Annotated in this window: 157 protein-coding genes, 1 tRNA gene and 1 pseudogene; 113 read left to right on the top strand and 46 right to left on the bottom strand. The window is 39.0% G+C overall.

Features of this window, described 5'->3' with window-relative positions; translation table 11 throughout:
* The first annotated feature begins 781 nt into the window (after positions 1-781).
* From CWC11_RS10230 to CWC11_RS10210, 5 genes are all read left to right on the top strand, one after another.
* Positions 782-1585 (top strand): VOC family protein, encoded by an 804-nt coding sequence (locus tag CWC11_RS10230; protein ID WP_138682611.1) that lies wholly within the window; start codon positions 782-784, stop codon positions 1583-1585.
* 141 nt (positions 1586-1726) lie between these two features.
* A complete protein-coding gene (locus tag CWC11_RS10225) occupies positions 1727-2092 on the top strand; it encodes a hypothetical protein (RefSeq protein WP_138682610.1) in 366 nt (121 codons plus the stop codon).
* Positions 2089-4422: a fatty acid cis/trans isomerase gene (locus CWC11_RS10220; protein WP_138682609.1), complete on the top strand. Its 2334-nt coding sequence runs from the start codon at positions 2089-2091 to the stop codon at positions 4420-4422. The genes CWC11_RS10225 and CWC11_RS10220 overlap by 4 nt, the downstream gene beginning before the upstream one ends.
* A gap of 155 nt (positions 4423-4577) precedes the next feature.
* Positions 4578-6323, top strand: coding sequence for a response regulator (locus CWC11_RS10215; protein ID WP_138682608.1), 1746 nt, complete (start codon positions 4578-4580; stop codon positions 6321-6323).
* 52 nt (positions 6324-6375) lie between these two features.
* Positions 6376-7788, top strand: coding sequence for an ATP-binding cassette domain-containing protein (locus CWC11_RS10210; protein ID WP_138682607.1), 1413 nt, complete (start codon positions 6376-6378; stop codon positions 7786-7788).
* Positions 7789-8035: 247 nt separating this feature from the next.
* On the opposite strand, the gene CWC11_RS10205 is transcribed toward CWC11_RS10210, so the two are convergent.
* The 6 genes from CWC11_RS10205 to CWC11_RS10180 all read right to left on the bottom strand — a co-directional run bounded on the left by CWC11_RS10205 (position 8036) and on the right by CWC11_RS10180 (position 15097).
* Positions 8036-8914, bottom strand: a complete 879-nt coding sequence (locus tag CWC11_RS10205; RefSeq protein ID WP_138682606.1) for a TraB/GumN family protein — start codon at positions 8912-8914, stop codon at positions 8036-8038.
* Positions 8915-8964: 50 nt separating this feature from the next.
* Positions 8965-10401 carry a sensor histidine kinase gene (locus CWC11_RS10200; protein ID WP_138682605.1) on the bottom strand — a complete coding sequence of 479 codons (1437 nt, stop codon included), beginning with the start codon at positions 10399-10401 and terminating at the stop codon, positions 8965-8967.
* A complete protein-coding gene (locus CWC11_RS10195; protein WP_138682604.1) occupies positions 10382-11056 on the bottom strand; it encodes a response regulator transcription factor in 675 nt (224 codons plus the stop codon). The genes CWC11_RS10200 and CWC11_RS10195 overlap by 20 nt, the downstream gene beginning before the upstream one ends.
* A gap of 63 nt (positions 11057-11119) precedes the next feature.
* The gene (locus CWC11_RS10190) at positions 11120-13069 is read right to left on the bottom strand and encodes an LTA synthase family protein (RefSeq protein WP_138682603.1); all 1950 of its coding nucleotides are present in this window, start codon (positions 13067-13069) and stop codon (positions 11120-11122) included.
* The gene (locus CWC11_RS10185; protein ID WP_138682602.1) at positions 13060-13431 is read right to left on the bottom strand and encodes a diacylglycerol kinase; all 372 of its coding nucleotides are present in this window, start codon (positions 13429-13431) and stop codon (positions 13060-13062) included. The genes CWC11_RS10190 and CWC11_RS10185 overlap by 10 nt, the downstream gene beginning before the upstream one ends.
* Positions 13432-13435: 4 nt before the next feature.
* Complete coding sequence (locus CWC11_RS10180) at positions 13436-15097, bottom strand: phosphoethanolamine transferase (RefSeq protein WP_138682601.1); 1662 nt, start codon at positions 15095-15097, stop codon at positions 13436-13438.
* Positions 15098-15830: 733 nt separating this feature from the next.
* On the opposite strand from CWC11_RS10180, the gene ilvG reads away from it, so the two are divergent.
* From ilvG to CWC11_RS10140, 8 genes are all read left to right on the top strand, one after another.
* Positions 15831-17480, top strand: a complete 1650-nt coding sequence (gene ilvG, locus CWC11_RS10175) for an acetolactate synthase 2 catalytic subunit (protein ID WP_138682600.1) — start codon at positions 15831-15833, stop codon at positions 17478-17480.
* On the top strand, positions 17477-17719 hold the full coding sequence (ilvM, locus tag CWC11_RS10170; RefSeq protein ID WP_006793049.1) for an acetolactate synthase 2 small subunit: 243 nt from the start codon (positions 17477-17479) through the stop codon (positions 17717-17719). Before ilvG ends, ilvM begins: the two co-directional genes overlap by 4 nt.
* A gap of 99 nt (positions 17720-17818) precedes the next feature.
* Positions 17819-19675: a dihydroxy-acid dehydratase gene (gene ilvD / locus CWC11_RS10165; protein WP_058547654.1), complete on the top strand. Its 1857-nt coding sequence runs from the start codon at positions 17819-17821 to the stop codon at positions 19673-19675.
* A 2-nt stretch (positions 19676-19677) separates the two neighbouring features.
* Positions 19678-21231 carry a threonine ammonia-lyase, biosynthetic gene (ilvA, locus tag CWC11_RS10160; protein WP_138682599.1) on the top strand — a complete coding sequence of 518 codons (1554 nt, stop codon included), beginning with the start codon at positions 19678-19680 and terminating at the stop codon, positions 21229-21231.
* Between the two features lie 144 nt (positions 21232-21375).
* Positions 21376-22359 (top strand): ABC transporter substrate-binding protein, encoded by a 984-nt coding sequence (locus tag CWC11_RS10155; RefSeq protein ID WP_138682598.1) that lies wholly within the window; start codon positions 21376-21378, stop codon positions 22357-22359.
* A gap of 57 nt (positions 22360-22416) precedes the next feature.
* A complete protein-coding gene (locus CWC11_RS10150; protein WP_138682597.1) occupies positions 22417-23592 on the top strand; it encodes a methyltransferase in 1176 nt (391 codons plus the stop codon).
* A 31-nt stretch (positions 23593-23623) separates the two neighbouring features.
* A complete protein-coding gene (gene can, locus CWC11_RS10145; protein WP_058547651.1) occupies positions 23624-24283 on the top strand; it encodes a carbonate dehydratase in 660 nt (219 codons plus the stop codon).
* Positions 24284-24291: 8 nt separating this feature from the next.
* Positions 24292-24942 (top strand): Rossmann-fold NAD(P)-binding domain-containing protein, encoded by a 651-nt coding sequence (locus tag CWC11_RS10140; protein WP_138682596.1) that lies wholly within the window; start codon positions 24292-24294, stop codon positions 24940-24942.
* 208 nt (positions 24943-25150) lie between these two features.
* On the opposite strand, the gene ubiK is transcribed toward CWC11_RS10140, so the two are convergent.
* Complete coding sequence (gene ubiK, locus CWC11_RS10135) at positions 25151-25414, bottom strand: ubiquinone biosynthesis accessory factor UbiK (RefSeq protein WP_138682595.1); 264 nt, start codon at positions 25412-25414, stop codon at positions 25151-25153.
* Between the two features lie 161 nt (positions 25415-25575).
* Here ubiK and rep point away from each other — a divergent pair, with 161 nt between their 5' ends.
* Positions 25576-27594, top strand: a complete 2019-nt coding sequence (rep, locus tag CWC11_RS10130; RefSeq protein ID WP_058547648.1) for a DNA helicase Rep — start codon at positions 25576-25578, stop codon at positions 27592-27594.
* Position 27595: 1 nt separating this feature from the next.
* On the opposite strand, the gene CWC11_RS10125 is transcribed toward rep, so the two are convergent.
* The 3 genes from CWC11_RS10125 to elbB all read right to left on the bottom strand — a co-directional run bounded on the left by CWC11_RS10125 (position 27596) and on the right by elbB (position 31594).
* Positions 27596-30163 (bottom strand): diguanylate cyclase domain-containing protein, encoded by a 2568-nt coding sequence (locus CWC11_RS10125; RefSeq protein ID WP_138682594.1) that lies wholly within the window; start codon positions 30161-30163, stop codon positions 27596-27598.
* Between the two features lie 162 nt (positions 30164-30325).
* Positions 30326-30721 carry a c-type cytochrome gene (locus tag CWC11_RS10120; protein ID WP_058547646.1) on the bottom strand — a complete coding sequence of 132 codons (396 nt, stop codon included), beginning with the start codon at positions 30719-30721 and terminating at the stop codon, positions 30326-30328.
* A gap of 225 nt (positions 30722-30946) precedes the next feature.
* The gene (gene elbB, locus CWC11_RS10115; protein ID WP_138682593.1) at positions 30947-31594 is read right to left on the bottom strand and encodes an isoprenoid biosynthesis glyoxalase ElbB; all 648 of its coding nucleotides are present in this window, start codon (positions 31592-31594) and stop codon (positions 30947-30949) included.
* A 524-nt stretch (positions 31595-32118) separates the two neighbouring features.
* Here elbB and polA point away from each other — a divergent pair.
* From polA to CWC11_RS10100, 3 genes are all read left to right on the top strand, one after another.
* Positions 32119-34854 carry a DNA polymerase I gene (gene polA, locus CWC11_RS10110; protein WP_138682592.1) on the top strand — a complete coding sequence of 912 codons (2736 nt, stop codon included), beginning with the start codon at positions 32119-32121 and terminating at the stop codon, positions 34852-34854.
* Between the two features lie 487 nt (positions 34855-35341).
* Complete coding sequence (locus CWC11_RS10105) at positions 35342-35929, top strand: YceI family protein (protein ID WP_138682591.1); 588 nt, start codon at positions 35342-35344, stop codon at positions 35927-35929.
* On the top strand, positions 35926-36444 hold the full coding sequence (locus CWC11_RS10100; protein WP_138682590.1) for a DUF1285 domain-containing protein: 519 nt from the start codon (positions 35926-35928) through the stop codon (positions 36442-36444). The genes CWC11_RS10105 and CWC11_RS10100 overlap by 4 nt, the downstream gene beginning before the upstream one ends.
* A gap of 3 nt (positions 36445-36447) precedes the next feature.
* Here CWC11_RS10100 and yihA read toward each other — a convergent pair whose 3' ends face one another.
* Positions 36448-37113 (bottom strand): ribosome biogenesis GTP-binding protein YihA/YsxC, encoded by a 666-nt coding sequence (gene yihA / locus CWC11_RS10095; RefSeq protein ID WP_138682589.1) that lies wholly within the window; start codon positions 37111-37113, stop codon positions 36448-36450.
* Between the two features lie 283 nt (positions 37114-37396).
* On the opposite strand from yihA, the gene CWC11_RS10090 reads away from it, so the two are divergent.
* The 3 genes from CWC11_RS10090 (at position 37397) to CWC11_RS10080 (ending at position 39905) form a co-directional block, all read left to right on the top strand.
* Positions 37397-38029, top strand: coding sequence for a c-type cytochrome (locus CWC11_RS10090; protein ID WP_138682588.1), 633 nt, complete (start codon positions 37397-37399; stop codon positions 38027-38029).
* A 751-nt stretch (positions 38030-38780) separates the two neighbouring features.
* Positions 38781-39377 carry a Der GTPase-activating protein YihI gene (gene yihI / locus CWC11_RS10085; RefSeq protein WP_138682587.1) on the top strand — a complete coding sequence of 199 codons (597 nt, stop codon included), beginning with the start codon at positions 38781-38783 and terminating at the stop codon, positions 39375-39377.
* A gap of 12 nt (positions 39378-39389) precedes the next feature.
* On the top strand, positions 39390-39905 hold the full coding sequence (locus tag CWC11_RS10080) for a DUF2489 domain-containing protein (RefSeq protein WP_138682586.1): 516 nt from the start codon (positions 39390-39392) through the stop codon (positions 39903-39905).
* Positions 39906-39974: 69 nt separating this feature from the next.
* Here CWC11_RS10080 and hemN read toward each other — a convergent pair whose 3' ends face one another.
* Together hemN and yjgA are read right to left on the bottom strand one after the other, a co-directional pair.
* Complete coding sequence (gene hemN, locus CWC11_RS10075; RefSeq protein WP_138682585.1) at positions 39975-41348, bottom strand: oxygen-independent coproporphyrinogen III oxidase; 1374 nt, start codon at positions 41346-41348, stop codon at positions 39975-39977.
* Between the two features lie 112 nt (positions 41349-41460).
* Positions 41461-41994, bottom strand: coding sequence for a ribosome biogenesis factor YjgA (gene yjgA, locus CWC11_RS10070; RefSeq protein WP_058547636.1), 534 nt, complete (start codon positions 41992-41994; stop codon positions 41461-41463).
* A gap of 144 nt (positions 41995-42138) precedes the next feature.
* On the opposite strand from yjgA, the gene pmbA reads away from it, so the two are divergent.
* The 3 genes from pmbA (at position 42139) to CWC11_RS10055 (ending at position 46419) form a co-directional block, all read left to right on the top strand.
* Complete coding sequence (pmbA, locus tag CWC11_RS10065; protein ID WP_138682584.1) at positions 42139-43488, top strand: metalloprotease PmbA; 1350 nt, start codon at positions 42139-42141, stop codon at positions 43486-43488.
* Positions 43489-43605: 117 nt separating this feature from the next.
* Positions 43606-44088 (top strand): DciA family protein, encoded by a 483-nt coding sequence (locus CWC11_RS10060; RefSeq protein ID WP_138682583.1) that lies wholly within the window; start codon positions 43606-43608, stop codon positions 44086-44088.
* Between the two features lie 255 nt (positions 44089-44343).
* Positions 44344-46419 (top strand): M13 family metallopeptidase, encoded by a 2076-nt coding sequence (locus CWC11_RS10055; RefSeq protein ID WP_138682582.1) that lies wholly within the window; start codon positions 44344-44346, stop codon positions 46417-46419.
* A 90-nt stretch (positions 46420-46509) separates the two neighbouring features.
* Here the strand turns inward: CWC11_RS10055 and CWC11_RS10050 are convergent, their stop codons facing one another.
* The 4 genes from CWC11_RS10050 to CWC11_RS10035 all read right to left on the bottom strand — a co-directional run bounded on the left by CWC11_RS10050 (position 46510) and on the right by CWC11_RS10035 (position 53149).
* Positions 46510-47577, bottom strand: a complete 1068-nt coding sequence (locus CWC11_RS10050; protein WP_138682581.1) for a phosphotransferase enzyme family protein — start codon at positions 47575-47577, stop codon at positions 46510-46512.
* A 5-nt stretch (positions 47578-47582) separates the two neighbouring features.
* Positions 47583-47981, bottom strand: coding sequence for an 8-oxo-dGTP diphosphatase MutT (gene mutT / locus CWC11_RS10045; RefSeq protein ID WP_138682580.1), 399 nt, complete (start codon positions 47979-47981; stop codon positions 47583-47585).
* 60 nt (positions 47982-48041) lie between these two features.
* The gene (gene secA / locus CWC11_RS10040) at positions 48042-50750 is read right to left on the bottom strand and encodes a preprotein translocase subunit SecA (RefSeq protein ID WP_138682579.1); all 2709 of its coding nucleotides are present in this window, start codon (positions 50748-50750) and stop codon (positions 48042-48044) included.
* Positions 50751-51121: 371 nt separating this feature from the next.
* Positions 51122-53149, bottom strand: a complete 2028-nt coding sequence (locus CWC11_RS10035) for a methyl-accepting chemotaxis protein (RefSeq protein ID WP_138682578.1) — start codon at positions 53147-53149, stop codon at positions 51122-51124.
* A gap of 117 nt (positions 53150-53266) precedes the next feature.
* Here CWC11_RS10035 and CWC11_RS10030 point away from each other — a divergent pair, with 117 nt between their 5' ends.
* The gene (locus CWC11_RS10030; protein WP_138682615.1) at positions 53267-54037 is read left to right on the top strand and encodes a Rossmann-fold NAD(P)-binding domain-containing protein; all 771 of its coding nucleotides are present in this window, start codon (positions 53267-53269) and stop codon (positions 54035-54037) included.
* On the opposite strand, the gene hutH is transcribed toward CWC11_RS10030, so the two are convergent.
* The 3 genes from hutH to hutC form a co-directional block, all read right to left on the bottom strand.
* Entirely contained in the window at positions 54034-55569 is a 1536-nt protein-coding gene (gene hutH / locus CWC11_RS10025) for a histidine ammonia-lyase (RefSeq protein WP_138682577.1), read from the bottom strand. The two genes, CWC11_RS10030 and hutH, sit on opposite strands and share 4 nt — an antisense overlap.
* 2 nt (positions 55570-55571) lie before the next feature.
* Positions 55572-57245 carry a urocanate hydratase gene (gene hutU / locus CWC11_RS10020; RefSeq protein ID WP_138682576.1) on the bottom strand — a complete coding sequence of 558 codons (1674 nt, stop codon included), beginning with the start codon at positions 57243-57245 and terminating at the stop codon, positions 55572-55574.
* 111 nt (positions 57246-57356) lie between these two features.
* A complete protein-coding gene (hutC, locus tag CWC11_RS10015) occupies positions 57357-58064 on the bottom strand; it encodes a histidine utilization transcriptional repressor HutC (protein WP_138682575.1) in 708 nt (235 codons plus the stop codon).
* A gap of 112 nt (positions 58065-58176) precedes the next feature.
* Here hutC and hutI point away from each other — a divergent pair, with 112 nt between their 5' ends.
* Positions 58177-59424: an imidazolonepropionase gene (hutI, locus tag CWC11_RS10010; RefSeq protein ID WP_138682574.1), complete on the top strand. Its 1248-nt coding sequence runs from the start codon at positions 58177-58179 to the stop codon at positions 59422-59424.
* A gap of 123 nt (positions 59425-59547) precedes the next feature.
* Complete coding sequence (locus CWC11_RS10005) at positions 59548-61212, top strand: bifunctional diguanylate cyclase/phosphodiesterase (RefSeq protein ID WP_138682614.1); 1665 nt, start codon at positions 59548-59550, stop codon at positions 61210-61212.
* A 33-nt stretch (positions 61213-61245) separates the two neighbouring features.
* Here CWC11_RS10005 and CWC11_RS10000 read toward each other — a convergent pair whose 3' ends face one another.
* Positions 61246-62292, bottom strand: a complete 1047-nt coding sequence (locus tag CWC11_RS10000; protein WP_138682573.1) for a formimidoylglutamase — start codon at positions 62290-62292, stop codon at positions 61246-61248.
* A 1-nt stretch (position 62293) separates the two neighbouring features.
* Positions 62294-62791, bottom strand: a complete 498-nt coding sequence (gene rraA / locus CWC11_RS09995) for a ribonuclease E activity regulator RraA (RefSeq protein ID WP_138682572.1) — start codon at positions 62789-62791, stop codon at positions 62294-62296.
* 205 nt (positions 62792-62996) lie between these two features.
* Between rraA and CWC11_RS09990 the strand changes: the two genes are divergently transcribed.
* The 3 genes from CWC11_RS09990 (at position 62997) to CWC11_RS09980 (ending at position 66553) form a co-directional block, all read left to right on the top strand.
* A complete protein-coding gene (locus CWC11_RS09990; RefSeq protein WP_138682571.1) occupies positions 62997-63536 on the top strand; it encodes a phosphatase PAP2 family protein in 540 nt (179 codons plus the stop codon).
* Positions 63533-64564 carry an MJ1255/VC2487 family glycosyltransferase gene (locus tag CWC11_RS09985; RefSeq protein WP_138682570.1) on the top strand — a complete coding sequence of 344 codons (1032 nt, stop codon included), beginning with the start codon at positions 63533-63535 and terminating at the stop codon, positions 64562-64564. The genes CWC11_RS09990 and CWC11_RS09985 overlap by 4 nt, the downstream gene beginning before the upstream one ends.
* Before the next feature lie 108 nt (positions 64565-64672).
* Positions 64673-66553 carry a methyl-accepting chemotaxis protein gene (locus CWC11_RS09980; RefSeq protein WP_138682569.1) on the top strand — a complete coding sequence of 627 codons (1881 nt, stop codon included), beginning with the start codon at positions 64673-64675 and terminating at the stop codon, positions 66551-66553.
* A gap of 29 nt (positions 66554-66582) precedes the next feature.
* Here the strand turns inward: CWC11_RS09980 and CWC11_RS09975 are convergent, their stop codons facing one another.
* From CWC11_RS09975 to priA, 5 genes are all read right to left on the bottom strand, one after another.
* Positions 66583-66957 carry a gamma-butyrobetaine hydroxylase family protein gene (locus CWC11_RS09975; protein ID WP_138682568.1) on the bottom strand — a complete coding sequence of 125 codons (375 nt, stop codon included), beginning with the start codon at positions 66955-66957 and terminating at the stop codon, positions 66583-66585.
* A 62-nt stretch (positions 66958-67019) separates the two neighbouring features.
* Positions 67020-68348 (bottom strand): ATP-dependent protease ATPase subunit HslU, encoded by a 1329-nt coding sequence (hslU, locus tag CWC11_RS09970; protein WP_104641859.1) that lies wholly within the window; start codon positions 68346-68348, stop codon positions 67020-67022.
* An 11-nt stretch (positions 68349-68359) separates the two neighbouring features.
* Positions 68360-68878: an ATP-dependent protease subunit HslV gene (gene hslV, locus CWC11_RS09965; RefSeq protein WP_002958366.1), complete on the bottom strand. Its 519-nt coding sequence runs from the start codon at positions 68876-68878 to the stop codon at positions 68360-68362.
* Between the two features lie 79 nt (positions 68879-68957).
* A complete protein-coding gene (locus CWC11_RS09960; protein ID WP_058547617.1) occupies positions 68958-69485 on the bottom strand; it encodes an SPOR domain-containing protein in 528 nt (175 codons plus the stop codon).
* Positions 69486-69505: 20 nt separating this feature from the next.
* Positions 69506-71692 (bottom strand): primosomal protein N', encoded by a 2187-nt coding sequence (priA, locus tag CWC11_RS09955; protein WP_138682613.1) that lies wholly within the window; start codon positions 71690-71692, stop codon positions 69506-69508.
* A 230-nt stretch (positions 71693-71922) separates the two neighbouring features.
* On the opposite strand from priA, the gene rpmE reads away from it, so the two are divergent.
* Positions 71923-72138 carry a 50S ribosomal protein L31 gene (gene rpmE, locus CWC11_RS09950; protein WP_002958369.1) on the top strand — a complete coding sequence of 72 codons (216 nt, stop codon included), beginning with the start codon at positions 71923-71925 and terminating at the stop codon, positions 72136-72138.
* A 515-nt stretch (positions 72139-72653) separates the two neighbouring features.
* Positions 72654-73895 carry a malic enzyme-like NAD(P)-binding protein gene (locus CWC11_RS09945; RefSeq protein ID WP_058547616.1) on the top strand — a complete coding sequence of 414 codons (1242 nt, stop codon included), beginning with the start codon at positions 72654-72656 and terminating at the stop codon, positions 73893-73895.
* A gap of 64 nt (positions 73896-73959) precedes the next feature.
* On the opposite strand, the gene metJ is transcribed toward CWC11_RS09945, so the two are convergent.
* Entirely contained in the window at positions 73960-74280 is a 321-nt protein-coding gene (gene metJ, locus CWC11_RS09940) for a met regulon transcriptional regulator MetJ (RefSeq protein ID WP_002958371.1), read from the bottom strand.
* Positions 74281-74548: 268 nt separating this feature from the next.
* Between metJ and metB the strand changes: the two genes are divergently transcribed.
* Positions 74549-75796: a cystathionine gamma-synthase gene (gene metB, locus CWC11_RS09935; protein WP_138682567.1), complete on the top strand. Its 1248-nt coding sequence runs from the start codon at positions 74549-74551 to the stop codon at positions 75794-75796.
* Positions 75797-75965: 169 nt separating this feature from the next.
* A complete protein-coding gene (metL, locus tag CWC11_RS09930) occupies positions 75966-78311 on the top strand; it encodes a bifunctional aspartate kinase/homoserine dehydrogenase II (protein WP_138682566.1) in 2346 nt (781 codons plus the stop codon).
* Between the two features lie 64 nt (positions 78312-78375).
* On the opposite strand, the gene CWC11_RS09925 is transcribed toward metL, so the two are convergent.
* Positions 78376-80868: a penicillin-binding protein 1A gene (locus CWC11_RS09925; protein WP_138682565.1), complete on the bottom strand. Its 2493-nt coding sequence runs from the start codon at positions 80866-80868 to the stop codon at positions 78376-78378.
* 131 nt (positions 80869-80999) lie between these two features.
* Here CWC11_RS09925 and CWC11_RS09920 point away from each other — a divergent pair, with 131 nt between their 5' ends.
* The 9 genes from CWC11_RS09920 to CWC11_RS09880 all read left to right on the top strand — a co-directional run bounded on the left by CWC11_RS09920 (position 81000) and on the right by CWC11_RS09880 (position 89897).
* Positions 81000-82079, top strand: coding sequence for a pilus assembly protein PilM (locus tag CWC11_RS09920; RefSeq protein ID WP_058547612.1), 1080 nt, complete (start codon positions 81000-81002; stop codon positions 82077-82079).
* Entirely contained in the window at positions 82067-82639 is a 573-nt protein-coding gene (locus CWC11_RS09915; RefSeq protein ID WP_058547611.1) for a PilN domain-containing protein, read from the top strand. The genes CWC11_RS09920 and CWC11_RS09915 overlap by 13 nt, the downstream gene beginning before the upstream one ends.
* Positions 82629-83234 carry a type IV pilus inner membrane component PilO gene (locus CWC11_RS09910; protein WP_058547610.1) on the top strand — a complete coding sequence of 202 codons (606 nt, stop codon included), beginning with the start codon at positions 82629-82631 and terminating at the stop codon, positions 83232-83234. Before CWC11_RS09915 ends, CWC11_RS09910 begins: the two co-directional genes overlap by 11 nt.
* Positions 83231-83770, top strand: coding sequence for a pilus assembly protein PilP (locus CWC11_RS09905; RefSeq protein ID WP_138682564.1), 540 nt, complete (start codon positions 83231-83233; stop codon positions 83768-83770). Before CWC11_RS09910 ends, CWC11_RS09905 begins: the two co-directional genes overlap by 4 nt.
* Positions 83757-85850 (top strand): type IV pilus secretin PilQ, encoded by a 2094-nt coding sequence (locus CWC11_RS09900; RefSeq protein WP_138682563.1) that lies wholly within the window; start codon positions 83757-83759, stop codon positions 85848-85850. Before CWC11_RS09905 ends, CWC11_RS09900 begins: the two co-directional genes overlap by 14 nt.
* Positions 85851-86034: 184 nt before the next feature.
* Positions 86035-86553: a shikimate kinase AroK gene (aroK, locus tag CWC11_RS09895; protein ID WP_004589350.1), complete on the top strand. Its 519-nt coding sequence runs from the start codon at positions 86035-86037 to the stop codon at positions 86551-86553.
* Between the two features lie 28 nt (positions 86554-86581).
* Positions 86582-87652, top strand: a complete 1071-nt coding sequence (aroB, locus tag CWC11_RS09890; protein ID WP_138682562.1) for a 3-dehydroquinate synthase — start codon at positions 86582-86584, stop codon at positions 87650-87652.
* Positions 87652-88986 (top strand): AAA family ATPase, encoded by a 1335-nt coding sequence (locus CWC11_RS09885; protein WP_138682561.1) that lies wholly within the window; start codon positions 87652-87654, stop codon positions 88984-88986. The genes aroB and CWC11_RS09885 overlap by 1 nt, the downstream gene beginning before the upstream one ends.
* A gap of 53 nt (positions 88987-89039) precedes the next feature.
* Positions 89040-89897, top strand: coding sequence for a Dam family site-specific DNA-(adenine-N6)-methyltransferase (locus CWC11_RS09880; RefSeq protein WP_138682560.1), 858 nt, complete (start codon positions 89040-89042; stop codon positions 89895-89897).
* Here CWC11_RS09880 and CWC11_RS09875 read toward each other — a convergent pair.
* The gene (locus CWC11_RS09875; RefSeq protein ID WP_138682559.1) at positions 89854-90039 is read right to left on the bottom strand and encodes a DUF2970 domain-containing protein; all 186 of its coding nucleotides are present in this window, start codon (positions 90037-90039) and stop codon (positions 89854-89856) included. The two genes, CWC11_RS09880 and CWC11_RS09875, sit on opposite strands and share 44 nt — an antisense overlap.
* A gap of 3 nt (positions 90040-90042) precedes the next feature.
* Complete coding sequence (locus CWC11_RS09870; protein WP_138682558.1) at positions 90043-90339, bottom strand: hypothetical protein; 297 nt, start codon at positions 90337-90339, stop codon at positions 90043-90045.
* A 213-nt stretch (positions 90340-90552) separates the two neighbouring features.
* Between CWC11_RS09870 and rpe the strand changes: the two genes are divergently transcribed.
* From rpe to trpS, 3 genes are read left to right on the top strand one after another with little or no spacing between them, the layout of a single operon-like run.
* Complete coding sequence (gene rpe / locus CWC11_RS09865) at positions 90553-91239, top strand: ribulose-phosphate 3-epimerase (protein WP_138682557.1); 687 nt, start codon at positions 90553-90555, stop codon at positions 91237-91239.
* Positions 91236-91901, top strand: coding sequence for a phosphoglycolate phosphatase (locus CWC11_RS09860; RefSeq protein WP_138682556.1), 666 nt, complete (start codon positions 91236-91238; stop codon positions 91899-91901). Before rpe ends, CWC11_RS09860 begins: the two co-directional genes overlap by 4 nt.
* Positions 91902-91931: 30 nt before the next feature.
* Positions 91932-92936, top strand: a complete 1005-nt coding sequence (gene trpS, locus CWC11_RS09855; protein ID WP_138682555.1) for a tryptophan--tRNA ligase — start codon at positions 91932-91934, stop codon at positions 92934-92936.
* A gap of 128 nt (positions 92937-93064) precedes the next feature.
* Here trpS and CWC11_RS09850 read toward each other — a convergent pair whose 3' ends face one another.
* Both CWC11_RS09850 and CWC11_RS09845 read right to left on the bottom strand, forming a co-directional pair.
* Positions 93065-93985 carry a TraB/GumN family protein gene (locus tag CWC11_RS09850; RefSeq protein ID WP_138682554.1) on the bottom strand — a complete coding sequence of 307 codons (921 nt, stop codon included), beginning with the start codon at positions 93983-93985 and terminating at the stop codon, positions 93065-93067.
* A 36-nt stretch (positions 93986-94021) separates the two neighbouring features.
* The gene (locus CWC11_RS09845; protein ID WP_138682553.1) at positions 94022-94387 is read right to left on the bottom strand and encodes a hypothetical protein; all 366 of its coding nucleotides are present in this window, start codon (positions 94385-94387) and stop codon (positions 94022-94024) included.
* A 280-nt stretch (positions 94388-94667) separates the two neighbouring features.
* Here CWC11_RS09845 and CWC11_RS09840 point away from each other — a divergent pair, with 280 nt between their 5' ends.
* A complete protein-coding gene (locus tag CWC11_RS09840) occupies positions 94668-96809 on the top strand; it encodes a winged helix-turn-helix domain-containing protein (RefSeq protein WP_138682552.1) in 2142 nt (713 codons plus the stop codon).
* Between the two features lie 76 nt (positions 96810-96885).
* Here the strand turns inward: CWC11_RS09840 and uvrA are convergent, their stop codons facing one another.
* Positions 96886-99705: an excinuclease ABC subunit UvrA gene (gene uvrA, locus CWC11_RS09835; protein WP_138682551.1), complete on the bottom strand. Its 2820-nt coding sequence runs from the start codon at positions 99703-99705 to the stop codon at positions 96886-96888.
* Positions 99706-99868: 163 nt separating this feature from the next.
* Here uvrA and CWC11_RS09830 point away from each other — a divergent pair, with 163 nt between their 5' ends.
* The 7 genes from CWC11_RS09830 to CWC11_RS09800 all read left to right on the top strand — a co-directional run bounded on the left by CWC11_RS09830 (position 99869) and on the right by CWC11_RS09800 (position 109154).
* Positions 99869-101236, top strand: a complete 1368-nt coding sequence (locus CWC11_RS09830) for an MFS transporter (protein ID WP_024032520.1) — start codon at positions 99869-99871, stop codon at positions 101234-101236.
* A gap of 20 nt (positions 101237-101256) precedes the next feature.
* Complete coding sequence (gene ssb / locus CWC11_RS09825) at positions 101257-101961, top strand: single-stranded DNA-binding protein (RefSeq protein WP_138682550.1); 705 nt, start codon at positions 101257-101259, stop codon at positions 101959-101961.
* A gap of 228 nt (positions 101962-102189) precedes the next feature.
* On the top strand, positions 102190-104910 hold the full coding sequence (locus CWC11_RS09820) for a response regulator (protein WP_138682549.1): 2721 nt from the start codon (positions 102190-102192) through the stop codon (positions 104908-104910).
* 174 nt (positions 104911-105084) lie between these two features.
* Positions 105085-105801 (top strand): arsenical resistance protein ArsH, encoded by a 717-nt coding sequence (arsH, locus tag CWC11_RS09815; RefSeq protein ID WP_138682548.1) that lies wholly within the window; start codon positions 105085-105087, stop codon positions 105799-105801.
* A 9-nt stretch (positions 105802-105810) separates the two neighbouring features.
* A complete protein-coding gene (gene arsB, locus CWC11_RS09810; protein WP_138682547.1) occupies positions 105811-106827 on the top strand; it encodes an ACR3 family arsenite efflux transporter in 1017 nt (338 codons plus the stop codon).
* A gap of 9 nt (positions 106828-106836) precedes the next feature.
* Positions 106837-107241, top strand: coding sequence for an arsenate reductase (glutaredoxin) (gene arsC / locus CWC11_RS09805; protein ID WP_138682546.1), 405 nt, complete (start codon positions 106837-106839; stop codon positions 107239-107241).
* Between the two features lie 224 nt (positions 107242-107465).
* On the top strand, positions 107466-109154 hold the full coding sequence (locus tag CWC11_RS09800) for an EAL domain-containing protein (RefSeq protein WP_138682545.1): 1689 nt from the start codon (positions 107466-107468) through the stop codon (positions 109152-109154).
* A 20-nt stretch (positions 109155-109174) separates the two neighbouring features.
* Here CWC11_RS09800 and CWC11_RS09795 read toward each other — a convergent pair whose 3' ends face one another.
* Positions 109175-110083 carry a 1-aminocyclopropane-1-carboxylate deaminase/D-cysteine desulfhydrase gene (locus CWC11_RS09795; RefSeq protein WP_138682544.1) on the bottom strand — a complete coding sequence of 303 codons (909 nt, stop codon included), beginning with the start codon at positions 110081-110083 and terminating at the stop codon, positions 109175-109177.
* A gap of 76 nt (positions 110084-110159) precedes the next feature.
* Between CWC11_RS09795 and CWC11_RS09790 the strand changes: the two genes are divergently transcribed.
* The 25 genes from CWC11_RS09790 to tldD all read left to right on the top strand — a co-directional run bounded on the left by CWC11_RS09790 (position 110160) and on the right by tldD (position 139326).
* On the top strand, positions 110160-111083 hold the full coding sequence (locus CWC11_RS09790; RefSeq protein WP_138682543.1) for an MSHA biogenesis protein MshI: 924 nt from the start codon (positions 110160-110162) through the stop codon (positions 111081-111083).
* Positions 111080-111679, top strand: a complete 600-nt coding sequence (locus CWC11_RS09785; RefSeq protein ID WP_249330719.1) for a PilN domain-containing protein — start codon at positions 111080-111082, stop codon at positions 111677-111679. The genes CWC11_RS09790 and CWC11_RS09785 overlap by 4 nt, the downstream gene beginning before the upstream one ends.
* Positions 111676-112365, top strand: a complete 690-nt coding sequence (locus tag CWC11_RS09780) for an agglutinin biogenesis protein MshJ (protein ID WP_138682542.1) — start codon at positions 111676-111678, stop codon at positions 112363-112365. The genes CWC11_RS09785 and CWC11_RS09780 overlap by 4 nt, the downstream gene beginning before the upstream one ends.
* Positions 112343-112669 carry a hypothetical protein gene (locus CWC11_RS09775; RefSeq protein WP_058547587.1) on the top strand — a complete coding sequence of 109 codons (327 nt, stop codon included), beginning with the start codon at positions 112343-112345 and terminating at the stop codon, positions 112667-112669. The genes CWC11_RS09780 and CWC11_RS09775 overlap by 23 nt, the downstream gene beginning before the upstream one ends.
* Positions 112653-114311: a pilus (MSHA type) biogenesis protein MshL gene (gene mshL, locus CWC11_RS09770; protein ID WP_058547586.1), complete on the top strand. Its 1659-nt coding sequence runs from the start codon at positions 112653-112655 to the stop codon at positions 114309-114311. Before CWC11_RS09775 ends, mshL begins: the two co-directional genes overlap by 17 nt.
* A gap of 2 nt (positions 114312-114313) precedes the next feature.
* Positions 114314-115216, top strand: coding sequence for an ExeA family protein (locus tag CWC11_RS09765; RefSeq protein ID WP_138682541.1), 903 nt, complete (start codon positions 114314-114316; stop codon positions 115214-115216).
* Positions 115213-116349, top strand: coding sequence for a tetratricopeptide repeat protein (locus tag CWC11_RS09760; protein ID WP_138682540.1), 1137 nt, complete (start codon positions 115213-115215; stop codon positions 116347-116349). Before CWC11_RS09765 ends, CWC11_RS09760 begins: the two co-directional genes overlap by 4 nt.
* Complete coding sequence (locus CWC11_RS09755; RefSeq protein ID WP_138682539.1) at positions 116346-118073, top strand: GspE/PulE family protein; 1728 nt, start codon at positions 116346-116348, stop codon at positions 118071-118073. The genes CWC11_RS09760 and CWC11_RS09755 overlap by 4 nt, the downstream gene beginning before the upstream one ends.
* A complete protein-coding gene (locus tag CWC11_RS09750; RefSeq protein WP_138682538.1) occupies positions 118060-119280 on the top strand; it encodes a type II secretion system F family protein in 1221 nt (406 codons plus the stop codon). Before CWC11_RS09755 ends, CWC11_RS09750 begins: the two co-directional genes overlap by 14 nt.
* Positions 119281-119284: 4 nt before the next feature.
* Entirely contained in the window at positions 119285-119875 is a 591-nt protein-coding gene (locus tag CWC11_RS09745) for a prepilin-type N-terminal cleavage/methylation domain-containing protein (RefSeq protein WP_138682537.1), read from the top strand.
* 13 nt (positions 119876-119888) lie between these two features.
* Entirely contained in the window at positions 119889-120419 is a 531-nt protein-coding gene (locus tag CWC11_RS09740; RefSeq protein ID WP_138682536.1) for a prepilin-type N-terminal cleavage/methylation domain-containing protein, read from the top strand.
* A 9-nt stretch (positions 120420-120428) separates the two neighbouring features.
* Positions 120429-120920 carry a type II secretion system protein gene (locus CWC11_RS09735; protein ID WP_138682535.1) on the top strand — a complete coding sequence of 164 codons (492 nt, stop codon included), beginning with the start codon at positions 120429-120431 and terminating at the stop codon, positions 120918-120920.
* On the top strand, positions 120907-121446 hold the full coding sequence (locus CWC11_RS09730) for a prepilin-type N-terminal cleavage/methylation domain-containing protein (protein ID WP_138682534.1): 540 nt from the start codon (positions 120907-120909) through the stop codon (positions 121444-121446). The genes CWC11_RS09735 and CWC11_RS09730 overlap by 14 nt, the downstream gene beginning before the upstream one ends.
* Positions 121446-122288 (top strand): PulJ/GspJ family protein, encoded by an 843-nt coding sequence (locus tag CWC11_RS09725; protein ID WP_138682533.1) that lies wholly within the window; start codon positions 121446-121448, stop codon positions 122286-122288. Before CWC11_RS09730 ends, CWC11_RS09725 begins: the two co-directional genes overlap by 1 nt.
* Positions 122278-122766 carry an agglutinin biogenesis protein MshP gene (locus CWC11_RS09720; protein WP_138682532.1) on the top strand — a complete coding sequence of 163 codons (489 nt, stop codon included), beginning with the start codon at positions 122278-122280 and terminating at the stop codon, positions 122764-122766. Before CWC11_RS09725 ends, CWC11_RS09720 begins: the two co-directional genes overlap by 11 nt.
* Positions 122763-126503: an H-type lectin domain-containing protein gene (locus CWC11_RS09715; RefSeq protein ID WP_138682531.1), complete on the top strand. Its 3741-nt coding sequence runs from the start codon at positions 122763-122765 to the stop codon at positions 126501-126503. Before CWC11_RS09720 ends, CWC11_RS09715 begins: the two co-directional genes overlap by 4 nt.
* Positions 126504-126624: 121 nt before the next feature.
* Positions 126625-128673, top strand: coding sequence for an SUMF1/EgtB/PvdO family nonheme iron enzyme (locus tag CWC11_RS09710; protein ID WP_138682530.1), 2049 nt, complete (start codon positions 126625-126627; stop codon positions 128671-128673).
* Between the two features lie 135 nt (positions 128674-128808).
* Complete coding sequence (locus CWC11_RS09705) at positions 128809-129852, top strand: rod shape-determining protein (RefSeq protein ID WP_002958401.1); 1044 nt, start codon at positions 128809-128811, stop codon at positions 129850-129852.
* Positions 129852-130694 carry a rod shape-determining protein MreC gene (gene mreC / locus CWC11_RS09700; protein WP_171038414.1) on the top strand — a complete coding sequence of 281 codons (843 nt, stop codon included), beginning with the start codon at positions 129852-129854 and terminating at the stop codon, positions 130692-130694. Before CWC11_RS09705 ends, mreC begins: the two co-directional genes overlap by 1 nt.
* Positions 130687-131166, top strand: coding sequence for a rod shape-determining protein MreD (gene mreD, locus CWC11_RS09695; RefSeq protein WP_002958403.1), 480 nt, complete (start codon positions 130687-130689; stop codon positions 131164-131166). The genes mreC and mreD overlap by 8 nt, the downstream gene beginning before the upstream one ends.
* A complete protein-coding gene (locus CWC11_RS09690; RefSeq protein WP_138682529.1) occupies positions 131166-131735 on the top strand; it encodes a Maf family protein in 570 nt (189 codons plus the stop codon). The genes mreD and CWC11_RS09690 overlap by 1 nt, the downstream gene beginning before the upstream one ends.
* Before the next feature lies 1 nt (position 131736).
* A complete protein-coding gene (gene rng / locus CWC11_RS09685; RefSeq protein WP_058547573.1) occupies positions 131737-133209 on the top strand; it encodes a ribonuclease G in 1473 nt (490 codons plus the stop codon).
* Positions 133209-137066 carry a YhdP family protein gene (locus CWC11_RS09680; protein WP_138682528.1) on the top strand — a complete coding sequence of 1286 codons (3858 nt, stop codon included), beginning with the start codon at positions 133209-133211 and terminating at the stop codon, positions 137064-137066. Before rng ends, CWC11_RS09680 begins: the two co-directional genes overlap by 1 nt.
* Positions 137063-137890 (top strand): carbon-nitrogen hydrolase family protein, encoded by an 828-nt coding sequence (locus CWC11_RS09675; RefSeq protein ID WP_138682527.1) that lies wholly within the window; start codon positions 137063-137065, stop codon positions 137888-137890. The genes CWC11_RS09680 and CWC11_RS09675 overlap by 4 nt, the downstream gene beginning before the upstream one ends.
* Positions 137887-139326, top strand: a complete 1440-nt coding sequence (tldD, locus tag CWC11_RS09670; protein WP_138682526.1) for a metalloprotease TldD — start codon at positions 137887-137889, stop codon at positions 139324-139326. Before CWC11_RS09675 ends, tldD begins: the two co-directional genes overlap by 4 nt.
* 50 nt (positions 139327-139376) lie before the next feature.
* Here tldD and CWC11_RS09665 read toward each other — a convergent pair whose 3' ends face one another.
* The 3 genes from CWC11_RS09665 to gorA form a co-directional block, all read right to left on the bottom strand.
* On the bottom strand, positions 139377-140213 hold the full coding sequence (locus CWC11_RS09665) for a mechanosensitive ion channel family protein (RefSeq protein ID WP_138682525.1): 837 nt from the start codon (positions 140211-140213) through the stop codon (positions 139377-139379).
* 88 nt (positions 140214-140301) lie between these two features.
* Entirely contained in the window at positions 140302-140880 is a 579-nt protein-coding gene (locus tag CWC11_RS09660) for a hypothetical protein (protein WP_249330718.1), read from the bottom strand.
* A 309-nt stretch (positions 140881-141189) separates the two neighbouring features.
* On the bottom strand, positions 141190-142551 hold the full coding sequence (gene gorA / locus CWC11_RS09655) for a glutathione-disulfide reductase (protein WP_138682523.1): 1362 nt from the start codon (positions 142549-142551) through the stop codon (positions 141190-141192).
* A 225-nt stretch (positions 142552-142776) separates the two neighbouring features.
* Here gorA and prlC point away from each other — a divergent pair, with 225 nt between their 5' ends.
* From prlC to CWC11_RS09595, 12 genes are all read left to right on the top strand, one after another.
* A complete protein-coding gene (prlC, locus tag CWC11_RS09650) occupies positions 142777-144828 on the top strand; it encodes an oligopeptidase A (protein WP_138682522.1) in 2052 nt (683 codons plus the stop codon).
* Positions 144829-144964: 136 nt separating this feature from the next.
* Positions 144965-146143, top strand: coding sequence for a response regulator transcription factor (locus CWC11_RS09645; protein WP_138682521.1), 1179 nt, complete (start codon positions 144965-144967; stop codon positions 146141-146143).
* A 50-nt stretch (positions 146144-146193) separates the two neighbouring features.
* Positions 146194-146949 carry a class I SAM-dependent methyltransferase gene (locus tag CWC11_RS09640; protein WP_138682520.1) on the top strand — a complete coding sequence of 252 codons (756 nt, stop codon included), beginning with the start codon at positions 146194-146196 and terminating at the stop codon, positions 146947-146949.
* A gap of 103 nt (positions 146950-147052) precedes the next feature.
* A complete protein-coding gene (gene trmJ / locus CWC11_RS09635; RefSeq protein WP_138682519.1) occupies positions 147053-147778 on the top strand; it encodes a tRNA (cytosine(32)/uridine(32)-2'-O)-methyltransferase TrmJ in 726 nt (241 codons plus the stop codon).
* Positions 147779-148010: 232 nt separating this feature from the next.
* The gene (gene iscR, locus CWC11_RS09630; protein ID WP_058547562.1) at positions 148011-148502 is read left to right on the top strand and encodes a Fe-S cluster assembly transcriptional regulator IscR; all 492 of its coding nucleotides are present in this window, start codon (positions 148011-148013) and stop codon (positions 148500-148502) included.
* 24 nt (positions 148503-148526) lie between these two features.
* Positions 148527-149744, top strand: a complete 1218-nt coding sequence (locus tag CWC11_RS09625; RefSeq protein WP_058547561.1) for an IscS subfamily cysteine desulfurase — start codon at positions 148527-148529, stop codon at positions 149742-149744.
* Positions 149745-149786: 42 nt separating this feature from the next.
* Positions 149787-150170, top strand: coding sequence for a Fe-S cluster assembly scaffold IscU (iscU, locus tag CWC11_RS09620; protein ID WP_138682518.1), 384 nt, complete (start codon positions 149787-149789; stop codon positions 150168-150170).
* Between the two features lie 9 nt (positions 150171-150179).
* Positions 150180-150503 carry an iron-sulfur cluster assembly protein IscA gene (gene iscA / locus CWC11_RS09615; protein WP_006791976.1) on the top strand — a complete coding sequence of 108 codons (324 nt, stop codon included), beginning with the start codon at positions 150180-150182 and terminating at the stop codon, positions 150501-150503.
* An 81-nt stretch (positions 150504-150584) separates the two neighbouring features.
* Positions 150585-151112: a co-chaperone HscB gene (hscB, locus tag CWC11_RS09610; RefSeq protein WP_058547559.1), complete on the top strand. Its 528-nt coding sequence runs from the start codon at positions 150585-150587 to the stop codon at positions 151110-151112.
* 41 nt (positions 151113-151153) lie between these two features.
* Positions 151154-153016 (top strand): Fe-S protein assembly chaperone HscA, encoded by a 1863-nt coding sequence (hscA, locus tag CWC11_RS09605; RefSeq protein WP_138682517.1) that lies wholly within the window; start codon positions 151154-151156, stop codon positions 153014-153016.
* A gap of 11 nt (positions 153017-153027) precedes the next feature.
* On the top strand, positions 153028-153366 hold the full coding sequence (gene fdx, locus CWC11_RS09600) for an ISC system 2Fe-2S type ferredoxin (RefSeq protein ID WP_058547557.1): 339 nt from the start codon (positions 153028-153030) through the stop codon (positions 153364-153366).
* Positions 153367-153770: 404 nt separating this feature from the next.
* Positions 153771-155198 (top strand): NAD-dependent succinate-semialdehyde dehydrogenase, encoded by a 1428-nt coding sequence (locus CWC11_RS09595; protein WP_138682516.1) that lies wholly within the window; start codon positions 153771-153773, stop codon positions 155196-155198.
* Between the two features lie 225 nt (positions 155199-155423).
* Here CWC11_RS09595 and CWC11_RS09590 read toward each other — a convergent pair whose 3' ends face one another.
* The 7 genes from CWC11_RS09590 to CWC11_RS09560 form a co-directional block, all read right to left on the bottom strand.
* On the bottom strand, positions 155424-157085 hold the full coding sequence (locus CWC11_RS09590; RefSeq protein ID WP_138682515.1) for an HD-GYP domain-containing protein: 1662 nt from the start codon (positions 157083-157085) through the stop codon (positions 155424-155426).
* Positions 157057-159225: a CHASE2 domain-containing protein gene (locus CWC11_RS09585; protein WP_249330721.1), complete on the bottom strand. Its 2169-nt coding sequence runs from the start codon at positions 159223-159225 to the stop codon at positions 157057-157059. The genes CWC11_RS09590 and CWC11_RS09585 overlap by 29 nt, the downstream gene beginning before the upstream one ends.
* A gap of 59 nt (positions 159226-159284) precedes the next feature.
* Positions 159285-160130, bottom strand: coding sequence for an MBL fold metallo-hydrolase (locus CWC11_RS09580; RefSeq protein WP_171038413.1), 846 nt, complete (start codon positions 160128-160130; stop codon positions 159285-159287).
* 2 nt (positions 160131-160132) lie between these two features.
* A complete protein-coding gene (locus CWC11_RS09575) occupies positions 160133-167662 on the bottom strand; it encodes a beta strand repeat-containing protein (protein ID WP_138682512.1) in 7530 nt (2509 codons plus the stop codon).
* 38 nt (positions 167663-167700) lie between these two features.
* Entirely contained in the window at positions 167701-168825 is a 1125-nt protein-coding gene (locus CWC11_RS09570; protein WP_138682511.1) for a FecR family protein, read from the bottom strand.
* A 12-nt stretch (positions 168826-168837) separates the two neighbouring features.
* Positions 168838-170163, bottom strand: a complete 1326-nt coding sequence (locus CWC11_RS09565) for a surface lipoprotein assembly modifier (RefSeq protein WP_138682510.1) — start codon at positions 170161-170163, stop codon at positions 168838-168840.
* A 388-nt stretch (positions 170164-170551) separates the two neighbouring features.
* Positions 170552-170627 (bottom strand) — tRNA-His (locus CWC11_RS09560).
* 273 nt (positions 170628-170900) lie between these two features.
* Here CWC11_RS09560 and CWC11_RS09555 point away from each other — a divergent pair.
* The 22 genes and pseudogenes from CWC11_RS09555 to CWC11_RS09450 all read left to right on the top strand — a co-directional run.
* The gene (locus tag CWC11_RS09555) at positions 170901-171719 is read left to right on the top strand and encodes a mechanosensitive ion channel family protein (RefSeq protein WP_138682509.1); all 819 of its coding nucleotides are present in this window, start codon (positions 170901-170903) and stop codon (positions 171717-171719) included.
* 27 nt (positions 171720-171746) lie between these two features.
* Positions 171747-172529 carry a DUF481 domain-containing protein gene (locus tag CWC11_RS09550; protein WP_138682508.1) on the top strand — a complete coding sequence of 261 codons (783 nt, stop codon included), beginning with the start codon at positions 171747-171749 and terminating at the stop codon, positions 172527-172529.
* 122 nt (positions 172530-172651) lie between these two features.
* Positions 172652-175327, top strand: a complete 2676-nt coding sequence (locus CWC11_RS09545) for an SLBB domain-containing protein (RefSeq protein ID WP_138682507.1) — start codon at positions 172652-172654, stop codon at positions 175325-175327.
* Positions 175328-175469: 142 nt separating this feature from the next.
* Positions 175470-176444: a Wzz/FepE/Etk N-terminal domain-containing protein gene (locus CWC11_RS09540; protein WP_138682506.1), complete on the top strand. Its 975-nt coding sequence runs from the start codon at positions 175470-175472 to the stop codon at positions 176442-176444.
* Between the two features lie 109 nt (positions 176445-176553).
* Positions 176554-177573 (top strand): UDP-N-acetylglucosamine 4,6-dehydratase (inverting), encoded by a 1020-nt coding sequence (gene pseB, locus CWC11_RS09535; RefSeq protein WP_138682505.1) that lies wholly within the window; start codon positions 176554-176556, stop codon positions 177571-177573.
* A 4-nt stretch (positions 177574-177577) separates the two neighbouring features.
* Positions 177578-178738 carry a UDP-4-amino-4,6-dideoxy-N-acetyl-beta-L-altrosamine transaminase gene (gene pseC / locus CWC11_RS09530; RefSeq protein ID WP_138682504.1) on the top strand — a complete coding sequence of 387 codons (1161 nt, stop codon included), beginning with the start codon at positions 177578-177580 and terminating at the stop codon, positions 178736-178738.
* 2 nt (positions 178739-178740) lie between these two features.
* A complete protein-coding gene (pseF, locus tag CWC11_RS09525) occupies positions 178741-179427 on the top strand; it encodes a pseudaminic acid cytidylyltransferase (protein ID WP_138682503.1) in 687 nt (228 codons plus the stop codon).
* Positions 179421-180944: a UDP-2,4-diacetamido-2,4,6-trideoxy-beta-L-altropyranose hydrolase gene (gene pseG / locus CWC11_RS09520; protein ID WP_138682502.1), complete on the top strand. Its 1524-nt coding sequence runs from the start codon at positions 179421-179423 to the stop codon at positions 180942-180944. Before pseF ends, pseG begins: the two co-directional genes overlap by 7 nt.
* 6 nt (positions 180945-180950) lie before the next feature.
* Positions 180951-182000 (top strand): pseudaminic acid synthase, encoded by a 1050-nt coding sequence (gene pseI / locus CWC11_RS09515; protein WP_138682501.1) that lies wholly within the window; start codon positions 180951-180953, stop codon positions 181998-182000.
* Between the two features lie 46 nt (positions 182001-182046).
* On the top strand, positions 182047-183057 hold the full coding sequence (locus CWC11_RS09510; protein ID WP_138682500.1) for a glycosyltransferase family 2 protein: 1011 nt from the start codon (positions 182047-182049) through the stop codon (positions 183055-183057).
* Complete coding sequence (locus tag CWC11_RS09505) at positions 183047-184303, top strand: lipopolysaccharide biosynthesis protein (RefSeq protein ID WP_138682499.1); 1257 nt, start codon at positions 183047-183049, stop codon at positions 184301-184303. The genes CWC11_RS09510 and CWC11_RS09505 overlap by 11 nt, the downstream gene beginning before the upstream one ends.
* Before the next feature lie 122 nt (positions 184304-184425).
* Positions 184426-185373, top strand: a complete 948-nt coding sequence (locus CWC11_RS09500; protein ID WP_138682498.1) for a glycosyltransferase family 52 — start codon at positions 184426-184428, stop codon at positions 185371-185373.
* Between the two features lie 52 nt (positions 185374-185425).
* Complete coding sequence (locus CWC11_RS09495) at positions 185426-186496, top strand: glycosyltransferase family 4 protein (RefSeq protein ID WP_138682497.1); 1071 nt, start codon at positions 185426-185428, stop codon at positions 186494-186496.
* 24 nt (positions 186497-186520) lie between these two features.
* Positions 186521-187531 (top strand): EpsG family protein, encoded by a 1011-nt coding sequence (locus CWC11_RS09490; RefSeq protein ID WP_171038412.1) that lies wholly within the window; start codon positions 186521-186523, stop codon positions 187529-187531.
* A gap of 28 nt (positions 187532-187559) precedes the next feature.
* Positions 187560-188651: a glycosyltransferase gene (locus CWC11_RS09485; protein WP_138682495.1), complete on the top strand. Its 1092-nt coding sequence runs from the start codon at positions 187560-187562 to the stop codon at positions 188649-188651.
* 79 nt (positions 188652-188730) lie between these two features.
* On the top strand, positions 188731-189867 hold the full coding sequence (locus CWC11_RS09480) for a glycosyltransferase family 4 protein (RefSeq protein ID WP_138682494.1): 1137 nt from the start codon (positions 188731-188733) through the stop codon (positions 189865-189867).
* Complete coding sequence (locus CWC11_RS23330; protein ID WP_138682493.1) at positions 189864-190787, top strand: UDP-glucose 4-epimerase family protein; 924 nt, start codon at positions 189864-189866, stop codon at positions 190785-190787. The genes CWC11_RS09480 and CWC11_RS23330 overlap by 4 nt, the downstream gene beginning before the upstream one ends.
* A 3-nt stretch (positions 190788-190790) precedes the next feature.
* The gene (locus CWC11_RS23325) at positions 190791-191339 is read left to right on the top strand and encodes a sugar transferase (RefSeq protein WP_138682492.1); all 549 of its coding nucleotides are present in this window, start codon (positions 190791-190793) and stop codon (positions 191337-191339) included.
* 163 nt (positions 191340-191502) lie between these two features.
* On the top strand, positions 191503-193437 hold the full coding sequence (locus CWC11_RS09465) for a polysaccharide biosynthesis protein (RefSeq protein ID WP_138682491.1): 1935 nt from the start codon (positions 191503-191505) through the stop codon (positions 193435-193437).
* A gap of 31 nt (positions 193438-193468) precedes the next feature.
* Positions 193469-194473: an NAD-dependent epimerase gene (locus CWC11_RS09460; RefSeq protein WP_138682490.1), complete on the top strand. Its 1005-nt coding sequence runs from the start codon at positions 193469-193471 to the stop codon at positions 194471-194473.
* 23 nt (positions 194474-194496) lie between these two features.
* On the top strand, positions 194497-195513 hold the full coding sequence (locus CWC11_RS09455; protein ID WP_138682489.1) for an acyltransferase family protein: 1017 nt from the start codon (positions 194497-194499) through the stop codon (positions 195511-195513).
* A gap of 87 nt (positions 195514-195600) precedes the next feature.
* Positions 195601-195756 (top strand): annotated as a pseudogene (locus CWC11_RS09450) (sugar phosphate nucleotidyltransferase); the annotation flags it as partial.
* Positions 195757-196809: 1053 nt separating this feature from the next.
* On the opposite strand, the gene CWC11_RS09440 reads toward CWC11_RS09450, so the two are convergent.
* Positions 196810-198189: an MBL fold metallo-hydrolase RNA specificity domain-containing protein gene (locus CWC11_RS09440; protein WP_138682488.1), complete on the bottom strand. Its 1380-nt coding sequence runs from the start codon at positions 198187-198189 to the stop codon at positions 196810-196812.
* A gap of 292 nt (positions 198190-198481) precedes the next feature.
* Here CWC11_RS09440 and rfaH point away from each other — a divergent pair, with 292 nt between their 5' ends.
* Positions 198482-198964: a transcription/translation regulatory transformer protein RfaH gene (gene rfaH / locus CWC11_RS09435; protein ID WP_138682487.1), complete on the top strand. Its 483-nt coding sequence runs from the start codon at positions 198482-198484 to the stop codon at positions 198962-198964.
* Positions 198965-198988 lie beyond the last annotated feature (24 nt).

The following is a 198988-nucleotide window of genomic DNA, read 5'->3' as shown; positions in this document are numbered from 1 at the left end:
ATGTGACGGGTTTTTTGCTGTCTGGGGTTTAGTAAATAGCCAATAGGTCATGCCGAGCTCAGTAGTCAAACAAAACAGCGCGAAGGCGAGCCCCGCGGAAGGCCGCCCCGACACAATGAGAGTATCCCATTTCACTGTGGCTCTCCACCGCTGTGGCACCACGACATTCTACTGCGTAGCGCACCGACTTCAAATTGTAGAAAGCCCGGTTCGAAAGAGTCGGGCTTTTTTACGTCTGAAGAAAAGTAAAATACGTACAATTAGTACACACTTATCAAGCCCCTATCACGTAGGTCGGGCGAGCAAAGCGACTCCCGACGCTAAAAGCATGTTAAATCAAACCAAAACCATTCAATATCGCAGCCGGCCAAGACAGTAACATTTTACTGTAACTCTCCGCGGCTGTTGGTAATGAAGATTGAGTAGATTAGGCGTTAGCCTTGGCATCATTAAAATAGCTTTTTTAAGTGTGTTATACCAATCCGCAATAATACTTAATCATTTTTAGGGGCTAAACGTGTCGCTATCTGCGTTAAAAAATTCTCATTTAGAACAACTAAATAGCGAATTTTTTGCCTTGCTATCAACACGTTTTTCCGTCCTCAAAATAGATCACTTAATTATGCGGATTGGTATTATTTAAACCTTACTGGCATGTATTTCTTTTTGTCGACTCAGAACAATTATTGCTCTAGTCTAAATCTAATAACTGTTACTTTATAAATTTACAAATAGAGTACAGAACTCAGACATATAAAATTAGAATAATAAGGGGTTTATAATGAGTAAAATTGAAAATTATTTGCATGGTACTTTTTGCTGGTCTGAGCTTTGCTCTCATAACTGGAAAGAAGGTAAAGCATTTTATACTTCATTATTTAATTGGGGGTATGATGACCAGCCAATTGGAGAAAATTTATATTACACCATGCTGCAAAAACAAGGTGATGATATTGCAGCTATGTATGAAATGGATCAAGAACAGGTTACTGCGGGTGTTCCGAGTTATTGGTTAGCATATATTACTGTAGATAATGTTGATGAATGTGCTTTAAAAGCAAAAAGCCTTGGTGCTGAAATTATTGCGGGTCCTCATGATGTAATGGATGCTGGCAGAATATTAATGATAAAAGATCCTGGTGGAGCAACTGTTGCTCTGTGGCAAGGGGATGCGCATAAAGGGTGTAAACGTGTTGAGGAGTTAAACACGCCATATTGGTATGAGTTGGCAACGCGAGATACTAAAGTAAGTAAAGATTTTTACTGTTCTTTGCTGGGTTGGCAAAGTGAAACAAAGCCAATGGATAATATGCAATACACCTTGTTTTTAGTTAATGGTAAACCTATCGCAGGCATGCTTGAAATGACAAAAGAGTGGCCGGCAGATATTCCTGCTCATTGGATGATCTATTTTGCTGTTGAGAATTGCGATACGACTATTAAAAAAGTTGTAGAGCTTGGCGGGCAAGTGTGTGTACCTGCTACAGATGTTCCTGACGTTGGCCGATTTAGTGTTATCTGCGATCCTCAAGGTGCTGTATTTTCGGTAATACAGCCGGATATGCTTAGTAGTTCATTAGCGTAAATATATTCTGGTATTAAAGATAATATTATTTAATACCAGCAACTAAGTTCCCCACGTTATTTGACTATCCATTATGAATTATTGTTTAATTTTTCTTGCTATAATGCACACAATTAAATAGTTAGTAGCACTGAGAGCACAATGGAAATTGAACAAGATAGCAACTTAACCCTTCCTTTATTTCTTCTTGATGAAACTTTAAGTGAAAGAGATTTAGAGCACCCTGATTTTGAAATTTCTATTGCGTTAAATGATGAGTTATTAACTCAAATTTGCCAAAACCCGAGCGAAGATAGCAGTGTTGCTATTACGCTAAGTAATTACCAGCTATTAATTACAGATTCGGTGTACTCGGCAACTTTAGAACAAGAGCACGATGCGCAAATTACTTTAACTCATGGCCCTTTATTAAGTGTGGTTCTAAATACCTCAGAGCAACAAACGTTTGTCTCTCCACAAATGGATATGATGCCAACATTTGACTTAGGTGATGAGGATGAAGAGTGAAAAAAATACTAATAAGCATCTTAGTACTGATCATTTTGAGTGGTTGTGCATATTTGGGTAACGCTCATTACGATAATGTATTCGGTGCAGAGCAAACACAGGAGCGTATTGTTTCACATACCACGGGTGCTGGGGCTGATTTTTTACAAAATGTAAAACCAGTACTCGATACTCGCTGTGTTGTATGTCATGGCTGTTATGATGCGCCTTGTCAGCTGAAGCTTTCATCGCCTGAGGGGATTGATCGTGGGCTAAGCAAAGACCTTGTTTATGATGGAACACGTTTACTTGCCACTACACCGAGCCGTTTATTATTTGATGCTACTGATACAAAGCAATGGCGAGAGAAAAACTTTACGCCTGTGCTTAATGAGCGCGCTCAAACAGAAGAGGCCAACTTAGCTGGTAGCGTGCTATTTAATAGTTTGGTATTAAAGCAAAGCCATGAATTACCTGCTAATGAAGTATTAGATGATGAATTTGATTTTTCACTTAGCCGCTCGCAAACATGCGCCACAATGGGTGAGTTTGATCGACTTGCGGATGAGCAACCTCATGCAGGTATGCCTTATGGTTTACCTGGGGTATCGCGAGAAGAGTTTAATCATTTACAAAACTGGCTTAAAGGTGGCGGTAAAATGTCGCACCTTAAGCCACCTAGCCAATTTGATTTAAACAAGATAAAAGGCTGGGAAGCATTTTTAAATCAAGATAGTTTAAAGTATCAGTTATCAGCGCGTTATATATATGAACACTGGTTTTTAGCGCACATTTATTTTACTCCAGAAAACCCACAAAGCTTTTTTAAACTTGTGCGTTCAAGTACGCCCCCTGGTGAAGAAATAAAGCTAATCAACACGCGCCGCCCATATGATGATCCTAAAGTTAGCCGTGTTTACTATCGTTTTATGCAAGAGCGCTCAACTATTCTTTCTAAAACACATTTACCACTTGAGCTTAATGAAGCCAAGTTACTACGTTTATATGAGCAGTTTATTGCGCCTGATTACACCGTAACTAAAATGCCGAGTTATAAAGCTGAGTCGGCTTCAAATCCATTTAAAACATTTGAAGTAATTCCGATTAATTCTAAGTATCAGTTTATGCTTGATGAAGCAGAACTTATTATTATGGGTTTTATAAAAGGGCCTGTTTGTCGTGGTCAGATTGCGCTAAACGTCATTAATGATCATTTTTGGGTAGCTTTTGCTGACCCTGATAAAGTTGCCACACCTGCTGTAGGGCAAATGCTTGTACAGCACGAAGATGCTTTAGAGCTTCCTGCTGCTGAAGAAAGTAATGCATTGCCTATCTCTAGCTGGGTAAAATATTCTGTACGTGAGAAAAAGTATTTACAGGCTAAAGTTGAGCTTGCAAACGACATGTTTAAAGGTGGCGAGCATCTTACAACCGATTTGCTTTGGAAAGGTGATGGACATAATAAAAATGCAGCACTGACTATTTTTCGTCATTTTGACAGTGCTACTGTGGTTAAAGGTTTTATAGGGCAAGAACCTAAAACAACTTGGATACTTGATTATGCTTTATTCGAGCGTATTCACTACTTACTTGTAGCCGGTTTTGATGTGTACGGAAATATTGGTCATCAATTAGTGACACGCTTATATATGGATTTTTTACGTTTAGAGGGCGAGCAAAACTTTTTATCATTGCTGCCAGAGGCAAAGCGTAATCAAATTAAAAAGCAGTGGTATCGTAACTCGCCACCAGATTTATCTAAGTTCTTTAAAAATAATCGTGAATTTAGCCAGCCAACCGGTATTGAGTATAAAACCGATAACCCACAGCACGAGTTATACGCTTTAATGAAAGAGGCCTTAGCGCCAGTACTAAGTGAGAGGTACGATTACACTAAAGTGCCAGAGCCGTTAAGTGCAATAAATAATATGCCTGCTAAAGCGGTTAATTTGTTGCCTCAAATTTCTTTTGTACTTGTTAAGCAAGCTGATAATAGCCATAAAGGTTATACAATCATCCATCATAATGCGCACTACAATATATCGAGTTTATTAAACGAAGATGGCCAACGCGCCTATGATGAAGATACAGCCACAATCGTGCCTGGTTTTATTGGTGATTACCCAGCTGCTATTTGGTATTTAAATAACGAGCAACAAGTTAATGCATTTGCCGAGCAGCTGCCAATGATGCAAATTGAAGCTGATTATCGTGCTTTAAAAAGTAAATTTGGAATACGCCGCACTCACCCACAGTTTTGGCAATACAGCGACATTTTACACTCTGTGGCAAAAGAGTATCGTGGTATAGAACATGGAATGTTTGATTACAACCGATTAGAAAATAGATAACGTTTAACTTTATAAAACCCAGCTTTTGCTGGGTTTTTATTGTCATAGTTTTCTTGTCTAAACATAGCTTACTTAATCATATAAATGGTATTACTCTTACTGATTTTGCGTTTCATAAAATTAGGCTACACTTAAATAAAAAAACAGGCCCTTACATGTTCAATATTATTAAAAGTGTTAGAAAGCGATACCGATGGGCGTTATTAGCTATTGCGCTTTTGATCAGCGGTTCTGCATTATTACTCCAATTAAGTATTTCGGTTCAAAAGTACGATGCTAAAATTATTAATATTGCAGGCAAGCAAAGGATGCTTTCGCAAAAAATAGCCTGGCATAGTAATACTATACTTAATACGAATAACTACTCTGCATTACATACTCAATCTCTAAAAAAATCCTTAAATATATTTAAATCTGCGCATCAACAATTATTAGCTCAAAGCCCTAACGGGGAGTATAAATATTTAACGCCTGAGCTTATAAAGTTATACCTATATGAGCCAATACAGCTAGATAAAAGCGTTACACAATACATATTAGAAGCAGAGAAGTTGTTATACCAAAAGGGAGAAGTAAAGCAGTCATTTTTTTCTATCGAAGAGGTAGAAACGCTTTTATTAAACCTCGATAAGGCTGTTAGCTTATATGAGCAAAGTGCGCTCAGTAAGGTTAACTGGGTTTCTAATTTAGAAATATTATGTTGGCTATTAGCCATGATATTACTGCTAATTGAGCTAAGATTTGTTTTTATGCCAATGGAGAAAGAAGTAACAAGTACGCTGTCAGAATTACAAAAACAAAAAGATTTTGTACAGCAAATTAGCCAAAATAAAGAGCATTTTATTGCCAGAGCTAGTCACGAATTTAGAACACCTTTACAAGGCCTTATCACATCTATAGAAGCACTAGAGATAACCCCTAAGCAGGAAAGTATTAAAACACAGGCAAAATATTGCTCTCTCAGATTAATATCCATGCTTGATGAGTTACAAGACCTGCAAGCTCTAAGTGCAGGGAAGTGGGTGCCCCATTTAAAAGATGAAAACTTATTAGAGTCTTGCAATAAAGTAGTGATAGCTTATGAATATGCATGTAAGCAAAAAGGTATAAAGTTAACTAGTCATTTAGATGAATCGTTAAATTGTATTTGTAAATTGGATCACCAGCGCTTGCAGCACATGTTTACTGAATTGATGAGTAACGCGATTAAATTTACAGCCCAAGGTGAGATTAATGTATCTGCAAAGCTTTTAAATAATGAGTTTTGTTTAACTGTGAAAGATACAGGCTGTGGTTTTTCACAGGCAATTGCTGATCTTGAGTTTGATTCGTTTAAACAGAGTAACCACTTTCAAGGATTAAGAACTGGACTTACCCGCGTACAATATGTAGTTAAGGCGCTTCATGGCGCAATTAGTTTTAAAAATAACGAGCCGCATGGCGCTACAGTAACCCTAAGCTTACCAATAATAAGTCATAAAGAAGCGCTTGTAGAGAACACAGTAAACAGCAATCTAACGTGCTTAGTTGTTGAGGATAACCCACTTAATACTATGTTGCTTACCCGTATACTTACTCTTTTAAATTTAAGTTACGAATGCGCCGTAAATGGAGAAATAGCGTGCGATATGGTGAGCAAAAATGAATACGATATTATTTTTATGGATTTAAATATGCCAGTGATGGATGGATTTGAAGCAATAAAAATAATACGTTCTGAACTAAATAAAATCATGCCAATTATAGCCGTAACAGCAAATACCTCAGATGATGATATGGAGCAAGTTTATAAAAATGGAGCTAATTTTCATATCCATAAACCTATCAGCCAACAAGCAATTGAGGATGCTTTAAATAGCATACGTGAAATTAATTTCACATGCAGTGAAGGTACTTGCTAAGTACTTTAAATATGCGTTAAGTTGTTGTTTTATTGTTTACTCGGAAACGCACGTGCAGTCAATTACGCTTCAGCAATTTAATGGTTACTTAAAAGGGCAGGGTAAAAGCCGTTACAATATTAGTACTTTAAATTGGCAAGTTAATTTGGGAGAACATTGGCTATTATTAGGCGGGAATGGTGCAGGTAAATCAGCGCTAACGGCTACCTTAATAGGCGAGGCACAGTGTGAGGGTGGCAAACGGTTAAGTAACATTGACAAGTTGATGTTGGTCTCCTCTGATTCCCAAAAGCAATTACTAGCAAATGAGTTAGAGCATGAAAAGCAAAGCCTAGTAAAAGATCTTATATTTACCTCGCAAAACAAACACAGCAGCTTTTTAACTCAGCTTATTGAGCTTTTTAAATTTGATACGCTACTAAACAGGCGCTTTACAGACCTATCAACCGGTGAAACCCGCAAGTTATTACTCATTAATGCGCTTAGCTCAAGCTGTGACTTAGTGGTGCTTGATGAGCCTTTTGATGGACTTGATGCGGATTCGTGCCTGCAGCTTAATCAAATACTAACAGATCTTAGTAAAACAATTACTTTTGTTTTTGTCTTAAACCGTCTGGATGAAATCCCTGCTTTTATTTCTCATTATGGTTATGTTAGCCAAGGGTGTTTAATCCATACATTAGCTAACCCAAGTGTTGAACAGTTAAACGACTTACTAAAATTACTGCATTTAGAGCACACTACATTAAATGTACCAAAACCCGATAGCATACAGTTACAATCGCTATTTTCCGGGGAGACTTTAGTTAAATTAAATAATGCTAAAGTTAGTTATAGTGATGTAACTGTATTTAAAAACTTAAGCTGGACTATAAAAAAGCATCAGCATTGGCAACTAAGTGGAGCAAATGGCTCAGGTAAAACATGCTTATTAAGCTTAATAACAGGTGACAACCCTCAATGTTATAATAATGACATTGAAGTGTTCGGGTTTAAACGTGGTACAGGCGAAAGTATTTGGGATATAAAACAGCACATTGGTTTTATATCAAATGCACTTCATATGGATTACCGAGTAAGTATATCGGCACTTAATACCATTATTTCAGGATTTTATGACAGCATTGGTTTATATCAAAAGCCAACTGATGCACAAATAGTGACGGCTAAGCAATGGCTTGCATTAATAGGCTTAAGCGATAAACAAAACACGTCATTTACTCAGCTATCTTATGGCGATCAGCGTATGTTATTAATTGTACGAGCTATGGTAAAGCACCCCACATTACTTATTTTAGATGAGCCTTGCTTAGGGCTAGATGAAGCGAATAGGCAGCGGGTGTTAGTATTAATCGAGAAAGTATGTGCTGCCAACACAAGTACTGTGATTTATGTAAATCACCATGCGGCAGACAAAATTAAAGGAATAGATAATTACTTAAAAATGGAAGGTTTTAGGCATTAGTTCGTTTCTTATATTTTTTATGAATACTTTCTATTGCGTAAATAATAATTTCGATCACAAGAAGGATAGAAGCAATGATTAGCCCGCCACTTGGTTGAAAGTGTCCCTCTTGATAGTAATATATTCCACTAATAAAAAGCATGGAGAGAAAAAATAAAATCTCAAATTGAATACGTTTCATAATTCATCTAAATATTATGAGCTTACAAAGAATAGCCATTTCGTAAGCTCTATTGGGGTTCTAATTTTAAAGACGAGTAACGCTAAAACCTTCATCTTTTAACTGTTTTATTAAACCATGCTGCTCTGGCAGGTGTAAGGCACCTACAGCAATAAATAGTTTTTCGTTAGTTAAACGAGGCACTAATTGCTCAACCCATTTATCATTACGATTAACTAGCATAACTTGCTCGCTTATTTCACCGTAATTACTCTCGTCAAAACTCATGTTGTAGTACTCGGTAAGCGTATCCATATCGCCATTTTTCCATGCGTTTACTAGCTTAATGAAGTAAGTGTTAATGTCGGCAAGCTGCTCAAAGGTTTCTTCAATCATTTCGTTACTTAATAGTGCCATACCGTCAAACATTTGCAACTGCTGCTCCAAGGTCTCTAGTTCGCCTATTTTTATATTGTGCTCTTTAGCGTAAGCAAGTACTTGCTTGTCTATGCCGGTTTGATCAGAAAAACCTGCATTTTGAAACTCAATTTGCATCATAGTCACCATTACAGCCCAAGGTTTTAGGCCGTTAAACATGGCAATATCAATCGATTTTTTAGAAAAATAATCTTTAAGTTTACTGTAGTTCTGCTTTGATAGTTCTGTTTGTAATGTTTTACCACCTTTTAGCATCATAAAAGGCATTGAGCGTTGCTGCATTTGCATGGGTGTTAGCTTGCTTATATCCACCTCTACTATAACTTCATCGCTTTTATCTATAGCCTCGGTAACTTGTTTTGGCAAACCTTTCATGCTGGCATCACCTACGTGAACTGTGCCAAACAGATACGAGCTAGTGCCGTTTTTTTCTACTTTATATAAAGCCGGTGCCGCAAGGCTATTAAAGCTAAGTACTGTAAACAGCACCATAATAAAAAAGTGACTAATACGAGGTATCGCTTTCATGGTTTGTCCTTAAAATCCCGTTATTGAGTTAAATAAATACTAACCTAAATTTACTTTATGGGCAGTGTTAAATTAAATGTAAGGGTATTATCTTCGCTATTTTGAGCATTAACTTTAAAGCCATTTAAATTACATAAGCTTTGCACTATAGAAAGCCCTAAACCGTGTCGCTGGTTATTAGTACGTGACGAATCGAGTTGATACAGTGGATCAAAAATAGCACTTAGCTCTTCATTGTTAAGTAGCCTGTCGACTTTGTTACTGATTGAAATTGTTACACTATGCTCATTTTCAATAGTATCTAATATGATGGCTTGATCAGTTATACCGTAAAATAGCGCGTTATCTATAAGATTACATAAAATGGTATTTAAGCTAAATTCATCTGCAATAATAGTTAAATCATCATCGAGCATATTATTAATACGCTTTGATATATTTAGATGCTTGAAGGTCAGCTCCTTGATAACTTGGTCAATTAAGCGTTTTAAAATGATATTTTGATTGCTCAGCTCAAAAGCATTACTGCTGGAGCGTTGCAATAACAGTAAGCTATTTACAATCGTTTTCATTCGCTGGGATATATTGAGTACGTCGCTGGTATAGGTGTCGCTAATGCGTTTATCGTCAGGGTAGCGAATAGCCACCTCTGAGAGGCTTATGAGTTCAGCTATTGGGGTTTTAAGCTCGTGTGCAATGTCGCTTGTTAGGCGTTTTTCATTGCTGTAGAGTTGCTGATTAACGGTAATAAACTTATTTAGCTCGTTACGTATGGGTTCTATTTCTTCTACTTTAAAGTCGCTTTCTATTGTTTGCGCAACACCGGTAATATCGAGTAACTTAATTTGATCGTTTAAGTTGTGTAGTGGGTGCAGGCCTTTGTTTACAATACGTGTCACTAAATAGCGCACACCAAACACACCAAGTACACAGGTTAAAATAAAGACCACATCAATAATAATCAGTACTTTATTAAGTTCGGCTGTCGGCGCTGCAATCGCAAGCGTCATGGTATTAAAAACAGCAGAGTGAGTGGGGTTTCTATCGTCTTTTTGGGCTACAAAGTGACTTATAAGTGCGCGGCCATCACGCCCGTTAGGAAGCTCGTAATCTATAATTTTAGATTCGTTTATCGGCATTTCTAAAAAAGGTAAGTTTGCGTTTGGAAACAAATCGAGTGAATCGGAACGTTCAAATATCGCTTCGCCGTGCCAAAGCTGATAAAACTCGCTGGCTTGTGTTTGCTCATATTCAGACATAAACTCGCCAGCAAAATCAAACTCTACGTTGCCGTTATCATCTTCTACTAAGGTTTTTAAATAGTTCGCTTTATTAGTTAAAGATTGATTGAATTGGTCCTCTACCCAAGTATCTACACTTAAATCAACGGTTAAAAATATAGTGAATAAAATAACTGAAATCACTGCGCTAATATTATTAACGAGTTTACGTTTAATTGAGTGTGTTTTATTTTGCTGTGGCAACATAGCCAAACCCCCGTTTATTTTTTATCGGAAGCTCGCCATTAAACTGCCTTACTTTTTTACGTATGGTTGATATGTGTGCTTCAAGTGCATTTTTAGAGAGCATATCAAACTGCCCCACCACTGCTTCGCTTATAAACTCAAGCCCCAATACTCGCTCTGGGGCGTTAAATAAGCATTCTATTATTTTGTATTCATTACGCGTGAGCTCAATGGCATGTTGCTTGTAGTGAAGAGTTTTAAGTGACAGATCTAATACGCAATCACCTACAGTAAGGCTATTTTGTTGGTTTTGCAGTGAACCACGACGAAGTAATGCAAGGACACGAGCATGGAGTTCTTCAAACGAAAATGGCTTAGTTAGATAATCGTCAGCGCCTTTCATAAGGCCGCTAATTTTATCTTGAGGCTCACTTCGTGCCGATAAAATTAGCACACGGCTTTGGCTATTACTGCTGCGCAGTGCTTGTAAAATACTCATGCCATCAACGTTCGGTAGCATTAAATCAAGTACGAGGAGGTCGTAGTTTCCACTCAGTGCCATGCTCAAGCCTTCTGAGCCATCGCCTGTTTCATCTACGGTAAAACCAAGGTTGCTAAGGCCAACTTGCAAGCTGCGTCTTAATGCTTCTGAGTCTTCAATAACGAGGATTTTCATGTTTACTCGGTTTATAAAAATAGCCTTGTTACTTTAACAAGGCTTTATTATCAAGTCACTTTCTTAATGATACCAACCATTTGTATAAGCTAAGTTACCTAAGTTCGCGTGGGCTAGGGCTTTTTTAACTAGTTGCTCATCGTTTTCACATGGCACAAGCTGGTTATTGCTATACGTATAGGTGGTTGCTGGTTTTTGTGGTTGTAACACCACCACTTTATTATCGTGCATATAAGCAAAGTTTTTGTCGTATTGCATCATTGCGCGTTGTTTGTTGTCGCTAATTGGCTTTGATAAATCATGACCTATCATTGGGTGCTTACCACTTGCGCCAATTAAAGACAGTAGAGTAACAGGAATATCGAGCTGACTGGCTAGTTGGCTATCTCGTTTATGGGTAATATCTTTACCAAAAATAACGGCCGGAATTTTAAAGTGATCAATGGGCACTAAGTTAGAACCCGATACGCGCGAGTCGTGATCGGCAATAACAATAAATACGGTGTTGTCCCAGTAGCTCGATTTTTTAGCTTTTTCGATAAACGTGCCTAGTGCGTAATCGGCATACTTGGCTGCATTATTACGGGTTTGTTTTTGTTTATCGTACAGCGTTATTTTATCGTCAGGAAAGTCATACGGACTATGGTTAGAGCTGGAGAATATAAGGCTAAAAAAGGGTTTGTTTTGATTTTTAAGCTTAGTAAGTTCTATGTCGGCTTGGTCGTACAAGTCTTCGTCTGATGCGCCCCACGAGCCATTAAAGTCTATTTTTTTAAAGTTATTTGTATCTACGATACTTTTAAAACCGTTGCCTAAAAAGAAGCTGCGCATGTTATCAAAATGGCTTTCGCCACCATAAATAAACTGCGTGTTGTAATTTTGCTTCGCTAAAAAATCAGCAATGGTAAAAAAGTCGCGTTGTGATTTATCAAGCTTAACAACCGCACGCGAAGGCGTTGGTGTAAACCCTGTAATTACCGCCTCAATTCCACGCACTGAACGTGTACCCGTAGCGTACAAATTGTCAAACCCCCAGCCTTGTTTATAAAGGGCATCTATATTAGGTGTAAGTGGTAAACCGCCAAGCGTGCCTACGTAACGAGCACCTAAACTTTCTTGTAAAATAATGACTAGATTTTTTGGTTTACCTATATTACTTGCTTCATGAAACGTTTTTGTAGGGGCGGTTACATCGCTAAATGCGGTTTGCGTATTTTGCATGTTACTACGCACAATACTAAGCAATTCATCGGTAGGCATTTTGCCATAATAATCTTGGCTTGATTGCTCGTTAGAGAGTTGTTTTACTGCAAACGCGACGCTATAAAGTGAGTTAAGGGTTAAGTCGTTGAGTAAGTGATCAGTAGAGAACGAGACCATGGCGGGGTTTAGCGGCCTATGCCCTAATGAATTACGCGCGCCCAAAATAGTTAAGCACACTAAAACTAACGCTAAAATTGATTGATTTAGCCTCGTTAGTGATGACGTACTTTGCCATTGATTGCTAAATACTTTACTTGCAAATTTACAGCTTAAAACAAGTGCTATAACAGCAATAAATACTTCTAACTTGTAGCCTGAAAAAATCATTTTTGAGACTTCTTTAGGGTAAATTAAATACTCTATAAATAAGCGATTTGGGCGCAAGTCGTATTCATTTATAAATGTAGGTGTAATCACTTCAAAAAAAACGAGTAAAGCCGACATTATTACTAAGTAAATTATAATTAGGGTACGTACTTTATTTTGCCAACCTATGCTTTGCATAAGTAAAGTCAGTAGTAATGCAGGCATAATAATATAGCTTAAAGTGGCTATATCTACTCTTAAACCACCTATAAATATAGATAGCCATGCATGCGATCCAAATACACGCTCACCTTGCCATACACTTAAACCAAAGCGGGCAAGTGTTAAAAAACTCAGTGCTAAAATAGTAAATACAGCAAAAATCCACACAGGGCCAAGTGCTTGCTTTACTATAGAGTTATTACCTTTAAGCGTTAAGCCCATAATACAGCCCACCAAATAAGAGCAGTAATTAACATGGCTATAAACACACTGGCTGAGGCAATATCTTTAGCGAGACCCGAAAGCTCATGGTATTCGCTGCCAATCCTATCAACTACAACCTCAACTGCCGTATTTACCAGTTCAGCAAACAATACAAAAAGCAGGCTGGCTATAAGCAGTAATTTATCGCTTAATGCAATTTCATGTAGCCACACAAACACACCGAGTAACGAAAACAGTGCTAGCTCTTGTTGAAACGCCGTTTCAAATCGACTCATCCATTTTAAGCCGTTAAAGGAATGACTTAAGGTAAAAATAAGACGCATTAAGCCCTGGCGTTTTATAACGGTTTTATTACTCATAGTTTTATTTCGCTTGATGTTGTTGGCAACTAGCAAGTAAATCAAGGGATGCCTGATACGTTTTGCTTTTAATGCCAATTAAATTTAAAAGGGTGTGAAAAATATTGTTGTGTGAGCGTGCAGCAGTGGTGTCTAAATTAGCCAAGCAGGTATTAGTAATGCGCTGATTATGCTCATCAGCCCACATATAAAGAGGAACGTGCGTTTGTGTGCTAGGTGCAAAGCTATACGGAAAACCATGTAAGTAAGCACCGGCTTCACCAAGTGATTCACCATGATCAGAGACATATAAAAACTGCTTATCTATGTTGTTTGGTAGTGCTTTTAATTGCTCAATTACCTGGGCATTAACAAAGTCGCTGTACGCAATTGTGTTGTCGTAGGTATTAACTAATTCATCGAGTGAGCAGTTTTGAATGTCGCTTCTGTCGCACGTGGGCGTAAATTGCTTAAATTTATCTGGGTAGCGTTTAAAGTAGGTTGGTCCATGCGAGCCCATCATATGTAGGACGATAACGGTATTAGCTTGGCTTAAATTAGCGAGTTTGCGCTTAAGTGGAGCAAGCAGTGCTTCATCAAAACAATATTTTCCATCGCAAAGCGCTGATGGGGTGGTTGGGATATCAATATTAACAACACGGGTGCATACGTTTTTACAGCCGCTGTTGTTATCAACCCACAGTACGTCGCTGCCAGCTTGTTGTGCTAAGTCAATCAGGTTTTGTTGGTTGTCGGCTGCTAATCGATCAAAGTTATCTTGTGTTTGCACTGAAAACATACACGGCACAGACACTGCGGTAGCTGTGCCACAAGATGCCACATTATTAAAATACGTCACATTATGCTTTTGTGTATATGGGTTGGTGCTGCGTTTATAACCTTGGTAAGCAAAGTTTTTTGCTCGTGCGGTTTCGCCAACAACTATAACTGTTACGCTGGTGGTATTAGGCGCAATTAAAGTGGGTGCAGTATCTATACTTTTAAATTCTATATTTGAGTACAACAGCTGATCGCGCATATATTTATAACCGCTTGAGAGATACTGAAATGGAATGATTTCTTTTTTCAAAATGCGGTTATTGCGGCCAGTGGCTGCGTAGTCGGCGTAAAAGTTGGCGACCACTAAAGCAATTAGCGTTAAGCAGGCAATAATAAGTTTTATACGGCTAATCGCTTCTTGATGGGGGCGAGTAAAGTGTATTTTTACTTTGCTTAATATAAAAACAGGTAGCGCGCAAAACAGTAGTAAAAAACCAATGAGCTGCGGGTTTAAATAGCTCAGCGCTTCACTTGAATCAGTTTCAAACGTGTTTTGAATCATTGAATAGTCAAACACGACGCCGTAATTTAATGAGCCGTAAAGCACACCGCTCGAAATTATCAGTAAGAGGTAGTTAATAGGTTTTAGTAACCACCTAACCGACACTATCGAAAAGAAAATAATTAAAAGGCATAGCAAAAGCAGCGGGACTGAAAGTAAAAACAGCCATGAAAAAGACGCAAGTGAGGTAATGGCGCTAAACGAACCTTGAATAAAAGGAATGTTTATAACTAAACAGTAATAACAGGCAATCATTACTACAAAGGCATTTGCACTACAGTGAATGTAAAACCGTTTGCTACGATTTGGTTTTTTTTGTGCTGGTGTGTTGCTAAGTGCGTTCATATTTAGGCTCGTTTTAAATAACAACGCCATGCTATGCAACAACACTTAAGAATTGCTTAAGAGAACCTACGCATTCCCTGAAGAGAATAATTAATTTTTATTTGTAAAAAAAACTCAAAAATTAATCAAACCATAAATCAGAGATATAAGAATAGTGACTTTCTATGCTTGAAATTAAAGCATAAAAAATCCTTATAATACATTTATGGTGAATTTTAAAACCACTTAATTTGAATTTTAGCGTTTTTTTTGAATTGAGTTTGGTGTTGACTTAAGCGGCTCAGCGCGGTACTAATACATAACAGAGCGAAAGATTGCCTTTCGTAACAAATGATTTAAATTTGGTATTAATTACATGCTTGCAAATGCACTTAACCTAGTCCTGATTATTATCGTGGTGATTATTCCCGCGAGGGCTTCGTAGTGCTATAAACTTAAGCATTAAAAAGCCCTCCGCACTTAACCGTTCGGAGGGCTTTTTAGTTTTAAGCACAAAGTTTTAAAGATTTTATACCAGTTCGCTTAATTAAATGATCTATTTTGAGGATAGATAAACGTGTTGATAGCTAGGCAGAGAATTCGCTATTTAGTTGTTCTAAATGAGAATTTTTTAACGTAGATAGCGACACTTTTAGCCCCCTAAAAATAATTAAGTATTATTGCGGATTGGTATTAGCTATAAGTTTTAAGTAAGTATTTAATTGGGTTGTCACTGAGGAATGAGGATTTATTAATGACAGGCGCAGAACTAACAATCGATTTATTAGCCAAACACGGCGTTAAAGAGGTATTTGGCTACCCAGGCGGAGCTATAATGCCAATTTACGATGCGCTGTATGGCGCGCCAGTCAAACATTACCTTACTCGTCATGAGCAAGGTGCTGGCTTTGCTGCTGTAGGTTATGCCCGCAGCACAGGTAAATTAGGTGTATGTTTAGCAACATCAGGCCCAGGGGCAACTAACTTAATAACAGCACTTGCCGATGCGATGATGGACTCAGTGCCATTGTTAGCAATTACCGGCCAAGTACCCACTGCAGCCATTGGCTCAGATGCATTTCAAGAAGTAGATGTATTGGGTATGTCGCTTTCGTGTACAAAACACAGTTACATGGTAGAGCGAGCAGAAGACTTAGCCGAAATACTACAAGAGGCCATGCACTTAGCCCAAAGTGGTCGCCCAGGTCCTGTACTTGTCGATATTCCAAAAGACATTCAAATGGCGCAAGTGCCTTTTAAACCATGGCTAGCCGCTGATGAATACTTACCGCAGCTTGATTTAAACCAAGTTGCCATTGCAAATCAGTTATTAAGTGAAGCAAAGCAGCCTGTTGCGTATGTTGGCGGCGGCGTGCAAGCGGCTGATGCGCAAAATGAGTTGATGCAGTTTTTAAATAAAACGCAGATGCCAGCAGTATCAACACTTAAGGCGTTAGGCAGCGTATTACCAGATTACGAATATTACTTAGGTATGCTAGGCATGCACGGTACACAAGCCGCTAATATAGCAGTACAAGAGTGCGATGTATTAGTGTGTATAGGCGCTCGCTTTGATGACCGCGTAACTGGTAACTTAGCTAAATTTGCCGCTAAAGCAAAAGTAATCCACTTAGATATAGATGCAGCTGAAGTAGGTAAACGTAAACCAGCTAAAGCCTCATTAATTGCTGATTTAAAAACGTCATTACCGGCACTTGAATGCTTTGTAACCCCTAAAGCATGGTGCGATACAAATAAGCAGCTAAGCGTAAAGCATGCGTGGCGCTACGACTACCCAGGCGAAAAAGTATTTGCCCCGTATTTATTAAACCAATTAAGCCAGCGTATGCCAAAAACAGGCGTGGTGTGCTGCGATGTTGGTCAGCATCAAATGTGGGTAGCGCAACACATGAAGTTTAGCCACCCGAGCAACCATTTAAGTAGTGGTGGTGCAGGCACAATGGGCTTTGGTTTACCAGCAGCCATAGGTGCACAAGTAGCGCGCCCAGACGATTTTGTAATAACGGTGTCGGGTGATGGCTCAATCATGATGAATATTCAAGAGCTTGCGACTATTCGCCGTAACAATTTACCAGTAAAAATACTAATATTAGATAACCAACGCTTAGGTATGGTTCGCCAATGGCAGGAGCTATTTTTTGAAGGGCGTTACTCTGAAACAAACCTTTCAGATAACCCTGATTTTGTTCAGTTAGCCGCTGTATTTGGTATTCCTGGGCAAACAATTACACATGCAAATCAAGTTGATGATGCAATAACCGCATTAGTTAACAGTAAAGGGCCGTACATAGTACATGCCTGCATAGACGATAAAGAAAACGTATGGCCACTTGTACCACCAGGGGCTGCAAATGACGAAATGATTACGGAGAAAGCACAATGAAACACAGCCTAACTATTGCATTAAAGAGCCAAAGTATAGCGGTCGAGCGTTTTTTACGTGTAGTGCGTCACCGTGGTTTTGACCTTACGCATTTTCAGCTCAATATGGATGATGGCCACTACAATGTTGCAATGACAGTAGACAGCGATAAACCAATCCATCTTTTAACAAGCCAGTTAAATAAGCTGGTGGACGTTAAAGAAATCACTTTACAAAATTTACAGCAACAAGCTGTGTAATTGCTAACGACACAAATTTACGAGTAATTGAATAACAGTTACTCACCAATTTTTAGAATGAGGAATGCCCGCTTACAGAGCGGCAAAACAGAGGTAACTATGGCTAAATTAAGAAGTGCAACAACAACTGAAGGACGTAAACGCGCAGGCGCTCGTGCATTATGGCGCGCAACAGGCATGACCGATACAGACTTTGGTAAACCAATTATTGCTGTAGTTAACTCGTTTACACAATTTGTACCAGGGCACGTACACCTTAATCAGCTTAGTGAGTTAATGGCTGAAACAATCACTCAAGCGGGTGGTGTACCAAAAGAATTTAATACCATCGCTATTGATGACGGTATCGCAATGGGCCACGGGGGTATGCTTTACTCACTCCCATCACGCGACTTAATTGCCGACTCGGTTGAGTACATGGTTAACGGTCACTGCGCCGATGCGATGATCTGTATTTCTAACTGTGACAAAATTACCCCTGGGATGATGCTTGCAGCGCTACGCTTAAATATACCGGTTATTTTTGTATCGGGCGGACCAATGGAAGCGGGTAAAACAAAACTTGCTAACATTGATATCAAATTAGATTTAGTAGATGCCATGGTTAAAGGCGCTGATGAGTCGGTAAGTGATGCTGATTCAGAGCAAGTAGAGCGCTCAGCATGTCCTACTTGTGGGTCGTGTTCAGGCATGTTTACTGCAAACTCAATGAACTGCTTATTAGAAGCTATTGGCCTTGCACTACCGGGTAACGGTACAACGCTTGCAACCCATAAAGATCGTAAGCAGTTATATGTAGAAGCGGGTGCTCGCATTGTTGATTTATGCCGTGAGTACTACCAAAAAGATAACCAAGACGTACTGCCTCGCGCTATTGCTAACAAAACAGCCTTTATGAACTCTATGGTTGTTGATATTGCTATGGGTGGTTCATCTAATACTGTATTGCATTTATTAGCAGCCGCACAAGAAGCCGGTGTCGATTTTGATATGTCGCACATTGATGAGCTATCTCGCAAAACACCATTTTTATGTAAAGTAGCCCCAGCAACACCAGAATATCACATTGAAGATGTTCACCGTGCTGGTGGCATGATGGCGATTGTGCGTGAGCTAGGTAAAGCCGGTTTAGTTGATTTATCGGTAAACCACGTAGCGGGTATGACAATGGGTGAGCTTGTTAAAAAGTGGGATGCGACAGATCCTACAAACGAAGCAGCACAAAAGTTTTACCGCGCTGGCCCTGCTGGTATTCGTACTACAAAAGCAATGAGCCAAGAGTGCCGTTGGGATGAAGGTGATAACGACCGAGAACATGGTTGTATTCGTAGTGTTGAGCACGCATTCAGACAAGATGGCGGCTTAGCTGTACTTTCAGGTAACTTAGCGGTTGACGGTTGTATTGTTAAAAGCGCTGGCGTTGTTGACGAAATGCTACATTTTGAAGGCACTGCAGTGGTGTACGAATCACAAGATGATTCAGTAGAAGGCATTTTAAACGACGAAGTAAAAGCCGGTGACATTGTTGTTATTCGTTACGAAGGTCCTAAAGGCGGCCCAGGTATGCAAGAAATGCTGTACCCAACGAGCTACTTAAAATCAAAAGGCTTAGCTGAAAAGTGTGCATTGATCACCGATGGTCGTTTCTCAGGTGGTACATCAGGCTTATCTATTGGCCACGTATCGCCAGAAGCGGCAAGCGGCGGTGCCATTGCATATGTTGAAAATGGCGACAAAATTATCATTGATATTGCAACACGTGAAATCACCTTAGCATTAAGCGATGAAGAACTTGAAGCGCGTAAACAAAAGCAACTAGCACGCGGTAAATTAGCGTACAAACCGGTTGATCGTGAGCGTTATGTGTCGTCGGCATTAAAAGCGTATGCACTACTTGCAACCAGTGCTGATAAAGGCGCTGTACGTGATTTAGCCAAACTGGAGGAGCTTAGCTAATTATGGTTTCTCAAGAGCTCGATTATTTTCGCGCTATTATTCAGGCAAATATGGAGCCTTTGGCAAAAGTTACTGAGGTCAGCGAAATGGCTCAGCTCAGTGCTAAGCTAGGTAACCATGTATGGCTTAAGCGTGAGGATCAACAGCCCGTGTATTCGTTTAAATTACGCGGTGCATACAATAAATTAAATAAGTTACCAAAAGGGTCTGTTGTTATTACGGCATCGGCTGGTAACCATGCTCAGGGTGTGGCACTTAGTGCATCCCACCTTGGGCATCAAGCTACTATTGTCATGCCAGTAACAACGCCTGAAATAAAAGTAAGCGCAGTACGTGCGCTTGGTGGCGAAGTGGTATTACATGGTCATCATTTTGATGCGGCAAAAGCACACGCCCTAGAACTTACTGAACAGCGTAATGGTGTATTTGTTCCGCCTTTTGATGACCCAGACGTTATCGTTGGGCAAGGCACTGTTGCCCGCGAGTTAATGCAGCAACTCAACGAGCTTGATGCCGTATTTATACCTGTTGGCGGTGGTGGCTTACTTGCTGGTATGGCTGTTTATATCAAGTCATTACGCCCTGATATAAAAGTTATTGGCGTAGAAGCTGACGAAAGCGCATGTTTACAAGCAGCACTTAAAGCGGGAGAGCCGGTAGAGCTTGACCGTGTTGGCAGTTTTGCAGACGGTGTTGCTGTAAAAATTATTGGCAGTGAAACATTTCGCTTAGCGCAAAAGTTTTGCGATGAAGTAATCACCGTGAGCAGCGATGAAATTTGCGCCGCGATGCAAGATATTTTTGTCTCTACTCGTGCGATTGCAGAGCCTTCTGGGGCTCTTGCAACGGCAGGGCTTAAAAAGTGGAGTCAACAATCGGGCTTAAAAGGACTCCATTTAGCAGCTGTACTTTCGGGTGCTAATTTAAACTTTGATCGTCTTCGTTACGTAGCAGAGCGCACTGCGCTAGGTGAAAAAAACGAAGCGTTATTAGCCGTTACCATCAAAGAAGAAAAAGGCAGCTTTAAACAGTTTTGTGCATCTTTAGGTGGCCGTGCTATTACTGAGTTTAACTACCGTTATGCAGGCCCAGGTGAAGCACAAATATTTGTAGGCATTGCGCTGCGCCAAGGCGAGCAGGAGCTCAACGAGTTAAAGCAAGACCTAACCAAAAATGATTATGCATTTTGTGATTTATCAGACAACGAACTCGCTAAATTGCATGTACGTTATATGGTTGGCGGTAAAGCGCCAGAGCAATTGCATGAAAGGTTATTACGTTTTGAGTTTCCTGAATATCCAGGTGCACTTGCACGCTTTTTAGATACGCTTGGTAGTAATTGGAATATTACGCTATTTCATTATCGCAATCATGGGGGCTCTATGGGTAATGTACTGGCTGGCTTTGCTATTGAGCCAAGCCAATTTGATATGTTCAACGAGTATTTAAATCGTTTAGGTTATAGCGTGCAAGATGAAACACAAAATCCATGTTTTACGCAGTTTTTAACATCTCAATCGCAAAACCCCAAAGCTGACGATTTAGCCTCAGCTTAACCTCCTTATAAGCAAGCGCTCTGAGTAGGGTGCTTGCTTTATCTTGTGTTTTACATATAGTTACAAGTATTTACCATTATTTGGAACTCCCAGTTGCCTATTAAAGGATTAATACTCGTAACGTTACTTTTTTGCAGCCAGCTTATGGCACAAGAGCATGTGACTTTACAATTAAAATGGACACATCAATTTCAATTTGCCGGTTACTACATGGCCAAAGAAAAAGGATATTACAAAGAACTCGGCTTAGACGTAACTATTAATCCGGCCAACCCTTTTATGCCCGACACCTTTGCACCGGTGGCTTCAAATAAAGCGCAATTTGGTGTAGCGCATTCTGGTATTTTACAGCAAAAAGTAAAGGGTCAGCCTTTTGTTGCCATGGCTGCTATTTTACAGTTTTCACCTTATTGCTGGATGGTTAAAGACACGTCAGATATTTTTCATCCCCGAGACTTTGTTAATAAACGTATTACTAAAGTAAGCCGTCTAGACAGCACTGAGCTACTGGTAATGCTTAAGCGTAGTGGTATAGATGTAGATAAACTTGCAGTTTATGACGGTGAAAACCCAACTCAAGCATGGGTAGAAAATAAGCTTGATGCTATGCAGGTGTATGTCACTAATCAGCCCTATTACATGACTCAGCAAGGCATAGCCCATAGGCTTGTTTGCCCACAGCGCTACGGAATGGACGTATATGGTGATATTTTATTTACGAGTCAATACATGCTTAAAAAGCATCCCAAAACGGTTGAGAACTTTTATCAAGCAAGTTTAAAAGGGTGGCGTTATGCCATGATGAATATGGATGAAGCGATTGCTGTTACGCAATTAAAATACGCTAATCATAAAAATTTCCATCAATTAGCGTATGAAGCTGAAGTACTGCGAGAGTATATTATGCCGCCCACAACTAACCTAGGTAATATGTCGATGGCAAAATGGCGCCTGATAGCCGACCTATATGGTATTGGGCAAAATGAGTTTGATGAAGTAAAAGCTGACTTTATTTATAATTACGAAGAGCCAGAAACTATGCAGTTATCGTGGATGTTAATTGCTGCAATACTGGTGAGTATAATTTCTATTCCGCTGTACTTACGGCTTATTTTTAGCAAAAAGTAAGCGTTTAAAAGCGCTTAACTGGTATAATAAATCGTCTTTTTTTTAGTTTAAGCTGTTATGACGTTAGCTGAGCAATTTTTTACACTTGATACATTTTTAATGAGCACTCGCCAATATTGGCAGTGTACAGCGTTTGATTTTGAGAGCTGCCCGTGGCCAGAGTTAACAACCTTACTTAATAACTTAACTGATCAACAAGTCGCTGAACTTGATTGTGATCAGGAGCGGCTGTATGAGTTTTTTGCCCCGCATATAAATAACGTAAGTAAACTAGCTTTGCTGTGCGAAATACCACAAATTAATGCTTCTCGCAGTGACTACCCATTTTGGATAAGTACGGGTATTAAAGGGCGTAAGTTTGAGCAGCTACAAGACTTTGTATCGGCATTACCTAACTCTGCTGAGCCGGTTATAGAGTGGTGCGCAGGCAAAGGACATTTAGGTAGAATGCTTGCTTTTAATGGTGCAAGTAGTGTGCACAGTATTGAACTTCAAGCTAATTTATGTGAACAAGGACAAAAAAGTGCTCAGCAACAAGGTTTAGCAATGCACTTTAGCCAAGCTGATGTACTGAGTGACGACACTCAGTCTTTTTTTAACGAAGACACTCACGCTGTTGCACTGCATGCATGTGGGGCACTACATCAAGTATTTATGCAAAAAGCATGCTTTGCCAAAGCCAAGCAAATTAGTTTCTCCCCCTGTTGCTATCATTTATATACGCCAAATAACTATCATGCAATGAGTGACGCTGCTAAGCAAAGTAAGCTTAATTTAACTCATCGAGACTTAAAGTTAGCTCTGCAAGAAACCGTTACTGCGCCTTCTCGATTAGATAAAGTGCGTAAAACAGAACTTGAATGGCGTCTTGGGTTTGACGCGCTTAGAAAATCAATAACTAACGAGCAGTCATACATCAGTGTGCCATCGGTTAACAAGGCTATATTTTCAGACTCATTTAAATCATTTTGTGCATGGGCTGCTGAGGAAAAAGCATTAACTTTACCTCAAGGTATTGATTATGAATCATTTTTAAATATTGGCCAAGCAAAAAAGAAAGTCACTGACCGAGTTGAACTGGTTCGACATGTGTTCAGAAGGGCAATTGAGGTTTGGCTTGTACTCGATCGTGCTTTATATTTGCAACAGCAAGGTTATCAAGTGAGTGTTAAAACGTTTTGCGAAAAGCAGTTAACACCACGTAATATATTGATTCTTGCCAATATAAATTAAATTCCCTGTCCTCGACTTAATAAGAGATGCAATGAGAAAGTTAAAGAATTTATTCGAAAACAATAAACGCTGGGCTAAACGCACAAGTGAAGCAGATCCTGAGTTTTTTAAAATTTTATCAATGCAACAAAACCCAGAATACCTATGGATTGGTTGCTCAGATTCTCGTGTTCCTGCAAACCAAATAGTTGATTTATTACCCGGTGAGTTATTCGTACACCGCAACGTAGCAAACGTTGTAGTGCACACCGATCATAACTGTTTATCTGTAATGCAATACGCAGTTGAAGTGTTAAAAGTAAAACATATTATGGTGGTAGGCCATTATGGTTGTGGTGGCGTACAAGCTGTATTAAACGATGCTAAATTTGGCTTTATTGACAACTGGCTTCGCCACGTAGGTGACGTGAAAGAAAAACACCTTGAGCATCTTAATGCTATGGATGAAACACAGCGCTTGAGCCGTCTTATTGAGCTTAATGTAATAGAACAAGTGCGCAATGTGTGTAGAACCAACATAGTGCAAGACGCATGGGAAAAAGGGCAAGACTTGACGATTCATGGTTGGGTTTACGGCCTTGAAAATGGCCACTTACATGACTTAGAAGCTGTTGTAACTTGCGCCGCAGAAGAAACTGAAAGTTATAAAAGAGCGGTACAGCACGTTTTTAAAAAAGCGGGCTGTGAGTAACTTAGCGCATGGCTAAAACGGCGGTTTTAATAGGTGCTACAGGCTTAGTGGGCAATGAGCTACTGCATAAGCTACTAAGTAGTGAACATTACTTAAAGGTAGTGACTTTAAGCCGTCGTGATTTAGCTATTTCACATGTTAAATTAGTAAACCATGTGATTGATTTTGATAAACTGACTCAATATTCAGAACTCATTAAAGGCGATGTTTTTTTCTCTTGCTTAGGTACTACGCTTAAACAAGCGGGTTCAGTAGCTGAGCAGCGTAAAGTCGATTTTGATTATCAATTTATAGCGGCGCAATTAGCTGCAAATAACAATATTCCCCATTACTGCTTAGTTTCTTCAAGCGGGGCTAATGCACACAGTCGTAGCGCATACTTAAAAATGAAAGGAGCGCTTGAAGTTCAAGTTAAGCAGCTTAATTTTGCTAAGTGCAGTATTTTTCAGCCATCGTTGTTATTAGGTGAGCGTAAACAATTTAGAGTGGCCGAAAAAATAGGGAGTTATATTTTTCCGGTTATTACAATGCTGCCTTTTTTAAAACGTTATAAGCCAATTACGGGCAAACAAGTTGCGCAAAAAATGCATACGGTGAGCATTGAGCAGCAAGCTGCGTTATCGTATTACGTGCTCGATGAGTTATTTAAATATAGCTAAAAATACACAAGGCAGCCTAAGCTGCCTTGTGTATTTTTACGCTTATATCAATCTGCTTATATATGAGGTCTATTTAACGTTAAGAAAATTACGCTAGAACTAGGCAAAAATTTTTGTATTTAGTTGTTCTAAATAAAAAATTTTTAACGACGTTAAAGTGCAATTTAATTCGTTAAATTGATCAAAGATTTATGCAGGTTGGTATTAATTATTCAGCGTCTGTTTTAGCACTTAGCTGCTGCTCAAGTAGGGCAACTTTTGCTTCTAATTCTGTCAGTTTTTCGCGAGTACGAATTAGCACTTGGCTTTGCACATCAAATTCTTCACGGCTTACAAAGTCCATTTCAGCAAGCTTGTTTTGTAAAACTTGCTTAGTTTTACCTTCAAGTGTGTCCGCTAAATTTTTTACACCTTGTGGCATATTGCTTGTAATTTGCTTTGCAATTTCTTCAAGTTTTGCTGGGTTGATCATAATTGTCCCTTCGGCCTTGCCTAAAATGATAATAACTCATATTACCTTATACCCAGTGTATTTAACACATGATCATCTTTATCGAATTAATTAAGGCAATTGCTTTGCCTGCTGTGGTGGTTACGTTAAAATTGCGCGTCTTTTAAATCTCTTTGGTCGTTATGAAACTCAATCCTAAACAAGATGAAGCAGTAAAATATATTAGTGGTCCATGCTTAGTGTTAGCTGGCGCAGGCTCTGGTAAAACCCGTGTTATAACAAATAAAATTGCTTACTTGGTACAACAATGTGAATACAAAGCGCGAAATATTGCTGCTGTAACGTTTACAAATAAAGCCGCTAAAGAGATGCGTGAGCGCGTGTTACAAACGCTTAATAAGCAAGAGGCAAAAGGATTATGGGTATCGACGTTTCATACCTTAGGCCTTGAAATAATAAAAAAAGAGTTAAAAACGTTAGGCTTTAAAGAGGGCTTTTCGCTATTTGATGATCAAGACACTAACCAGCTTTTAAACGATTTAACTGAAGACGAATTAAAAAACGATAAAGACTTACTCAAGCTATTAAAAATGCAAATAGGCAATTGGAAAAATGAACTCATTTTACCAGAGCAAGCAGTGCGTGAGGCACGCGATGCACAGCAGTCTTTATTTGCGCAGTTATATGCGCGTTATCAAATTCAGCTACGTGCCTATAACGCATTAGATTTTGATGATCTTATTATGATCCCAACGTTATTACTTACCAATAACGAGACTTCTCGAGAGCGATGGCAACAACGCTTTAAGTACTTGCTGGTGGATGAGTATCAAGATACCAACACCAGCCAATATCAGCTTGTTAAGTTACTTGTTGGTGAGCGCGCACGCTTTACTGTGGTAGGTGATGATGACCAATCTATTTACTCATGGCGTGGTGCAAGGCCGCAGAACTTAATCCTTTTAAGTAAAGACTACCCTGGCCTTAGACTCATAAAGCTTGAGCAAAATTATCGTAGTGCACAACGAATTCTTAAATCGGCAAATATACTTATTGCAAATAACCCACACGATATTGAAAAGAAGTTATTTAGTGAGTTAGGTTACGGCGAACCCATTAAAGTAATTGGTTGTCGTGATGAAGAGCATGAGTCGGAGCGTGTAGTTGCAGAGATCATATCTCATAAGTTTATGAAACGGACGAGTTATAAAGATTACGCTATTTTGTATCGCGGGAATCATCAGGCTCGTGGTTTTGAAAAATCATTAATGAGCAACCGTATACCCTATAAAATAAGCGGTGGAATGTCGTTTTTCTCTCGCTCAGAAATCAAAGATATTATGGCGTATCTACGTTTGCTAGTTAACCAGGATGACGATAACGCATTTTTACGCATTGTTAATACGCCGCGTCGTGAAATAGGCACGGTAACCCTTGAAAAGTTAGGAACGCTTGCAAACGAAAAACACCAAAGTTTATTTGCCACCTGTTTTGATAACGACTTAGGCTACAGACTTAAAGGCCGTGGCTTAAATGCGCTTTCGGGATTTGCTCGCTGGGTGGTAGAGCTATCTGACAATGCAGTGCGCAGCGATACACTCGAAGCCGTTAAAGATTTGGTTCGCAACATAAACTACGAAGCTTACCTGTATGAGTCATCACCGAGTGCAAAAGCGGCTGAAATGCGAATGAAGAACGTTTCTGAATTGTATCGATGGATCACCGATATGCTCACCGGCGATGCTGATAACGAGCCGATGACGCTCGCTGAAGTTGTAAGCAAGCTAACCCTTCGCGATATGCTTGAGCGCAACGAAGAAGAAGATGAGTCAGATGCAGTGCAACTACTTACTCTACATGCATCAAAAGGCTTAGAGTATCCGTATGTGTTTATGGTTGGCATGGAAGAGGGGCTTTTACCACACCAAGTCAGTATTGATGAAGATAACGTAGACGAAGAGCGCCGCCTAGCGTATGTAGGTATTACTCGAGCGCAGCAAGAGTTGACACTAACGTATGCAAAAATACGTCGTCAGTTTGGAGAAACATCACAAACAGAGTTAAGCCGGTTTGTACAAGAGTTACCACAAGACGATTTAGCATTTGAGAACAAAAAAGCGCCCAACACTCAAGCTGAACGAATGGAAAAAGGCCAAGCTCGTGTTGCAAACTTACGGGCTATGCTTAAAAAGCCAGAGTAGCTTAACTTAGCTGCGATTGAGACACCGCAGATATGCTTTGTGCATGTGTGAGCGTGTGTTGCTTACCTACGAAAAAGGCTAGTCCGTGCTTATCTAATAGGGCTCTAAAATTAAGTATAGATGGGCCTTTAGCAATTACTTTCATATTCTTAAGTTTGGTAATTGCTAGTACACCTTGTAGCTGTAAATCAACGCTATCTTGTTGTAAAACACGTTTACTAAATGTGGAGCTAAGCAGTAAGTAATCGAAATTTATATCGGTTAGTAAGTTTAGCTCGCATCTATCTTTAGCAAAGTTATTCAGCCCAATAGAAAACCCTAACTGAGGTAACTTTTTAAGGTTTTCTATTTGTGTTGCACTAGCATGGCGAATTTCTTGCTCATCAAATAACAAGCAAAGCTGGCTTAAGCCTTGTTGTTTATTTAATACATCGGTAAAAACAATAAACTCTAACTGTTCAAGTAAATTACTTGAACATGGCACTAGTGCCATTGCTACATTGGCACTGAGTGCTTGTGAATAGGCCTGCTGCAACAATTCTAATTCAACTTGTACGTGCTGATCTTTATCTGTTGCAAACTTTTTCAAAATATCAAAACTAGTGCAACCTAAGACGGGGTGTTCACCAAAGGCTTCAAATAAAGACTCTGATTGAAATTGCTCATTAAGCGTAATAATTTCGCTGCTTCTAAAATGCATTGGCAGTAGGTCTAGATGATGAAGTGTTTGCGATTCTTGTGTAGGAATTGATTGAGTTAATAATGGATGAAACAGCTCGTAGCGGTCACGACCTGAATTTTTAGCATAATACATGGCGGCATCAGCATCACGGATAATTTCATCGGTGTGAGTATATTGTGGTTGTGAAAAGGTCACACCAATACTTGCGCCACTTTGTATACACGTACCTTTGCTACAAAATGGTTTTTTCATTATATCAATAATACGATTAGCAACGTCTTCAGCTTGCTGTGGCTCAGTTAAGTGGGTTAATAAAATAACAAACTCATCGCCACCTAAGCGCGCTAGTAAATCGTGTTCACGTATACAATGCGCAAATAAATCACCTACGCTTATTAAAAACTGATCGCCAGCTTGGTGTCCTAACTGATCGTTTATATCTTTAAATTTATCTAAATCAATAAATAAAACTGCAAAATGATGATCGGGAAAACGCTGATAGTGTTGCAGTGTTTTCTCTAGTTGCGTTAAAAATAAGCTGCGGTTAGGTAAGCCGGTTAACGAGTCGTGATGAGCATCGTGATAAAGTTGTTGCTCAATTTTTTTACGTTCATCTATTTGCATTTGTAAGTGCAGATTAGCTTGCTGAAGCTCTTTTGTTTTTTCGCTAACTCTAAACTCAAGCTCTTGGTGACTTTTTTCAATTGCTTGATTGGCAAGCTTAGTTTGTAAAACAGCAGCAATTTGATGCGATACAAAGGTAATTAGTTCACAATCGTCTTGGCTAAAAATATGTTTATTATTATATGCTTGGCAAACTATTAAGCCTATTACACCTTGTGATGTTTTAAGAGGAGCACCTAGCCAACTCGTTGCTTTTTGCTCTAAAGGTACGGGGGCTGAGCGCTGTACAACGCCGCTTTTTAATAGCTCCTTAGCTCTACAAGGGTGTATGAGCTGCGTTTGCTCAGTGCTAATTACTAACTCGCTATAACCTTTAGCAAAACGTCGAGGCTTTGCTACATCTCTAAACTCATCAGCGTAATAGGGAAAGTCTATCCAACCGCTTTCTTTGTTATATAGCGCGATATATAAATTGTCGGCATAGGTAATGGTTTTTATTATTTGATGTATTTGAACGTAAGCGTCATCAAGGTTTTTTGCTTGTGTGGCAAGTTCAGAAATTTTAAATAATATTTGTTGTCGTTGTAGCGCGCGCTTTCTCTGCTCTACTTCAATATTCAATGCATCATTACTTTGCGTAAGTGCACGGGTACGAATTTTTACTTCTGATTCAAGTAACTCACGTTTTTTTACACGCTCAATTGCCGTTGCTAAATAAAGTGACATAACTTCTAAGAGCTGTATTTGCCCTGAGCTATACCCTTGTTGGGTATCGTAGCTTTGTGCGGCAAGTACGCCAATAATATTTTTTTCTTGATAAACCGGAACGCCTACCCAATGCTCCGCAGGTGTACCTAGTGCTTTAAATAAGCCATCTGCTGCGGCTTGTTGCATTTGTTTTTTTGTAAAATAAGCGGTTTTACCTTGCTTAAACACATAACCCGTAGCCCCCTCATCAAAACTATTTGATTGGTTGAGAGCTACAGCAATACCGTCTTTCTCATCTGAAAAATAAGATAGTTCCAATGAGTTGTTATACGAATTAGAAAGCACGACATAAAAGCTTTTACTCGGTACATATTTTTGCAATATATCGTGGATGGCAGGATAAAGTAGGGTTAGCTCGGCAACAGTACTCGCTTGCTCTGATAATTGTATCAGGGCACTTTGCAGATGGTGAGATTGCTTGTACTTTTCTAATAGCGCTTTGAGCTTTTTATTTTGGTGCGCTAATTTACTCGGTACATTGGGTTTATCTTCCAATGACGTTGACCGACTGTTTTTATTGTATAGTTATTGCTCTTATAATTTCACTTTTAAGGGGACGGGTCAAGTAGCTATTGTGGTAAAAATGCGGCTAAAAGCCTTAAAAAGGCATTAAAAAAGGCCTACCTAGGGTAAGCCTTTTTACATAACTAAATATGTTTACTTAGATGTCATGAAATCGATAGCAGCGCTAATCTCGTCATCAGAACAATCCATACAAGTACCTTTAGGAGGCATTGCATTAAAACCATTAAGTGCATGCTCAAGTAAAGTGTCTTTACCTTTAGCTATACGTGGGGCCCAATCATCAGCTGATTTAGGCGCGCCTAATGCACCAGTACCATGACATGCAAAACAAGCACCTTGGTATACTTGCTCACCTGAACGTGGGCCTGTTGGCTCAGCAGCAACTGCTGCTTTGTCGCCTTCAAGGTATACAGCACCAACCGGCGCGAGACGTTTTTTAATTGCATCTTCAGTCATAGATTTATCATATGGCTGTGCGTATGCGGTGGTTGCTAGCATTACTAATACTGCAGCTGTTAGTTTTTTCATTTTGCCTTGCTCACTTCGATTTGAACGTGATCAATCACGATTATAGATGACGGAAATTAAACCGATTATAACTCTCTGAAGCAATTTATAAAACGCTAAGAGACTATTTTATTAATAAAACTGGCTAATTTTTGCGTTAACGCAATAAAATTTAAAAATTAACGTTACTTTGCAAAGTAAATAAACAAAGTTAATTAGCTACATTACAAGCGCGGTCACTTTAAATTAGTCCAACGACAATACGCAGCGTACAAGCTTTTCGATCCCTGAATCGGCTTCAACAAGCGATTGCGCAAGCATATAAGCAGGAGTGGTTACTAATTTATTTGCTTGATCAATTACAATATCATCAACTGCACAGTTTACATGCTTAGCGCCAAGTGAAGTTAATGCATTTGCTGTGTCTTCATCAGTACCGATAGTAAGTGAAGCACCTTCATAAATAAAGGGGATCAAAGCTGGCGCTATACACATATAACCAGCCGGTTTTTTTGCTTTTGCAAATGCTTTACCCGCTTCAAGTACTTCAGTGTTGATAGTGGCATTTGTACCGTTAATAGCAAAGTCACATAAGTTTTTTGCCGCTCCAAAACCACCCGGAACAATTAGCGCATCAAATTGTTGTACGTCTAATTCTTTCAGCGCTTTTATATCGCCTCTGGCAATACGTGCAGCTTCTACAAGTACATTACGAGTTTCGGGCATTTCTTCACCCGTTATATGGTTTAAAGTGTGATGCTGCGTTATATCTGGTGCAAAGCACTGATAACTAGCACCATTTTTAGCTATGTGCAAAAGGCTAAGTACGGCTTCATTAATTTCGCTACCATCAAAAACACCAGACCCTGCTAAAATTATGGCTACTTTTTTCATGCTTTTGTGCTCCTTAAATCATTTTTATAAGTCGATTGGATGAAGTCTAACATGCCCAAAATTTCTCGCTAAAATAAATTTTTAGTATAAAAAGCATTCGCTGCGCAAGCTATTTTGCGGTTTATGCCATTTGCGATCACTTCGCCTTTAAAAAAATTATAAAGGATCGCTATGATCTTTGATCCATTATGCTAGAATACTCCTCCGGTTATTTAAATGGATACAAATAATCAAAGTGACTAACAGCGGATGTAACAGTTAGAAAACCTTTTTCCACATTGGTTTAAAATAATAAAAAAAGAACCTCGTATTATCTTTTTTAAACAAAAACAAGTAGTTAAAGTATTTTCTAGGCATTTTATATTGCTTCGGAAGAATAGCTTGTGGCTGTTATCTACATACTTATCCACAGCTTGCTCTAATTTATATACCACGACGGATGATAATTCACAGTCGTTTTATTTACTGCCTTATGGCATGCTTACAATTACCTTAATTTTTTGTATTTAGGATCCAAATTCACCATGGCTCAGATCCCCGAAAACCCACTAATTTTAGTTGATGGCTCTTCATATTTATTTCGTGCTTATCATTCTCCGCCGCATTTAACTAATTCAAAAGGTGAGGCTACTGGGGCTATTTATGGTGTGATCAACATGCTTAAAAGCCTGATCAGACAATATGATCCGTCGCACATGGTGGTGGTGTTTGATGCTAAAGGTAAAACCTTTCGTAACGATATGTATAGCGAGTATAAAGCTAACCGCCCACCTATGCCGGACGACTTACGTACGCAAATAGCACCAATACACAGCATTATTAAAGCAATGGGTTTTCCGCTTATTAGCATTGAAGGTGTTGAAGCCGATGATGTAATTGGGACCTTTGCACGCATAGCATCAGAGCAAAAACGTCATGTCCTCGTTTCAACGGGTGATAAAGATATGGCTCAGCTTGTAAATGAGCATGTAACACTTATTAATACCATGACCGACAGTATTTCAGACCCACAAACCGTAGTAGAAAAATTCGGGGTAGGTCCAGAGCTAATTATCGATTATTTAGCATTGATGGGCGACAAGGTTGATAACATACCGGGTGTTGAAGGGTGCGGTCCTAAAACAGCTGTTAAGTGGCTTCAAAAATACGGATCGCTTCAAGGTGTAATGGATAATGCTGGCGATATTAAAGGTAAAATTGGTGAAAAGTTAGCAACGGCGCTTGATCACCTGCCTTTAAGTTATGAGCTTGCAACAATAAAATGTGATGTTGAGGTTGAATCTGATCTTGATACCTTTAAGCTTCAAGAGCCAAATAAAGATGAGTTAATTGCATTATATGGTGAATGCGAATTTCGTCGTTGGTTAGCTGAGCTATTGGATGATCCTAAAACCGCAGATACATATTTAGATGTGCCTACTGAGGCAAATGAGCTGCCAAAAGTTGAAGATGCACATTACGAAACTATTTTAACCGAATCACAATTTGATACGCTTATTGAGCAGTTAAACAGTGCTGAGTTATTTGCGTTTGATACCGAAACAACCAGCCTTGATTATATGCAAGCGCAGTTAGTCGGTATGAGCTTTTCAGTAAAAGCGGGTGAAGCAGCTTACTTACCTGTTGCGCACGACTACCCAGGAGCACCTGAGCAATTAAGTCTTGAGTTTGTAATGCAAAAACTTGGGCCAATTTTAGCTGATGCAAATAAAGCCAAAGTAGGACAAAATCTTAAGTACGATAAAAGTGTGCTGGCTAATGCCGGTTATGAACTTAACGGTATTAAGTTTGACACTATGCTTGAGTCGTACGTGTTTAATAGTGTGGGTACGCGTCACGATATGGACTCGTTAGCACTTAAATACCTAGGCCATAAAAATATTAGTTTTGAAGATATTGCTGGTAAAGGTAAAAAACAGCTTACCTTTAACCAAATTGAGCTTGAAAAAGCCGCACCTTATGCTGCTGAAGATGCGGATATAACTCTGCGTTTACACGAAGTGCTGTGGCCTAAACTAGAGGCAGATGAAAAGCTAAAATCGGTATTTGAAGAAATAGAAATGCCTTTGGTAAATGTTATTTCGGATATTGAACGCACAGGTGTAGCAATTGATAGCAATATGCTTGCAGCGCATAGCCAACGCTTAGGTGAACGTTTACTTGAACTTGAAAAAGAAGCATTTGAAATAGCAGGCGAACCATTTAACCTAAGCTCACCAAAACAGTTACAAGTTCTATTATTTGAAAAGCTTGAGCTGCCAGTTATTAAAAAAACGCCTAAAGGTGCGCCTTCAACGGCTGAAGAAGTACTGCAAGAGCTTGCCCATGATTATCCATTACCAAAAGTAATAATTGAACATCGTGGATTATCTAAGCTTAAATCAACGTATACCGACAAATTACCGTTAATGGTCAATGAGAAAACGCAACGTGTGCATACGTCTTATCATCAAGCGGTTACAGCAACAGGGCGTTTAAGCTCAACCGATCCTAACTTACAAAATATACCAATTCGCTCTGAAGAGGGACGCCGTATTCGTGAAGCCTTTATAGCCGCAGAAGGTTATAAAATTGTAGCTGCCGATTATAGCCAAATTGAGCTGCGTATTATGGCGCACTTATCGCAAGATAAAGGCCTACTGAATGCCTTTGCAAACGGTTTAGATGTTCACAGTGCAACTGCTGCTGAAGTATTTGGTGTTGAGCTTGATGATGTAACCACAGATATGCGCCGTAAAGCTAAAGCAGTAAACTTTGGTTTAATTTATGGAATGTCTGCTTTTGGTTTAGCGCGTCAGCTTGATGTGCCACGTCACGAAGCGCAGCACTATATTGATAAATACTTTGAGCGTTTCCCTGGTGTACTTGAATACATGGAAACAACCCGCGAAAAAGCCGCTGAAAATGGGTATGTAGAAACTATTTTTGGTCGTCGCCTGCATTTACCTGAGATTAATGCTCGCAATGGTGCTCGACGTAAAGGTGCTGAACGTGCAGCAATCAATGCACCAATGCAAGGCACTGCGGCAGACATTATTAAAAAAGCAATGTTAAGTGTACATAGCTGGGTAAGCGAGCAAGCACCAAATACTATTAAGTTACTTATGCAAGTACACGATGAACTGGTATTTGAGATTAAAACGGATTGTGCACAAGCGTACACAAAACAAATTTGTGAACTGATGTCACAAGCGGCCACACTTGATGTGCCTTTAATAGTAGAAGCCGATGAAGGTGAAAACTGGGAACAAGCCCATTAGTACTTAGTTATTTACTCTAAAGCGCCACTAGGCGCTTTTTTTATGACTGTAAAAAACAACCGTAATAATATTTTAGGCTTTGCTGTGAACAAAGTTTAGTTAAAAGTAGGTTAATTTAAGCAACTATTTGTATTAAATAGTTATATGTTCGTCAATTCGAACTGTTTTTGAGGAATATCATTGTATTTTTATGTGCTCTTTTGTTAAAGTCCCGTCCGTCCTCATCCTGTAGGACATCCTGTTGATGATGCATCTGAAAGGGTGCAACAAATTGATAGCTTCTCCCCAGTTTGCTATACCGGCCTGCCATATTTTTGGTGGGCCGTTTTTTATTCTACTCCTAAAAAATCAGCTTTATTAATTTTGCTTATCGCGTTATCCATTCGTTACTTTGAGGTGGTTTGGGTACATCGCAGGTGATACCATCAAAGTGCTATTATTTTTAATTTCTATTATTTCCATTATTTTTATTACTAAGGAGTGCGTTATGTTTAAAGCATTAGCTATTGCAGGTTTTTCTTTATCAAGTTTAGTCATTTCTAATGTTGCGCAGGCTGATTGGCAGCTTGTTAATGATAAAAGCCAATTGAGCTTTGTATCAATTAAAAAAGATTCAGTTGCTGAGGCTCATCACTTTACCAACCTCGAGGGCATGCTTACAGATAGTGGTAAGTTTAGCGTAAATGTCGACTTAAGCTCTGCAGAAACGCTTATCCCAATCCGTAATGAGCGTTTAGCAATACTATTATTTGAAGCGAGTAAATTTCCAAATGCTGTTTTAAGTGCTGATTTAGCTAAAGAACTTAGTAGTGTTAAAAAGCCAGGCCAGCATGTGCTTAAAGGTATTAATGCTGAACTAGATTTTCATGGAAATAAAAAACCATTCAAAATTGATGTGTTAGTAACTAGCTCACAAAACGGTGACTTAAGCGTGTCATCTTTCACCCCGATTATTATTAATAGTGATGATTTTGGCGTAACTGAAGGTGTTAAGCAGCTACAAAAATTAGCGGGTTTACCGTCAATAGCTACAGCTGTACCAGTTACATTTGCACTAACACTTAAAAAACAGTGATCTCTCTTGCACAGCTTAGTAAGCAATTAAGCGAGCCAAGCAAACCGTTTAACAGCTGGCAGCCAACTCATTGTGGTGAGCTGCCAATTGTTATTGATGAGCAAGGGCAATGGTTTTACGATGGCAGTGAGATAACTCGCATTGCTATGGTGAAGCTATTCGCCAGTGTTTTATGTAAAGAAGGTACGCAGTTTTACTTAAAAACCCCAGTCGAAAAAATAGCGATAGAGGTGCAAGATGCGCCATTTATAATTGTGGACTGGCGTTTTGAAAATACAGCACAAGGAAAGGTTTTGTGTTGTATAGATAATATTGCTAGGCAATGGCTCATAAGTGCTGATCAGCCATTAGCTATACAAAACTATAAAGGTATAGCCGTGCCCTATTTACAACTACCGTATGGTTGCTGTGCACGTATAAATAGAAGTGTGTTTTACCAGTGGGCTGAAATAGCCGCAGTAGATAAGCGCGGCTATTATATAAAATCAGCAGGAGAAAAGTTTTATCTTTCTTAGCAATTAAGCGTTAGAGTCAGTTTCTTCGCTTTGTTTGTCTTGTGGTGGAATTGCTACAACGGGACCTAAGTACCATTCATCTAGCTTTTTAGCGACTTCAGGTAAGCCAGTGCCTTTAAGCGATGAAAATGCATGTACAGTAATGTCACCATCAAGCTCGCTTAATTCACGACGTACTTGTAATACCTGTGCCTTACGCGCACCTTGCTTAAGCTTGTCTGCTTTTGTTAAAAGGGCAAGTACTGGTATTTCGCTACCTATAGCCCAGTTAATTAAATCTTTATCTAAGTCTTTTAACGGATGGCGAATATCCATTAATACCACGATACCCTTTAGGCTTTGGCGTTTTTGCAGGTATTCACCTAACGACTTTTGCCATTTCTTTTTCATTTCAATTGGCACTTTAGCAAAACCATACCCAGGTAAATCGATTAAGCGCATGTCGTCAACATCGGCAAGTTCAAAGGTATTGATTAGCTGAGTACGCCCTGGTGTTTTACTGGTACGAGCTAGCTTTTGGTCTGTAAGCGCATTAAGTGCACTTGATTTACCTGCATTAGAGCGACCAGCAAACGCGACTTCAATTCCCGTATCAGCAGGTAATTTAGTAATGTCTGGAGCGCTTGTTACGAAAGACGCAGTATTATATTTGATACGAGATTTGAGCACAGGCTCTCCTAAAACTTAAAAATGGTCATGTTGAGTAAACTAAATTCACTCAGGGCGCGTATTTTATACTATAAAGGATGTATTAAAAAGCGTATTTAAACACCTTAAAGCAGCACAAATGGCACATTAAAAGACACTTAAAGCTTAATCTAGGTCAAAACCCTATAATTTATAAGCTTAATATGAGTAGAAAACGTGCCAGAGAATTTTTTATCGTGTAGAATACATGTATTACAACTATCTATATTGTAGATGATACAGGGTCGGAAACAGAGAATTCACCATGAAAAAAATAGCACTATCTTTAACAATATTGCTTGGTGCGTTGTCAGCAAGCAACGCAACAGCATTCGATGGCGATGTAAACGCAGGTAAAGAAAAATCAGCAACGTGTGCGGCTTGTCACGGCCCAGATGGTAATGCGCCGGTTAATATCTACCCTAAGCTTGCAGGACAACATCCAGATTATATCCTTAAGCAACTTCAGGATTTAAAATTAGGTATGACTTCTGGCGGTAAAGAAGGTCGTATGGATCCGGTTATGAGCGCTATGGCTATGCCACTTAGCGAGCAAGACATGAAAGATTTAGCTGCTTATTTTTCTTCACTGAATATGTCTGAAGGTTCAACACCTAAAGATGTGGTTGAAGTTGGTAAAATGCTTTTCAAAGCGGGTGACGCAGAGCGTGGAATTCCATCATGTGCAGCATGTCATGGCCCTCGTGGTAATGGTTCATCGTTAGCTAAGTTTCCAAAAATTTCTTTCCAACATCCAGAATACATCAAGGCTCAACTTGAAAAATTCCGCGATGGCACCCGTAATAATGACCTAAACGGCATGATGGGCGATATAGCTAAGAAATTAACAGATAAAGACATCGAAGTGCTTTCTCAGTACTTAGGTGGTTTACACTAAAGTCGTATTTATTTAGCCGTCACTAGTAAATACACTGTAATGTGTTGAAAAAAGCAGCTTAGGCTGCTTTTTTTGTTTCTTAATTTACCGATATTACCTATCTATTATGTGAGACATTGTCCATACTCACCTGTAAGAAAAGTCTTCTTTTAAATTGTCACCTTAAGTTAACCTTATGAATTTTAAGGGTTGTTGTACATGTTAATGTAATAATTATAATAAAAGTTATATAAACCAGTTGTAACAAAATTATTAACGAGTAAATTAACCACTGTCGCAAAACAACAATAACAAAATGGATTATGCTAAAGGAAAATGGCGCGACACGACTACATAGCACAAGATGTTGCTACTAAAGGAAATAATAAAAAAGTGTCAGGATGACCGAGAATAATAAAAAACTCATGGAAGTTTAATAATAAAAACAAAAGGGAATGTTACAGGGAAGGTATTAATAATAACAAAACGGACTGATAATAATAAAAATAATAAAGACTAAAAAAAGTCGAAGGGAGAAGTGTCCAGATAATGGCGCTCAGATTAGCAGGCGGTAGAGATGTTTTCTCTACCGCCTTTTTATTTGTCCTGTTACAATACCCACCGTTTAAAATTAGCGATTAATTAGCTAAGGCGCTTTTGAAAGAGTAACCCAACCTCTATAGCGTAAACTGAATTCTTCTGGCTAGGCCAGCACTGCGATGCCCATTAAGTTGCGCCTCGCTCAAAACCTCTTAAGTGAGATGATCAAGATATGAGTAGAACTAAAAAGTCACGCAAAAGCCCATCAAATGGACCCGTTCGTTTAAGCCAAGACAAGCTTAAAGAAATGCGCGCATTAAAAGAGCAGCGAGTTAAAAAAACCAAAGGTGCTAAGCCAGGTTCTCGTAACGCTCCAGAGCTGTTAGATGATGATACCCAAAAAGGTGGTTACACGCCCAAAGATAAGCGTGTAGGCAGTAAAAAAGCAGTGCCGTTAATTGCTACAGCACCTGAACCTAAAGTTGAAATGAAACGTAACTTAAAACCTACGGTTGAACTTAAAAAGGTTACTGAGCCTGAGATAACGCCAGAACAAGAGCTTGAAGCACTTGAGAATGATGAGCGCTTACTTAAATTAGTCGAGCGCCATGAAAAAGGTGAAATGCTAACAGGTAAAGATGCTAAGTACTTTAATAGCCGTATTGCTCGCCATCAGGCTTTATGTAAAATCCTTGGCATTGAAGATGAGGATGAAGACGAGTTTGAAGATGATTTCGAAGATGACTTTGCAAGTGAAGGCAACTCTGACTTCGATCAATACTTATCTGACGATTTAGCCAATGAATGGCTAGACGAAGACGACAAATAGTAAGGGCAAATAATGAGTACAGCGTTGATCATAGCCTTATTTGTAGGTGCTGCGATTATTGCTGGCTTAGCATTTTATGCGGGTCAGTTGCTTTATAAGTTAAGTGCACAAAAAAAGCTAATTGCAAAAACTCAAGCTGAGCAGCAAAAAAAGCTTAAAAAGTCGCGTTTAGAGCGTAATGCTAAATTGGCCGACAGCATTCATTTAATTGCTCGTGCAATGAACGAAGAGCAATGTGAGTTTTCTGAAGGATGTTTGCGTATTTGGGTACTTATGTCTCAATACGCGTTTGAAGATGAGCGTGATTTAACTGTTGAGTACCCAGGCATTTTTGAAATGTACGAAGTAGTTAAAGAAATGCCAACGCATGATGCTCGTAAAAAATACTCTAAAAAAGAGATTTTTAAACAAGACACAGCTCGTTGGCGCGCAGAAGAAAAGCTTAATGACGCTATAAAAGCTGATTGCGCAAAAATTATTACAGAGTTTAAAGCCGCTCCTGGCAGCGATAAAGTAGTTTTTAATTAAGCACTATTGATAATGTAAAAAAGCAGACTTAGGTCTGCTTTTTTGTGCTTGGCGTAAATTTAATGGGTATTAAATAACGCGAGAAAAACGAGTGGCGTTAATTTGTTTTTGTAGGTGAGCATCGAAGCACATACAAATTATACGTATAAATAAATTGCCGCGCGGCGTTACTTTAATCATATTGTTATTGATTGTTACCATGTCATCATCTATTAACGGTATAAGTGCAGTGAGAGCATCTGCAAAGTAACTATTAAATTCAATACCATGCTTATTGGCAAACTCTTCTGTATTAAGCTCAAACTGGCAGATAAGCTGTTTAATAGCATCAGCACGTATTATGTCATCAGCATTTAAATGCATCCCTTTATTAACCGCACAACCGCTTTGTGTTTCAGTTGCATGATAATATTGCTTTAGCTCTTTTTGGTTTTGCAAAATAGCACTGCCAATTTGTGAAATAGACGATACACCTAAACCAAGTAAATCGCAGTTGCCATGTGTGGTGTAACCCTGAAAGTTACGGTGTAGCTTAGCTTCGTTTTGTGCGATGGCTAGCTCGTTGTCGACCCGCGCAAAATGATCCATGCCAATAAATTGATATCCTGCTTGAGTCATCTGTTCAAGGGTATTTTTAAACATAGTCAGTTTGTCGTGCGCGCTAGGCAAATCTGCATCTTTAATTTTACGCTGTGCAGCGAAGCGATCTGGCAAATGAGCGTAATTAAATACCGATACACGGTCAGGGTTTAACGCAATTAATTGCTCAATAGTATGCTTAAAGCTTTGAGGGGTCTGTAGTGGAAGCCCATAAATCATATCTGCATTAATTGATTTAAAGCCAAGTTCGCGCGCTTGAGTAATTAGTTGCTTAACTTTACTGGCTTGTTGTGGGCGATTTACGGCAAGTTGTACCTCATCATTAAAATCTTGAATACCAAACGATACGCGGTTAAAGCCTAGCACGCGTAAGTCAACGAGCATGTTGTCGCTAAGCGAGCGTGGGTCTATCTCTATTCCACGCTCAGTTGTATGAGTAAAATCAAAATGCTGCTCTAATAAAGTCACTAAGCGAGTCATCTGCTTGGTATTTAAAAAAGTGGGAGTCCCACCGCCTAAATGTAATTGCTCTACGGTATAGTGCTTAAATAGGGGGGCTTGGGCTTTAATCTCTTTAGCAAGGTAATCTAGATAAACATCTGCTTTAGATTGATGACGAGTAATAATTTTATTACAGCCGCAGTAATAACAAAGTTGGCTACAAAACGGAATATGTATATACAAAGATAGTGAACGACTAGATGATGATTCAATAGCGCTTAGTAAGTCTTGCTGGTTATAACCTTCGCTAAGAGAAAGTGCCGTAGGGTAAGAGGTGTAGCGAGGACCTGAGACATTATATTTGTTTATTAGGGAATCATTCCATTTTGGAAGTTCTATCATCACGCGCACCTTTTATATTAATAAGGTGCAAATTATAAAAAGCTTTGTAAGCAGAGTTTTTGATCTACAACAAAAAAAGGTGCCGCAGCACCTTTTTAACTTATTTTTGACACTAGTAAGTCACTGTATGAGCATCTTTAAGGTACTGAAATAACTCTTTGTAACCTTTACCAGGCTTTTCAGCTTTAGCTTCTTTGGTCGCATTACGAACTAACTGGCGTAACTGTTGGCGGTCTAGCTCAGGAAACTGCTCAATGGTTTCATTAATTAGATCATCACCTTGTTCAATTAAATCTGCGCGAAGCTGCTCAATTTTTTTAACCAATACTTCAGCTTGGTTATTTTTATTTAGCATTACATCGATTATCGCTTTAATTTCTTCGATGTTTTCTACAGTACGAAGCGTTTTAGCAATGTAGTTTAAGTGACGACGGTAAGCATCACTTTTATTACTAATTTTATCAGCAACAACCATGGCCTCTTTTAAATCGTCATTTAATGGTAGGCGCTCACGCTGTTTTTTACCCATTTTGGCAATTTCAGAACCTAACTGATGAAACTCTTGCGCTTCACGCTTAAGCTCCGTTCTTGATACGTATATAATTTCTTCTTCAATTTCAGCAGGCTTGCCTTTTTTCTTTGCCATGGGGTGCTCTTAAATAAAAATAACTTTTGCCATTATACGCGATTCTTTTAGTGATTAATATTAGCTGATGTGGTGCAGTGAGTGTGTTAGCATTTAACTATAAAAAATGCGTGCAATATTGCCTTAAGGCTCAGGACTTAATTTATGAAAAGCCAACAACACGATCCAATTTATTCTCAAATCTCTCAAGTAAAAGATGCCGTAGCCGAAGTGCTTGAGCATGCAAAAAAGTTGGGTGCAACAGCTGCAGAAGCTGCGATGTCAAGCACATCTGGTTTATCGGTTAGTACACGTATGGGTGAAGTAGAAACCATTGAATTTAACCAAGATGGTGGTTTAGGTATAAGTGTATATGTTGGTAATAATAAAGGCTCTGCGTCTACCGCCGATTTGAATCCAAAAACACTGCGTACCGTTGTAGAAAAAGCGATAGATATAGCTAAATTTACATCTGATGACCCATTTAATGGCGTTGCCGATAAAGAATTACTCGAGTTTTCACCAAAAGATTTAGATTTATACCACCCGTGGGATGTAAGCCCAGAGCAAGGTATTGAGCTTTGTCATGCCGCAGAGCAAGCTGCATTAAATGCTGATGAGCGAATTGTTAATTCAGACGGTGCCAGCTTTTCATCGCACCAAGGTTTACGTGTATATGGCAACAGCCATGGCTTAATTGCTGGTTTTCCTCGGACTCGTCATAGCATTAGCACTATGGTAATAGGTAAAGAGGGCGAGCATATGCAGCGCGACTCTGCTTACACTGTTGCGCGCGATCAAGCTGGTTTAAATGATGCTGCTGCGGTTGGGCTTGAAGCCGCTGCAGAAACGCTCGCTAAACTAAACAGCCAAAAACTAGGGACTATGAAAGTGCCTGTTATTTTTAGAGCTGATATTGCCAATTCACTGTTTGGCCATTTAGTGTCGGCCATCGGTGGTGGTGCACTTTATCGTAAGTCGAGCTTTTTACTCGACAGCCTTGGCACACAGGTATTTAGTAACTGTGTAAATATAGCTGAGCGCCCACATATTTTAAAAGGTTTAGCATCATCGCCTTTTGATAGCGAAGGGGTTAAAACGCTTGATCGTGAAATAATCCAAGGTGGCGAGCTACAAACCTATTTATTAGCAAGTTACGCTGCACGTAAAATGAATATGACGCCAACAGGCCATGCTGGCGGTATACATAACTGGTTAGTTGAGCAAACCCATAACGATTTATCGGCTTTATTAAAAACCATGGGTACTGGTTTATTAGTTACTGAGCTTATGGGCCAGGGTGTAAACACCGTTACGGGTGACTACTCGCGTGGAGCAGCTGGTTTTTGGGTCGAAAACGGCCAGATTCAATACCCAGTAAGTGAGATTACTATTGCCGGAAATTTAAAAGATATGTTTAAAGGCATTAGTGCAATTGGTGGCGATATTGAGCGCAGAGGCGGTATTCAAACTGGCTCAGTACTTATAGAGCAAATGCAAATAGCAGGCGCTTAATAGCAATTTGCAATAATACTTAATTAGGCGAATTGGTATAATATAAAAGCGCTCAGTTAAGCCAAACATTTACGTGCTTGGCTTAACAATGCTTTATTTAAATTTATGGGGTGTTGAATGGCAAAAGATAGATATGCACCAAAGCCGCTAACCGACATTATGGCGGGGCTCAACAATCGCTTGTCGGCCTATGCAGGTAAAAGCCAAGCACTTGATAAACAACAAACGTTACTAAAAGAATTTTTAGGTCCTAAGCTGGGTGAAAAATGCCGAGTGAGTAATTATCGAGACGGCACACTGATGATAGAGGCTGTATCGGCGTCTATCGCACTTAAGCTTAATTACTTAAAAATGGATATGCAGTCGCATTTTAGAGCTGCAGGCATGGCTGAGCTTGGGCAAATAAAAATTACTGCAAATCCGCAAGCTACTCAGCGATTAAGCGCTACTGGCAATAAAAGCCAAGCACAAAGCGCCGTTACGGGAAATTCTCGTAAAATGAGCACTCAAACCTCTGATTATTTAAATGCGATCGCTGCATCTGCACCTCCTTCTCTAAAAGAAAAATTAGAGCGCCTGGCTCTGCACGGAAAAAAATAATTTTTGAAATTTAAATAATTTGTCATTGGTAGGGCTATTTCGTTTGCTCATCGCATTCAAAATACTTTGTTACATATTCTATTTTAATGTTTGTTTAATGGGGTTTATTATACCCATATGGCGTACTTTTATCTGAGTTCGCTCTTGATACCCATTCCATTAAGTGAAAGCGTGCTGTGAGTGCTATTACATTCCTCAAGTATTCAAGAATTTAATGGAGTTGGTATTAAATTCTAACTAACAAACGGAATAACTATGAAGAAAGTAACTATTACCGCCGCAAGTATTGCACTTGCGCTTGGCCTAGTAGGTTGCGGTGAAAAACAACAAGAAACAAAAGTCACCGAAACTGCAGTAGTCACGGCCCCTGCAGAAAAAACGCTTGAGTTAGGTGTAGACCTTGCCAATATGGATGAGTCTGTACGTGCACAGGATGATTTTTACTACCATGTAAATGGTCAGTGGCTTGCTAAAACAGAGATCCCGGGCGATAAATCTAACTACGGTTCTTTTTCGCAGCTATATGACGAGTCGCAAAAAGCGATGAAAGTGGCTCTTGAAAGCGCGGCTGCTAATAACGCGGCTAAAGCGGGCAGTGACGAGCATAAAATTGGTGCTTTTTATAAAAGCTACATGAATAAAGATGCGCGTAATGAAATGGGAATTACACCACTTCAGCCTTCTTTAGATACAATTGATAGTGTTGAGTCTAAAGCTGATTTAGCTGGTCTAATGGCTAAAATTCAAAAGCAAGGTGCTAGCTTACCATTTGGTTGGTTTGTAAATAACGATGCTAAAAATTCAAGCGAATATGCCTTGTACTTATCTCAATCAGGCCTTGGGTTACCTGATCGCGACTACTACTTAAAAGATGACGAAAAATTCACTAAAATTCGTGCCGCTTATGAGCAATACATGACCGATATTTTAGCTAAATCAGGTGTTAAAAATGCATCTGAAGCCGCTAAAAGCGTTATCGCATTTGAAAAGTCTTTAGCTGATGCACAGTGGAGCCGAGTACAAAGCCGTGATGCAACAAAATCGTATAATAAGATGACGGTTGCCGATGCTGATAAACTAATGGGCGATTTTGATTTAGCTACGTTTTTTAAAGACGCTGGTGTGGATATACAAGAAATTATTGTGCGTCAGCCAAGCTACCTAGAAGCATTTGCCGATGTGTATAAAAACACAGACGTAACAACGTTGAAAAACTATTTAAAATTCCATTTTGTTAGCGGTTATGCACAGCTACTTAGTGACGATTTAGTTGACCTTAAATTTAACTTTTACAGCACAACATTGCGTGGTGTAGAAGAGCAAGCGCCACTTTGGAAAAAAGCAGTTGATGCTTCTAACAGTGTACTGGGTGAAATTTTAGGTAAAGTGTACGTTAAAGATAACTTCCCGCCAGAAGCGAAAGCGCGTATGGAAGAGCTAGTTGATAACGTAATTAAAGGCTACGGTGTAGCTATTGAAAACCTTGAGTGGATGAGCCCTGAAACTAAGCTTGCTGCCCAAGAAAAGCTAAACAAATTTACCCCTAAAATTGGTTACCCAGATAAGTGGAAAGACTACTCTGAGCTTACAATCAATTCAGATGAACTAGTAGGTAACTACATTCGTTACAGTGAATGGGCATACGCAGACATGATTGCTAAATTAGGCAAGCCTGTTGATCGCTCTGAGTGGCACATGACGCCGCAAACGGTAAATGCTTATTATAATCCGGTAAATAACGAAATTGTATTTCCTGCTGCAATTTTGCAACCGCCATTCTTTAATTTAGAAGCGGATGATGCTGTAAACTACGGTGCAATTGGCGCGGTAATTGGCCACGAACTAGGCCACGGTTTTGACGACCAAGGTGCTAAATACGACGGTGACGGTAACTTACGTAACTGGTGGAGCGAGACTGACCTTACACAGTTTGAAGAGCGTACAGGTGCACTAGTGGCACAATACAACGAGTACAAACCGTTTGAAGATGCAGGTGTTAACGGCGAACTAACGCTTGGCGAAAACATTGGTGATTTAGGTGGCTTAACCGTAGCGCATAAAGCATATATGTTATCTTTAGGTGATAGCAAAGCGCCGGTAATTGATGGTTACACAGGCGATCAACGCTTCTTTATGGGCTGGTCACAAATTTGGCGCCGTAAATATCGTGATGAAGAGTTACGTAACCGCTTAATGACAGACCCACATTCACCAAGTCACTACCGTGTAATCGGTATCTTGTCGAACATGCCAGAATTTTACGAAGCGTTTGACGTAAAAGAAGGCGACAAAATGTATATCAAACCAGAAGATCGCGTAAAAATTTGGTAATTGGTATTAGCTTAACCGAACTTTGGTTAATTTAATAAAAAACCAGCAAGTGTTTAGCTTGCTGGTTTTTTTATAGCAATAATATTGCTGCTATTGCATGAGAGTTTTATGCATCCAGCTTTCATTACTTAAAATGTTTTTATACAAAGCCAGTTGGTTTTGAGCTCGTTCTAAATTATGCTCGGCATGAGTGGTTTTAAAATACACATCATTATTTAAGTAATCAGTTAAAAAGCGCACGCTAAGCATTAAGGGCATAATTTTAGCACCAAGCAACAAGCTTGATTGCTCTGCCATACTCATAATAGGCTTAAGCGGAGCGAGGTAGCCCTTAACGAGCGCCTTAAAAATCTCTTTACGAATAACCACTTTATCAAGGTTGGTCGAGTCTTCTGCTTCAGCGCAGCAAAATGTACGTACCATGTCACCAAAGTCATACAGTAAAAACCCTGACATACAGGTATCTAAATCGATAACCGCTTTTGCTTTATGCGTATTACTACAATACAGCATGTTATTTATTTTAGTGTCGTTATGGCAAACCCGAATAGGTAAGTCGGCGGCTATATCACTGAGTTCTTTAATTAAATGCTGTTGCGATAAGCAATAGGCTATTTCGCTTTCACAGCGAATGAGCCGCTTATCAGTACTTGTATTTATAGCTGAATTTAATTGCTCAAAGCGCATGGCTAAGTTATGAAAATCCTCAATAACAGTGTAAAGCGATGCGGCGTCAAAATCGTGAAGGGCGTTTGCAAAGGTGCCAAATGCTAAAGCTGCCTGATGTGCTTGCTCTGTGGTTTTAACCACATCTTCACTAAAGCTTTGGCTAATAAAGTTAAGTACTCGGTACTGCTCGTCTTCAATGCTTATTAAGTACTCGTTGCTGCGTGTGCTTATGTGTTTAACAATCTCAAGCGGGTAGCTGTTGCTTTGCTTTTTAGCGTATAAGTGCTGTTCAATTAATTTTGCATTATTAATGAGGTGCGCAGGGTATTTAAATACATGGGTATTAAGCTTTTGTATAATAAATTGCTGCGACGCATTACTAAGCAGCCACGTCGTATTTATGTGGCCGCTACCTATAACACTAACCTGAGTAAGCTCAGGGTTTAGCGCTAAAAGCTCACTTAATTTATTTTGAATTAACGTATTCATTTAACCTACGCGTATCGAGCTTGTATTTTTTCAATAATATCAGCGTTAGCCGCAGGGAAGTCGTAGTTACTAAGCTCACTAATGGCAACCCATTCGCTTGGTTGTCCTTCAGCGCCACGCGCTTCACCACTAAAATTACTAACGACATGAATATCGAGTTTTACACATTTATCGCCGTAGTCATGCTCAATCACCATTAGCTGGCTAGAGCTGTGAATTGTGATCCCCACTTCTTCTGTTAGCTCTCGCTTAAGCGCTGCAAATACGCTTTCGCCAGCTTCTACTTTGCCACCCGGAAATTCCCATAAGCCACCTTGGTGCTGCTCATCGGCGCGCTTACAAATAAAAATGGCATTGTTTTTTTTAATAACACCTACGGCTACATTTACTATTTTTATTGTCATGTTTTTACTCCATAAAAAAAGCGACGCTAGCGTCGCTTTTTAATTACTTACAATGCGTGGTTATTTTAATTTACCACAACACTGTTTGAATTTTTGACCTGAACCACAAGGGCACGGATCATTACGGCCAACTTTTGGCTCTGTTCTAGCCATTACGGTTGCGCTTTGAGGTGCTTCGCCGCCTACGTGCTCAGCTTCTTCATGTTGGTATTCGCGAGGAGCATTTTCACTCTTACGGTGTTGCTCTTCTACTTTTTCAACATCTTCTTCTGCACGTACTTGTACTTTACTTAAAATGCCAACTACATCAACTTTTAAGTTTTCAAGCATTTCAGAGAACAGCTCAAACGACTCGCGTTTGTACTCTTGCTTAGGATTCTTTTGCGCGTAACCACGTAAATGAATACCTTGGCGTAAGTGATCCATTGCAGCAAGATGATCTTTCCAGTGCTGATCAAGGCTTTGTAACATAATCGCTTTTTCAAACTGACGTAGTACAGAGTCGCCAACTTGCTCTTCTTTTTGCTTGTATGACTGCTCAACCGATTGCTCAATACGCTCACGAAGTTTTTCTTCGTAGAGTTTATTGTCATCGGCTAACCACTGAGTAATTGGTAGCTCAATTAAGAAGTCTTGTTTTAATCGCTCTTCAAGGCCAGGCACATCCCACATTTCAGCAAGACTTTGTGGTGCAATGTACTGGTCAATAACACCAGCAAGTACATCACCACGGATAGCCGTGATAGTTTCTGAAATATCGCCTTCTTCAAGCAGTTCGTTACGCTGAGAGTAAACAACACGACGTTGATCGTTTGCTACGTCATCGTATTCAAGTAGTTGCTTACGTACATCAAAGTTACGTGCTTCTACTTTACGTTGTGCGTTTTCAATTGCGCGGTTTACCCATGGGTGCTCAATTGCTTCGCCGCGTTGCATGCCTAGCTTACGCATCATGTTAGTCATGCGCTCGCCGGCAAATATACGCATTAGCGCATCATCCATTGATAGGTAAAAACGGCTAGAGCCGGCATCACCTTGACGACCAGAACGACCACGTAATTGGTTATCTATACGTCGCGATTCATGGCGCTCAGTACCGATGATGTGTAAACCGCCAGCATCAATTACTGCATCATGGCGAATTTTCCATGCGGCTTTAATTTCAGCAATTTGCTCATCTGTTGGATTGTCTAGTTTTTCAACTTCGCTGTTCCAGTTGCCGCCAAGCACGATATCGGTACCACGACCGGCCATGTTAGTTGCAATAGTAACAGTGCCTGGTAAACCTGCATCCGATACGATGTCAGCTTCTTGCGCGTGAAATTTAGCATTAAGTACATTGTGCTTAATTTTTTCTTTGCGTAAAAACTGTGATAAATACTCAGAGCTTTCAATTGAAATAGTACCTACAAGCACAGGCTGTCCGCGCTCTTGGCAATCTTTAATATCAATTAAAATAGCTTCGTATTTTTCTTCTTGCGTTAGGTAAACTAAATCGGCGCGATCGTCACGAATCATCGGCTTATTAGTTGGCATAACTACGGTATCTAGGCCATAAATTGACTGAAACTCAAATGCTTCAGTGTCGGCTGTACCTGTCATACCTGCTAACGTTTCGTATAAACGGAAGTAGTTTTGGAAAGTGATTGAAGCAAGTGTTTGGTTTTCGTTTTGAATTTTTACGCCTTCTTTAGCTTCAACAGCTTGGTGTAAACCTTCAGACCAACGACGACCTTCCATTGAACGCCCTGTATGCTCATCGATAATAATGACTTCGTTTTCTTTAACAACGTAATCAACATCTTTTTGATAAAGCTTATGAGCGCGAAGTGCTGCATATACATGGCTTAAAAGGGTAATGCTACTTGCAGAGTAAAGCGAGTCGCCTTCTTCAATTAAGTTACGTTCAGTTAATAAGTCTTCAACTTTAATTTGACCGCGTTCAGTTAAATGAACTTGCTTAGACTTTTCGTCGATTGTGTAATCGCCATCGCCTTCAACACCTTCTTCGTCTTCTTTTTCTTGAAGCTCTAAAAGCGGCACTATTTTGTTGATTTCGATGTATAGATCAGAGCTATCTTCAGCCGGACCTGAAATAATAAGCGGTGTACGCGCTTCATCGATTAGGATTGAATCCACTTCATCCACTACTGCATAAAACAATGGACGCTGTACGCGCTCATCAATGCTAAATGCCATGTTGTCACGAAGGTAGTCAAAACCAAATTCGTTATTTGTACCGTAGGTAATGTCAGCAGTATAAGCTTGCTTTTTCTGCTGTGGCATCATGCCAGGTACGTTACAGCCCACAGTTAGGCCTAAGAACTCAAATAACTCGCGGTTTGTTTCAGCATCACGTTTAGCAAGGTAGTCGTTCACGGTAATTACGTGTACGCCTTTGCCTGTTAAGCCATTTAAGTAGGCTGGAAGTGTTGCTGTTAGTGTTTTACCTTCACCGGTACGCATTTCTGCAATGCGACCTTGATGTAAAACCATACCACCTAATAGCTGTACGTCGAAGTGACGCATGCCATTTACACGCTTTGACGCTTCACGTACCACGGCAAATGCTTCTGGTAAAATGTCGTCAAGGCTTTGTCCGTTATCGTAACGTTCTCTAAACTCAGCTGTTTTAGCTCTTAAATCTTCATCAGAAAGCGCTTCTAATTGCGTTTCTAGCGCGTTAATTAGCGCGACCGTCTTTCTTAGGTTTTTAATAGTGCGGTCATTGCGACTACCAAAAATCTTGGTAAATAAATTAGATATCATGATAAAACCGTTACAATGTATTCTTTGTTAACCGAGTGTCGGCTAACCCATTTTTTACAATTGGTAATTAATATGTGCTTTTACATAACACGTAGAACATATTAATTAGCAATTTTGTATTAAAGCGCCCAAAAAGCACTGTTTATTACGTGCGCTACTATACCAGACTCTGGCAAACAACAAACTATCTCAACAAAAAGATGTGTATTTAAAACAGAAAATTTTGATCTGATGCGAAAAAATCGCTTTAACTGATTTAATTACGCTAAAAATAGCCGCAAGTTGTAAAGATATGGTGCTAAATAAATTAAAAACAAGGGGAGTAGGCGCACAAGTTTTATACTTAGCGCTCTACATTGTTACCCTATATTTTATAACTTAAATTGGTTTACTGTTTTATTAAGTGCGGCAGCTAAATCGCTTAAATCACGCGCTTCATCAGCAAGTGTATAAGCATGATCGGCTGTACTATTTACTAAGTTGTTAATTGCCGATAGGCTGGTATTAATATCTTCAGCAACAACAGTTTGCTCCTCGGTAGAGGTGGCAATTTGGTGGCTTTGGTCTTGTACTTTGGTAACCGATTGCGCAATATTTTGCAGTGAGCTAAGTACTTCTTTGGTTTGTGATACTGAGCCTTCTGTTTGTTCTTGGCCTTGTAGCATCATTACCGATGCTTGCTGCGCTATTTGTTGCAACCGAGAAATCATATTACGAATATCGTCGGTTGATTCTTGCGTACGACTTGCAAGTGAGCGTACTTCGTCAGCTACCACGGCAAAACCACGACCATGCTCGCCAGCTCGGGCTGCTTCAATCGCTGCATTAAGAGCAAGTAAGTTAGTTTGATCGGCAATGGAGTTAATTACATCAACTAATGCACCTATGTTATTACTTTCTTGCTCAAGGCCTGCCACTACTTTAGATGCTTCACCTATGTGAAGCGCAAGCTCGGTCATTACTTTTTGTGCTTGCGTTGAACGACTAGCCCCTTCTGCTGTAATGGCTTGTACTTCTTCGGCGGCACTGTTGGTGTGCTGCGCATTACGTGAAATTTCAAGTACGGTACTGGCCATTTCGGTAACCGCAGCGCTTACACTATCTACTTGTTGTTTTTCTTGCTGTATTTCAGTATTTGTTTGCTCAGATACGCGCCTAAGCTGCGCTGCTGCATTAGTTAATTGCTCTGCTTGTGCGGCGGTCTCGAGCATCATGGCACGCAGTTTATCAATAAAGGTGTTCATATGATTAGCCAACTGGCCCACTTCATCTTTACTGTCGATATTAATTTTTTGCGTTAAATCGCCTTCACCCGATGCTATATCACGCATGATATTAGTAAGCGTTGTGATAGGCTGCGAGATCATTTGAGTAGCCCACAAAATCATGGCTAAAATAATAACAAGCATAATAATTACAGCTGTAATGGTGGTAGTAACGGCTGCATTTACTGGCGCTTCAATCATGCTGGTAGGAATAAGTATCCCTACGTACCAGTCTAAATAAGGCTGCTCTAGTTGCAAACGGTGGTAAACCACATAAAACTCTTCACCTTTTAAAGTAACCAGTTGGCTACCCTCAAGGTTATTGCGCATTTGAGTGTTTAGACTTTTAAAGCCTGATGTATTTGCAAATTGTTGTTCTAGGCCGTCGAGCCCTTCTTTACCTTTAGGGCCTTCGTCGGTAATAGATAATTTATGGCCTGTGGCTTTTGAAAAGTGTACTACTTTTTGATTGCCGTCGAGCAAAAAACCGTAGCCTTGACCATTAAAACGAATGTCTTCGACCATATCGTTAATTTTATTTAGCTGCAGATCAACGCCGCCCATACCTATGAGTTTACGCTGCGCGTTATATACTGGTTGTTGAACTACTGCTGATGCCACACCTGTAGTTAAATCAACCGAAATTGGCCCCACGTAAAGCTTGTTGATTTGCAAAGCTTCTTGCCACCAACCACGCTTATAAGCATAGTAAGGTTGGCCGTTGTACTGACTGGTACGTTCGTTTTCTTTAAAATATTCACCAGTGGTTGCTGAAGCAAAAAAGGCAGACAATACGTTTTCGTCATTTGAGCTAATACGCACAAAATCTTGGTTTACTTCGCTGTAACCTGGTGCATTTTTAATTGGTTGATCACGCACATTCCAATTTTCAAAAAAGTTGACTAAATGTGGGTTATTTACAAAAGTCGACACCAATTTACCGTACATTGCAAAGTAGCTTTGCATTGATAGTTGTTCGCTTTGTAGGTAGCTTTGTGCTTCGCGCTCTATGTTAACTCGGGAAAGATCTGCGATATGTTTAACGAAAAAAGTTGAGGCAATTATCAGTAAAACTGTGATCGTTCCACCAATCAATAATAATATTTTCTTCCGTAATGATAAATTATTTAGCATGAGTGTACGTATTATTGTTATTTAGTAAGTTATATCTAATCATATCTTACTTAAAATCGCTACGAAGTTAGATAGAAAGCACTAATTATGCGTTTAAAATGAAGGGTTATGCAAAAAATGGAAACTAAAGCTAATAAATTAGTAGTACTAGGAGCTGGTTGGCTTGGTCATGCTTTGTGCGTACAAGCTAAACACGCGGGTTGGGAAGTACAAGGCACTCACCAAAGTGATGAGCATAGCGATGATTTTCAGCGTCAATTTACATTGGTTGATAACAAGCTAAAACATGAAGTGGATTTACGCGATGCCTATTGGGTGTGCGCTATACCTCCACGCAGCCGTAACACGCAAAGTAACTATCCAGAGACTTTAGCAGCGGCACTTATTCTTGCTAAACAGTTAAATGCAAAAGGCTTTATATTGTGCTCATCTACCGGGGTGTATGACCAAGAAGCTGGTGTGTATAGCGAAAGCAGTGAGATATCGTGTACAAATGAGCGACAAATAAAACTATACGATGCTGAAGAGCAAGTGCTCGAACAAGACGGCAAAGTACTGCGTTTAGCTGGGCTCCTTGGCCCAAATCGTGAGCCAGGTCGTTTTGTTGCAGGTAAAGAGCTAAATACATCGAGTCAACAAGTTGTTAATATGGTGCACCAGCAAGATGTAATAAATGCTATTTTTTCGGTAATCGAAAACTTTAATACAGGGCAAAATATTTACAATGTGGTTAATCCCTCGCACCCAACCAAAGCGAATTATTATGCACTAAAGTGTGCACAGTATGGCGGTGAAATGCCTACCTTCACAAGCGATGAAGTGGCTGAGCGAAAAGTGCTGGGCTCAGCCATTGAAGCGTTAGGGTTTAGTTATCAGCACACAATTTAATGTGCTGATGGCAGCGGGTTATCAATAACAAAGTCACATAATACACCCTGCGCTAAAAGCATATTTGCAGATTCAATATCAGGGGCAAAGTAGCGGTCTTTGTCGTAGTAGCTAACATGCTTACGTAGTAGTGCTTTGGCTTTTTCTACTTGCTCAGATGCTTTAAGTGGTGCTCTAAACTCAAGCCCTTGGGCGGAGGCTAGCCATTCAATAGCCAATATGCCTTGGGTGTTATTGGCCATTTCATTTAAGCGCCTAGCAGCAAAGGTTGCCATAGAGACATGATCTTCTTGATTTGCCGAAGTAGGTAAGCTGTCTACAGAGGCAGGATGCGCGAGTGACTTGTTTTCTGATGCAAGTGCAGCTGCGGTTACTTGGGCAATCATAAAGCCAGAATTTACCCCACCGTTTTCTACTAAAAAGGGAGGCAAAGTTGAGAGGTTTGAATCAATTAACAAGGCTATGCGTCGCTCGGCCAATGCGCCAATTTCAGCAATCGCAATTGCTAAATTATCAGCTGCCATAGCCACTGGCTCTGCATGAAAGTTCCCACCTGAAATAATATCGCCAACATCGGCAAACACCAGCGGGTTATCGGTCACCCCGTTTGATTCACATAAAAGCACCTCTGCGGCTTGGCGTATTTGTGTTAAACATGCGCCGAGTACCTGAGGCTGGCAACGTAAGCAGTAAGGGTCTTGTACTTTTTCACAATTTACGTGAGATTGACTAATTTCAGAGTGTTCACTGAGGAGCTCTCTAAATACGCGAGCAGTATCTATTTGTCCTTGTTGGCCTCGAATATCATGAATACGGGCGTCAAATGGTGCACGGCTCCCTTTGGCGGCTTCAATACTTATAGCGCCAATAACGCAGCTTTGCGCGTATAAATTCTCGGCTCTAAATAAACCTTGTAATGCAAATGCCGTTGACGCTTGCGTGCCATTTAATAAGGCTAAACCTTCTTTTGCAGCAAGTGTAAGAGGCTCAAGCTCCGCTATTTTAAGACCTTGACTTGCGCTAATAACCTCGCCTTGATAGCGCATTTGGCCTTCGCCTAATAGTGGCAAGCACATGTGGGCTAGGGGGGCTAAATCGCCCGATGCGCCAACAGAACCTTTTTTTGGCACACACGGATACACTTCACTTTTTAATAACTGCATAAAAAATTGAATTACTTGCAATCGAATACCTGAGTAACCGCGCGAAAGCGAATTTACTTTAAGGGTGATCATTAGCCTTACGGTACTGTCATCCATGTATTCGCCAATACCCGCGGCATGTGAAAGCACAATGCTGCGCTGAAGTAACTCAAGCTCACTATCGGCTATTTTAGTATTGGCTAATAATCCAAAACCTGTGTTAATTCCGTACACGGTGCGGTGCTCGTTTATTACATTTTGAACGGTTTGTGCACTGGCTGCTATTTGTGCCTCGGCGCTGTTTTCTAAACTTAAATTAACGGCCGAATCGTTAATTTTTCTCAGTGTGTTTAAATCAAGGTGTCCGGGTGTGAGAGTGTGTGAAATCATGACTATTCCTGGTTTAGCATAGGTAAATCTAAGTGTTGTTCTTTGGCGCAATTTTTTGCAATGTCGTAGCCTGCATCGGCATGACGCATTACACCTGTGGCTGGGTCGTTCCATAGCACGCGCCCTATTCGCTCTTTTGCTCCATTACTACCATCGGCAACAATAACCACACCAGAGTGTTGGCTAAAACCCATTCCTACGCCGCCGCCATGATGCAGTGATACCCAGGTAGCACCGCCAGCGGTGTTTAATAGGGCATTAAGCAAAGGCCAATCTGATACAGCATCTGAGCCATCTAACATACTTTCGGTTTCTCGGTTGGGGCTGGCAACAGAACCCGAATCGAGGTGATCGCGGCCAATAACGACAGGGGCTTTGAGCTCGCCATTTTTAACCATTTCGTTAAAAGCGAGGGCAAGTCGGGCTCTATCTTTTAAACCTACCCAGCAAATACGTGCAGGTAATCCCTGAAATTGGATACGCTCTCGTGCCATATCTAGCCAGTTATGCAAATGTTTATCATCGGGGATGAGTGCTTTTACTTTAGCGTCTGTTTTGTAAATATCTTCTGGGTCACCCGAAAGTGCAACCCATCTAAATGGACCTATGCCCTCACAAAATAAAGGGCGAATATAAGCAGGTACAAAGCCAGGGAAGTCGAACGCGTTAGTTACGCCTTCATCAAATGCCATTTGGCGGATATTATTACCGTAATCAGTTGTTGCAGAACCAGCTTTTTGTAGCGCTAACATAGCTTTTACTTGCACAGCCATTGATTGTTTAGCGGCTTTTACAACTGTTTGTGGCGCTTGCTCTCGCATTTTAGTCGCGTGCTCCATGCTCCAACCTTGTGGTAAGTAGCCATTGAGAGGGTCGTGTGCTGAGGTTTGGTCGGTTACAATATCGGGAGTAATATCGCTGGCAGCAAGCGCAGTAAATACATCGGCTGCATTACCGAGTAAACCCACCGATAACGCTTCACCTTTTACACAGGCATCGGTAATTAATTGCAGTGCATGTTCAAGGTTTGTGGCTTTTACATCAACGTAGCCCGTTTTAATTCGAAAGTCGATACGGGTTTCGTCACATTCAACTACTAAGGCGCTAAAGCCTGCCATTGTTGCAGCTAATGGTTGCGCACCACCCATACCGCCAAGCCCGCCGGTTAATACCCATTTACCCTTTGCGTTACCAGCAAAATGTTGTTTTGCCATAGCAATAAAGGTTTCGTAGGTGCCTTGTACTATGCCTTGCGAGCCAATATAAATCCAAGAGCCTGCCGTCATTTGCCCGTACATCATCAAACCTTTTTTATCGAGCTCGTTAAAGTGCTCCCAATTTGCCCAGTGTGGCACTAAGTTTGAATTTGCAATAAGAACGCGGGGTGCATTGCTGTGGGTTTTAAATACGCCTACCGGTTTACCCGATTGTACAAGGAGGGTTTCGTCGTTTTCGAGTCTATCGAGTGTGTCTATAATTTTATCAAAACTAGGCCAGTCGCGCGCCGCTCTACCAATTCCACCATATACCACAAGTGAATGCGGATGCTCTGCAACATCAGGGTCTAAGTTATTCATTAGCATGCGTTTAGCAGCTTCTGTTTGCCAACTTTTGGCGCTTATTTTATCGCCATGGGGTGCACGTATTATACGTGTTTTATCTAATCGATTGTCCATGTTTTACTCCTGTTGTATATACAAGGTGATCGGCTTTTAAAAAACGCCTTTTAAAGCGTTTTATATTTAATCTGAACTGTGCTTGATATAAGTTTTTATTTTAAATTCAGGTTATTTTTTAAATGTTAAATGCCCACCTAAGCGGTATTTACTCCCAGGCGATACAAGTCGTGCAAAGCTAACAATGCCTTTGGATGACCAAGTGCGGCGGATTACTTGTAGACAAGGTTCTTCATTATATAAATTAAGCCATTGGCACATTTCGTTATTTGGCATAATTGCTTCCACAGTATGGCGGGCTTGTGTAAGTGGAGCCACGTTCGATAAATATTCGTGAGGAGTGAGTAATGTAAAATCTTGCTGCAAATAACCTTTTGCAAGCTCAGGGTTTACAAAACGTTCTTCAACTTGTAGTGGTTTTTCGTTTTCGTTATGCACAAGTACGCTGCGATAAACCACGCTGTCTATTTCTACCCCAAGTGCAATTGCAATAGGCGCGACAGCATTAATAGATTCGAGAATATGTACACTACAGCTATAGCGACCATTACGTTCTTTGACCTCATCGGCAATATTTTTTATTTCCAGTAATGATGACTGTGATTTAAAACTTGCTACAAACGTACCTAAACCTTGGCTGCGGGTTAAAATGCCCGCATCGGTAAGCTCGCTTAAAGCACGGCGTGCTGTCATACGGCTAACGCTAAATTGGCTGCTTAACTCATTTTCTGAAGGGACGCGCTGATCTTCTTGCCACGATCCATTTTTAATTTTATCGACAATAAATTGTTTTATTTGAGCAAATTTAGGTGTTGTCATTGAAAAATTGAGCTGTATTTATAATAAACAATGTTAGTTAAGATGACATAATTATCTTGTATATACAAGGTGGGTTGTTAGACTGTATTTTAAGCAAGTTAAGGAGTTGAATATGCAAAATAAAATATTAAACAATGAGCTAGGTGATATCGACTTACTAATTACTGATGCCAATATTGCCACTATGGACACCGCTATAGATGCTCCTTATGGCGCAATAGAAAATGCAGCCTTAGCCATAAAAAATGGCAAGATTGCGTGGTTAGGTAAGCAATCTGATTTACCAAGTTTTGATGTATTTGCAACGCCAACACTCAGTATTAAAGGGCAGTGGTTAACGCCAGGGCTTATAGATTGTCATACTCACTTAGTATTTGCGGGCTCTCGCTCACAAGAATTTGAACAACGCTTGCAGGGTGTAAGCTATGAGCAAATTGCTGCTCAAGGTGGCGGTATAGCAAGTACAGTCGCAGCCACGCGCTTAGCTGATCGTGAGCAACTCTTTGTTGATGGTAAAGATCGCTTAAACACCTTACTTGCTGAAGGAGTCACAACTGTTGAGATAAAGTCCGGTTATGGGCTTGATGTTAAAAATGAGCTTAAAATACTCGAAGTAGCCCGCTTATTGGGTGAACATCATCCTATTGATATTAAAACCACCTTTTTAGGGGCGCATGCTTTACCAGCTGAGTATAAAGGTCGTGCTGATGAATATATTAATTTAGTTTGCACCGATATGCTTGAGCAAGTTGTTGCAAATAACCTTGCAGATGCTGTTGATGTATTCTGTGAAAATGTGGGTTTTAGCTATGAGCAAACCAAGCAAGTGTTTGAAGCCGCTAAAAAGCATAACCTACCAATAAAATGTCATGCAGAGCAGCTATCTAATCAGCGCGGTGCACAGCTGGTGGCCAAATTTAAAGGTTTGTCGGCTGATCATATTGAATACCTTGATGAGGATGGTGTAAAAGCAATGGCGCAAGCAGGGACTATTGCTGTGTTACTCCCCGGTGCATTTTATTTTTTACGAGAAACGCAGTTACCTCCCATTGAGTTATTACAAAAATACAAAGTGCCCATTGCCATTGCGAGTGACTTTAACCCGGGTACTTCACCTTTATGCTCACTACAGTTGATGATGAATATGGCGTGTACTTTGTTTAGGTTAACACCAGAGCAATCGCTTGCAGGTGTAACGCGCAATGCGGCATTAGCACTTGGTTTAAATGATAGGGGCGTGCTAAAAGTAGGTGCAAGGGCTGATATTGCACATTGGCAAATAGGCCACCCATCGCAATTAAGTTACCAATTTGGCGTAAATAAACTGTTAAATCTATGGATTTTGGGTAGAATTAATTAGTTTTGTATTATTTTTGTTCATAATTAACATGCTTTTATTGAATTTTATAGCTAATGGAGTGGCGTAAGCTTGAGTATTTTGACTGACAGTAACTTTCCGATTTTTTTTAGTGGTGCGCTTTTAATGGCGATGATCGCTACGTTATTTTCGGTTAAAAATATCAGTATTAAATTTAGTTATTTGTGCACTGGAGTGGTTGGATTAGCCATTTTAAGTAGTGGTGCGGCTTGGTTAGCTATTTTGCTGGCTTTTGGTTTTTGCTTTCATTTGTGGCAGGCTTTTGAGCGAAATAACTGGAGCATGATTATTGTCAGTGCTGCTGCTGGGCTATTGTTTGTTGTGTTATTTTCGGCTCACTTATTATTAGAAGTACCACTTTTTTGGGTTGTAGTTGCCATATTATTATTAGCCATTGTTGGTTTTTTAAATGACGAAAGTGCAGTAAAAGAGGTTGTTATAGAACCTCAAAGTATTGATGAGGCGTTTATTGAAGAATCGCCATTATCTATTTTTGCGAATAAAAAGCAGCTACGCCAAGGTTACTACCATTGGTGTGAAAACAACCAAATAAACGCAGCTTTAGTTATTATTCGCCTTGAAGGGTTTGAGCAAGTTAACCAACATATAGGCCGCGACTTTGGCGATATTCTTTTAGCGCAAACTGCTAATAGAATTAAAGAATTATTAGTAAGTGATGAAATAGTACCTATAAACACTCATGAAAAGCTAGCCCATTTAGGCGGATTAAACTTTGCATTTATTTGTAGCTTAGCAAATCAAAAACACCTTCATGAACAAGTGATTGAGCAAATATTAGGGGCAACGCTTAAGCCTTTTAATGTAGCTAACTGTACGGTAGAGGTAAAAGCCCGTGCTAGTTATGTAAATTGTGATGAACAAGACAATAACTTTGATAATTTAATATCGTTCGCTTATCTTGCCCTTGATAGCCACCCAAATCGAAAAGTAGTGCCTTATCATCAGCAAATGATGGTAGAGCAGTTAGAGCAGCAGGCACGCTTAAAAGAGCTTGCTAATATTGATTTTGCTAGTGAGCTTGAACTTTATTTTCAACCCGTTATTTGTAATAACGGTGGCCAGATAGAATTTTTAGAATTGTTACTGCGTTGGCAGCACCCTAAGCAGGGGATTTTATCTGCTAATCGTTTTATTGATGATATAAGAATTGCAGGGCTTGCTTATCCATTAGCTAAGTTTGTGATTGAGCGAGCAGCAGAGCTTGCAATGGCATTGAGAATTGAAGGCATTACTGTACCACTGAGTATTAATGTGTTTGGCCCTGAAATGCTCAACGAAGAATTTATTGAATTTGTAGATTCGGTAATAAGTGAGCATCAATTAGAGCCGGGCGACTTAATAGTTGAATGTCCTTTACATATATTCACAAGCCTTGATGATAAAGGCCGAGCGATGATTGCTAGGTTAAATAATATTGGCTTAAAAGTATGTGTTGATGGCTTAGGTGATAACCCTGTACTGCTTTCTAAGTTACCAAGTTTGGCTGTGGAATATATTAAAGTGGCGCCCTCGCTTACTGCTGATTTTAGCAATCAAAACAACATACGTAGCTTAGTAAGTGGCATGGTTGAAATGCATAACCAACAAAAGACTAAAGTCATATTTGAAGGCGTAGAGACTCTTGAACAACTAAAATTTGTCAAAAGTTTAAAGGCGTATGCCGCTCAAGGTTATTACTTTGGTCATCCGTTAAGTAGTATTGGTTTGATGAGTTGGTTGAAGCAGTGGCGTATGGATTTAGCTAAGTAACTAGCTTAAATAATTTTACAGGGGATGCGCTGTTTATTGCTCTTTAGCTTGTAAATAGCTATTTGTCAGCGCACTTAATACTTGCCCTGTATGCTCAGCTCCAGCGTCTAAACCGTTAGGGTGTTGGCTAGGCGCTGCTTCACATAAATGTAAGTACTTAGCGCGGCGATTACTAGCGGCTAAATGTACAAAGTGCTCAGTGTCACTCACACTAAATCCACAGCATGTGTACGCACTAACAGGCATGTAAGTAATACTATCTAAGTCAACTTCAATACCCAGTGGTAAATCGTTAAAATTATTCAGTGCGTTTTCAATTGCCTGCGTAAGAGTTACTTTTCGCTTAACGTGTATTGATTGATAGCTATCAAATTTAAAGTCAGCTTCACTCATTGCATCTATAATTGCTTGATTGTTTTTTAATTCATGCAAGCCAATAACATGGTAATTACTTAGATGTTGCTCGTTATATGCGTAGCGAAACCCATTACCACTATGACGGCCTTCACATTCTCTAAAATCTGCATGGGGGTCAAAGTTAATGGCATTAATAGGCGTGTTTTTTGACTTACTTAGCGCACGAATAATTCCCAAGCAATTATTATGACCCCCGCCAATAACTATTGGTTCAAGGCCTGCTTTAAAAATAAGGCTTAATACTGACTCTACACGTTCATCAAGTTGTTGGCATAAATCTCGTAGTTGAGTTAACTGCTGGGCTTGTTGATTATCGAGTTGGCTACTTTGGGCCATTAAATCATCAGTATTGACTTCACCCAATAAAAGTACTTTTTGAGTGGCAATAAATTGATTGTGAGGTTGGTTTAAAAAGCGTTTTAAAAAAGCTGGCCATGCTTCGTTTGCACCGCCATTTCCTAAATTCGCCTTGGGGCCAATATCTTCGCAAATACCAAGGAGTACATAGCGAATACCAAATTGAGCAGCGTCAGTGAGTGCTTGTTGTAGGTTTACTTGAGTGTCGAGCAAAGCCATTGCTTGCCATGCTTTTTTCTCATTTGCGCGGGTAGAACAAAGTGCTCTAACCGCGCTTTCATCATATACTTTTAAGTGGGAGGTCACGTTATACTTCTACAACTTCCAACTCTAATTCTTCTGCAGATAAAACAATGCCTGTGCTGTCGGCATAAATAAAGTCGTCATCAAAAAACGATACGCCTGCAAAGTTAACACCTATGCCATCTTCACCCGCGCCTTCGCTATCAGCAGCAACCGGAATAGATGCAATAGCCTGAATACCTAAATCTAGGTCTTCAAGTTCGTCAACATGGCGCACAGCACCATAAACAACAATACCTTGCCAGTTGTTTTCAAAGGCAAGTTCTGCAAGCTCTATATCAATAAGCGCACGGCGTGTTGAACCACCGCCATCAATTAAAAGTACTGAGCCTGTACCATCTTGAGAAAGTAATTCACGGATCAGTTCGTTATTTTCAAAACATTTAACTGTTTTAATGCGGCCACCAAAGGTATGGCGTCCACCAAAGTTTATGAACATAGGTTCAAGCACGTCAACCACATCGGCAAAGTGATCGCATAAATCAGAAGTGCTGTAATCCATTATTTTATCCTCAAAAGATACATTAGGTTGTAACTCAGTATACCCTCCTTATAAGCAATAACAACGACTTAATAGCAGTAAATTTAAGCAAAATACGCGCAAGATCATCAATAGCAACAATACTGTCTTAAAAGCGTCACTCAATTGTTATTTACAACACCTAAGCTAAAACAGTGTTCAGATATTATGCAGCTAGGAGTAAGTGATGACTAATAACAGTGTGCTTAAAAAGGTAGCTCAAATGGATGAGCAATTGTTTTTAACTTTATTTAATTACAATTCGCCTAAATGGCTCAAAACAGCAGCGCTTGGTTTTTCAAAAAGCGGAGATGGGGCGCTTTACTTATTACTATGTGCAGCAGTGTGGTGGCTAAGTAGTAACGAACAGCATCAATTACTTCCTGCTACAGTACTATTAGGTTTTGTTATTGAAAGGCCAATTTATTTTTTAGCTAAAAATCGTTTTGCACGTATTCGTCCATGTGATTGTTTAGTAACAAATGCCTATATTGTGCCAAGCGATAAGTTTAGCTTACCGTCTGGGCACAGTGCTGCTGCATTTTTAGTCGCAACTATTTTAAGCCACTTCTTCCCTGAATTAGGCTTACTTTGTTTTACGTGGGCTGCAGGTGTTGCATTGTCTAGAGTGGTATTGGGTGTGCATTTTCCGGCAGATATCATTATTGGAGCAGCTATTGGTAGTTCATGTGGCTTATGTGCATTAATGCTGGTGGTGCCTGTATGAAAATATTGTATGGGGTACAAGGTACTGGCAATGGGCACATCACTCGTGCTCGGGTTATGGCTAGTCGTTTTAATGATTTAGGAATAGACGTAGATTATGTTTTTTCAGGGCGTGCGAATAAAGATTACTTTGATATGCATGAGTTTTCTAACTATAAAACATTTCGCGGTTTATCGTTTAGCACTCAAAACGGGCAAGTTAAAGCGCTACAAACACTTAAAAAGGCCAGGGTGTGTAAATTAGTCAGTGATATAAAAACCTTTGACGTAAAACAGTATGACTTTGTACTTAACGATTTTGAACCAGTATCGGCTTGGGCTGCAAAGCGAGCGGGCATACCTGTGGTGGGGATAAGTCATCAAGCTGCATTTTTATCAGACAGCGTACCGATGTTTGGCCGTGGCATATTAAGAAAGTCTCTTATTAAAAACTATGCACCTGCAAACACCTATTTAGGCGTACATTGGCAACCTTTTGCGCACAATATTATTCCACCGTTTATTGCAAATCATGAACATGGTAATCCGGTTGCTGTTATGAACAAAGTATTAGTGTATTTACCGTTTGAGAACCTAGATAGCATTATTGATTATTTGAAAGATTTCCCTGAAAAAGAGTTTTATTGTTACCACCCACATGCACAGGATAAATCAATTGGGCATATACATTTACGATCTCCTTCTCGCACTGGTTTTTTAAATGACTTAGCAAACACCAGTGGTGTGATTGGTAATGCAGGGTTTGAGTTGGCTAGTGAGGCGTTAAAGTTAGGTAAAAAGCTTTTATTAAAGCCGTTAGACGGGCAATTTGAACAAGGTGCAAATGCGCAAACATTGCTTGCGATGGGAATGGCGCATGTTATGAACTACTTGAACCCACAAGCACTTGATGACTGGAACAGTGCACCGCAAAACAAGCAAATTAACTACCCAAGTGATCCTGCACCATTAATTGATTGGCTCCTCAAAAAGCAATGGGGTAATACTCAGTCATTACATAGCGGGTTATGGGGAAGCGTTAATCTATAATAAAACACTTTTTAAAAACCGCAGTAAAGTAAAAAAAAGGTTAAGTTAATGAGATAGCTGCATCCAATAAGCTATACTGTAAATGCATATTTAACAAAGGCGTTTACGATGAATTTTTTACAAAACTTAACTATTAAACGACGTTTACAATTAAACGCTGTGGTTGTTGGTTTAGCGATGGTGGTTCTTTTATGCGTGATTATTTTTGAATCACGTACAACCCTTAGTTTAAACAAGACTATTCAATTAGCAGAAGAGCTTAACGTGCATGCATTAGCACTGCGTAAACATGAAAAAAACTTTTTGTTTTATAAGCAAGAAGACGCGTTAACTGCATTTGAAACGGATTTTGAACAGTTAAGTGATAAAGTCAAAAAGTTAAAACAGTTAATGGCTAAACAAGGTATTGCACAGGGGCAAGTTCAGCGCTTTGAGCAGCTAATAAGTAGCTATAATAATGATTTTAACACTGTTGTTAAGCTTCAAAAAGAGATAGGCCTAACCCCGACTGACGGGTTGTATGGCAAGCTTAGAAGTTCGGTTCATGAAGTTGAGCAATTATTAAAAGAGCAGCAAAATTATCAATTGTTGTCCTCAATGCTGCAATTAAGACGCTCAGAAAAAGATTTTATGCTGAGATTTGATATTAAGTACCTAGGGCGTTTTAACGAGGGAATTAATACATTCAAACAGCAGATAGCTGCAGCGCAACTTCCAATCGACTATAAAACACAAATTAATCCTCTGATTGATACATACCAAAGCGAGTTTAAAACACTTGTGCAGGCGCAAACTGAACTTGGGTTAGACCTTAAGTCAGGCGCACTTGGGGTAATGCGCGATAGCGTAGATAAAAGCGATGCAATTGTTTCGCAAATCGTTAAAGACACTAAGTTACAAGTTGAGCAAAGTGTAGAGCAGGCTCAGTTTTTAGCTATTTTAGTATTTGTGATTGCAGGTGTGATTGTATTAGCGCTAGTTTATTTTACGAGCCATTCCATTATTGTACCTATTGAGCGTGTTTATCACACCATTAACGATATTCGTCGTAATAATGACTTAAGTGTGATGATTGAACAAACAGGTAAAGACGAAATTACCACTATGACCATAGACTTTAATAGTTTAATTGGTGATTTTAAAAATCTGATTAATGAAGTTAACACTGCTTTAAATACACTAAATGTGGCTACTGAGCACTTATCTGAAAGTACAGCAGCTACAAGTTCTGGTATGCAAGAGCAATTACATGAAGCAGACATGGTAGCCACAGCTGCAACGCAAATGCAGGCAACTATTCAAGATATCTCTCATAATACTGAAGCGGCTGCTAAAAAAGCAGAGTCAACCAACTTAAGTGCACAGCAAGGGCGTAACGAAGTTGACTCAACGGTTAAGCATATTAGAGATTTGTCTAGCTCGTTAGGGAATGCATCAAGTGTTGTATCGCAACTAGAAAAAGACGGTGAAACCATAGGCTCAGTGCTTGATGTGATCCGCGCCATTGCAGATCAAACAAACTTATTAGCACTTAATGCTGCAATTGAAGCGGCTAGAGCTGGAGAACAAGGGCGTGGTTTTGCGGTAGTGGCAGATGAAGTTCGCTCACTTGCTCAGCGCACGCAAGAGTCTACTAGTGAAATAGAAGGAATTATTAATACCCTTCAGCAGCGCACTCAAGAGGTCGTTAGCATAATGCACCAGTGCCGCTCACAAGGAGATGAAAGCGCGTCTCAAGCAATTAAAGCGGGCGAGCTACTTGGTGCTATTACCGAAGATGTACAAACTATTATGGAAATGAGTACCCAAATAGCCGTTGCGATTGATGAGCAAAGCCAGGTAGCGTCTGAGGTAAATAAAAACGTGGTACGCATAAGAGATATCGCACAAGATGCCTCTGGACATGCTGCTAATAACGCACAAACGAGTGAAGAGGTATCTGAGCAAGCACGCGTTCTGTTTACTGCAATTGATAAGTTTAAGGTGTAATAACGCTTTATAGTGCGGGTCTATAAAGTTCAAGGAACAAACTTTATAGGCACGCTATCTTTACTTTCTTCGTGTTCAGTTACCCGTGCTAAATATTCATTCCATAACGTATCTTGTTGCTGTTGTAGCTTTTCAAAGTAGCGCCAGCTAAACAGCCCGCTATTATGGCCATCGTTAAAATCTAAACGCAGAGCATAATGACCAACAGGTACTATGTTTTTTATTCCTACAGCTTGCTTATTAAGTACTAACTTCATTGGGCCAGAGCCATGACCTTGCACTTCTGCTGAAGGGGAGTGAACACGTAAAAACTCGCAGCTAAATACAGTTTTACTGTCATCATCAAAGTAAACATCTAGGTTTTTACTTACACTGTGATAATGCACTTTTGTTACGTGTTTCATTTTATATATCCCATTAAAAAGCCCCCAATGTGGAGGCTTAGAGTATAGTATTTATGCCTAGCTTATAAAATAAAGCGGCTTAAATCTTCATCTTCTACTAATGCACCTAAGTGTTTTTCAACATAAGCGGCATCGATTACTAATGACGAGCCTGCTTTTTCAGAAGCATCGTATGAAATTTCTTCCATTAATCTTTCCATTACAGTATGCAAACGACGAGCACCGATGTTTTCGGTTTTTTCGTTTACTTGCCAAGCAGCTTTAGCAATACGCTCAATGGCATCGTCGCTAAACTCAACATCAACTTGCTCAGTTTTAAGAAGTTCGCGTTGTTGCTCAGTAAGTGAAGCATGCGGTTCTGTAAGAATTCGTTTAAAGTCATCAGCAGTGAGAGCTTCAAGTTCAACACGAATTGGTAAACGACCTTGTAGCTCTGGGATCATGTCTGATGGTTTAGACATTTGAAATGCACCAGAGGCAATAAATAACATGTGGTCAGTTTTAACCATACCGTGCTTAGTATTTACAGTTGAACCTTCAATTAGCGGTAGCAGGTCGCGTTGTACGCCTTCACGGCTAACATCTGGGCCTGACGAATCGCCACGCTTACAAATTTTGTCTATTTCATCAATAAACACAATACCATTTTGCTCTACTGCAAAAATAGCCTGCTCTTTTAGCTCTTCAGGGTTAACTAATTTAGCGGCTTCTTCTTCCGTTAATAGCTTGAAGGCTTCTTTAATTTTTAACTTACGCTTAGTGCGCTTGTCGCCACCCATGTTTTGAAACATGCTTTGCAGCTGGTTGGTCATATCTTCCATACCAGGAGGCGCCATAATTTCTACATTTGGCTGTGCTTGCGCTAAATCAATTTCGATTTCTTTATCATCAAGCTGACCTTCACGTAGTTTTTTACGGAACGTTTGACGAGTTGATGAATTATCATCACGCTGTGTTTCACCGTATTGATCTTTCGCTGGTGGTAAAAGTGCATCTAAAATACGCTCTTCTGCAGCTTCTTCGGCGCGGTGCTTAAACTTTTTAGTTTGTTGCTCACGTGTCATTTTAATCGAAACATCAACTAAATCACGAATGATGGTTTCAACTTCTTTACCAACATAACCCACTTCAGTGAATTTAGTCGCTTCTACTTTAATAAATGGTGCGTTGGCTAATTTTGCTAAACGGCGTGCAATTTCAGTTTTCCCCACACCTGTAGGACCAATCATTAAAATATTTTTTGGTGTAACTTCGCTGCGCAAATCATCATTAAGTTGCATACGGCGCCAGCGGTTGCGAAGTGCAATAGCGACTGCTTTTTTAGCTTTAGCTTGGCCAATAATATGTTGATCGAGCTCGTGAACGATTTCTCTTGGAGTCATAGCAGACATAGCAGTTCCTATTATAATTCTTCGATTGTTTGGAAGTTATTAGTAAATACGCAGATATTGCCTGCAATAGTTAAGCTTTTCTCTACTATTTCACGAGCGCTTAAATCTGTATTTTCTAATAGAGCAGTAGCTGCTGATTGGGCAAAGTTGCCGCCGCTGCCAATTGCAATTAGGTCGTTTTCTGGCTGCACAACATCGCCGTTACCGGTAATGATTAAAGAGGCGGTTTCATCGGCAACAGCAAGAAGGGCTTCAAGTTTTCGAAGTGCTCTATCGCTGCGCCAATCTTTGGCCATTTCTACTGCAGCTTTGGTTAGGTTACCTTGGTGCATTTCTAGTTTGCTTTCGAAGCGTTCGAAAAGGGTAAAGGCATCAGCAGTACCGCCAGCAAAACCAGCGATTACTTTGCCATTATAAAGACGTCGAACTTTACGGGCATTGCCCTTCATTACGGTGTTGCCAAGTGAAACTTGGCCATCGCCGCCGATTACTACTTTGTCGCCGCGGCGTACACTTACAATAGTGGTCATGTTATTCCTCATCATCGAGTTGCAGTGGCAACTCGTAAAAAACGATTATGATGAGGTTATATGGGTGAATGGTTTATTTTCAAGTCCAGCCCCAAATTCCGCAGCCGACTATTTTTACACGTTTAAGTTTGTTCTTATCGCTTTCGGCTTGGCGTTTGGTTTTATAAGGGCCTAAGCGTACTTTGTACCAAATACCATTGCTGCCTTTTGCTTCTTTTATTTCAGAAATTAGCCCTGCAAATGCTATTTTAGCTTTAAGTGATTCGGCTTGTGCATGAGTTTTAAACGATCCGCACTGCATAACATACGGGCCTTTTTGCTCAATTTCTTTTACCTCAACCTGAATTTCGTGCTCTCTGATCTCTTTAATAAACTCAGGCGTGCGCGGTATCGCTACTTCTACTTTTTTTGCAGGCGTAGGGTTAGCTTGTTTTTCTACCAGTTTTGGGTCGGCATTACTTTTTATAAACCATAATCCGTAAGCAAAACCGCCAACGAGTAACAAGGCAATAATTACTAATAGGATTGGGAAGGGCTTTTTAGCCGGTGCTTGTTTTTTACTGTTTCTGCCTGCAGGCTTTTTATTAATATAATCGTGCTGTGCCATGGTGTTATTGTGGCCTTAACCTAAATCATGTCTATAGGGTCTACGTCTAAGCTCCAGCGAACTTTTTGTGCTAGTTTGCTAGTACTTAAATAATCAACCATTTGCGAAAGATACTGGTGTAATACGCGGCGATCTTGCGCTTGAATATGTAATTGAAAACGATACATACCTGCAACTCTCTCAAGAGGTGCGGGGATCGGACCGAGCAATTGTATACCAGATACCCCATTTACAGGAACCAAATCCGTCAAAAAATCGACGACTTGTTTAATACTGTGCCCTTGCGCCCTGACAATCGCCATATTAGTGATTGGCGGTAAATCTGCATCATCTCGCTCGCTTAAAGCAAAACGAGCAAAGTCTTGATAGCCGTTATTAACTAAATCTTGTAAAAGAGGGTGTTCTGGAAAGTGCGTTTGTAATAATACTTGCCCGGGTTCGCCAGAGCGACCAGCACGTCCTGCAACTTGCGTAACTAACTGCGCTAAGTGTTCTGTTGCTCTAAAATCGCAAGAGTATAAACCGCTATCTACATCTAAAATAAGTACCAAGCTTACATCTGCAAAGTGATGGCCTTTAGCAAGCATTTGTGTACCTACTAATATGCGTGCGCCACCGAGATTTATTTCATCTAGTGCTTTTTCAAGGCTTCCCTTGCGACGGGTTGAATCGCGATCTATACGTGTTACTGGTGTGTCAGGAAACTCGCTCGATAAAAACTCTTCTATTTGCTCAGTTCCTTTACCGTTAGGAAAAATTTGCGTGCTTCCGCAGTCAGGGCATTGATGCGGAACATGGTATTGATCGCCACAATGATGACAGATCATTTGGCCTATTGCTTTGTGAAAAGTCGCACTGGTACTGCAGCGTTTGCACTCGCTTAGCCAGCCACACTCATGACAAATAAGGGTTGGCGAAAAACCACGACGATTTAAAAACACCATCACCTGTTTACCGCGATTTAAATGTTGGCGCATAGTTGCAAGGCTTGCATGTGCAATCCCTGCTTGATCAGGCTGCCCTTTCATATCAAGTAATTTAAATTGGTTATCGGTGGCCGTTTGCGCTCGTTCAGTAAGACTTAAAAGCTGGTATTTGTTATTTATAGCTTTATGTAGGGTTTCGAGTGCGGGCGTTGCACTGCCTAAAATAAGTGGTATTTTGTGCTGAAAAGCACGGTATGCTGCTAAATCTCGAGCGTGGTAGCGTAAGGTGTCTTGTTGCTTGAATGATGAGTCGTGTTCTTCATCAACCACTATCATACCGAGTTTTAAAAATGGCAGGAAAATACTCGAACGTGTGCCTATTACTATAGCGCAACTGCCTTTTTCGCAAAAGCGCCATGTTTGTAAGCGTTCGTTGTCTGTAAGAGCCGAGTGCCATAACATAATCGGTGTATCAGGAAAGCGCCGACGAAAACGGTTTACAGTTTGCGGCGTCAGGCCTATTTCTGGCACTAATACTAATGCTTGCTCGCCGTGCTTTAAAACTTCCTCAAGGCATTGTAAATATACTTCGGTTTTACCACTGCCCGTGACACCTTCTAATAAGAAGCTTTTAAAGCCAGTGCTTTGGTTAATGGCAGTACAGGCAACAGCTTGTTCTTTATTTAATACCGGTTTGGTACCAACGGTAGGCGCAACACTTTGCCATTGATTATCGTGCTCAATAGTTTGTGTTATTAAATCTTTATCTATTAAGCTATCGATTGTTTTTTTACTAAAGCCTAGCGCTTTTAATTCAGTTAACGATGATTTACCTGATTGCGATAGCTGCTTTAATAGATTTAACTGAGTTTTAGCTTTTAGCGAAGGGATTTTTGCGCCTTTCTCAGTAAGGGTAACCATATTAATACTGGTTTTATCGGGTGATTCACCTTGGCGAAGAGCCCCCGGTAGCGCAATGTGTATAGTTTCGCCAAGTGGGTAGCAATAATATCGAGCTGTAAAGCTAAGTAAATCTAAGTGCTGGGCGCTTAAAATAGGGGAGTCGTCGATGACTTCTATTATGTTTTTTATTTTGTTCTCTGGTACATCAGTCGTATTTTTAACACTGAGAATAACAGCTACTTTCTTTTGATTGCCAAATGGCACTAAAACACGCATGCCCGGCTCAAGCGGCGTTGATAACCCGCTGAGTTGTTCTTCTACTTTATAGTCAAAGGTGCGTGGTAGCGGGACTTTAATGGCAACTTCAACAAAACGCATAACAACTTCACCCATAAAATTAATTGCCTAATGTACTAAAAATATGTCTAAAAACCTATAAGGAATAGCACTATAGAAAGAGGTTGTTCACTTTTTTAGCAAAAACATAAATTAATACTTGTGTAGGGGGGGGTTGTTGGATAAAATCCGCGACCAACAAATTTGTTTTAACGACGTATGGTGCCAGACTTCGGGTTTGGAGAGCGATGCGGCCTTAACTAGAGGTTCCTATGAAAGAAGGTATTCACCCTAAGTACGAAGTAATTTCTGCAACATGTTCATGCGGAAACAAATTCGAAACTAGCTCAACTCTTTGTAAAGACATTCACTTAGACGTATGTTCTGCGTGTCACCCGTTTTACACTGGTAAGCAAAAGATTTTAGACACTGGCGGCCGTGTTGATCGCTTCAACAAGCGCTTCGGTGCACTTAGCAGCAAGAAGTAATTATTGCTGTTTAGTTAAAAAAAGCACCTTAGGGTGCTTTTTTTGTGCCTAAAATTTACTTATTTAACCGACTTTAGTTATTTACGCTTTTGCATAACTATTTCTGCCTTTTATTATGAGTATGCATAAACCTTTGCAGACAAATCTATTTATATTCTCTATATTTTAATTAGTACATTTTTTAACTAGGTTGATAAAAGTAGCCAACGTGGAGTCATCTGTTTTTAAAGTAGAGTAATAGGCTATTATTTTAGATTTATAGTAATACTTTAAACGTACATTTTATAAAGAACATTGGAGACATAAAAGCACCTCAAAACGACCTTTTTTGGTGAATTTTTATTTATTAAATGTCGATATAATCCAGCAAAGTTACTGAAAAACCTCTTAAAATTAAAGGATATAGCATATAACAGGATAGACCTGATATTGCTTGGAATTTAAAAATAATAAGGGTATCTTACCCCAAGACACCACCTCTCACTTTAACTTAAATTGCAGGATACCATCGCGTTATGTCAGACTTTCGTGAACAAGCACTACATTATCACTCACACCCAGTACCAGGTAAAATTAGCATTGAACTAACCAAACCCGCCGAAACGGTTCAAGATCTTGCGCTTGCGTATAGCCCCGGTGTTGCCGAACCCGTTCGTGAAATAGCTGCAGACCCTGCTAATGCTTATAAATATACCGGCAAAGGTAATATGGTTGCGGTAATTACTAATGGCACTGCAATTTTAGGCCTAGGGAATTTAGGGCCTTTAGCATCTAAGCCTGTAATGGAAGGTAAAGCGTTATTGTTTAAACGTTTTGCTGGGCTTGATTCAATCGATATTGAAGTTAAGCATCGTACGACTGAAGATTTCATTAATACTGTTGCAAATATTGCTGATACGTTTGGCGGTATCAACCTTGAAGATATCAAAGCACCAGAGTGTTTTGAAATTGAAAAAGCATTAATTGAACGCTGTAGTATTCCGGTTTTTCATGATGATCAGCACGGTACTGCTATTGTAACTGCTGCTGGCATGCTAAACGCGCTAGAAGTGCAGGGTAAGTCAATTGAAGATGCGATTATTGTATGTTTAGGTGCAGGCGCTGCTGCCGTGGCGTGTATGGAGCTGCTCATTAAGTGTGGCGCACTTCGCGAGCATATTTATATGTTGGATCGTAAGGGTGTTATTCATACACGTCGTGATGACTTAAACGAATACAAGCAGCTGTTTGCTAACAATACCGATAAGCGTACTTTACAAGATGTAATTGCAGACGCTGACGTATTTGTAGGCGTTTCTGGCCCTAACTTGCTAGCAGCTGAAGATCTAAAGCTAATGGCAGAAAAACCTGTGGTGTTTGCATGTTCAAACCCAGATCCTGAGATCGATCCTGCACTTGCTCATGGTGCACGCAACGACTTAATTATGGCTACGGGGCGCTCTGACTACCCTAACCAAGTTAACAACGTTTTATGTTTTCCGTTTATTTTTCGTGGTGCACTAGATGTACGCGCAAGCGCTATTAACGATGAAATGAAAATTGCTGCGGTAGAAGCTATTCGTAGTATTGCTAAAGAGCCAGTACCAGCAGAAGTATTAAAAGCTGCGGGCGTTGATAAGCTTGAATTTGGTGCACAGTACATTATTCCTAAGCCAATGGATCCGCGCCTACTACCTCGTATAGCTAAAGCTGTAGCTGTAGCTGCGGTAGAATCGGGTGTTGCGCAAATTGACTTACCTGAAAATTACATGGCTTAAAGGTATATGCTAAAACAAAAAAACCTCAGCAATTGCTGAGGTTTTTGATTAAAAAGGTAACGATTTATTCTTCGTTTAAAATAGGCACTTCTAAACCCATTTCTTGCATTATCTTTTTAACTTCTTCAGGTACTTTTTCTGCGTTGTCTTTACGTAAGTCATCGTCATTTGGTAATGGCTGGCCTGTAAATGCATGCAAAAACGCTTCGCATAACAACTCACTGTTTGTTGCATGGCGAAGGTTATTTATTTGACGGCGCGTGCGCTCATCCGTTAAAACTTTTAATACATTTAGCGGGATCGAAACGGTGATCTTTTTAACTTGCTCTGATTTTTTCCCGTGTTCTGCGTATGGGTGAATATACTCACCATTCCATTTAGCCATAAGATGTATCGTTGCCTCAGATTATTAATTTCTCACACGGCGTAAAAAGCGTGTAAATATGCGTGAAATTCTATCGATTTAAAAAAGATAGTCAAATAATAGATACCAATCTATCTTAATAAGCCGGCTGTAATTGTAAATATAGCCCCATTCAAGTTTTATAAGTTAGTTATTTTTAGCCATCTAGAGCTTTAAAAGCTTTGACTTATCAAAATGGATAACTTACTCTTTTGGACGTCTAAACATCCAAATTAATCAGGTGACGAATATGAGCGAAAAAAACAAAGCGACTATTGCAGTACGTAATGGCGTAGATGCAGATAAACACCATGGCGCTGTAGTTCCGCCAATTTATTTATCGACTACGTATTCGTTTGCCGACTTTGATACTAAGCGTCAGTACGATTATGGGCGCAGCGGTAATCCCAATCGCGATATCTTAGCTGAAACATTGGCTGAACTTGAAGGTGGTGCGCGCGGTATTATTACTGCCACAGGCATGGCTGCCGTGCATTTAGCGACTCAGTTATTAAATAATGACGATACACTGGTTATTCCACATGATTGTTATGGTGGAAGCTACCGTTTATTTACGTCTTTGCAAAAACGCGGATTACTAAAGCTTGAAGTTTTAGATTTAACCAAGCAAGAAAACTTAGATAAAATTTTAGCAATAAAACCTAAATTAATATGGATTGAAACACCAAGTAACCCAGTACTGCGCTTAACAGATATTAAAGCAGTGACTGATATAGCTAAGCAGTGCGGGGCACTTGTTGCTGCAGATAACACGTTTTTATCACCTGCGCTGCAAAACCCAATTAAATTTGGTGTAGATATTGTTGTTCACTCGACGACTAAATATATCAATGGTCATTCTGATGTTGTGGGCGGCGCTGTGATAGCTGCAACACAAGAGCTTGGTGATGAGTTAGCTTGGTGGGCAAATAACATTGGTATTACAGGTGCACCATTTGATAGCTATTTAACGCTTCGTGGCTTGCGTACTTTAAATGTACGTTTAAGACAGCATCAAGAAAACGCACTTGCAATTGCCAAGTACCTTGAAAGCTCTGAATTTGTGAGCCAAGTTTACTACCCAGGACTTGAGTCGCACCCTCAACATGCATTGGCAAAGGCCCAGCAACTTGGCTTTGGTGGTATGGTCAGTTTTGATATTAAAGGCGATGTTAACGACGCTGCGGCATTTTTAACAAGCCTTGAGACATTTAGCTTAGCAGAGTCGCTAGGCGGCGTAGAGAGCTTAATTTGCCACCCTGCAACGATGACGCATGCAGGAATGGAGCCTAAAGCCCGTTTAGAAGCGGGAGTGGGTGATACGCTCATTCGTATTTCGGTAGGTATTGAAGATATAAATGACTTAGTTGCTGATTTTGAACGCGTGTTTGAACTTGTAAAACCAGGGAAAAATAAAAACATTGGCCGTGTAGGTAAAGGTGCTGGCACGCCTGGTGGCAATGTGAAATTAAGTGCAGCCCGCCCGGCGCTTTCGTAAGTAATACCAATGCGCAATAATACCTAATCAATTTGAGGGATTAAACCGACGCTAACTTCGTTAAAAATTTCTTATATAGAACAACTAAACAACGAAATTTTGGCCTTGTTATCGACACGGTTTTCTTATCCTCAAAATAGACATCTTAATTAAGCGAATTGGTATAAATATGGTCAATTGTGTACATAAATTTGGTGGGTCAAGCTTAAGCTCTAGTGAGCGCTATCAAAGCGTAGCTAAAATAATTATTGGGCATACTCAGCCAGGCGACTGTGTTGTGGTATCTGCTGCTGGTAAAACCACAGATACACTTGTGTCGTTGTGGCAAAGTTATCAGCAGCAAGACACACAAGCTGTCGCTGATATTTTACTGCAGTTAAATAACCATCAAAGCGATTTAATTGAGCAATTATTACAAGCTGATTTAAAGCGCAGCGCACTTAAAACATTACTCGAAGAACTAAATATTATTGCAAGCTTAGCGCAAAGTGAGCAGCTCAAAGAAGCGCAATTACTTGCCCATGGTGAGTTATGGTCTGCACGATTATTGGCTGCATATTTACAACAGTTAAACGTACATGCCTGCGCACACGATGCTCGCCTGCTTTTTACTTTAAATGATGGCGAATTACGCCATGCTCAAAATAAGCTGCAATGTAACAGTGTTATTGATACCAATAAAATGAATGTAGTAACCGGGTTCATAGCGGCAAATACACTTGGCGATACGGTAACGCTTGGTCGTAATGGTAGTGATTACAGCGCGACATTACTTGCCAGTTATTGTGATGCCAAACAGGTATGCATTTGGACTGACACGCAAGGTGTATTTAGTACCGATCCGCGTAAAGTAAAAAAGGCAATTAAGTACGCTAAAGTGTGTCGCACTCAGGCCAATTTACTAGCACGATTAGGCAACCCCGTTTTGCATGCTAAAACGTTATCGCCTTTAAAAAATACCAATATAAAGCTAGCTGTACGCAGTAGTTTTGATGTTCAAGCAAGTCCAACTCATATTGTTAAAGAAGGTCTAGCTAAGAAAAAACGCTTTATAACGACGCTACAAAATGTTGATTTATTAACAGTAGAAGGCTTGAGTGAAGGTGAGGTTGCAAGTGTTAGCCAGCTTATTCAGCATAGTCTTCATCACTTTAACCATAATGGCGAAGTGTATTTAGTCGTACCGGCTGCACAAACATATCAAGTTATTAATTACTTTGCTGGTAGAGCTAATATTAGTGAGTCGAATTTAAACGGCTGTGCAGTTGTTGCCCCAGAGCAAGACATCAGCACACTTAAACTGCAAGCTTTAGAAGTATTAGCTGAGCAAACTATAAAACCGCGTTTTGTACATCAAGATAATGGTTATGTTTTATTACTAACTGACCAATTTATTGATAGCGATGTGCAAAGCACATTGCACGATAAGCTAGTTAACAAAGGCCAAGAAATTGCGATTATAGTAGCAGGGTTAGGTAATGTAGGTGGAGTGTTTATACACCAACTGGCGGATCAATTTGAGCGCCTAAGTGGTGACTTTAGTATTAAATTAGTTGCTTTGGTTCGCTCTCAAGAGATGCTGTTTAATCCAAGTGGAGTTAACCCTCAAACATGGGAAAAACAATGGCAGCTTGAGGCCAAAAAATACCAAAGTAATGATTTGTTAAATGCAATTAACGAGCTTGATTACGAGCATAAAGTAGTAATTGATATTACTGCTAGTGAGCAATTTAGCCAGCTTTATACTGACTTTGTGCAAAGCGACTGCCATTTAATTAGTGCAAATAAATATGCGGGCACAGCGCCTACACTTTGGTATCAAACCCTTAGAAATAATTTGGCAGAGCGCAACCTACACTGGCGTTATAACACAAGTGTAGGGGCAGGCTTACCTATAAACTTTGCTTTAGCTGATTTACAAAATAGTGGCGATAAAATCACTCGAATAGAAGGCGTGTTTTCTGGCACATTATCGTGGTTATGCAGTAAATATGATGGCAGTGTTGCGTTTTCAGAGTTAGTGCTTGAAGCACAAAAAATGGGTTTTACAGAGCCTGATCCGCGTGAAGACTTATCTGGGCGTGATATGCAGCGTAAGCTACTTATTTTAGCCCGAGAGCTAGGTGTAGAGCTTGAGCTTGACGATATAAGCCTGTCGGCACTTATGCCGGTTGAACTTGCTCAGGGTAGCTGGGACGACTTTATAGATAAAAAAACGCAGCTTGATGCATTTATTGAAAAACACGCTACAGCAGCGCAAGCTAAAAATGCCGTGCTTAGATACACAGGGTTATTAGAAATCGCGCATGATAAAGTTATTGCAAAAGTAGGCATTACCTACGTGCCAAACGGTGATGCGCTAGCAAACTTAACACCTGGCGATAATATTTTTGTGATCAACAGTAAATGGTACAGCGACAATGCATTGGTTATTCAAGGCCCTGGGGCGGGTAGTGAAGTAACTGCGGCGGGTGTTCATTCTGATTTATATTGGCTTGTGCAAAACTTAAAATAAGGTGTGTATATTGATATAAAAACGGCGGCTTAAATTAAGCCGCCGTTTTTTGTTTATAAATGCTTTAGAATAGCTCTTCTTCTGTTTTTGTATCTTCTTCAAATATATCGTTAGGCTGAGATAACACATATTTAGTCGGTGCTGTGCCTTTTTCAAAATATTCAAAGCGGCTTGTATAATCATTTTTATGGCTAAGTAAGCCAGTCGCTAAATCAATACGAATAGAGACAAGTCCTTCGGGTGGTTCAATCGGCGCTTCAGGGGTGCCTTCAAGTGCAGCCCTCATAAACTCAACCCAGGCTGGCTGGGCCGTTTTTGCGCCCGATTCTGCACCAGATATTTGACCGCTATCTAGGTTGTTATTGTAGGTTGAGCGACCTAGTGGGTTACCCGGGTTATCAAACCCTACCCATACAGAGGTCACTACTTTGCTATTAAAGCCACTAAACCAGGTATCAACAGAGTCGTTGGTTGTACCCGTTTTACCAGAAAGATCGCGACGTTCTAGTGCTTGTGCTCGCCAGCCCGTGCCACTCCAGCCTGTTTTATTTGCCCAGCTTCCACCGCCCCAAATACCGCTGTGCATTGCATCGGCAATTAAAAACGCATTTTGCTTAGATATAATGCGAGGAGCGCATTGACGAGGTTGCTCTACTTCATCAGCACTGTTGCTTAACGTAAGCTCATTGCTTAGTGGAGTAGTGTTTTCATCACAGGCCATTGCAGGGTTAGCTTTAAATAAAACATTGCCATAAGCATCTTGAATTTCTGAGATAAAGTAAGGTTCTATTAAATGACCACCATTAGCAAAGCTGCTCATACCACGAGCTAGTTCTAGAGGTGTTATAGAGGCGCTACCAAGAGCAAGTGACTCACTACGGTTAATATCTGAGTTTTTAAAACCAAACTTTAATAAGTGATCAGCTGTGCGTTGCAGTCCAACGCCACGTAGTAAACGTACTGAAATTACGTTTTTAGATTGCGCTAAAGCACGGCGAATACGTATTGGACCATTATAAACTGCAGGGCTGTTTTTAGGTCGCCATGCAACGCCTTGGCTTTTATCCCACTGGTTAATGGGGGCATCGTTTAGTATTGATGCCAGCGTATAGCCTTTCTCTAGCGCTGCTGAGTAAATAAACGGTTTAATGTTTGAGCCGACTTGGCGTTTAGCTTGTACTGCGCGGTTGTATTGGCTTTGCTCAAAGCTGTAACCACCTACAATTGCCTTAATTCTGCCATCTTGCGGATCAAGCGACACAATAGCGCTCGCAGCTTCTGGTATCTGGCTTAGTATATAAGAGTCGTCTTTGTTTTTACGTAACCATATTTGCATACCCGGGGTCAAAATGTCGGTGGCGACTTTTGGCGCAAAGCTTTGACGGTAACGTGTAATGTATTTACGCGCCCACTTTAAATTATTCCAATCAAGAGTAGTACGTTGGCCATTTTTTAAAATAACATCAGCGGTTTTTTCATTTACTTTTAATACTACCGCGGCGTTTAAATCGCCAAGTTCTTTTACTGGTTTTAATTTATCGATAATTTGCTGTTGTGTTAAAGCTGGTTGTGTTTCTGGATCCCATAAAACATCAACAGGCCCTCTAAAACCATGGCGCATATCGTAGTTATGTAAATTATTAACTAGCGCTGTTTGTGCTGCTTTTTGAACGCGAGATTCAACAGAGGTAAAAATTTTAAAACCAGAATTATAGGCTTTATCAACCCCGTAACGAGATACCATTTCAGCACGAACCATTTCAGAAATATAAGGTGCGTATAAATCTATCTCTGCGCCATGGAAATACGCAGTTATAGGCTGGTTGGTTGCTTCATTATATTGTTCTTGGGTGATGTAGTTTTCAGTTAATAAACGGCCTAAAACAACATTTCGGCGTGCTTTTGCACGAGTCGGGTTACGAATAGGGTTTAAAGCAGAAGGCGCTTTAGGTAGGCCTGCAATCATCGCCATTTGTGCAAGTGTTAAATCTTTTAACTCTTTACCATAATAAACTTGTGCTGCAGCACCAATACCGAATGCACGGTTACCTAATTCTATTTTATTAAGGTAGAGCTCTAAAATTTCGTCTTTAGTTAATACATTTTCTATGTGTAACGCTATAAATATTTCTTTAACTTTACGGATATACGCTTTTTCGCGTGTTAAAAAGAAATTTCGAGCAAGCTGCATCGTTATAGTACTCGCCCCTTGCTTTTTTTCACCGGTAGAAATAAGCACAATAGCAGAGCGAACAATACCAATGGGGTCTATGCCAACATGATCATAAAATCGATTATCTTCAGTCGCTAAAAATGCATTAATCAGGGGCTGTGGTATTTCATCAATAGTGACAGGAATACGACGTTTTTCACCAAATTGATTGATCAAAAGGCCATCTTTAGTGAATACTTGCATAGGAGTTTGTAATTGCACGTCTTTTAAAACTTGCACACTGGGGATATCAGGTTTAACGTAGTAATAAAGACTGATTAATGTAATCAGACCAATTAACGTACAAATGATAAAAAATTGTAAAGTTCGTTTTAATAAAATCACTTATATTTCCCTAAATGGACTCCCAATTGCGAGTTTTGACTGCTAGTATATATTGATTAAAAAATGAATAATATTTTTTCAGATAAAAATTATAACTTGTTTATTATTAAAACAAAGGCCAAGTTGCAAACATGCTAAGTCAACTATTTCAAAAGCCGTCTCCGATGATGGTAGGGATTGATATTGGATCGCACTCAATTAAGGCAGTGCTTTTACGTGAAATTGAAACTGGATTTCGACTAGAAGCACTTGCAATTGAACCGATGCCAAAAGGCGCTATGAGTGAGCGTACTATTCAGGATATTGAAGCGATTGGTAATATAATTTCAAAATTAAGAAGAAAACTACCAAAGTCGCTAAAATCTGCTGCAGTGGCTGTTTCAGGCCAAACAGTTATTACCAAAGTTATTTTCATGGATGTGTCGTTAACTGATGCTGAACTTGAATCGCAAATTGAAATTGAAGCCGATAGTTTAATTCCATACCCTCTTGATGAAGTGAGCTTAGATTTTGAAAAGCTCTCTACCAATGAGGCCGATCCTACCAAAATGAATGTATTATTATCTGCCGCTAGAACTGAAAGCGTAGAAGCCCGTGTTGGAGCTCTCGAAACTGCAAATTTAGAAGCTAAAATTGTTGATGTTGAAAGCTATGCATTAAGCAGAGCAATGGATGTTTACTATCAACAGTTACCTAGTGATGCATTTAACAAGTGCGTGGCAGTCGTTGATATTGGTGCCGTTTTAATGCTTGTAAGTGTAGTTCAAGCTGGTGAAACTATTTATACCCGAGATCAGGTGTTTGGTGGCGATCAATACACTAATAGTATTGTTAGTTATTACAATAAAGGCTTTGATGAAGCCGAGATTGGTAAAACGTCGGGGGATTTACCGCCAAACTATACCTTTGAAGTATTAGCGCCTTTTCAAACGTCGCTATTGCAGCAGGTTCGTCGTGCGGTACAAATGTTTTTAACAACCAGTGGTAAAGAGCAAATAGATTATATTGTACTTACTGGTGGCACATCGATGATTAAAGGGATAGACCGACTACTTATCGAAGAGCTAGGTATTCACTCTGTCGTTGCAGAACCTTTTGCTAATATGGAAATCTCTCCAAAGGTTGATCGCAATGTAATGCAGCGCCATAGAACGCAGTTTGCAATTGCAACGGGCTTGGCATTAAGGAGTTTTTCATCATGCCACATATAAATCTACTGCCTTGGCGTGAACTACAACGTGAAGAATCAAAAAAGAAGTTTGTTACTATACTCATTGGTGTAGTTATAATTTGTTTTGCGAGTATGTACTTACTTAGCTCTTTTTATAGCGGGCTTAAAGATGGACAAAACCTAAAAAATAATTATTTAAGTTCAGAAATTAGCATGCTAGATAAAAAAATAAGTGAAATAAGAAACTTAGATAAAAGAAAAGAAAATTTACAACAGCGAATGAGACTAATTGAAGAATTACAAAGTAGCCGTAACTTGGGTACACAAATAATGGATGAAGTGGCCAAAATAGTCCCTGCAGGTGTTTATTTAACAAAACTTGAGCGAAGAGGAAGTCAAATTCATGTCCTAGGTCGCAGCGAATCTAATAACCGCTTATCAACAATGCTACGCCAAGTGCAAAGTTCATATTTATTGGAGCGTCCATCAATGCAGGGCATTGTTGCAGGCGATCAATCTTCGCGTTTACTCAGTGATTTTAATATGGAGTTTTACGTAAAACCATTTGACCAAATCGGTGAGGTTAGCGATGAACCTTGATTTTAAAGCTCTGAGCGAAATAGATTGGAATGAAATTGAATTAGATAATATTGGCGATTGGCCTATTGCAGTTAAGGCAATTTGCTGCACTTTTGTAGCGGGACTTGTCTTATTCTTTAGCTATAGCTTATTGGTCTCTGATGAAATTGATAGCTATCACAGTGCGGTAGCAAAAGAAATTGAACTACGAACAACGTACAGAACCAAATATGCGGTTGCGAGTAAACTTGATATTTATCGTCAGCAAATGATTGATATGGAAGAAAAGTTTTCTCAGTTATTAAAGCGCTTACCTACGTCAAACGAAACACCAGGTTTACTTGACGATTTATCGTATGTAGGTACAACCAGTGGGTTAACGTTTCTAAAAATAGGCTGGTTACCAGAGGTCGAAAAAGAATTTTATACGGAGCTACCTATCAAAATAGAAGTAATAGGTACGTACCATGAGTTTGGTGAATTTGTAGGAAAAGTAGCCCAATTACCGCGTATTGTAAGCTTACATGACTTTTCTATTTTATCATCGGGTAATAAACAACTAACATTCAGTGTAGTAGCTAAAACATATCGTTATGAAGAAGGGGTGAAGAAATGAACCTTTTTCGCATTATGCCTGTGGCAGTTGTTTTAGTTTTAAGTGGTTGTAATGATGACACCTCGGAGCAAAAAGAATTTATAGACCAAGTTAAAGCAAGCACCACGCCTAAAGTAGAGTCTATTCCGGAGCTTACTAAATTTGAAATTTTTGAATACAGCGCTGAGCAATTGCGTAGTCCGTTTGTAGCGCCGCAGCCAGAAATAATTCAAAATAAATTAACGCAAATAAAAAACTGTTTGCATCCAGATCCTGAGCGTCGCCGTGAGCCACTTGAAAAATACCCATTAGACAACTTAGCTATGAAAGGAACTATTGGTTCTAGCGGCCAGGTTTGGGCATTAATAACTGCGGCAGACGATACTTTGCATCGTGTAACTGTTGGAAATTATCTTGGTAGCTACGATGGAAAAGTTAAAGTAGTAAATAACGATTATATAGAATTAGTGGAATTAATCCCTGATGGGTCTGGTTGTTGGAAAGAGCGCCTGACTAAATTAGAAATGTTAGAGGCGGCAACAAATGGCGCAAATTAATAATAAAAAAGGTAAAAATAACATGCATAAGGATGTACTTTGGCTTAAAAGCATTTCCCGGTCATTATTGGCGACAGTCGCTTTAATAACCGCAAATGCAGCCATTGCAGGGCCGCTACTTTATGATGTTCGTTATAATCCACTCCTTAAAGGTGAAACTGAATTACAGCTCGTTTTTGATGAAGAATTAACGCTTGAACCAAAAGTGCAGGTTTTTAATAGTCCTGCTCGCATTGAAATGTTCTTCGATACAGCCGAGCTTGAAGTTGGTTTGAATGATGTTGCTGTAAACCAAGCGGGCATTAGTAGCGTTACCAATGTTTTGACTGACAAGGGCTTAAAAGTAAGCGTAAACCTAGATAGATTAAAAATTTACGAAACTGAAGTTCATAACAATTTAGTGTCTATACGTGTTTCAGATAATCCACTTACAGAGTCAGATAGTGAAGATGTTGCTATGGATTCAAGTGATGTAAGTGGAAATTACATTAACCGAATTCAATCAATTGACTTTAGACGTGGTGAAAAAGGCGAAGCAAAGGTACTTGTTTTTTTACAAGACACTCAAGCCGCAATTGAAGTACATGAGAGCGGTGGCAAAATTTATGCAGACTTTCACCATACAGATATTTTAGATGACTTACTTTATGAGCTGGATGTTTTAGACTTTGGTACTGTTGTAAGTAATATCGAAACGTTTAAAGAAGAAGGGTTAAGCAGGGTTGTTATAGAACCTAATGCTCAATTTACATTTACCTATCAGCAAATAGATAATATTTTAACGCTCACTGTAGAAAAAGATGAAACGCAAAATGCGTACTTAGATGGTGGTGTTGAGTATCAAGGTCGTCCTATGACCTTAAATTTTCAAGATATTTCTGTACGTGCAGCATTACAAATTATTGCAGGCTATAACGACTTTAACCTCGTAACAAGTGACTCAGTAACCGGTAATATCACACTTCGTTTAGATGGCGTGCCATGGGATCAAGCGCTTGATGTAGTACTACGTATTAAGGGTTTAGATAAGCGCATGGATGGGTCTATTCTAATGGTGGCGCCTGCAGAAGAACTAGCTGCACGTGAAGCTAAAGATCTAAAAGCTAAGCAGCAAGTTGAAGACTTAGAGCCACTTTATAGTGAATACATTCGATTAAATTATGCTAAAGCGGAAGATTTTGCTGATCTATTAAAAACAGATACAAACAGTATTATTACTGCCCGCGGTAGTGTATCGGTAGATTTACGTACTAATACCTTACTAATAAAAGACACTGTTAAGAGTATCGAAAATATTCGTCGTATGATTGAGACACTCGATATTCCGGTCCAGCAAGTTGTTATTGAGTCTCGTATGGTAACTGTGCGCGATAATGTCACTGAGGATTTAGGTGTGCGCTGGGGCTTTAGCGATCAGCAAGGTAGTGATGGTATTTCTGGCTCACTAGAGGGTGCAGAAACTATATCTAACGGCACTATTCCAGATTTAACCGATAGGCTAAATGTAAACTTACCGATTACTAATCCCGCGGCGAGTATTGGTTTACATATTGCAAAATTGGCTAATGGTACTTTAATTGACTTAGAGTTAAGTGCTCTTGAAGAAGAAAACAAAGGCGAGATTATTGCAAGCCCTCGCATTATTGCTGCAAACCAGCAAAAAGCGCGAATAGAGCAAGGTACTGAAATTCCTTACACTGAGTCTGCTTCAAGTGGTGCAACGACGGTTAGCTTTAAAAAGGCTGTATTGAGTTTAGAGGTTACGCCTCATATAACGCCTGATAATAAAGTTATTTTGGATTTAGTAATAACGCAAGATACTCGTGGTGACACAGTACAAACGGGTACAGGTGAAGCGGTGTCTATTGATACCCAAGAAATACAAACACAAGTGCTTGTTGAGAATGGCCAAACCGTAGTGCTAGGTGGTATATTTCAGCAGCAAATAATAAATACTACAAATAAAGTACCAGTTTTAGGTGACATTCCGTACGTAGGAAGGTTATTTAAAAGTACGAGTGAGTTCAATGAAAAGCGTGAACTGCTTATTTTCGTGACACCAAAAATCCAAATAGACTAAAATTTAGTGCTATTTTGTTAATCAACGGGCAATTATTTAGATTAATTGCTCGTTATATGGCTTTTTATTCTAATTGACTTGAAATACCCCGGCAATTACTGAGATAATCCCCTCCTTAATTTTGGGGCCAGGTCGTTAGGCGGGGTTTTATTTCAAATTTTAGAGTTCGTTTGTACTAAAAGATATGGCTGAGAAACGTAATATATTTCTAGTTGGCCCCATGGGGGCTGGCAAAAGCACGATTGGTCGTCACATCGCTGACCAATTACACCTTGAATTTGTTGATTCTGATCAAGAAATCGAACGCCGCACAGGTGCAGATATTGCATGGGTATTCGATCTTGAAGGTGAAGAAGGCTTTAGACTTCGAGAAGAGTCTGTTATTGGCGATTTAACTGAAATGCAAGGTATTGTACTTGCTACCGGTGGTGGTTCAGTAATGAGCAAAGAAGTTCGAAACAAGCTTTCGGCTCGCGGTATCGTTGTATACCTAGAGACACCTATAGAAAAGCAAGTTGCACGCACGCAACGCGATAAGCGTCGCCCATTACTGCAAACTGAAGAAGCACCTCGTAATGTACTAGAGCGCTTAGCAGAAGAACGCGAGCCACTATACAAAGAAGTTGCTGATTTTGTTGTACGCACCGATGAGCAAAGCGCTAAAGTTGTTGCTAACCAAATCATCGAGAAATTAGATTTTTAAAAACCAATAATAAAGGAAATAACAAAGCATGCTTGAATTAACTGTTAATTTGGACGAGCGAAGTTATCCTATTTTTATTGGTCAATCTGCACTTCAAGATAATGGCCGCCTTGTTCACCATATTGGTGATTGTCGGCCTATCATCATCACTAACGACACCGTAGCGCCTTTATATTTACAAGGTTTGCTTGATTCGTTAGCTGAACTGAACCCTCTTTCTTTTATCATTCCAGACGGTGAACAATACAAGTCGTTAGAATGGTTTGAAAAAATATCTGCTTTTTTACTGCAAAATAACTGCGGTCGAGACACCTGTTTAATTGCATTAGGCGGTGGTGTTATTGGCGATTTAACTGGCTTTGTTGCTGCGTGTTATCAGCGCGGTGTGCCATTTATACAAATTCCAACCACTGTATTATCGCAAGTTGATTCATCAGTAGGCGGAAAAACAGCAGTAAATCATCCATTAGGTAAAAATATGATAGGGGCTTTTTATCAGCCACAAGCTGTTTTTATTGATACTAATACATTGCACACTTTACCTATGCGAGAATTTGCCGCAGGCATGGCAGAAGTTATTAAGTATGGATTGATTTACGATACCGAGCTATTTACATATATTGAGCAAAATGCAGCTAATTTAAAGCAATTAGATGAAGAGTGTTTACAGCATATTATTTTTAGATGCTGTGAAATTAAAGCGCTTATAGTTGCTCAAGACGAAAAAGAACATGGTTTACGCGCACTACTTAATTTAGGCCACACATTTGCTCATGCAATAGAGGCTCAAATGGGTTATGGGATATGGTTGCATGGAGAAGCCGTAGCAACAGGAATGGTATTAGCTGCAAAACTTGCACATACTCGTGGTGACTTATCGCAAAGTGAAGTAAATAGAGTAGTAACGTTACTTAAACTTTATGACTTACCTACTGAAATTCCAAACGAAATGACTAGTGAGCAGTTTTTAACGCATATGCGTAAAGACAAAAAGAATAAAAAAGGAACTATACGCTTTATTTTACCTACTCAATTTGGCCAATGTGCACTTGTAGATGATGTGTCTGACGACCAAGTTAGAGCGTTAATCGAACAATAATGCAGGCGCAAATTTTACCAAGCCGTGCGGCTTTGGTGGATAGGATCGCACTGCAATTTGAGTACGGGCAAAATTTAATTGTTTTACTAGGCACATCAGGGCTTGGTAAAAGCTATATGCTTGAAACCTTCATTACCGATAAGTATAACGACTTTAATAAAGCATTTGTGCATATAAGTGCTCAAACAACTGACGCTCAGCTAATGAGTGATTTATTAGAGCAAAGCTTTAACTCCCCGCTAATCGATCATACCTTGAGTCTGTCTGAAAATTATTATCAGTTATTGCAACAGCAACCGTGTGGGCCTTGTTTGTGGGTACTTGATGGTGGAAGGCAATTATCTGATGAAATGTTAGTTGAGCTTGAGCTACTTTCAAAAAACAGCCCTAATACTCTGTATATTATGATTGCTTCGCAATCTAAACTACCTATCAGTAACGCAGTTGAGATTTACCTAGAAGCATTAACACTTAGAGAAAGTAAGATGTTGATGCAGTGGTACTTTACTGATTTACCTTATGATGAGGACCCTGTATTTAGTACGTTTTTAGCTGAAGCTCATGGTAATCCAAGTTTACTACTTGCTTGGCAACCTAGCGAGCATGTTGCTGATGTAATTGTTAAGGATAAAGTGTCTTGGCGTTTGCATTTATTGATTTTAATGTTACTGATTATGCTTTTAATAATTGGCTTGCTTTATAAGTCAGATATGACGCAGTGGTGGCAGCAATACTATCAGCAAGAAGAGTCGCAAGTGTTAACCACCGCAATACCTGTAGAGCAAGTGGCTAAAGGGAATGCTAAAAATGAACAAGTAATAAGTAGCCCTGCATCAGATCAAATAGTACCTGAACAATCAGTGTCTGCTAAAGTGCACATCAATGATGTGCCCGCTATTATGCAAAGCCTTACTACTGCAAATAAAAGCCTTGTAAATGATGCTCAGAGCAATAAGGCGAGTAACCTAAATATTAATGAGTCTAAAACGCCAATAGATGAAAAAGTAAATGCAATAGAACAGCCTAAAATTGATCTAAATACTAGTTGGTACTCAAAGCAAGCAGATACAAGTTTGGTTATACAATTACTTGCTGTAACTCAGCAAAAAGTAAGTGATGAATTTATTGCTCAATATAATCTACAAGAGCAAACCCATACTTATCAAACAATACGTAATAATAAGATGTGGTGGGTGGTTACTTTTGGTAACTTTACCAGTTTAAACGAAGCAAAATCGGCGATGGTCAGTTTGCCTGCTGAGGTTAGAAAAAATAAACCTTTCTATAAAAAAATTAGTAAAATAAAACAAGAAATTGCACTTGTTGATCAGTAAAATACACTACTTTAGTGTAAAATCGCGCAACAGCAGATTGAAGTAAAGAGCCAATGCAACAAAAGAGTAGAGCCTTCCTTAAGTGGGCTGGCGGAAAGTACAGCCTAGTTGAAGATATTAATGCGCGATTAAATAAAGCTAGCAAGCATGCTGATACGCTGGTTGAACCTTTCGTTGGTGCTGGCTCGGTGTTTTTAAATAGTAATTTTAAACATTACATTCTCAACGATATAAATGCTGACTTAATTAACTTATACAAAGAACTAAAAAATTCACCAGATGAGTTTATTAGTGATGCAAAAAAGCTATTTGTTGATTTGAATAACCACGCAGATGCTTATTACGAATACCGAGTACAGTTTAATCAAAGTAGCGATGTATATGAAAGAGCCATGCTTTTTTTATATATGAATCGCCATGGTTACAATGGGCTTTGTAGGTATAACTTAAAAGGTATTTTTAATGTACCGTTTGGTAAATATAAAAAGCCTTACTTTCCTGAAAAAGAAATGTACTTTTTTGCAGAAAAAGCGCAAAAAGCTACTTTTACCTGCTTAGGTTACGATGACGTTTTTAAGCTAGTACCCAGTAACGCTGTTATTTATTGCGATCCACCTTATGTGCCATTAAGTAAAACGGCTTCGTTTACGTCGTACGCTAAAGGAGGGTTCAATTTAGATGATCAAGCAAACCTCGCCAACTTGGCCGAACAAGCTGCATTTGAAAATAATACACCGGTACTTATTTCTAACCACGATACGGTATGGACGCGAAAAATTTATAGCCAAGCATCGCTTGATCAAATTAAAGTAAAGCGGACTATTAGCCCTAAAGGCGGATCACGAAATAAAGTTGACGAGCTGATGGCTATGTATTTAGCACCCAAGCAACCACTGCGTAAATTGCGATAATAAAAACTATAAAAAGTATAATTGCGATTGTAATAACAGAGACTGGAGAGTGTTGTTTAAAGTCAGCTTTGCGTTTATGTTCTGATTGAACACCAAAAAATGCAGCTAGCACACTTTGAAACGCGCTAATAAGCTGCAACATTATTTAAAATAGAGGTTTTAACGAAGGCGGGTTTTTAGAATCTTCAGAACTAGTTAAAAGCTCTAGTAAATCTAAATAATGAAACTGGGCACTGCGGCTATCGCCCGTTAGCCATGAAAACCATGACGAGTCTTCTTCTACTTTTACACACGCTATAGCATTTTGTGTATTAGTGCTTACGGTTTGATGCTGGCAATTATTAACTAAGCTTAAATCTTGCTCAGAGCTTGGTGCAAAACTAAATGCCCCAATAAATAATAACGCCGACGCAATTAAGATCCCTGTTTTAAATGCACGCATAATATTAGCCTAAAATTAGTTACTCCTTTAATAATAACAAAAGCTGTATAAATAACAAACTAATATTTACCTATAATAGCTAAAATCCTTTATTAATAAATACTTATATTATCTACAAAGCTTAAAAATGATTTGTCATTTACTTTGTATTACTTGGGAAACGTCAGCAATTACGTTACATTAAGGCCATACTTAACTGATTGACGGATTACTATGTTAAACCCTGAACAAAAATACTTAATAGCGCCTTCAATTTTATCAGCTGACTTTGCAAAACTGGGTGAGGATGTAGATAAAGTTCTCGCTGCAGGTGCTGATGTAGTGCATTTTGATGTAATGGACAATCATTATGTGCCTAACCTCACTATTGGTCCTATGGTATGTAAAGCACTCAGAGATTATGGAGTAACCGCGCCGATTGATGTGCATTTAATGGTGAAGCCTGTAGATAGCATAATACCTTTGTTTGCTGAGGCTGGTGCTTCTATTATTACTTTTCATCCAGAGGCTAGCGAGCATATTGACCGCACAATTCAGTTAATAAAAGATCATGGCTGTAAAGCGGGTTTAGTATTTAACCCTGCTACTAGCTTAAGTTACCTCGACCATGTTATCGATAAACTAGATACAATATTGCTTATGTCGGTTAACCCAGGTTTTGGCGGGCAAAGCTTTATACCTCACACACTTGAAAAGTTAGCACAAGCTAAGCAACGTATTATTGAATCAGGCCGTGATATTCGCTTAGAAGTAGATGGCGGTATTAAGGTTGATAACATAGCAGCAGCGGCAGAGGCAGGAGCCGATATGTTTGTAGCTGGCTCTGCAATCTTTAATCAGCCTGATTACAAAGTAGTGATCGATCAAATGCGTGAGCAGCTAGGAAGTGTAAAGCAATGAAGTATGATGTAGCTTTATTTGATCTTGATGGCACCTTAGTTGATAGCGTTTACGATTTATACATAGCTATAAATTTAACGCTTAGCGATTTAGCTTTTCCTATTGTTAGCCAAAGCCTTGTAGAGAGCTGGGTAGGAAATGGCGTCGAAACATTAGTAATGCGTGCACTTAGTGGTGATATGCAAATAAGTGAGCATCTTGATGAAGCACTTAGTAATAAAGCCATTATTTTGTTTTATCAACATTATGAGCAACAAGTTGGCGAGTACAGTGTACTGTACCAGCATGTAGAAACGGGTCTTAGTGCATTACGCGGCATGCCAAAAGCATTAATCACTAATAAAGCACGTATATTTACCGAAAAACTACTGGATAAGCTTTCCCTCACTAGCCATTTCGAAGTAATTATATGTGGTGACGACATGGCAAAAAAACCATCGCCTGAGCCTTTGTTATTTGCATGCAATAAGCTCAATGTTGAACCCAGCAAAGCTATTATGATTGGTGACTCTAAAAGCGATATACTCGCCGCACATGCCGCTAAAATTGATGTTATAGCTTTAAATTACGGCTATAACCAAGGTGAAAACCTTGCAGATTATAATCCGCAGTACCTATGCGATAACTTCTTAGATATAATACCTGTTCTAACGCAGCGTTAAATATTATTAATTACTAAATAAAGGAAAATCATGAGTAAACCAGTAGTATTAAGTGGCATGCAGCCAACCGGTGGTATGACAATAGGCAACTATGTTGGTGCTATTAACCAGTGGGTTAAGCTACAGGAAGAATATGATAGCTACTTTATGCTTGCAGATTTACATGCGATTACGGTACGCCAAGACCCCGAATTACTTCGCGCTCGCGTATTGGACGGAGTTGCACTATATACAGCATGTGGTATCAATCCAGAAAAAGCAGCGCTATTTGTACAATCTCAAGTGCCAGAACATGCTCAACTAGGTTGGGTTTTAAACTGTTATGCGCAAATGGGTGAATTAAATCGTATGACGCAGTTTAAAGATAAGTCAGCAACGCACGCTAACAATATTAACGTGGGTTTATTTGCTTATCCAGCTTTGCAAGCGGCTGATATTTTATTGTATCAAGCTGATAAAGTGCCAGTAGGGGACGATCAAAAGCAGCATTTAGAGCTGACTCGTGATATTGCTACGCGCTTTAATAATGTATATGGCGACATTTTTACGCTACCAGAACCGTATATTCCTGAATTTGGTGCTCGCGTAATGAGCCTACAAGATCCACTTAAAAAGATGTCAAAGTCAGATGAAAATCCAAATGGTTTTATCATGATGCTAGACGAGCCTAAAAAGATTGAGAAAAAACTTAAAAAAGCAGTAACAGACTCAGACGAACAAGCACGAATCTACTTTGATCGAGCAGAAAAACCAGGCGTATCGAACTTACTTACTTTATTAAGTGTTGCAACTAAACGCTCAATTGAAGAGCTAGTGCCTGAGTACGAAGATAAAATGTATGGCCATTTAAAGAAAGATACCGCTGATGCTGTTGTAAGCATGATTGAGCCTATTCAAGCTCGCTTTAAAGAGATCAGAGAAGATCAAACGCTCCTCAATAACATCATGAAAAAAGGTGCTGAAAAAGCGAGTGCTCGAGCTGAGGTGACGTTAAAAGCTGTTTATGATGCAGTTGGATTTATTCAACGTCCATAAGGTAGCTTTACCACTTATGTAAAAATGCCGCTTACTTCAAATAAGCGGCATTTTTTATATAGCACATATCAACATGATAGACCCAAATAGAAACAGTAGCGATAGCGCTAGTTTGTCTGTTTTATCCATTATTCAGTCCCTCTTACTGTTATATCTGCCGTGCTATCAACACTGACTAAAGAAACGCTGTAGCCTTTGTTTTCAAGTAAGGTAAGTAAACTATCTTGTCCTGCAAGGTGGCCAACTCCAACAAGTACAAACTCATTTTTGTCGTTATTAAACATGGCTTCTACTTTTGGTAACCAATCATTATTTCTATCTGTAATGAGTTGTTTATAGCTATTCGGATCATTTTGCTGCATATTTTCAAGTGCCACTTTATTCAGCGTGTCTGTATCACCTTTGCGCCAGGCAACTAAAAGTCCTTTAAACATATCGCCATAGTTGTGAAGCTCAGCTAAGTTACGTTTAATGAAATCGTTTTCGTTGCCTTGACCCATTGTTTTATAAAGCTCTAACTGAAACTCCATTGTTTCTAGGTAGCTTTTTGCTTTATTATCTTTAGTCGCTTTTTTAGCAAAGTATGCATCAACACCTTCACCTAATAAGTTTTGTTTTTGTAGCTCCATCGACATTAAAACAATGCTAACCATTGCAGGGCGAAAACTATCTAATTTTGTAAGGTTAGCCCCAAATTCGTTAAGTTTATTCTCAAGTGAAGCTTTAACTTGGGGGTCTAATTTTTGGCTCAATGTTTCGTTATTTGAATATGATAGCGCCTTTAGCATTTGCATTTGAGCCGTTGCATCTGATGGATCAGGGACTGGTGCTTCTAAAAAAATAGTATCTGCTTGTGCATAGGCTTGGTCAAACTCTGTAGGTAGAGGCATTTCTGACTTTGGTAATATGTGTACAGTACCGCCAATAAATAATGAGTCATTCCCTTTACTTACTTGCCATACAGAGCTTTGAGCTTGCGCCGCAGAAGCTAGAAGGCTGCAGCTAAGTAAAACACTGGCTGAAACTATTTTTTTTGTGAAGCTTTTCATATCAATTCCTTAGTGTAATAGGTTAAGTCATTATTTTTAGTTAGATAATAGGGTACTTACATAGGCTGTAATTGATGACGTTACTTGTGACAGACTTTTATCAATTTGCGAATTGATTTTGCTCATAGATGAATCTATATCAGCTGATATAGACTCATCTATTTTAGAAAATAAGGTTTGGGTATCTATATTACTTTTTAAAGAGTTGCTGGTACCTACTGTGTTTGTACTTTGCTCTTTATTGCTAATAGACTGAGATGATATTGTACTTTCGCCAATCATGCACTGCTGTGTATTTGATGGAATTGTGTGTTGATTACTTTCAGCTGCAATTACAGAAGTTGCACCAAAGGTAGTTACTAATACTAGAGCCGGTAGTGCTTTTTTAATTTTATTATTCATAATTAAACCTTTTTATATTTTAAAATGCAGCTAATTCAATATTAAAAATGATTTTTAGAAGCTGCTTGTTGATGACGGTTTAAATAATATTACTGAATTTGTTAAGAGTCGCTTATCTAGTTGTGAGCAATTAATTAGTAAGGTTTTATTGTAATAAAATCATTTTAAATTAAAGAGTTAACCTTAAACCTTATATTGGCATTATAAGGTTTCAATATAGGTACTATAAAATATAAGGTGCATGTGGTAGTGTTTTAAAAAATAAAAATATCTAAAGATTATGAATTATCAAATCGGACCTTGGCAATTTATTAGTAATCGATGTGTGATTACTTCAAACAACTTAGAAAGGGAATTAGATCCACTCCTAGTTAAGCTCTTACTGCATTTTATAAGTAACCCACAACAAATAGTTTCTCGCCAAACGCTCATAGAATGCGTGTGGCAGCAAAGCTTTGTTGACGATAACGCGATTAACCGCGCAATTTCAGAGCTAAGAAAGCAGCTTGCTCATCCAATCGAAAAAGCACCACTTTTAAAAACGCATTACCGAAAGGGTTATAGCCTAACGGTTATTCCAGAGCGTATATCGCAAGTTAACGATGCTGATACCTCCCCACAAGTATTGAATGAACCACCTGTTTTAAGCACAAAAAATGGGGATGCTGTAGAAGCTCCTTCCACTCAATCTTTTAAAAAAAGCAGTTTAAAAAAGCCCATCTTTTATTCTTTAGCCATTGTATGTTTATGCTTTTTTGCATGGCTAGTATGGCTGTCTGTTAACACTCTTTCTAAAGATAAGGTTAAACAGATCACGGTAAATAAGGTGGCGAGTACATGGAATATAGGCAGTGAGGTTCACCCTGAATTATCCTCCGATAAACAGTTTTTAGCTTACACTAATGTAGAGCCGGAAAATGACGTAATGCATGCATTTGTAAAGCGACTTTCTGATCAAAGGGAAGTTGAAATTACCTATCCAGGCTTTCAGGTATCCATTTTATCATGGCAGTTAAATCAGCAGTCGGTGTTATTACAAGCTACCAATTTAAAGCTGCAAAAGTGCGAAATGGTACTCGTTGATTTAAGCCAGTTTCCTGTTATAGGAGAGGCCATCTCAATTAAAGAGTGTGACCTTAGATACACAGGTTATGCGCAAGTAGACGAAAGTGGTGAGCATATTTATTACACCGAGTATAAAAATGAGCATGAGGGGTCAGGTTTATATAAATTCGATTTAGAACTTAAAAAAGAATTCATAGTGATCCCACCACCAGGGGTAATGTATGGCGTAATCATGCCGCGTTTATCCCAATCTGGTGATAAAATAGCGTATATACTTAGTCAAAAAGGTAAGCCTTTTTCTGTATTTAGCTACAACTTTGAGACCCATGAAACTAAGCGGTTATTTAAAGCAAAGAAAAGCGTAATTAGCTTTGCGTTTGACTGGCTTCCTGATGATAAAGGCATAATGGTATTTGAGGGCTCTGAGCTTTCTACCATTATGTTTGATGAAAAAAACATTGTTAAACACACGCTAACAGTAACCCCAAAAATAACCCCTTATTATATAGCGGTTCACTCTGATAACAGCCTATTTTACTCGGAAAAAATGACACAGGCATACTCGCTTATTAAAGCTACAGACCCTTTTAGTGATAACCCTGAGTATGAAGCACTTTATAAAAGTGATAAAGACGAATACAACATTGCTGAAATAATTAATAAGGAAGGGACAGCCCATGTTTTTGTATCAGAGCGTTCTGGCAGCAGTCAATTGTGGCTCTCTCAAAATGGTCTTACAAAGCAACTTAGCTTTTTTAATTACGATGATGGCTCATCAACTTTTGTATTAGGAGGACTAAGAGCTTCTCCTAATAAGCAGCGCATGATATTCATGAAAAACAAAGGTTTTTCACTTTATGACGTAAACGCTCAAAAATTTTATCCATTAGAAGAATTTAATAAGCATAAAATAGTAAGCTATATTTGGTCAAAAAATAACGACAGCATTATTTATGTTAAGCGACTTGGTTCAAAAAATATATTGGCAGAATTTAATTTAGTGACGCGCGATACACGTGTTATAGAAGGTATAAAAGCTAATAAACTCATTTCAGATAGTAAAGGTAACGGGTACGTAACCAATGATAATCAGTTAATTCGCCTTTCAGATAGGCAAAGCTGGGAATTACCTAAAAGCGCCAAAAAGTCAGTTGCGTATGGAGTTAGCAAAGACTATTTCTATTATTCAGATTCTATTTCTAGAGTCGCTAGACTAAATTTACACGATAACACTATACAAGATACGCACGTTGACTTTCGGCCTATTGGTTTTATAGTGAACGAAAACAATGAAATATTGTTTACAGGATCTAAGTATAAAGACATGCAAATAGTACAAATGAGTTGGGATGAATAGCAAGATTATAAGGCAAAGCAGTACGTATAAAAAAACACCAAACAGTTAAACTGCTTGGTGTTTTTTGTGATTTATATTAAAGCAATGGCTTTAGGTAATGCCCTGTGTGCGAGCGCTCACATTCGGCTACTTCTTCAGGCGTGCCTGCAATGAGTATTTCACCGCCGCCAGCGCCCCCTTCAGGGCCTAAATCGACCACCCAGTCTGCGGTTTTAACCACATCTAAGTTATGCTCAATAACTACGATGGTATTACCATGATCGCGTAGGCGATGTAATACAACAAGTAGCTGTTCAATATCGGCAAAGTGAAGGCCGGTTGTTGGCTCATCAAGTATGTACAGTGTTTTACCTGTATCGCGTTTAGAAAGCTCACGAGCCAGTTTTACACGCTGAGCTTCACCACCAGAGAGTGTGGTAGCAGCTTGTCCTAAACGCACATACGATAAACCAACGTCCATTAGCGTTTTAAGTTTACGTGCTATTGCAGGTATTTTATCAAAGTAGTCGTGCGCATCTTCAACGGTCATTTCGAGTACTTGATGAATATTTTTACCTTTGTATTGTACTTCTAGGGTTTCGCGGTTGTAGCGCTGCCCTTTACACACATCACACGGTACATATACATCAGGTAAAAAGTGCATTTCTACCTTAATTACGCCATCGCCTTGGCAGGCTTCACAGCGTCCACCTTTAACGTTAAAGCTAAAGCGACCTACTTTGTATCCGCGAGAACGTGATTCTTGTGTTCCGGCAAATAACTCACGAATACCCGTAAAAATACCGGTATACGTCGCAGGGTTTGAACGCGGTGTACGACCAATTGGGCTTTGGTCAATATCAATTACTTTATCAAAATGATCAAGGCCACTAATTGATTTATACGGCGCGGCTTCTGCTGTGGTTGCGCCATTTAATTCAGTATGCGCAAGTTTAAATAATGTATCGTTAATGAGTGTTGATTTACCAGAGCCAGATACACCGGTAATACACGTCATTAAACCAAACGGAATTTTTAAATCCACATTTTTAAGGTTGTTCCCTGTAGCGCCAAATAGCTCAAGCCATTTATCGCTGGTTGGGTTACGCTCTTTTGGCACTTCTATTTTGCGCACGCCTGATAAAAACTGGCCAGTTACAGAGTCTTTAGTGGCTAAAATATCGTCACGTGTACCTTGTGCAATAATATGGCCGCCGTGCACACCCGCACCTGGGCCAATATCAATAATATGATCGGCTGCGCGGATCGCGTCTTCATCATGCTCAACAACAATAACGGTGTTACCTAAATCGCGTAAATGCACCAATGTTTGTAATAAACGGTCGTTATCGCGCTGGTGTAAACCAATTGATGGCTCATCCAGTACGTACATTACACCTACAAGGCCTGCACCAATCTGGCTGGCTAAACGAATACGCTGCGCTTCACCACCAGAGAGAGTATCGGCACTGCGCTCAAGCGATAAGTAATTAAGGCCAACATTAATTAAAAACGATAAACGATCGCGAATTTCTTTTAGGATTTTTTCAGCTATTTGGGCTTTTTGACCCGTAAGTGATAAGCCTTCAAAAAAGTCCATCGCTTCGCCAATGCTCATGGTAGTAATAGCAGGCAGGTTTGTTTGACCTATAAATACGTGACGTGCTTCTTGGCGTAAACGTGAGCCATGACAACTAGGGCACGCTTGGCTAGTTTGATATTTAGCGAGCTCTTCACGTACTGAATTCGACTCAGTTTCGCGATAGCGACGGTTCATGTTGTTTAACACGCCTTCAAACTCGTGGTTACGTGTTATTAAATCGCCTCTGTCATTACGGTAATTAAAAGCAATTTTTGTTTGGCCTGAGCCCTCTAAAATAATTTTTTGAGATTCTTTAGCAAGTTTTTCAAATGGTACATCTAAATCAAATTTATAATGCTCGGCTACCGCTTGAAGCATTTGAAAATAATAAAAGCTGCGTTTATCCCACCCTTTTATAGCACCACCGGCCAAGCTTAGCTCAGGGTTATGTACTACGCGGTTAGGATCAAAATATTGACGTACGCCTAAACCGTCACAGCTTTGACACGCGCCGGCAGGGTTATTAAACGAAAATAAGCGCGGCTCTAATTCGGTCATTGCATAGCCACAGGTAGGGCAGGCAAAGTTGGCTGAAAACAGCATTTCTTCAATGCTGCTGTCGTCCATGTAGGCTACATTTGCAACACCGCCAGACATCTCAAGTGCGGTTTCAAATGACTCTGCTAAACGCTGCTGCTGGCCGTCTTTTACTTTAAAGCGGTCAACAACCACTTCAATAGTATGTTTTTTGTGAAGCTCAAGCGTTGGCGGATCGGATAGATCGCATACTTCGCCGTCTATACGGGCGCGAATATAGCCTTGGCTTGCAAGCTGCTCAAGCAGTTTAACGTGCTCACCTTTACGCTCTTTAACCACTGGGGCTAAAAGCATCAGCTTAGTGCCCTCTGGCAGTGCCAAAACGGTATCTACCATTTGGCTAATTGTTTGTGCTGCAAGTGGTAACTCGTGGGTTGGGCATCGTGGCTCGCCCACGCGGGCAAACATTAAACGCAAGTAATCGTATATTTCGGTAATGGTACCTACTGTTGAGCGAGGATTGTGTGATGTTGATTTTTGCTCAATAGAAATGGCGGGAGAGAGGCCTTCAATATGATCAACGTCAGGCTTTTCCATTAACGATAAAAATTGCCTTGCGTAGGCAGAAAGTGACTCAACATAACGACGCTGTCCCTCTGCATACAAAGTATCAAATGCCAGTGATGACTTTCCCGAACCAGATAGGCCAGTGATAACAATTAATTTATCACGTGGGATGGTTAGGCTGATGTCTTTTAAATTGTGCGTACGGGCGCCTCGGACTTCAATGTTTTCCATGCTATCTCGTTTATTACCAAAATTATTTGCTCAGTATCGCATAATACGAAACATTATTAATCAATGATCAACGAAAAAATCCTTACTTATAGGCGATTAATTATTGCTAAGCTTGTGGTAGAATCCCACCCTAAATTTTTCATATCGTAAGATTACGCAGATAATGACCGCATCTTCACTTAATTCACGAGAAAAACGCGCCGCTGTATCGCTGGCGAGTGTGTTTGCATTTAGAATGCTCGGCTTGTTTATGCTGATGCCTGTATTAGCTATTTATGGCCAATCGCTTGATGGTTTTTCGCCTATGTGGATAGGTTTTGCAATTGGTGCTTATGGTTTAACCCAAGCAGTACTGCAAATACCTATGGGGCGTTTGTCTGATAAAATTGGCCGTAAAAAAGTAATTGTTGGTGGCTTAGTTGTGTTTGCGCTGGGTTCTGTTATTGCTGCACTTGCCGAATCTATTCAAATGGTTACTGTTGGCCGAGCGCTGCAAGGTATGGGAGCAATAGCCAGTGCATTACTTGCTTTTGCCAGCGACTTAAGCCGCGACGAACAACGCCCTAAAGTAATGGCTGTGATTGGTATGAGCATAGGCATGAGCTTTGCCTTTGCGATGTTATTAGGCCCAATTGTTGCAGCGTCGTGGGGTGTGGCAGGCGTATTCTGGTTAACAGCAATACTCGCTGTGTTTGGTATTGGCATTATTTTATTTTTAGTGCCCAATGCCGTTAATAAAGCCCCCAAAGGTGATACCTTGGCAAGCTTTAGCGACATTAAAAAACTTATTAAGCATCCACAGTTATCGCGTTTAAATGCAGGTGTGCTACTGCTACATTTAACGCTAACTACTATTTTTGTAGTACTGCCGAGCCAGCTAATAAAAGATGGCTTAGTGGCAAACCACCATTGGTATTTATATATTCCGGTATTGCTTTTAGCGTTTATTTTAATGGTCCCAATTATGATTATTGCCATTAAAAAAGAAAAAGAAAAACAAGCGTTTATTGGCTCAGTAGCCCTGCTTTCTATTAGTATGTTTGCTATGTCTATTTGGGTAAATAGTGTGGTTGGTATTGCAATTTGTATGTTGCTTTATTTTGTAGCTTTTAATTTTTTAGAAGCCACTATGCCTGCGCTTGTATCGCGAATTGCCCCAGCTAGCCAAAAAGGTTCGGCGATGGGCGGGTATTCGTCTAGCCAGTTTTTAGGGGCTTTTTTAGGTGGTATTTTAGGTGGTTACGTAGCACAAACAACAAGTACGCAAGCTGTGTTTGCGGCAGCGGCACTTGTTGGGTTAATATGGCTTATTATTGCGTGGAAAATGCAAGTCCCACCGAAAAGTAAAGTTATTAGTTTAATGACCAATTTAAGTTCTGAAGAGCAAGCCCAAGCACTTGCTTCTCAGCTAGTTGCTTTACCTGGCGTAATAGAAGCAACAGTAGTACGCGACGAAAGCCGCAGCTATTTAAAGATTAATGATAAAGAATTTGACCTAGACCAAGCACGTAAAGTAGCTGGTTTAATCTAACGTTTATAGGAGATGGTTCCATGGCACGCGGTGTGAACAAAGTAATTTTGGTTGGTAATTTAGGACAAGATCCTGAAGTTCGTTACATGCCTAATGGCAATGGTGTAGCAAATATTACCTTAGCAACGTCAGACAGCTATAAAGATAAAAACACTGGCCAAATGGTTGATAAAACTGAATGGCACCGTGTAGTGTTTTTTGGCAAACTAGCTGAAATTGTTGGTGAATACTGCCGTAAAGGTTCACAAATTTACGTAGAAGGTAAACTTCAAACACGTAAATGGACTGATCAGCAAGGCCAAGAAAAATACACAACTGAAATCGTTGTTGATGGCTTTACAGGTCAAATGCAAATGCTAGGCGCTCGCGGTGGCGATCAGCAAGGTGGTGGCTATCAAGGTAATCAAGGCGGCCAACAAGGTGGCGGTTACCAAAATAATCAGCAAGGCGGTGGCTATGGTCAAAACAACCAAGGTCAAAACAGTCAGCAAGGTGGATACGCACCACAGCAACAAGCTGCGTCAGCACAGCGTCCAGCTGCAGCAACGCCTGCACCACAGCAAAATAACCAATATCAGCAGCCAAATAGCGGTTTTGCTCCTGGGCAAAATAGCGCACCACAGCAGCAAGGTGGTTTTGCACCTAAGCCGCAAAATGCCCCACAAGGCGGCGCATCAAACCCAATGGAACCAACTATAGATTTTGATGACGATATTCCGTTCTGAGGAATACATAAATGAAAATATAGATTTAAATAAAACCCAGCATCTGTGCTGGGTTTTTTATATGTTGAATTATCTAATTGTTGCGCCTAATTACTCTCTTGAGCAGTAAAACTGTATAACTTAACTTTAATGTTAATTAAAAGTTTTTATTTACATCTAATTTAATTGATTTCTAAATACTTAACACATACTCTTGTAAGACTTTGTATCTATTACTCTACGAGAAACATGAAAACTAATATTCTATTTTTATTTCTTGTTTTTCAATTTGTTAGCGCAGCACTAAGTGCGCAGCCTCTCCCTAAAACGACGAATATTTTATTTATAAATTCAACAAATCAAACAATGCCTTGGCACAAAAGTGTTGAGTCTGGACTGAGAGCTGAGTTATCACAACGTATTTTAGACTATGAGCTTTTTGTAGAAAATATGGATATTGGACGCTTTGATGAAGTGAACCAAAAACAGTTAATGGCGGAATATCTTAAACAAAAATATAAAAATAAACATATAGATATTATTGTTACTCAATCCCCCTCTGCTGCTGAATTAGTATTGCAACTAAATGATTTTTTTACCAATGTTCCTAGAATATATTTAGAGCCAGGCGCTCAGTTTTCTCTTCCTCTAACCACTAACGGTGCTGTAATACAGGCAAAATTAGATTATAAGCAAGCAACCGCAAATGCTGTAAATTTAATGAAGCCTAAAAAGCTGATTGTTGTTTTAGATACAAAAAATGCAATTGGTATGAGTTTTTATCGTGGATTATTCCCGGTTATTAATCGTGATTTTTCTTATTTAAATGTTGAGCAGTGGTTCGACCTAACGCTCGATGAATTACTATTAAAAGTACAAAATGCACCTTCAGACTCTATTATTTTGTTTACGCCCATTTTTAGACGTTACAAAAATAAATCGCTTAGTCCATATCAACTTGTTGAGCTATTAACGCAAAAAAGCACAGCACCTGTTTTTAGCTATTGGGAAGTACTTTTAGGCTCAGGTGTTGTTGGTGGATATGTTTTATCGGGAGATAAAATAGGCAGACGTATTGCAGAATCAATAATTTTTTACAGTAAAAATAAAGTATTACCGAGTATTAATGGTGAAGGGCTAAGCGTATATGGCTATGATTGGCGCCAATTACAAAAATATAATATTGCGACTCAAAGTTTGCCTGAAAAGTCTGTTATTTCTTATTATAAGCCTACCTATTTTGAGCAAAATAAAACCCTGATTTACACTGCTGCTTTTATCATTTTTATGCTTAGCGGATTTTTAGTTTTTGTATTGCTTTTAAATCAGCGTCGTATACAACTATTAAAGGCGCTTGATGCAGAGAAGCAAAAGCTAGAATCTCGCGTTATGCAGCGCACTGAAGAGTTATTACAGGCTAAAGAAGATGCTGAGCAGCTTACATACGCTAAGTCTGAGTTTTTAGCCAATATGAGCCATGAGATCAGAACACCAATGAGTGGCATTATAGGGTTAACTAATATTCTGTTAAATAAAGATTTACCCGCAGAATATCAGCATTATTTGGATAAAATTAAATATTCTTCAGATCAGCTTCTTGTGGTGATAAACGATATTTTAGATTTTTCTAAAATTGAGTCGGGCAATATTAACCTCGAAGAATTTCCATTTTCAGTTAACGCCATAGTAGATTATATCAATACAACGTTTGAAACTAAGGCTCACAGTAAGGGCATTTCATTTGATATTGTACTTGCTGAAAGTGTTAGCTTTAATTTAATCGGTGATGTGGTAAGAATAAACCAAGTGCTGATAAATCTGTGCTCTAACGCGATTAAATTTACAGCTAAAGGCGGTGTTTCGGTTTTAATAGAGTCTGAGGCTGACTCATACGATCCGAAAAGTATTTACCTGCGCTTTACTGTTAAGGACTCCGGTATTGGTATAAATGGGAATAATCTTCCTGATTTATTTGAGTCTTTCACCCAGGCTGACAGCTCGACCACACGAAAATTTGGTGGCACAGGTTTAGGTTTGGCTATTAGTAAACGGTTATGCCAGTCAATGGGCGGAAGTATTTCTGTAAAAAGCACAGAAAATGTAGGTAGCGAATTTACCGCTGTTATTAAAGTTAAACTGAACGAGCGGGCACTAATTGAAGATAGCCCACAACTCGCCTTTATTGATTCGTTTGAGATATTACTTATTGATGATAATGAAGGCGATCTTAAGCTAATAAGCAACGAGCTCATTGCCATGGGACTAAGATGTACACTGTGTTCTGATGCGAGCGATGCAATTAATAAAATTAAAGATAATAAAGATAAATTTAAGGCAATTATTGTAGATTGGGAAATGCCTACAATGAGTAGCGAAACCTTTTTAACGCGAATTTATAATATTAACCCTCTACTTTGTAACAATATTATTGTACTTACTGCTAGTCAGGAAAATTCAATTAATGAAATAGCGGCAAAAATAGACATTAATACTATTTTGCATAAACCGGTACTGACGAGCATTCTATTCGAGGCAATACAAAGTAAGGTTGTAGGCTCAGCTAAGTTAATAAGTCCATCAAGTGAAAAACCGTTAGCGGGTATAAAAATATTAGTTGTGGAAGATAACTCTATAAACAAGCTAATAGTAACAGAGATACTACAAGCAAGTGGCTCGCAAGTTAGTTTAGTTAGTAATGGCTTAGAGTGTATTGAAACTGAGGATTTAGAGTCGTTTGATATTATTTTAATGGATATTCATATGCCTATTATGGATGGCGTTGAAGCGAGTAAAATAATTCGTAGTGATAATAATAAAGCGGTTGCTAATATGCCAATAATTGCTTTAACGGCTAACGTTATGAAAGAGGATATTACCCGCTATTTATCTATTGGCATGAACGCACATGTTGCTAAACCTATAAAAGCACAGCAATTACGAGAAACTATAATCCGTTGCTTAAAGCAGTAATTCGTTTATTTACCTCATAAAACTCCTCTACTTAAATCTATCTGAAAAACCTAAATCAAAATTTATAAAAATAGTGTTTGACTCACAAATTTTTATATGTGAAATTTCATATATTCGTTTTTCCATATGTTTGAATGTTGCTACTAGACAGCTATTAAATTTAAGAAGTGTGCCATGTCATCAGAAAATAAGTTACCGAATTTAGACTTAACACAAAGTCATATCCCAGCGAGTGAGCACTTTGTGCAGAACTTTTCTGTTCATAAACCAAAAATATTACTGCTGTATGGATCGTTAAGAGCGCGCTCTTATAGCAAGTTAGTAATAGAAGAATGTGCGCGTTTGCTAACGCATTTTGGTGCTGAGGTTAAAATTTTTAATCCTGAAGGTCTTCCACCTACTGATAGTGAAGATGAATCCAACCCTAAAGTGCAAGAGCTGCGAGATTTAATGTTGTGGTCTGAGGGGCAAGTGTGGTGCTCGCCTGAGCGTCATGGCTCAATGACGAGCATATTTAAAAATCAAATAGATTGGGTGCCTTTAAGTCTTGGTGGCGTAAGACCAACACAAGGTAAAACACTCGCCGTATTACAGGTATGTGGTGGGTCACAATCGTTTAATGTGGTTAATCAGTTACGTATTTTAGGGCGTTGGATGCGTATGGTTACCATACCTAATCAGTCATCTGTACCAAAAGCATTTTTAGAATTTGAAGAGAGTGGGCGAATGAAACCGTCTGCTTATTACAATCGCATTGTTGATGTGATGGAAGAGTTGATGAAGTTTACTTTAATACTACGAGATCAAAAAGATTATTTTGTTGATCGTTATTCTGAACGTGTTGAATCTGCAGAAAAACTTAGTGAGCGCGTTAACCAGCGTTCTATTTAGGAGTATAAAATGGGATTATTTGAACGTTATCTTTCAGTGTGGGTGGCCTTAGCTATTGCTGTTGGGATTTTAGCTGGCTCTATCATGCCAGATGCATTTAGCTTAATTGCAGGTTTTGAATATGCACATGTAAATATTGTTATAGCAGTACTTATTTGGTTGATGATTTACCCAATGATGGTGCAAATTGATTTTTCATCAATTAAAGATGTAGGTAAAAAACCAAAAGGATTAGTGCTTACAATCGTTATTAATTGGCTTATAAAGCCATTTACTATGGCGCTATTAGGTTGGTTATTTTTTAAAGGTATTTTTGCCGATTTTGTTGACCCACAAACGGCCACCGAATATATAGCTGGCATGATTTTACTAGGCGTAGCACCGTGTACCGCGATGGTTTTTGTGTGGAGCCAACTAACAAAAGGCGATGCTAGTTACACCTTAGTACAGGTATCAATCAACGATATCATAATGATTTTTGCCTTTGCACCAATTGCAGGGCTATTACTTGGTGTAACCGATATTACTGTACCGTGGGACACGTTGTTATTATCGGTGGTGTTGTATGTACTTATTCCCCTGGTAGCAGGTGCCATTACTCGTAAAAAGCTTGATAAAGAAGATGACCATACGCGTTTAAATCACTTTTTAAAGGTAATGAAACCCTATTCTATTATTGGTTTGCTCGCAACGGTAGCGCTGTTGTTTGGTTTCCAATCACAAACATTAATAGATAACCCAGAAGCAATTGTCCTTATTGCAATTCCGCTGTTAATTCAGACTTACGGTATTTTTGTTATCGCTTATATTGCAGCTAAAAAAATGGGGCTAGCTCATAACGTTGCGGCGCCGGCATGCATGATTGCCACCTCTAATTTTTTTGAGCTAGCTGTTGCGGTTGCTATCTCGTTATTTGGTTTGCACTCAGGCGCTGCTTTAGCAACCGTAGTTGGAGTGCTTGTTGAAGTGCCTGTAATGCTTAGCTTAGTGTACTTTGCTAATAAAACGCGTCACTGGTTTAACTAGGAGAACACTATGGTTGTTATTCATCATAATCCTGATTGTGGTACCTCTCGAAATGTACTGAATATTATTAAAGCTGCAGGCTATACCCCAACGGTTATTGAGTACCTAAAAGAGGGGTGGACTAAAGCGCAATTACTGGCTTTATTTGCAGCTGCAAATTTAACACCTAAAACGGCCCTTAGAATGAGCAAATCACCAGCACAAGAGCTAGGTTTATTAAGCGAAGATGTGACTGAAGAAACTATTTTAGAAGCGATGCTTGAGTATCCAATATTGGTTAATCGTCCGATTGTTTGTAGTGAAAAAGGCGTAAAATTATGTAGGCCAAGTGAAACTGTTTTAGATTTACTTGAAAAATGGCCAGAGGGTGAGTTTTATAAAGAGGATGGGGAAAGGGTTATAACTACCGCTTAATTATATTTTAAACTCTGTTTAAGAAATTTAATTTATCAGCAGTAGGCACCTGCGCTATTAAGCACAAAAAAATATACAGAGAAATCTACAAATTCTATAAGGCCTCGTTTATACGGGGCTTTTTGTTTAGCGCCTGCGATAAACGTTTAAACTTGGTTTAGAGCCTTGTGCTTATGCGGATCTTGAACAACACTTTAGTTAATAATTTAACGAGTGAGTGCGCCATGCAACACAGCAATATTTGGCATTTAAAACAGTTCAAAGTAATTTATTTTGCTTTTATAGGGCTTGTGCTTATTAGTTTTAATTTTGTATTAAATGACGCTTTGCATAAAAAAATTCATACATCTGGGCAGCAATTAGTCAAACAAATATATGATTTAAATTTAGCACCCTCTATAAATAATGAAGTGTTAGCAGCACTGGTAAAAAGTGAAGGCTTTATGCTTAAGCCTCAAGTGCCAGCAGAGCATTTTAAGCATTTGGTAAGCGTTGAGCATGACGTATTTACTTATAAAACATTAAGTTTAAGTTTTTATCATTACTCAACTTGGGTAAAGCAAGGCTACTTATTTGTTTTATTAAACTTAGTTATTATAGGCGCTGCTTGTTGGTTTTATTGTTGGTGGAGCTTATTAAAAGAGGCACCGACAAAGGCCGTGCAAAAGGCTTTAATAAAATCACCTAAACTTATTAAACAAAAACACAAAGATGTAGGGGTAACTAAGCAAGTAAAAAGCTGTGAATTAAGTTCTTTATATGGAGTGAGTTTAGCGTCTCATAGTTTATTTATACTTATTGAATGCACCTGTAATTTTGACAAAAATACAGATAAAGAAGCCAGCTTTAAAGTTGCCATTATTAAAAACTTTACCGAGCTTAAAAGTGTATCGGTTGAATTACTAAACTCTCATTATTTAGCTGTTACATTACAAAATGTACCTGTTACGCAGTTAGATCGCTACGTTGAAAAACTTCATAAAACTGTATTTTTGCTTTGTCGTAATCATCAAAAAACAATTACCCGTAAAAACATTAAAGTAGGAGCGTGTAATTACCGTTTAGGTGCAGATCAAATTACAGTCTATCAGTTGGCAAAATCGGCACTCACATTATCTCAAAGTAGTTTGTTGCAGCATTGCCATCGCCTTCCTTTAAATCACAGCCAAGAAAAACTACTCTCTAGTGAGCAAGTTATTGAAAATGTGAAAAAGAATAAATTTATATTATTTTTTCAGCCTCTTTTTGAGCTCTCCACTGGCGATATATTACAGCATGAAGCGCTTATGAGAGTTCGCCATAGCCAATATGGCCTGTTAGCTGCACGTTATTTTATTAATCAGGTTTATAGTAATCAGGACGCTTTAATATTAGATAAAGCGGTAATAGGCCAAGTTAAAAAACTAATTTTAAGTGAGGCATCGGCGTTAACTGTGAGTATTAATTTGCATCCTAATAATTGGTTTAATAATGAGTTTTGGGAGTGGTTACCCAGTCAGCTTGCTGAGTTAAAGTTAAACGCAAAATTACAATTTGAGATAAGTGAAGCTGATTTTTTTGCCCATAGAGATTCGATGGCTAAGCCATTAAATATAATTAGACAAAGCAACTCACAACTTGTGATTGTTAATGTGCAAAGTAGTGAAAAAATAGCTGCATTAGTCGAGCATAGCGAAGTTTGTGCAATTAAATTGTCGTATGAGTTGGTGCATTTATTAAATGAAAAAACGCATAACCAAAAACAAATAACAAAAATAGTAGAGTCTGCTCGCTATTTAAATTTACCCGTATTTGCAGTGGGTGTAGAAACTCAAAAAGAGTTATTTATGCTCGCAAAGCTAGGCGTTGTGGGGGCCCAAGGGTTTTATTTTTCAGAGCCCCTGCAAGAGTTTACGCAAGCAGTATTTCACTAAAACGTGTTTATATTATGAGGTTAAATTAACCCTCTGTATTTTAGGCCATTTAATCCTTGTAACCCGCCTGTATGCACAGCAATTATTTTACTTCCTGGAGCAAAGTAATCTTGCTCAATAAGTTGCCACAGCGCATACATCATTTTTCCGCTGTAAATTGGTTCTAGCGGGAGGTTGTAGGTATGTTCCATATTTTGACAAAATGCCCAAAGCTCTGATGAAAACTTACCATATCCCCCATCATGATGCTCTGTTAGCAACTGCCAATTATTTTGATTTTTGGCCTTATGACTAAGTTTTTTTATATCATCAACTAAGTATTCGGCTTGTTTTAATACAGCTATACCAATGACTTGTGTGCTTAGCTTGCTCCCTTCAATTAATCCCGCAAGTGTGCCACCACTCCCTGTGGGGCAAATTAAGTAATCATGTGCAGGTAAGCTGTCTACTAATTCTTTACACCCTAATAATGCGTGTTCGTTAGTACCCCCTTCGGGAAGTATAAATGCATTAGGAAATCGAGCTTGCAGCTTTGCTATGTATTGCTCATCTTGGCGCAGCCTATACTCCATCCGGTTAACAACATGAAGCTGCATACCGCATTGCTTAGCAAATTGAATTGTTGGGTTATTATCGTCAAGTTCTGGGCCGCGAATAATTGCGTGGGTCTTAATATTAAATTCTTTGCCAGCAGCAGCACAGGCATGAATATGATTTGAAAAAGCACCGCCAAAAGTAAGTAATTCTGTTTTATTGAGCTTACGCATATGGGCTAAATTATATTTTAATTTTCGCCATTTATTGCCACTTATTAGCGGGTGCAGCAAATCATCGCGTTTAACACCTAAATAAATGTTTCTCTTTTTTAGAAACGGACTGTTTATCTGTTGAATATAGTTATTTTCATTTATTTCGAATGGTTTAGGCATTTTTATTTGTTTTCAATTTGCAAAATAAAATATGTGTACGACACTTATTTTATATCTAATTAACAATAGTAGCTATATGAAAGAAAAGCTGTTTTCATGGTTAAATCGTAGTTTAGATCGTAATACAGCTATTGGTGTTGCAGCTTATGCAGATACTGTAAATGCAGTCTGCCTGAAAAAAAATCACAGCGAATGGGTTGTTCACAGCTCGCATAGCGTAAATGTATCTGAGCAAACAGATTATACCACTGCAATGGTGGCCTGTATAAATGAAGTATCTACTGATGTATGTGGCGTAAATTTGGTTATACCCCATTATTTTTACCAAATAGTGCAAATGGATAAGCCAAACCTAAGTGATGAAGAAATTATTCAATCATTACCGTGGACGACTAAAGACCTTGTTGATATAGCCCCTGAAAATATTGTTGCTGATTTTATCGATTACCCGATTACATTACCTATGCAAAGTAGCAAAATGAATGTGTTTATTACTAATAAACTTCAGTTACTCCCTTTTATAGATAGTTTTGAACATACCAAGTCAGTGTTACGCGCAATGACTTCTGAAGAGATGATTTTAGTTACTTTATTTGGATCCCATAAAGAAGCTCATATGCTTATTGTGCAGCATTTAGGGCATGAACCACGAATTTTGATCATCCGTGATGGGCAATTATTACTTGCTAGGCGACTAAATGGTTTTTTAGGTATTTCAGATAAAGATCAAAATCAAGTACTAGTAGAAGCATTAGGGCTTGAGATACAGCGCTCTATGGACTTTTTTGAAAGCCAGTTAAAGCAACCTCCTATACGTAGTATTCAGCTGCAATGTGACGATTTATCGTCATTAGCGCTTAGAGCTGGGCTTGCTGAATTTTTACAAGTTAAAGTAGTTGATTTTGTGCCTACTATTGAGCTTTCGAAGCATTTAGAACCTAATTTTTACTATGCTTTAGGCGCTGCTTATCAGTTGACCGACCCTGGGTCAGTATTATGAAAATTCGGATTAATTTTTATCAAAAATCACTAAGAGTAAGGCGAGATCCTGTTCCTTTATCTGGCATGCTTACGCTTTGGTTTGGGGCTTTATTAATTGTTGTAATCACATGGGCTTTTTATAGCTATAAAGCCCACAACAGTCAGCTCGATTTACAACAAAATAGGCAATACGTTAAACAAGGCAAAGCGCAGCTAGAGCTTATAAAGCAGCAGCTTGCAGATAAACAAAATAAAACAGTGTTTATAAATGAGCTAAAAACTCTTCAACAAGAAATTCTACACAAGAAGCAAATTTTTAGTTATTTAGAGCAAAGTTCAGATCAATCAACGGCCGACTACGCACAAGTAATGGAAGATTTAGCGAAGTACCATGAACCTAATATTTGGCTTACACATATTAAGTTTGCAGGACAAAAAGTGACCTTTGAAGGTCAAGCAACACAGTCAAAGTTTTTACCTATTTGGTTTAATAATTTAAAGCAGTCTCCTTTTTTTATAGGTAAAGAATTTTCTGTACTAGAGCTGTCAACACAAGATGGAGTGAGTGTTTTTAGTGTAGCAAGCGACCTTGCAGATGAGGGCGTAAACCCATGAACCAAGAATTAAACAGCCAGGACAAAAAGGGCTGGCCAATGTGGGTTAAGTATCAAGCGCAGTTTGCATCGCTTCAAAAACGCGAAAAATACTCCACATTATTTGTAGGTTTATTTGTAGTGATTTATTTGGGGCTTTGGTTTGTTGTTTTTCCTAAGCAAGACGAAGTTGCCAATATCCGTAGTGAGCAAAACGGAGTGTTACAAGAGTGGCAGCAAATTAATGCGCAGCTTTCGATGCTAAACCAAGCTCTTAATCACGACTACACTAAGGTTTTAAGAGAGCAAATAGCGCAAACTAGAAATGAAATAGATGAAATAAATAATCAACTTAATAGTTTTAGTCAAGGATTTGTTGCCGCTAAAAATGTACCTGCTGTTTTAAAAGATTTACTAATCGACAGTAGCGATGTGAGTGTGAGTAGTTTTAATGTAAAGCCAGCACGAGCAATTGATGTAGAAAAGTTAGGTGAGCATGATACTCAAACATTATTTTTTGAACATCAAATGGTAGTGACTCTAAAGGGGAGTTACTTTAATTTGCAAAAATACCTATCAGCGCTGAAAAGTAGCCAAGATAAATTACTAATTCAAGAGTTTAGTTATCAGGTGCAAACGTACCCACAAGCTGAACTTACTTTACAAATAGCTACGGTGAGCGCGAATGAAAAATTTATTGCGTTATAGTTTTTGTAGTTTAGTGATTATTTGTGCAATTACACCCAATGCATTTGCGCAATTACGCGATCCTACTCAACCTACTAAATTTCTAACTAGCCTCAATAGCAATACTCAAAGTAGTGAGCTTAAATTACAAACTATTATTAAAAGCAGCGCTACATTTAAGGCTATTATTTCTGGCCGAATTTACCAAGTTAATGATGTTGTTGATGATTTTCGGGTGCTAAGCATTAGCTCAAAGCAAGTTGTGTTAGCAAATAACGATAAGCAAATAAAATTAGAATTATATGATTATGAAATTAAAAAATAACTTATCTGGCCCGTGGCTTGCTCTTTTATTAATTCCTACGCTTTTAACAGCGTGCCATAGCTTTAAACCAGGTAAAGAAATTAAACCTCATATAGAGCAAGAACTAGCGCAAGCTCCAGCTAAAACAAAAGAGATTGCACCGTTACAAATGCCCAGTGAGCTTACTCAAAGTTTGCTCTCTTCAATTAATAATGAGCAAACCATAAGTGATGAACTCGCTATTAAACGTTTTGATGTTGCTGCAAATGATGTAGAGGTAGGTGCTTTTTTTGCAGGGTTAACGGATGGAACTCCTTTTAGTGTTGCTGTGCACCCTAAGGTCAGTGGCACTATTAGCTTAAACTTAAAAAGTGTGACCTTTAACGAAGTTATTGCTGTCATTAAGCGTATGTACCCGCTTGATATTGTTAATGAAGGACGAATTGTTCAAGTACTTCCAGCTGAAATGCGTACAGAAACTATACCCGTCAATTATTTAATGATGCAGCGCCATGGTCAATCTACCGTGAGTGTTGTTGCCGGTGGAGTGAGCCAGTTTGGGCAAGATGGTAATAATTCGGGGAGTTCAAATTCTAATAGTAGTAATCAGCAAAATAGTGAATTTGGCAGCAGTAATCAAAATTTAGAGTTAAATGGCTCGCGTATTCAAACTATTAACCAAAACGACTTTTGGAAAGAGCTTGAAGTTGCCCTCAAATCATTAATTGGTGCAAGCGATGGGCGTTATGTTATTGCAAGCCCACAAGCAAGCTTGGTTACGGTTAATGCATTACCGAGTGAAATAAGCCAGTTAAAAGAGTTTTTGAATCAAAGCCAAGAAAACCTCCAGCGACAAGTTATTTTAGAGGCAAAAATTATTGAAGTAACGCTAAAAGATGAATACCAGCAAGGTGTTAATTGGGAGCGTATATCTAGTGGTTTAGAAGGTGGTATTTCGTTTGCTACAACTGCTGGCTCAACAATAAGTAATAGTATTTCTGCTGCAATTGGCGGGGCATCATCATTAACGATTCAAAAAGGTGATTTTAACGGGGTAATTAACTTGCTTGAAACGCAAGGTGATGTGCAAATGCTTTCTAACCCGCGGGTGACCGCCACAAATAATCAAAAAGCCGTCATTAAGGTAGGCCAAGACGAGTACTTTGTTACCAATGTATCGAGTACTACCGTTACCGGCACATCGACTACAACGTCTCCTGAAATTGACTTAACACCGTTTTTTTCAGGGATTGCATTAGATGTAACTCCGCAAATTGATAAATATGGGTCGGTTATTTTACATGTTCATCCTTCGGTTACAGAGACCGAGGAGCAACTAAAAGTAATAACCTTAGACGATCAGCGCTTCGAGTTGCCACTAGCGCAAAGTAACATAAGAGAGTCAGATACGGTGATCCGCGCACAAAGCGGAGAGATAGTCGTTATTGGTGGGTTAATGCAAACCTCAACAGAAGACGAGGAATCAAAAACACCAGTACTTGGTGATATCCCTATGTTCGGCAATTTGTTTAAAAGTATTCGTAAACGCCAAGAGAAAAAAGAACTTATTATTTTAATTAAGCCGACAGTTGTTATGCCAGACACCTGGAAAAAACAACAAGGCGAAAGCCGTCAGCTTTTAAAAACATGGTATGAAAACTAATCATGTATTTAAACTTTTTTAATTTAAGTGAAATGCCTTTCACGTTGACCCCTAACACCGAATTTTTTTGTGCGCTAGAACCGCATCATGAAGCCATGCAAGTGTTAACAACGGCCATTGATATGGGAGAGGGGTTTATAAAAGTAACCGGAGAAGTAGGAACCGGTAAAACATTACTTTGTAGAAAATTATTAAACCAACTTGAACCCGATTACATAGTGGCTTATTTACCTAATTCTTATTTAAGCCCAGAAGAGTTACGTTGGGCTATTGCCGTTGAGCTTGGTATGGATGTAGATAAAACGCTTGATCAGCAGGCGTTAACTCAACTTATTAATCACTACTTGCTAGACCTGCAAGAGGATAACGAACGAGTAGTGTTATTAATTGATGAAGCGCAGTGCTTAAGCTGGGAAACACTAGAAGCACTGCGTTTATTTACAAACTTAGAAACCGAAAGTGAGAAACTAATTCAAGTAGTACTATTTGGACAACCAGAGCTTGATGAAAAACTCGCAAATAATAAAGTAAGGCAGCTGCGCCAGCGTATTAGTTTTTCTTATAAATTAAGAGCAATGACAGCTGCTGAAGTTATTTACTATATTAACCATCGCCTGCAAGTGGCTGGGTTTAATCAGCCTCCATTGTTTAGTAATAATATGGGATTAAAGATAGCGCGAGCCAGCCGTGGTATACCCCGTTTGGTAAATATTTTATGCCATAAAGTATTATTGCAGGCGTATGGAGAGGGATTAAATCAAATTACTACTCGACATATTCAGCTTGCTATAAAAGATACTGAAGACTGTGCTAAATACCGCACCGGCCAATACTGGAGCTTAAGCGCTGTAGCGATTAGTGTATTTGCTATTGCCGCCATTTGGGTATGGAGGCAATGGTTATGAGCGTGATTAATAATATGCTCAAAAACATTGAGCAACGAGAAACAAAGCAGTTAAATATTGAAAACGGTATTACAGTTAAGCCCGTTTATGACATTCGTAACATTGCTTTTAAAGTCATTGTTGTTGTGATTATGTTGTTAGTTATTTATGCCGCATATGTATTGTTGCCCGCTAGCACTGAAACACACTCACCAGTTGTTAAACAAACAAAAAATATTAGTACAAAACCAGATGCGTTAGCTCAGAAGCAGTCCTTAGAAAAACCAATAGCGTATCCAGCAATTAATGATGAGCAGTTAAGCAGTATCCCTACTGAAAATCAGGGCAAGGTTAAAACTAAGCAAGAGCCTGTTGAGCAATTGATTGTAGAAAGCGAGGTTCAAGCTCAACCTCAACCTGTAATTGCTAAAGGCATTGCTAAAAAAGCTGAGAATGACGTTTTAGTTAAAGCCCCTGATGTTAAAAATACACAAAACGTTAGTAACGATATTATAAAGCCGACTAAAAAAGCTCAGCAAAAAAATGTAATGGTGAAGAGCGAAGCGGTAGTTAAATCAGATCAAGTTAAACAGGCTGAGCTATTAACAGGGGCTAAGCAGGCAATACAGTTTGGTTTGTATGATGAAGCAATAAGTGATTTAAATTTAATTTTAATTCAGTCTCCTTTGCATATAGAAGCAAGAAACTTATTAGCAGGTACTTACTTTATGCAACAAGATATAAATTCGGCTCAACTCGTATTACAAGAAGGTATTGCCTTAAATGCGAATGTACTTGAGTGGCGCGTAATGCTAAGCAAAATATTAATTATGCAAGGCGAGTACGATGTTGTATTGCAATTGTTAAGTGCTGAATTTGAAAGCCAAGCGAACCTTGATTTTTGGGTGCTCCAAGGCACTGCAGCACAAAGTGCTAGCCAACATAAACAAGCATTAAATAGCTTTAAGCACCTAACACAGTTGCAACCAAGCCAAGCTAAATGGTGGCTTGCACTTGCTACCTCTAAAGATGCATTAGGAGAGTACCTAGATGCAAAGCAACTTTATAAAGTGGCATTAGACTTAGGCGGATTAAATACAGCCATGACCCAGCATGCATTACAGCGTTTAGTTGCGCTCAAGGAGGCAGTATGAGACCGAGTTTAAAAATGCGTTTAGGGGATTTACTTGTTCACGAACAAATGATTACCGAGGCGCAATTAAGCCAAGCACTTAATGTGCAAGCGTCATCGGGTCGTAAATTGGGTGCAACTCTTATTTCTCTGGGGTTTATTCGTGAGCCGCAACTACTTCGATTCTTAGCTCAGCAATTACAAGTTCCGTTTTTAGATATCTCTCAGCGTAAACTTTCACCCGATGTATCAAAGCTTTTATCTGAAGTGTACGCGCGTCGTTACCGGGCTTTAGTTATTGAAGATAATGGTGACTCAGTTTTAATGGGGATGAGTGACCCTGCTGATTTAAGAGGGCTTGATCAACTTGCGCCCATGCTTGCCCCTAAACGAATTGATTTAGCGGTAGTGCAAGAAAGCCAAATATTAGCAGCCTTTGATAACGTATATCGCCGTACCGACGAAATAACTAACTTTGCAGAGCAGCTTCATGAAGAATATGAAGATGTAGAAGAGTTTGATTTAAATTCTTTAGGTGATGAAACATCTGACGCAACAGTTGTTAAGTTACTGCAATCTATTTTTGAAGATGCTGTTCAAGTTCGCGCCTCAGATATACACATAGAACCCGATGAAGGCTTACTTAGAATACGTCAACGTGTAGATGGCGTTCTGCAAGAGCATACCCTTAATCAAGTAAAAATAGCCTCTGCATTAGTGCTACGTTTAAAGTTAATGTCGGGTTTGGATATTTCTGAGAAACGCTTACCGCAAGACGGACGTTTTAATATTAAAGTACGTAGCCATAGTGTTGATGTTCGTTTATCAACAATGCCTGTGCAGCATGGCGAATCAGTTGTAATGCGATTGCTTGACCAATCGGCTGGATTGCTATCGTTAGATGAAACAGGCATGCCTGTACATATACTAAAGCGAGTGCGAAGTATTATTAAACGCCCCCATGGGATGGTACTTGTTACTGGGCCAACTGGCTCAGGTAAAACAACCACACTTTATGGGGCCTTGAGCGAGCTAAATCAGCAAGAAAGTAAAATTATTACTGTTGAAGATCCCGTTGAATATCGTATTGGCCGCATAAACCAGGTGCAAATTAACAATAAAATTGGTTTGAGCTTTGCGAGCATTTTACGAACGGCGTTAAGGCAAGATCCCGACATAATAATGGTCGGCGAAATGCGAGATCAAGAAACTGTTGATATAGGTTTAAGAGCCGCGCTTACGGGTCATTTAGTTTTATCAACACTGCATACAAACGATGCGATAACCAGTGCAATGCGCTTGATTGATATGGGAGCCCCCGCTTATTTAGTAGCAAGCTCACTGCGCGCTATTATTGCTCAGCGCTTAGTTAGACGCGTATGTAACGATTGCAAAGTACCTTACCTACCAGATCATCAAGAGTTGAGCTGGCTAAAATACCTAGGCGAAGACATTGCTGACGCACACTTTTCTAAGGGGCAAGGGTGTACCGCTTGTAATCATAGTGGCTATAAAGGGCGTGTAGGTATTTTTGAGTTGCTAGAAATGGATGATGCGATGATGGATGCGCTGCGTGCAAATGATACTCAAGAGTTTTCAAAAGCCGCTAAAAATAGTGCAAACTTTTCACCACTTTCAACTATGGCATTAAATTACGCTAAACAAGGCATTACTTCTTTAGATGAGGTATTTAAAGTAGCGGAATACATCCCCGAAATTGTAGGGGATGCTGATGCAACTATATAGCTATAAAGCAAAAGATAGCAAAGGAGCGTTAGTTAAAGGGCAGGTTGAGGCTAACAACCAAGCTGGCGTTGCTGATAGCTTAATTAGACGCCAGTTTATTCCTATTTCAATCACTCAAATTGAAACCAAAAATAATATTAAAATGTTCGATAATTTATTTATCGAAAAAATAACACTCGATGACATGATCATGTTCTCCAGGCAAATGTATTCTTTGCTTAAAGCGGGAATTCCTATTATTCGCGCGATGATGGGCCTTGCAGACACTACACAAAACAAGCAGTTTAAAAATGTACTAATAGAAGTGACTAGGCAGCTAGAGCAAGGGCGTGATTTATCAAGTGCTATGGCTATTCACAATGAAGTATTTAGCCGTTTAACAGTGTCGATGGTAATGGTAGGCGAAGGCTCAGGAAGATTAGAAGATGCTTTTTATCAGCTAGCTATTTATTTTGAAAAAGAACAAGAAACACGCAAACGAATAAAAGCCGCCATGCGATACCCTACGTTTGTTATTTTAGCCTTGGTAGCCGCAATGGTTATTTTAAATATTTTTGTAATACCTACCTTTGCCAGTATGTTCGCAAAATTTGATGCTGAATTACCTCTGATGACACAAATATTAATTGGCACGAGCAATTTCTTTGTTAATTACTGGTGGCTGCTATTAATACTTGGAATTGGTGCTGTATTAGCTGCTCGTCGTTATTTAAATACCACCACAGGTCGTTTTAAGTGGGATCAGCACAAGTTAAAAATTCCTTTTATTGGACACATTTTAAAGCGCACATTACTTGCACGTTACAGCCAAAGCCTAGCTATGGTACTTCGCTCTGGGGTTCCAATGACAACCGGCTTATCACTCACTGCACATGCGGTAGATAACAGCTATATGGAAAAAGCAATTATAACAATGCGCCAAGATATAGAAAAAGGCGATAGTTTGCTTAGGGCATCAAAAAGCTCAACTTTATTTTCTCAGTTAGTACTACAAATGGTAGCCGTAGGTGAAGAAACCGGCCGAGTAGATGAGCTACTGCAAGAGGCCGCTGATTATTATGAACGTGAAGTTGACTATGACCTGCGTAGTTTAACCGCAAAAATAGAACCTATATTAACTGTGTTTGTTGCCATTATGGTGCTCATTTTAGCACTGGGTATATTTATGCCTATGTGGAACATGATGTCGGCAATTAAAGGTAATTAAGCAAGTGATAGCTTCTAGAGTTTACTCAAAAGGTTTTACGTTATTTGAGTTAGTGATAGTTGTTATTTTACTCGCGATTATTATGAGTTTCGCTATACCTCAATATTTAGGTATTAAAAATCAGGCGTATAACTCTAGCGTAGATGCAGTTGCTGGTGGTTTTGCTTCTGCTGTTGGTATGGTTAAAGGGCAATGGGAATTGGAGGGGCGGCCTAGCGGCAAGCTCAATACTACTTTTGTAAATTATGGGGGAGTAATAGTTGGTGTAGATGGAACTAAAGGCACACCAACCAGTGATGAAACAACAAAAACAGATACTCGCGCACTGGCAAGTAATGCACAAAAGTGCCGCCAAGTATTACGTGTAATTTTACAAGATGCACCCAGTAGCACGTTAAGTAATGAAGTATCAATAATAAAAAGTGTAAGTTTTTTAGTTAGGTACAATGCAAAAAATACACAATGCATCTACTATTTAACTAACACCCTTGATACTAAAAATATACCAACCAATGGTGCCGTTGTACCTGGTTTGGCTGGTTTTTCATACTTTCCCCAAACAGGTAAAGTAAAAGTATTTAAATTGAGTAATTAAAAGAGGCTTACTTATGAAAACGCAATCATTAAACAACTTACCACTGAATAAACAAGCAGGTTTTACGCTTGTAGAATTGATTATTGTAATCGTTATTTTAGGCATTTTAGCGGTTACCGCTGCACCTCGTTTTTTAAATTTACAGGGTGACGCAAATGCTTCAACACTTGAGGGTTTACAAGGTTCTATTCGCAGCGGTATGAATATCGTAAATGGTAAATCTATTATTGCGAGTGATCACAAAAAGGCATCGGCTAGTGTTGCAGTTGATACCGGCACTGCAGTTCCAACGGTTTATGGTTACCCGGCAGCTACACTAGCTGCATTTGAAGCCTTTTTGGATGTAGATTTTGCTGCTGATGATTCAGCCGATTTTAACCTTGATGATACAGCCGCAGACGGCACGCTAATTATTTATCCTAACAGTTACGTAAAAACAGATGATTGCCGTATTGATTACACGCAAGCGGCAGATGCCAATTCAGGAACAGCGCCAGTTAAAGTAACTCCACCTACCATTACACTTGTAACTACAGGCTGTTAATTAAACTAAATGAAAAGCAGTAGTAAGCAACGGTTGCGTGGCTTCACACTCATTGAGTTAATTATTACTCTAGTGATATTGGGAATACTGTCGGTAACGGCAGTTCCCAAATTTCTGGGAAGCTCAACAGAAGACGCCTATTCATATCGAGATAGTGCTTTAAATGCGCTTAGAACAGTGCAATTACGTGCAATGCAAAATACCGCTTTAAGAAGTTGCCATAAGCTCTATATTACTCCCACCCTTATAGCGCCTCCCACACCAGATACATGTACCGGTAGCGCAGATGCTAATAACAGCGAACACTTGGTTGTTCAAATAAATACGCAGCGCAGCGATATTACTTTTAATGCTTTAGATAGTAACGCAAATACCTTTACTGAAATTAGCTTTGATCCGCTAGGTCGTGCTGATCAAAATTGCGCATCACAATGCAAAATTGATATTGGCTTAGCTGCAATATGCATAAGCGGCGAAGGGCTTATTTATGCATGCCCTTAAAGCTAAAGGCTTTACATTAATAGAGCTGATTATAGGTATAGTCATGCTTGCTATTACGCTTAGTATTATTACAGCGTTAATTGCCCCTCAGGCACAAAAAAGTGCAGAGCCCATTATCGCTTTAAGGGCTTCAGAGCTAGGCCAGTCTCTGATGAACGAAATTCAAAGCAAATCATTTGATGAACACAGCGATAGAAGCCCTCCTTTTAGGCGTTGTGGTGAAACATCAGTGGGTGCACAAGCGTGTACCGCACCTGCTGACTTAGGGGCAGACAACTCAGAGACCAGAACCAGCTACAACGATGTTGATGATTATATTGCGCTTTCTAATCAGCCTATTGCTAATAGTTTAGGTGAGGTGCTAGCACCATATAGCGACTTTAATGTTGTTATTGCTGTTGACTACGATAGTGATTTTAACGATTCAACCAACAACGATGGCACCACCTTTAAGCGAATTACGATTGAAGTAACCTCATCTCAAGGTGAGGTTTACGGATTTAGTGCATATAAAGGAAATTATTAATGCAAATAGCTAAGTATCAATATGCATTTACGCTTATAGAGCTATTACTTGTTATGGTGATAATAGGTATTTTAGCGGTAAGTGCATTTTCATTCATTGGTGCAGGTGTCAGCATTTATTCGCAAGGCATAGAGCGGCAAGAGGCTGTGGCGCAGGCTCGTTTTGTAATTACGCGTATAAGTAAGGAGCTACGCCATGCTACGCCAAATTCACTTAGACTCTCTTGTGATAATAACACCCGTGGTGCATGTAGTGCTCAGCAGTGTTTAGAGTTCACGCCGTTTTTATCGGCTACTCATTACACTAATTACTTACCCACCGAAGCGCCTTTTAATATTAGCGCTGTTGATTTTGAACTTAATAATTTAACGCAGCCGCAAGCGGGAAGCTGGGCAACAATTTATCCATTAAATAGCGGTGACATATACGACGAAAGCAATAATAAGCGTTTACAGGTATCTGCATTTAATAGCTCGGCAACGAGCGCAATTGACGTGTGGCAATTTAATAAAGCATTTGCACAGGAGTCACCAAGTAAACGCCTGTATTTACTTTCCTCTGCGGTTAGCTTTTGTATTGAGGGGCAGTATTTATATCGCTATAGCGATTACGGCTTTAGTGCTACTCAATTAAATGCCGTAGGCTTACAAGTATCATCAGGCGTGAAACGAGATTTACTCGGAATTTATATTGCAAACAATTTAGCCTCTGAATTGTTTTTTACCCTTGATTCTATTTCACTGCAAAGAAATTCAGTACTTAAAATAAATGCACAAATGCAATTTAATGAAACCGAAGTTATGAATTTTAATCATGAGGTACATATTCCCAATGTCCCTTAAAAAGTCACGCGTTACGTGCTCGTTAGCAAAGCAAAGAGGCAATTTAATTATTGTTTCTTTGGTTATTATTGTTGTTTTGTTGGCTCTAGGCTTAGCGCTTGTAAAAGTGCTTTCGGGGGCGTCGCAGCAAAATACAATTGAATACTACGGCGCGCGGGCATATATGGCAGCACAAAGTGGAATCGAAAGCGGTTTAACGCAGTTATTCCCTGTAGACAGCCCTGCACAAAATTGCGCATCGGTAACATCAAACTTAACCTTTGAAACTAAATATTTAGCTTATTGCACGGTCACTCTTAGTTGTGAAGAATATATAGATTTACCCGATAGCAGCACAACTAATGGGCTTGTGAATATATATTACTTACAAAGCAGCGCAACATGCGCTGCAACAAATTGCCCTGTTGGGAATAGTTGTAGAAAAGATTATTGGCAAACGCAAAGAACGCTAAGCGTAGAGGCTAAAACGTTACCATGATGAGAAATGCATTAGTCATTATATTTTTTAGCTGCGTGTTGCTTTGTAATTACGCAAACGCGGTACCGCCTAAAATTGAAGGGCGCTATATTGAGCTGCAAGACACATATACATCACCTATTTGGACAAAAATAAATTTTCAGCAACAATACATTACGCCCCCAGCTGTATTTATGCTCTCAACAAACCAAGGCGGAAACCCTGCAATAATAAGAATACGTAATATAACCACAACAGGCTTTGAGGCACTACCGCTTGAACCCTCAGGGGAGGATGGGGGGCATATTAGTATGGGCGCGCACTACTTAGCCGTTGAATACGGTGTGCATGAGTTTCCTGATGGAACAGTTATGGAAGTCGGGAGTACTGATCTGCAGCTAGAATTACAATATGGCTCTAAATCAGGTTTCTCCCCTTTGACTCCTAAAGGCTATAAGTCTTTAGTGTTTGCAGAGCCATTTACTCAAAGGCCAAACTTTTTTCATTCTTTGCAAACGCTTAATAGTATTGATAGTAATCCTCCCTCTGAGGCATTAATTCCGTTTTTAACCATTGCAGTAGAAAGTGGTTCTTTATCAACTAGTGGTGTAAATGTAGCACTTGAAGCATCAGAAACCGCGCTTGGCATAATTAAAAATGAAACGATTGCTTATATGGCAGTTGAGCCAGGAAGTAATCGAACGTTTAGCGACGATAATGGCGTTGAGGTATCGTGGGAAACATTTTTTACCGGCTTTGAAGTAGATGGCTGGAGCAATGGCTGTAATTACTTTAGCTTTACTAATGACTTTAGTGTTGCACCTTTAGTGGTTGCCAGTAAAAATTCGCGTTTAGAGGACGACGGTGGTTGGCTACGCAGCTGTAACTTACGAACCGACAGGCTAGGGCTCGTTGTTGATGAAGATCGTGATGGCGATAACGAGCGCCGTCACGTAAAAGAAGAAGCTTCAATACTCGCTATGACCAGTACCTTTGTGTTTAATGGTGATATTTTAGATTGTGATACATTATTTCCAGGCGCTATTTCTACTTATAACAATGGTGAGGTACAGTTGGTTCAGGGGGTAGAAATAACAGATGGTAATGCTCAGTTTGTAACTACGACCAATTTAATTTCTACAGCGCTTACAAACCCTCCTTTGTGTAATGGGCAAGGCTGTGTTGCAAGTGGCTATAACTCTTTAGAGCCAAACCAAGCTGCGCAGGTACCAACAGTTACAAACGATGGTAGCTCAACCGGCCCTATTCCTACGTCGCTTGCAGGGGACTATTTTTACGATGAACTACAATTAAGCATGCTCGAAACACTATATAAAGTAACCGCCCCTACACGGATTTTTTTAAAAGACACAACATCACTCATTTCCACATCGTTTTTAAATATTGGTAGAACAAATATAGAAGTAGAAACAGGCGCATACTTAGCAATATACGTTGATGGTGCCATAGCTATTGCCGCAGATGCTAATATTTCAGCGTATATTGTTGCAACAGGAGAAGTAAGAATAGCACAAAACGTTACATATCAAGGCTCTATTACATCAGCAACACAAGTAATTACCGAAGGCAGTTCAACTTTTGATGCAATAACAGTACCCGAAAGTATCCCTGGTTTTTGTGGTATTTATAAACCTGTGACTTTAGATCACTATCGTTTATCAATAAGTGATAACAAGGGCTTAACGTGTGAAGCAAAAGAAATGACACTTACGGCCTGTGCAAACGATGCGTGTGATTTATTGTTTGATGAACCGTCTAGTTTGAACTTATCGCCAGATAATAGCGGACAGCAGAGCTGGGTTACGGGAGAAAATATTAATTTTACAGGTTCAGCAGCGGTGGAGTTTGCCAAGCGCACAACCGGGAGTGTCACTTTTGGCTATAATACCGCAGACCCTTCAGCACCGCTTCGCTGTTATATTGCAGGTAATAATGTGGGGCTTAGTGGCTGTAAAGTGACGTTTTCAGATGCAGGGTTTATTTTTAATAACGAAACCGATGGCAACACAACTATACCTACTCAGTTGTCAGCTAAACCTTCGAACACTGGCTTTAATGCCAAAGCGCTCTCAATCCAGGCAGTTAAAACAAATACTACAACAGGTGTATGTGAAGCTGCTTTTCCTGCGAGTGGGGATGTAAACTTAGATTTAGCCTATACATGCAGTGCAGGGGCGAGCTGTACTGACCCTGTTGTATTGAGCAATAACAATAATAACTATAGTGTTGAGCAGGCATATCAGACTTTTCCCATAAATTTTGATAATGATTCTAAAGCGCCCATTGTTATAAGTTACCCTGATGCAGGTAAGCTCAGTATAAATGTAAAAACCAATCTCATATTAGATCCCGTAACTAATTTATCGGTTAATTTAACAGGTAGCTCTAATGAGTATGTTGTTAAACCATTTGGACTCGCAATGAGTGTTGAAAACGATGGTTATGCAACAGATGCTAATGGCAGTTTGTTTAGACTAACTGGTGAAGCATTTAATTTAAAAATGAATGCTGTGCAATGGCTTTCAGGGCAAGACACTAATAACGATGGCTACCCAGATAACTACAGGAACATTAATAATAACCCTATTGCTAAACACTTTATCACAGAGCAACCGTTAGTAGCGGCAACAATAAAAGCCCCTTTATCTGGTGTATCAGGTACGCTTGAAGCTATGAGTACTGTTGCCTTTAGTGATACAGGGGACTTAAGCGAATCAGTATCGCAGTATAATTACGACCAAGTGGGTATTGTTGATTTAATATCCGGATTGCAAGATGCAGATTACTTTGGGGCTGGTGATGTAAAAGGGGCGCTTTATGATGTAGGTCGCTTTGCACCTTCACAGTTTCAAATATTAGGAATACAGGCAGCTGCGCAATGTACGCGTTATGGCAGCAACCTAACTTACCTTGAGCAACCTTTTGAGCTTGGCTTTACAGTACAAGCACAAAACCAAAATAATCAGTTAATGGCAAATTACCGTGATGGGTTTGATAAATCCTTAGTGTTCGTCAATGCTGAAAATAATGAGGCCGGTAATTATATACCTGCAACGAGTTTTACTAGCCGACTTGTAAACCTAGGTAATAACAACTGGGGAGATATCAGCGACGGCCAGTGGCAAATGAGCCAATCCAACACCACACTTGAAAGATTAGGAGTAGGACAACCAGATGGGCCATTTGCTATGGTTAGTTTGATGGCAACCCTAAATAACATTGAAGGCGCAACACTTGTAGGTGCAAACGATAAACCTAATACCCAAACAACATGCTCAGGTGGCTGCAATAGCGTAAGGTTAAACTCTGTACCCATAGAGTTTAGGTTTGGGCGTTTAGCGCTTGGCAATAATTCAGGCTCTGACTTAGACCCTTTACTTGTTCCTATGCAGTCTCAATATTACAACGGTAGTGATTTTGTTAATAATACTGAAGATAATTGCAGCGTGTTTGATCATACTCAAATTACACAAGTAGCGCCTACGAGCCCTATATTAAACTATGAATATGGAGCAGGAGTCTCCGGGCAATTAGAGTCGGGCAGTTATCCTGCAAATAATGGTATTTATGCGCAGCCTAATGGTTTAGGGGAGTTTACCTTAGAATATAATACTTACGATTGGCTAAAATGGGATTGGCAAGGGGATGGCACACAACTTAATCCTCACGCTATTTTACAATTTGGTCGCTTTAGAGGAAATGATCGGGTTATTTACTGGCGTGAAACACGCGAATAGTTGTAAACTAAGATAATAATTGAACAAAGCTTGTGTTTTGTGCTGCAAGTACATAGCATAAGGCTTTAATTATAAAAAATAATAACGACCAAATAATTGCCGCTTTTTGGGACTGGAATATATGCGAATTACTCCTTTATCTCTGTTAATTTCAGCTAGTTTGTTAGCTAGTAGTGCATTTGCACAAGACACTGCTACAGTAACTGGAATTGAGTCAGAGATTAGTGTTAAACAGACAGAATACGATAACTCGACAAGAATACTTGAAAAACATCTTAAAGAAGAAAGTCAGTTACAAAATCAATTAGAGCTACTTCGTTCTCGTTCTACAGAGCTAGATAAAGAAAAAAACCAAGCGCTCGATGCGATGAACGAAATGTACCGTCGTTTAATTGATGATCCAACTATAGATATTAGTGCAGCACAATCGCGCTATCAAAAAGCTGTGGTTGATCATAAGCAAAACAAAGATGATATTTCTATGCAGTTGGCGGCAATTGCATCCCACCGTAAAGACATCGAACAAATCCGCGTGGCTAAACACACGCTTTTAAATACGCTAGAGAGCTTAAAAGAGCAGTTAACTACAGCTCGAGTAGAGCGCTTACGCAACGAGTTTACGCGTGAAGGCACACTTGAAGTTAACCACACTATTAACTGTAAGCGCACCGAAACACTTGCGGCATGTGAGCAGCGTGGCCAGCAAATGGGCTTACAAAAAGCAACTAAGCGCTTTGTAGATCAAATATTTGCAAACTTAACAGAAGAGCGCATTGTTGAGCCAAAACGCAACTTAGCCGGCGCTCAAGTGCAAATTTTAAGTAGCCACGTAGTAAATAGTGCCTTTAGCGGGCAAGGTAATTATAACGTTAATTTAAGCGTTACTATGCGCGGCGAAGTAAATAGCAGCCGTTTATGTAGCTTATTAAGTATTGATAACCGTTATTGCTCTGAATACGGCACGCCACTTTCAGCAGCTTACCAACCAGCTTATGGCACAACATTTACTGATAGTCAGTTAACATTCAGTAATACCAAGGATAATGCCAGCACAGTTTCGGTTTCTCGTTTAAATGAACAACCAGTGCGCGATTATTCAATTAAATCAGCGCCGGTAAAAAGAGATTACTCTAGCATTACTAATAAAAAGCAGGATCAAACAGTAGAGCTAACATTACGCTCTAATGTATATGATGACGAAGTGTTTATTGATGGTGTTAGTTTTGGCTCTACACGTTTAATTACGCGTTTACCTCGCGGTGTGCATAACGTTGAAGTACGTAAGTTAGGCTATAAACCGTTTCAGGTTCGTGTGGATCTTAATAAAGCACAAACTATCCATGCAAATTTAGTAAAAAAGCCTGAGTCGATTGCTGCACCGACCTACACTCGTGAGCAACCAGAAGTTAAAACTCGTCAGGTTAGTGAAAACGTTAATGTACTCAATACAAACGTAAATACGCCTATAGTAGTTATTCCTGCGGGCAAATTTAAAATGGGCGACATTAATGGCAATGGTTTAGCCAATGAACGTCCTGTAATTGAAAAAGTAATAGCGAGTTCTTTTGCTATGCAAAGCAAAGAAGTAACCGTAGGAGCCTACGAAAAATTTGTAGCTAATACTGGTTATAAAACGCAAGCAGAGCAAAATAAAGGGTGTGCGTATTATTTAAATGGCGAACCAGTATGGGAAGCTAATTTAAACTGGCGCAACCCAGGTTTTGAGCAAGGCAGTGATTTTCCGGCTGTATGTTTAACTTATAACGATGCTAAAGCATATGCTGAGTGGTTATCAGGTCAAACAGGCCAACAATTTCGTTTACCAAACGAAGTTGAGTGGGAATATGCAGCACGCGCAGGAACTGAAACAGAATACCCTTGGGGTAACGAAATTGGTAAAAACTTAGCAAACTGTGGTTGGTGTGGTAGTGAATGGTCAAACAGACGCGCAGCACCGGTAGGGTCTTTTTCTCCTAATGCATTTGGATTATACGATACCGTAGGCAATGTATGGGAATGGACTAAAAAAGAATCTGGTGAGTCGGATGTAGCGGTAAGAGGCGGAGCGTGGAACTTTGCACCAAGCCTTGCACGTGCATCTACGCGTTTAATTTTAGCGCCTGACTTTAGATCTAACTACATTGGTTTTCGCTTAGTTCGCGAACGATAAAAACTCAATAAGGAAGCTTTGCTTCCTTTTTTCACAAATTTACAAAGGCAGCTGCGCTTTATATTGCTCATCTATTTAAGCATGTTAAAGTGAGGCAGCTAATATAAGAACGTATTTCAAAGGTCATCCAGCCTCATGTTTAAAAAACTCCGTGGTATTTTTTCTAACGATCTATCGATCGACTTGGGTACAGCCAATACCCTCATTTATGTTAAAGAAGAAGGTATTGTTTTAAACGAACCTTCAGTTGTTGCTATTCGCCAAGAGCGAGCTGGTGGACCTAAAAGTGTTGCATCTGTAGGTACAGAAGCAAAACAAATGCTAGGTCGTACGCCGGGTAATATAAAAGCAATCCGCCCAATGAAAGACGGCGTAATTGCCGACTTTTATGTAACAGAAAAAATGTTACAACACTTTATTAAGCAAGTGCACAACAACAACTTTATGCGCCCAAGCCCGCGCGTACTCATTTGTGTGCCTTGTGGTGCTACTCAGGTAGAAAAACGCGCAATACGCGAATCTGCAATGGGAGCTGGCGCTCGTGAAGTTTATCTAATTGAAGAACCTATGGCTGCGGCAATTGGCGCAGGCTTACCTGTATCTGAAGCTACAGGCTCTATGGTTGTTGATATTGGTGGTGGTACAACTGAAGTTGCTATTATTTCACTAAACGGTGTTGTTTACTCATCATCAGTACGTATTGGTGGTGATAAATTTGACGAAGCAATTATTAATTATGTGCGCCGTAACTTTGGTAGCCTAATTGGTGAAGCGACAGCCGAAAATATTAAACATCAAATTGGCTCTGCGTTTAAAACAGATGAACCAATTGAAATTGAAGTACGCGGACGTAACCTTGCAGAAGGTGTTCCACGCTCATTTACGCTTAATTCTCACGAAATACTAGAAGCATTACAAGAGCCATTAATGGGCATTGTAAGTGCGGTAATGGTTGCGCTAGAGCAGTCGCCACCAGAGCTTGCTTCTGATATTTCGGCACATGGCATGGTACTTACTGGCGGTGGCGCATTATTAAAAGATTTAGACCGTTTATTAATGGAAGAAACGGGTATTCCGGTTGTTGTTGCTGACGATCCACTTACTTGCGTAGCACGCGGTGGTGGTAAAGCACTTGAGATGATCGATGTTCATGGTGGTGATGTTTTTAGTTACGACTAATGAAATTAATGTTTGGACGCACAGTCTCTTTGCAACTGCGACTTTTTGTCGCAGTGCTTTTGAGTATCGTACTCATAGCAGGAGACAAATATACACAAGGTGGGACGGTTGTCCGTACTAGTCTTAATACGCTTGTAAGCCCTCTAATTTACGTTGCTAATTTACCCTACGAATTATTTAGCTTAGGTGCTAAAAGCCTGCACACACGTGATCAACTACTTACCGAAAATGAAGCGCTGAAAAAAAAGCAAATGCTTCAAAGCGAGCAATTGCAGCAGTACCAATTTTTAGCGAGAGAAAATCAAAAGCTACGTGCTTTGTTAGGCTCATCGGCTAAGCAATCTAATCGTAAAATTATTGCTCAAGTACTCTCGGTACATTCAAACCCTTACAGTCATCAGGTTGTTATTAATCGTGGTACTACTGATGGGCTCAGTGAAGGGCAAGCTGTAATTGACGAAATGGGTGTAGTGGGGCAGCTTACTAAGGTGGGTTCAACTACGTCACGCGTTTTACTAATGACCGACACAACGCATGCAACGCCTGTACGCATATTACGAAACGATGTACGTACCGTGGTTGAAGGCATAGGTAAAATTAACGTCGTTAAGCTTTCTCACGTGCCGCACAGTTTAGATGTACGAATTGGTGATGTACTTGTTACATCTGGCTTAGGCGGAACCTTCCCTGAGGGTTACCCTGTAGCGGTAGTCACTGAGATAAATCGTGATGAAGGACGCCCATTTGCGCAAGTATTTGCAGAGCCTATAGCGCAGCTAGACCGGATTCGATTACTTGTTATTTTATGGCGTAATCAACAGGAGCAAATCAACGATGATTAACCGTTATTCATTGTTAATTGCACTGAGCATCTTTTTTGCTTTAATAATGGCATTAATGCCACTGCCATTTTCATTTGAACCATTTAGACCTGACTGGGTTTTACTTGTGCTTATGTATTGGTCACTGGCTGTACCGCACAGATTAAATATTGGCACAGCTTGGGTTGTTGGCTTACTCATAGATTTAGCGTCAGGTTCTCCGCTTGGCGTAAACTCGCTCACATTCTCAGTATGTATATTTGTTACCGCGAGTAACTTTCAAAAAATTCGTAACTTCTCGCTTTGGCAACAAAGCCTACTGATTGGTTTATTTTTAACGCTGTATCACTTAATGCAGTTTTGGCTAAATCACTTTTTGTTAGGGGTTTATTTTAATCCTCAGTATTTATGGCCAGTAGCAACCGGTATGGTTAGTTGGTTTTGGGTATTTTTACTACTTCGCAAATATCGAAGACACTTTAGGATCAGGTAATGACTTGTGCAGTATATTTGGCATCAGCCTCCCCACGTCGTAAAGAATTATTAAGTCAGTTAGGTATCGAGTTTACACAATTTAGTGTTGATGCCGATGAAAGCCCATTACCAAACGAACAACCTAGACCCCTTGTTGAACGCTTAGCAAGGTTAAAGGCACAAAGTGGGGTTGCACTTGGTTATACCGACCGCCCAGTACTAGGCAGTGATACAGTGGTTGTTATCGATAATCAGTCACTTGGTAAACCACGTGATAAAGACGATTTTACAGCCACTTTAAAACGCCTTTCAGGTAATACACATCAGGTGTTAACTGCCGTTGCATTTGCTAGTGAAACTGACGTCGTTAGCTGCGTAGTAAGTACCGATGTAACCTTTAAAACATTAACCGATCAAGAGATAAATGACTATTGGGAGTCAAAAGAGCCACAAGATAAAGCCGGTGGCTATGGCATCCAAGGGTTAGGTGGTCGCTTTGTAACTCACATTGCGGGTAGCTATTTTGCCGTAGTAGGCTTACCTTTATACGAGACCGAACAATTATTACAAGCATTCTTAAGAAGGTAGCATGAGTACAGAATTACTAATAAATGTCACGCCAAGTGAAAGCCGTGTTGCCCTGATCGAAAATGGTGTACTTCAAGAAATCCAATTAGAGCGAATTGGGAACCTCGGTATTGTAGGCAATATTTACCTAGGAAAAATTAGCCGTGTTTTACCCGGTATGCAAGCTGCATTTGTAGATATAGGCCTAGATAAAGCTGCTTTTTTGCACGCATCAGATATTGTAAACAGTGCCTCAATTGTTGAAGGTGTTGACGACGAGCCTATTAAAAAAGTACAAGATATTCGCGAGCTTGTCCGCCAAGGGCAATACATTATGGTACAAGTGGTTAAAGACCCATTAGGTACTAAAGGCGCAAGGCTCACCACCGATATCACTATTCCATCTCGCTACTTAGTATTTATGCCAGATGCTACCCATGTAGGTGTAAGCCAGCGTATAGAAACAGAAGAAGAGCGCTCACGCCTTAAAAAAATAGTTGCTGAATATGGCGACGATAATGGCAGCTTTATTGTGCGTACTGCTGCCGAAGGGGCAAGTGAAGAAGAGCTACGCCACGACGCTGGTTTTTTAAGAAAGCTTTGGGAGAGAATTACTTCTCGCAGACAAAAAACCAGTAAAGCCAGTATTTTGCATGAAGATTTAACGCTCGCTTTTAGAACCCTACGTGATTACGTAGGTGAGGACATGGAGCGTATTAGAGTCGACTCAAAGCTGACTTATGAAGAGCTAAAGTTATTTACAGAAGAGTTTGTACCGCTGCTTTCTCAAGTTTTAGAGTACTACCCGGGCGAGCGACCTATTTTTGATTTGTTTGATGTTGAAACAGAAATTCAAAAAGCACTACACCGTAAGGTAACGCTTAAATCGGGTGGTTATATTATTATTGACCAAACTGAAGCGATGACCACGGTTGATGTAAATACGGGGGCATTTGTAGGCCATCGTAATTTAGAAGAGACTATTTTTAATACCAATGTAGAGGCAACGTCTGCAATAGCACGTCAGCTTAGACTGCGTAATTTAGGCGGTATTATCATAATCGACTTTATTGATATGGTAAGTGAAGATCATAAGCGCCGTGTATTGCACTCTCTTGAGTCAGCGCTTGCAAAAGATCGCACTAAAACAAATATTAATGGCCTTTCTGCGCTTGGCCTTGTTGAAATGACACGTAAACGAACGCGTGAAAGCTTAGAACATGTTTTGTGTGATGTTTGCCCTGCGTGTTCAGGACGCGGCTCGCAAAAAACAGTCGAGACCGTTTGCTACGAAATTTTACGTGAAATAGTACGTGTAAACCGAGCTTATGCAGCCGACAAGTTTATGGTTTACGCGGCACCAGCAGTGAGTGAGGCATTACTGAATGATGAGTATCATAACCTGGCTGAGCTTGAACTATTTATAGGAAAGCAAGTCAACATTCAAACAGAGAGCTTATACAGCCAAGAGCAGTTTGATGTGGTAATGATGTAATGAAAGCAAAAGCGGTCTGTTTTTTTTGTTTTAGAAAGTTATGGCAAACCTGCGCCATAATTTTAGTATTACTGGCCGTTATTGTTTCAATCTTAAAGTACACACTTCCTTATGCGAACGACTACAAAGGAAATATAGAAACCTACCTTCACGATAAGTTTGCAATTAGTTTATCAATAGGCGAAATATCTGCAAGCTGGCAGGGTAATGGCCCTGCTCTTGTGCTTGAAGATTTATCGTTTAAAGATAACGAAACCGCCCCTATTTCACTCACCATTGCTAAGACTAGCCTAGAGCTTAATTTGTGGGAAAGCTTAAAATCCTTTCAGCTAAAGTCTAATTACTTTGTTATTAATGGTTTTCATACAAGCGTAAAGGTCGAAAATTTATTACAAAGCAATGATGAAGAAGAAGTATCGTTTGAGCAAAAAGAGCTAATAGAAGAGCTGTTTTTAGGTGAAACAGGCCACTTTGCAATAGAAAACTCTAGTATTAGTTTTATTTTAGAAGATGGTAAAGAACGTAAACTACTTTTAAAAAATATTGTATGGCAAAACGAAAATGAGCATCACTTAGGCAGTGGAAGTTTAGCGCTACCGGGTATTTCCGTTGGAAACTTTGATGCACGCATCGCACTTACTGGCGATACTATTGAGCAAGTAGCAGGCAATATGTATGTAAACGCTAATAAGGTCGATGTATCTAATTGGCTAGCGCAATACATTAATACTGAAAAACAGCAACTGCACAGTGATATTAATTTACAAGCTTGGCTAAAATTAAATAAAGGCCTTGTGAGCGACATAAAAATGCAGTGGCTACCTAGCTTTGTGCGCTGGCAACGAGAAGATCAAAGTCAGCAAGTAAGCCTAAGCGAAGGTGGTTTTCATTTATACCCCGAGCAAAATAGTTGGCATTTAAAAAGTACCGGCTTAACGTTTAATAGTAACGATAAAGCATGGCCAAGCCTTGAGTTTGAAGCGCAACTAGGTAAGCAAAATAAAGTATGGCTTCAGCAAGTTGATTTAGAGCTATTAAGTAATTTGGCAGGGCTCAGTAACTTTAATGATCTAGAGGCGTTACTTTCGCGCCAACCAAGTGGGCAAATAGATCAAGCTTATTTAAGCTTTAGCGGTGCACAGCAATGGCAGTTATGGTTTGAGGCAAACAATATAGGCTGGCAAGAGTTAAACTCTGTGCCAGCAGCACAAGCACTTAGAGTTGATGGATTGCTTACGCAAAGCCGCGGCCGAATAAACCTATTTGGCGAAAACGGTACGCTGGTTACAGGTGAGAGCTTTAGTGACGATATCAATTATAATCAACTCAATGTTGAGCTTGATTTAGCTAAGCGTGCAAATGGCTGGCAAATAAACAGTGACAATATTTGGTTTGATAATAACGAAGTGACACTCGCCGCTGAGTTACAAGTCAGTTTAGGCGATGATCCTCGTTTAGATCTTTACGCTGAAGCATTTGCACCTGATGCCAAAATTGCAGGGCATTACTTTCCATTAAAAGCAATGAGCCCAGGCTTAGTGAGTTACTTAAATGGTGCAATTAAAGAGGGCGAAGTATCTAAAGCGCAAGTACTGTTTGCAGGGCCGCTTTCAGGCTTTCCATTTACAGATGGTAGTGGGCAGTTCGATGTTTTAGCACAAATAGATAACGCCACTTACCAGTTTGATCCAAACTGGCCTACGGTCACTAACGCCAACATACAATTACATTTTGCTAATGAGCGAATGGACATTTATAGCCAGCAAGGCCAATTAGTTAATTTAGAGCTCGGTAATAGCGTAAAAGTAAGTATTGCCGATTTAATGAATGCCGATGAACTAATAGTACAAATTAATAAAAAAGCGCCAATGGAAAAGTTACATGACTTTTTTTCTGCCACCCCAATAGCAAACCCCCTCGCTAATATTTTTGACGTTGTGCAAGGAAAAGGCGAAGCCGAGGCCAGTATTGAGCTATTAGTTGGTGATAAACTTAAAGGTGGCGCGAGCGTTAGTGGCAAAGTGGCACTTAAAGACTTACCACTTTACATTGCAAATCCAGGCATTGAACTTAAAAAGCTAAATGGCGAACTGACTTTTAAAAACGACAATATTCGTTTAAATAACGCCACTGCAACGTGGCTTGGCATGCCGATAAAAATTGATTACAACAGCCAAAGTGAAGCAAAAGATTACACCGCAAATATTAATATTAAAGCGCAACTAGATGCAGATACGTTAATCGCTAAAGCCCAAGGCATATTAAAAGGCTACTTAAGCGGACAAACTGAGGTAGATATTGGCCTTACATTAAACTTTACCGAACAAGGCTTTAATTACCGCGCTCAAGTAAACTCTGAACTACTGGGTTTAACGAGTACCTTACCCGCGCCTTATAACAAAACTAGTCAGCAAGTTTGGCCGCTTGATGGGGTAGTGCAAGGTGATGATATTTCCAACCTAATCACTGCTAATGCTAACCAACAGCTATTTTTTAATGCTATTTTAGAAAGTGGGAAGCCACAGTTTAGCAATGTTAACATTGTATTAGGCAAGCAAGATTTAGGGCTTAATCAAAAAGATTTAAGTGTAAATATAAACCTTGAACAAACCGCACTATCCCCTTGGGTAGATTTAATAGATCAAATTATAAATGCCGCACAGTCTAAGCCCGATAAGCAATCACAAGGTATTATGCCGCCACTTAGCGAAGTCGTTGCAAATATTAATTTACTTGATGTAAGCAATATTATTTTTAACGATTTTGAAATGCGTTTAGCACCGGTGCAAAGCGACTTATTTTTAAAATTAAACGCTAAGGAACTGCGTGCGGGGGTATACATTCCTACATCACAACCTAGCCAGCCAATTAGAATTAACGCTGACTACTTAAGGCTTAATTTTGCTGAAAAAGTAGAGAAAATAGTTGAAGTAACAGATGTACTGCCAAAAGAAGATTTAAATTGGCTTACCAAAGTGCCTGCGATTGAGTTTGAATGCAGTGATTGTAAAATATCGAGTTACCAGCTAGATAAAGTGAGCGCGTCGCTTGTTGGCGATGGTAAGCGTTTATCAATTTCGGAGCTCGTAGTTGATAAAGGCGATCATATACTTCGCACTAATGGTCAGTGGCAAAACGGATTAACACAGCTCAGTGGGGAGCTTAAAAGTGATGATATAGGTGCGCTGTTTGATGAGTTTGATATAACCACAGCCATTAAAGATTCTAAAGCAGATCTTAATTATGACCTTACTTGGCAAGCAGCCCCCTATGATTTTGATGTTAAAAGCCTAAGTGGCGAGGTAGATTGGAATTTAGGAGAGGGGCACTTAACTGAAATTAGTGATGGCGGCGCTCGAGTATTTTCATTGCTTAGCCTTGATTCGTTAGTGCGTAAGCTAAAGCTTGATTTTAGAGATGTATTTTCAAAAGGTTTTTTTTACAATAGCATGCAAGGTACTATGCAATTAGAAGACGGCATTGCTTATACAAAAGATACTAAAATGGATGGTGTACCCGCCGATTTAACTATTAAAGGCTATGCAAATTTAAACACCCTCGATATAGATTATGACCTAGCAGTAGCACCGCAAGTTACCTCAAGTATTCCTGTAATAGTGGCTTGGATGGTAAATCCTGTGACGGGGCTTGCAGCACTGGCTCTTGATAAAGTAATTCATTCAGCCAGAGTGATCTCAGAGATCAATTTTAAGGTGACAGGTAAAATGAACGATCCGGTGGTACAAGAACTTGATAGAAAAAGCCGTGAAGTTACTTTGCCACAAGCGGCCCAAAACCAACCTCAAGCATCTACAGAGCTACGCCTAAAAGACGCAGAACTATCGGCAACGCAATGATTGAACACTCACCATGTATAGTTGCGCTACAAATGTGCTCTGGTTTAAATGCAGATGATAACATGCGTGATTTGGTTAGTAGTCTTAACACACTGCCCGCAGCACGCCCTATGCTGGTGTGTTTACCTGAAGCTTTTTTAGTTTTTAGTAAAAGTGGTCACGATACCTTAGCCGTTGCTAAAAAAGCCGAGCATTACAAACAGCAGCTAAGTGCACTTTGTAAAGAGCATAATATTTGGTTGAGCGCAGGCACAATGCCACAGCTTTATAATGAGCATAAATATTTTGCTGCCTCACATTTATTTAATAGCCTGGGTGAGTGCGTGGCAACGTATAATAAAATTCACTTGTTTGATGTAAACGTTGCAGATCAAACGGGTAGTTACCGCGAATCAGATTTTACTCAAGCAGGTAATGAAGTCGTCGTTGTAGACTCTCCCTTTGGTAAAATTGGCTTAACAGTATGTTATGATCTGCGTTTCAGTGGGTTATTTAATGAACTTGCTCGCCAAGGCGCTGAGATTATTTTAGTACCCAGTGCCTTTACAGTCCCTACCGGGCTCGCACACTGGCAGCCGTTATTAACGGCGCGTGCAATAGAAACACAATGTTATGTAATTGCCGCTGCGCAATACGGAACACATCAAAATGGCCGACAAACCTATGGCCACAGCATTATTATTTCACCGTGGGGCGAGCAACTTTCAGTGCTGCCAAGCGGAGTTGGGTTTATAAGCGGTCACGCTGATTTAAACCAGTTAAATAAAATTAGAAGAGATATGCCTGTGCAATCTCATCAACGATTTAGAGAGCATTTATTATGAATTCGGTTGAACAGCATTTATTACACGACAGCCAGCTAAATCGAGAAGAACTCGAAAAAACGCTTGGCTATATTCATCAGCATAAAGTGGATTACGCCGATTTATACTTCCAATCAAGCCATCACGAATCGTGGGTTCTTGAAGACGGTTTAGTTAAAGAAGGCTCATACAATGTTGAACGTGGCGTAGGTGTACGTGCAGTAAGCGGCGAAAAAACAGGTTTTTCTTACTCTGATGCAATAAATCTTGAAGCACTTAATAAAGCGGCTACTGCGGCTCGTAGCATTGCAGATGCTGGCGAAGATAAAGCAATAAAAGTATTTAGTGATGTAAAAGCAAAAGAGCAATTTGCGCCGCATCAACCAATTTCAAGCATGAGCGATAACGACAAAGTAAGCTTATTACGTGAGCTTGAAAATTACATTCGTGAACTTGCACCCGATGCAGAGCAAGTAATTAGCTCAATGTCAGCAGTGTACGAAGAGGTATTGATTGCTGCAAGCGACGGTACATTTGCAACCGATATTCGTCCTCTTATTCGTTTAAATTGCTCAGTACTGCTTGAAAAAGACGGCCGTCGTGAACGCGGTGGCGCAGGCGGTGGTGCGCGTTTAGATTACGGTTATTTTAAAGAATTAGTTGATGGTAAACCGCGTTGGATGGAATTTGCAGAAGAAGCGGTACGTCAAGCTAAAGTAAACCTTGAAGCTATTGATGCACCAGCAGGTACGATGGAAGTTGTACTTGGCAATGGATGGCCTGGCGTGCTTTTACACGAAGCAGTAGGGCATGGCCTTGAAGGCGACTTTAACCGTAAAGGCGCATCAGCATTTAGCGGCAAAGTAGGGCAAAAAGTAGCGTCAGAGTTATGTACCGTTGTTGATGATGGCACAATGGCAGACCGCCGAGGTTCACTAAATGTAGATGATGAAGGTACACCGGCTGCATACAATGTACTTATCGAAAATGGTATTTTAAAAGGCTACATGCAAGATAAGCTAAACGCACGTTTAATGGGTGTAAATCCAACCGGTAACGCACGTCGTGAGTCTTATGCGCATTTACCAATGCCTCGTATGACTAACACCTACATGTTGGGTGGAGAGCATAGCCAAGCCGATATTATCAGCTCAGTTAAAAAAGGCGTTTTTGCACCAAACTTTGGTGGCGGACAGGTAGATATTACCTCAGGTAAGTTTGTATTTAGCGCATCAGAAGCGTATTTAATCGAAAATGGTAAAATTACACAGCCAATTAAAGGCGCAACGCTAATTGGTAACGGCCCAGAGGTTATGCAGCAAATTTCTATGGTGGGTAACGACCTTGCGCTTGATAAAGGCGTTGGTGTATGTGGTAAAGAAGGCCAAAGCGTACCAGTAGGCGTGGGTCAGCCAAGTCTTAAAATTAATCAGCTTACTGTTGGCGGTACAGCTTAAATATTGCCAAGCGCGAAGTGAATTCGCGCTTTTTTTGACGAAGGTAAAGTTTAGGCTTTTCCTTCATCCTCTTTATTTTTTTCAGCCTCTTCGTACCATAATGCAAAAAAACACTCTGTTAATTTGTGCTCAATTTCAAGCGCTTTATCGGTTGGGCAAAATAGCGTAAAGCTTGCTTTAAATTCACCTAATTCAGTGGTGCCAAAATGTATAACAGGCTCTGGTCCTGATATTTTTGCATCTAACTTTCGTTCAATCATTGAGTTATAGCGACTCGCTACTTCTTCAAATTCTTCGCAGTATTGTTTTGCTTTTTCAGTGAGTAAGCTGTGAATGGGGTAGGGATTAAAGCTCTCTCTGCGCACAATAGTAAAGTGATGGGTTGCAAAGCGTTTTACAAAGTTTAAGTTTTTAATAGAGCTGGTAATAAGCTTATTATTTGGAATATAAATAGTCTTTCTTGAAAACTGATATGTATGTATATCAATTTCATGCATAGTGGTTTTTATCCAATCGGTTTCGGCTACTTCACCAAAATAGTCACCTACTTGTATCCAATCTCCCACTCTAAATGGGCGTGTTGTGACAAGGTAAAAAAAGCCGATAACACATTGAATAAACTCACGTGTTGCAAGCACAATAGCAACAGCAAAGGCTGCAATTGAAAGAGCAAAATTTTGAATTTCAGTCGACCACACAAATAATAGCGATAGCACCATTACAAAGTTAATAAAGTGCTTAATATTGTGTGATATATACCTAATGTCTTTTTCTTTTTTTTCAGCACGGTTTTTTGCTAGCTTATCTACAAGTACTTTTAAAATAAAAGCAATAACAAGTAAAACGAGCGAAATAAGAAACGGGTGCGACAAAATATCTTTGATCATAAATTCCAAAACACGAGTAAATCCAAACACTAGTATATTGATTTATTAAACCAATTAGCAAACTTAACCTTAAAAAGATGAAGCAGGTTTAAACAGCTGCTTTATTGCCACTATGAGTATTAAGTTGCTTGCGACACAAAAGTACAAGCTCAATAGCTGAAATTAAAATTAAAGTATAACCAAGTGTTTCTATCCCTTCTTCTACAATGTTTTTAACTACACGTACGTAGTCATCACCCATTATAGAGTGCCAAAATGCCCCTTTGCCCATCATACGAGAAAAAGCTAAAAGCGTAACTAAACCAGATAAGCAAATTCCATAACTTGGAGTTTGCGAATAGGCTTGGATAGAGCTAAAAATGGTACCTCTTTTCGTGATCAGGTAAACGAACATACAAGCTAGTATTGAATAAACGATAGCTTGCCAAGCACCATCAAAAACATACATATCAAGGTATGTATCAAATTCTCTTACGAACATCATTGCAGTTAGAGTCGCTAGTAATACGCAAGCTATCTTAAGTTGCGAGTTAATACGTGAGGCATAAAAAAACAGTATAGAACTTAGAAGCGTTAAAATATCTTGCATGTGTTCGGTAAGTGTTTCTTCGCTATAAAGTGCATTTTGCTGTAATTCGAAGCCTTCAAGCTGAATTAATGAAGCCACGCCAGCTAAGCATAATAGGTAAATAAAAGATCGCAGTAAAAACATGAAAAAACCAAATTGGTGACAATGCGCGAGATTTTAATTACAAAAAGGACTGAAAGCCAAAACATTATGGAAACTTTTTTTATATTTTTCGGTCTAATGTTTTTGTTGTTAAATTAATGGGTTAGATGTACATTTAATGTGTTTGTAATGTTTTTTTTGTAATGGCTTTAGTGTGATTGTTGTGCATTAAAGTATAAATATACTGAGCATAAAAAAGCCCTTACTAAATAAATAGTAAAGGCTATTATAGTTTCAAGTCGATGCTTAGCGCATCGTAACAAATTCTTCTGAGCCTGTTGGGTGTAAAGCCACAACCGCATCAAAATCAGCTTTAGTCGCGCCCATTTTCATGGCCACTGCAAAACCTTGAATCATTTCATCAACGGCAAAACCAATTCCGTGCAGGCCAACTACTTTTTCCTCTGGGCCAGCACACACTAGTTTCATTTTACAAGGCTGGCGGTGTTTAGTTACGGCAGTGTACATAGCCGTAAAACCAGATTGATAAATTTTAACGTTTTCTTCGCCATACTGAGAAATAGCTTCTTGTTCAGTTAGGCCAATAGTGCCAATTGGAGGGTGGCTAAATACAACTGTTGGAACTAAGTTGTAATCCATTTTTAAATCATCAGGGAGTTCTTTATTAAACAAACGTTCTGATAAAGTACGGCCCGCCTTAACAGCTACAGGCGTAAGCTCAATACCGTTTTCGATGATATCGCCAACAGCATAAACGTTTTTAGCTGTGGTATTTTGAAACTCATCGACTTTAACAAAACCATCGCTGTTAACTTCAACGCCAGCAGCCGCTACATTAATTGCGTCTGTTGTTGGCTGGCGGCCAATGGCCCAAATTACTTGGTCAACATTTTGGCTTTTACCATTATCTAAATGAAGCGTTACAGAGCCATCATCTTCTTTAACTAATTTATGAGGTACAGATTCTGTATGAAGAGTAGGGCCTTCAGCAGCCATAACATCAACAAGTGTTTCAACTATGTATGGGTCAAAGTTACGAAGTGGAGAGTGCTTACGAACAAACAAGTGAGTCTCTGTACCTAGGCCGTGTAAAACCCCAGCAAGCTCAACAGCTATGTAGCCTGCGCCAATAACGGCAACGCGCTTAGGTTGCTCTTTTAATTCAAAAAAGCCATTAGAATCAATGCCGTGTTCTGCACCTTCAATATGCGGAATACTTGGGCGCCCACCTACTGCAATTAATATATGGTCGGCTGTGTAATGCTCGCCGTTTACTTCAACTGTTTTATTATCTACAAATTTAGCAAAGCCTTTAATTACAGTAACGCCATTGCTAGCAAGGCCATTATCGTAACCTTTATGAATTCGGCCGATGTAGGCTTCACGGCTTTCTACTAATTTGCTCCAATCAAAGCCTTTAACTTCAACATTAAAACCATAGTCAGGTGCATATAAATTAATTGCTTCAGCAACTTGAGCACCGTGCCACATAACTTTCTTAGGCACACAACCTACATTTACACAGGTGCCGCCCATGTGTTTTGCTTCAATAAGTGCAACTTTAGCGCCACGCATTGCTGCACGGTTTGCAGAAGCTATGCCGCCACTACCGCCACCAATTGCTATGTAATCAAAATGCTGAGCCATGTTTAATCCTCAAAAATATATTTAACTATAATGTGCCGATGATAGCATATGCTAAGTGCAAGTCACCTAAGGCGATGCTGTAAAAAACCGATAAATACAACAAACGAAATAGTTTATTATGGCGATCAGTTTTATCGTAAGCTATAACAGACCCATCAATCGAGGCTTGTATTTCATCGTTTTGCCCCAACTTCAAATTCATAGTCAATTAAATTGAGATAATTCATGAGCGAACTACAAATTAACCCACTCATTGGCCTTGAAGGCTTACCACCATTTTCAAAAATAAAGCCTGAGTATGTAGTACCAGCACTAAAGCACGGTATTGAACAAAGTCGCAAAGCGATTGATGATGTTTTAGCGAAAGGCTCGTACACGTGGGATGATTTAGTATTACCGCTAGAAGAAGCCGATGATAAGTTATCGCGCATGTTTTCGCCGGTTTCGCATTTAAATTCTGTTATGAATAATGACGAGTTACGTCAAGCATACGAGCAGTGTTTACCGCTTATATCAGAGTATTCAACATTTGTAGGCCAGCACCAAGGTTTATATGAGGCCTATAATGCGCTTTATAATAGCGACGAATTTAAAACGCTAACTACTGCTCAGCAAAAAACAATTACTAATGCACTTCGTGACTTTAAGCTCTCGGGTATTGCACTTGGAGCTGACGATCAAAAACGCTACGGCGAAATTAGTGTACGCTTATCTGAGCTGGCTTCTAAATTTGGTAATAATGTTATGGATGCAACACTTGCATGGCAAAAACACATTACTGACGAAAGCCAGTTAGCAGGCTTACCAGAGTCAGCTTTAGCGCTTGCAAGCGAAACGGCAAAAAGTAAAGATTTAGACGGTTGGGTATTCACGCTCGACTTTCCATCGTACTTGCCAGTAATGACTTACGCAGATGATCGTGAATTACGCAGAGAAACATACACCGCATTTTGTACACGCGCATCAGATCAAGGTCCTAATGCCGGGGAATACGATAACTCAGCAATTATGAGTGAGGAGCTTGCGCTTCGTCACGAGCTTGCACAGTTATTAGGATTTAGCAGTTATGCCGAAAAATCCCTTGCAACTAAAATGGCTGAATCTCCTGAGCAAGTGTTTTCCTTTTTAGAAGACCTAGCAGCTAAATCGAAGCCACAAGCAGAGCAAGAAGTCGCAGAGCTAAAAGCCTATGCTGAGCAAAAGCATGGTATATCTGAGCTTCAAGCATGGGATTTTGGCTACTACAGTGAAAAATTAAAGCAAGAAAAATACGCTATTTCAGATGAAGTATTACGCCCTTACTTTCCTGCAAATAAAGTACTTAGCGGGTTATTTGAAACCGTTAACCGCTTATTTGGAATTACCGTAAAAGAAGTTAACGACTTTGATAGTTACCACAGCGACGTCCGCTTTTTCGAAATATATGATAGTAGTAACGAATTACGTGGTCGTTTTTACTTAGATTTATATGCACGAGACCGCAAACGCGGTGGGGCATGGATGGACGACTGCATGGGTCGTAAAGTGCGTGCAAATGGCGAGCTACAAACACCTGTTGCATATTTAGTGTGTAATTTTAATAAAGCCGTAGGCGACAAACCTGCGCTATTTACACATGATGAAGTAACTACATTATTCCATGAATTTGGTCATGGTATTCACCATATGTTGACCCAAGTTGATGCTGCGCCTGTAGCCGGTATTAATGGTGTAGCATGGGATGCAGTAGAGCTGCCGAGCCAATTTTTAGAAAACTGGTGTTATGACGAAGAAGCACTTAGCTTTATTTCAGGGCATTACGAGACGGGCGAGGCACTACCTAAAGAGTTACTAGATAAGCTATTAGCAGCTAAGAATTATAATTCAGGCATGCAAATGCTTCGTCAAATTGAGTTTTCGTTATTCGACTTTAAAATCCATAACGATTACAAAGCGGGTGAGCAGTGCCAAATTCAAGCGGTATTAGATGATGTGCGTAGTCGTACCTCAATAGTTAAACCGCCAGAGTTTAATCGCTTTCAAAATGGGTTTAGCCATATATTTGCAGGTGGTTACAGCGCGGGTTACTACTCATATAAGTGGGCAGAAGTACTTTCAGCGGATGCATTTTCTAAATTTGAAGAAGAGGGCATTTTTAACGCTGAAACAGGCCAAGCCTTTATGCAAAATATTTTAGAAAAAGGCGGTAGCGAAGAACCTATGGAACTGTTTAAAAAGTTTCGTGGTCGTGAGCCAAGTGTTGACGCATTACTACGTCACAGCGGTATAGCTGCTTAAGGCAACTTTATACCCTATTATTACCAAAGCGCCTTATGGCGCTTTTTTATTGTTTTTAGGTTTTTAACTAATAATTTTTAGTAATTTTACCTTCTCGTACTATGCTTTTAACACACCCTTTAAAATGGACTAAGGCATGGCAAAGTTGGTACTAGCAATTGATGATGATAAGTATGTTCATCATATAATTGAAGAATCTTTAGCGGGGTTTTGTAAAATAATTCATGCTAAAGATGGCGATGAAGGATTACGGCTAACTAATAAGTACAACCCTGACATTATATTACTCGATATAGAAATGCCGGGCCTTTCTGGCTACGATGTGTGTAAAACCCTCAAGCAAAATGAGAATACTAGAGATATTCCCGTCATGTTTCTTTCTTCAAAAGTTGAGCTAAGTGACCGCGTTAAAGGTTACAATGTGGGTGCATCCGATTACATCACTAAACCCTTTAATGCAGAAGAATTGATAGCGCGTATAAAAGTGCTTTACGAATACCGGCAGCAATGTGCAAGACTAAAGCTCGATATTGAAAAAGCAAACAAAACGGCCGAAATGGCGATGGCTGAATCTGGTGATATGGGACGCATAATGCGTTACGTTGGGCAAAGCTATCATGCTAATAATTTTCAAACATTAAGTGAGTATTTTTTAGCATTTTTTACACCATTAAATTTAGATGCGGTGGTTGTTTTTTGGTACAAAAGCAAAGGTATTTTTTACAGTCAACAAAGTGGTGTATGCCCGCTTGAGCAGGAATTACTCGAGCAGCACCGACACTCAAAGCGATTTGTAGATATTGGCAGCAGTACAATAATTAATTACCCAAAAGCCTCTTTACTTATAAAAAATATGCCAATAGAAAACAGCGCGTTATACGGACGATTTAAAGATTTATTTCCGCATATTTTAGAGGTTACAAACGAAAAGGTCGTTACTATGGAAAGAAGCGAAAGTAGCTATGAGCAGGCAGCTCAAATAAGCACTGCACTGCAAGACATTGTTAAACAGCTCAATAGTCAAAATATAGCGCAAAACTTTACAACTAAAGTGTTTATAGAGCAGCTACATGAACTTGACTGTGCTGTAAAACAACAAAAAGAGCAGGCTAATCATGCCGACTTAACCCTTTATATTTCTCAACTTGACGAAACAATGCAATTATTTGCATCAGCAAATAGTGACTTGGCATTCATTAAGTATCAGCTAAAACAGATTACAGAGAGCCGTAACGAGCTGCTTGCAAATTTACGAAGCAAAGCCGAAGCCGCGCAGCAAAATATTAATCATCATAATGATATAGAGCTATTTTAGGGCGTTAACGCTTGTTATACTGAAGGCGTATTTTATCGTCGGAGTGTGAAGTGGTTATTCAGTGTGCTTTTAAAGAGTTGCGCCCATATTTAAATGAGCTAGAAACGCGTTTTAACTTAGCCCAATGGGCACAAAGTTGTAGCGGCTTTAGCTTACATTATGACGATAAAGGGTTGAGCCTTTTAAAAACTGATGAGCCAAAATTAGGCGCCATTAATGTAGACTTTGTAACAGGCGCAGTGGCCCACAGGCGTAAATTTGGTGGTGGTAAAGGCCAATCAATAGCTAAAGCGGTTGGGCTAAATAAGGGGGCAACTCCCGTTGTGCTTGATGCAACCGCGGGCCTTGGCCGAGACGGCTTTGTACTTGCCTCACTAGGTTGTAAAGTAATATTACACGAGCGTCACCCGGTAGTAGCTGCTTTATTATATGATGGTTTAAAGCGTGCCTACGACGATATTGAAATAGGCCCTTGGATGCAACAAAATATGAGTCTTATATTTGGCTCAAGCCATACATTACTTGATCAGTGCGAGAGTATGCCTGATGTAGTGTATTTAGATCCTATGTTCCCACACCGTGAAAAATCAGCCTTAGTAAAAAAAGAAATGCGTGTATTTCAAGAGCTTGTTGGTGCAGATACCGACGCGGATGATTTACTCGACTTTGCCTATCCACTTGCCAGTAAACGTGTGGTAGTAAAACGCCCTGATTACGCACCGTTTTTAAATAACAAAACCCCAAGTATGCAAATTAAAACTAAAAAGAACCGTTTTGACGTTTATGTAAAAGCGGCGATGGTTTAAAGGCTGCTATTACGTTAGCTGATCGGCCTTAAGGATCTAGGATCTTATAGGGATTTCATGTTAGAATTCGCGCAATTTTTTGGCATAGTTAAGTAGCACAGCAATGATCTTAGATGATATTCGCATCGTTTTAGTAAATACCTCACACTCTGGCAATATTGGTTCTGCGGCTCGCGCCATGAAAACCATGGGTTTATCAAAACTTTATTTAGTTGATCCTGCCTGTGAAGTAGACAGCCATGCAAGTGCACTTGCAGCCGGTGCTACAGATGTTTTAGGTAACGCAGTTATTGTTGATACAGTAGCAGATGCTATTGCTGATTGTGCGTTAACAATTGGCACAAGCGCACGTTCGCGTACGCTATCTTGGCCTATGGTTGAGCCTCGTGAATGCGGTGAAAAACTAGTTGCTGAGGCTGTAAATGGTCCAGTAGCGCTTGTATTTGGACGTGAAAATAGTGGCTTAACTAACGAAGAGCTACAACTTTGTAATTACCATGTATGTATTCCTGCAAACCCACAATACAGCTCGCTTAATTTAGCAATGGCAGTGCAAACACTGAGCTACGAAACACGCATGGCATTTTTAAATCAACAGCCTAAAAAGGTTGAAGAAGACGACGCTGTTTACCCAAGTTCAAAACAAACAGAGCTATTTTACGACCACCTTGAAGATACGCTTTTCAAAACAGGCTTCATTATTAAACAACATCCAGGCTTAGTGATGACTAAGTTACGCCGTTTGTTTAACCGTGCTCGTCCTGAAGATGCCGAAATGAATATTTTACGCGGTATTCTTACATCAATTAATAAGTCTATTCCTAAGTAAGGTATAGCTATTGGTTATAAAAACCACGGTTAAATAGCTAGCTAATACTTGACTAAAATACTCAGGTAATTACAATGGCTGTAATACCTGACCAAACAGGTCAAGTATTAAAAGTTTGTTAATGTACTTAGCTCAACGCGAAGTACGTTTTAATCAAATTTTTATCAAGTTATAATACTTGACTATTTTACTCTGGTAATTAAAATTTGCACTCTTTTGTGCAGGGGGCGTTATGAAGTTAACATCAAAAGGCAGATACGCCGTTACAGCTATGCTGGATGTTGCACTACATGCAAGTGTAGGTCCTGTAGCCCTTGCTGATATTTCACAAAGACAAGAGATTTCTTTGTCTTACCTTGAACAATTATTTGCTCGTTTACGTAAAAATGGCCTAGTAAGTTCTGTTCGTGGACCTGGTGGTGGTTATTTACTAGGACGAGAAGCGAATGCAATTTCGGTTGGCGATGTAATTAGCGCCGTAGACGAATCGGTAGACGCAACACGTTGTCAAGGTGCCGATACCGGCTGTCAGAGTGGTATGCGTTGCTTAACTCATAACTTATGGTCTGATTTAAGTGCGCGTATAGAAGAATTTTTGAATAATATTACCCTTGCTGAATTGGTGGAAAAATCAGATGTGAAAGAAATCGCATCGCGCCAAGATAACAGTATCAACAATGCAATTAAGCAGTTGGAAAACATTCAAGTAAGCTGTCAACTTTAAGGTTGACCCGCAGCGGAGAGAGAAATGAAGTTACCGATTTATTTAGATTACGCAGCTACCACGCCTGTTGATGAGCGTGTTGCAAAAGAAATGATGCAATGCCTTACAATGGACGGTAATTTTGGTAATCCTGCGTCACGTTCGCACCGTTTTGGTTGGCAAGCTGAAGAAGTGGTTGATCAAGCGCGTACAGATATTGCTGATCTAATCAATGCAGACCCACGTGAAATTGTTTTCACATCGGGTGCAACAGAATCAAACAACCTTGCAATTAAAGGTGCAGCACAGTTTTACAAAAAGAAAGGTAAGCACGTTATTACCGCTAAAACTGAGCACAAAGCAGTAATTGATACATGTCGTGAATTAGAACGCCAAGGTTTTGATGTTACTTATATGGACGTTGAAGAAAACGGCCTATTAGATCTTAAAAAGCTTGAAGACACAATGCGCGAAGACACAGTACTTGTAAGTATCATGCACGTAAATAACGAGCTAGGTGTAATTCAAGACATCAACACAATTGGCGAAATGTGCCGTGAACGTAAAATTATGTTCCACGTAGATGCAGCGCAAAGTGCAGGTAAAGTATTAATCGATGTACAACAACTTAAAGTTGATTTTATGTCGTTCTCTGGTCATAAAGTATATGGCCCTAAAGGTGTTGGTGCACTTTACGTTCGTCGTAAACCACGTGCTCGCCTTGAAGCTCAAATGCACGGTGGCGGCCATGAACGTGGTATGCGCTCTGGAACACTAGCAACTCACCAATTAGTGGGTATGGGTGCAGCATTTAGAATTGCAAAACAAGATTTTGAAAAAGATCACGCACATATCAGTGCATTACGTAAGCGTCTAATTGACGGCATTATGGCTGATATGGACGAAGTATACTTTAACGGCGCACAAGATCAGTCAGTACCAGGTATTGTAAACATCAGCTTTAACTTTGTTGAAGGTGAGTCGTTACTTATGGCAGTAAAAGATATTGCAGTATCGTCAGGTTCTGCGTGTACATCTGCAAGTTTAGAGCCTTCTTACGTACTGCGTGCGCTTGGCCGTAACGACGAATTAGCACATAGCTCAATTCGTTTTAGTATTGGTCGCTTCACAACAGAAGAAGAGATTGATTACACCGTTGAATTAATGAAAAACTCTATCGGTCGCCTACGTGAAATGTCTCCTTTATGGGAAATGCATCAAGAAGGTATTGATTTAGATTCAGTTGAATGGGCTCACCACTAATACGAGTGAGCACGTACCGTAGCAGGTAATGAGGATAGAATTATGGCTTATAGTGATAAAGTAATCGACCACGTAGAAAACCCACGTAACGTAGGTGTTCTTGATAAAAACGACCCGTCAGTGGCAACGGGTATGGTTGGCGCACCAGCATGTGGTGACGTAATGAAATTGCAAATCAAAGTATCGTCTGAAGGCGTTATTGAAGATGCAAAATTTAAAACATATGGTTGTGGTAGCGCAATAGCTTCATCTTCACTTGTAACAGAGTGGGTTAAAGGTAAAACGTTAGACGAAGCCGCAACAATTAAAAACACTGATATCAGTGCTGAGCTAGAATTACCACCAGTGAAGATTCACTGCTCAATTTTAGCCGAAGACGCAATTCAAGCAGCAATTGCAGATTACAAAAGCAAACAAGCGAACTAAGAGAAATTCATGGCAGTGACATTGACAGATGCGGCAGCAAACCGCGTACAATCATTTTTAGCAAACCGCGGTAAAGGTTTAGGCCTGCGCGTTGGCATTAAAACGACGGGCTGTTCAGGTCTTGCTTATGTACTTGAGTTTGTTGACGAGCTAAACGAAGACGATGAAACATTTGCAGCTAAAGGTGTTACCTTAATTGTTGACGCTAAAAGCCTTGTTTACATTGATGGCACAGAGCTCGACTACACTAAAGAAGGCTTAAATGAAGGGTTTAAATTTAATAACCCTAATCAAGCCGACGAGTGTGGTTGTGGCGAAAGCTTTACCGTTTAAGCTCAACTACCTTTGTAGTATTTATAAGCCCTGCCAGTAATTGTAGGGCTTTATTATTTGTGAATTATATTGGTTGAAGTTATGCGTTATTTTGAGTTATTTGCAGTTCCCGTTGATTACAATATAGATTTAGCAACGATTAATAAGCACTACTTAGAGCTACAACGTACGGTGCATCCTGATCGCCACGCAAATGCAAGCGCCCGCGATAAGTTAATGGCTGTACAAAGTGCTGCTGAAATTAACGATGCGCTACAAACTTTAAAGCACCCAGTAAAACGTGCTGAGTACATGCTCAGTGAGTTAGGTGTTGATATTCGTGCAGAGCAGCAAACGCTTCAAGACCCTATGTTTTTAATGCAACAAATGGAGTTACGAGAAGAGCTTGAAGAGCTCTCATCTGCAAGCGACCCTGATACCGCGATTGCCAATTTTGAAAAGCAAATAAAACAGTTAAATGAGCAATACAGCGCACAATTGGCCGAGCAGCTGGCGAGTAACAATGAGCAGCAGTATCAACTTGCAGCAGATAATATTCGTAAACTAAAGTTTGTTTATAAATTACGTGACGAACTTGAGCGCATTGAAGACAGTTTATTCGACGATTAATTACTTGCTAAACAGCAAGCAACACGAGTTTAAAGAGTATTATGGCATTATTGCAAATTGCTGAGCCGGGGCAGAGCGCGGCACCACATGAGCACAAACTAGCAGTAGGTATTGACTTAGGTACCACTAACTCACTAGTGGCTACAGTACAAAGCGGTGAAGCCCGTACATTAACTGATGAGTTAGGCGCAGCGATGTTACCATCGGTTGTGCGTTATCAAGCGGGCGGTATTACAGTGGGTGCAGATGCAGTACAAGCTGCAACACAAGACCCCTCTAATACGCTTATTTCAGTTAAACGTTTTTTAGGTAAAACCCAAGCTGAAATTGAGCAAAGTTATGGTCAGTTACCTTATGACTTTTGCGAAGACAATGGCACTTTAGCGATTCAAACAGAGGCTGGAAAAATCAGCCCAGTTAAAGCATCTAGCCATATTTTAGGGGCATTAAAAGCCCGCGCTGAAAAAAGCTTTGGTGACCAAGAAATTTTAGGTGCTGTTATTACAGTTCCAGCGTACTTTGATGATGCTCAGCGCCAAAGTACTAAAGATGCTGCAGAACTTGCCGGTATCAACGTATTACGTTTATTAAACGAACCTACAGCTGCAGCAGTAGCTTATGGCTTAGATTCTGGCCAAGAAGGTATTATTGCTGTTTACGATTTAGGTGGCGGTACATTTGATATATCGATACTTCGTTTACACCAAGGTGTATTTGAAGTTATGGCCACTGGTGGCGACTCAAGCCTGGGTGGTGACGATTTTGATTCACTACTCGTTGACTACTTTAAGCAGCAAACAGGTGTATCGGTGTTATCTCCTTCGGTATTGCGTTTATTTATTAATAAAGCAAAGGCCTGTAAAGAAGCGCTTAGCCAGTATGCAAAAGTAAATGTAGTACTTGAGTTTGATGAGCAAAAATACACAGTAGAAGTAACGCGTGAAAAGTTTGATGAACTAGCAATACCTCTTGTGAAAAAAACGCTTCGTTCATGTCGTCGTGCAGTAAAAGATGCAGGCATCGAAAACGAAGAAGTACTGCAAGTTATTATGGTTGGCGGCTCTACACGTATGCCACTTGTACGCAGCCAAGTACAAAGTTTTTTTGATAAAGAGCCTCTTACTTCAATTGATCCGGATCGGGTTGTTGCTCTTGGTGCTGCACTTCAAGCAGACGTACTAATTGGTAACAAGCCAGATTCTGACATGCTACTACTTGATGTATTACCTTTGTCGCTTGGTCTTGAAACTATGGGCGGCTTAGTTGAGAAAATCATTCCGCGAAATACCACAATACCGGTAGCGCGTGCTCAAGAGTTTACTACGTTTAAAGATGGCCAAACAGCCATGTCTTTACATGTACTGCAAGGTGAGCGTGAACTCGTTGATGACTGTCGCTCGCTTGCTAAATTTAGCTTAAAAGGCATACCACCAATGGCAGCCGGCGCTGCGCATATTCGGGTTACCTTTAAAGTAGATGCTGATGGCTTATTAAGTGTTTCGGCAATGGAAAAATCAACAGGTGTTCAAGCCGATATTCAAGTTAAGCCTTCATTTGGTTTATCTGACGACCAAGTAGCAAATATGCTAAAAGAGTCGATGAGTAATGCTAAAGACGACATGCAAGCGCGTATGCTTAAAGAGCAACAAGTAGAAGCACTGCGAGTTATTGAAGCACTAGAAGCATCGCTCGCTGTAGATGCAAACTTATTAGATGAAGTGCAATTAGCTAATCTAAAAGCTGAGATTGCAGAGCTTGCTAAAGTACGCGAAAATGCACAGCAGCCAAGTGATATTAAAGCAGCGATTGAAAAAGTTGATAATGCGAGCAGCGAATTTGCATCACGCAGAATGGACGCATCAATTAAAAAGGCCCTTACAGGGCAGTCAGTAGACAACATTTAAGAGAGATTAGAATGCCACAAGTTATTTTTCTTCCACATCCGGAGTTGTGTCCTGACGGTGCAGCAATTGAAGCACCTGCTGGCCAAACCGTACTTGATGCAGCACTAAAAAATGGCATTAGTATTCCACACGCGTGTGAAAAATCGTGTGCATGTACAACATGTCATTTAGTAATACGTGAAGGCTTTGACTCACTTGAAGAAAGTGATGAACTAGAAGACGACATGCTAGATAAAGCCTGGGGCTTAGAGTCTGAATCGCGCCTAGGTTGCCAAGCAATTATTAGAGATGAAGACTTAGTGGTTGAAATACCAAAGTACAATCTCAATATCGTTAATGAAGAGCACTAGTTTTTAATTAACGACTAATCTATTAAAAGCCGCTGTTTGATACAGCGGCTTTTTTGTTTTTAAGAGGTGTGTGTGCACGTAGCAGCGACTTTACGTCGCGTTTTTAAAGCAAAGCTCGTAAGTTATTTTGTAGGCTCGAAGCTTGCTGACGTGACGAGCAAAGCTCGTAAGTTATTTTGTAGACGCACAGCTTGCTGGCGTGACGAACAAAGCTCGTAAGTTATTTTGTAGACGCACAGCTTGCTGGCGTGACGAGCAAAGCTCGTAAGTTATTTTGTAGACGCGAAGCTTGCTTGCGTGACGAGCAAAGCTCGTAAGTTATTTTGTAGACGTAAAAAGTTAGCCTTGGCTCTACGCCACGCATTAAAAGCTAACACCTTAAAACGTAATTTTGGAGGTTTATTTTGAGTAATCTAATTTTTTGTGACTCGTTTATTAATGGTGAATTTTATAAAACTAACCAACGCTTTAGCGTTGACGATCCTGCTACCGAAAAAAGTATTATAGAAGTAAGTGATATAGACGAGCAGGGTGTAAATAACGCTATAACTGCCGCACAGGGCGCTTTTGTAAAGTTAAAGTCAACTAATGCTACCGAGCGGAGTAAAACGCTGATGCGCTGGTATGAGTTAGTTATAAAGCACAAGCAAACACTTGCAGAGCTTATGACACAAGAGCAAGGTAAACCACTTAAAGAGTCTCTTGGTGAAATAGACTACGGTGTAGGGTTTATTAAATGGTTTGCTGAAGAAGCAAAGCGTAGTTACGGTGATGTGATCCCACCTACCGACAATAACCACCGTTTAACCAGCTTTAAACAGCCTGTAGGTGTTGTAGCAGGCATTACGCCATGGAACTTCCCTGTTGCTATGGTGACTCGTAAAGTGGCCCCTGCTTATGCTGCAGGCTGTAGCTTTATATTAAAGCCTTCTGAACATACACCTCTTTGTGCCATTGCATTAGCATACCTTGCAGATCAGGCGGGCTTTGTAAAAGGTGCCTTTAACGTACTTGTATCACAAGATGCAAAAACAGTAGGTAAGATGCTTACTGACTCAGACGTTGTTCGCAAATTTACATTTACAGGCTCAACAGGGGTAGGTAAGCAGTTACTTTCGCAATGTGCCGGTACAATTAAGCGTACATCTATGGAACTTGGCGGCAATGCACCGTTTATTATTTTTGACAATGCCGATATAGATGACGCAATTGAAGGCCTCATGGCGGCTAAATTTAGAAACAGTGGGCAAGCGTGTGTTGCTGCAAATCGTATTTTTATACAGCGCGGAATTTTGGACGAAGTGCTTAATAAAATTACACCTAAAGTGGCAGCACTTAAAGTGGCAAATGGTTTTGAAGACGATGTTGATATTGGCCCGCTGATTTACCCAAAAGCCAAAGATAAAGTACAACAGCTCGTTCAAGACGCCCTTGATAAAGGAGCCGATTTAATTGGCGATAATAATGATTTGGGCGGTAGTTTTCAAAATCCACTTATTGTTACTAACGTAACCACCGAAATGGATATTTATCATGAGGAAGTATTTGGCCCGGTATTAACGGTTATTCCTTTTGATGAAGAGAGTGAAGTGCTCGCATTAGCTAATGACGTGCCTTACGGGTTAGCAGCGTATTTTTATAGCCAAAACATTAAGCAAATTTATCGTGTAAGCGAAGGGCTTGAGTTTGGCATGGTCGGTGTTAATGAAGGGGTTATATCAAACCCTGTAGCACCGTTTGGCGGCGTTAAGCAATCAGGACTTGGTCGCGAAGGTGGGCATCAGGGGCTAAATGAATACCTTGAAGAAAAATACGTATGTATAAAAATATAGTGTTTTTAAAAACGTAATTTAATTACGTTTAGGTTTATTTCATAAATATGTCAGAACGATGAACTTTCTTTTTTACGGTTGCTACATAAAGCGCTTAGTGCTACCTTTATGACCATATTTTTTGTTAAAAAATAACATTAAAATTGTAATAAAAAATGAAAGTATTTCTATAAGTAGAAATAACCCCGTGTGTAAATGCCACCGCAAGGTGGCATTTTTTTGGTTTTAAACAATTGGACTGTAACCAGGCAGGCTATTAAGATCTACTTCATCTAGTTGCTCTGGATTAGCAAATTCGATTATATATTTTTTATATACTTCTGATTCTATAAAAACTGCAAAAATATCGGCATCAAGGTGGTTATTTTTAACCATTATCCCCAGTATATTTAAGCATTCGCTTACCGGCTTTGCTTTTTTATAAGGTCTATCTACGGCTGATAGTGCTTCAAAAATGTCAGTTATTGCCATAAGCCTAGCGGGAACCGACATTTGATCTTTAGTAAGGCCTCGAGGATAACCTGTTCCATCTAGCTTTTCGTGATGTCCAAGTGCGTACTCTGAAACATTACTCAAATGTTTAGGGAACGGTAGGGCGTCTAAAATATTTTTAGTAACGTCCATGTGGCGCTTCATTACGTCGTGTTCGGCTTGAGTTAGAGTGCCTCTGCGTATAGAAAGATTTTCTACCTCATCATCATTAAGTAATGGCATTGTTTTACCATTAATTTCTAATGTGTACTTATTAGCAATTTTTTGAATTTCGTTAAGTTCATTTTCACCTAAAAATTCACCACCTACATTAATACGCTTTAATAGCGCTCTATCTAAAGATAGCTGTTTGAGTTCTGTATCAAGTAGACGCTCTAGCTGTTTTACTTCAATAGGTTTATTTTGCTTAAGCGCAGAGATAATTTCTTGCTGGTAAGAGATGTTTAAATCTCGCTTAACAACTTCAAACTTTGCATCTATATATTTTATGCGATCGAAAATGGTTTCGAGCTTAGTCGATTTTTCCATAATGTGATCGGGCGTGGCGATTTTTCCACAGTCATGAAGCCAACCGGCTACATTTAGCTCATGCCTATCGGCTTCGGACATAGTAAATGATGCCAAAGGCCCTTTATTGCTATCGTGTACAGCATCGGCAAGCATTAAAGTGAGCGCTGGTACCCTTTTACAATGGCCGCCAGTGTGTGGTGATTTTTCATCAATTGCCATTGCAATTGTTTCTGCAAAGGTGGTGAATAACTCTTCCATGCCTTTAATGAGCGTAGAGTTAGTTAATGAAATTGCACCTAATGATGCGAATGATCGCGTGAGTGTGACGAGCTCTTCGCTAAAGGGAATAATTTCGTCGTTTTCACCTTTAACATTTATAAGCTGTATAACACCGATAATGTCATCAACATGATCTTTTAAAGGGATCGTTAACATAGACTTAGTGCGATAGCCTGTTAGCGAGTCCATATTACGCGCTGCGCTCATATCAAAAGGAAGCGCAGCATAAACATCAGGAATATTTATATATTTACCTGAGTTGACAGCATGCGCTACGATTGCAGTTTCGTTTTCTTTACCGTCTATAAAAAGGTCTATATTAGGAAAATCGATAGGACTATCTTCATCACCTCTTAGGTGCAAGCCTAGTGTTTTGTTAATTACCGTTTCAAACTTAAGCTGTTTATTGCCAGTTATAGAGTAAATGCTGCCAGCATCAGCGTTAGCAACAGACATCAGTACCTGTAAAATTTCGTTAAGTAATTTACTTGAATCTTTCTCTGTCGTTAACCTAATACTTATATCAACTAGGTGGCGCAGGTTTGTTTTATCTTTTATGTGTTGTGGCATATTTATATTACTTTGTTTGATGTCTGAAGGCGCCATTCCAGTCCTTTGATAATGTTTTCAAATTGGTTTCGTTAATTCTCTTAATAAAAACGGTGTAAATATGAGAACTAAATACAGATGTGCTCTCAAGCTCAATAAGTAGTGAAAGTGATTGCTGCCAATTTTTATTATAATAATGTGTCATAGCCACTTCAGACTTACTTAGCTCGGCTAGTTGGGTGGTATTTAAACTATCTGTAAAGTCGATAGGCTCAAATAACTCTGTAGCTGTGGTTTTTCCTACAACTTGCACTTTATCAATTAATCTAAAGGAAATATGTGGGCACGCTCTCATTGTTTCTTTAGTAACCAGAATAGCTACCTCATAAAACTTGGTCAAGCTTTCTACTCGTGAACCTAAATTTACAGCATCACCTAATACAGTATAAGCTTTGCGGTATTTAGATCCCATATCTCCAACATTCATATCTGCGGTATTTAAACCAATGCCAATGCTTATGGCGGGTAGATTTTTTTCTAAAAATGCTTGGTTAATTGAGCTTAAGCCTTTTAGCATTGCCATAGCCGCTTCTACGCCATGCTTTGCATGGTCATCGTCTTGTAGGGGGGCATTCCAAAAAGCCATTATCATATCGCCAACATACTTATCTATTGTGCCACTGTGTTTAAAAATAATTTCGGTCGTCGCCGATAGATATTCATTTAAGTATTCACTTAATTGGTGAGCAGACATGTTTTCAGATAATGAAGTAAAACCACGAATATCTGCAAATAATACAGTCATGTTTCTTTTAACACTTTGCTGAGGAAGATCGCTTGATTGGTTAATAAGCTGATTAATATGATCTGGAGGAACGTATTGATCAAACATAGACTTTATTTTACGGCTGTGTTTCATTTCTGCTATTGAACCGACAAAAATATAGTAGCCAGATAAAAGTGTGATCAGTAAAAGAGGCATAAACAGTGGCAAACTAATTTTCTCTATTGTCCATAAGTAAAAGTTAAACAAGGTGACTAGAACTGCTATGCCTAATGTAACGACCACTATGTGTCTTGCGCTTTTTTGGTAACTTAAAGTAGTTAATAGACCACCTATAACTACGATCATTAATAACGTTGCGCCAGATGACCAACTAGGCTGTGCAGGTAGCAGCTCAGGATGAATTAGCCCTCTAAATATATTGGCATGCACCTCAACCCCCGGATACTGTAACCCTACAGGCGTAGCCCTTAAATCAGCTAAACCAATGGCAGATGTACCAATAAAAGCAACTGAGCCCTCCAGCTCACTTTCTCCAATCTTATTTTTTAGGATATCGGTTGCTGAATAATACGTAAAACTACCTGCTGGGCCTTTGTATGGAATAAGTATTTTTCCGTATTCATCAGTTTGAATCCATTGATCATTAAACTTAATACCATCAAATAATGTGATGTTATTTAAAATATGAGATCGCGTCTCTATTTTATCAGCAAGCGTATAAAGCCTAGCTGCTTCAAGAGCTAAAGAGGGGTAAAGTGTATTACCTACTTTGTGCACAAGGGATGCTTTTCGAATAAAGCCATCATTCTCACTATGTGCATTAATAAAACCATTGCCAGAGGCTTTGTTTTGTAAAGTTGGTATATTAACAGCGGCGCCTGAGAACTCGATAAACTGTGAGTTTTTTTGATCATCAAGCATCCAATCAACACTACTGCTAGGTAGTGGGTTAATTTGCTGATGAGTCTCGTTATTTAACAAAAAGCCGAGTACGGTGTCGTTGTTGGACAGTACATTGGCAAACTTGGAATCAGCATCAATTTTTTTCTTAACCTCGTTAATTGTTAATTTGTTGCTATTTATAAAGTTAGGGAACTCAGACTCTATTTGGCTAACAGGGTTTATTTCAGGTTCGGAAAAAAATATATCAAAAGCAATAACTATAACGCCTGCTTCAGTTAGTTTACTAACTAGCTCGGCCATTTTTGAGCGGCTCCAAGGAAAGCGACCTTGCTCTGCCATGCTTTTATCATCTATATCAATAATAACCACCGTCTCATCAAATTGCTGCGGGGTAGTAGGGAGAGTTAAAACTAATCTTGAGTCGTAAAGTATGCCTTCGACTCTATTTAGTAATTGAGCAATAGCTCCAGTAGAAAAAAGCTCAATAGCAGCAACTAAAAGCGTAATGGTTACGCCAATAAAAAAATGTCTATAAATTTTTGGAATAAGAGAGCTATTAATTGGTGCTAATCCTTAATTGGGGCAAATTTAAAAACTCGACCTTCACGAGCACATTCTATTGATAAGCTCTTATAGTTAGTTTGTAAGTACTGTTCTATTTCTAATAATTCGGTATCAGAACGCGCGGGATCGTGACTAATTACAGCTATATTTTTAACGTCAGCTCTTACTGCAAGTTCAGCAACTTGGTTTATTGTACTGTGCCCCCAGCCATGCTTTATTGGCATGTCATCATTAGTAAACTGGGCATCATGTATTAATAAGTCAGCACCTTTTATAAACTGTGCCCAATCATTTACACTTGTTTTAACTTGCCCTGGTGGGTTGAGTTCATTGTCGGTAACGTAAGCTATTTTTACTCCATTTGCATTTACGCAATATGCAGTGCCACCGCCAGGATGGTTTAGTGGTGCTGTGGTTACAAAAAAGTCGTTCACTGTGAAGCTTTTTTGTGAAGAGCGCTGGGTGTTCAGCGTAATATTTGCAGGCAAATCTTGATGCTTAACTGGAAAGTAAGAACCTTCCATTTGTTTTAAAATTGCATTCTTACTAGCTGTGTCGTCAACATCACCTACTGTAATAGTAATTTTACGATCAGCTTGGTATATAGGCTTAAAAAAGGGAAAGCCTTGAATGTGATCCCAATGATTGTGTGTTAGTAGAATATTTATAGGGTTTGTATTTTTTAATAAGCGCTCACCTAGCTCTACTATACCGGTACCTGAGTCTAAAACTAAGCTTTGTCCATTACTCTGCTCTATATATACACAAGAAGTATTTCCACCAAAAATATGTGTTTTTCTGCCGGGCGAGGGCATAGACCCTCTAACTCCAAAAAATTCAACTCTCATATTTAAGGCTTAACTCCATCTGCGTAGAAATCAAACTTAGACACACTTACATTGTTAGATGTGCCGTCAAAACACGTACTGCTAAGCACAACTTGAGCATCAGTTTGTAAAAGCATAGATGTAAATTGATGGGTGCTATCGCATTGTTCAGCTTGATAATAGCCAAGGGCATTTGGGCCAAATAAAGTGTCTAGTGTGCCGTCAGCTAAAATACGTGCAATCATGCCTTTTGATTCACTCATACCAGATAAAACTATATTGCCTGAAGTATCTAACGCTGCGTCGGTAACTTTAGTATCGGAGCTTGGTGCTAATTGGTATTGGCCCACACCACTCGCGGCAAAGCTTGGATCTTCGTTACCCTCAGGGGCTAATTTAATAATAACTGCTTGATTAGGCGTTGTGCCCTCGTTTGCAATTAAGTAAAGGTTTCCTGCGCTATCGGCCAATACTTTTGTAGCGCTATCAGTTATATCTGCAGTGATACGGGTGTCAGTATAAGTAAATATTTCATTAGCATCATCGTCTATTTTTAGCATTATTAATTGTGAATCACTCCCTGATACTTGTTTACCGGCTATAAATATATCTTTATTTATATCTATATATAGCGTTTCAAAAAACTCATCTATATTGCCGTAATAAGCTCCGCTTGCGCCAAAGCTATTCTCTAATGTGCCATCACTTTTTAACATAGTCGCAAATGAGCGGGTAACACTTAATACACTAGTTGAAGTGCCTACAGCAACTATATAGCCACCGCTATCTATAGCTACATCAGTAAAGTTTATATCGCTATTAAAAATACCTACCGAAGTGTAAATACCCTCTGTAGCAAAGCTGTCATCTAAGTAACCATCTTGGTCTACTTTTGCTATAAAGCCTTCTTCCGTTAAACCATTTATTTGCGTACCAGCAATGATGATACTGCCATCACTAAGCTCTTTTAATGTAACGGCTTTAAACGCTACATTTATGTTGAGTGCCTTAATTCCATCAATGCTAAAGCTTGTATCAATAATTCCAACACTCGTATAACGGGTTAAAACCAGCTTATTAGTAGCATTAAATTGTACAACAGAGGCACTTAAATATTTATTAGCTTGAGCACCACTTTTGAGTTGCAACATGTTCATAGATAAATCATTTGAACTCACAGTCAAATTATTCAAGCTCGTATAACCATTTGTTGAAAAGTTAGTAAACAGGCTTGCGTCATTAGTTATTGAGGTTATAAAAGGCTCATTAGTTGAATCGTTAAATTTACCAGAGAGCCATACGCTATCATTTTCATCAATAGTAATAGCGTTAGCGGATTGATGGCTAATTACGTTTGAGATTATATTAATGCCCGAAGCACCGTAACTAGCATCAAGCTCTCCGTCACTCACTGATACGCGCGCAGTAAACAATTGCTCTTTTTGAGCTGTATCACTGGCATCAACTCCTGTAGTGCCCGAAAGTATTAGCTGATTACTCATAGAAGCATATTTTACGCCGGTAATAATTGCGCCGCCGTCACCGGCACCAGAGTCTCCATCAATATTATAAATCGCGATACCTTCATCGCCGATATTCTCATCAATATCGCCATTGCTATCAACAGAGATCATTACGGCTTCTTTTTCACCTGATGAGCGAGTAATATAACCCCCTAAATAAGCAGTAAAATTAACCGCATCTACGCCGCCAATGGCAAGTAGCTCATCGTCACCCTCTTCATCAGATAAGTCTATTATAAGCGCATCGCCAGAATTAAAGCTTCCGCTATTGTTGCCATCAGGAATAAGATATCTAACTGTTACATCTAAATCGTTTTCCTCACCTATTGCACTACCTATAACAAGTAGATTTGAGTTTCCAAAATTTCTAATAGCATGCGACTCGTCATCATCGTTATTGCCGCTGACATCAACAATACCGGGGCTTCCAGACTCAAAAGCGAGAGTAGAGATATCGTATTTAAGAAATAAACTGTCTTTGTCTGAGCCATTTACCGAATAGCCCACACCTTGCACTTTATTATCTGTGAACTCTAGGTCGTTTATTACAGACTCGCTTGCAAGTGTTGTACATTTAGTACCTGAATTGCCGTCACCTGAATTTGCACTAACAATACCTGTCGCACTCATTTTTAATAAACACGCTTCTGTTTCTGTTCCATTAAAGCTTGTGTAGCCAATAAATAGCTCACCATTACCAGAGATGATAGCAGTGCCTTTTTCATCTTCCCCTAGGTCAATAGTTTTAAAACCGGTGCCATTAAATGCAGTGTTTACATCACCTGCATTTGTGTAAGAGGCAACAATAATATCTGCGTCTTCATTGTTATTGTAACCAACAAAATAAAGGTTGGTATTAAGCTCGATACTATCGTTAAATTCACCATCAGAAAAAACACGAGAAAGGTCTATTTGTCCACTAAGAGGGCGCCCAAATGTGTCATCTTCCACCGGAATTAGCGGATCGACTTCATCAGTAATATTTACAGTAACAGTGATTGTTGTCGTTTCATTTGGGGAACCATCATCTGTAATATCAATATTTACAGAGTGTTGTGTAGCCGTTTCATAATTGAAAGGGCGTGTACCATTTACGCTCAATGAACCACTGGTGCTGTTTATATTAAATAGCCCTGTTTCACCACCACTTAAGCTATAACTAAGGGTGTTATTTTCAATGTCGGATGCAGCTATAGTACCAATTGTTTCATCGTCAATTGCATTTTCTCCAATTGAAAATGTTTGGTTTATCGCAATGGGTGCATCATTCACCGGTGTAATAGTAATGGTTAAATTACCTTGCACATCATCGGTACCATCACTTAATGTGTACGTTACTGTTGCTGCATTTTCGTTATTTAAGTCTGGGGTGTATTTAACTTGGTTACTTTCAATACTGACTGCGCCTATATCGGCGATTACTGCAGTTAATGATAGAGTATCACCTACATCAGCATCGGTATCATTACTTAATACATCAATAATTGTCGCTGGTGCATCTTCATCTAATGTCACACTATCAGCGTTAGCTATCGGTGCATCATTCACTGGCGTAATTGTTATAGTTAATACACCTGTAACAGACTCTGCGCCATCACTTAAGGTGTAATTTACAATTGCTTGCCCGTTAAAGTCGGCTTCAGGTGTGTAAACAACACTCCCCCCAGAAACTGTGACTGTGCCATTTACAGTGTTTGCATCGCTAATAGAAAGTGCATCGTTTTCTACATCAGTATCGTTACTTAGTACATTTATATTTGTTGCGGTAGCATCTTCTAAAATAGTGGCTGTATCTGCGCTAGCAACCGGTGCATCATTCACTGGCGTAACCGTTATAGTTAACACACCAGTGGCTGTGTCTGCGCCATCACTTAGCGTGTAATTTACAGTTACTTGGCCGCTAAAGTTTGCTTCTGGTGTAAAAATAACATCATTACCTGAGCTTGAAACCGAGCCAGAACTTGCATTTACTGCACTGATAGAGAGTACATCGCTTTCAGTATCAGTATCGTTACTTAGTACATTTATATTTGTTGCGGTAGCATCTTCTAAAATAGTAGCAGTATCTGGGTTAGCAACAGGTGCATCGTTCACTGGCGTAACCGTTATAGTTAATACGCCTATGGTTGACTCTACACCATCAGTTAGGATGTAATTTACTATGGCTTGCCCATTAAAATCGGCTTCAGGTGTGTAAACAACACTCGCCCCAGAAACTGTGACTGTGCCATTTACAGTATTTGCATCGCTAATAGAAAGTGCATCGTTTTCTATATCAGTATCGTTACTTAGTACATTTATATTTGTTGCGGTAGCATCCTCTAAAATAGTGGCAGTATCAGTGTTAGCAACCGGGGCATCGTTCACTGGGGTAATCGTTATGGTTAGCACACCAGTGGATGACTCTGCGCCATCAGTTAGGATGTAATTTACTATGGCCTGCCCGTTAAAGTCTGCATCTGGGGTATAAGCAAGGTTACTTCCCGCGACAGAGACCGACCCTGTAGTTGCACTTGCCGAACTAATAGACAGAGAATCATTTTCTACATCGGTATCGTTGCTTAATACATTAATGTTAGTGGTTGTGGCATCTTCTAAAATAGTGGCTGCATCTGAATTGGCTATAGGTGCATCGTTAACTGGTGTTATTGTTATGTTGAGCGTGCCGGATGTAGCGGCATCTCCATCACTAACTGTGTAAGTCACTATTGCAGTGCCATTGTCATCAGCTTCAGGAGTATATTGAACCTGATCTCCCACAACTACAGCGCTGCCTATATTAGCTGAAACAGTCGTAATGGTCAGCGAGTCAGCTTCGGCATCAGTGTCATTGCTCAAAACATTAATGCTGGTAGGAGAGGCATCTTCTAAAATAGTGGCAGTATCAGTGTTAGCAACCGGGGCATCGTTTACTGGCGTAACCGTTATAGTTAGCACACCAACAGTCGACTCTGCGCCGTCAGTTAGTGTGTAATTTACTATTGCTTGCCCGTTAAAGTCTGCATCTGGGGTATAAGCAAGGTTACTTCCCGCGACAGAGACCGACCCTGTAGTTGCACTTGCCGAACTAATAGACAGAGAATCGTTTTCTACATCGGTATCGTTGCTTAATACATTAATGTTAGTAGTTGTGGCATCTTCTAAAATAGTGGCTGCATCTGAATTGGCTATAGGTGCGTCATTAACGGGTGTAATTGTAACTGTTAACGTACCAGTAGTACTTGCTATGCCATCTGTTAAAGTATAACTAATTGTTGCGGTGCCATTTTCATTAGCACTAGGCGTATATTGAATTAGGTTGTTTAGGATTGCCACATTACCAATATCACTCACAACTGAGCTAATATTTAAGCTGTCACCATCTATATCTGTATCGTTGCTGAGCACATTTATTAGCGCTCCCTGAGTATCTTCAGCAATTGTAATACTATCTGAATTAGCCACTGGTGCATCGTTGGTTGGGGATATAGTTATTTGTAAATTGGCACTCGCACTAGCTCCGTTACCATCTGATATTGTATAAGAAACAATTGCTACTCCGTTACTATTCGGCGTTGGCGTATATTCTATTTTATTCTCAACAACAGAAGCCATGCCTAGTTCCGTAACAGCACGTGTAATTGTTAAGTTATCACCATCTATATCGCTATCGTTAGCGAGTACATCAATTAATATAGGTGATGCATCTTCTATCATTGAGGCGCTATCTGAGGTGGCTATAGGCGCGTCATTTATAGGTATAATTGTCAGTCTTACCGTTGCAGTACTTGATTGCGGCGCATCATCTGCAATTCCATCAGAAATTGTATAGCTTAGAGTGACTTCACCAAAGTAATTAGGCTCGGGTGTATATTCAATACTATTATTTACAATCTGCGCTGTGCCAACAGTATTTGTAATGTTTATAAGTGTAATTGTATCGCCATTAGCATCAGTATCATTCTCTAATACATTTAATATTGTGCTAGGGCTGTCTTCAGCTAACGTATACTGATCATCATTAGCTTTTGCTGGAGAGTTTGAGCCTGTTTTAGTGAGTATCACTTGTGCGGTGGCTGCTAAGCCTTGCTCATTAGTAACTGAATAAGTAAAACTATCTACATCCAATGCATCTAAATTTGGCTCATAAGTAAATGAGCCATCATTACTCAGCGTTAGTGTACCACTTTGCACATTTACAACTGGGGTCGTGTTAATAGTTAGTCCGCCAGACTCTATATTTACATCATTTTTCAGTAAGCCATTTTCAGCTGTAATACTGAGAGTTTGATTATATTGAAATTGATACTCGTCATTCTGCGCAATCGGGTTATCTGGCGTGCTATTAATTGTAAGTGTTGCCGTTGCCGTTGCCGTGGCGCCTAATGTATCAATTACTTGGTATTGAAATTCATCAATTCCATAATAATTAGGATCAGGGATGTATGAAAAGCTCCCATCTGTGGCTAAAAATAATTGGCCATGAGCGGGTGAAACTAAATAAGTATCATCAATAATAAAGGTGTCGTTATTAGGATCCGTATCGTTCGCTAGTAACCCTAGCGCAGCGTCAACAACAAGTGTGTTGTCTTCATTAACACTATAGCTATCGTTAGATGCAGAAGGCGGACTATTTTGATCTAAAGGATTGATTGTTACATCTGCAACTGCCTGAGCACCTTGAGCATCAAAAATACGGTATTGAAAACTATCAGTGCCTTGCATGTTGGCGCTTCCTGTATATTCAAAGCTACCATCTGTATTGAGTGTTAAGTTACCTTTAAGAGGAGAGGTTACAGGTGTTGTATCAACGGTAAGTGTATCAAGATCAATGTCGCTATCATTGGCTAATAAACCAGGAGCTGTGACAAATAAAGTACCGTCGGCGTTTATGTTATAGGTGTTATCAAGTGCACTTGGTACATCATTTACAGCATTTATAGTTATTTCTACAATACCTGTATCTGTCAAACCAAGCTCGTTAATTACGAGGTAACTAAAAGCATCAATACCATTAAAATTAGCGCGTGGAGTGTAAGTAAATTCGCCGCTTGAATTTATTATAACACTGCCATGTTGTGGGCTGACTAATGCAGTAGTATTTACTGTAAGATCGCCTTGGTATTCATCTGTATCATTAGTTAATACATTATTTAGCAGCGCTTGGTCTTCATTAACTTCAAATTGATCGTTAAATGCTTTTGGAGCAAAGTTTAAGGTACCACCTAAAGGAGCGATATTTATTACTTCAGCAAAGCCACTTTCGCCACTTCCATCAATTCCGGTGATTAAAATTTGATAGCTTTTATCAGTTAAAGTATCGCTAATGCTAAATGTTGTTCCAGATAAACCTAAAAATTGTTGGCCGTTTTCTAAATCATTTATATTGATTGTCGTAACGCCCGCTTCAGTCGCTAAGTAGACGTTATAACGGTTTAAGTTTTCATTTTCCTGCCATGAGAGGTTTATATTTTGTTCATCTCGCTGTGCAGTAGTACCTTCAATTTTATAAGGTTGCCAACTTACAGTAATAGCATCGGCCAGTACTTGGTTATTAAGGTTATCAGTGATCCATATTTCTAGGCGTAAATCACCTGCATCAATGCCATAAAAATAAGGGCTAAGTCCTATTACTGATTGCTCAAAATCAGTACCACACTCTTGCGTACATATAGGCAAGCTTTTATTAACGCTTGGAAGCACTAAATTTACTGCGTCTATACCGTCAGGGTCCGATACGCCAAGTAAAAAGGTAATATTACCTTGTATTATTTCATTTAGTTGAGAAAGGGTAATAGTAGCCTGAGAATTAGCTACGTTTGAACCTACAACACCTCTATTTGTAGAAACAGCACCAGAAACCAGCACTTTAGTTGTGATAGTTTCACCAGTAACACCCGTTAGGTTAATTGTGTTAATTGAGGGAGTCGGAGACTCTTGACCTTCAGGTGTTGGTACAGACTCTTGTTGAGCTGCCTCCTCAGAGGAGCCGCCACAAGCACTTAGCAAAAAAACCATTAAACCGAGCAAAAAAGGGTTTTTTGCTGTCATTCTACGTACTCCAATAAAAAGCTTTATATTCTATTCTGTTAGGGCTCTAATCTAAAAGAACCTGAGGAATTTACTGCGGGGTTACTTATTTCATTAAGGTTAAAATCACCAGTGATAGTATCTATATCATTTAAAAAAATAGCATCAATTTCACCCACTGCTTTATTGTTATTATGTGAGGCAAAAGTAACGGCCAAATCTAATTTGGTTAAATCAATAAAGCCACTATAAGCAGCGTACCAATTTCCGCCAGCATCATTAAAACTTATTTCTCCGTCAGGAACAGTACCGTTGTCAAAGTCGACTGACATAGACATAGAAAAATCACTTACTTCACCTAAACTTGATGAAACGTCAAAACTAGATGCTTGATAGTTATAAATACCTTGTCGTTGAGCTATTTGATCAATTAAAGCAGCATTACTAACCGCTTGAAACTGTTGCTCTGCGTATACATCTGCAAGTAAAGTATCGGCATCTTCATTATTTTCTGAAGCGCTATTTTCTGCTATTTGATCCTGTTCAGCTTCTGATTCATCATTACTGTTAATAGAGGCTATACTCTGAGTAAAAATAGCGGGTGCTTGAGTGGTCTTAATTACATCCCCTACAGAAGTTACTTGTGCAAAAGAAAACGCCTCATTACTACCAAGAGATAAAATACTGTTGTCTTGTAAAGTAAGGTCGATAGCACCATCCCATACTGCAACATACATATCACCATTTACTAGCTGTAGTTCAAAGTGTGTACCACGTATACCAATAGAGCCTACTGGCGTTTTAACATTATAAGAACCACCGTTCTTTTTTATAACGCCCGAAATAGAACGTAACCCACCTTTAATTAGCTCTATTGACGCAGAGCCTTGTTGCGTAGCCGCATCAAATTCATAGTTGGCAATATTTAGTACTGAATTTTCTTTTAAAGCAATTAAGCCACCATCAGACATCGAAAACTGAGCCTTACTTTTTTCACCAGTCGTTATTTTGTCTACACCATATACAGTGTCGCGGCGCTTTAAGGATCTTTGCTGCTCGGAGGTCGCATCGGTTGCTACTACAGCACCTCTTGCTAAAATAGTTTTGCCAGCAGCTGTGGTATTAGCTTGCGAGTAGAAACTCACACAAAGTAAGGTGGTTAATACTGGGATTAAATGTTTCATAATTACCTTAAATTAAAATGAGTAACTAGCGCTTAAATTAGTATCAAAGCGGTCGTATTCAAACAGCGAAATATCACTTGTTTTATCTTGATAGTTTAATGCTAACTGCAGTGCTAAGCTTTTATTAATCAGGTATCGTAATGAGCTTGAAAGTATTAATAAGTTATCATCGCGATCTTGCATAAATAGTGGGTGCTCATCTTGATATTCAATCCACTGATAGCCAGTTTGAGCTGATAATCGCCATTGCTGAGCAAGTAATGCGGTTACCTGGTAGTAAATCCCATTAATATTTCTCGCATTAAAGTCACCGTCATCAATACTAGCAATTTCGCTCTTATGGCTTGCGCTAACACTCTGCAGCCACCTACTAGACATGTAACTAGCGCCAATATTGAGTGAATAAAAAGAGTTGTCTAACTTTTCATCAAACGAATTGTTCATATCACCCAGAGTTAATGCACCAAACAGGCTCAGCTGTTTATCTATTTGGTAGCTAGCTCCGCCAGTTAATGTTGTTTCAGTTCTGTATAGATCGCCGTCTAATAATAAAGGGGTAACACCGGCCTGCACATACCAGCGAGTATTGTCTATCTGGTGCTGATAGCGAGCAGATAAATGAGTATTTATACGATCGTATTGTGATAGCTCATTAAATTTATACCAGTCAGTATTTATACCTATAGATAATGAACTTTGTTGATCAATCGGATGTGAGTAACGCCCTTTGTAATTTAGCTTTACATAGTTGTCGTTGGTACTTTTACTATCAGAAGAAAGTAAAAACTCACCTAAATTAGGAATTAAAATAGTATCTTCTGATGTACCCGCATTAACGTTATCATCAACACCATAAGCAAGCTCAATACTTTGGTTAAACGAGCGTGCAGTAGTGCGTTGTTTACGTTGAGATATATTTAATAAAGTTTGCGCAGCCGTTTTCACTCTATCTGACGAAGTCTTAGTATTTATTATAACTAAAGCTTGAGAATTCGCTGCCGGTAAATTATTTGCCGCAATATACGATTTAATTAAATATAAACGTGCCTCATACCATTGAGGTTTGTCTTCAACGACTCTTTCAAATGCAAATACAGCGGGGGCCGATTCACCTGAATTAAGAGCTGAAATTCCCAACAAATAATCGAAATCAGGTTCACCTAAATATTTATAATTTTTTTGACTGTTTTTATATGCTTCCGCATACTGTTTATTAGAAATTAAATACTGTAATTCACCTAATAATTTTACATAAGAAACATTGTCTTGAGCTTTAGCGTTTAAACTATGCAAAGCAAGGTAACTAAGTAATAAACTAAAAATAAGGTGCTTGATCATGCCGGTGTGAAAATCCTATAAAGGTGAACTAGTACTAAAAGCTTTTATACCCATCCGCAATAATACTTAATTATTTTGCGGGGCTAAACGTGTCGCTAACTGTGTTAAAAAATTCTCATTTAGAGCAACTAAATAGCGAATTTTTTGCCTAGCTATCAATACGTTTTTCCATCCTCAAAATAGATCACTTAATTAAGCGAATTGGTATTAAACTATAACCAAGGTAGCACTTTCCATTTATATGTAAAGCAGATTGGGTGGTTATTAAATAAATGTAAATAGTTAGTTTGGTTTAAACAACTTAGAAATAGCTTAACGATTTGCTGAAAAATTTTGTAGAGTAAGATTTTTAGTTTTTATTTTAGATAAATGCAAAGGAGGGAAAAAATGGGGCGATTGACGGGGCTTGAACCCGCGACAACCGGAATCACAATCCGGGGCTCTACCAACTGAGCTACAACCGCCACTACAACACCTTGTTTGGTGTGGCGCGCATAATACATAAAATAATAAACCTTGGGAAGCCCTAAAAGCTAAAATTAATAAAAAAACTAAAAAAAGAACAACAAACATCTTAAGTTCATAAATAATAAGTAGTATGCGCTGCGAATATATTGGCTAAAAAATCAAAAAACACCATGTTTATAGTATTAATTTACTATTTTATGAGAATGAATTGTAAATTAATGTATAATCATGTCTGGAAAAAAACGCTTAAAAAATAATTTGGAGTAAATATGGATTCAGTACTTAATTGGCTTAATGATAACTCAGGCCTAATTTTACATTATGGTATTCAAGCTGTTGTAGCGCTTGTTATATTTTTAATTGGTAGTCGTGTTGCTAAATTTTGTTCTAACTTAACTGAAAAAGGTTTTGCTAAAAAGAAAGTAGACAAAGCTGTCGGTTCATTTGTTGCAAGCATAGTATTTACACTTGTGTTTGCTGTAACAATTTTAATGGCGCTTTCGCAGATTGGTATTGAAACAACCTCATTTATTGCTATTTTAGGTGCCGCGGGCTTAGCTGTTGGTTTAGCACTTCAAGGGTCGTTATCTAACTTTGCATCTGGCGTATTAATTATTTTACTTCGTCCATTTAAATCAGGTGAGTTTGTTGAGGCTGGTGGTAAAATGGGTACTGTTAAGAAAATCGAAATTTTCTCAACTGAGTTACGCACTCCAGATAATAAAGTAATCATTGTTCCTAACTCTCAAATTATGTCGGGAGCTATTACTAACTTCTCGAGAGAATCTACACGTCGTATCGATTTAGTTATTGGTGTTGGCTACGATGCTGATTTACGCCAAGCAAAAGAAGTATTAAAATCAGTATTAGACGCAGAAACTCGTTTACTTAAAGATCCAGCTTATACAGTCGCTGTTAATGAGTTAGGTGATTCTAGCGTAAACTTTGTAGTTCGCCCTTGGGTTAACTCTGCTGATTACTGGCCAACATACTGGTCATTAATGGAAAATATTAAAATAGCATTAGACGATGCAGATATTTCAATCCCATTTCCACAAATGGATGTTCATTTACACAAACAAGACTAATTTTTAGAATCAAATAGGTTATTTTTAATGAAATTGAAGTTTTTAACACTTTTAGTTGCAGCATCTGCTGCAACTAACGCATTCGCTGAAGACGCAGAGAGAAAAACGTGGGAAGTAACTAGTGAAGTAGGTGCAATCATCACTAGTGGTAATACTGAAACAACTACCTTAAAAGGCGGTCTTAAAGTATTACATAACCTAGAAAATTGGAATAACGAGTACAAAATCGACGGCATCTATAAAGAAGATGAAGTAGAAGATGACAACGGCGATAAAGACAAGCAACGTACTAACGAAAAGTACTCTGCATCGGCGCAAGGTAATTACAAATTAAATGAAAAGAATTCTCATTTATTCATTTATGGTTCACACGTTTCAGACTACTTTGGCGCGTATAGAACAGAATCTGTAATTTCTGCTGGTTACGGCTTACGTTTAATTGACCAAAAAAATATGTGGTTAAATGCGGAGTTTGGTCCGGGTTACAAGTTTTTTGAATACTCAGACGATAGTACTCAAGTAGACGACAACGGCAACCTACTTGCTGGCGAAAGCGACAGTGAAGTAATTGCTTTAGGTAAGCTTGATTACAATTGGCAGATTTCTGAAAGCGCACGTTTTACTCAATTAGTGGCTGTAGAATACGGTGACTCGAATACTAAAACACGCTCAGAAACTGCGTTACTTGCTAAAATAAACGGATCATTACAAATGAAAGTTGCTTTTAATGTGACCAACAACTCAGACGTTGCTGATGACGAAGAAAGCACTGACACTGAAACTTCATTAACGCTGGTTTACAGTTTTTAACCAAACTAACTAGTTTAATGACATTTAAGTGACAAAAGGGACGAAAGTCCCTTTTTTATTTATTCAAATTTAATGTATTATAGCCACCAATTTTGGTTGTAGACCTAGGGATATACCTACTCGTGAAAGTTTTTACACAATTTATTAGTGCTTTTATTCTACTTTGTAGCTTTAGTACGTTGGCTTTTACGCCGACGGCTTCACAAATTGAGCAGTTTAAAAAATTGCCAAAAGCCCAACAAGAAGCGCTAGCTAAGCAGTATGGTGTGGATATTTCTACAATCACCGGTGCAAATCAGTCAAATGAAGAAAATGATAAAGAACAAAAATCAACTATAGGTGAGCGTCCTGAAAAGGAAGAAGAAGATTTAACGGACGAAGAACGTTTCAAGCCAAAAACTGATGAATTAAAACCATACGGTTATGAGTTATTTGCAGGCGAACCTACAACCTTTATGCCAAATGAAAATGCGGCAGTACCTGATACCTATATAGTAGGTGCAGGCGATCAATTAAAAATAAATTTTTACGGTAAAGAAAGTGACAGTTTTGATGTAACTGTTGACCGTGAAGGGCGTATAAATATTCCAGATTTGAGCCCTGTAGAAGTTGCAGGCTTAACCTTTGCCGAAATTAAAGAATTAATTAAAGTTAAAGTTGAACAAGAAGTCATAGGCGTAAAAGCTTTTGTATCACTTGGTCAACTTCGTAGTATGCGTATTTTAGTACTTGGTGAAGCTTATAAGCCCGGAAGCTATAGCGTATCGTCTTTAACTACTGTATCTCATGCTTTATTTGTAAGCGGTGGTGTGTCAGATATTGCTTCTCTTCGTAATATACAGGTTAAGCGCGCAGGTAAAGTTATTACTAACTTCGACCTTTATGATTTACTGATCAAAGGTGATAGCAGTAACGATATAGTTTTAAAATCTGGCGATGTTGTTTTCGTACCTCCTGTAGGAGCTCAAGTTAGAGTTGAAGGCTTAGTTAAGCGCCCCGCAATATTTGAACTAAAAAAAGGCGAGACTGCAAAGCAATTATTAACTATGGCGGGTGGTCTTAAACCTGGAGCTTACGCTAAAAATGCATTAGTGGAACGCTTTAATTTTGAGCGCAAAGAAGTGCTATCTGTCGATTTTTCAAAACCTCAAATAAACTACATTCCTCAAGATGGCGATCGAATTCGTTTTAACTCTATTAGTGCACAATACCAAAACTCAATTAGCCTAATCGGCGCTGTTGCGCGCCCGGGTAACTACCAGTGGCATCAAGGTAAACGTATTTCTGATGTTTTAAAATCAGTGCGAGGCGACTTATTGCCACAAGCGGATTTGAGCTATGGCTTAGTGATTCGCGAAATAAATATTAATGGTGATATAGAAGCGCATCAATTTGATGTAGCCCAAGCGATAATAAAGAATCCAGAGAATAACTTAACGTTAAAAGCGAATGATAAAATAATCGTATTTAGCCGCTTTGAAGAAAAAGAAGCTGAAAAATCGGCACTTTCTAATATGGCTTTAAGCCAAGAACAGCAAGAGCAACAGTTAAAGGCTGAACAATGGCATACATATCAGCAAAAAGAATTTGAAAAATACATTGGTATAAATCAAGAAGAGGAGTTTATTTTTGAAGAAAATAAAGCTCTTACACTCGCTGAAATGTCAAAACGCAAAGCTAAAGAAGAAGCAGAGCAAGAACTCAAGCCTGAAGACTACGCTTTATTCAGCCGCCACAATTTACTAGCCCCACTTATTGCAAAATTTAAACAACAGGCTTCTGTTAATCAGGCTATTCAGCTTGTAGAAATTAACGGCAACGTTACATTCCCTGGAGTGTATCCGTTAATGATAGGCGGTGAAGTACGTGATTTAGTAACAGCTGCTGGCGGGTTGTTAGAGTCTGCTTACGTAAAACAAGCAGAAATCACCCGAATTGTTGAAAGCGATGGCTCCAAAATAGAGCACTTACGCTTAGATTTAGAAAGCGCGATGCGAGGCGACCTACAAAGTAATATCACATTACAAAGTAAAGACAGCATTAACGTGTTTGCTATTCCTAATTGGCAAGAAAACGTAAAAGTAGAACTTAAAGGTGAGCTTAGATTTCCTGGTACATACACAATCCGTCGCGGCGAAACATTAACAGAGCTATTAGAGCGCGCAGGCGGTTTCTCTGAGTTTGCAGAACAAAAAGCAGCTATATTCACCCGCGCTTCGATTAAAGAGCAAGAGCAGCAACAGCTAGCCCGCTTATCTACAGAGCTACGCCGCGATATTGCATCAAAAAGTTTTCAAAATTCAGTAAGCAGTAATTCACTTTCATATGATGAAATGAATAAGCTGTTGAATGATTTAGCAAGTGTTGAAGCTGTAGGGCGCTTAGTTATCGACTTACCACTTATTGTCGAAAATAAGCAAAACTTAGTCCTTCAAAACGGTGATATTTTATATGTACCAAGCAAACGTGATTCAATTAGTGTAATTGGTGAAGTTAATTACTCGACCTCACATTTGTATAAAACTGGCGTGAGTGTTGATGACTACATTGATCTGAGCGGTGGCCTTAAAGAACGTGCTGACGAAGATAGTATTTACATCATTAAAGCAAATGGCTCGGTGAAAATTCCAAATACAGGTGGCTGGTTTGCAGCTAATAATTCAGAGCAATTAGAGCCAGGCGATACAATCGTAATTCCAATGGATGCAAGTCATATGGATAAGCTGACATTATGGAGTACTGCAACGCAGATTATGTATCAATTAGGTGTAGCGGTTGCTGCGATAAGTGGCATTTAATAAAGTTAGGCTTTACTAAGCCACTATTAAATATCTTGAATTAATAGCTTTAAATTAAGGCTATTAATTTTATTTTGATAGCTGATAGCTGATAGCTGATAGCTGATAGCTGATAGCTGATAGCTGAAATTACGAGATTCACATGGTTCACGATTTAAAAAATACAAGACACCTGAATGAGAATAGCTCTACTTATGTTGTTTCTGATGATGAAGTTAATTTGACAGAGCTATTTCAAATATTATGGAAGGGTAAATGGTTAATTATTTTAATTACAGGCATGGTTTCTATTGCGTCTGTATTTTACGCATTAAATCAGCCTAATATATATAAATCAGAGGTGTTGTTGACAGCAGCTGAACAAGAGCAAAGTGGTGGACTAAGCGCTCTTGCAGGTCAGTTTGGTGGGATCGCGAGTTTGGCTGGGGTAAATTTGGGTAGTAGCGGTACAGTTAATAAAACGCAATTAGCATTAGAGGTTTTAAAGTCGCGCCAATTCACATCAAATTTTATTCAAAAGCATAATATTTTACCTGATTTAATGGCTAATAAATCATGGGATCCTGTGAATAATATAATTAAGTACGACCCAGAAATTTATAATAAAAAAGAAGATTTATGGTTAAGAAAAGTGCAAGCACCATTAAAGGCTAAGCCATCAATGCAAGAGGCTTATAAACAGTTTAGCAATTTACTCTCCACTGATATGAATAAAGAAAGTGGAATGATTACAATATCTATTGAACATATGTCACCAGTAATTGCGCAACGTTGGGTTAATTGGTTGGTTGAAGATATTAATGCTGTTATGAAATCTAGAGATGTACAAGAAGCTAATAAAAGCAGTGAATTTTTAACTAGGCAATTAGGGCAAACTAAAGTTGCTGATATTCGTAGTGTATTATACAAGCTAATAGAAGAGCAAACCAAGACAATTATGTTTGCGAGCGTTCGTGACGAATATGTATTTAAAACAATTGACCCCGCATTAGTTCCTGAGCAAAAATTTAAGCCTAAACGTGCGCTGATTTGCATATTGGGTTTTCTTTTTGGAGGTGTCTTAGGTGTAGCTATAGTGCTAGTAAGACACTTTTTAAAGAAAAGTAATGAGCTTTAGTCTTTACCCGGTAGCAATTAAATGACCAAAAATTGATTTGGAAATAGTTAAATAAAATACCTTTTGTTATAGATACAAAAGTATATTGAAATATTTTAAGGAACTTATTATGTTAAACAAAAAAACAGTTTTAATTACAGGTGGCACAGGGTCGTTCGGTAAAAAATTTATAGAAACTATTCTAGCGCGTTACCCTGATGTAAAAAAAATAATCATCTATTCACGAGATGAATTAAAGCAATCGATTATAAAACAAAAATATCCAGCCTATGACTACCCTCAACTACGCTTTTTTATAGGCGATGTTCGCGATAAAGAGCGCTTAACACAGGCGTGTGAAGGTGTTGATGTAATTATCCATGCAGCGGCAATAAAGCAAGTAGACACCGCTGAATATAATCCAACAGAATGTATTCGTACTAACATAGATGGTGCTGAGAATGTCATTCATGCTGCGTTAGCGTGTGGTGTTAAAGATGTTGTTGCCTTATCAACAGATAAAGCGTGTGCCCCAATAAATTTATACGGTGCAACAAAACTTGCCTCAGATAAGTTGTTTGCTGCTGCTAACAATATTCGTGGCTCTAAAGATATTAAATTCAGTGTTGTTCGCTACGGCAATGTGATGGGCTCTCGAGGCTCCGTTATCCCTTTCTTTTTAGAAAAACGCAAAGAAGGCATCTTACCAATAACGCACAATGAAATGACACGCTTTAATATCTCGCTTCAAGATGGCGTTAACTTAGTGATGTTTGCATTAGGTAATCATTTAGGTGGTGAGATATTTATTCCTAAAATCCCATCATATAAAATTTTAGATATCGCTGAAGCTGTAGCTCCTGAGTGTGAAACACGCGATGTTGGTATTCGCCCGGGTGAAAAACTACACGAAGAGATGATTACAGACACGGACTCATTAAATACAATTGACTTGGGTCCTTACTATGCAATATTACCGTCGGTATCGTATACCTACACTGAAGATGAGTACATTGCACACCATAAAGCTGAAAAAGTACCGTTTGGTTTTAAATATAACTCTGGCACAAATACAGAATGGGAAACAGTAGAGGGTTTGCGTAAACTTATTATTGATCATGTAGATCCATCATTTGAAGTGCAAGGCTAACAAAATGATACCGTATGGAAAGCAAGATATAACTCAAGCAGACATTGACTCTGTTGTAAGTGTTTTAAAGTCAAGCTTTTTGACGCAGGGGCCACAAGTTCCAGCTTTTGAAAATGCACTTATGAAAGCGACCGGTGCGGATCACGCACTTGCCGTTAATAGTGCAACGTCAGCTTTGCATATTGCTTGCTTGGCCCTTGAGTTAGGTGAAGGAGATATATTATGGACGACTCCTATCACGTTTGTGGCTTCAGCTAATTGTGGTTTATATTGTGGTGCCTCGGTAGACTTCGTTGATATTGACCCCGCGACTTACAACCTTTGCCCAAAAGCATTGGAGCAAAAATTAGTACACGCTAAAAAAGAAGGTGTATTACCTAAAGTTGTAGTTGCTGTACATTTATGCGGTCAACCATGCGATATGAAAGCCATCCATGCGTTATCAATACAGTATGGTTTTAAAATAATTGAAGATGCGTCACATGCAATTGGTGGGCGTTATTTAGAGCAACCCATTGGCTCAAGTGAATACAGTGACATCACCGTGTTCAGTTTCCATCCGGTAAAAATTGTTACCACGGCTGAAGGTGGAGCAGCTTTAACAAATAGTAAAGCGCTTGCTGATAAAATGGCGCTTTATCGCAGTCATGGAATAACACGTGATGAAGCATTAATGGAAAATGCTTCACATGGTGGTTGGTATTATGAGCAAATTGATTTGGGCTTTAATTACCGCATGACTGAGCTGCAAGCTGCACTTGGTGTTTCGCAAATGAGCCGCTTAAGTGAGTTTGTATCTGCACGCCACCAACTAGCCGCACGTTATTATGAAAAGTTAGCTGGGCTTCCTATAACTTTACCTTATCAATTAGCAAATACATATTCAGGCCTACATTTATACGTTATTCGTTTAAAGCTAAATGAAATTAGTAAAACACATAAAGCAGTGTTTGATGAGTTGAGAGAGCAAGGTATTGGTGTGAATTTACACTACATACCAGTACATCTTCAGCCTTACTATCAAAAAATGGGCTTTAAGCAAGGCGATTTCCCTAACGCAGAAAGCTACTATAGTAATGCTATTTCATTGCCGATGTTTCATGGTATGAGCTATGAACAGCAAGATGAAGTTGTAAGTAAATTAACACGAATATTAGAAGTTTAATTATGAATATAGCAATCATCCCTGCCCGTGGCGGGAGTAAGCGCATACCTCGCAAAAATATTAAAGAGTTTCATGGTAAGCCAATGATTGCTTATTCTATTGGGGCTGCCTTAAATAGTGGGTGCTTTGATAAAGTAATTGTATCCACTGATGATAAAGAAATAGCCGAAGTTGCAATACAATATGGTGCAGAAGTGCCATTTATGCGTCCTGCGAACATTGCGGATGATTATGCAACCACGCTTGACGTAATAAAGCATGCTGTTGAATTCACTGATTCACAAAACTGGGACGTCAAAAACGTATGTTGTATTTATGCAACAGCACCATTTTTAACCCCTGAATTTATTCAAAAAGGACTTAGTGAGCTAACATCTGTGGATATAGATTACGCTTTTAGTGCAACAAGCTTTCCTTTTCCAATTCAAAGAGCTTTAAAGCTTAACCATGAGCAATGTGTAGAAATGTTTCAGCCTGAGTATTTGAATACCCGCTCGCAGGATCTTGAAGAAGCGTATCATGATGCAGGGCAGTTTTACTGGGGTACTGTAGAGGCGTTCCTTGAAAAAAAAGCCATATTTGGAAGTAACTCTAAAGCTATTTTACTGCCTCGCAAACGGGTCCAAGACATTGATACACCTGAAGACTGGGATTTAGCCGAAGCGTTATACCGAGTAATTGAATGCTAAAAGTTGTTATTAGGTCTGATGCATCCTCTTATATAGGCAGCGGACATATTATGCGCTGTTTAGTACTAGCTGATAGGCTAAAACGAGATGGTCATGACGTTACATTCGCAACGCGTCCGCAAAATGGTGATTTAATTTCATTGATAAGGCAGCGTGGCTTCGCCGTTCATGAACTACAACAACCTACAGATTGGGTTATACCAAGCACGAGTGCTGATTATGTTGCGTGGTTGCAAGTTAGTGAATCCGAAGATGCAAAAGAATGCGCCACCGCCTTCTCTAACCCTGATTTAGTCATTACAGACCACTATGCTATTGGTGCAAAGTGGCATAAGAACGTGAAAAAAGCTTATCACTGTAAAATTATTGCAATTGACGATCTGGTGAGAGCGCACAATGCTGATCTAATTATAGATCAAACATTACTCAGAGAGCCTAGCGAGTATAGCGATTTAAATCCAAGGGCTGAGGCTTTAACTGGCACAGACTACGCGATAGTAAATCCACTCTTTTCTAAGCATCATAAATCCCAGCTCATGCTTGATACCAAATTAGTAGACAAACCTCGTGTACTTTTATCAATGGGAGGCATTGACGCTCCCAACGCATCAGAGCAAGTACTCGCAGTTTTAAGGCAAAGCATTAGCCCACCAGAAACAACTGTTTTACTTAGTCCAAGGGCTCCACATTACAACAGAATTAAAGAGTTTGCTGAAGAGAATAGCGCATGGGTGACTCATTTCGATTTTGTAGATGATATGGCCGATCTGATGTGTAAACATGATATTGCCATAGGCGCACCTGGCTCAACATCATGGGAGCGAGCTTGTGTTGGGTTACCGAGTATTGTTATTGCACTTGCTGATAACCAGCAGACAATTTGTAAAAACTTAGAAGCTGTTGGCGCTGCAATTAGTGTTGAGTTAAATGCTATTAATAAAAATTTAATGAACGCATATAAACAGCTAATTAAAAACTATTCAGAAATGCGATCAATTAACCTCAATTTATGTGATGGAAAAGGAGTTGAGCGTATTATGAAGCAGATAAATAAGTTGTTTAATAATACGTTAAATTTAAGGTTTGCCACATTGAAGGATGTTGAGCAAGTTTATAATTGGCAATGCGAACCAGAAACAAGGCGCTATGCACTTAATAAAAATGTGCCGGGTTTAGCTGAACATACGGCTTGGATGACAAGAAAATTAGAAAGTAAAAATGACTACTTTTATATCATAGAGCTAGCTGCTATTAGGGATAAAAAAGCGACTTCTGTTGGCGTAGTTCGATTAGATAAGTCGGACAAAGGGACATATACCATTTCCATTTTTATAGCGCCAGAACACTTTGGCAAAGGGATCGCCAAGAACGCGTTAAAGCAGGTAGATATATTGCACCCCAAAGCATTTATAGACGCTGTAGTTTTAAAAGAGAATACCGCATCGCAAACTTTGTTTAGCCGTGCAGGCTACACACGAGTTAATGAAGAACAATTTACTCGACAACCGGTGGAGTGAGGATTTATGAATAAATTTATTACAATTGATGGCCGAAAAATAGGCCCTGATCACGCGCCTTATATTATTGCTGAAATGTCAGCAAATCATAATGGCGACATTGAAAACGCATTTAAAATCATGGAAATGGCAAAAGAGTGCGGTGCTGACGCGTTAAAGTTGCAAACGTATCGCCCTGATACTATTACAATGAAAAGTGATAATCCTGAATTTTTAATTAAAGGTGGTTTATGGGATGGAAACACACTATATGATCTCTATGAAGAAGCGCATATGCCATGGGAATGGCATAAGCCTTTATTTAAAAAAGCAAAAGAGTTAGGGATCACAATTTTTAGTTCGCCATTTGATTTTACTGCCGTTGATTTACTTGAAGAGCTAGATGCGCCAGCCTATAAAATAGCATCGTTTGAAGCGATTGATTTACCGTTAATTGAGTATGTGGCAAAGACAGGCAAGCCAATGATCATTTCAACGGGCATGGCTAATGAACAAGAAATTAGAGAGGCTGTTGAAACAGCCAAGAATGCAGGTTGCAAAGAACTTGTTGTCCTGCATTGTGTAAGTGGTTACCCAGCGCCCTCAGAAGATTACAATCTAGCCACTGTGAGCGACATGGCTCAACGCTTCGATGTACTAACGGGTTTATCAGACCATACTATAGACAATACTACAGCAATTACGTCGGTGGCATTAGGCGCATGTTTAATAGAAAAACATGTAACACTTGATAGAAATGGTGGTGGACCGGATGATAGCTTTTCACTAGAAAAACCAGAGTTATTACAACTGTGCCGAGACTCTAAAATTGCATGGCAAGCGCTGGGGAAAGTAAATTACGAGCGTAAAGAGAGTGAAAAAGGGAATGCTATATTCAGACGCTCACTTTACGTGGTGAAGGATGTTGCTGAGGGCGAGCTGTTTACTCATGATAATGTAAAAAGTATTAGACCTGGCTATGGTTTAGCCCCTAAATATTTATATGATGTTATAGGGAAAGAAGCGAATACAGATATCGCTTCTGGGACTGCTTTAGCTGAAAGTTTAATAAAGTAGTTTTATTAGATCGTAACAACTTAGGTTTAAAAAGAAGACAATATTTATGCTAGTAAATCGCTTCGCAGTGAGTGTAGTGGTCCCAGTTTACAACGGCGAAAAATATATTCGCCGTTGTGTAGACTCATTATTGAATCAAACACTAGAAAACATTCAGATAATTATTGTTAATGATGCTTCAACAGATTCGACTGAAGCTATTCTTAGTGAGTATAGTAATAAAAATCCAGAAAAGGTTACCGTAATAACACTTCCAGAAAATAAAAAGCAAGGTGGAGCTCGTAATGCAGGGTTAGACTTAGCAGAGGGGGAGTATATAGGCTTTGTCGACGCTGACGATTTTGTAAAAAATGAAATGTTTGAAAGGCTTTATAAAAAAGCTCTCACAAGCGACTATGATGTAGTTGATTCTGATTACTTAATCTATGATGGCGAGCGGGTTTTAGGTAAAGAGATTAGTGTGAATTTGGACAACCTTGATAACGTATTTAGTAATTACGGTCGTCTATGGACAAAAATATTTAAAAAACACTTTTTTTGTAAAAAAGCCCTTAGTATACGTTTTCCTGAGAATATTTTTTATGAAGATAATTACATACAGTTTTTTTTAGCCGCAGAAACTAAAAACATGGGTAAAGTGAATGATGCTTTTTATTTCTATTCACATAACCCTAACTCGACCACGAGAGTGGTGGATAACCCAAGGTATTTTGATCGCTTTAAAACCGCTGTAATGGCTTTTGAAGACTTTAAAAGAAGAGAGGATTATACGAAGTACAAGGATGAAATTAACTATAGAGTATATAACTTGGGTGTGTACATTACATTTTTAGGGTTAGTAAATAATCATTCACAGGTGCCTTTAGATAAAATAAAAGAAATAAATAATTTAAATAAACAATTGAGCATATCAAAAAATAAGTTTTATAAAAAATCTTCAAAAAAATATAAGTTTTTTGGTTTTTGTATACTGAGATTCCCCTATCTATTCGCATTTATTCTCTATACGCGATTAAAATCAATTCAATTAGTGAATAAACTTTATCATGGCAAGTAAAAAAAATGGTTTAATATATTTGCTATCAAATATAGCAAATGCAGGGTTGTCATTCATCCTTCTTCCTATTTTAACAAGAGCTTTAAGTAAAGATGATTATGGAAAAATCGCTTTATTTATGATGGTTATATCTTTAATGCCAGTTTTTGTTGAATTATGTACCGCAGGCTCAATTACTAGAAAATTTTATGACGATTGTAAAAGTGATTTTAGTAGTTTTGTAGGTACTGTTTTTAAGGTTATATGTATTGGTGGACTGATAAGTGCTGTTATTGTGTTTCTCTTTAAAGATCATATTGAAGTAATAATACCCCTTAGTTACCAATGGATATTATTTGCTATAATTATTAGTTTTTGTAATTCAATTATTAGTATCAGGTTGGGGCAATGGCAAGTTAGGCAACAAGCGATCAAATATGGTGTATTTAATTTTATAAAAGTTTTTTTAACTTTTACGTTATCCTTAACCTTTGTTGTTTATTTAGGTGCGGGCGCTGAAGGGCAGGTATTATCTATATTATCGGGAAGTATAGTTATGGCTTCTGTAGCAGCGTATCTTCTACATAAAAATAAAATTTTCACCTTAGAAAAAAATAAACCTAATCATCTAAGAGAAATTCTAAATTATGGCTTTGGTTTGATCCCACATGTTTTAGGTGGCTTTTTACTGCTGTCTGCCGATAGATATATTCTTGATAAAAATTTAGGGCTCAGTGCTGTTGCTATATATATGGTCGCTTATCAATTGAGCTCAGTATTGGGGATAGTATTTGATGCCGCTAATAAAGCGTTTGTCCCTTGGCTTTTTGCATTACTAAAGCGTGATAACGAGAAAGAGAAAGCTAACTTAGTTAAGTATACTTATTTATCTATGCTCTTATTAATAGGGTTATCTGCTCTCGCTTTTATTATTGGCCCTTATTTTGTTGTTTTTATTGCTAGTGAAAAATATAAACAAGCAGGTGAGATTATCGGTTACTTATGCTTGGGACAAGCTTTTAATGGTATGTATTTAATGGTGACCAATTACATTTTTTACTCAAAGAAAACAGCATTTTTGTCATTTTCGACTATTTTGTCAGGAGTTGTAAATGTTGTATTGATGCTGATACTAGTTCAAATCAATGGATTAGTAGGCGTAGCCCAAGCTTATGCTATTGGCCAGCTTATTAGGTTTATATCTACATGGGCACTGTCTGCGAAGGTGTATTCAATGCCTTGGCTTACATTTGTCAAATATACTTAATGTTAATTAAATTTTTAAAGCTTTTAATCTTAAGCAGCCAACTCCTCGCCAAATAGGTGGTTTTTTTGAGTTTTTATCTTCAATAATGTTAGCAATATAAGTGCTTTTATTTGGACAAATAAATGAATAAATTGATAATTGAAAATACATATAGAAGCTTACTTATATATATGCTTTATGATCCAGCTTGGAAGATGCATGATTATGTAATAGTGAAAGGTCGGATCTCAAATGATTTTATTTTACGCTTTAAAGATAAAGTAAATAAAGTATCGATAAGTGATGACTTCCCTATAATCTCATTAAAGTCACCATTCAGCTCTATTTATACCCGATTGCAGTTTTTAAATTCAATTAAAAATTATGACGAAATATATGGAAATATTTTTGAATTAAAATTAAGGGCATGCAAGGCTAAATTATTTCAGCTCGACGATGGTTTGATGACTAAAAGAATGGTTGAAGGTAACTTAAACAGAAAAATTAATAACCTTAAGTTCAGAAACAACCTCTTTTTTAGAGTTTTTTTAAATGTAGATTATAACTTCGATGCTAAACGCTATACGTTTATTATTCCTGATTCATATCAAAATAAAAAAAAGCTGTCATGTGAATGTATAAATTTAGGCAAAAAAATTAATGAGTTATCTACTGACGATTACTCCGCAATTTGTGAGATATATGGATTTTCTCCAACTAAGCTCAAAGGTAAAAGTATACTTATGCTGCAACCATTTTTTGAGGATAGGTTAGTTTCAAGCCTTGAGTACGAAATTAATATGTATAAAGAAATATTGAAGTCTGAGGGTGTGTTAGAGAATGAGCTCTATATAAAACCCCACCCCAGAAGTAAAGTAGACTACAAAAAGTACTTTCAGGAGTCAGAGTTTATCCCCAAAGATTTTCCATATGAACTTTTAGTTAGAAAATCGGCTAATAATAAGTTCAATAAAGTTTTATCTATAAACTCAAGTGGTATTGAAGAGTTTTCTACTATTTCTGAAGAGGTAGTAAATTTTGGAACTGAGAATTTTAAAGAACTAGAGTTTAGTCCGATGCTCAGATTTTGAATAGTAATGTTTTAGCAAAAAAATAACCGATTTCAATTTTTCAGAGAGTTTCATGAAAGTACTTTTTTTATGTAGTAATTTAAATAACACGGGTGGAACCGAAAGAGTTGGTTCTATTATAGCTAATCAGCTTTCTGACTCAGGCTATGACATTTTTTTTGCCAGTCTCATGGGGGGAGAAAGCCCTTTTTTTACTCTAAACGATAATATTAAAACATTCTCACTTTTTAAGTCTACTGGGCGAGCGTTTCTCCGTGCCCCATTAATCATCTATCGACTAAGAAAAATTTTAAAAGATAATGATATAGACGTCGTAATTGCTATTGAATCTATGCTTACACTGTTTACATTGCCTTCAGTATTAGGTTTACCTGTAAAGCATGTATGTTGGGAGCATTTTAATTTTAACAGTGATTTAGGTAGGGCGAGTCGCAGAGTTGCGCGCCAGCTTGCTGCTCGCTATAGCGATAGTATTGTCACCTTGACAGAAAGAGATAAAAAGTATTGGCTAGCTAATACAAAGCATAAATCTCAAGTTACAGCTATAGCAAACCCATGTCCCTTTGTTGTACAAGAGACTGATTATAAAAATGAATCTAAAACAGTTTTAAGTGTAGGGCGCTTAGCGCCTCAAAAAGGATTCGATCTCCTACTGTCGGCTTGGGTTGAGGTTATAAAGTTAGCGCCTGATTGGAATTTAAAGATTGTAGGTGATGGAGACGATAAAAAGCAGCTAGCTACTTTTATTTCAGCTAACAACTTGTCAAGCAGCGTAGAGCTTGTTGGTAAAACAAATAATATTCAAGAGTACTATAAAAATGCTGGTATTTATTGTTTGAGTTCTAGGTTTGAAGGCTTCCCAATGGTGCTTCTTGAAACACTTTCTTTCGGTTTACCAGTAGTTAGCTTTGACTGCGATACTGGGCCAGAGGAAGTGCTGAATAATACCGGTGGAATACTTGTTAAACCTAACGACTCATACTCACTTGCAATAGCATTATTAGAGTTAATGAATGATAAACAAAAGCGTGAAAGCATTTCAAAAATGAGTAAAGAAAAAGCTTTAAAGTATCAACCAGATGCAATTATTGAGCATTGGAAAATGTTACTAGAAGAGCTATAAAATGATACATTTGAAAAGATGAACATGAGTATAAATAAATGTAATCCACCTGTAGTTATGCCTAAAACAGCTTTTTATTTTTTAGCTGCGCTAATTTATGGTCTGCTTTTAGCTTCTCTACCTAATGAGCTCTTTAGAGATAGGGAGAACTATGTTGTTTATGCAAGTAACTTCGCAATTATATTTAAGCAATATAATGCTATTACACTTTTGTTTAATGAGCCTCTTTTTTTATTATATAATAAAGTACTAAGCTTTTTATTTTCTCCAGAGTTGGTACCCAGAGTAAGTGTTTTTTTTATATCATTTTCGATTGCATATTTTATATTAAAACATGCTCGTAACTCACTACTCGTTCTTTTAGGTTTTTCTCTCTTATTTTTTGTTTCATTTACATTTCACCTTCAGCTTGTTGTACTTAGGCAAGGTGTTGCAACGATTCTATTACTTTGGATAGTTGACCTATATTGGGGGAAAAAACCTTTCTTTCCTCTATGCTTCCTTCTACTTTTTTTCCACATAAGTTTTGCGATTGTCTTTTTTGTTTTATTTTACGAGCATGTATTAACAAAGTTTATTAAAAACATAAAATTAAGGTTATTATTTTTTAGCTCAACCTTATTTGCTTTATCTTTTTTTATGTTGGCTGTAGCAAGCTCTCTGGGAGTCCGGCAAGCCGAAGGCTCACACCTAGTTAATAATACTAATGGGGGGGGAGGCTTTGTTCTATTTAGTTTTTTACTCTTTTTTCTTTACCTTAGAGGGTTAAATAACGTTTGTAGAACACCTTATGGAAAAATTGGCTTATTAGGCGTTTTAGTATATTTAATCTTTTATTTTACAATCCCTATATCTGGTCGCCTAATTAGTGTTTTCCTGCTTTTTTATTATGTTTACATAGTTTTAAGTACCAATGCTAAAGACTATTTTTCATCGTTTATATTTTTATTAGTAAATGTTTACTTATGGGGCAATGCAATAAACGGTGAAAGTTTAACTAAATTAGGTGCTAGCTATTTTAGTGCTTTTTTATAGCAGTATATTAAGAAAAAATTAGGTGTGTATGAAAATATTACTGGTTATAACCGGTTTAGGCATGGGTGGTGCTGAACATGTTGTGGTTAATATGGCCGAAGAATTATTTAAAAAAGGTTACGAGGTCAAGATAGTTTATTTAACTGGTTCAGCTCTCGTTTTACCGAAAAATAGTAACATTGAAGTAATACCGTTAAATATGATGGGAGCTAAAAGTTTTGTTACTTCATATTTAAAGTTAAGAGCTATCGTTAAAAACTTCAAACCTGATGTTATTCATAGTCATATGGTACACGCAAATATTTTAGTCAGATGTTTAAGGCTTTCACTTAAAGTAAAAAAAATAATAAGTACTTCGCATAGCAATAATGAAGGTGGGAAACTTCGAATGTTGGCTTATCGAATCACCGATAAGTTAGCTAATATATCAACGAATGTAAGTGCGGACGCTGTAAATGAGTCTATTCGAAGAGGCGCAGTTAAAAGAGGACGAATGATTTCAGTACCAAATGGAATTAACACTGAAACATTTTATTTTAACAGTGAAAAGCGCTCTAAAATTAGACACGAACTTAGTATAGGTCATAAAAAATTATTATTAGCTGTCGGTAGGTTTACTGAAGCCAAGGATTACCCGAACTTATTAAATGCTATTAAATTACTTAAAAAACAACGAACAGACTTTAAATTATTTATAGTTGGAGATGGACCTTTAAAAAGCTACTTAGAGAATATGATTGAAGAGTTTGACCTCAAAGATTACGCTGAATTATTAGGTATACGCAATGATATACCTGCCCTCATGTCGGCTGCGGATTTATTTGTGTTATCTTCCGCTTGGGAGGGGTTTGGTTTAGTTGTGGCTGAAGCTATGGCATGTGAAAGACTTGTTGTTGCAACAGACTGTGGGGGAGTTGCTCAAGTTGTATCGCCTTATGGGGTTCTTGTAAAACCTATGGATTCTGTATCATTAAGTAATGCCATCAATAATTCTATGAATATAAGCTCAGATGAATCAGCGGAAATAGGTTCTTTATCAAGAGCACATATTATTAATAGTTACTCGTTAATAAAAAATATTGAGTCTTACGAAAGCCTCTATAACTCTCGTGATATTTAGGGTTAATGTTTTAACCTGATTTAAAAGAGTTCTATTTTTATACAAAGATTAAAACTATAGTTCCCTAAGGGTCCAAAATTTGAAATTACTTATTATAATTAATGTTGATTGGTTTTTTGTTTCTCACCGTTTACCAATTGCGCAAGAAGCTCTCAAGCAAGGATACTCTGTTACTATAGCTTGTCATTTTACTGAGCATAAGCAAACACTGAAAGAGATGGGCTTTAATGTTGTAGAGCTTCCATTTAGTAGGAGTGGTGGCAGCATAGGTAATGAGCTAAAAACACTTAAAGCTATTCGTAACTTAATTAAGCAAGAGCAGCCATCAGTTATTCATGCTGTAACAATAAAGCCTGTTTTATATGCAGGGTTAGTATTAAAAACTATTAAACAAAAAATACCGTTTGTAGCTGCTATATCAGGCTTAGGTTATGTTTTTACAGCAAATACTTTCAGAGCAAAGCTAACTAAGTTCGTAGCATCAATGGTATATAAAGTTGCGCTAGCTCATAAAAACAAAACCGTTATCTTCCAAAATAGATCCGATGAAAAAATACTTACAGAAGTGGCCAACCTTAACGCTAGCGATAAAGTACTTATTAAAGGCTCAGGTGCAGACTTATCTGTTTATAATCATATTCCTGAAATAAACCGTCCACATATTAAAGTTGCAATGGCATGTCGTTTATTACGTGAAAAAGGTGTTTATCAATATATTGAAGCAGCCAAAATGGTTAAAGCACAGCTTCCAAATACACAGTTTTTGCTTATAGGAACACCCGACTTAGAAAATCCAAATACAATAAAACAAGCTGAAATTGACAAGTGGGTTGATGAAGGGGTCATAGATTATTTAGGGCACCGTAATGATATCGCTGCAATTTTCTCTGATGTAAACATTGTAAGCCTACCATCCTTTTATGGTGAAGGCGTTCCAAAAGTACTTATTGAAGCAGCAGCATGCGGTAGAGCCATTGTGACAACTACAAATCCAGGTTGTAGTGACGCCATAATTAATAATGTAACAGGGCTAGCTGTTCCACCTATGGATGCGAAATCTCTAGCTGATGCTTTTATTAAATTAATAAATAACCCAAATGAACGTATAGAAATGGGAATCAAAGCCAGAGCATTTGCCGAAAAAGAGTTTGATGTTAAAGCCGTTGTGGATGCCCACATCACAATATATAAAACATTGGTGGATAATAAACTATGATCGCTTTAACTGGCTATAGTGGCTTTGTTGGCACAGAGCTTCTCAAAAAAATAAATACAAAAGAGTGTGTGTTACTTGGGCGTAAGCCAGCTTCGGATAACTATAAACATCAATTTTTTGATCTTAGTGAGCCCGTTCAAGAATTAGACTTAAGTGAAGTAAAAGTGCTTGTACATTGCGCGGCTCGCGTCCACATAATGGACGATAATTCTGCAAACCCAATAGATGAATTTAGAGCTGTAAATACAAAAGGCACTTTACATTTAGCTACTCAAGCAGCACAAGCAGGTGTTAAGCGGTTTATATTTATAAGTACTATCAAGGTAAATGGTGAAAGTACAACCGGTCGTACTCCTTTTAATGAACAAGAAAGCGCCCCAGAAGATCCATATGGAGTTTCTAAAGCAGAAGCAGAGCAACAACTGCTAGCTTTAGGACACAAAACAGGTATGGAAATAGTAATAATAAGGCCACCGTTAGTATATGGCGAGGGAGTAAAGGCTAACTTTGCATCTTTAATGAGGTTAGTAAATAAAGGTTTTCCTTTGCCTTTTAGAGCAATAAATAAAAATAAGAGAAGCTTAGTATCTGTATATAACTTAGTTGATTTAATTATGGTATGTGTTGAGCACCCAAATGCGGCTAATAAAGTATTTTTAGTAAGTGATGATCATGACCTTTCTACTGCCGAAATGGTACAATTAATGGCTAAGGTACAGGGTAAGTCAAACTTGGCGCTCCCGGTACCGCCAGTGTTGTTTTCACTTGTTGGTGCAATACTAGGTAAAAAACAGGTAGTAGATAGGTTAATAGGGTCGCTACAAGTAGATATCACTTACACAAAAAGTACACTTAATTGGGCACCACCATATTCAGTTGAAGATGGCTTTAAGTTCTCAGCAAAAAATCAAATAGGTTAATTAATGATTCGTATACTCGACATTTTGTTTTCATTGGTAGGTTTAATATTTGCTATGCCATTTTTAATCATTTTATACATCATAGGTTTATTTGATACAGGCTCACCACTTTTTATGCAAGAGCGCGTAGGCCGCAATAAAAAGCCATTTACCTTGGTAAAGTTCAGAACAATGACCGTAGATACAGCGTCGGTTGCTAGCCACCTAGCAAGCACTGCATCTATCACTCGCTTTGGTGGTTTTTTACGTAAAACTAAATTAGACGAACTACCGCAGCTGTGGAATGTACTTAAAGGCGAAATGAGTTTAGTTGGGCCTCGCCCAGGCTTATTTAATCAAGAAGAACTTACTCAGGCTCGTGAGGCTAAAAATATATACAATGTTCGCCCAGGTATTACAGGTTTAGCCCAAGTAAACGAGATTGATATGTCTACCCCAACGTTACTTGCTGAAACGGATGCAAAAATGATTGCTACGCTTAGCTTAAAGAATTATTTTATTTATATACTGCAAACAGTCACGGGAAGTGGCAGTGGAGATAGAGTTAAATAGCTTTACTTTTATACACAAATTTACAAAAAATAACCAAATACATAAAGACTATATAATATTTTGAATATAGTCTTTAACTATTAAGTGCAATAGTTGTTCATCTTGTAGTAAAATTGTAATCAATAGAATAGTAGTCTCACTGCTAGCTTCAGGGAAATGTATTGTGTTTTTAAAATATCTAGTTAATTTACCTCGCCCCCAAAAAAGAGTTGTATCACTCGTTGTAGATAGTATTTTTATTGTTGTAGCTTTTTGGCTCTCTTTTTTACTTAGGTTAGACAGCACCGCAGTTTTAAAAAATACACATACTTGGATATTATTAGCTACTGTTCTTCCGCTTAGCTTATTTAGCTTTGTAAAGCTTGGGCTTTACCGAGCTGTACTTCGTTACATGAACACACAAGCAATGTGGGCTATTATTGCTGGCGTTGTGCTCTCTACTGTATATTTAACCGTTTTGTCATTCTTTTTAAGTGCCCCTGTACCACGTACAGTGCCATTTATTTATGCTAGCTTTTGTATTTTATTTGTTGGCGGAGCAAGGCTAACCGTTCGCGCTGTAGTTGGCCAAATAACCATGCGCCGAAAAGAGGGCGTAATAATATATGGTGCAGGTTCTGCAGGGCGTCAGTTAGCAACTGCGCTTGCTAATGGCCCTGAGTATTCACCAGTCGCTTTTATAGACGACGACCCTAAAAAGCACTTATCGTTAATTCAAGGTGTTTGTGTGCATGCGCCTTCTCAAATTGCAGAAATAGCAAAGCAAAAATGTGCGAACAAAATTTTACTCGCATTGCCTAGTGCCTCAAGAAGCCGCCGAAAAGAAGTACTCAATGCAATAGAAAAGTTTAAATTACAAGTTATGACAATACCTGGTATGGCCGATATTGTATCGGGTACTACTAACCTCGACGAAGTTAAAGATGTAGAGATTGATGACCTGCTAGGTAGGGATTCAGTACAGCCTCGTCAAGATCTTATGTCAGCAAATATAGCTAATAAAGTGGTAATGGTAACAGGTGCCGGTGGTTCTATAGGCTCAGAGTTATGTAGGCAAATAATTAAAAATAACCCAATTAAAATAGTACTTTTTGAGCTGTCTGAGTTTGCGTTATATGCAATAGAAAAAGAACTGTCAGAATACTGCACTTCTAATAATTTAAATGTAGAAGTACTGCCTATTTTAGGCTCGATACAAAATAAAAAACTAGTTGAATCTACTTTCTCTACTTTTAGTGTTCAAACGGTTTACCATGCCGCGGCCTACAAGCATGTTCCACTGGTAGAGCATAATGTAGTAGAAGGCGTGCGTAATAATGTTTATGGTACTTATAACGTTGCTACTGCAGCAATAAACGCTAAAGTAGAAACCTTTGTACTAATTTCAACAGATAAAGCAGTTCGCCCTACAAATATAATGGGCACAACTAAACGCATGGCTGAACTAGTGCTACAAGGTTTGTCTGAAGTTCAAGATACAACGCGTTTTACAATGGTTCGCTTTGGTAATGTACTGGGCTCGTCGGGTTCTGTTGTTCCATTATTTAGAAAGCAAATAAAAGCGGGAGGCCCAATTACTTTAACTCACCAAGACATAACTCGTTACTTTATGACCATACCTGAAGCCGCACAGCTTGTTATTCAAGCTGGTGCAATGGGAGTTGGCAGCGATGTATTTGTGCTTGATATGGGTGAACCCGTTAAAATTAAAGATTTAGCGACCAAAATGGTACATTTATCAGGCCTTGAGGTTAAACACGAAAAAAGACCAAATGGCGATATAGAAATAAAATGTACAGGCTTGCGCCCAGGTGAAAAGCTTTTTGAAGAGTTACTTATTGGCGATAATGTTATTGGTACAGACCACCCAAGAATTTTAAGTGCGCAAGAGGTTAAAATGCCTTGGGATGAACTTGAGCCATTTTTAGGTAAGCTTAAAGCCGCATGTGATGAGTCAAACCATCAAGAAATACGTAGCTTGCTTTTAACTGCGCCAACAGCATTTTCACCAACCGATGGTATTTGCGACCTAAACTGGCAAGAAAAGCAAGGTAAGCAGACGAATGTAACTGTATTGCCTAAAGTAAATCGCTTTTGAGTAAATTTAAAGTTTAAAGATTAGGAATTTCATGAAATATCTAGTAACAGGTGCTGCTGGGTTTATTGGTGCTGCAACATGTCAAAAGTTATTAGCAGCAGGGCATACTGTAGTCGGTGTTGACAACTTAAACGACTATTACGACGTAAATTTAAAATTAGCGCGTTTAGATTTATTTAAAGAACACACCAGCTTTAAGTTTATAAAACTTGATATAAGCGAACGTGCGCTTATGAGTGAATTGTTTAAAACTGAGCAATTCGACAAGGTAATACACTTAGCGGCACAGGCTGGCGTTCGTTACTCAATTGAGAATCCAGATGCATACGCGGACTCAAACCTAGTTGGGCACTTAAACGTGCTAGAAGGGTGCAGAAATAATAAAGTTAAGCACCTTGTTTACGCATCATCTAGTTCTGTATACGGGCTAAACGAAAAAACACCATTTGAAACAACAGATAGTGTTGATCATCCTGTGTCGTTTTATGCTGCTACCAAAAAAGCCAACGAATTAATGGCCCATAGTTATTCGCATTTATATAGCTTACCGACTACGGGGTTACGCTTTTTTACAGTTTATGGGCCGTGGGGTCGCCCAGATATGGCTCCATACATATTTACTAAAAAAATCTTAAATAACGAAACTATCGATATAAATAATAATGGCGATATGTGGCGTGATTTTACCTACATAGACGATATTGTAGAGGGAGTAGTACACGCGGCTGATGTTATACCTAAAGCAAATCCTGATTGGAGAGTAGAAACAGGCTCACCAGCTTCAAGCTCTGCTCCGTATGCTGTTTATAATATAGGCCATGGCAGCCCTATTAATCTAATGAAATTCATAGAAGCTATAGAAAGCGAATTAGGTATTGAAGCTAAAAAGAACTTCCGTGAAATGCAAGCTGGCGACGTTTATAAAACCTTTGCAGATACACAAGACCTGTTTGCTGCCACTGGCTACAAAGCAAAGGTAGGTGTTAAACAAGGCGTGAATGAGCTAATTAAGTGGTATAATAATTTTTATTGTTAATTAATTAAAGTGAAGGCTGGCACTTGTACCTTTCAATTCAATATTTAAGAGCTCTTGCTGCTTTTATGGTTTTACTAACCCATGCTAGCTTTAAGCTTCAAAGTAATGGCTCTGATTTGCTTTCATGGTTTAACATTGGTGGCTATGGGGTAGACCTATTTTTTATTATTTCTGGTTTTATAATGTGCTTAACAGTTCAAAATAAAGCCATAAATTTTAAAAGTTTTATGAAGTCGAGAGTTATTAGGATTATTCCGCTATATTGGCTAATGACTTCACTTGCATTAATTATATATTTAATTAACCCTTCATTAGTTAACTCTTCTGGAGGGGAAACCTCTGTAGTTTCGTCTTATTTACTAATTCCCGACGGCTCAAAGTACTTAGTTAATAATGGCTGGACTTTGAGCTACGAGTTTTTTTTCTATTTAGTTTTTTCTTTTTTCTTGTTCGATAAAAGTAAACAAAAAGTATTTACATCAATAACATTAATATTTCTCTTTATTATGGGTCTTGCCTTTAAGTTTGAAGAAGCTTTAATGCAGTTTGCTACTAGCCCTCTACTGCTAGAGTTTGTAATGGGGATAGTGGTATACGAACTAATTCGTAAGTTTAAATTTAGTATTTGTTTTTCGTTTTTACTACTGTTCTTTGGTCTAGCTTTATTAATATATATGAATGAAAGCAACTACTACAACGTAACCTTCGGGAAAGCACTAACCTCAGGTATACCAATGTTTTTTGTATTATTAGGTTTTGTTGGATTAGAGCCTAAAATTAAAAAAAGTACAATTTATTTTGAGCTGGGTATGTCGTCTTATTCACTTTACTTAGTTCACCCTTTTTCGCTTGCGGCTGTTACTTTTATTTTTAAATATTTAGGTATTTTAAGCTTCTCCGGTTTTTACTTTTTCGCAATGGTTACTGTGAGCCTCATATCAGGGTGGCTGTGTTATTACTATGTAGAAAAAAGGCTTGATAGGCTATTTAGATCTAAAAAGAAGGTTTCTGCTCCTACCAATAAAATGCTGGCTAGTTAAATGCACTACTTGAGTTATATTATCCAGCCCCGTCTACATTTAACCGGTTAACTTAAAAATAATTAACTTATAAATAAATGACTACCTATGAAAGCTGCTATTCCTGTTGCAGGCCTTGGCACACGTATGTTACCGATGACTAAAGCAATCCCTAAAGAAGTGCTATCAATTGTAGATAAACCAGTTAATCAATACACAGTCAATGAGTGTGTAGCTGTTGGCGCATTGAAAGCAACGCTTCTATAAATACACAATCCCAATACGGATATTTGCTTATGTCGTTTACTAACTTTGCACGTAAAGGGTTTGCTACTATATACCTAGCTTGAGCTATTAAATTTTCATCACCTCTTACTTTGTGGTCATAATAATTTGATTGCCATATCTTTCCGTCAGTTCCGTTATTTTTATTAAATTTATAAGTTGTAATATTTTTAAATTTCGAATCAGATTCGATAAGTTAGAGTCACTATTTAATTGCAAAAGCCAATGTATATGAACAGGCATAATTACGTAGCAAATAGTATTAAGTGAATTACTTTTAGAGAACAAAGCAAGCTCTCTGGCTATTAAACGTGCATTTAGGTAATTGACGAATAATGGCTTACGAGAATCACAACATAAAGTTACGGTGTAAAAGGTATTAATGGTTGGGCATCGCCCTTTTAAACGCTTATGTGTGTTGGCCATATAATTAACTTCCATTTTAATAAATCAATTTGTGAGGGTAGGCCCTCTAATCTCAAGGTTTTCGACCACGTAGGCGTCTTGCTTGCTGGCGCACTAAAAGCACAGCTTTTACATATTTACGAAATTGCGTGAGCAAGCTTCACGCCTACACAAAACCTAAAATCACCTCTAATATTAGGGCTTAATCACCCGTAGGCGTCTTGCTTGCTGGCGCATTAAAAGCGAAGCTTTTACATATTTACCAAACTGCGTGAGTAAACTTCACGCCTACAAAAAAACTAAACCCACCTCTAATGTTAGGGCTTAATCACCCGTATGCGTCTTGCTTGCTGGCGCAATAAAAGCGTAGCTTTTACATATTTACCAAATTGGGTGAGTAAACTTCATGCCTACACCAAAGCCCTAAAACCACCTCTAATATTAGGGCTTAATCACCCGTAGGCGTCTTGCTTGCTGGCGCACTAAAAGCGTAGCTTTTACATATTTACCAAACTGCGTGAGTAAACTTCACGCCTACACCAAACCTAAAGCCACCTCTAACCTTAGGGCTTAATCACCCGTATGCATCTTGCTTGCTGGCGCATTAAAAGCGCAGCTTTTACATATTTACCCCTTACCTATTTCAATTTTAACTTCACTACCTAAAACCTCTTTGTACTTTTTGGCCAATGCACTTTTTGCCTCGTCATCACCATGCACAATTTTTATATGGCTTGGCTTTTTGCGCATACCGGTTACAAATTTAATTAACCCTTTTTGATCGGCATGAGCGCTGTAACCGCTAATGGTATGTATTTTGGCATGTATGTTTATGCGGGTATCATTTATAACAACATAACCATTACCTGGGCCATATTTTTGAATGTCGCGCCCTAAAGTGCCCCTACCTTGGTAGCCAACAAATAATACATCGGTAGTTGCATCACTTAAAAACCGCTCTAGGTAATTTACTATTCTGCCGCCGCTACACATACCGCTGGCGGCTAAAATAATAGCCGGCGTTTGGCGAGAGTTTAAATAATTAATAATAGCCATGTGTTCGCTGTGGGTATCAACTGTGGTTAGGTTTTTAAAATCTAGCGGGTGGCGACCTTTGGCTACTTTACGCTTGGCTTCACTATCCCACATATGTTTAAATTTTTTATATTGCTCGGTAAAAGTAGCAGCCATGGGGGAGTCGAGTATTATGTGTAAATCACGCCATTTTGAGTTTTTGGCCGACTTATAAATTAATTGCTCAAGTTCATACAGTAACTCTTGTGTACGGCCAATACTAAATGCAGGCACTAATACTACGCCATTATCTGCAATAGCTCCTTCAATAACCTTTTTTAAAGTGTGTGTGCGTTCTTTACGCCCTTGATGGTTTTTATCACCATAGGTCGACTCAATAACCAAAGTGTCGGCTTTATAAGGTGCTTTAGGTGAGGGAAGTAAAGGCGTATAAGGTGCGCCTAAATCTCCAGAAAAAACAACTCGATGTTTATTTTTACTTTTACTCTTATTAGTAATATCAATTTCTACATAAGCAGAGCCCAAAATATGCCCTGCTCTTTGAAATTTAGCTTTAGCTGTATGGTTCCCCTTAACAGGCAAGTTAAACCATGTTTTAAAATCAACAGGTATAATGCGTTTGTTTAGTAAACTTAAGCACGCGTTTATAATTTTTGGGTCGCGTGTAACACCAACCTTTAAAGCATCCTCTATTACAAGGGGCAATAAACTAGCCGAGGCAAGTGTTGTAAAAATAGGACCCTTAAAACCTGCAGCTAACAAATAGGGAATTCGGCCTACATGGTCAATATGGCAGTGAGTAACAATAAGTGCAGTAATATGCGTAATATTAAACTCTATCGACAAATCATCCCTAGAGTCCTCACCCTGAAAAAGCCCGCAATCTATAAGTACACTTGTTGTATTATTAATTATTAGCTCATGGCAAGAGCCAGTAACACCATTTACAGCTCCGTGATGAAGTATTTGCATTGCACATCCTTATTGCTACTAGTTAGGTACAGTTGAAAACTAAGTTAGGAGTATAGTTATAAATATTCAACCCAACCCCTCATATTGTATGAAAGCTAATAAGCAAAGTTTTATAGCGGCGTTTTATTAGTTCCAAAGCCAATTTATATAATCACAATAAAAACTATTCAAAAGTGAGCGTGTATTCACCTTTAAGCATGTTTACAAACTACGTTGTTTGAGAGTATAATCGCGCGCTCATTTAGTTTAATGTTGTGTTATTTGCAATGTGAGATAGGCCATAGGGATAGCCATGGAAAGTTGGTATTTAGTTTTATGTAAACCTCGTCAAGAAGAACGAGCACAAACCAACTTGCATAACCAAGGGATTAAAGCATTTTACCCCAAGTTAACCACCGAAAAGTTGATTAAAGGTCGTCGTACCCTTAAACAGTCTGCGTTATTCCCCAATTATTTATTTGTATGCCTTGAATCACAAAATGGTAACTTCTCTGCTGTAAAAAATACGCGCGGGATCAGTGGGTTTGTATCGTATGGTGCAAATTATCAAATAGTTCCTCAAAAACTAATAGAACAATTGCAATGTGAGCGCTTACAAACTACAGAGTCATTATTACCAAAGCCAGGCGATGTAGTTAATGTAAGTAGTGCTTCATTTAAAAATATTCAGGCCATATATAAAGAGCTTGATGGCGATATACGCAGCATTTTATTAATTAACTTACTTAATAAACCAATACAAATGAGCGTAGACAATAAAGATATTGAGTTTTAATTGTGCGGGCTAAGGGCTAAGGGC

It is taken from the genome of Pseudoalteromonas sp. S3178, from assembly GCF_005886985.1.
Taxonomy (GTDB): domain Bacteria; phylum Pseudomonadota; class Gammaproteobacteria; order Enterobacterales; family Alteromonadaceae; genus Pseudoalteromonas; species Pseudoalteromonas carrageenovora.
This window is presented reverse-complemented; position numbering and strand designations above follow the sequence as displayed.

Bases quoted from the DNA above. Each gene is read 5' to 3' on its own strand.
- CWC11_RS09755 (WP_138682539.1), top strand. From the start codon at position 116,346: ATGAGACCGAGTTTAAAAATGCGTTTAGGGGATTTACTTGTTCACGAA.
- rpe (WP_138682557.1), top strand. From the start codon at position 90,553: ATGTTAAACCCTGAACAAAAATACTTAATAGCGCCTTCAATTTTATCA.
- aroB (WP_138682562.1), top strand. From the start codon at position 86,582: ATGCTTGAATTAACTGTTAATTTGGACGAGCGAAGTTATCCTATTTTT.
- CWC11_RS09750 (WP_138682538.1), top strand. From the start codon at position 118,060: ATGCAACTATATAGCTATAAAGCAAAAGATAGCAAAGGAGCGTTAGTT.
- can (WP_058547651.1), top strand. From the start codon at position 23,624: ATGAGAAAGTTAAAGAATTTATTCGAAAACAATAAACGCTGGGCTAAA.
- CWC11_RS10195 (WP_138682604.1), bottom strand. From the start codon at position 11,056: ATGAAAATCCTCGTTATTGAAGACTCAGAAGCATTAAGACGCAGCTTG.
- arsB (WP_138682547.1), top strand. From the start codon at position 105,811: ATGGGATTATTTGAACGTTATCTTTCAGTGTGGGTGGCCTTAGCTATT.
- CWC11_RS09485 (WP_138682495.1), top strand. From the start codon at position 187,560: ATGAAAATATTACTGGTTATAACCGGTTTAGGCATGGGTGGTGCTGAA.
- CWC11_RS09860 (WP_138682556.1), top strand. From the start codon at position 91,236: ATGAAGTATGATGTAGCTTTATTTGATCTTGATGGCACCTTAGTTGAT.
- CWC11_RS09675 (WP_138682527.1), top strand. From the start codon at position 137,063: ATGATTGAACACTCACCATGTATAGTTGCGCTACAAATGTGCTCTGGT.
- ilvD (WP_058547654.1), top strand. From the start codon at position 17,819: ATGGCTAAATTAAGAAGTGCAACAACAACTGAAGGACGTAAACGCGCA.
- CWC11_RS10120 (WP_058547646.1), bottom strand. From the start codon at position 30,721: ATGAAAAAACTAACAGCTGCAGTATTAGTAATGCTAGCAACCACCGCA.
- CWC11_RS09760 (WP_138682540.1), top strand. From the start codon at position 115,213: ATGAGCGTGATTAATAATATGCTCAAAAACATTGAGCAACGAGAAACA.
- CWC11_RS09680 (WP_138682528.1), top strand. From the start codon at position 133,209: ATGAAAGCAAAAGCGGTCTGTTTTTTTTGTTTTAGAAAGTTATGGCAA.
- CWC11_RS09880 (WP_138682560.1), top strand. From the start codon at position 89,040: ATGCAACAAAAGAGTAGAGCCTTCCTTAAGTGGGCTGGCGGAAAGTAC.
- CWC11_RS10060 (WP_138682583.1), top strand. From the start codon at position 43,606: ATGGCAAAAGATAGATATGCACCAAAGCCGCTAACCGACATTATGGCG.
- ilvA (WP_138682599.1), top strand. From the start codon at position 19,678: ATGGTTTCTCAAGAGCTCGATTATTTTCGCGCTATTATTCAGGCAAAT.
- hutH (WP_138682577.1), bottom strand. From the start codon at position 55,569: ATGATTTCACACACTCTCACACCCGGACACCTTGATTTAAACACACTG.
- CWC11_RS09960 (WP_058547617.1), bottom strand. From the start codon at position 69,485: ATGGCACAGCACGATTATATTAATAAAAAGCCTGCAGGCAGAAACAGT.
- CWC11_RS09690 (WP_138682529.1), top strand. From the start codon at position 131,166: ATGACTTGTGCAGTATATTTGGCATCAGCCTCCCCACGTCGTAAAGAA.
- CWC11_RS09905 (WP_138682564.1), top strand. From the start codon at position 83,231: ATGAACCTTTTTCGCATTATGCCTGTGGCAGTTGTTTTAGTTTTAAGT.
- CWC11_RS09490 (WP_171038412.1), top strand. From the start codon at position 186,521: ATGAGTATAAATAAATGTAATCCACCTGTAGTTATGCCTAAAACAGCT.
- priA (WP_138682613.1), bottom strand. From the start codon at position 71,692: ATGCGTTTTGTTGAAGTTGCCATTAAAGTCCCGCTACCACGCACCTTT.
- yihI (WP_138682587.1), top strand. From the start codon at position 38,781: ATGAGTAGAACTAAAAAGTCACGCAAAAGCCCATCAAATGGACCCGTT.
- metL (WP_138682566.1), top strand. From the start codon at position 75,966: ATGGTCAATTGTGTACATAAATTTGGTGGGTCAAGCTTAAGCTCTAGT.
- CWC11_RS09720 (WP_138682532.1), top strand. From the start codon at position 122,278: ATGTCCCTTAAAAAGTCACGCGTTACGTGCTCGTTAGCAAAGCAAAGA.
- CWC11_RS09440 (WP_138682488.1), bottom strand. From the start codon at position 198,189: ATGCAAATACTTCATCACGGAGCTGTAAATGGTGTTACTGGCTCTTGC.
- metJ (WP_002958371.1), bottom strand. From the start codon at position 74,280: ATGGCTAAATGGAATGGTGAGTATATTCACCCATACGCAGAACACGGG.
- CWC11_RS09735 (WP_138682535.1), top strand. From the start codon at position 120,429: ATGAAAAGCAGTAGTAAGCAACGGTTGCGTGGCTTCACACTCATTGAG.
- CWC11_RS09795 (WP_138682544.1), bottom strand. From the start codon at position 110,083: ATGCCTAAACCATTCGAAATAAATGAAAATAACTATATTCAACAGATA.
- elbB (WP_138682593.1), bottom strand. From the start codon at position 31,594: ATGAAAAAAGTAGCCATAATTTTAGCAGGGTCTGGTGTTTTTGATGGT.
- CWC11_RS10225 (WP_138682610.1), top strand. From the start codon at position 1,727: ATGGAAATTGAACAAGATAGCAACTTAACCCTTCCTTTATTTCTTCTT.
- rpmE (WP_002958369.1), top strand. From the start codon at position 71,923: ATGAAAGAAGGTATTCACCCTAAGTACGAAGTAATTTCTGCAACATGT.
- hscA (WP_138682517.1), top strand. From the start codon at position 151,154: ATGGCATTATTGCAAATTGCTGAGCCGGGGCAGAGCGCGGCACCACAT.
- CWC11_RS09915 (WP_058547611.1), top strand. From the start codon at position 82,067: ATGCCACATATAAATCTACTGCCTTGGCGTGAACTACAACGTGAAGAA.
- CWC11_RS09505 (WP_138682499.1), top strand. From the start codon at position 183,047: ATGGCAAGTAAAAAAAATGGTTTAATATATTTGCTATCAAATATAGCA.
- CWC11_RS10105 (WP_138682591.1), top strand. From the start codon at position 35,342: ATGTTTAAAGCATTAGCTATTGCAGGTTTTTCTTTATCAAGTTTAGTC.
- mreD (WP_002958403.1), top strand. From the start codon at position 130,687: ATGATTAACCGTTATTCATTGTTAATTGCACTGAGCATCTTTTTTGCT.
- CWC11_RS09705 (WP_002958401.1), top strand. From the start codon at position 128,809: ATGTTTAAAAAACTCCGTGGTATTTTTTCTAACGATCTATCGATCGAC.
- CWC11_RS10205 (WP_138682606.1), bottom strand. From the start codon at position 8,914: ATGAAAGCGATACCTCGTATTAGTCACTTTTTTATTATGGTGCTGTTT.
- CWC11_RS09780 (WP_138682542.1), top strand. From the start codon at position 111,676: ATGAACCAAGAATTAAACAGCCAGGACAAAAAGGGCTGGCCAATGTGG.
- CWC11_RS10050 (WP_138682581.1), bottom strand. From the start codon at position 47,577: ATGAATACGTTAATTCAAAATAAATTAAGTGAGCTTTTAGCGCTAAAC.
- CWC11_RS10215 (WP_138682608.1), top strand. From the start codon at position 4,578: ATGTTCAATATTATTAAAAGTGTTAGAAAGCGATACCGATGGGCGTTA.
- pmbA (WP_138682584.1), top strand. From the start codon at position 42,139: ATGAAAAGCCAACAACACGATCCAATTTATTCTCAAATCTCTCAAGTA.
- CWC11_RS09765 (WP_138682541.1), top strand. From the start codon at position 114,314: ATGTATTTAAACTTTTTTAATTTAAGTGAAATGCCTTTCACGTTGACC.
- CWC11_RS09845 (WP_138682553.1), bottom strand. From the start codon at position 94,387: ATGAATAATAAAATTAAAAAAGCACTACCGGCTCTAGTATTAGTAACT.
- arsC (WP_138682546.1), top strand. From the start codon at position 106,837: ATGGTTGTTATTCATCATAATCCTGATTGTGGTACCTCTCGAAATGTA.
- CWC11_RS09665 (WP_138682525.1), bottom strand. From the start codon at position 140,213: ATGATCAAAGATATTTTGTCGCACCCGTTTCTTATTTCGCTCGTTTTA.
- hutC (WP_138682575.1), bottom strand. From the start codon at position 58,064: ATGACAACACCTAAATTTGCTCAAATAAAACAATTTATTGTCGATAAA.
- CWC11_RS09580 (WP_171038413.1), bottom strand. From the start codon at position 160,130: ATGAGAGTTGAATTTTTTGGAGTTAGAGGGTCTATGCCCTCGCCCGGC.
- CWC11_RS09785 (WP_249330719.1), top strand. From the start codon at position 111,080: ATGAAAATTCGGATTAATTTTTATCAAAAATCACTAAGAGTAAGGCGA.
- CWC11_RS09495 (WP_138682497.1), top strand. From the start codon at position 185,426: ATGAAAGTACTTTTTTTATGTAGTAATTTAAATAACACGGGTGGAACC.
- CWC11_RS09900 (WP_138682563.1), top strand. From the start codon at position 83,757: ATGGCGCAAATTAATAATAAAAAAGGTAAAAATAACATGCATAAGGAT.
- pseC (WP_138682504.1), top strand. From the start codon at position 177,578: ATGATACCGTATGGAAAGCAAGATATAACTCAAGCAGACATTGACTCT.
- CWC11_RS09910 (WP_058547610.1), top strand. From the start codon at position 82,629: ATGAACCTTGATTTTAAAGCTCTGAGCGAAATAGATTGGAATGAAATT.
- hscB (WP_058547559.1), top strand. From the start codon at position 150,585: ATGCGTTATTTTGAGTTATTTGCAGTTCCCGTTGATTACAATATAGAT.
- fdx (WP_058547557.1), top strand. From the start codon at position 153,028: ATGCCACAAGTTATTTTTCTTCCACATCCGGAGTTGTGTCCTGACGGT.
- CWC11_RS09975 (WP_138682568.1), bottom strand. From the start codon at position 66,957: ATGAAACACGTAACAAAAGTGCATTATCACAGTGTAAGTAAAAACCTA.
- CWC11_RS10155 (WP_138682598.1), top strand. From the start codon at position 21,376: ATGGCACAAGAGCATGTGACTTTACAATTAAAATGGACACATCAATTT.
- CWC11_RS10180 (WP_138682601.1), bottom strand. From the start codon at position 15,097: ATGAACGCACTTAGCAACACACCAGCACAAAAAAAACCAAATCGTAGC.
- rfaH (WP_138682487.1), top strand. From the start codon at position 198,482: ATGGAAAGTTGGTATTTAGTTTTATGTAAACCTCGTCAAGAAGAACGA.
- CWC11_RS09870 (WP_138682558.1), bottom strand. From the start codon at position 90,339: ATGCGTGCATTTAAAACAGGGATCTTAATTGCGTCGGCGTTATTATTT.
- CWC11_RS09725 (WP_138682533.1), top strand. From the start codon at position 121,446: ATGCAAATAGCTAAGTATCAATATGCATTTACGCTTATAGAGCTATTA.
- CWC11_RS10140 (WP_138682596.1), top strand. From the start codon at position 24,292: ATGGCTAAAACGGCGGTTTTAATAGGTGCTACAGGCTTAGTGGGCAAT.
- metB (WP_138682567.1), top strand. From the start codon at position 74,549: ATGAGCGAAAAAAACAAAGCGACTATTGCAGTACGTAATGGCGTAGAT.
- CWC11_RS10230 (WP_138682611.1), top strand. From the start codon at position 782: ATGAGTAAAATTGAAAATTATTTGCATGGTACTTTTTGCTGGTCTGAG.
- trpS (WP_138682555.1), top strand. From the start codon at position 91,932: ATGAGTAAACCAGTAGTATTAAGTGGCATGCAGCCAACCGGTGGTATG.
- CWC11_RS09885 (WP_138682561.1), top strand. From the start codon at position 87,652: ATGCAGGCGCAAATTTTACCAAGCCGTGCGGCTTTGGTGGATAGGATC.
- pseF (WP_138682503.1), top strand. From the start codon at position 178,741: ATGAATATAGCAATCATCCCTGCCCGTGGCGGGAGTAAGCGCATACCT.
- CWC11_RS09820 (WP_138682549.1), top strand. From the start codon at position 102,190: ATGAAAACTAATATTCTATTTTTATTTCTTGTTTTTCAATTTGTTAGC.
- iscR (WP_058547562.1), top strand. From the start codon at position 148,011: ATGAAGTTAACATCAAAAGGCAGATACGCCGTTACAGCTATGCTGGAT.
- CWC11_RS23330 (WP_138682493.1), top strand. From the start codon at position 189,864: ATGATCGCTTTAACTGGCTATAGTGGCTTTGTTGGCACAGAGCTTCTC.
- polA (WP_138682592.1), top strand. From the start codon at position 32,119: ATGGCTCAGATCCCCGAAAACCCACTAATTTTAGTTGATGGCTCTTCA.
- CWC11_RS10030 (WP_138682615.1), top strand. From the start codon at position 53,267: ATGGAAACTAAAGCTAATAAATTAGTAGTACTAGGAGCTGGTTGGCTT.
- CWC11_RS09555 (WP_138682509.1), top strand. From the start codon at position 170,901: ATGGATTCAGTACTTAATTGGCTTAATGATAACTCAGGCCTAATTTTA.
- pseG (WP_138682502.1), top strand. From the start codon at position 179,421: ATGCTAAAAGTTGTTATTAGGTCTGATGCATCCTCTTATATAGGCAGC.
- CWC11_RS09575 (WP_138682512.1), bottom strand. From the start codon at position 167,662: ATGACAGCAAAAAACCCTTTTTTGCTCGGTTTAATGGTTTTTTTGCTA.
- CWC11_RS10185 (WP_138682602.1), bottom strand. From the start codon at position 13,431: ATGAGTAATAAAACCGTTATAAAACGCCAGGGCTTAATGCGTCTTATT.
- CWC11_RS09730 (WP_138682534.1), top strand. From the start codon at position 120,907: ATGCATGCCCTTAAAGCTAAAGGCTTTACATTAATAGAGCTGATTATA.
- CWC11_RS10150 (WP_138682597.1), top strand. From the start codon at position 22,417: ATGACGTTAGCTGAGCAATTTTTTACACTTGATACATTTTTAATGAGC.
- CWC11_RS10200 (WP_138682605.1), bottom strand. From the start codon at position 10,401: ATGTTGCCACAGCAAAATAAAACACACTCAATTAAACGTAAACTCGTT.
- CWC11_RS09850 (WP_138682554.1), bottom strand. From the start codon at position 93,985: ATGAAAAGCTTCACAAAAAAAATAGTTTCAGCCAGTGTTTTACTTAGC.
- yjgA (WP_058547636.1), bottom strand. From the start codon at position 41,994: ATGGCAAAGAAAAAAGGCAAGCCTGCTGAAATTGAAGAAGAAATTATA.
- CWC11_RS09985 (WP_138682570.1), top strand. From the start codon at position 63,533: ATGAAAATATTGTATGGGGTACAAGGTACTGGCAATGGGCACATCACT.
- CWC11_RS09565 (WP_138682510.1), bottom strand. From the start codon at position 170,163: ATGATCAAGCACCTTATTTTTAGTTTATTACTTAGTTACCTTGCTTTG.
- CWC11_RS09830 (WP_024032520.1), top strand. From the start codon at position 99,869: ATGACCGCATCTTCACTTAATTCACGAGAAAAACGCGCCGCTGTATCG.
- mutT (WP_138682580.1), bottom strand. From the start codon at position 47,981: ATGACAATAAAAATAGTAAATGTAGCCGTAGGTGTTATTAAAAAAAAC.
- CWC11_RS09460 (WP_138682490.1), top strand. From the start codon at position 193,469: ATGAAATATCTAGTAACAGGTGCTGCTGGGTTTATTGGTGCTGCAACA.
- pseB (WP_138682505.1), top strand. From the start codon at position 176,554: ATGTTAAACAAAAAAACAGTTTTAATTACAGGTGGCACAGGGTCGTTC.
- CWC11_RS09625 (WP_058547561.1), top strand. From the start codon at position 148,527: ATGAAGTTACCGATTTATTTAGATTACGCAGCTACCACGCCTGTTGAT.
- trmJ (WP_138682519.1), top strand. From the start codon at position 147,053: ATGATCTTAGATGATATTCGCATCGTTTTAGTAAATACCTCACACTCT.
- CWC11_RS09775 (WP_058547587.1), top strand. From the start codon at position 112,343: ATGAAAAATTTATTGCGTTATAGTTTTTGTAGTTTAGTGATTATTTGT.
- pseI (WP_138682501.1), top strand. From the start codon at position 180,951: ATGAATAAATTTATTACAATTGATGGCCGAAAAATAGGCCCTGATCAC.
- CWC11_RS09645 (WP_138682521.1), top strand. From the start codon at position 144,965: ATGGCAAAGTTGGTACTAGCAATTGATGATGATAAGTATGTTCATCAT.
- CWC11_RS09715 (WP_138682531.1), top strand. From the start codon at position 122,763: ATGATGAGAAATGCATTAGTCATTATATTTTTTAGCTGCGTGTTGCTT.
- CWC11_RS09800 (WP_138682545.1), top strand. From the start codon at position 107,466: ATGCAACACAGCAATATTTGGCATTTAAAACAGTTCAAAGTAATTTAT.
- iscU (WP_138682518.1), top strand. From the start codon at position 149,787: ATGGCTTATAGTGATAAAGTAATCGACCACGTAGAAAACCCACGTAAC.
- CWC11_RS09550 (WP_138682508.1), top strand. From the start codon at position 171,747: ATGAAATTGAAGTTTTTAACACTTTTAGTTGCAGCATCTGCTGCAACT.
- CWC11_RS09920 (WP_058547612.1), top strand. From the start codon at position 81,000: ATGCTAAGTCAACTATTTCAAAAGCCGTCTCCGATGATGGTAGGGATT.
- CWC11_RS09510 (WP_138682500.1), top strand. From the start codon at position 182,047: ATGCTAGTAAATCGCTTCGCAGTGAGTGTAGTGGTCCCAGTTTACAAC.
- CWC11_RS10190 (WP_138682603.1), bottom strand. From the start codon at position 13,069: ATGGGCTTAACGCTTAAAGGTAATAACTCTATAGTAAAGCAAGCACTT.
- mreC (WP_171038414.1), top strand. From the start codon at position 129,852: ATGAAATTAATGTTTGGACGCACAGTCTCTTTGCAACTGCGACTTTTT.
- CWC11_RS09875 (WP_138682559.1), bottom strand. From the start codon at position 90,039: ATGTTGCAGCTTATTAGCGCGTTTCAAAGTGTGCTAGCTGCATTTTTT.
- ilvG (WP_138682600.1), top strand. From the start codon at position 15,831: ATGACAGGCGCAGAACTAACAATCGATTTATTAGCCAAACACGGCGTT.
- CWC11_RS09840 (WP_138682552.1), top strand. From the start codon at position 94,668: ATGAATTATCAAATCGGACCTTGGCAATTTATTAGTAATCGATGTGTG.
- ilvM (WP_006793049.1), top strand. From the start codon at position 17,477: ATGAAACACAGCCTAACTATTGCATTAAAGAGCCAAAGTATAGCGGTC.
- rep (WP_058547648.1), top strand. From the start codon at position 25,576: ATGAAACTCAATCCTAAACAAGATGAAGCAGTAAAATATATTAGTGGT.
- CWC11_RS09540 (WP_138682506.1), top strand. From the start codon at position 175,470: ATGGTTCACGATTTAAAAAATACAAGACACCTGAATGAGAATAGCTCT.
- CWC11_RS09500 (WP_138682498.1), top strand. From the start codon at position 184,426: ATGAATAAATTGATAATTGAAAATACATATAGAAGCTTACTTATATAT.
- prlC (WP_138682522.1), top strand. From the start codon at position 142,777: ATGAGCGAACTACAAATTAACCCACTCATTGGCCTTGAAGGCTTACCA.
- CWC11_RS09740 (WP_138682536.1), top strand. From the start codon at position 119,889: ATGAAAACGCAATCATTAAACAACTTACCACTGAATAAACAAGCAGGT.
- hemN (WP_138682585.1), bottom strand. From the start codon at position 41,348: ATGATAGAACTTCCAAAATGGAATGATTCCCTAATAAACAAATATAAT.
- CWC11_RS09990 (WP_138682571.1), top strand. From the start codon at position 62,997: ATGACTAATAACAGTGTGCTTAAAAAGGTAGCTCAAATGGATGAGCAA.
- rraA (WP_138682572.1), bottom strand. From the start codon at position 62,791: ATGGATTACAGCACTTCTGATTTATGCGATCACTTTGCCGATGTGGTT.
- CWC11_RS09790 (WP_138682543.1), top strand. From the start codon at position 110,160: ATGAAAGAAAAGCTGTTTTCATGGTTAAATCGTAGTTTAGATCGTAAT.
- hutI (WP_138682574.1), top strand. From the start codon at position 58,177: ATGCAAAATAAAATATTAAACAATGAGCTAGGTGATATCGACTTACTA.
- CWC11_RS10035 (WP_138682578.1), bottom strand. From the start codon at position 53,149: ATGCTAAATAATTTATCATTACGGAAGAAAATATTATTATTGATTGGT.
- mshL (WP_058547586.1), top strand. From the start codon at position 112,653: ATGAAATTAAAAAATAACTTATCTGGCCCGTGGCTTGCTCTTTTATTA.
- hslV (WP_002958366.1), bottom strand. From the start codon at position 68,878: ATGACCACTATTGTAAGTGTACGCCGCGGCGACAAAGTAGTAATCGGC.
- ssb (WP_138682550.1), top strand. From the start codon at position 101,257: ATGGCACGCGGTGTGAACAAAGTAATTTTGGTTGGTAATTTAGGACAA.
- CWC11_RS09710 (WP_138682530.1), top strand. From the start codon at position 126,625: ATGCGAATTACTCCTTTATCTCTGTTAATTTCAGCTAGTTTGTTAGCT.
- CWC11_RS09570 (WP_138682511.1), bottom strand. From the start codon at position 168,825: ATGAAACATTTAATCCCAGTATTAACCACCTTACTTTGTGTGAGTTTC.
- CWC11_RS10055 (WP_138682582.1), top strand. From the start codon at position 44,344: ATGAAGAAAGTAACTATTACCGCCGCAAGTATTGCACTTGCGCTTGGC.
- arsH (WP_138682548.1), top strand. From the start codon at position 105,085: ATGTCATCAGAAAATAAGTTACCGAATTTAGACTTAACACAAAGTCAT.
- hslU (WP_104641859.1), bottom strand. From the start codon at position 68,348: ATGTCTGCTATGACTCCAAGAGAAATCGTTCACGAGCTCGATCAACAT.
- CWC11_RS10005 (WP_138682614.1), top strand. From the start codon at position 59,548: ATGGCGATGATCGCTACGTTATTTTCGGTTAAAAATATCAGTATTAAA.
- CWC11_RS09590 (WP_138682515.1), bottom strand. From the start codon at position 157,085: ATGGCGCCTTCAGACATCAAACAAAGTAATATAAATATGCCACAACAC.
- CWC11_RS10080 (WP_138682586.1), top strand. From the start codon at position 39,390: ATGAGTACAGCGTTGATCATAGCCTTATTTGTAGGTGCTGCGATTATT.
- gorA (WP_138682523.1), bottom strand. From the start codon at position 142,551: ATGGCTCAGCATTTTGATTACATAGCAATTGGTGGCGGTAGTGGCGGC.
- CWC11_RS23325 (WP_138682492.1), top strand. From the start codon at position 190,791: ATGATTCGTATACTCGACATTTTGTTTTCATTGGTAGGTTTAATATTT.
- CWC11_RS10090 (WP_138682588.1), top strand. From the start codon at position 37,397: ATGAAAAAAATAGCACTATCTTTAACAATATTGCTTGGTGCGTTGTCA.
- CWC11_RS09945 (WP_058547616.1), top strand. From the start codon at position 72,654: ATGTCAGACTTTCGTGAACAAGCACTACATTATCACTCACACCCAGTA.
- uvrA (WP_138682551.1), bottom strand. From the start codon at position 99,705: ATGGAAAACATTGAAGTCCGAGGCGCCCGTACGCACAATTTAAAAGAC.
- iscA (WP_006791976.1), top strand. From the start codon at position 150,180: ATGGCAGTGACATTGACAGATGCGGCAGCAAACCGCGTACAATCATTT.
- hutU (WP_138682576.1), bottom strand. From the start codon at position 57,245: ATGGACAATCGATTAGATAAAACACGTATAATACGTGCACCCCATGGC.
- tldD (WP_138682526.1), top strand. From the start codon at position 137,887: ATGAATTCGGTTGAACAGCATTTATTACACGACAGCCAGCTAAATCGA.
- secA (WP_138682579.1), bottom strand. From the start codon at position 50,750: ATGATATCTAATTTATTTACCAAGATTTTTGGTAGTCGCAATGACCGC.
- rng (WP_058547573.1), top strand. From the start codon at position 131,737: ATGAGTACAGAATTACTAATAAATGTCACGCCAAGTGAAAGCCGTGTT.
- CWC11_RS09980 (WP_138682569.1), top strand. From the start codon at position 64,673: ATGAATTTTTTACAAAACTTAACTATTAAACGACGTTTACAATTAAAC.
- ubiK (WP_138682595.1), bottom strand. From the start codon at position 25,414: ATGATCAACCCAGCAAAACTTGAAGAAATTGCAAAGCAAATTACAAGC.
- aroK (WP_004589350.1), top strand. From the start codon at position 86,035: ATGGCTGAGAAACGTAATATATTTCTAGTTGGCCCCATGGGGGCTGGC.